The 224,491-nt window shown below is 73.0% G+C and carries 210 protein-coding genes, 2 tRNA genes and 1 pseudogene (1 of these 213 cut by a window edge); 119 read left to right on the top strand and 94 right to left on the bottom strand.

The window, feature by feature from the left end; all coding sequences use genetic code 11:
* The 10 genes from ACZ6ZI_RS09015 to ACZ6ZI_RS08970 all read left to right on the top strand — a co-directional run.
* On the top strand, positions 1-41 hold the 3' portion of the coding sequence (locus ACZ6ZI_RS09015; protein ID WP_469518083.1) for a hypothetical protein. Its footprint begins 124 nt before the window's first position; only the last 41 of its 165 coding nucleotides appear in the window; its start codon lies off the left edge, out of view; its stop codon occupies positions 39-41.
* Positions 42-338: 297 nt separating this feature from the next.
* On the top strand, positions 339-857 hold the full coding sequence (locus ACZ6ZI_RS09010; protein ID WP_363053709.1) for a DUF2617 family protein: 519 nt from the start codon (positions 339-341) through the stop codon (positions 855-857).
* Positions 858-961: 104 nt separating this feature from the next.
* Entirely contained in the window at positions 962-2,611 is a 1,650-nt protein-coding gene (locus ACZ6ZI_RS09005) for a polyamine aminopropyltransferase (protein ID WP_469518080.1), read from the top strand.
* A 72-nt stretch (positions 2,612-2,683) separates the two neighbouring features.
* The gene (locus ACZ6ZI_RS09000; protein ID WP_469518078.1) at positions 2,684-3,685 is read left to right on the top strand and encodes an SRPBCC family protein; all 1,002 of its coding nucleotides are present in this window, start codon (positions 2,684-2,686) and stop codon (positions 3,683-3,685) included.
* A gap of 19 nt (positions 3,686-3,704) precedes the next feature.
* Positions 3,705-4,493 carry an aldose epimerase family protein gene (locus ACZ6ZI_RS08995; protein WP_469518076.1) on the top strand — a complete coding sequence of 263 codons (789 nt, stop codon included), beginning with the start codon at positions 3,705-3,707 and terminating at the stop codon, positions 4,491-4,493.
* A gap of 21 nt (positions 4,494-4,514) precedes the next feature.
* Positions 4,515-5,054 carry an orotate phosphoribosyltransferase gene (gene pyrE / locus ACZ6ZI_RS08990; protein ID WP_363053713.1) on the top strand — a complete coding sequence of 180 codons (540 nt, stop codon included), beginning with the start codon at positions 4,515-4,517 and terminating at the stop codon, positions 5,052-5,054.
* Positions 5,055-5,317: 263 nt separating this feature from the next.
* Positions 5,318-6,340, top strand: a complete 1,023-nt coding sequence (gene fbaA / locus ACZ6ZI_RS08985) for a class II fructose-bisphosphate aldolase (RefSeq protein ID WP_469518073.1) — start codon at positions 5,318-5,320, stop codon at positions 6,338-6,340.
* Positions 6,341-6,601: 261 nt separating this feature from the next.
* Positions 6,602-7,288, top strand: a complete 687-nt coding sequence (locus ACZ6ZI_RS08980) for a ScbR family autoregulator-binding transcription factor (protein ID WP_469518072.1) — start codon at positions 6,602-6,604, stop codon at positions 7,286-7,288.
* A gap of 133 nt (positions 7,289-7,421) precedes the next feature.
* Positions 7,422-8,129: an AfsR/SARP family transcriptional regulator gene (locus tag ACZ6ZI_RS08975; protein WP_363053717.1), complete on the top strand. Its 708-nt coding sequence runs from the start codon at positions 7,422-7,424 to the stop codon at positions 8,127-8,129.
* Positions 8,130-8,268: 139 nt separating this feature from the next.
* Positions 8,269-10,275 (top strand): helix-turn-helix domain-containing protein, encoded by a 2,007-nt coding sequence (locus ACZ6ZI_RS08970; RefSeq protein ID WP_469518071.1) that lies wholly within the window; start codon positions 8,269-8,271, stop codon positions 10,273-10,275.
* A gap of 12 nt (positions 10,276-10,287) precedes the next feature.
* Here the strand turns inward: ACZ6ZI_RS08970 and ACZ6ZI_RS08965 are convergent, their stop codons facing one another.
* Entirely contained in the window at positions 10,288-11,442 is a 1,155-nt protein-coding gene (locus tag ACZ6ZI_RS08965) for an IS701 family transposase (RefSeq protein WP_469518647.1), read from the bottom strand.
* A 453-nt stretch (positions 11,443-11,895) separates the two neighbouring features.
* Here ACZ6ZI_RS08965 and ACZ6ZI_RS08960 point away from each other — a divergent pair, with 453 nt between their 5' ends.
* The 5 genes from ACZ6ZI_RS08960 to ACZ6ZI_RS08940 all read left to right on the top strand — a co-directional run bounded on the left by ACZ6ZI_RS08960 (position 11,896) and on the right by ACZ6ZI_RS08940 (position 16,772).
* A complete protein-coding gene (locus ACZ6ZI_RS08960) occupies positions 11,896-13,017 on the top strand; it encodes a CE1758 family FMN-dependent luciferase-like monooxygenase (RefSeq protein ID WP_469518069.1) in 1,122 nt (373 codons plus the stop codon).
* Positions 13,018-13,021: 4 nt separating this feature from the next.
* Positions 13,022-13,450 carry a DUF3151 domain-containing protein gene (locus tag ACZ6ZI_RS08955; RefSeq protein ID WP_363053723.1) on the top strand — a complete coding sequence of 143 codons (429 nt, stop codon included), beginning with the start codon at positions 13,022-13,024 and terminating at the stop codon, positions 13,448-13,450.
* 128 nt (positions 13,451-13,578) lie between these two features.
* Positions 13,579-14,427 (top strand): tryptophan 2,3-dioxygenase family protein, encoded by an 849-nt coding sequence (locus tag ACZ6ZI_RS08950; RefSeq protein ID WP_469518066.1) that lies wholly within the window; start codon positions 13,579-13,581, stop codon positions 14,425-14,427.
* A complete protein-coding gene (gene kynU / locus ACZ6ZI_RS08945; protein ID WP_469518063.1) occupies positions 14,420-15,682 on the top strand; it encodes a kynureninase in 1,263 nt (420 codons plus the stop codon). The genes ACZ6ZI_RS08950 and kynU overlap by 8 nt, the downstream gene beginning before the upstream one ends.
* A 217-nt stretch (positions 15,683-15,899) precedes the next feature.
* The gene (locus ACZ6ZI_RS08940; protein ID WP_469518062.1) at positions 15,900-16,772 is read left to right on the top strand and encodes an alpha/beta hydrolase family protein; all 873 of its coding nucleotides are present in this window, start codon (positions 15,900-15,902) and stop codon (positions 16,770-16,772) included.
* A gap of 52 nt (positions 16,773-16,824) precedes the next feature.
* Here ACZ6ZI_RS08940 and ACZ6ZI_RS08935 read toward each other — a convergent pair whose 3' ends face one another.
* Positions 16,825-18,060: a serine hydrolase domain-containing protein gene (locus ACZ6ZI_RS08935; RefSeq protein WP_469518060.1), complete on the bottom strand. Its 1,236-nt coding sequence runs from the start codon at positions 18,058-18,060 to the stop codon at positions 16,825-16,827.
* 99 nt (positions 18,061-18,159) lie between these two features.
* Positions 18,160-18,684, bottom strand: a complete 525-nt coding sequence (locus ACZ6ZI_RS08930) for a carboxymuconolactone decarboxylase family protein (protein ID WP_469518058.1) — start codon at positions 18,682-18,684, stop codon at positions 18,160-18,162.
* A gap of 130 nt (positions 18,685-18,814) precedes the next feature.
* Between ACZ6ZI_RS08930 and ACZ6ZI_RS08925 the strand changes: the two genes are divergently transcribed.
* Positions 18,815-19,831 carry a helix-turn-helix transcriptional regulator gene (locus tag ACZ6ZI_RS08925; protein WP_469518056.1) on the top strand — a complete coding sequence of 339 codons (1,017 nt, stop codon included), beginning with the start codon at positions 18,815-18,817 and terminating at the stop codon, positions 19,829-19,831.
* A 51-nt stretch (positions 19,832-19,882) separates the two neighbouring features.
* On the opposite strand, the gene ACZ6ZI_RS08920 is transcribed toward ACZ6ZI_RS08925, so the two are convergent.
* A complete protein-coding gene (locus ACZ6ZI_RS08920) occupies positions 19,883-20,854 on the bottom strand; it encodes an SDR family oxidoreductase (RefSeq protein ID WP_469518054.1) in 972 nt (323 codons plus the stop codon).
* Between the two features lie 152 nt (positions 20,855-21,006).
* The gene (locus ACZ6ZI_RS08915; protein WP_030228647.1) at positions 21,007-22,290 is read right to left on the bottom strand and encodes an adenylosuccinate synthase; all 1,284 of its coding nucleotides are present in this window, start codon (positions 22,288-22,290) and stop codon (positions 21,007-21,009) included.
* 184 nt (positions 22,291-22,474) lie between these two features.
* Between ACZ6ZI_RS08915 and ACZ6ZI_RS08910 the strand changes: the two genes are divergently transcribed.
* Positions 22,475-23,296: a diacylglycerol kinase gene (locus ACZ6ZI_RS08910; protein WP_469518052.1), complete on the top strand. Its 822-nt coding sequence runs from the start codon at positions 22,475-22,477 to the stop codon at positions 23,294-23,296.
* Positions 23,297-23,436: 140 nt separating this feature from the next.
* On the opposite strand, the gene ACZ6ZI_RS08905 is transcribed toward ACZ6ZI_RS08910, so the two are convergent.
* Positions 23,437-24,144, bottom strand: a complete 708-nt coding sequence (locus ACZ6ZI_RS08905) for an alpha/beta hydrolase (protein ID WP_469518050.1) — start codon at positions 24,142-24,144, stop codon at positions 23,437-23,439.
* A gap of 149 nt (positions 24,145-24,293) precedes the next feature.
* Complete coding sequence (locus ACZ6ZI_RS08900; protein ID WP_363057057.1) at positions 24,294-24,671, bottom strand: VOC family protein; 378 nt, start codon at positions 24,669-24,671, stop codon at positions 24,294-24,296.
* A gap of 114 nt (positions 24,672-24,785) precedes the next feature.
* Here ACZ6ZI_RS08900 and ACZ6ZI_RS08895 point away from each other — a divergent pair, with 114 nt between their 5' ends.
* Positions 24,786-25,277: an Mth938-like domain-containing protein gene (locus ACZ6ZI_RS08895; protein ID WP_469518048.1), complete on the top strand. Its 492-nt coding sequence runs from the start codon at positions 24,786-24,788 to the stop codon at positions 25,275-25,277.
* Between the two features lie 37 nt (positions 25,278-25,314).
* On the opposite strand, the gene ACZ6ZI_RS08890 is transcribed toward ACZ6ZI_RS08895, so the two are convergent.
* From ACZ6ZI_RS08890 to ACZ6ZI_RS08860, 7 genes are all read right to left on the bottom strand, one after another.
* Positions 25,315-26,532, bottom strand: coding sequence for a cytochrome P450 (locus ACZ6ZI_RS08890; RefSeq protein ID WP_469518046.1), 1,218 nt, complete (start codon positions 26,530-26,532; stop codon positions 25,315-25,317).
* A 69-nt stretch (positions 26,533-26,601) separates the two neighbouring features.
* Complete coding sequence (locus ACZ6ZI_RS08885) at positions 26,602-27,261, bottom strand: response regulator transcription factor (protein WP_363057063.1); 660 nt, start codon at positions 27,259-27,261, stop codon at positions 26,602-26,604.
* The gene (locus ACZ6ZI_RS08880) at positions 27,258-28,580 is read right to left on the bottom strand and encodes a sensor histidine kinase (protein ID WP_469518044.1); all 1,323 of its coding nucleotides are present in this window, start codon (positions 28,578-28,580) and stop codon (positions 27,258-27,260) included. Before ACZ6ZI_RS08880 ends, ACZ6ZI_RS08885 begins: the two co-directional genes overlap by 4 nt.
* 86 nt (positions 28,581-28,666) lie before the next feature.
* Positions 28,667-29,338, bottom strand: coding sequence for a response regulator transcription factor (locus ACZ6ZI_RS08875; RefSeq protein WP_363057067.1), 672 nt, complete (start codon positions 29,336-29,338; stop codon positions 28,667-28,669).
* On the bottom strand, positions 29,335-30,663 hold the full coding sequence (locus ACZ6ZI_RS08870; RefSeq protein ID WP_469518042.1) for a sensor histidine kinase: 1,329 nt from the start codon (positions 30,661-30,663) through the stop codon (positions 29,335-29,337). Before ACZ6ZI_RS08870 ends, ACZ6ZI_RS08875 begins: the two co-directional genes overlap by 4 nt.
* Positions 30,664-30,673: 10 nt before the next feature.
* Entirely contained in the window at positions 30,674-31,906 is a 1,233-nt protein-coding gene (locus tag ACZ6ZI_RS08865) for an acyltransferase family protein (RefSeq protein ID WP_469518040.1), read from the bottom strand.
* A complete protein-coding gene (locus tag ACZ6ZI_RS08860; protein WP_469518038.1) occupies positions 31,899-33,044 on the bottom strand; it encodes an alpha/beta hydrolase in 1,146 nt (381 codons plus the stop codon). The genes ACZ6ZI_RS08865 and ACZ6ZI_RS08860 overlap by 8 nt, the downstream gene beginning before the upstream one ends.
* Before the next feature lie 198 nt (positions 33,045-33,242).
* On the opposite strand from ACZ6ZI_RS08860, the gene ACZ6ZI_RS08855 reads away from it, so the two are divergent.
* Complete coding sequence (locus ACZ6ZI_RS08855; RefSeq protein WP_469518036.1) at positions 33,243-33,731, top strand: HIT family protein; 489 nt, start codon at positions 33,243-33,245, stop codon at positions 33,729-33,731.
* Here the strand turns inward: ACZ6ZI_RS08855 and ACZ6ZI_RS08850 are convergent, their stop codons facing one another.
* The 4 genes from ACZ6ZI_RS08850 to ACZ6ZI_RS08835 form a co-directional block, all read right to left on the bottom strand.
* Positions 33,732-34,355 carry a LysE family translocator gene (locus tag ACZ6ZI_RS08850; RefSeq protein ID WP_469518034.1) on the bottom strand — a complete coding sequence of 208 codons (624 nt, stop codon included), beginning with the start codon at positions 34,353-34,355 and terminating at the stop codon, positions 33,732-33,734.
* A 5-nt stretch (positions 34,356-34,360) separates the two neighbouring features.
* The gene (locus ACZ6ZI_RS08845) at positions 34,361-34,843 is read right to left on the bottom strand and encodes a nuclear transport factor 2 family protein (RefSeq protein ID WP_469518032.1); all 483 of its coding nucleotides are present in this window, start codon (positions 34,841-34,843) and stop codon (positions 34,361-34,363) included.
* Positions 34,844-34,919: 76 nt separating this feature from the next.
* Positions 34,920-35,471 (bottom strand): MarR family winged helix-turn-helix transcriptional regulator, encoded by a 552-nt coding sequence (locus tag ACZ6ZI_RS08840; RefSeq protein ID WP_469518030.1) that lies wholly within the window; start codon positions 35,469-35,471, stop codon positions 34,920-34,922.
* Positions 35,464-36,093 carry a DJ-1/PfpI family protein gene (locus tag ACZ6ZI_RS08835; RefSeq protein ID WP_469518028.1) on the bottom strand — a complete coding sequence of 210 codons (630 nt, stop codon included), beginning with the start codon at positions 36,091-36,093 and terminating at the stop codon, positions 35,464-35,466. Before ACZ6ZI_RS08835 ends, ACZ6ZI_RS08840 begins: the two co-directional genes overlap by 8 nt.
* A gap of 259 nt (positions 36,094-36,352) precedes the next feature.
* Between ACZ6ZI_RS08835 and ACZ6ZI_RS08830 the strand changes: the two genes are divergently transcribed.
* The 3 genes from ACZ6ZI_RS08830 (at position 36,353) to ACZ6ZI_RS08820 (ending at position 39,277) form a co-directional block, all read left to right on the top strand.
* Positions 36,353-37,705: an aminotransferase class III-fold pyridoxal phosphate-dependent enzyme gene (locus ACZ6ZI_RS08830; protein WP_469518026.1), complete on the top strand. Its 1,353-nt coding sequence runs from the start codon at positions 36,353-36,355 to the stop codon at positions 37,703-37,705.
* A 110-nt stretch (positions 37,706-37,815) separates the two neighbouring features.
* Positions 37,816-38,481: a GntR family transcriptional regulator gene (locus tag ACZ6ZI_RS08825; protein WP_363057087.1), complete on the top strand. Its 666-nt coding sequence runs from the start codon at positions 37,816-37,818 to the stop codon at positions 38,479-38,481.
* Between the two features lie 145 nt (positions 38,482-38,626).
* On the top strand, positions 38,627-39,277 hold the full coding sequence (locus tag ACZ6ZI_RS08820) for a hypothetical protein (protein WP_469518023.1): 651 nt from the start codon (positions 38,627-38,629) through the stop codon (positions 39,275-39,277).
* A gap of 86 nt (positions 39,278-39,363) precedes the next feature.
* On the opposite strand, the gene ACZ6ZI_RS08815 is transcribed toward ACZ6ZI_RS08820, so the two are convergent.
* Positions 39,364-40,095, bottom strand: a complete 732-nt coding sequence (locus ACZ6ZI_RS08815; RefSeq protein WP_469518021.1) for an SLATT domain-containing protein — start codon at positions 40,093-40,095, stop codon at positions 39,364-39,366.
* Between the two features lie 267 nt (positions 40,096-40,362).
* On the opposite strand from ACZ6ZI_RS08815, the gene ACZ6ZI_RS08810 reads away from it, so the two are divergent.
* The 7 genes from ACZ6ZI_RS08810 (at position 40,363) to ACZ6ZI_RS08780 (ending at position 46,662) form a co-directional block, all read left to right on the top strand.
* Positions 40,363-40,707, top strand: a complete 345-nt coding sequence (locus ACZ6ZI_RS08810) for a YbaB/EbfC family nucleoid-associated protein (protein ID WP_469518019.1) — start codon at positions 40,363-40,365, stop codon at positions 40,705-40,707.
* An 88-nt stretch (positions 40,708-40,795) separates the two neighbouring features.
* Positions 40,796-41,395, top strand: a complete 600-nt coding sequence (gene recR / locus ACZ6ZI_RS08805; RefSeq protein ID WP_363057095.1) for a recombination mediator RecR — start codon at positions 40,796-40,798, stop codon at positions 41,393-41,395.
* Positions 41,388-42,035 (top strand): DUF5063 domain-containing protein, encoded by a 648-nt coding sequence (locus ACZ6ZI_RS08800; RefSeq protein ID WP_469518016.1) that lies wholly within the window; start codon positions 41,388-41,390, stop codon positions 42,033-42,035. The genes recR and ACZ6ZI_RS08800 overlap by 8 nt, the downstream gene beginning before the upstream one ends.
* Before the next feature lie 146 nt (positions 42,036-42,181).
* Positions 42,182-43,456, top strand: coding sequence for an aspartate kinase (locus ACZ6ZI_RS08795; protein ID WP_469518014.1), 1,275 nt, complete (start codon positions 42,182-42,184; stop codon positions 43,454-43,456).
* On the top strand, positions 43,453-44,529 hold the full coding sequence (locus ACZ6ZI_RS08790; protein ID WP_363057101.1) for an aspartate-semialdehyde dehydrogenase: 1,077 nt from the start codon (positions 43,453-43,455) through the stop codon (positions 44,527-44,529). Before ACZ6ZI_RS08795 ends, ACZ6ZI_RS08790 begins: the two co-directional genes overlap by 4 nt.
* Before the next feature lie 427 nt (positions 44,530-44,956).
* Positions 44,957-45,493 carry a SigE family RNA polymerase sigma factor gene (locus ACZ6ZI_RS08785; protein ID WP_469518645.1) on the top strand — a complete coding sequence of 179 codons (537 nt, stop codon included), beginning with the start codon at positions 44,957-44,959 and terminating at the stop codon, positions 45,491-45,493.
* Entirely contained in the window at positions 45,490-46,662 is a 1,173-nt protein-coding gene (locus tag ACZ6ZI_RS08780) for a hypothetical protein (protein WP_469518012.1), read from the top strand. The genes ACZ6ZI_RS08785 and ACZ6ZI_RS08780 overlap by 4 nt, the downstream gene beginning before the upstream one ends.
* On the opposite strand, the gene ACZ6ZI_RS08775 is transcribed toward ACZ6ZI_RS08780, so the two are convergent.
* Positions 46,640-47,509 carry an SURF1 family protein gene (locus ACZ6ZI_RS08775; RefSeq protein WP_469518010.1) on the bottom strand — a complete coding sequence of 290 codons (870 nt, stop codon included), beginning with the start codon at positions 47,507-47,509 and terminating at the stop codon, positions 46,640-46,642. The two genes, ACZ6ZI_RS08780 and ACZ6ZI_RS08775, sit on opposite strands and share 23 nt — an antisense overlap.
* Before the next feature lie 99 nt (positions 47,510-47,608).
* Positions 47,609-49,453 carry a S9 family peptidase gene (locus ACZ6ZI_RS08770; protein ID WP_469518008.1) on the bottom strand — a complete coding sequence of 615 codons (1,845 nt, stop codon included), beginning with the start codon at positions 49,451-49,453 and terminating at the stop codon, positions 47,609-47,611.
* 110 nt (positions 49,454-49,563) lie between these two features.
* Between ACZ6ZI_RS08770 and ACZ6ZI_RS08765 the strand changes: the two genes are divergently transcribed.
* Both ACZ6ZI_RS08765 and codA read left to right on the top strand, forming a co-directional pair.
* Positions 49,564-49,731, top strand: a complete 168-nt coding sequence (locus ACZ6ZI_RS08765; RefSeq protein WP_363057109.1) for a hypothetical protein — start codon at positions 49,564-49,566, stop codon at positions 49,729-49,731.
* Positions 49,732-49,814: 83 nt separating this feature from the next.
* Complete coding sequence (codA, locus tag ACZ6ZI_RS08760; RefSeq protein ID WP_469518005.1) at positions 49,815-51,122, top strand: cytosine deaminase; 1,308 nt, start codon at positions 49,815-49,817, stop codon at positions 51,120-51,122.
* Here the strand turns inward: codA and ACZ6ZI_RS08755 are convergent.
* The 12 genes from ACZ6ZI_RS08755 to lxmA (ACZ6ZI_RS08700) form a co-directional block, all read right to left on the bottom strand.
* Positions 51,103-51,867: an ABC transporter permease gene (locus ACZ6ZI_RS08755; RefSeq protein WP_469518003.1), complete on the bottom strand. Its 765-nt coding sequence runs from the start codon at positions 51,865-51,867 to the stop codon at positions 51,103-51,105. The two genes, codA and ACZ6ZI_RS08755, sit on opposite strands and share 20 nt — an antisense overlap.
* The gene (locus ACZ6ZI_RS08750) at positions 51,860-52,636 is read right to left on the bottom strand and encodes an ABC transporter ATP-binding protein (RefSeq protein WP_469518001.1); all 777 of its coding nucleotides are present in this window, start codon (positions 52,634-52,636) and stop codon (positions 51,860-51,862) included. Before ACZ6ZI_RS08750 ends, ACZ6ZI_RS08755 begins: the two co-directional genes overlap by 8 nt.
* Positions 52,637-52,737: 101 nt before the next feature.
* Entirely contained in the window at positions 52,738-53,760 is a 1,023-nt protein-coding gene (lxmJ, locus tag ACZ6ZI_RS08745) for a F420-dependent peptide dehydroalanine reductase LxmJ (RefSeq protein WP_469517999.1), read from the bottom strand.
* On the bottom strand, positions 53,757-55,142 hold the full coding sequence (locus tag ACZ6ZI_RS08740; protein WP_469517997.1) for a M16 family metallopeptidase: 1,386 nt from the start codon (positions 55,140-55,142) through the stop codon (positions 53,757-53,759). Before ACZ6ZI_RS08740 ends, lxmJ begins: the two co-directional genes overlap by 4 nt.
* Entirely contained in the window at positions 55,139-56,491 is a 1,353-nt protein-coding gene (locus ACZ6ZI_RS08735) for a M16 family metallopeptidase (RefSeq protein ID WP_469517995.1), read from the bottom strand. The genes ACZ6ZI_RS08740 and ACZ6ZI_RS08735 overlap by 4 nt, the downstream gene beginning before the upstream one ends.
* Positions 56,488-57,408, bottom strand: coding sequence for a class I SAM-dependent methyltransferase (locus tag ACZ6ZI_RS08730; RefSeq protein WP_469517993.1), 921 nt, complete (start codon positions 57,406-57,408; stop codon positions 56,488-56,490). Before ACZ6ZI_RS08730 ends, ACZ6ZI_RS08735 begins: the two co-directional genes overlap by 4 nt.
* Positions 57,405-58,445 carry a T3SS effector HopA1 family protein gene (locus ACZ6ZI_RS08725; protein WP_469517991.1) on the bottom strand — a complete coding sequence of 347 codons (1,041 nt, stop codon included), beginning with the start codon at positions 58,443-58,445 and terminating at the stop codon, positions 57,405-57,407. The genes ACZ6ZI_RS08730 and ACZ6ZI_RS08725 overlap by 4 nt, the downstream gene beginning before the upstream one ends.
* Entirely contained in the window at positions 58,442-59,659 is a 1,218-nt protein-coding gene (gene lxmK / locus ACZ6ZI_RS08720) for a class V lanthionine synthetase subunit LxmK (RefSeq protein WP_469517989.1), read from the bottom strand. The genes ACZ6ZI_RS08725 and lxmK overlap by 4 nt, the downstream gene beginning before the upstream one ends.
* Positions 59,656-60,618 (bottom strand): phosphotransferase family protein, encoded by a 963-nt coding sequence (locus ACZ6ZI_RS08715; protein WP_469517987.1) that lies wholly within the window; start codon positions 60,616-60,618, stop codon positions 59,656-59,658. Before ACZ6ZI_RS08715 ends, lxmK begins: the two co-directional genes overlap by 4 nt.
* A complete protein-coding gene (locus tag ACZ6ZI_RS08710) occupies positions 60,615-61,250 on the bottom strand; it encodes a flavoprotein (protein WP_469517985.1) in 636 nt (211 codons plus the stop codon). The genes ACZ6ZI_RS08715 and ACZ6ZI_RS08710 overlap by 4 nt, the downstream gene beginning before the upstream one ends.
* A 126-nt stretch (positions 61,251-61,376) precedes the next feature.
* A complete protein-coding gene (gene lxmA, locus ACZ6ZI_RS08705) occupies positions 61,377-61,592 on the bottom strand; it encodes a lexapeptide family class V lantibiotic (protein WP_363057133.1) in 216 nt (71 codons plus the stop codon).
* Positions 61,593-61,723: 131 nt separating this feature from the next.
* Positions 61,724-61,939, bottom strand: coding sequence for a lexapeptide family class V lantibiotic (gene lxmA, locus ACZ6ZI_RS08700; protein WP_363057133.1), 216 nt, complete (start codon positions 61,937-61,939; stop codon positions 61,724-61,726).
* Positions 61,940-62,235: 296 nt separating this feature from the next.
* On the opposite strand from lxmA (ACZ6ZI_RS08700), the gene ACZ6ZI_RS08695 reads away from it, so the two are divergent.
* Complete coding sequence (locus ACZ6ZI_RS08695) at positions 62,236-63,999, top strand: ABC transporter ATP-binding protein (RefSeq protein ID WP_469517983.1); 1,764 nt, start codon at positions 62,236-62,238, stop codon at positions 63,997-63,999.
* Positions 64,000-64,132: 133 nt separating this feature from the next.
* Positions 64,133-64,651, top strand: coding sequence for a hypothetical protein (locus ACZ6ZI_RS08690; RefSeq protein ID WP_469517981.1), 519 nt, complete (start codon positions 64,133-64,135; stop codon positions 64,649-64,651).
* A gap of 137 nt (positions 64,652-64,788) precedes the next feature.
* Here the strand turns inward: ACZ6ZI_RS08690 and ACZ6ZI_RS08685 are convergent, their stop codons facing one another.
* Positions 64,789-65,061, bottom strand: coding sequence for a helix-turn-helix domain-containing protein (locus ACZ6ZI_RS08685; protein WP_469517978.1), 273 nt, complete (start codon positions 65,059-65,061; stop codon positions 64,789-64,791).
* Between the two features lie 170 nt (positions 65,062-65,231).
* Between ACZ6ZI_RS08685 and ACZ6ZI_RS08680 the strand changes: the two genes are divergently transcribed.
* Positions 65,232-66,221, top strand: coding sequence for a helix-turn-helix transcriptional regulator (locus ACZ6ZI_RS08680; protein WP_469517977.1), 990 nt, complete (start codon positions 65,232-65,234; stop codon positions 66,219-66,221).
* 25 nt (positions 66,222-66,246) lie between these two features.
* Here the strand turns inward: ACZ6ZI_RS08680 and ACZ6ZI_RS08675 are convergent, their stop codons facing one another.
* Both ACZ6ZI_RS08675 and ACZ6ZI_RS08670 read right to left on the bottom strand, forming a co-directional pair.
* Positions 66,247-66,510 (bottom strand): hypothetical protein, encoded by a 264-nt coding sequence (locus ACZ6ZI_RS08675; RefSeq protein WP_469517976.1) that lies wholly within the window; start codon positions 66,508-66,510, stop codon positions 66,247-66,249.
* 8 nt (positions 66,511-66,518) lie between these two features.
* A complete protein-coding gene (locus ACZ6ZI_RS08670; protein ID WP_469517974.1) occupies positions 66,519-66,773 on the bottom strand; it encodes a hypothetical protein in 255 nt (84 codons plus the stop codon).
* Positions 66,774-67,035: 262 nt separating this feature from the next.
* Between ACZ6ZI_RS08670 and ACZ6ZI_RS08665 the strand changes: the two genes are divergently transcribed.
* A complete protein-coding gene (locus tag ACZ6ZI_RS08665; RefSeq protein WP_469517972.1) occupies positions 67,036-67,569 on the top strand; it encodes a DM13 domain-containing protein in 534 nt (177 codons plus the stop codon).
* On the opposite strand, the gene ACZ6ZI_RS08660 is transcribed toward ACZ6ZI_RS08665, so the two are convergent.
* From ACZ6ZI_RS08660 to ACZ6ZI_RS08645, 4 genes are all read right to left on the bottom strand, one after another.
* The gene (locus ACZ6ZI_RS08660; protein WP_469517970.1) at positions 67,556-68,947 is read right to left on the bottom strand and encodes a chloride channel protein; all 1,392 of its coding nucleotides are present in this window, start codon (positions 68,945-68,947) and stop codon (positions 67,556-67,558) included. The two genes, ACZ6ZI_RS08665 and ACZ6ZI_RS08660, sit on opposite strands and share 14 nt — an antisense overlap.
* Positions 68,944-69,507, bottom strand: coding sequence for a potassium channel family protein (locus ACZ6ZI_RS08655; protein ID WP_469517968.1), 564 nt, complete (start codon positions 69,505-69,507; stop codon positions 68,944-68,946). The genes ACZ6ZI_RS08660 and ACZ6ZI_RS08655 overlap by 4 nt, the downstream gene beginning before the upstream one ends.
* Positions 69,508-69,684: 177 nt before the next feature.
* Positions 69,685-69,758 (bottom strand) — tRNA-Pro (locus ACZ6ZI_RS08650).
* 110 nt (positions 69,759-69,868) lie between these two features.
* Positions 69,869-70,807: a metallophosphoesterase gene (locus ACZ6ZI_RS08645; protein WP_363057153.1), complete on the bottom strand. Its 939-nt coding sequence runs from the start codon at positions 70,805-70,807 to the stop codon at positions 69,869-69,871.
* Between the two features lie 68 nt (positions 70,808-70,875).
* On the opposite strand from ACZ6ZI_RS08645, the gene ACZ6ZI_RS08640 reads away from it, so the two are divergent.
* The gene (locus ACZ6ZI_RS08640) at positions 70,876-71,337 is read left to right on the top strand and encodes a GatB/YqeY domain-containing protein (RefSeq protein ID WP_363057155.1); all 462 of its coding nucleotides are present in this window, start codon (positions 70,876-70,878) and stop codon (positions 71,335-71,337) included.
* Positions 71,338-71,428: 91 nt separating this feature from the next.
* Here ACZ6ZI_RS08640 and ACZ6ZI_RS08635 read toward each other — a convergent pair whose 3' ends face one another.
* The gene (locus ACZ6ZI_RS08635) at positions 71,429-73,807 is read right to left on the bottom strand and encodes a transglycosylase domain-containing protein (protein ID WP_469517965.1); all 2,379 of its coding nucleotides are present in this window, start codon (positions 73,805-73,807) and stop codon (positions 71,429-71,431) included.
* Positions 73,808-74,205: 398 nt separating this feature from the next.
* Between ACZ6ZI_RS08635 and ACZ6ZI_RS08630 the strand changes: the two genes are divergently transcribed.
* Positions 74,206-74,556 (top strand): WhiB family transcriptional regulator, encoded by a 351-nt coding sequence (locus tag ACZ6ZI_RS08630; RefSeq protein ID WP_030299276.1) that lies wholly within the window; start codon positions 74,206-74,208, stop codon positions 74,554-74,556.
* A gap of 65 nt (positions 74,557-74,621) precedes the next feature.
* Here ACZ6ZI_RS08630 and bagB read toward each other — a convergent pair whose 3' ends face one another.
* Both bagB and bagA read right to left on the bottom strand, forming a co-directional pair.
* Positions 74,622-75,908 (bottom strand): ATPase BagB, encoded by a 1,287-nt coding sequence (bagB, locus tag ACZ6ZI_RS08625; RefSeq protein ID WP_469517963.1) that lies wholly within the window; start codon positions 75,906-75,908, stop codon positions 74,622-74,624.
* Positions 75,901-76,890 (bottom strand): ATPase BagA, encoded by a 990-nt coding sequence (gene bagA / locus ACZ6ZI_RS08620; RefSeq protein WP_469517961.1) that lies wholly within the window; start codon positions 76,888-76,890, stop codon positions 75,901-75,903. Before bagA ends, bagB begins: the two co-directional genes overlap by 8 nt.
* A gap of 119 nt (positions 76,891-77,009) precedes the next feature.
* Here bagA and ACZ6ZI_RS08615 point away from each other — a divergent pair, with 119 nt between their 5' ends.
* The 5 genes from ACZ6ZI_RS08615 to ACZ6ZI_RS08595 all read left to right on the top strand — a co-directional run bounded on the left by ACZ6ZI_RS08615 (position 77,010) and on the right by ACZ6ZI_RS08595 (position 79,933).
* The gene (locus ACZ6ZI_RS08615; protein WP_007264966.1) at positions 77,010-77,171 is read left to right on the top strand and encodes a DUF4177 domain-containing protein; all 162 of its coding nucleotides are present in this window, start codon (positions 77,010-77,012) and stop codon (positions 77,169-77,171) included.
* A complete protein-coding gene (locus tag ACZ6ZI_RS08610; protein ID WP_363057163.1) occupies positions 77,168-77,641 on the top strand; it encodes a RidA family protein in 474 nt (157 codons plus the stop codon). Before ACZ6ZI_RS08615 ends, ACZ6ZI_RS08610 begins: the two co-directional genes overlap by 4 nt.
* A gap of 236 nt (positions 77,642-77,877) precedes the next feature.
* Complete coding sequence (locus tag ACZ6ZI_RS08605; RefSeq protein ID WP_469517958.1) at positions 77,878-78,786, top strand: NUDIX hydrolase; 909 nt, start codon at positions 77,878-77,880, stop codon at positions 78,784-78,786.
* Positions 78,783-79,628, top strand: coding sequence for an MBL fold metallo-hydrolase (locus ACZ6ZI_RS08600; protein WP_469517956.1), 846 nt, complete (start codon positions 78,783-78,785; stop codon positions 79,626-79,628). The genes ACZ6ZI_RS08605 and ACZ6ZI_RS08600 overlap by 4 nt, the downstream gene beginning before the upstream one ends.
* Positions 79,625-79,933, top strand: a complete 309-nt coding sequence (locus tag ACZ6ZI_RS08595) for a hypothetical protein (RefSeq protein ID WP_469517954.1) — start codon at positions 79,625-79,627, stop codon at positions 79,931-79,933. Before ACZ6ZI_RS08600 ends, ACZ6ZI_RS08595 begins: the two co-directional genes overlap by 4 nt.
* Before the next feature lie 110 nt (positions 79,934-80,043).
* Here ACZ6ZI_RS08595 and ACZ6ZI_RS08590 read toward each other — a convergent pair whose 3' ends face one another.
* Positions 80,044-80,862 carry a nucleotidyltransferase domain-containing protein gene (locus ACZ6ZI_RS08590; protein WP_469517952.1) on the bottom strand — a complete coding sequence of 273 codons (819 nt, stop codon included), beginning with the start codon at positions 80,860-80,862 and terminating at the stop codon, positions 80,044-80,046.
* 115 nt (positions 80,863-80,977) lie between these two features.
* A complete protein-coding gene (locus tag ACZ6ZI_RS08585; protein WP_003981529.1) occupies positions 80,978-81,652 on the bottom strand; it encodes a Crp/Fnr family transcriptional regulator in 675 nt (224 codons plus the stop codon).
* Between the two features lie 250 nt (positions 81,653-81,902).
* Here ACZ6ZI_RS08585 and nth point away from each other — a divergent pair, with 250 nt between their 5' ends.
* The 3 genes from nth to ACZ6ZI_RS08570 all read left to right on the top strand — a co-directional run bounded on the left by nth (position 81,903) and on the right by ACZ6ZI_RS08570 (position 84,948).
* Positions 81,903-82,889, top strand: coding sequence for an endonuclease III (gene nth, locus ACZ6ZI_RS08580; protein WP_469517951.1), 987 nt, complete (start codon positions 81,903-81,905; stop codon positions 82,887-82,889).
* 126 nt (positions 82,890-83,015) lie between these two features.
* A complete protein-coding gene (locus ACZ6ZI_RS08575) occupies positions 83,016-83,732 on the top strand; it encodes an NUDIX hydrolase (RefSeq protein WP_363057173.1) in 717 nt (238 codons plus the stop codon).
* 13 nt (positions 83,733-83,745) lie between these two features.
* The gene (locus tag ACZ6ZI_RS08570; RefSeq protein ID WP_363057175.1) at positions 83,746-84,948 is read left to right on the top strand and encodes a MarP family serine protease; all 1,203 of its coding nucleotides are present in this window, start codon (positions 83,746-83,748) and stop codon (positions 84,946-84,948) included.
* Positions 84,949-85,017: 69 nt separating this feature from the next.
* Here the strand turns inward: ACZ6ZI_RS08570 and ACZ6ZI_RS08565 are convergent, their stop codons facing one another.
* From ACZ6ZI_RS08565 to ACZ6ZI_RS08540, 6 genes are all read right to left on the bottom strand, one after another.
* Positions 85,018-85,191 carry a hypothetical protein gene (locus ACZ6ZI_RS08565; protein ID WP_363057177.1) on the bottom strand — a complete coding sequence of 58 codons (174 nt, stop codon included), beginning with the start codon at positions 85,189-85,191 and terminating at the stop codon, positions 85,018-85,020.
* Between the two features lie 161 nt (positions 85,192-85,352).
* Positions 85,353-86,324, bottom strand: a complete 972-nt coding sequence (locus ACZ6ZI_RS08560; RefSeq protein ID WP_469517948.1) for an alpha/beta fold hydrolase — start codon at positions 86,322-86,324, stop codon at positions 85,353-85,355.
* Positions 86,321-86,779 (bottom strand): phage holin family protein, encoded by a 459-nt coding sequence (locus tag ACZ6ZI_RS08555; RefSeq protein WP_363057181.1) that lies wholly within the window; start codon positions 86,777-86,779, stop codon positions 86,321-86,323. Before ACZ6ZI_RS08555 ends, ACZ6ZI_RS08560 begins: the two co-directional genes overlap by 4 nt.
* A gap of 54 nt (positions 86,780-86,833) precedes the next feature.
* Positions 86,834-88,261, bottom strand: coding sequence for a Na+/H+ antiporter NhaA (nhaA, locus tag ACZ6ZI_RS08550; protein ID WP_469517946.1), 1,428 nt, complete (start codon positions 88,259-88,261; stop codon positions 86,834-86,836).
* A gap of 295 nt (positions 88,262-88,556) precedes the next feature.
* On the bottom strand, positions 88,557-90,512 hold the full coding sequence (gene acs, locus ACZ6ZI_RS08545; protein WP_469517943.1) for an acetate--CoA ligase: 1,956 nt from the start codon (positions 90,510-90,512) through the stop codon (positions 88,557-88,559).
* 280 nt (positions 90,513-90,792) lie between these two features.
* Positions 90,793-93,417: a SulP family inorganic anion transporter gene (locus ACZ6ZI_RS08540; RefSeq protein ID WP_469517941.1), complete on the bottom strand. Its 2,625-nt coding sequence runs from the start codon at positions 93,415-93,417 to the stop codon at positions 90,793-90,795.
* A gap of 231 nt (positions 93,418-93,648) precedes the next feature.
* Here ACZ6ZI_RS08540 and ACZ6ZI_RS08535 point away from each other — a divergent pair, with 231 nt between their 5' ends.
* Positions 93,649-94,944: a polysaccharide deacetylase family protein gene (locus ACZ6ZI_RS08535; protein ID WP_469517939.1), complete on the top strand. Its 1,296-nt coding sequence runs from the start codon at positions 93,649-93,651 to the stop codon at positions 94,942-94,944.
* On the opposite strand, the gene ACZ6ZI_RS08530 is transcribed toward ACZ6ZI_RS08535, so the two are convergent.
* Entirely contained in the window at positions 94,901-95,911 is a 1,011-nt protein-coding gene (locus ACZ6ZI_RS08530; protein ID WP_363057191.1) for an ATP-binding protein, read from the bottom strand. The two genes, ACZ6ZI_RS08535 and ACZ6ZI_RS08530, sit on opposite strands and share 44 nt — an antisense overlap.
* 109 nt (positions 95,912-96,020) lie before the next feature.
* On the opposite strand from ACZ6ZI_RS08530, the gene ACZ6ZI_RS08525 reads away from it, so the two are divergent.
* Positions 96,021-96,842: a Fic family protein gene (locus tag ACZ6ZI_RS08525; RefSeq protein WP_469517937.1), complete on the top strand. Its 822-nt coding sequence runs from the start codon at positions 96,021-96,023 to the stop codon at positions 96,840-96,842.
* Between the two features lie 495 nt (positions 96,843-97,337).
* On the opposite strand, the gene ACZ6ZI_RS08520 is transcribed toward ACZ6ZI_RS08525, so the two are convergent.
* Complete coding sequence (locus ACZ6ZI_RS08520) at positions 97,338-98,207, bottom strand: HAD family hydrolase (RefSeq protein ID WP_363057195.1); 870 nt, start codon at positions 98,205-98,207, stop codon at positions 97,338-97,340.
* Between the two features lie 491 nt (positions 98,208-98,698).
* On the opposite strand from ACZ6ZI_RS08520, the gene ssd reads away from it, so the two are divergent.
* The 7 genes from ssd to ACZ6ZI_RS08485 all read left to right on the top strand — a co-directional run bounded on the left by ssd (position 98,699) and on the right by ACZ6ZI_RS08485 (position 103,932).
* On the top strand, positions 98,699-99,853 hold the full coding sequence (gene ssd / locus ACZ6ZI_RS08515) for a septum site-determining protein Ssd (RefSeq protein ID WP_469518643.1): 1,155 nt from the start codon (positions 98,699-98,701) through the stop codon (positions 99,851-99,853).
* Entirely contained in the window at positions 99,850-100,998 is a 1,149-nt protein-coding gene (locus ACZ6ZI_RS08510; RefSeq protein WP_469517935.1) for a TadA family conjugal transfer-associated ATPase, read from the top strand. Before ssd ends, ACZ6ZI_RS08510 begins: the two co-directional genes overlap by 4 nt.
* Positions 100,995-101,879, top strand: a complete 885-nt coding sequence (locus ACZ6ZI_RS08505) for a type II secretion system F family protein (protein ID WP_469517933.1) — start codon at positions 100,995-100,997, stop codon at positions 101,877-101,879. Before ACZ6ZI_RS08510 ends, ACZ6ZI_RS08505 begins: the two co-directional genes overlap by 4 nt.
* A gap of 5 nt (positions 101,880-101,884) precedes the next feature.
* Entirely contained in the window at positions 101,885-102,652 is a 768-nt protein-coding gene (locus ACZ6ZI_RS08500) for a type II secretion system F family protein (protein ID WP_469517930.1), read from the top strand.
* Positions 102,653-102,831: 179 nt separating this feature from the next.
* Positions 102,832-103,029 (top strand): DUF4244 domain-containing protein, encoded by a 198-nt coding sequence (locus ACZ6ZI_RS08495; protein WP_363057203.1) that lies wholly within the window; start codon positions 102,832-102,834, stop codon positions 103,027-103,029.
* Entirely contained in the window at positions 103,016-103,408 is a 393-nt protein-coding gene (locus ACZ6ZI_RS08490) for a TadE family type IV pilus minor pilin (protein WP_469517928.1), read from the top strand. The genes ACZ6ZI_RS08495 and ACZ6ZI_RS08490 overlap by 14 nt, the downstream gene beginning before the upstream one ends.
* Positions 103,405-103,932 (top strand): Rv3654c family TadE-like protein, encoded by a 528-nt coding sequence (locus ACZ6ZI_RS08485; RefSeq protein WP_469517925.1) that lies wholly within the window; start codon positions 103,405-103,407, stop codon positions 103,930-103,932. The genes ACZ6ZI_RS08490 and ACZ6ZI_RS08485 overlap by 4 nt, the downstream gene beginning before the upstream one ends.
* 18 nt (positions 103,933-103,950) lie before the next feature.
* Here the strand turns inward: ACZ6ZI_RS08485 and ACZ6ZI_RS08480 are convergent, their stop codons facing one another.
* Positions 103,951-106,425: a DEAD/DEAH box helicase gene (locus ACZ6ZI_RS08480; protein WP_469517923.1), complete on the bottom strand. Its 2,475-nt coding sequence runs from the start codon at positions 106,423-106,425 to the stop codon at positions 103,951-103,953.
* 82 nt (positions 106,426-106,507) lie between these two features.
* Between ACZ6ZI_RS08480 and bldG the strand changes: the two genes are divergently transcribed.
* From bldG to ACZ6ZI_RS08425, 11 genes are all read left to right on the top strand, one after another.
* The gene (gene bldG / locus ACZ6ZI_RS08475; RefSeq protein WP_042812494.1) at positions 106,508-106,849 is read left to right on the top strand and encodes an anti-sigma factor antagonist BldG; all 342 of its coding nucleotides are present in this window, start codon (positions 106,508-106,510) and stop codon (positions 106,847-106,849) included.
* A gap of 116 nt (positions 106,850-106,965) precedes the next feature.
* On the top strand, positions 106,966-107,406 hold the full coding sequence (locus ACZ6ZI_RS08470) for an ATP-binding protein (protein WP_469517920.1): 441 nt from the start codon (positions 106,966-106,968) through the stop codon (positions 107,404-107,406).
* 353 nt (positions 107,407-107,759) lie between these two features.
* Positions 107,760-110,162 (top strand): sodium-translocating pyrophosphatase, encoded by a 2,403-nt coding sequence (locus ACZ6ZI_RS08465; RefSeq protein ID WP_469517918.1) that lies wholly within the window; start codon positions 107,760-107,762, stop codon positions 110,160-110,162.
* 185 nt (positions 110,163-110,347) lie between these two features.
* Positions 110,348-110,905, top strand: a complete 558-nt coding sequence (locus tag ACZ6ZI_RS08460; protein ID WP_469517916.1) for a small secreted protein — start codon at positions 110,348-110,350, stop codon at positions 110,903-110,905.
* 147 nt (positions 110,906-111,052) lie between these two features.
* Positions 111,053-112,567, top strand: coding sequence for a DUF7059 domain-containing protein (locus ACZ6ZI_RS08455; protein ID WP_469517915.1), 1,515 nt, complete (start codon positions 111,053-111,055; stop codon positions 112,565-112,567).
* Positions 112,568-112,733: 166 nt separating this feature from the next.
* The gene (locus ACZ6ZI_RS08450) at positions 112,734-112,931 is read left to right on the top strand and encodes a hypothetical protein (RefSeq protein ID WP_363057219.1); all 198 of its coding nucleotides are present in this window, start codon (positions 112,734-112,736) and stop codon (positions 112,929-112,931) included.
* A 267-nt stretch (positions 112,932-113,198) separates the two neighbouring features.
* On the top strand, positions 113,199-116,024 hold the full coding sequence (topA, locus tag ACZ6ZI_RS08445) for a type I DNA topoisomerase (RefSeq protein ID WP_469517912.1): 2,826 nt from the start codon (positions 113,199-113,201) through the stop codon (positions 116,022-116,024).
* A gap of 268 nt (positions 116,025-116,292) precedes the next feature.
* Entirely contained in the window at positions 116,293-119,586 is a 3,294-nt protein-coding gene (gene tmk / locus ACZ6ZI_RS08440; RefSeq protein ID WP_469517910.1) for a dTMP kinase, read from the top strand.
* Between the two features lie 109 nt (positions 119,587-119,695).
* Complete coding sequence (locus ACZ6ZI_RS08435) at positions 119,696-120,907, top strand: DNA polymerase III subunit delta' (RefSeq protein WP_469517908.1); 1,212 nt, start codon at positions 119,696-119,698, stop codon at positions 120,905-120,907.
* Between the two features lie 177 nt (positions 120,908-121,084).
* Complete coding sequence (locus tag ACZ6ZI_RS08430; protein WP_469517905.1) at positions 121,085-122,614, top strand: alpha/beta hydrolase; 1,530 nt, start codon at positions 121,085-121,087, stop codon at positions 122,612-122,614.
* A gap of 100 nt (positions 122,615-122,714) precedes the next feature.
* A tRNA-Thr gene (locus ACZ6ZI_RS08425) sits at positions 122,715-122,788 on the top strand.
* Positions 122,789-122,803: 15 nt separating this feature from the next.
* Here ACZ6ZI_RS08425 and ACZ6ZI_RS08420 read toward each other — a convergent pair.
* The gene (locus ACZ6ZI_RS08420; protein WP_469517904.1) at positions 122,804-124,369 is read right to left on the bottom strand and encodes an MFS transporter; all 1,566 of its coding nucleotides are present in this window, start codon (positions 124,367-124,369) and stop codon (positions 122,804-122,806) included.
* A 332-nt stretch (positions 124,370-124,701) separates the two neighbouring features.
* Between ACZ6ZI_RS08420 and ACZ6ZI_RS08415 the strand changes: the two genes are divergently transcribed.
* From ACZ6ZI_RS08415 to ACZ6ZI_RS08400, 4 genes are all read left to right on the top strand, one after another.
* Positions 124,702-125,976 carry a serine hydrolase domain-containing protein gene (locus ACZ6ZI_RS08415; protein ID WP_469517902.1) on the top strand — a complete coding sequence of 425 codons (1,275 nt, stop codon included), beginning with the start codon at positions 124,702-124,704 and terminating at the stop codon, positions 125,974-125,976.
* Positions 125,977-126,035: 59 nt separating this feature from the next.
* Entirely contained in the window at positions 126,036-126,497 is a 462-nt protein-coding gene (locus ACZ6ZI_RS08410) for a GNAT family N-acetyltransferase (RefSeq protein ID WP_469517900.1), read from the top strand.
* 56 nt (positions 126,498-126,553) lie between these two features.
* Entirely contained in the window at positions 126,554-127,072 is a 519-nt protein-coding gene (locus ACZ6ZI_RS08405; RefSeq protein WP_363057322.1) for a SigE family RNA polymerase sigma factor, read from the top strand.
* Positions 127,073-127,177: 105 nt separating this feature from the next.
* Positions 127,178-128,440: a hypothetical protein gene (locus ACZ6ZI_RS08400; protein WP_469517897.1), complete on the top strand. Its 1,263-nt coding sequence runs from the start codon at positions 127,178-127,180 to the stop codon at positions 128,438-128,440.
* A 42-nt stretch (positions 128,441-128,482) separates the two neighbouring features.
* On the opposite strand, the gene ACZ6ZI_RS08395 is transcribed toward ACZ6ZI_RS08400, so the two are convergent.
* Positions 128,483-130,231 carry a bifunctional 3'-5' exonuclease/DNA polymerase gene (locus tag ACZ6ZI_RS08395; RefSeq protein ID WP_469517895.1) on the bottom strand — a complete coding sequence of 583 codons (1,749 nt, stop codon included), beginning with the start codon at positions 130,229-130,231 and terminating at the stop codon, positions 128,483-128,485.
* 463 nt (positions 130,232-130,694) lie between these two features.
* Here ACZ6ZI_RS08395 and ACZ6ZI_RS08390 point away from each other — a divergent pair, with 463 nt between their 5' ends.
* Entirely contained in the window at positions 130,695-131,870 is a 1,176-nt protein-coding gene (locus ACZ6ZI_RS08390; protein ID WP_469517893.1) for a DUF2786 domain-containing protein, read from the top strand.
* 24 nt (positions 131,871-131,894) lie between these two features.
* Here ACZ6ZI_RS08390 and tatA read toward each other — a convergent pair whose 3' ends face one another.
* Positions 131,895-132,059 (bottom strand): Sec-independent protein translocase subunit TatA, encoded by a 165-nt coding sequence (gene tatA / locus ACZ6ZI_RS08385; RefSeq protein WP_469517891.1) that lies wholly within the window; start codon positions 132,057-132,059, stop codon positions 131,895-131,897.
* 118 nt (positions 132,060-132,177) lie between these two features.
* On the opposite strand from tatA, the gene ACZ6ZI_RS08380 reads away from it, so the two are divergent.
* Positions 132,178-134,268 carry an FUSC family protein gene (locus ACZ6ZI_RS08380; RefSeq protein WP_469517889.1) on the top strand — a complete coding sequence of 697 codons (2,091 nt, stop codon included), beginning with the start codon at positions 132,178-132,180 and terminating at the stop codon, positions 134,266-134,268.
* Positions 134,269-134,385: 117 nt separating this feature from the next.
* Positions 134,386-134,631, top strand: a complete 246-nt coding sequence (locus ACZ6ZI_RS08375; protein ID WP_363057334.1) for a DUF397 domain-containing protein — start codon at positions 134,386-134,388, stop codon at positions 134,629-134,631.
* 176 nt (positions 134,632-134,807) lie between these two features.
* Here ACZ6ZI_RS08375 and ACZ6ZI_RS08370 read toward each other — a convergent pair whose 3' ends face one another.
* A complete protein-coding gene (locus ACZ6ZI_RS08370; protein WP_469517887.1) occupies positions 134,808-135,305 on the bottom strand; it encodes an ATP-binding protein in 498 nt (165 codons plus the stop codon).
* A gap of 359 nt (positions 135,306-135,664) precedes the next feature.
* On the opposite strand from ACZ6ZI_RS08370, the gene ACZ6ZI_RS08365 reads away from it, so the two are divergent.
* The 5 genes from ACZ6ZI_RS08365 to ACZ6ZI_RS08345 all read left to right on the top strand — a co-directional run bounded on the left by ACZ6ZI_RS08365 (position 135,665) and on the right by ACZ6ZI_RS08345 (position 140,517).
* Entirely contained in the window at positions 135,665-136,543 is an 879-nt protein-coding gene (locus ACZ6ZI_RS08365; RefSeq protein ID WP_469517885.1) for a helix-turn-helix domain-containing protein, read from the top strand.
* A gap of 92 nt (positions 136,544-136,635) precedes the next feature.
* The gene (locus tag ACZ6ZI_RS08360; RefSeq protein ID WP_363057338.1) at positions 136,636-138,093 is read left to right on the top strand and encodes an aldehyde dehydrogenase family protein; all 1,458 of its coding nucleotides are present in this window, start codon (positions 136,636-136,638) and stop codon (positions 138,091-138,093) included.
* A gap of 106 nt (positions 138,094-138,199) precedes the next feature.
* Entirely contained in the window at positions 138,200-138,709 is a 510-nt protein-coding gene (locus ACZ6ZI_RS08355) for a DinB family protein (protein WP_469517882.1), read from the top strand.
* Positions 138,710-138,838: 129 nt separating this feature from the next.
* Entirely contained in the window at positions 138,839-139,597 is a 759-nt protein-coding gene (locus tag ACZ6ZI_RS08350) for a MerR family transcriptional regulator (RefSeq protein WP_469517880.1), read from the top strand.
* Positions 139,598-139,809: 212 nt separating this feature from the next.
* The gene (locus tag ACZ6ZI_RS08345) at positions 139,810-140,517 is read left to right on the top strand and encodes a DedA family protein (protein ID WP_363057344.1); all 708 of its coding nucleotides are present in this window, start codon (positions 139,810-139,812) and stop codon (positions 140,515-140,517) included.
* A gap of 152 nt (positions 140,518-140,669) precedes the next feature.
* On the opposite strand, the gene ACZ6ZI_RS08340 is transcribed toward ACZ6ZI_RS08345, so the two are convergent.
* Both ACZ6ZI_RS08340 and ACZ6ZI_RS08335 read right to left on the bottom strand, forming a co-directional pair.
* The gene (locus ACZ6ZI_RS08340) at positions 140,670-142,313 is read right to left on the bottom strand and encodes a threonine/serine exporter family protein (RefSeq protein WP_469517877.1); all 1,644 of its coding nucleotides are present in this window, start codon (positions 142,311-142,313) and stop codon (positions 140,670-140,672) included.
* Between the two features lie 282 nt (positions 142,314-142,595).
* Positions 142,596-143,090, bottom strand: a complete 495-nt coding sequence (locus tag ACZ6ZI_RS08335) for an inorganic diphosphatase (RefSeq protein ID WP_030031597.1) — start codon at positions 143,088-143,090, stop codon at positions 142,596-142,598.
* A gap of 162 nt (positions 143,091-143,252) precedes the next feature.
* Here ACZ6ZI_RS08335 and dacB point away from each other — a divergent pair, with 162 nt between their 5' ends.
* From dacB to folE, 6 genes are all read left to right on the top strand, one after another.
* Positions 143,253-144,674 carry a D-alanyl-D-alanine carboxypeptidase/D-alanyl-D-alanine endopeptidase gene (gene dacB, locus ACZ6ZI_RS08330; RefSeq protein ID WP_469517875.1) on the top strand — a complete coding sequence of 474 codons (1,422 nt, stop codon included), beginning with the start codon at positions 143,253-143,255 and terminating at the stop codon, positions 144,672-144,674.
* A gap of 39 nt (positions 144,675-144,713) precedes the next feature.
* Positions 144,714-145,865 carry a zinc-dependent metalloprotease gene (locus tag ACZ6ZI_RS08325; RefSeq protein WP_469517873.1) on the top strand — a complete coding sequence of 384 codons (1,152 nt, stop codon included), beginning with the start codon at positions 144,714-144,716 and terminating at the stop codon, positions 145,863-145,865.
* A 438-nt stretch (positions 145,866-146,303) separates the two neighbouring features.
* Positions 146,304-147,371 carry a tRNA lysidine(34) synthetase TilS gene (tilS, locus tag ACZ6ZI_RS08320; protein WP_469517871.1) on the top strand — a complete coding sequence of 356 codons (1,068 nt, stop codon included), beginning with the start codon at positions 146,304-146,306 and terminating at the stop codon, positions 147,369-147,371.
* Between the two features lie 66 nt (positions 147,372-147,437).
* Positions 147,438-147,998 (top strand): hypoxanthine phosphoribosyltransferase, encoded by a 561-nt coding sequence (gene hpt / locus ACZ6ZI_RS08315; RefSeq protein WP_363057354.1) that lies wholly within the window; start codon positions 147,438-147,440, stop codon positions 147,996-147,998.
* Between the two features lie 204 nt (positions 147,999-148,202).
* Positions 148,203-150,233: an ATP-dependent zinc metalloprotease FtsH gene (ftsH, locus tag ACZ6ZI_RS08310; protein ID WP_363057356.1), complete on the top strand. Its 2,031-nt coding sequence runs from the start codon at positions 148,203-148,205 to the stop codon at positions 150,231-150,233.
* 96 nt (positions 150,234-150,329) lie between these two features.
* A complete protein-coding gene (folE, locus tag ACZ6ZI_RS08305; protein WP_363057358.1) occupies positions 150,330-150,935 on the top strand; it encodes a GTP cyclohydrolase I FolE in 606 nt (201 codons plus the stop codon).
* A 117-nt stretch (positions 150,936-151,052) separates the two neighbouring features.
* Here the strand turns inward: folE and ACZ6ZI_RS08300 are convergent, their stop codons facing one another.
* The 6 genes from ACZ6ZI_RS08300 to ACZ6ZI_RS08275 form a co-directional block, all read right to left on the bottom strand.
* Positions 151,053-151,538, bottom strand: a complete 486-nt coding sequence (locus tag ACZ6ZI_RS08300) for a DUF3180 domain-containing protein (protein ID WP_469517869.1) — start codon at positions 151,536-151,538, stop codon at positions 151,053-151,055.
* Positions 151,539-151,584: 46 nt separating this feature from the next.
* Entirely contained in the window at positions 151,585-152,193 is a 609-nt protein-coding gene (gene folK, locus ACZ6ZI_RS08295) for a 2-amino-4-hydroxy-6-hydroxymethyldihydropteridine diphosphokinase (RefSeq protein ID WP_469517867.1), read from the bottom strand.
* On the bottom strand, positions 152,190-152,549 hold the full coding sequence (folB, locus tag ACZ6ZI_RS08290; RefSeq protein ID WP_030010912.1) for a dihydroneopterin aldolase: 360 nt from the start codon (positions 152,547-152,549) through the stop codon (positions 152,190-152,192). The genes folK and folB overlap by 4 nt, the downstream gene beginning before the upstream one ends.
* A 131-nt stretch (positions 152,550-152,680) precedes the next feature.
* A complete protein-coding gene (locus ACZ6ZI_RS08285) occupies positions 152,681-153,124 on the bottom strand; it encodes a nuclear transport factor 2 family protein (protein WP_363057364.1) in 444 nt (147 codons plus the stop codon).
* Between the two features lie 28 nt (positions 153,125-153,152).
* Positions 153,153-154,025: a dihydropteroate synthase gene (folP, locus tag ACZ6ZI_RS08280; RefSeq protein WP_469517863.1), complete on the bottom strand. Its 873-nt coding sequence runs from the start codon at positions 154,023-154,025 to the stop codon at positions 153,153-153,155.
* Positions 154,026-154,155: 130 nt separating this feature from the next.
* Complete coding sequence (locus ACZ6ZI_RS08275) at positions 154,156-156,009, bottom strand: phosphatidylglycerol lysyltransferase domain-containing protein (protein ID WP_469517862.1); 1,854 nt, start codon at positions 156,007-156,009, stop codon at positions 154,156-154,158.
* Positions 156,010-156,161: 152 nt separating this feature from the next.
* Here ACZ6ZI_RS08275 and ACZ6ZI_RS08270 point away from each other — a divergent pair, with 152 nt between their 5' ends.
* The gene (locus tag ACZ6ZI_RS08270) at positions 156,162-157,271 is read left to right on the top strand and encodes an alpha/beta hydrolase (RefSeq protein ID WP_363063708.1); all 1,110 of its coding nucleotides are present in this window, start codon (positions 156,162-156,164) and stop codon (positions 157,269-157,271) included.
* Positions 157,272-157,400: 129 nt separating this feature from the next.
* Here the strand turns inward: ACZ6ZI_RS08270 and ACZ6ZI_RS08265 are convergent, their stop codons facing one another.
* Positions 157,401-158,372: an ABC transporter ATP-binding protein gene (locus ACZ6ZI_RS08265; RefSeq protein WP_469517857.1), complete on the bottom strand. Its 972-nt coding sequence runs from the start codon at positions 158,370-158,372 to the stop codon at positions 157,401-157,403.
* Between the two features lie 142 nt (positions 158,373-158,514).
* Between ACZ6ZI_RS08265 and ACZ6ZI_RS08260 the strand changes: the two genes are divergently transcribed.
* The 4 genes from ACZ6ZI_RS08260 to ACZ6ZI_RS08245 all read left to right on the top strand — a co-directional run bounded on the left by ACZ6ZI_RS08260 (position 158,515) and on the right by ACZ6ZI_RS08245 (position 162,177).
* Positions 158,515-159,240, top strand: a complete 726-nt coding sequence (locus ACZ6ZI_RS08260; protein ID WP_469517854.1) for an ABC transporter permease — start codon at positions 158,515-158,517, stop codon at positions 159,238-159,240.
* Positions 159,241-159,244: 4 nt separating this feature from the next.
* Entirely contained in the window at positions 159,245-159,910 is a 666-nt protein-coding gene (locus ACZ6ZI_RS08255; protein ID WP_469517850.1) for an ABC transporter permease, read from the top strand.
* A gap of 87 nt (positions 159,911-159,997) precedes the next feature.
* The gene (locus ACZ6ZI_RS08250) at positions 159,998-160,990 is read left to right on the top strand and encodes an ABC transporter substrate-binding protein (protein ID WP_469517847.1); all 993 of its coding nucleotides are present in this window, start codon (positions 159,998-160,000) and stop codon (positions 160,988-160,990) included.
* A gap of 110 nt (positions 160,991-161,100) precedes the next feature.
* Positions 161,101-162,177 (top strand): coiled-coil domain-containing protein, encoded by a 1,077-nt coding sequence (locus ACZ6ZI_RS08245; protein ID WP_469517844.1) that lies wholly within the window; start codon positions 161,101-161,103, stop codon positions 162,175-162,177.
* Positions 162,178-162,230: 53 nt separating this feature from the next.
* On the opposite strand, the gene ACZ6ZI_RS08240 is transcribed toward ACZ6ZI_RS08245, so the two are convergent.
* The 4 genes from ACZ6ZI_RS08240 to ACZ6ZI_RS08225 form a co-directional block, all read right to left on the bottom strand.
* A complete protein-coding gene (locus ACZ6ZI_RS08240) occupies positions 162,231-162,569 on the bottom strand; it encodes a hypothetical protein (RefSeq protein ID WP_469517840.1) in 339 nt (112 codons plus the stop codon).
* A 133-nt stretch (positions 162,570-162,702) separates the two neighbouring features.
* The gene (locus ACZ6ZI_RS08235; RefSeq protein ID WP_469517838.1) at positions 162,703-162,918 is read right to left on the bottom strand and encodes a hypothetical protein; all 216 of its coding nucleotides are present in this window, start codon (positions 162,916-162,918) and stop codon (positions 162,703-162,705) included.
* Between the two features lie 37 nt (positions 162,919-162,955).
* A complete protein-coding gene (locus ACZ6ZI_RS08230) occupies positions 162,956-163,819 on the bottom strand; it encodes an arylamine N-acetyltransferase family protein (RefSeq protein ID WP_469517835.1) in 864 nt (287 codons plus the stop codon).
* A gap of 129 nt (positions 163,820-163,948) precedes the next feature.
* Positions 163,949-165,091, bottom strand: coding sequence for an NADH-quinone oxidoreductase subunit D (locus ACZ6ZI_RS08225; protein ID WP_363063690.1), 1,143 nt, complete (start codon positions 165,089-165,091; stop codon positions 163,949-163,951).
* A gap of 31 nt (positions 165,092-165,122) precedes the next feature.
* Here ACZ6ZI_RS08225 and ACZ6ZI_RS08220 point away from each other — a divergent pair, with 31 nt between their 5' ends.
* Together ACZ6ZI_RS08220 and ACZ6ZI_RS08215 are read left to right on the top strand one after the other, a co-directional pair.
* A complete protein-coding gene (locus ACZ6ZI_RS08220; RefSeq protein ID WP_363063688.1) occupies positions 165,123-165,614 on the top strand; it encodes a PH domain-containing protein in 492 nt (163 codons plus the stop codon).
* Positions 165,611-167,068 (top strand): PH domain-containing protein, encoded by a 1,458-nt coding sequence (locus ACZ6ZI_RS08215; protein ID WP_469517831.1) that lies wholly within the window; start codon positions 165,611-165,613, stop codon positions 167,066-167,068. Before ACZ6ZI_RS08220 ends, ACZ6ZI_RS08215 begins: the two co-directional genes overlap by 4 nt.
* Before the next feature lie 86 nt (positions 167,069-167,154).
* Here ACZ6ZI_RS08215 and ACZ6ZI_RS08210 read toward each other — a convergent pair whose 3' ends face one another.
* Positions 167,155-167,823 (bottom strand): response regulator transcription factor, encoded by a 669-nt coding sequence (locus ACZ6ZI_RS08210; RefSeq protein WP_363063686.1) that lies wholly within the window; start codon positions 167,821-167,823, stop codon positions 167,155-167,157.
* A gap of 12 nt (positions 167,824-167,835) precedes the next feature.
* On the bottom strand, positions 167,836-169,035 hold the full coding sequence (locus ACZ6ZI_RS08205) for a sensor histidine kinase (RefSeq protein ID WP_469517828.1): 1,200 nt from the start codon (positions 169,033-169,035) through the stop codon (positions 167,836-167,838).
* Between the two features lie 107 nt (positions 169,036-169,142).
* Here ACZ6ZI_RS08205 and ACZ6ZI_RS08200 point away from each other — a divergent pair, with 107 nt between their 5' ends.
* Positions 169,143-170,162 carry an SAM-dependent methyltransferase gene (locus tag ACZ6ZI_RS08200; RefSeq protein ID WP_469517823.1) on the top strand — a complete coding sequence of 340 codons (1,020 nt, stop codon included), beginning with the start codon at positions 169,143-169,145 and terminating at the stop codon, positions 170,160-170,162.
* On the opposite strand, the gene ACZ6ZI_RS08195 is transcribed toward ACZ6ZI_RS08200, so the two are convergent.
* From ACZ6ZI_RS08195 to ACZ6ZI_RS08175, 5 genes are all read right to left on the bottom strand, one after another.
* Positions 170,159-171,244, bottom strand: a complete 1,086-nt coding sequence (locus ACZ6ZI_RS08195) for an NlpC/P60 family protein (RefSeq protein WP_469517820.1) — start codon at positions 171,242-171,244, stop codon at positions 170,159-170,161. The genes ACZ6ZI_RS08200 and ACZ6ZI_RS08195 overlap by 4 nt on opposite strands.
* Before the next feature lie 69 nt (positions 171,245-171,313).
* Complete coding sequence (locus ACZ6ZI_RS08190) at positions 171,314-171,796, bottom strand: poly-gamma-glutamate biosynthesis protein PgsC/CapC (protein ID WP_363063678.1); 483 nt, start codon at positions 171,794-171,796, stop codon at positions 171,314-171,316.
* Positions 171,793-173,517, bottom strand: coding sequence for a poly-gamma-glutamate synthase PgsB (gene pgsB, locus ACZ6ZI_RS08185; RefSeq protein WP_469517815.1), 1,725 nt, complete (start codon positions 173,515-173,517; stop codon positions 171,793-171,795). Before pgsB ends, ACZ6ZI_RS08190 begins: the two co-directional genes overlap by 4 nt.
* A gap of 3 nt (positions 173,518-173,520) precedes the next feature.
* On the bottom strand, positions 173,521-175,770 hold the full coding sequence (locus ACZ6ZI_RS08180) for a HAMP domain-containing protein (RefSeq protein ID WP_469518640.1): 2,250 nt from the start codon (positions 175,768-175,770) through the stop codon (positions 173,521-173,523).
* 183 nt (positions 175,771-175,953) lie between these two features.
* Positions 175,954-177,189, bottom strand: coding sequence for a CapA family protein (locus ACZ6ZI_RS08175; protein WP_469517812.1), 1,236 nt, complete (start codon positions 177,187-177,189; stop codon positions 175,954-175,956).
* A gap of 296 nt (positions 177,190-177,485) precedes the next feature.
* On the opposite strand from ACZ6ZI_RS08175, the gene ACZ6ZI_RS08170 reads away from it, so the two are divergent.
* Entirely contained in the window at positions 177,486-178,244 is a 759-nt protein-coding gene (locus ACZ6ZI_RS08170; RefSeq protein ID WP_469517809.1) for a hypothetical protein, read from the top strand.
* 158 nt (positions 178,245-178,402) lie between these two features.
* On the opposite strand, the gene ACZ6ZI_RS08165 is transcribed toward ACZ6ZI_RS08170, so the two are convergent.
* Positions 178,403-179,956: a M28 family metallopeptidase gene (locus ACZ6ZI_RS08165; RefSeq protein ID WP_469517805.1), complete on the bottom strand. Its 1,554-nt coding sequence runs from the start codon at positions 179,954-179,956 to the stop codon at positions 178,403-178,405.
* A 237-nt stretch (positions 179,957-180,193) separates the two neighbouring features.
* On the bottom strand, positions 180,194-181,324 hold the full coding sequence (locus tag ACZ6ZI_RS08160; protein WP_469517802.1) for a DUF5937 family protein: 1,131 nt from the start codon (positions 181,322-181,324) through the stop codon (positions 180,194-180,196).
* Between the two features lie 124 nt (positions 181,325-181,448).
* On the opposite strand from ACZ6ZI_RS08160, the gene ACZ6ZI_RS08155 reads away from it, so the two are divergent.
* Positions 181,449-181,658 carry a hypothetical protein gene (locus tag ACZ6ZI_RS08155; protein ID WP_469517798.1) on the top strand — a complete coding sequence of 70 codons (210 nt, stop codon included), beginning with the start codon at positions 181,449-181,451 and terminating at the stop codon, positions 181,656-181,658.
* Between the two features lie 597 nt (positions 181,659-182,255).
* Positions 182,256-182,849, top strand: a pseudogene (locus ACZ6ZI_RS08150) (hypothetical protein); the annotation flags it as partial.
* Positions 182,850-183,376: 527 nt separating this feature from the next.
* Here the strand turns inward: ACZ6ZI_RS08150 and ACZ6ZI_RS08145 are convergent.
* A complete protein-coding gene (locus ACZ6ZI_RS08145) occupies positions 183,377-184,498 on the bottom strand; it encodes a threonine aldolase family protein (RefSeq protein WP_469517795.1) in 1,122 nt (373 codons plus the stop codon).
* 131 nt (positions 184,499-184,629) lie between these two features.
* Between ACZ6ZI_RS08145 and ACZ6ZI_RS08140 the strand changes: the two genes are divergently transcribed.
* The 12 genes from ACZ6ZI_RS08140 to ACZ6ZI_RS08085 all read left to right on the top strand — a co-directional run bounded on the left by ACZ6ZI_RS08140 (position 184,630) and on the right by ACZ6ZI_RS08085 (position 194,161).
* Positions 184,630-185,565, top strand: a complete 936-nt coding sequence (locus ACZ6ZI_RS08140) for a Rossmann-like and DUF2520 domain-containing protein (protein ID WP_469517792.1) — start codon at positions 184,630-184,632, stop codon at positions 185,563-185,565.
* Complete coding sequence (panC, locus tag ACZ6ZI_RS08135) at positions 185,562-186,557, top strand: pantoate--beta-alanine ligase (protein ID WP_469517790.1); 996 nt, start codon at positions 185,562-185,564, stop codon at positions 186,555-186,557. Before ACZ6ZI_RS08140 ends, panC begins: the two co-directional genes overlap by 4 nt.
* 122 nt (positions 186,558-186,679) lie before the next feature.
* Positions 186,680-188,371 carry an L-aspartate oxidase gene (locus ACZ6ZI_RS08130; RefSeq protein WP_469518637.1) on the top strand — a complete coding sequence of 564 codons (1,692 nt, stop codon included), beginning with the start codon at positions 186,680-186,682 and terminating at the stop codon, positions 188,369-188,371.
* Positions 188,372-188,373: 2 nt separating this feature from the next.
* The gene (nadC, locus tag ACZ6ZI_RS08125; protein ID WP_363062941.1) at positions 188,374-189,342 is read left to right on the top strand and encodes a carboxylating nicotinate-nucleotide diphosphorylase; all 969 of its coding nucleotides are present in this window, start codon (positions 188,374-188,376) and stop codon (positions 189,340-189,342) included.
* A gap of 3 nt (positions 189,343-189,345) precedes the next feature.
* The gene (locus ACZ6ZI_RS08120) at positions 189,346-190,155 is read left to right on the top strand and encodes a type III pantothenate kinase (RefSeq protein ID WP_363062924.1); all 810 of its coding nucleotides are present in this window, start codon (positions 189,346-189,348) and stop codon (positions 190,153-190,155) included.
* Positions 190,156-190,453: 298 nt separating this feature from the next.
* Positions 190,454-191,206 carry a GntR family transcriptional regulator gene (locus tag ACZ6ZI_RS08115; RefSeq protein WP_469517785.1) on the top strand — a complete coding sequence of 251 codons (753 nt, stop codon included), beginning with the start codon at positions 190,454-190,456 and terminating at the stop codon, positions 191,204-191,206.
* Between the two features lie 133 nt (positions 191,207-191,339).
* Entirely contained in the window at positions 191,340-191,531 is a 192-nt protein-coding gene (locus ACZ6ZI_RS08110) for a DUF397 domain-containing protein (protein ID WP_363062920.1), read from the top strand.
* 89 nt (positions 191,532-191,620) lie between these two features.
* A complete protein-coding gene (locus tag ACZ6ZI_RS08105) occupies positions 191,621-192,343 on the top strand; it encodes a hypothetical protein (RefSeq protein WP_469517781.1) in 723 nt (240 codons plus the stop codon).
* 14 nt (positions 192,344-192,357) lie between these two features.
* Positions 192,358-192,525 carry a hypothetical protein gene (locus ACZ6ZI_RS08100; RefSeq protein ID WP_363062916.1) on the top strand — a complete coding sequence of 56 codons (168 nt, stop codon included), beginning with the start codon at positions 192,358-192,360 and terminating at the stop codon, positions 192,523-192,525.
* 168 nt (positions 192,526-192,693) lie between these two features.
* Positions 192,694-193,116, top strand: a complete 423-nt coding sequence (locus tag ACZ6ZI_RS08095; protein WP_469517778.1) for a BlaI/MecI/CopY family transcriptional regulator — start codon at positions 192,694-192,696, stop codon at positions 193,114-193,116.
* Positions 193,117-193,125: 9 nt separating this feature from the next.
* Entirely contained in the window at positions 193,126-193,656 is a 531-nt protein-coding gene (locus ACZ6ZI_RS08090) for an amino-acid N-acetyltransferase (protein WP_363062913.1), read from the top strand.
* A gap of 166 nt (positions 193,657-193,822) precedes the next feature.
* Complete coding sequence (locus ACZ6ZI_RS08085) at positions 193,823-194,161, top strand: histone-like nucleoid-structuring protein Lsr2 (protein WP_363062911.1); 339 nt, start codon at positions 193,823-193,825, stop codon at positions 194,159-194,161.
* Here the strand turns inward: ACZ6ZI_RS08085 and ACZ6ZI_RS08080 are convergent.
* On the bottom strand, positions 194,140-194,742 hold the full coding sequence (locus ACZ6ZI_RS08080) for an SCO3374 family protein (protein ID WP_469517773.1): 603 nt from the start codon (positions 194,740-194,742) through the stop codon (positions 194,140-194,142). The genes ACZ6ZI_RS08085 and ACZ6ZI_RS08080 overlap by 22 nt on opposite strands.
* Positions 194,743-195,193: 451 nt before the next feature.
* On the opposite strand from ACZ6ZI_RS08080, the gene ACZ6ZI_RS08075 reads away from it, so the two are divergent.
* Together ACZ6ZI_RS08075 and ACZ6ZI_RS08070 are read left to right on the top strand one after the other, a co-directional pair.
* On the top strand, positions 195,194-197,719 hold the full coding sequence (locus ACZ6ZI_RS08075) for an ATP-dependent Clp protease ATP-binding subunit (RefSeq protein ID WP_363062907.1): 2,526 nt from the start codon (positions 195,194-195,196) through the stop codon (positions 197,717-197,719).
* A gap of 422 nt (positions 197,720-198,141) precedes the next feature.
* Positions 198,142-198,759, top strand: a complete 618-nt coding sequence (locus ACZ6ZI_RS08070) for a M23 family metallopeptidase (RefSeq protein ID WP_469517769.1) — start codon at positions 198,142-198,144, stop codon at positions 198,757-198,759.
* A gap of 132 nt (positions 198,760-198,891) precedes the next feature.
* Here the strand turns inward: ACZ6ZI_RS08070 and ACZ6ZI_RS08065 are convergent, their stop codons facing one another.
* The 7 genes from ACZ6ZI_RS08065 to ACZ6ZI_RS08035 form a co-directional block, all read right to left on the bottom strand.
* Positions 198,892-200,055: a LamG-like jellyroll fold domain-containing protein gene (locus ACZ6ZI_RS08065; protein WP_469517766.1), complete on the bottom strand. Its 1,164-nt coding sequence runs from the start codon at positions 200,053-200,055 to the stop codon at positions 198,892-198,894.
* A gap of 150 nt (positions 200,056-200,205) precedes the next feature.
* A complete protein-coding gene (cseC, locus tag ACZ6ZI_RS08060) occupies positions 200,206-201,519 on the bottom strand; it encodes a two-component system sensor histidine kinase CseC (protein ID WP_469517763.1) in 1,314 nt (437 codons plus the stop codon).
* Positions 201,520-201,581: 62 nt separating this feature from the next.
* Positions 201,582-202,295, bottom strand: coding sequence for a two-component system response regulator CseB (cseB, locus tag ACZ6ZI_RS08055; protein ID WP_363062899.1), 714 nt, complete (start codon positions 202,293-202,295; stop codon positions 201,582-201,584).
* A 66-nt stretch (positions 202,296-202,361) separates the two neighbouring features.
* Positions 202,362-203,012 carry a hypothetical protein gene (locus tag ACZ6ZI_RS08050; RefSeq protein WP_469517758.1) on the bottom strand — a complete coding sequence of 217 codons (651 nt, stop codon included), beginning with the start codon at positions 203,010-203,012 and terminating at the stop codon, positions 202,362-202,364.
* 38 nt (positions 203,013-203,050) lie between these two features.
* The gene (locus ACZ6ZI_RS08045; protein WP_363062895.1) at positions 203,051-203,611 is read right to left on the bottom strand and encodes a SigE family RNA polymerase sigma factor; all 561 of its coding nucleotides are present in this window, start codon (positions 203,609-203,611) and stop codon (positions 203,051-203,053) included.
* A 269-nt stretch (positions 203,612-203,880) separates the two neighbouring features.
* The gene (locus ACZ6ZI_RS08040) at positions 203,881-204,792 is read right to left on the bottom strand and encodes an HhH-GPD family protein (RefSeq protein ID WP_469517755.1); all 912 of its coding nucleotides are present in this window, start codon (positions 204,790-204,792) and stop codon (positions 203,881-203,883) included.
* 28 nt (positions 204,793-204,820) lie between these two features.
* A complete protein-coding gene (locus tag ACZ6ZI_RS08035; RefSeq protein WP_469517753.1) occupies positions 204,821-205,426 on the bottom strand; it encodes a phosphatase PAP2 family protein in 606 nt (201 codons plus the stop codon).
* Between the two features lie 160 nt (positions 205,427-205,586).
* On the opposite strand from ACZ6ZI_RS08035, the gene ACZ6ZI_RS08030 reads away from it, so the two are divergent.
* Positions 205,587-206,387: a hypothetical protein gene (locus tag ACZ6ZI_RS08030; protein WP_469517750.1), complete on the top strand. Its 801-nt coding sequence runs from the start codon at positions 205,587-205,589 to the stop codon at positions 206,385-206,387.
* A gap of 131 nt (positions 206,388-206,518) precedes the next feature.
* On the opposite strand, the gene disA is transcribed toward ACZ6ZI_RS08030, so the two are convergent.
* Together disA and radA are read right to left on the bottom strand one after the other, a co-directional pair.
* Positions 206,519-207,643 (bottom strand): DNA integrity scanning diadenylate cyclase DisA, encoded by a 1,125-nt coding sequence (gene disA / locus ACZ6ZI_RS08025; RefSeq protein ID WP_363062888.1) that lies wholly within the window; start codon positions 207,641-207,643, stop codon positions 206,519-206,521.
* A 197-nt stretch (positions 207,644-207,840) separates the two neighbouring features.
* The gene (radA, locus tag ACZ6ZI_RS08020; RefSeq protein WP_469517747.1) at positions 207,841-209,256 is read right to left on the bottom strand and encodes a DNA repair protein RadA; all 1,416 of its coding nucleotides are present in this window, start codon (positions 209,254-209,256) and stop codon (positions 207,841-207,843) included.
* Positions 209,257-209,543: 287 nt separating this feature from the next.
* On the opposite strand from radA, the gene ACZ6ZI_RS08015 reads away from it, so the two are divergent.
* Positions 209,544-211,442: a BACON domain-containing protein gene (locus tag ACZ6ZI_RS08015; RefSeq protein WP_469517743.1), complete on the top strand. Its 1,899-nt coding sequence runs from the start codon at positions 209,544-209,546 to the stop codon at positions 211,440-211,442.
* A 30-nt stretch (positions 211,443-211,472) separates the two neighbouring features.
* Here ACZ6ZI_RS08015 and ACZ6ZI_RS08010 read toward each other — a convergent pair whose 3' ends face one another.
* Entirely contained in the window at positions 211,473-212,297 is an 825-nt protein-coding gene (locus tag ACZ6ZI_RS08010) for a DUF3109 family protein (RefSeq protein ID WP_469517740.1), read from the bottom strand.
* A 62-nt stretch (positions 212,298-212,359) separates the two neighbouring features.
* Between ACZ6ZI_RS08010 and ACZ6ZI_RS08005 the strand changes: the two genes are divergently transcribed.
* The 4 genes from ACZ6ZI_RS08005 to ilvD all read left to right on the top strand — a co-directional run bounded on the left by ACZ6ZI_RS08005 (position 212,360) and on the right by ilvD (position 216,853).
* Positions 212,360-213,286 carry a Ppx/GppA family phosphatase gene (locus ACZ6ZI_RS08005; RefSeq protein ID WP_363062880.1) on the top strand — a complete coding sequence of 309 codons (927 nt, stop codon included), beginning with the start codon at positions 212,360-212,362 and terminating at the stop codon, positions 213,284-213,286.
* A gap of 29 nt (positions 213,287-213,315) precedes the next feature.
* A complete protein-coding gene (locus tag ACZ6ZI_RS08000) occupies positions 213,316-214,140 on the top strand; it encodes a sugar phosphate isomerase/epimerase family protein (RefSeq protein WP_363062878.1) in 825 nt (274 codons plus the stop codon).
* On the top strand, positions 214,137-214,859 hold the full coding sequence (locus ACZ6ZI_RS07995; protein ID WP_469517731.1) for a TetR/AcrR family transcriptional regulator: 723 nt from the start codon (positions 214,137-214,139) through the stop codon (positions 214,857-214,859). Before ACZ6ZI_RS08000 ends, ACZ6ZI_RS07995 begins: the two co-directional genes overlap by 4 nt.
* Before the next feature lie 143 nt (positions 214,860-215,002).
* Positions 215,003-216,853 carry a dihydroxy-acid dehydratase gene (ilvD, locus tag ACZ6ZI_RS07990; protein ID WP_363062874.1) on the top strand — a complete coding sequence of 617 codons (1,851 nt, stop codon included), beginning with the start codon at positions 215,003-215,005 and terminating at the stop codon, positions 216,851-216,853.
* A 58-nt stretch (positions 216,854-216,911) separates the two neighbouring features.
* On the opposite strand, the gene ACZ6ZI_RS07985 is transcribed toward ilvD, so the two are convergent.
* The gene (locus tag ACZ6ZI_RS07985; RefSeq protein ID WP_469517727.1) at positions 216,912-219,086 is read right to left on the bottom strand and encodes a protein kinase domain-containing protein; all 2,175 of its coding nucleotides are present in this window, start codon (positions 219,084-219,086) and stop codon (positions 216,912-216,914) included.
* Between the two features lie 106 nt (positions 219,087-219,192).
* On the opposite strand from ACZ6ZI_RS07985, the gene ACZ6ZI_RS07980 reads away from it, so the two are divergent.
* The 5 genes from ACZ6ZI_RS07980 (at position 219,193) to proC (ending at position 222,740) form a co-directional block, all read left to right on the top strand.
* Positions 219,193-219,495: a peptidase gene (locus tag ACZ6ZI_RS07980; protein ID WP_363062870.1), complete on the top strand. Its 303-nt coding sequence runs from the start codon at positions 219,193-219,195 to the stop codon at positions 219,493-219,495.
* Positions 219,496-219,684: 189 nt separating this feature from the next.
* Entirely contained in the window at positions 219,685-220,134 is a 450-nt protein-coding gene (locus ACZ6ZI_RS07975; RefSeq protein ID WP_469518635.1) for a hypothetical protein, read from the top strand.
* Between the two features lie 111 nt (positions 220,135-220,245).
* Positions 220,246-221,052: an ABC transporter ATP-binding protein gene (locus tag ACZ6ZI_RS07970; protein WP_469517724.1), complete on the top strand. Its 807-nt coding sequence runs from the start codon at positions 220,246-220,248 to the stop codon at positions 221,050-221,052.
* Complete coding sequence (locus ACZ6ZI_RS07965; protein WP_363062866.1) at positions 221,049-221,786, top strand: ABC transporter permease; 738 nt, start codon at positions 221,049-221,051, stop codon at positions 221,784-221,786. Before ACZ6ZI_RS07970 ends, ACZ6ZI_RS07965 begins: the two co-directional genes overlap by 4 nt.
* A 144-nt stretch (positions 221,787-221,930) precedes the next feature.
* The gene (gene proC, locus ACZ6ZI_RS07960) at positions 221,931-222,740 is read left to right on the top strand and encodes a pyrroline-5-carboxylate reductase (protein ID WP_469517720.1); all 810 of its coding nucleotides are present in this window, start codon (positions 221,931-221,933) and stop codon (positions 222,738-222,740) included.
* A gap of 63 nt (positions 222,741-222,803) precedes the next feature.
* On the opposite strand, the gene trpS is transcribed toward proC, so the two are convergent.
* A complete protein-coding gene (gene trpS, locus ACZ6ZI_RS07955) occupies positions 222,804-223,802 on the bottom strand; it encodes a tryptophan--tRNA ligase (RefSeq protein ID WP_469517717.1) in 999 nt (332 codons plus the stop codon).
* Positions 223,803-224,491 lie beyond the last annotated feature (689 nt).

Here is a 224,491-nt window from a genome sequence, read left to right as displayed (position 1 = left end):
GGCGGGAGCTGACACTGATGGGGGTGTCCGGACCTGCGTGAACAGGCCGCCCGGTGGGGACAACTTCCCTTGGGCGTCCTGTTGTTCGGCTCGGCGTTACGGCGTACGGGCGGGATGTTGTTGAACACGTGAACCGGGTGGCCCCCGGGGGGATGTAAACCCCGTCAAGTTGGGTAAAAACGCTGTGAGTGCCGTGCCTTTCATGATTCCCTCGGTTGAGTAGACCAGTCCCCGGACCTCCCGGGACTTCCTGTGGACCCGTGCCGGTGTCCCCCCACCCGTTGACTACCGCTGGCGGGCCCCGGCCCATCTCCCTCGCGCGTTTGCGGAGCCGACTCATGCTCACGACCCTCCAGACCACCTATACCGACACGCGTGCCGCCGATCTCGCCTGGGCCCTGGGACGGGACCGGCTGCCCGCCCTGGCCGTACTGAACCTCCGGCTCGCCGACGCGAAGGTGGAGTTGCGCCTGCTCGGGGCCTCGCACCAGGTGCTCCTGGAGGAGGGCGAGGTGTTCTGTTCGGAGACCGTCGCGTGCATGCCCGGCAGCAGCACGCCACTGCCGCTCGGCGTGGCGAAGCGGGTGGGGGACTGGGAGTACGAGTTCGCCGCGCGCGTCGAGACCCTCTCGCGCGGCTCGTTCGCCGGACGGGCCCAGGAGCTGCTCGCCCTGGTCGCGGACCACCCGAACGGGCTGGCGGGCACCTTCCCGGGCAGCCCGCACGCCTTCACCGCGCTGCTCGCGCAGCGCCACGAGGGTCAGGTGCGGTGGCGGACCTGGCACGCCTACCCGCAGGAGGGCCAGCTGGTGGCCACCCGCACCCGGGTCGGCGTGCGGATGGGGGCGCCCGTCTAGACACCGGTGTTGACGAGGCGTTACGCCAACTGGCCGGACGCGAGCGACAGTTGCACCCATGTGGGTGACAGGGTGTCAGTGGGCGGTGACGTACGGTTCGCTTCATGATCGACCGTTCCGCCCCGCGCGGGGTGCTCCCGGCGCCGGATCCGCGGGGCGTGCAGACCGTCTCGGCCGCCCTGCCCGTACACCCGCGGACCGGCCGACTCCTCGTCCTGGCCACGGTGTTCGTATGCGCCGCCTGCGGGCTCGTGTACGAACTGGAACTGCTCGCCCTCGGCTCCTACCTCATCGGCGACTCCGTCACCCAGGCGTCCGTCGTGCTGTCCGTCATGGTCTTCGCCATGGGGGTGGGCTCCCTGCTCGCCAAGCGGTTGTGCCGGCGGCCCGCCTTCGGCTTCGGCGCGATCGAGGCGGTCCTCGCCCTGCTCGGCGGCCTCTCCGCCATGGCCCTGTACGCGAGCTTCGCCTGGTTGGGTGAGTCCCGGCCGGCGCTCGTCGCGTTCTCCTTCGCCATCGGGGTGCTCATCGGCGCCGAGATCCCCCTGCTGATGGTCCTCATCCAGCGGATCCGCCGGCAGGACGCGGGCGGCGCCGTCGCCGACCTGTTCGCCGCCGACTACGTGGGCGCCCTGATCGGCGGGCTCGCCTTCCCCTTCCTGCTGCTGCCGGTGTTCGGGCAGCTCACCGGGGCCATGGTGACCGGCACCGTCAACGCCGCCGTGGGCGGGGCGCTCGTCCTGTGGCTGTTCCGGGGCGACCTCAGCCCGCGCTGCCGCCGGCTGCTGATCGCCCTGAACGCGGTCGTCCTCGCCGTCCTCGCCGGCGCGACCTTCTTCGTCGACGACTTCGAGCGCGTCGCCCGCCGGGCCGTCTACGGCGCGGAGGTGCGGGTCGCCGTCCAGACCGGGGTGCAGGAGCTGGTGCTGACCGGACCGTCCGTGGGCTCCCCGCGCTCCCTCGACCTGTACCTCGACGGCCGGCTGCGGGTCAGCGGATACGACGAGTACCGCTACCACGAGGCGCTGGTGCACCCCGCGATGACCGGCCGGCACGCCCGCGTCCTGGTCCTGGGCGGCGGCGACGGGCTGGCCGCCCGCGAGGTCCTGCGCTACCGGGACGTCGCCTCCGTCACCGTCGTCGAGCTCGATCCCGGCGTGGTGCGCCTCGCCCGTACCGACCCCATGCTGTCCGCCCTCAACGGCCGCGCCTACGAGGACCCCCGCCTCGGCGTCGTCACCCCGCAGGACGCCTTCGGCTGGCTGCGCGGACCGGCCGCCCGGGACCGCTTCGACGTCATCGTCTCCGACCTGCCCGACCCCGGGATCACCCCGAGCACGAAGCTGTACTCGCAGGAGTTCTACGGGCTCGCCGCGCGGGCCCTGAGCCCGGGCGGCCGGCTCGCGGTGCACGCGGGCCCCTTCACCACCCGCCCGCGCGCCTACTGGACCGTCGAGTCCACCCTGCGCGCGGCCGGCCTGCACACCTCCCCCTACAGCGCGGGCGGCCGGCTCTCCGGCTTCGCCGCCGGCCCCGACCGCACCCTCGGCGGCGGCTCGGCGGCGCTCCCGCAGGACTGGGGCTTCGTCCTCGCCGCCCGGGAGGGGACGCCCGAGCTGCGCGTGGACCAGGACGCGCCCGCCCTGCGCGCGGTGTCCACCCGCTCCCTGCGGGACGCCGCCCGGGAGGCCGCCCGGGGACGCCCCGCCGAGGGACTGCCCCCCTCGACGCTGCCCCACCCGCGCTACAGCTGAGCCCCGGCCCGCCCGTCGTGTCCGCGTGCGGGTCCGTGTGCAGGGACGGCTCCCGTCGGTAGGCTCGACCGCATGGAGCATCAGGTGTTCGTTCCGGTACCGGCAGAAGACCTCCGCGCCGCGCTGCGCGACCCCGCCCGGGTGGCCCGCTGCGTACCCGGGCTCCAACACGACGCCGGCGACGGGTCGGGATCGTTGGCCGGGCGGCTCAGGGTCCGCGTCGGCGGCCACACCGTCACCTACCGGGGCGGCCTGAGCGTCACCGAGCGCTCCCCGGAGCGGTTCGACGTCGAGGGCGGCGGCACCGAGGTCCGGGGCAGCGGCACCGTCACGCTCTCGCTCCGGTTGAGGCTGACCCCGCACGACGGCGGAACCCGGCTGGAGTTCGCCGGTTCCGCCGAGGCCGACGGCCGGGCCGCCGGCTTCGAACCCGAGGCCACCGGCACCGCCGTACGGCGGCTCCTGGACCGCTTCACCGCGAACCTCGCCGCCGAGGCGGGTGCGGGTCCCGTGGTCCCGGGCAGCCGGGAGGGCTCCGAACTGCGCGACGCCGTCGCCGAGGCAGAGGAGGCCGAGGAGGCGCAGAAGGCGCAGGAGGCCGCCGCGGCCGAGGGCTCCGGGCGGTCCGGGGAGCCCGACGACTCCGACGGTTCCGCAGCCCCCGGAGCCCCCGGAGCCCCCGGCGACTTCGGCGAACCGGACGGGGAGGGCGCCGGGCGGAAGGGGCCCGGGGAGCCGGCGGGCGCGTCCGTCTTCGACACCGACGTGCCGCCCCCGTCCCTCGACCCCGCCCTCGACCCCTTCCTCGACACGGACTTCACCGCGACCGGCGCCGGAGCGGGCGAACCCGGCCGCCCCCCGCGGCCCCCGGCCGAGGCCGCCCACGCCCGCCGCACGATGATCGGCCGCAGCGCCGAGGAGGTCGACCACGCGCCCCCGCGCGGGCGTTACGCACCGGTCCCCGCCCCCTCCACCGCCGGCACCGCTCCCGCGCTGCGCTGGATCGGGCCCGCCGCCGCCCTGGCGCTGGCCTCCGCCGTCGTCGTCGGAAGGGCGTTGCGCCGCCGCCGCTGACGCGCCGTAGGGTCACCGTATGACTACGCGACTGAGCGCCGGCGGCGCCGACATCACCATCGACCAGGAGAACGGCTGCCGGATCAGCGCGCTGCGCGTCGACGGCACCGAGCTGCTGCGCCAGGGACCGCAGTTCGGGGCGTTCCCGATGGTGCCCTGGTGCGGGCGCATCGAGAACGGGCGGTTCCGGGACGGCGCGCACGTCCACCAGATGCCGCTGAACCACCCCCCGCACGCCATCCACGGCTTCGGCCGCAACGCGCCCTGGAAGGCGGCCAGGACGACCGACACCGAGGCGGTCTTCACCTACGACCTCACCGACCCGTGGCCCTACTCCGGCCGGGTGACGCAGATCTTCGAGCTGGACGAGCGGTCGCTGAAGATCACCATGGGGGTGGAGACGTACCAGGACTCCTTCCCGGCGCAGGCCGGCTGGCACCCGTGGTTCAACCGGGTCCTCACCGAGGGCGGCGCGCGGGCCGAGATCGCCTTCGAGCCCGCGTGGCAGGAGGAGCGCGGCGACGACCACCTGCCCACCGGCCGCCGTATCGACCCGCTTCCCGGCCCCTGGGACGACTGTTTCGGGATGCCCGACGGGGTCGACGTCACCCTCACCTGGCCCGGGGAGCTGGAGCTGAAGGTCACCAGCCCGACCGAATGGGTGGTCGTCTACGACGAGCAGGAGGAAGCCGTCTGCGTGGAGCCCCAGTCCGGCCCGCCGAACGGGCTGAACACCCTCCCGCGCCTGGTCACGCCCGTCGACCCGCTGGAGATCTCCACCACGTGGACCTGGCGGCGGCTCGGCTAGAGCCCCTCTAAGCTCGACGGCATGACTGACGTACGCGATGCGCTTCTGCAGCAGATCAAGGACAAGGCCGTCGTGCACGGCAAGGTGACGCTCTCCTCCGGCCGTGAGGCCGACTACTACATCGACCTCCGTCGCATCACCCTCGACGGCGAGGCCGCCCCGCTCGTCGGTCAGGTCATGCTCGACCTGACCGCCGACTTGGAATACGACTGCGTCGGCGGCCTCACCCTGGGCGCCGACCCGGTCGCCACCTCGATGCTGCACGCCTCCGCCGCGCGCGGCGAGCGCCTGGACGCCTTCGTCGTCCGCAAGGCGCAGAAGGCCCACGGCATGCAGCGCCGCATCGAGGGCACCGACGTCAAGGGCAAGCGCTGCCTCGTCGTCGAGGACACCTCGACCACGGGTGGATCCCCGCTGACGGCCGTCGAGGCCGTCCGCGAGGCGGGCGGCGAGGTCGTCGCGGTCGCCACGATCGTGGACCGGGGCGCGGCGGACGCCATCGCCGGCGCGGGGCTCCCGTACCTGACCGGGTACGAGCTGGGCGACCTGGGTCTTTCTTGATCCGGGGCGGAGGCTGAGCAACGGGACGGAGGGCGACAACTCGTGACGAAGGTCCCGGGTCGTCCCTGAGTCCGTCCTGACCTGCCCTTTTCGGGTCGGGTGGAGTGTTTCACGTGAAACGCTCCACCCGGTTCGCGCACCGTGGGGCGCAGAGGGGGGTGGAGTGTCGCGCCGAGTCTGGAAAGATAGGCGCGACGATGACGTCGCCCCCAGGTCAGGGCCCGCAATCAGCACCCTTCCCCGCACAACCAAGGAGCGGACAGATGCCCATCGCAACCCCCGAGATCTACAACGAGATGCTCGACCGGGCGAAGGCAGGCAAGTTCGCCTACCCGGCCATCAACGTGACGTCGACGCAGACCCTCCACGCGGCGCTGCGCGGCTTCGCCGAGGCCGAGAGCGACGGCATCATCCAGATCTCCACCGGTGGTGCGGAGTTCCTGGGCGGCCAGCACAACAAGGACATGGTCACGGGCGCCGTCGCCCTGGCCGAGTTCGCGCACGTCGTCGCCGCCAAGTACGACATCACCGTCGCGCTGCACACGGACCACTGCCCCAAGGACAAGCTGGACGGTTACGTACGTCCGCTCCTGGAGGTGTCCGCCGAGCGCGTGGCGCGCGGTCTGAACCCGCTCTTCCAGTCGCACATGTGGGACGGCTCCGCCGAGACCCTGGCCGACAACCTGGCCATCGGCCAGGAGCTGCTCGCCAAGGCCGCCGCCGCGAAGATCATCCTCGAGGTCGAGATCACCCCGACCGGCGGCGAGGAGGACGGCGTCAGCCACGAGATCAACGACGAGCTGTACACCACCGTCGACGACGCGATCCGCACCGCCGAGGCGCTGGGCCTGGGCGAGAAGGGCCGCTACCTGCTGGCCGCCTCCTTCGGCAACGTGCACGGCGTGTACAAGCCGGGCAACGTCGTCCTGCGTCCCGAGCTGCTCAAGGACCTCCAGGCCGGTGTCGCGGAGAAGTTCGGCAAGGCCTCGCCGTTCGACTTCGTCTTCCACGGCGGTTCGGGCTCCACGGCCGAGGAGATCGCCACCGCGCTGGAGAACGGCGTCGTGAAGATGAACCTCGACACCGACACCCAGTACGCCTTCACCCGCCCGGTCGCGGACCACATGTTCCGCAACTACGACGGTGTCCTGAAGGTCGACGGTGAGGTCGGTACGAAGTCCACCTACGACCCGCGCACCTGGGGCAAGCTCGCCGAGGCCGGCATGGCCAAGCGCGTCGCCGCCGCCTGTGCCGACCTGCGCTCCACCGGTACCCGGCTGAAGTAGTCGGCGGCCGGCAGTCGGCAGACCGTACGAGGACCCGGAGGGGGTCCACCGCCCGTCAGGGGCGGTGGACCCCCTCCGGTCGTGTGTCCCGCCGCGCCGTCGATCGTGTGTCCGGGCGCATGTCCGGGCGGTTCGGGGGGACCTGACGGAGGGGACGGGGGGCGTTGGACGGATGCCGCCCGATGGTGTGAAATCTACGCACAGAAAAAACGTACCCGTGGGGATGTAAAGCCGGCGGGCCAGGAGAGGCGACGCCACGACATGAGGACAGAGCGAGCCCAGGTGAAGCAGGACCGGGCGGTGCGCACGCGTCAGGCCATCATCGACGCGGCGGCCGAGGTGTTCGAGGAGCACGGGTACGACGCGGCCAAGCTCTCGGACATCGTCAACATCGCCAAGGTCACCAAGGGCGCCCTGTACTTCCACTTCGACTCGAAGGAAGGCCTCGCCCAGTCCGTCATCGACGCCCAGAACGCCTCCCGGCCCACCATGCTGCCGCAGCCGTACAAGGCGCAGGAGTTCCTGGACATCGGCATGGTGTTCTCCCACCGGCTGCGGCACGAGACGCTGATGCGGGCGAGCGCCCGCCTCACCCTGGAACACGCGGGCCGCGAACTGGACAAGGCGGCGCCCTACCAGGCGTGGATCGACCTGCACGTCACCGTGCTGGAGGAGGCGCAGCGGCGCGGGGAACTGCTGCCGAACGTGGACCCGGTGGTGCCGTCGCGGTTGATCGTCGGCGCGTACGCGGGGCTCAACACCATGTCCCAGATGCTCGGGTTGGACCTCGACGCGCAGGTGTCGGAGCTGTACACGCACGTGATGCCGAACGTGGTCGTGCCGGCCGTGGCGATCCGGTTGGACACGGCCCCGGGACGCGGCGCCCGGGCGTTGTACGGTCCGCAGGGCACGCATCCGTGCGAGATCGGCTGTCTCGGCGGGCAGTAGCACGGCCGGTGGCCGGTGGCCGGTGGCCGGTGGCCGGGAGTCGGCTCCCGTCTGTCGTATCCCCGTCCCTTCCCCTTCCAAAAAAGATCCTTCTGGGTATTATTTTTTTGCTCGACTGCCCAGGGGGAAAACTGTGGACATTGAGGTACTCGGAGCACCACGGGTCATCGAGAACGGGGTGCCCATCACGGCGCCCACGCCCGAGTCCAGACATGTCCTCGCGGTCCTCGCGGTCTCTCCCGACCGGGTGGTGCCCGTGTCGGTCCTCGCCGACGAACTCTCCCGCCGCACCCCGCCCGAACACACCCGGGGGGCCCTGCACACCGCCGTGCGCCGGCTGCGCGAGCGTTTCGCGGAGGCGCTCGGCGCCGGCTCGGTACGCACTCCCGAGACGGTGCTGTCGACACGGCCCGGCGGGTATCTTCTCGACACCGGCGGCGGTCGCTCCGACGTGCGGGAGTTCGCCCGCGAGGCGGGCGCCGGCTACCGGGCCATGGGCCGCGGGGACTTCGAGCGGGCGGCGCCCAGGCTGCGCCGGGCCCTGTCGCTGTGGAGGGGACCGGCCCTGGACGGGATCGACGCGGGGGACTGGCTCGGCGCCCGGATCGCCGTCCTCGACTCCGAACGGCTCTCGGTGCTCGGCCAGTGGGTCGAGGCGGAACTCGCGCTCGGACGCCACCGCGAACTGCGCCTGGAACTGGCCGGACTGCGCGGAGCCGGCGGCCGTCCCCTCGGCGACGACTACCTGGCCGCCCTGCGCCGCGCCGAGGACCGCTCCCTGACGGCGCGCGGCGCCCACCCCCTCGTCGGCCCGAGCCTGGCGTGCACGACGGGCTGCTGACCGGGCCCCGCGCCCGACGCCTGGGCCCGCGCCCCCTGACCTCCGTCCCCCGCCGCCGCCTTGACCCTCCGCCGCCCGGAACCTAGGTTCGGGGCGGGCTGGAAAACGCCTGGTCGGGTGGGGGACGAGGGGACCGCGGATGCGTGAGGTCGACGGCGATGCCGGCGACGGCGGCGAGGGTGGTGAGGGCCGTGACGGTCGCGACGCCCTGGCCGTACTGGAACTGCTCGCGGCGGACGCCCCGCAGAGCGCCTACGACGACCTGTTGGCCCGCGCCCGCTCCCGAGCCCGCTCCCGCTCCCGCGCCCCCGACGCGCACGGCCCGGACGGCCCGGACGGGCCCGCGCTCGCCGACATCGCCCGCGCCGTCGACCTGGCCCGCTCCGTACGGGCCCGCGCCAGCCGCCACAAGCAGCGCGAGGCGGCCCTCACCGCCCTCGTCGACACCGCGCACGACCTGACCTCCCCCTACGACATCGACGGCCTGCTGCGCCTGATCACCCGCCGCGCCCGGCGGCTCCTCGGCTTCGACATGGCCTGGCTGTCGCTGTCGCGGCCCGACGGATCGGCGTACGTCCGCACCTCCGAGGGCGAGACCACCGCGCTCAACGTCGGCCTCGAACTCGGCACCGGCCGGGGCCTGGGCAGCATCGCCCAGGCGCGCCGCTCCCCGGTGTGGACCGCCGACTACCTGAACGACCCCGCCATCGCGCACGCCCCCGGAATCGACGCCGTCGTCAAGGCGGAGAGCCTGCACGCGATCATCGCCGTCCCGCTGCGGCGCGGCGACTCCACCCTCGGCGCGCTCTACGGATCCGACCGCTCGGTGCGGGAGTTCACCCCCGACGAGATCGGCACGCTGCTCTCCCTCGCCGACCTCGCGGCCGTCGCCATCGAGAAGGCCCGCCTGCTGGAGCAGACCCGCGACGAGGTCACCGAACTGGAGGCGTTCGGCTCGCGCACCAACACGGCCCTGACCAGGGTCCGTTACCTGTGGGAGTGCCACGCGCGGCTCGCCGGGCTCGTCCTGGACGGCGCCGGCCTCGCCACCCTCGCCCGCGCCACCGCCGACGCCCTGGACGGGGTGCTCCAGGTGCGCGACCCGGGCGGGCGCCCGCTGACCGCCACCGGTGAACTCCCCGACCTGGACGAGGAGGCGGTGACCCGGGCCGCCCTCCAGGCCCTCACCGACCGGTGGCCCGTACGGCTGCCCGGGGACCTGTGGCTGGCCCCCGTCCTCGCGGGCGCCGAGGACCTCGGGGTGCTGCTGCTCAGCGCCTCCGCCCCGCTCGCCGACGAGGACGTGCGCCTGCTCCAACTGGCCGCCCAGTGCGTGGCCTCGCTGATGCTGATCCAGCGGGGCACGGCCGCCGCCGAGGGCCCCGTCCACGACGAGATCCTCGCCGACCTGCTGGACCGGCCGCACTCCGTCGACCTGCACCTGCTGGAGCGCACCCGACGCCTCGGCATCGACCTCGACCGCCCGCACGTGGTGGTCGTCGCCCGGCCCGAGGGCGGCGAGCTGGGCAAGGCCGTCGCCTGGGCGTCCTCGTACGCCTACCGGATGGGCGGGCTCAAGGGGGTGCGGCGGGGCTGCATCGTGCTCGTGCTGCCCGGCACCGACGCCTCCGCCGTCGCGCACCGGGCCTCCGGCGAGCTGTCGCCGCTGCTCGGCCACGCCGTCTCCACCGGCGCCGCCGGCCCCACCGAAGGCCCCGGGGCGGTGGCCCGGGTGTACGCGGAGGCGGTCCGCTGCCTGGACGCGCTGACCGCCCTCGACGGGGTCGGCGGTACCGCCTCGCTGCGCGAACTGGGCTTCCTCGGGCTGCTGTTGTCCGCCGATCACGACGTGGAGTCCTTCATCGCGGCCACCGTCGGGCCCGTCCTGGACTACGACGCGGACCGGCTGACGGAACTGACCCGCACCCTGGAGGCCTACTTCGCCTCCGGCTCCAGCCCCACCCGCGCCGCCGACGCCCTGCACGTGCACCCCAACACGGTCTCCCGCCGGCTGGAGCGGATCGCCGAACTGCTCGGCGAGCACTGGCAGGAGCCCGGCCGGGCGCTGGAGATCCAGATGGCGTTGCGCCTGCGCCGGGCCCGTACCGTCCTGCACGACCGCCGTACGGCGGGCGAAGCCCCGTAAGGACTCCTCGCGCTACGCGAGCGGGTAGCGCTCCGTCCCGGTCAGGGCCCGGGCGGCGTGCGCGACGGAGGCCAGGGTGACGTGCCGGTGCCAGCCGGGCAGGGCGCGGCCCGCGAAGTCGCGCAGCCCCGCCTCCCGGCCGCTGTGCTCGGCCGCGTGGCCCACGCGCAGGCCCTGCTTCGTCAGCCGCAGCAGCGGGCCCACGGGGAGGCGTACGAGATCGGTCACCCACATGTGCGCGGGCGGACGGCGGGGATCGGTCCACTCCCCGACCAGCAGCAGGTGCCGCCGCCGGGCGGGGGAGGGGTCCGGCATCATCACGCGGACGGCCACCGCGAGGGTGCTGCGGTGCCGGCCCGTCGGGTGCCTGGGGTCGGGGTCGGTCCACTCCACCGGGGTGCACAGCCCCTTGACCGACTGGAGGATCTCCCGGGCGGAGCGGACCCCGCCGCCGTGTCCGGGCAGCGCCGGGTCGGTGACCAGCAGCGGGGTCGTCGGGCTGACGCGGGCGATCACCGGCAGTCCGGCCTCCGCGAAGCGGTTCATCGTCGAGCGGGTGCCGATCCGCATGATGTCGAGGACCACGGGGCGCGGGGCCCCGCCGCCGCGCCGCACCGTCTCGATGACGGAGGCCGTCGCCGACTCCGCGTACGCGCTCTCCTCGTACGCGGCACGGGCGGCGAGGTCGGGACCGGTCAGCGGTCCCCGCCGCGCCCGCAGCCGGTCGGGGCCCCCGGCGGGCTCCGCCTCCGGTTCGCCCGGCAGGAACATGCGCCACCCGACCGGGCTGACGAGGCCCGCGGAGGCGAACCAGGTGCCGAAGGCCTGCTGCCCCCGGAACATCTGCCCCTGGTGCGGGTCGAAGCGGTGCGCCACGCCCACCGAGTGCTCGCCGCCCTTGGGAATCGCCATCGGCTGGGCCACCCAGGCGGTCAGCGGGGTCGCCGACTGGAGGAAGGCGCCGAGCGAGGCGCGGATGGGTTCCCAGTCCCAGGTGGAACCGGAGATGAAGTGGTGCATGCTCTGCTCGGCCGCCGGCCCGCCGAGCCGGCCCGCGATGCCCCGCATCGACTTGCGGCCCGGCAGGGACAGCAGTCCCTGGACGTACTGGCGGCCCTTCTCCCGCTGGTCCTTGCGGCGCAGCGAGGCGAAGACCGTGTCGCACAGGTCGTCGGCGGCCTGCCGGGCCGGGTCGTGTCGGGTCGCCTCCCGCCGGGCCGGCGGGCGGTGCGGCGCGGCGGCCGGCGCCCGGTCCGCACCGCCGTCGGTGTCGCGGGCGGAGCGGCGGTCCGTACCCCGCTCGACGCCCCTCTCGATGCCGTGTACGACGGCGTTGTCCGTGCTGCTGTCCGTGCTGCTGTCCGTGCTGCATTGGGTGATCGCGTTCACGTCATGCCTCCCCCGGCGTGCGTCCACTGCCCTCTACCGTCGGCCCGTGACCCCCTTTCTCGGGAGGTGGTCCGACCACCGCACTTCGGCGAAAGGTGGTGGGCCTGTCACCACCCCGGGCGGATCGGCGACGACTTGACGGACTGCCCCGGCGGGCTTGGTCCCGCCGGCCGGCGTCCGGCACGGTCGAGGCACGGGGCAGTTCGGACGGAAAGCCGTGAAGGGGTCGGGGTGCAGTTCGGGATCTTCTCCCTCGGCGACGTCGTCCCCGACGCGGCCACCGGCAGGATCCCGACGGAGCACGAGCGCATCAAGGCGATGACGGCCCTCGCCGTACGGGCCGAGGAGGTCGGGCTCGACGTCTTCGCCACCGGCGAGCACCACGGCCCGCCGCACGTGACCTCCTCGCCGCCGATCCTGCTGGGCTACCTCGCCGCGCGCACCGAGCGGGTGCTCCTCTCCACCGCCACCACCCTGATCACCACCACCGACCCGGTGCGGATCGCCGAGGAGTACGCGCTGCTCCAGCACCTGGCCGACGGCCGGCTCGACCTGATGACGGGCCGCGGGAACAACCCGAACGCCTACCCCTGGTTCGGCCAAGACCTGCGCCAGGGCCTCGACCTGGCCCGCGAGAACTACGCCCTCCTGCACCGCCTGTGGCGCGAGGTGGACGTCGACTGGCGGGGCCGCTCCCGCGCCCGCCTCGACGGCTTCACCTCCGTGCCCCGCCCGCTGGACGGCGTACCGCCCTTCGTGTGGCACGCCGCCGTGCGCTCCGCGGAGACCGCCGAGCGGGCCGCGTACTGGGGCGACGGCTTCTTCGTGCACGACCCCCTCGGCCCCGTCGAGCACCACGCCCGCCTCGTCGACCTGTACCGGTCGCGGTACGCCGAGCACGGCCACGGCCCCGCCGAACGGGCCGTCGTCGGCCTCGGCGGACACCTCTTCGCGCGGGCGCGCTCACAGGACGCGTTCCGCGAGTTCCGGCCCTACTTCGACCGCTCCCCGGTCTACGGGGGCCACGGCTCCCTGGAGGAGTGCGCCGCCCGCACCCCGCTGGCCGTCGGCAGCCCCGACCAGATCGTCGAGAAGCTCCTCGCCTCCCGCGAGGCCTGCGGGGACCACCGGCGCCGGCTGTTCCTGCTGGACCACGCCGGGCTGCCGCTGAAGACCGCGCTGGAGCAGATCGACCTGCTGGGCGAGCGGATCGTGCCCGCGCTGCGCCGGGAGCTGGCCGCCCCCCGCCCGGGGGTCCCGGACGGGCCCGCGCCGGCGCTCCCCGCGGGCCCCGGCCGGCCGGCCGCGCGCGGGCCCCTCGACCCCGTCGCCGGCGCCGTCGGTACACACTGATCCCATGTCGATTCACCAGAACCTGCTCGGGGGTCCCGCCCCCACCCACCTGCCCGACGAGCCCGCGCCCCGCGAGGCCCTCGCCGCCGGCACCGACCCGGCCGAGGTGGCCGCCGCGCACCCGACCTCGTCCCTCGCCTGGGCGGCCCTCGCGGACCGCGCCTTCGAGGCCGGCAACACGGTCGAGTCGTACGCGTACGCCCGTACCGGCTACCACCGCGGCCTCGACGCCCTGCGCCGCGCCGGCTGGAAGGGCCACGGCCCGGTGCCGTGGGAGCACGAGCCGAACCGCGGCTTCCTGCGCGCGCTGAACGCCCTGGCCCGCGCGGCCGGCGCCATCGGCGAGAAGGAGGAGTACGCGCGCTGCTCGACGTTCCTGCGCGACTCCTCCGAGACCGCCGCGGACGTGCTCGCCCCGGACACGCTCGCATAACCACGCGAAGTCTCCCCTAGAGGCGCTCCGGATCCCCTGCTTATGATGCGAGGCAGGGGACCGGGGCTCCACTTACCTCATCGGAAGGAGCGGACCGCTACCCGGAAGCACGTGTCGAGGAGACAGAAATGTCGCACGCCCTTGATGCCTCCGGAGCCGGTTCGGACACCCCGAACCTCGACTTCGCCGGCACGACCCCCTACGAGGACTACGTCCAGGCCGACGTCCTCACCCACCTCCAGCACCTGCGCTCGGACGATCCCGGCGAGATGGTGTTCCTGGTCACGACCCAGGTCATGGAACTGTGGTTCACGGTGATCGTCCACGAGTGGGAGACCGCCGCCCGCGCCCTGCGCGAGGACGACATCCCCGTCGCGATGGACGCGCTGAAACGATCCCTCCGCGAGCTGGAGGCCCTGAACGCCTCCTGGCGACCCCTCGCCCAGCTCACTCCCGCCCAGTTCAACGCCTATCGCGGCGCCCTGGGCGAAGGTTCCGGTTTCCAGTCGGCGATGTACCGCCGCATGGAGTTCCTGCTCGGCGAGAAGTCCGCTTCGATGCTGGTCCCCCACCGGGGCGCGCCCCGCGTCCACGGCGAGCTGGAGAAGGCCCTCCAGGAGCCCAGCCTGTACGACGAGACCCTGCGCCTGCTGGCCCGCCGGGGCCTGCCCGTCCCGACCGAGGTCCTGGAGCGCGACCTCGCGCTGCGCTACGAGCCCTCCCCGGCGGTCGAGGCCGTCTGGACGGCCCTGTACGCCGAGCCGCGCGGCGAGCACTCCGACCTGCACCGCCTCGGCGAGGTCCTGACCGACGTCGCCGAACTGGTCTGGCGCTGGCGCAACGACCACCTGGTGGCGACCCGCCGCGCGATGGGCGCGAAGACGGGCACGGGCGGCTCCGCCGGGGTGACCTGGCTGGAGAAGCGCGCCCAGAAGAACGTCTTCCCCGAGCTGTGGACGGCGCGCAGCCATGTCTGACGCCATAGCCCCCGGCCCCGAGGCCACCCGCGACCTCCCCGCCCCCGCGGGCGGGGACCTCCCGGGCCGCGCCGATCTCCTCGCCCGCGCCGCCCGGCTCGACGACGGCGACCCGCTCGCCAAGCTCCGCGAGCGCTTCACCCTCCCCGACGGGGTGGTCTACCTCGACGGCAACTCGCTCGGCGCCCTCCCGGCCGCCGTCCCGGGCGCCGTCGAGGACGTGGTGCGCCGCCAATGGGGTGAACTCCTCATCCGATCCTGGGACGAGAGCGGCTGGTGGACGGCGCCCGAGCGGATCGGCGACCTGATCGCCCCGCTGGTCGGCGCCGCCCCCGGCCAGGTGACCGTCGGCGACTCCACCAGCGTCAACCTGTTCAAGGCGCTGGTCGGCGCCGCCCGGCTCGCCGCCCCCGGCCGCACCCGGATGCTGGTCGACGCCACGACCTTCCCGACGGACGGCTACATCGCCGCCTCCGCCGCCCGGCTGACCGGCCTGGAGGTCGTCCCCGTCGACCCGTCCGACGCGGTGCGCGAGATGACCGACGCCACGGCGGTGGTCCTGCTCAACCACGTCGACTACCGCACCGGCCGGCTCCACGACCTGCCCGCCCTCACCCGGGCGGCGCGGGCGGCGGGCGCGCTCGTCGTGTGGGACCTGTGCCACTCGGCCGGCGCCCTGCCCGTCGGGCTCGACGCGCACGCCGTCGACCTCGCGGTGGGCTGCACCTACAAGTACCTCAACGGCGGCCCGGGGTCCCCGGCGTACCTCTACGTGGCCGCACGCCACCAGGACGCCTTCGACTCCCCGCTCCCGGGCTGGAACAGCCACGCCGAGCCCTTCGCGATGACCCCGGAGTACGAGCCGGCGCGGGGCGCCGCCCGCGCCCGGGTCGGGACCCCGGACATCCTGTCCATGCTCGCCCTGGAGTCGGCCCTCGGCGTGTGGGAGGGGGTGGACGTCGAGGACGTCCGCGCCAAGTCCCTCGCGCTGACGGACTTCTTCCTGGACTGCGTGGCCGCGTACGTCCCCGAGGGGGCGGTGGAGTCCGTCACCCCGGCCGGGCACGGCGAACGCGGCAGCCAGGTCTCGCTGCGCACCGCCGACGCCCGCGCGGTGATGACGGAGCTGATCGCGCGCGGTGTCGTCGGGGACTTCCGGGCGCCCGATGTGCTGCGCTTCGGGTTCACCCCGCTCTACGTCTCCTTCGCGGACGCCGAGCGCGCGGCCCGCACACTGGGTCACATTTTCGGGTGACGCGGTAGCACGCCGTAGCGAAACGTCACGGCACGGGACGGGCGGGGCCGCGGCCCCGCCCGTCGTCGTGTGGCCCTCTCCCGCCCCGGAACGGCGCGGTCCGGCCTGATACGGTCCCGCTCTGCCGGAAACACGGGAAACACCGGAACATCTGTCCCCGCTGTACCCCGCCGTGCCCTGCTGTCCCACGCGTTACTCGTACCGAGAGGTGGAGCCGATGACGGACCCCGCAGTCGAACGGGACGCCGCCGAGGCCGCGTCGGCGTTCGCCCACCCCCCGGTCGCCCCCGACGCCACCGCCGCCTACGGGGAACACCCCGACCAGGTCGTCGACTTCTACGCCCCGCGCGGCGCCGGCGCCCCCGCCCCGCTGGTGGTGCTCCTGCACGGCGGGGCCTGGCGGGCCCCGTACGACCGCCTGCACGTCACCCCGTTCGCGGACCTGCTGGCCCGACGCGGTTTCGCGGTGGCCAACGTCGAGTACCGGCGCGGGAGTTCCCTGCCCCACCAGGGTGCGGAGGGGCCGGTCGCGGGGCGCTGGCCGGAGACCTTCGACGACGTGGCCGCCGCCATGGACGCGCTGCCCGAACTGGTGGGGGCGGCGCTGCCCGCCGCAGACGTCCGCCGGACCGTGGTGACGGGCCACTCGGCGGGCGGCCACCTCGCGCTGTGGGCCGCCGCCCGACACGTCCTGCCGTACGGGTCCCCGTGGCGGCTCCCCTCCCCGCCGCCGCTGCGCGGGGTGGTGGCCCTGGCCCCCATCGCGGACTTCGCGGTGGCGCAGCGGCTGGGGGTGTGCGGGGGCGCGTCCGGGCAGCTGCTGGGCGGGCCGGAACACTGGGACGAGCGGCTGCCGTCCGCCGACCCGGCGGCGCTGCTGCCGACGGGGATCGCGACGGCCGTGGTGCACGGGCGGGAGGACATCGTGGTCCCGCCCGCGGTGGCCGAGTCGTACGTGGCCGCGGCGGCCAAGGCGGGCGAGATGGTGGGGCTGACGCTGGTGGAGGGCGTCGGGCACTTCCCGCTGATCGACCCGGCGGCGGACGCCTGCGCGGTGGTCTGCGAGGAGATCTCCCAACTCGCCTGGTAGCCCGGTGGCCCGGTGGCCCGGTGGCCCGGTGGCCCGGCTGTCTGCGCGGGGGTCAGCGGGGCCGCGTGAGGGGTTCCTTCTTGCCCGGGTAGACGTGGTCCGGGGTCACGATCGAGGTGATCGCCTCCCCGAAGAGCGTGGTCGGTTCCTGCCCGTCGACCAGGGAGTCCGTGTTGAGCAGGACCACCATCGTCGCCCGCTCCTGCGGCAGGTACACGGTCAGGCTCTCGTAGCCGGGCAGGGACCCGTTGTGGCCGATCCAGCCCTGCACGTCGAAGATGCCCAGGCCGTAGCCCGCGCCGGGGATCCCGCCGATCGGCTTCACCGCCAGCCGTTGCGCCTGGGTCGCGGGCTTCAGCAGCGTGCCCGTGGCCAGCGTCTTCGCCCAGCTGCGCAGGTCTTCGAGGTCGGAGATCATCGCGCCGGCGGCCCAGGCCCAGGAGGGGTTCCAGTCCGTCGCGTCGACGGTCTTGCCGCCGTCGTCGGTGTAGCCCTGCGGGTGCGGCTTCGGGTACTCGGCGCCCGTGGGGAAGAGGGTGTGGCGCAGTCCGGCCGGCTTCACCACGTCCTCGTTGATCACCTGCTGGAGCGGTCTGCCGGTGACCTTCTCGATGACCAGGCCCAGCAGGATCAGGTTGGTGTTGGAGTACTCGAACTCCGCGTCCGGCGCGAACTGCACCGCGTGCGCGAACGAGTAGTCGAGCAGCTGCCGCGGCGTGAAGGTCCGCCCGGCGAGGAGAGCCTTGTCGAAGTCCGGGTCCTCGCTGTAGTTGTAGAGCCCGCTGCGCATGCCGGCGAGCTCGCGCAGGGTGATCCGGTCGCCGTTCGGGACGCCCGCGACGTACTTCCCGATGGGGTCGTCCAGGCCCACCTTGCCCTGGTCGACGAGCTGGAGCAGGGCGGTGACGGTGAACGTCTTGGTCTCGCTGCCGATGCGGAAGTTCATGTCCGTCGCCATCGGGGCCTTCGTCGCCTTGTCCGACACCCCGAAGGTCTTCACGTAGGAGCCCTTGCCAGGGGCCCACAGTCCGACGACCGCGCCGGGCACCTTCGTCTCGCGCAGGGTCTTCTCGACGGCCGCGTCGAGTTTCGCCGCCACGGCCGGGGTGAGCTGCGGGAAGGGCGTGTCGTCGGCGGCGGCGGGCGCGGTCGTCGTGGGTGTCGGTGTCGGGGCGGCGGTCGCCCCGTGCGCGAACACCGCGCCCGCCGTGCCCGCCGGAGCGATGAGCACGGCCGCCGCCGCGGCGGCCAGAGCGGCCCGGCGCAGCCGTACGGGAATGGGGTTCATCTGATTTCTCCCGTCGTCCGGGGGACCTGGACGGTCCACCCAGGCTAGGCCCGGACCGGCGGGGCCGCGCGGCGGCCCCGCCCCCGCGCGGACGGGAGGTCAGTCCCACTGCTGATCGGCGAGCGAGGCCACCGGCTGGGGCTTGCCGATGACGGCGAGGGCGATGAAGAAGTTGATCTGCCCGATCGCGATCGTCAGGGTGGCCAGCGCCTTCTCGTCGTAGTGCCTCGCCACCTCGGCGTACAGCTCGTCCGTGACGCGCTCCCGGCCGTGCGGGGCGGGCTGGAGGGTGGCCTCGACCAGGGCGAGCGCGGCGCGCTCGGCGTCGGTGAAGAAGGGGGCGTCCTGCCAGGAGGAGACGGCCGTGATGCGCTCCTCGGACACCCCGGCCTTGCGCAGGAAGCCGGTGTTGAGGACCGTCAGGTAGGTGTTGCCGACGATCTGACCGGCCCGCAGGTGCACCAGGCTCATCGTGGCGCGCGGTACCGAGCGGTTGCCGGTGGCCCGGAAGAGGGCGGCGCTGACGTCGGCCAGCTCGGGCACGAACTCGCCCGGGTTCGGCATGCGGGAGATCGAGATCGAGGTCGAGGTGGTGGCGGGGGCGGTGGCGTTGTCGTGCGTCATGGCTGCTCTCCTCGGGATCGTTCGGCGGCTTCACTGCAATGACCCGGGGGAGCGCGCGGATGTGACGGGAACCGGGAAGTTTTTTCCCGGCCGGTTCTTCGCGACCGGTCCCGGACGCGATGCTGGGGGCATGCGCGCCGCCCGCCTGATCCGCATGGCCCTCCTCGTCCAGTCGAACCCGGGCCTGACCGGAGCCGCGCTCGCCCGGGAGCTGGAGGTCTCCGAACGGACCGTGATCCGTGACGCCCAGGCCCTCCAGGACGCCGGGATCCCGGTCCGCTCCGACCGGGGCCGGGTCGGCGGCTACTTCCTGGCCCCGGGCTACCGGACCCGGCTGACCACCCTGCACCGCGGCGAGGCGGAGACCCTGTTCCTCTCCGGGCTGCCGTCGGCGCTGCGGGACCTCGGGCTGTCGGACGCGGCCGAGGTCGCCCGCCTCAAGCTGACGGCCACCCTGCTCCCGTCCGTGCGCGAGGCCGCCGAGTCCTCGGTGCGCCGCTTCCACCTCGACGCCCCGGCCTGGTTCCGGGAGCCCTCGACGCCCGAACTGCTGCCGGAGCTGGCCCGGGCCGTGTGGGACGACCGGACCGTCGAGCTGTCCTACGCCCGCCCGGGCCGGGGCGGCGCCCCGGCCGCCACGGTGACCCGTACCGTCGAGCCGTACGGGCTCGTCCTGAAGGCCGGCACCTGGTACGTCGTCGTCCGTCTCCCGGACGGCGCGCGGGAGGACCGGGCCGCCGCCTGGCGCACCCACCGCGTCGACCGGATCACGGCCTTGGCGCCGGCGCCCGGAGCACCCAAGCCGTTCGCGCGCGAGCCGGGCTTCGACCTGGCGGCGCACTGGCGGGCCCACGCCGCCGCCTTCGCGCGGGCGCTGCTGCGCACCACCGTGACCGTACGGCTGACGGCCCGGGGGCTGCGCCGGCTGCCCGCCGTCGTGGACGGGGCCGCCGTCGAGGAGGCACTGGCCCGCGCGAGCGCCCCCGACGCCGCCGGGCTGGTCACGCTCGACCTGCCCACCGAGTCCGAGGACGTGGCGTTCGAGCAGCTGGCCGGGCTCGGCGCGGACGTGGAGGTCTTGGCCCCGGACGCCCTGCGCGCCCGCTTCCGCGACCGCGCGCGGGCCCTGGCCGCCCTCTACGGGTAGCGGTCGGTGACGGCCCGGACCGGTGACGGCCCGGACCGGCGGCAGCCCGGATCAGCGGTAGTCCTCCGGAGGGGCCTGCTTGCCGCCGAACTCGACCTCCTCGAAGTAGGCCATGGCGTCCGGCCGGCTGCCGTCCACGTCCCGCACCCCGTAGACCCGGGCGAGTTCACCGCTCGACGTGGACTTCCCGCCCCAGCGGTCGGCCCGGTCGGGGTCCGCCGCCAGCGCCGCGACCGCCCGCGCCAGGTAGTACGGCGACTCCGAGATCCCGAACGACGGCTCCTGCGCGACGACGTCGCGCCAGTTCTCCTCCGCGACCCCGAAGTGCGCGAGCATCTGCTCGGAGCGCAGGAAGCCCGGGGTGACCGCGACCGCCGTGCCCCCGTACGGCGCCAGTTCCTGGGCCAGGCCGAACGCGAGCCGGATCGGGGCGTTCTTCGCCAGGTCGTAGTACATGTTGTCGCGGTAGCGGCGGTTGAAGTGCGCGGTGCCGTCGGTGACCTCCACGTGCAGCGGAGCGTCCGAACGGATCAGCAGCGGCAGCAGCAGCGCCGCCGTGATCACGTGCGAGCGGACGCCGAGCTCCAGGATCCGCAGACCGTCGGCGAGCGGCGTCTCCCAGCTCTTCTTCCCGAAGACGGAGCGCACGAGCAGGTGCTCCCCGCCCCACAGGTCGTTGACGAGGACGTCGAGCCGGCCGTGCTCGGCGTCGATCCGCGCGGCCAGGGCGCGCACCCGCTCCTCGTCGAGGTGGTCGGTGGGCACCGCGATCCCGGTGCCGCCGGCGGCCTCGACCAGCTCGGCGGTCTCCTCGATCGTCTCCGTGGTCCGGCCGACCTCGCTGGCCCGCTCGCGGGTGGTGCGGCCCGTGACGTAGACGGTCGCGCCGGCCCGGCCCAGCTCCACGGCCTGCGCGCGGCCCGCACCCCGCGTCGCGCCCGCCACCAGGGCGATCCGCCCCGCGAGCGGACGCTCCGGGACGGTGGGGTCGACGTTCCGGATGGTCATGTCCTCGTTGGTCATGCCGTCCATCGTTCACCCCATACCCGACAGAACACGTCACCTTTTACGGGACGGGACGGAACGGGACGCGCCGCAGGGGCGGGCGCGCGATGTGCGCGGCCCGCCCCTGCGGTGTGGTGCGGTGGTGCGGTGGTGCCGTACTGCCGTACCGCCTAGAGGAACGAGTTGATCTCGATCGTCTCGGTGCGGCCGGGGCCGACGCCGATCGCGGAGATCGGGGCGCCCGACATCTCCTCCAGGGCCTTCACGTACGCCTGCGCGTTCTTCGGCAGGTCGGAGAAGGTCTTGGCCTTGGTGATGTCCTCGGACCAGCCCGGGAGGGTTTCGTAGATCGGCTTCGCGTGGTGGAAGTCGGTCTGCGAGTAGGGCAGCTCCTCGACGCGCTTGCCGTCGATCTCGTACGCGACGCAGACCGGGATCTCCTCCCAGCCGGTCAGCACGTCCAGCTTGGTGAGGAAGAAGTCCGTCAGGCCGTTCACGCGGGTCGCGTAGCGGGCGATCGGGGCGTCGAACCAGCCGCAGCGGCGGTCACGGCCGGTGGTGACACCGCGCTCGCCACCGATGCGGCGCAGCGCCTCGCCGTCCTCGTCGAACAGCTCGGTCGGGAACGGGCCCGCGCCGACGCGGGTCGTGTACGCCTTGAGGATGCCGATGACGCGGCTGATCTTCGTCGGGCCCACGCCGGTGCCGGTGCAGGCGCCGCCGGCGGTTGGGTTCGAGGAGGTGACGAAGGGGTACGTGCCGTGGTCGACGTCGAGCAGGGTGCCCTGGCCGCCCTCGAAGAGCACGACCTTGTCCTCGTCCAGCGCGTTGTTCAGGATCAGGGTGGTGTCGGCGACGTAGCCCTTGATCTGGTCCGCGTACTGGAGCATCTCCTCGACGATCGCGCCGGCCTCGATGGCGCGCCGGTTGTAGAGCTTCGCGAGGAGCTGGTTCTTGCCCTCCAGCGCCGCTTCGACCTTCTGCGTGAGGATCGACTCGTCGTAGAGGTCCTGGACGCGGATGCCGACGCGGTTGATCTTGTCCGCGTAGGTCGGACCGATGCCGCGACCGGTCGTACCGATCTTGCGCTTGCCGAGGAAGCGCTCGCCGACCTTGTCGAGGGTGACGTTGTACGGCGTGATCAGGTGCGCGTTACCGCTGATGAGCAGCTTGGAGGTGTCGATGCCGCGCTCGTTCAGGCCGCGCAGCTCGGAGAGCAGGACGGCCGGGTCCACGACGACACCGTTACCGATGACCGGGGTGCATCCGGGGGAGAGGATGCCGGAAGGGAGAAGGTGCAGTGCGTACTTCTGGTCGCCTACGACGACCGTGTGGCCGGCGTTGTTGCCACCCTGGTAGCGCACCACATAGTCAACGGATCCACCGAGCAGGTCGGTGGCCTTTCCCTTGCCCTCGTCACCCCACTGAGCTCCGAGCAGCACAAGAGCGGGCACAGGCGTACACCTCTTCCGGATGGGGCATGTCCAAGGTCAGGGGGCGTACGACGATGTACACCGCAGGCTGAGCCGTCGGACCGGTGCCCCGGAATAGACGAAGGCCCTGGCGCAATAGCGCAAGGGCCTCTTGCACAAAGATGCTACCCGAGGAAGGACCGAGGTGTCGGCTCCAGAGCCCGCCATGAGCCAAGCGGGTGCGCCGGTAGGCGGACTGCTCGTGCTCGTCGACCCGGTCGCCCGCCGTCTTGACGGCGAGTCCGTGCGAATCGCGAAGGATGTGTTGTCAGCGGGAGCGGCGGCGAAAATCTGCCTCCCGGATTCGCAGGAGGAATTCGCGCGGGCCCTCGCCCGCCGGGGCCATCGGCGGCCGGTGGTCGTGGGGGACGACCGGGCCCTGGTGCGGGTCGTGGGGCTGCTCCAGCGGGAACGGGGCGCCCGGCGCCGCGATCCGCAGGGAGCGGTGGTGTCGCTGGTGCCCGTGGGCCCGGCGGCCTCGTTGGGGCTGGCCCGCACGCTCGGCGTGCCGCAGTCCGCCGTACTGGCGGCGCGCGCGGCACTGGACGGCGTACCCCACCCCCGGGACCTGCTGGTGGACGACAGCGACGGGGTGGTGCTGGGCGGGCTGCGCATCGGGGCGCCGCGGCGCACGGTGCCCGTGACCCGCTGGGGCGGCACCTACCGTTCGCTGCTGCGCACCCTGCTGCCGAACCCCGCCGCCGCCGCGCGGCCGGTGCACCGGCTGCGCGTGGAGGTCGACGGGGTGGTGCTCGCGGACGTGGAACACCCCGTCGAGGACGTCGCCGTGCGCACCGGCGGGCTCGGCGGCCCCGCCGAGGTGGTGGTCCGGCTCGCCGGGGCCCCGCCGCTGACGGGGTGTGCCGAGGCGGTCACGGTGTCGGGGGCCGACTTCCGCTACCGGGCCGACCACGTCCTGGCCGGGCCGGTGCGCCGGCGGACGTGGACGGTGCGGCGGGCGGCGTGGTCGCTGACGCTGCCGAGGTAGCGGGGGCAGTGGGGGTGGTCGGGGCGCGGCCGGCCGGGCGGGCGGCCGGGGTGGCGGTCGGCCGGGCGGTCGGGGTGGCGGTCGGCCGGGCGGCCGGTCGAGGCGGCCGGTCGAGGCGGCCTCCCGGCGGCCGGTTCGGGCTAGCGGCCGGAGATCTCGTTCGCGGCGGCCTCGATCAGGTCGGTGACCTGGCCCGGCTGTGAGGCCAGGGAGGCGTGCGAGGCGTCGAGCTCGATGGTCTTGCGCGGGTTCATCCGCTCGGCCATCCGGCGCTCGTTGTCCGGGTGGATCATTCGGTCCTCGGTGGACACCTGGTACCAGGACGGCTTCGCGCGCCAGGCCGGCGCGGTGACGGCGTCGCCGAAGGTGGAGGCGAGCGGAGCCTTCTGCGTCACCGCCATGACCAGGGCCTCGTCGGGGGTGAGGTCCTGCGCGAAGCTCTCGTGGAAGAGGTCCTGCTTGACCCACAGGTAGCCGTCGGAGTCGGGCGCGATGTTCGCGAACGCGGCCGGGGGCAGCTCCTGGCTGATGCCCCCCGGGCTCTCGCCGGCGTCGGGGGCGAAGGCCGCGACGTAGACGAGGGCCTCGACGTTGGGCAGGTCGCCGGCCTCGGTGATCACCGCGCCGCCGTAGGAGTGACCGACGAGCACCACGGGGCCGCCGATCTGGCGGACCATCTTGCGGGTGCGTTCGGCGTCGTCGGCGAGCGAGGTCAGCGGGTTCTCGACGGCGTGGAGGTCGCCGAAGCCGCGGCGGTGGAGCTCGGTGACGACCTTGGACCAGTGGGCGGCGCCGCCCCAGAAACCGTGGACCAGGACGATGGCGGGCTTGGTGGACCTGTCGGCCATGGGAGGGCCTTCCTGCGTGGGGGAGGTGGCGTCCGACTGCTCAGGACTGCTCCGCCCACGCTAGGCAGGCCCCCGTGACCGCGCCACCGCACTCGCCGGTGCGCCCCTCACATGGGCTCGCGCGGGTCCGCGCGGGGCCGGTGGCCGGCTCACATCGGTTCGAGGACGGACAGCACGTTGCCCGCGGGGTCCTTGAACCAGGCGATGGTCGGGCCCTCCTCGCCGCCCCGCACGATGCCCTTGTCGTCGGTGTCGAAGCCCGGGTAGCGCTCGAAGCGGACACCGGCCGCGGTCAGGGCGTCCACCGCCCGCTCGACGTCGGGCACGGGGAAGTTGAGGATCGTGAAGCTCGCCGGCACGTGGTCCTCCTTCGGGTACACGAGGACCGTGGTGTCGCCGGCGAGGTGCAGGAAGAGCATGCCGTCGTCGGCGGAGACCCGCAGGCCCAGGGTGTCGCCGTAGAACGCCCGTGCCGCGTCGAGGTCGTCGACCGAGAAGCCGCTGAAAGCCTTGCTGTCCTGGAACATGATCAGTCCTTCGGCGTGACGTGCCGCGTTCCCCCGCCCGTGACCCCTTCGTCCATCGTCCCGCCGTGTGGGAAGGGCGTCGACCGGGGGCGGGGCGGCCGGCACGCTGGGGCCATGACCGATCATGAAGCTTCCCCCGGCCCCGGCCCCGGCCCCGGCCCCGGTTCCGGTTCCGACCTCGGCCTCGGCCCCGGCCCCGGTTCCGGTTCCGACCTCGGCCCCGGTTCCGACCCCGGCCCCGGGCCCCGTTCACCCCGTGTCACCGCGCTGGAGTGGGGCCTGATGGAGGTCGAGGGGCTCGCCCCGGCCAAGGACTTCGCGCTGTACCCGGGCGGCGGCCGGCCGTGGGACTGGGCCGAGCACGGCACCCGGCACGCGCCCGGGATCCGACCGGGCGACGTACGCGACCTGTTGGAGCGGGGCGCCGAGGTGATCGTCCTCAGCCGCGGCATGGACCTGCGCCTCGGCGTGGCCCCGGAGACCCTGGAGCTCCTGCGGGCGGCCGGGGTGGAGTTCCACGTGGAGGGGACGCGGGAGGCCGTCGCGCTCTACAACGAACTGGCCGGCGCCCGCCGGGTCGGCGGGCTGTTCCACTCCACCTGCTGACGGGCCCGCCCCGACCGGCACGTCCGCCCCGGCAGGCTCAACACTCCACCAGCAGCTCGCGCAGCCCCCGGATGACGTACCCCTCCTGCCACCGCGGTTCCCGCACCAGCCGCAGGGGCGGGAGGTCGGGATCGAGGAGGGCGGCGAAGGAGGAGGCCAGCTCCAGGCGGGCCAGTGGTGCGCCCAGGCAGTAGTGGATCCCCGCGCCGAAGCCGACGTGCGGGTTGTCGGCGCGCGTGAGGTCCAGGACGTCCGGACGCGTGAAACGGGCCGGGTCCCTGTTCGCAGAACCGAACAAAAGTGCGAGTTCGGCTCCGCGCGGGATCACCGTGTCGCCGATGCGGACGTCGTCGAGCACCCAGCGCTCGAACATCTGGAGCGGAGTGTCGTAACGCAGAAGTTCATCCACAGCTGTGGACAACTTTTCGGGTTCCCGCACCCCCGGGTGCGCGCGCAGGGCCGCGAGCTGCTCCGGATTGCGGAACAGGGCCCACCAGCCGTTCACCGTCGTGTTGACGGTCGCCTCGTGCCCGGCGTTCAACAGCAGGACGCAGGTGGAGATCATTTCCTGCTCGCTGAGCCGGCCCTCCTCATCGTGGGCGGCGATCAAGCCGGAGATCAAATCGGACCCGGGGCGCGCCCGACGCTCCTCGATCAGGGCCCGCAGGTACGCGCTGAACTCCACGCTCGCCACCACCGCCCGCCGGGCCGTCTCCGGGTCCGGACGCAACTCGAACATCCCGCAGATGTCCGCCGACCAGGGCCGCAACAACGGTCGGTCCGACTCCGGCACGCCGAGCAACTCCGCGATGACCGCCACCGGCAGCGGCTCGGCCACCGCCGTCAGCAGGTCGCCGCCGCCCTCCGCCCGCAGACCGGCGGCGAGTTCGCGCGCGAGCCGGTCCACGGCCGGCGCGAGCCGCTCCACCATCCGCGGGGTGAAGGCCTTCGACACCAGCCGGCGCACCCGCGCGTGTGCGGGATCCTCCAGGTCCAACAGCCCGTTGTCGTTGAGCACGTGGAAGGGCTCGTGCTCCGGCGGCGGGGCCTGCCGCCCGAACTCCTCGTGCGTGAAGCGGTGCAGATAGGTCCGCCCCAGCCGACGGTCCCGCAGCAGGGCGCTGACATCGGCGTGGTGCGGAACCAGCCACTGCCCCGTCGCCTCCGCCCACACCACCCGCCCCCGCTCACGCAACTCCCGATAGGCCGGATACGGATCGGCGACGAACGCCGCATCCCAAGGATCAAAGCGCATCCCCCGACCTTAGGCCGTGTCCTGGTGGCATCCCGTGGAGCGGCGGTGGACGCCTGCGGGCGGCGGTACCTACTGCGGGATCACCAACCGCGTCTCGTAGGCGTACACGGCCGCCTGCGTACGGTCCCGCAGGCCCAGCTTGACCAGGATCCGGCTCACATGGGTCTTGATCGTGGACTCGGCGACCACCAGCCGGTCCGCTATCTCCGCGTTCGACAGGCCCTGGGCGATCAGGACCAGGACCTCCGTCTCCCGCTCCGTCAACTCGGTTACCCCCGCCGGATCCGCGAGCCTCGGGGCCTGCGACAGCTTCGAGAACTCGACGATCAGACGCTTCGTCACCGAAGGGGCCAACAACGCCTCCCCGGACGCCACCACCCGCACGCCGTCAGCCAACTGACGGGCCGAGGCGTCCTTCAACAGGAACCCCGAAGCCCCCGCCCGCAGGGCCTGGTACACGTACTCGTCGAGGTCGAAGGTCGTCAGGACCAGCACCTTCGCGTCCGAGTCACCCGCCACGATCTGCCGGGTCGCCTCCAGGCCGTTCATCTCCGGCATCCGGATGTCCATCAGCACCACGTCCGGCCGGAGGGCGGCGACCCGGTCGAGGGCCTGCCGGCCGTCGACGGCCTCGCCGACGACCTCGATCCCCTCCATCGCGTTCAGCAGGACCGAGAAGCCCTCACGGACCATCATCTGATCGTCGACGATCAACACCCTGATCGTCATACCGACCCCTCGTCCCCCTTCACAGGGCCCCTCACCGGGAGGAACACGGACACCTCGTAGCCGCCGGCGTCCGTCGCCTCGGCCGTCATCTCGCCCTCCAGCATCGCCACCCGCTCCCGCATCCCCGTGATGCCGTGTCCCGCGCCCGGCGAGGGCGGCACGTCACCGACGGCGGGACCGTTGACGACCCGTATCCCCAGACCACCCAGCACGTACGACACCTCGACCCCGGCCGCCGCGCCCGGCGCGTGCCGCAGGCTGTTGCTCAGCGCCTCCTGGATGATCCGGTACGCCGACAGCTCCACGCCCTGCGGCAGCTCCCGCACCGCGCCCGTGACCGTCTTGTCCACGCTCAGGCCGGCCTCCCGCACATTGGTCAGCAGCCCGTCCAACGAGGCCAGCGTCGGCTGCGGGGCATCGGGCGCCTCGTAGTCCGCCGAGCGGACCACGCCCAGCACCCGCCGCAGCTCCGTCAGCGCCGCCACCGCGTTCTCCCGGATGGTCAGGAACGCCGCCTCCAACTCCGGCGGCGGGTTCTTCACCCGATACGGAGCCGCCTCGGCCTGGATCGCCACCACCGACATGTGGTGCGCGACCACGTCGTGCAACTCCCGCGCGATCGTCGTCCGCTCCTCCAGCAGCGTCCGCCGGTCCCGCTCGAAGGCCGTCACCACCTGCTGGGCGCTCACCTCGGCCCGCGCCTCCCGACGGGTGTTGCGCACCGTCACCACCAGCAGGGACACCCCGGAGAAGAAGGCCATCGTGGCCGTCCCGAGCCCCTGGCCGAGCATCAGCGGCAGCGTGACCCCGTACAGCACCGTGATGATCCACATCCAGCCGGCCGCCCGCGGCCGCAGCCGCAGGGCCACGAAGGTCACGACGGCCAGGTGGCCGAGGAACGTGCTGGGAGACCAGGGCCAGATCAGGCTGCGGTCCACGAACAGCGCCAGCACCGTGGTCACGGCCAGCATCGACCAGAACGCCCCCACGGGCCGCACGAGGGTCATCAACACCGGAGCCGCCGCGAGCACCCCCATGATCGCGAACTCGAGGGGCGGCCCGGAGAAGGTGTTCTGCGCCGTGGCGAGACAGGCCACCAGGAAGGCCGTCGCGGCGACGAACGCGTGCGGCAGATAGACCGCCTTGGGCCGTATCCACCGGGGCAGCCTGCGGATCAGCGGCCCGTCCACGCGCAACGGGGCCAACGGGCGGTAGGCGAAGGCATCGTCGACGAGGTCGGCCCGCAGGCGCTGCATCAGGCCCGACGCCAGCCGCAATTCGGGTGGTCGGGGGCTCGCCCCGGTGGTCGTCTGGTTCATACCCAAACCGTAGGTCGAGGCCCTCGTCGTCCGCGTCGGCGGTATTGGGGAGATTTCGAGGTCCCCCTCAAGGACTACGCGGGTGATCAGTAGCCCGTGGGACGGACCAGCCCCGTCTCGTAGGCGAACACCGCCGCCTGGGTGCGGTCCCGCAGCCCCAGCTTCACCAGGATCCGCCCCACGTGCGTCTTCACGGTCTGCTCGGCCACGATCAGGTGCCGGGCGATCTCCATGTTGGACAGCCCCTGGGCGATCAACGACAGCACCTCCGTCTCCCGCTCCGTCAGCTCGTCGATCCGCGCCTTCGAGGGCGCGCGCGGCGCCCCCATCCGCGAGAACTCGGTGATCAGCCGCTTCGTGATGTTCGGCGACAGCAGGGCCTCACCGGCGGCCACGACCCGCACCGCCTCCGCCAACTGGTCCGCGGAGGCGTCCTTCAGCAGGAAGCCCGAGGCACCGGCCCGCAGCGCCTCGTACACGTACTCGTCCAGGTCGAAGGTGGTCAGCACCAGCACCTTCACCTCCGACCCGGGGAGGGCGGTGATGTGGGAGGTCGCCTCGATGCCGCCCATGCCGGGCATGCGGATGTCCATCAGGACCACGTCCGGCGCGAGGACGGAGACCTTCTCCACCGCGTCCGCCCCGTCCACGGCCTGCCCGACCACCTCGATGTCGGGCTGGGCGTTCAGCAGGACGGTGAATCCCTGCCGGACCATCATCTGGTCGTCGGCGATCATCACCTTGATCGGAGCACTCATACGTCCTTCTTCGTCTCGGTACGGGAACTGTCGGGCGGGTCCATCGGCAGTACGGCGCTCACCTCGTACCCGCCACCGGGACGGTGACCGGTCGCGAGTTCGCCCCCCAGCATGCCCGCACGCTCGCGCATGCCGAGCAGCCCGTGCCCCGCCCCGGACGTGGGGGACACCGGCAGCGTCGGGGCGGTGTTGGCGACGCACAGGTGCAGCTCGCGCGGCCCGTACGCGATGCCCACCTCCACCCGCGACCCCGGTGCGTGCCGCAGGCAGTTGCTCAGCGCCTCCTGCACGATCCGGTAGGCGGTCAGCTCGGTACCCGGGGCCAGGGGCCGGCGGTCGCCCGAGATCTCGGTGGTCACCGACAGTCCCGCACCGCGCACGTTGTCCACGAGCCCCTCCAGCTCGGCGAGCGTGGGCTGTGGATGGTGTGGATGGTCCGGTCCGGCCGCCCCGGCGGAGTGCTCGGAACGCAGCACCCCCAACACCCGCCGCAACTCCGTCAACGCCTCCAGGGCGTTCTCCCGGATGCCCGCCAGGTTCTCCTTCAGTTCCTCGGAGGGGTTCTCCACCAGGTGCGGGGCCACCTGTGCCTGGATGGAGATCACCGACATGTGGTGGGCGACGACGTCGTGCAGCTCGCGGGCGATGCGGCTGCGTTCCTCCAGCAGGGTGCGCCGGGCCCGCTCCTCCTCGGTCAGGGTCTCCTGGACGACGAGTTGGCCGCGGGTGAGGCGCACCGCGCGCAGCGCGTACCCGAGGAGTCCGGTGAAGCCGAAGAGGAGGCCGGCGATGAAGAACGAGCTGGAGCTCCGCTCCGGTCGGGCGAGGATCTCGGCCAGGCCGGTCAGGCCCATGGTGATCCCCACGGCCGTGATGGTCACCCGGGCCGGCACCCGCAGGGCCAGCAGCAGGATCAGGGGGGCGAAGGCGACGAAGCCGCCGGGCATCCACGGCCAGGTCTGTCCCGGACCCACGTTCTCGTGGATCACCGCGGCGGTGACGGCCGCCCCCAGCAGGCCCAGCCACCAGGCGGCCACCGGTCGGAACATGGCCAGCACGATCGAGGCACCGGTGAGGACCGCGATCACCAGCGGAACCTCACCGCCGACGTCGTAGTGCTCGCTGAACTGCAGGTTGGTCATGAAGCCGAAGAAGACGGCCGCGTAGACCACCAGGACGTGGGGCAGGCGGGCCATCCGGCGGGGCCGCGACATGCGGGGGAGCGGGTCCCTGCGCAGCGTGAGCAGATCGCGGAGCACGGCGCCGGCGCCGGAGGCGATCGGGTTCGGGTTCGGGTCGGTCAGGGGCGGGCGCGGCTCGGTCACACGGGTCAGCCTAAGCACGGCTCACCTCCGGCTTTCCGGCCGTGGGGACGGGGAGGGGAGCATCCGGCCCGCGCGGGGCCGGGACCTGCGCGCCCACCACGATCCGCGAGGAACGACGGCCACGGGCACGGGGATTCTCCTGGGTGTGGAAGGCGGACCAGCAGACGGCGAGGGCCGCGGCGAACACGGGCAGCCACAGCGACCGGGACAGGATCCAGCCCGCCGAGTCCGGTGCGGTGTGCAGTCCGGGCAGGCCCCCGCCGAACAGCAGTCCCACGGCGGTGACGGCCATCATCGCGGTCTGGTGCCAGAGGAAGACGGTCATCGCGGACAGGTTCAACAGGGCCACCTTCGCCCAGGTGCGGGGCCGGCGCATTGCCCGGGCCAGCGGTGCGCGGACCGCCAGGGCCAGCGCGCACTGGGCCAGACCGAAGCAGACGGCGGCCAGGGTCGGCGGGTTGAGGTTGGAGACCGCCGCGCCGGGAACCCCGACCATCGACGCCGGGTACCCGCCCCACACGATCAGCGCGGCGGTCGCGACCACCCCGCCGGCGAGCAGGAGCAGCACCGGCCGGCGGCTCCCGAAGGCGCCCCGGGACCAGGTGGCCCCCAGCGCGTAGGGGACGAGCCAGCCGGCGGCGACGTTGACCCAGCCGATCCACTCGGGGCCCGCGAAGCCGAAGCGCCACAGATCGACCCCGGCGACCACGGCCACCGGCCACAGCGGGTTCAGCCGGGCGACGAGCGGGGTCGCGGCCGTGAGCGCCGCGAACACCAGCAGGAACCACAACGGAGACCACACCAGCCTGAGCAGGGTCCGGACGGTGTCGAACGAGGCACCGCCGAGCAGCAGGCCCCCCGCCACGACCGCCCACAGCCCGACCACGGCCGCGACCGGGCGGAACAGTCGCCCGAGCCGCTGCCCCACCCACGCCCCGTACGAGATCCCGCGCGCCCGCGCCGCCCCGTACCCGCGGGCGGCGACGTGCCCGCCGACCAGGAAGAACACGGCGAGGGTCTGGAACACCCAGGAGACCGGGGCCAACCAGGGCATCCGGGCCAGCGGGCTCGCCCCCTGGAGGGCGCCGTCGACCTCGGTGAGCGCGGTCACCAGCCAGTGGCCCAGCACCACCCCGAGGATCGCGAGGGCCCGCAGGGCGTCCAGGGTGCGGTCCCGGTGTGCGGGGGTGGCACTCTCGACGCGGCCGGCGAGGGCGGACCAGCGGGCGCGGAGCTCACGCACGGGAGGCCTCCGGGGTGGTGCCGAGGACGATGCGGGCCAGGCTGTCGAGGGACGTGGTGCCCGGCTTCAGGTAGTCGCTGTGGCCGGCGTCGGCGGCGTCGAACACGCGGGCCCCGAAGGCCGGGTCCACGGGATCGGTGGCGAAGCCGATCCCGCCGAGCCGCAGGTGGGGGACGCCGCCGATCCAGTCGCCGTCGCCCCGGCCGGCCCACACCCGGGCCCGGGTCGCCAGCTCGGAGACCCGCTCGGCACCCGTGCCCGGGCTGCCGAACAGGGCCATGTCGCAGACCCGCTCGGGCGTCGGCGTACGGGCGCAGACCACGGATCCGTACGAGTGGCACAGCAGCGACAACCGGGCGTCGGCGCGGGTCAGCCCCTGGAGACCGGTCAGGAACGGGCCCAGTGCGCGGGCCGCGCGGTCGGCGCGGGAAGCCGTCAGGACGGTGGTGCTGACGGTGCCGGGCGTGTCGTACCCCAGCCAGGCGACGACGGCCGAGCGCGGGTGCTCGGCCCGCAGCCGCTCCTGGAGGGAGGCCGCGCCGGCGCGGAAGCGCCCGTAGGTGTCCAGCGAGGTGTCCGAGCCGGGTATCAGCACCGCGATCCGGTCGGCGGTGTCCAGATCGCCGAACACCTCGACGGCCCGCCCCCCGCCCCGCCCGTCGAAGGCGAGGAACCGCGCGGGCGCCCCGCTCGGCCCCTGCCCGGCGCGGGCCATCTCCCGGAGCCTCTCGGCGCGGCCGGCGCGGCCCGTGTCGCGCGCCATCCGTTCCGCCTCGCCGAGGTTGGCCAGGTTGGCCGCGTAACGGCTCGGCGCGTCGGCGGATGCGGCGAGGACGGCCGGCGCGGGTGCGGGCACCCGGGGGGACGCGGCGGCCGAGACGGGAACGACGACGGCCGCCGCCACCAGAGCGGCCAACAGACCTCTGACCGCGCGCCCGTGACGCCCCGTGCCGATGCCGGTGGTGCTCCGCCCGGTGGTCGTGCCCGTGCCCGTGCCCGTGTCGGCGTCCGTGCCCGTTCCTGTGCCTGTTCCCGTGCCCGTGCCCGTGCCCGTTCCTGTGCCTGTGTCGGCGCCTGTGACGGCGACCGCGCCGGTACCGGTGTCGATGGGGCTGCTCGTGCTGCTCGTGCTGGTCATGACCGGGTCCCTCTCCCTCGTCCTCGGTCCCGGGCGGTCGAGCACCCGATCCGACAACGAAGTTAGGAAGTGGCCCCCATGGTCGGCGTCCCGCTGCGGAGCGGCCTTCGTGAGTAGCTCTCAGGTATGACGCCCGCTACCTGAGAGCCGGCCAACCACCCGACCCGCCACACTCCGTCGGTCCGTTAGGGTCCCGGGATGAACGCGACCGACTGGAGAAACGACCGCATAGGCAGCGCGCACCGCGGGCTCAACCCCACCGTCCTGCGCCGCCTCGACGCGGGATTCGCCGCCATCGGGGACCGCCAGTTCCTGCCCGGCTACACCGTCCTGCTGACCGACGACCCGACTGTGACCCGGCTCTCGGACCTCCCTCCGGCCCGTCGGAGCGCCTACCTCACCGACCTTGAGCGCCTCGCCGAGGCCGTCGAGCGGGCCTGCGCGCGCCTCGACCCGGCCTTCCGCCGCGTCAACATCGAGATCCTCGGCAACACCGACCCGTACCTCCACGCCCACATCTGGCCCCGCTACGACTGGGAGCCCGCCGACCTCGTCCGGATGCCGGTCTGGCTCTACGAGGACGAGGAGTGCTGGCGCGGCGAACGGCACGCGCTCGCGCCCCGCCACGACGACCTGCGCGCGGCCATCGCCGAGGAGTTGGACCGGCTCCTCGCCGACAGACCCTAGTCAGGCCGTGGACGAGGCCACGCGCACCCCGAAGCCGATCAGCACGACGCCCGTCACCCGGTCCATCGCCCGGCGGACGCGCGGCCGCGCGAAGAACCGCCGGGCGCGCGTCAGGACGTAGACGTACGTGCCCAGCCAGGCCAGCGTCAGCAGGACGTGGACCAGGACGAGCACCGCCATGCCCGCCGCCGGGGACAGTCCCGGCGGCGCGAGGGTCGGCAGCAGGCCGGTGTAGAACACGGCGATCTTCGGGTTGAGGGCGTTGCTGACCAGCCCGGTCCGCCAACCACTGCCCCCGCCCCCGTCCCCGGAGCGGCTCCCCGCGGAGGGCTCCGCCCGCGCGCCCGGTCGGCGCAGGGACTGGATCCCGAGGAGGCACAGGTACGCCGCGCCGGCCAGCTTCACCGCCGTGTACACCTCGGCGGAGGCGGCGAGCAGGGCCGCGAGCCCGGCCACGGTCAGGGCGCCCCAGAGCAGCAGGCCGCCCGCGATGCCGGCGACGGTGCGCAGCCCGTCGCCGCGTCCGCGCGAGACGGCGCGGCGGGTCACGACGGCCATGTCGGGCCCGGGTACGAGGGTCAGGAGGGCCAGGACACCGGTCGCCGCGAGGAGTTGGGTGAGCACGCGGCTCAGTCTGCCACCAGGGGCTCGACGTAGCCCGCCCGCCAGCGCGGGGCGGGGTCCTGGCCGGGGCTGGTCCAGTACTCCCGGCCGCCGACTATCTCCCCGTCGCGCACGGTCCACAGGGAAAGACCCCGGTAGACGACGTGTTCCTCGGGTATCTCCACCTCGGAGACGACGAGGTCGCCGTCGGCGAGGATCCGCAGGACCTCGACCGATCCTCCGGCCGTCCGATCCTCGGGGCCGGGCCCCGCGCCCGGCCCCGACCCCGCGCCAGGACCCGCGCCCGGACCGGGCCCCGGGCCCGTGCCCGGGGCGCGGGCCTCGCCCTCGTCGCTCAGGACGGCGATGAAATTGGCCCTGCCGACGATGCGTTCACCGCTGACCGGCCATTCGATGACCGCGTCCTCGGCGACGAGCCCGGCCACGCCGTCCCAGTCGCGTGCCTCGATCCGCTCCCACAGTTGTGCCACTACCTTCAACGGCTCCATGTGCCGCAGTGTGCGACGGGGCCGTTTCGCGCAACAAGCTTTGCTTGCAGGCTTATTGACTTCGACACATTCCGGTTCAGGGCGCCGGTTCCCCACCGGGGGCCCCGATGGCGTCGAGGGCCTTCGACAACCGTTCCAGAGTGTGGACGGTCTGCGCGAACGCCGCCTCGCCGAGCTCCTCCGCCAGGCGCGCGGCCAGCGCCGCGTGGCCCGGATGCACGCGGGCGATGGCCGCCCGGCCCGCCTCCGTCGGGCGCAGGAGCTTCGCGCGCCGGTGGGCCGGGTTCGGGACGTACTCGGCGAGCCCCTTGGCCGCCAGCAGGTCCGCGACGCGCTGCACGCTCTGGCGGGTGATGCCCATCGAGCGGGCGATGCCCGCCACCGGCAGCGGTTCGCGCAGTACGGCGCCGAGGACCTGCCACCAGGCCGCCGTCAGGCCGGCCGGCCGGGCCAGTTCCTCCGAGATCGCGAGGAACCGGCCGTTGAGGTGGAACACCCCGAGCGCGGTACGGCTGAGGAGGTCCTGCCGGGCCCGTACGGAGAGCCCTTCCCCCGCCGGGAGCGCCGAGCCCGCCGGCAGCGCCGAGCCCGCCGGGGGCTCCCGGTGCGCCGGGACCGGGTCAGGCATCGCCGGCCTCCGCCGCCGCCATCAGCACCGGGAACGCGCTCGCGTCCGAGTCGTGGAACAGCCGGTACCAGGCGTCCAGCACGTCCGGCTTGTAGACGCCGAGTCGGGCGAAGACCTCCCGGGCGAAGGCCACCGGCTCGGTCGGGCCCGCCGTGATCAGGTCGCCCGCGGTGACCGCGTCGGCCTCCACGTACCGCTCGGCGCCCCCGTATCCCGGCTGGCCGGCGAGGTAGAAGGAGGCTCCGCTGGTGTGCGGGCGACCGTCGAGCAGGCCGGCGCGGGCGAGTCCGGCCGTGGCTCCGCAGATCGCCGCCACCGGTACCCCGGCCGCCAGGAACTCGCGGGCCTTCTCCGCGAAGGGGGCGAGGTCGTCGCCGGTGTCCCAGAGCGCGGCGCCGGTCAGGATCAGCAGCGAGGAGTCCTCGGGGCGCAGGTCGGCGAGCGCCAGGTCGGGCAGGACGCGGACGCCGCCCATGGTGGTGACCGGCCGGTCGGCGTCGCCGGCGACCGTGCGGACCTCGTAGCCGCGCTGGGTGAGGTGGGCGGTGGTGTGGCCGGTCTCCCAGTCCGCGTAGGTGTCGTAGACGGCGAGGTGGACGGGCCGGTGCGGGGTCGCGCTCATGAAGATCGCCTCCGTGAAGCCGAGATGTCGAGGTGTCGATGGGTCCTGTGGGTCCCGTGGGCCCGGTGGGTCCGACGGTCGAACGGTGTTCCTGCGAGCCGACGGGGTTTCGTACCGCCCCCGCTCATGACAGTAGACTGTCATTACGTCAGCATGCTGTCAACCACCTTCCTCGCGCGACAGACTGCCGAGGGTGGCCCCCCACCCCCATACAGTCCGCCGATACCCCTCCCCACCTGCGCACTTCTAGCGTGGCCGCATGACCCCTCATGTCACCGGCGCGACCGTCAAGGCCGCCGACCGCGCTCACGTCTTCCACTCGTGGTCCGCCCAGGCCCTGATCGACCCCCTGGCCGTCGCCGGGGCCGAGGGCTCGTACTTCTGGGACTACGACGGGAACCGCTTCCTCGACTTCTCCTCCCAGCTGGTCAACACCAACATCGGTCACCAGCACCCCAAGGTCGTCGCCGCGATCCAGGAGCAGGCCGGCAGGCTCTGCACGCTCGCGCCCGGCTTCGCCGTGGACGTCCGCTCCGAGGCCGCACGCCTCATCGCGGAGCGCACCCCCGGGGACCTCGACAAGATCTTCTTCACCAACGGCGGCGCCGAGGCCGTGGAGAACGCCGTCCGGATGGCCCGTCTGCACACGGGCCGCCAGAAGGTCCTCTCCACCTACCGCTCCTACCACGGGGCCACCGCCGCCGCGATCAACCTGACCGGCGACCCGCGCCGCTGGCCCTCGGACACCGCCTCCGCCGGCGTCGTGCACTTCTGGGGCCCGTTCCTGTACCGCTCGCCGTTCCACGCGACGACCGAGGCCGAGGAGTGCGAGCGCGCCCTGGCGCACCTCGCCGACACCATCGCCTTCGAGGGCCCGCAGTCGATCGCCGCGATCATCCTGGAGACCGTCCCCGGCACCGCCGGGATCATGGTCCCGCCGGCCGGCTACCTGGCGGGAGTGCGCGAGCTCTGCGACCGCCACGGCATCGTCTTCATCCTGGACGAGGTCATGTCGGGGTTCGGGCGCACCGGCCGGTGGTTCGCCGCCGAGCACTGGGACGTCACCCCCGACCTGCTCACCTTCGCCAAGGGCGTGAACAGCGGCTACGTGCCGCTCGGCGGCGTGGCGATCTCCGGCGCCATCGCAGAGACCTTCGCCCGCCGTCCCTACCCGGGCGGGCTCACCTACTCCGGGCACCCCCTGGCCTGCGCCGCCGCCGTCGCCACGATCAACGCGATGGAGGAGGAGGGCGTCGTTGAGAACGCCGACCGCCTCGGGCGGGACGTGATCGGCCCCGAGCTGCGCGCGATGGCCGAGCGCCACCCGTCCGTCGGCGAGGTGCGCGGCCTCGGCACCTTCTGGGCCGTGGAACTCGTACGCGACAAGGCGACGCGCGAGCCGCTGGTGCCGTACAACGCCGTCGGCGCGGACAACGCGCCGATGGCCGAGTTCGCCGCCGCCTGCAAGGCCTCCGGGCTGTGGCCGTTCGTCAACATGAACCGGACCCACGTCGTCCCCGCCTGCACGACCACCGACACGGAGGCCAAGGAGGGCCTCGCGCTCCTCGACGAGGCCCTCACGGTCGCCGACCGCCACACCGCCGGCGGCTGATCGTCCGTATAACGGTTGGTACATCCGCATAACGACCACGAACCGATCGGTTTCGGCCGCGCTGCCTGGCCTAAGGTGTCCGAAGATCTACGGAGGAGAGACGGACCCCTATGCCAGGCAGCGGAGGTGTCACGCGCAACACGCTGCGACAGCAGATCGCGGACGCGCTGCGCGACGAGGTGCTCGCGGGCCGTCTGCCGCCGGGGACCGAGTTCACGGTCAAGCAGATCGCCGAGCAGTACGAGGTCTCCGCGACCCCGGTGCGCGAGGCGCTGGTCGACCTCTCCGCACAGGGGTTGCTGGAGTCGGTGCAGCACCGGGGCTTCCGGGTCCGCGTCTACTCCGTCGACGACTTCCGGAGCATGATCGAGGCGCGCACGCTGATCCTCGACGGGATCTTCCGCCGGCTCGTCGAGCGCGGGGTCTCGCCCGAGGCCGGCGAGCGGCTGGTGTCCGTACGCCGTCGCGCGGAGGAGGCGCGGCGGGCGGCGAGCAGCGGTTCGCTCGAAGTGCTGATCGGCTACGACCTGAGGTTCTGGCGGGAACTGAGCGGGCTGGTCGGGAACACGTACATATCGGAGTTCCTCCACCGGATCAGGGTGCAGTGCTGGGTGTTCTCCGTGCCGCACCTCCAGGGGGCCGGCGAGCTGCGCGAGGCCCTGTGGGACGGACACAACGAGCTGGTGGACGCCGTGACGCGGGCCGACGCCGACGAGGTGCGGCGCATCGTGCGCGCCTACAACCAGCACGGGCTGGACTGGGCCGAAGGTCTCTGAACGGGCGCCGCGCCCGGCGCCCAGCGGGTCACCCCGCGCGTCAGACCGCGCGCCGGTCCCGGCCGGGGTTCTGCGCACCCCTTCGCGGAGCGTGTCCGGCACACTACGCTGGCGGAATCGGCGGCAACGACTGATCGGAGCCCGCGTGGCCTGTGACCTGTGGCTGGTCCCCCTTGTCGACGTGCTGTGCCACAGCCCCGACAACCCCTTCGCGGAAGAGATCGCCTCGTACGACAAGGCACTGGGCGAGGCGGGTCTGCCGTCGGTGCCCGTGTTCGCCTACATGCCGGGCCTGAGCGGGGACGTGGCCCCGGTGGCCGGATTCGACTACGACGCCCTGCACTTCCTGCGCAGGGCCTACCTCCTCCAGATCTGCGGGCTGCCGGTGACACCGGTGGACGAGCTGGGCGGGGACTACGAGCAGCTGCTGGAGATGTTCGAGTCGACGGCGCAGCAGTCGCACCTGGTGTGGCACTACGACCACGCGGGGGCGTACGTGCCCGTGGACTTCCCCGTGCCCCTGGCGAACGAGGAGCTCCTCTCCGGCGGCGGCCCGCTGGGGTCGGCACAGGGGCTGCTGCGGGAGTTGGCCGTGGTGGCTCCGGCGATCGGGATAGACCCCGGGAACCCGCCGGCCGCGCCCGCGCCGCCGGGCGGGCCGACGTCGCTGGAGGAGCCCGCGGGGCCGATCCCGTACGACGAGAGCCCCTTCGCGCGGGAGCGGCACGTGTGGCTCGGGCTGCACGCGGCGGCGACCCGGTGCCTCGGCCAGGGGTCGATGATCATCTTCAGCTGACCGGTGCGCGGGTCCGCGTACGGCGTTCCGGTCGGGGTCGGTGCGGGCGCGGCGCGGGCGCGGCGCGGGCGCCGGCCGGCCCCGCCTCAGCGGGGCTGTTCCGGGGGACGCTGGCGGGGCATGTTCGGGCGGGTGCCGGGCGGCAGCGGGAACCGGGCCGGCGGGACGTGGGCGTCCGGCCGGGCCGGGGCGGCGCTCAGGGACTGCATCACGAGCGGCGCCGGACCCGCGCGGAACTCGACCATCCAGTCGGCCGTCTCGGAGCGCACCAGCTCCGTGACGTCCTCCGAGAACCGGCGCAGCACCGTCAGGCAGCGCTCGGCGGCCTCGCTCGCGGTGCCCTCGGTGGGGCCGAGCACCTCCCGGACGTTCTCCGAGGCCCAGTCGAACTGGAGCGTCTGGAGCCGGCGCTGCACCGCCTGGGCGGTGGCGACGTCCCGCATCCAGCCCGAGGTCAGGCCGAAGAACCGGTCGCAGGCCAGGCAGGCCGCCGCCAGCAGCAGCGACAGGTACCCGTACGAGGCCGCGCCCGGGGCCGACCCGGTCAGCTCCAGCAGCGGCATCGCGGCGCCCGTGACGGCCCCCACGGCCGCGCCCGCGCGCAGCGCCCGCGCGCCCCGACGCTTCCACGCCCGGTCGGACAGGTACCACTCGGCGGTGCGCAGCGCATCGGCCTCCACCCGCCGGTAGAGCTCGTCGAGCCGCTCCGCGGGCTCGCCCCAGTCCCCGAGGGGGAACGGCCGGCCGGTCAGGTCGCCGGCGCCGTCCTCCGCGGGATCCCGGGGTGGCCCCTCGGGCTGCATCTCCGGCTGACTCACCCGGCACTCCCTATTGCCTGCGCTGACGTGTGGTGGTGCGCGTGTGCGCAATGGTGCGCATGCTCTTCCTACCTTCGAATGACACGCGATGGACAACGAATCCCGTGTTTTCCGCCCGCAAGGAGGTCTCCATCAGGCCCGCGCACGCCCTGCCACTCACTCGAAAGAGTTGGTCCTCCCGGCGTAGGGCGCGGCGCCCGGGGAGCACGTAGGCTCGGATTGACCAAGCGTTCCCGAAGGTCGTTTCGAAGCATGGAGTGAGTACCTGTGATTTCCGGTGGTGGCCAGCCCAACATGCAGCAGCTGCTCCAGCAGGCCCAGAAGATGCAGCAGGACCTCGCGACGGCTCAGGAGGAGCTGGCGAGGACCGAGGTCGAGGGCCAGGCCGGCGGCGGTCTGGTCAAGGCGACGGTGACCGGTTCCGGCGAGCTGCGGGCCCTGGTCATCGACCCGAAGGCCGTGGACCCGGAGGACACCGAGACCCTGGCCGACCTGATCGTCGCGGCGGTCCAGGCGGCCAACGAGAACGCCCAGGCGCTCCAGGAGCAGAAGATGGGCCCCCTGGCCCAGGCGCTGGGCGGCGGCAGCGGCATTCCCGGCCTGCCGTTCTAGCCGTACCCTTCCGTTCCGCCCCGTTCCGTTTCCCGGCCCCGTAGAACCCGACCCAGACCCCGAACCCGAACCCGAAAGAGGCAGTCCGTTGTACGAAGGCGTGGTCCAGGACCTGATCGACGAACTGGGCAGGCTGCCCGGCGTCGGGCCCAAGAGCGCGCAGCGGATCGCCTTCCACATCCTGCAGGCCGAGCCCACGGACGTCCGTCGCCTCGCGCACGCGCTGCTGGAGGTCAAGGACAAGGTCCGGTTCTGCGCGGTCTGCGGGAACGTGGCGCAGGAGGAGCGGTGTGGCATCTGCCGTGATCCGCGCCGCGACACCACCGTCATCTGTGTGGTCGAGGAGCCGAAGGACGTCGTCGCGATCGAGCGGACGCGCGAGTTCCGGGGCAAGTACCACGTCCTCGGCGGCGCGATCAGCCCGATCGAGGGCGTCGGGCCGGACGACCTGCGCATCCGCGAGCTGCTGGCGCGCCTCGCGGACGGTACGGTCACCGAGCTGATCCTGGCGACCGACCCGAACCTGGAGGGCGAGGCGACCGCCACCTACCTCGCCCGCATGATCAAGCCCATGGGCCTCAAGGTCACCCGCCTGGCCAGCGGGCTCCCCGTCGGGGGAGATCTGGAGTACGCGGACGAGGTCACGCTCGGGCGGGCCTTTGAAGGAAGGCGACTTCTCGATGTCTGACGCACAGCTGCACGCCCTCGGCCTCGACCCGGACGACTTCGCCGCCTCGATCGCGGACCAGATCGAGTCGTTCATCGTGGCCGTCACCGAGGTGGCCAAGGGCGAGGACCCGGACAGTTCCGTGCCCTTCCTCCTGCTGGAGGTCTCCCAGCTGTTGCTGGCCGGTGGCCGGCTGGGCGCGTACCAGGACGTCCTGCCCGAGGAGCGCTACGAGCCCGACCTCGGTCCGGAGCCGGACGTGGACGACCTGCGCGAGCGGTTCGCGATCATGCTGGAGCCGGTCGACGTCTACTCCGAGGTCTTCGACCCCTACGAGCCGCGCAAGGCGCCGGTGGCGCACCGGATCTCCGACGACCTGGCCGACATCGTCGCGGACCTGCGGCACGGCCTCATCCACCACCAGGCGGGCCGGATCACCGAGGCGCTGTGGTGGTGGCAGTTCTCGTACTTCACCAACTGGGGTCCGACGGCCTCCGCGGCGCTGCGCGCCCTCCAGTCGCTGATCGCGCACGTCCGGCTGGACCAGCCGTTGGCGGCCCTGGACGGCCTGGACACGGACGAGGACATGACCGAGGACGACCTCGCCGAGCAGGCCGGGCAGGTCATGGCGCAGGAGCTGGGCGGCCTCGGACGCAGGTGAGGGGCGGGTGCGGAGCCCGGGGGACCCCCGGGCGCGGCAACCGATTCCCTGATCATTTCGTCTCATGATGTGGTACGAAGCGGTCGGATCGCGACCGCTCGTTAGACTGCACCAGCAAATTGAGACGGACCGAGCGAGGAGCGCACGTGGGCCTTGTCGTGCAGAAGTACGGAGGCTCCTCCGTAGCCGATGCCGAGGGCATCAAGCGCGTCGCCAAGCGGATCGTGGACGCCAAGAAGAACGGCCACCAGGTGGTCGTCGTGGTTTCCGCGATGGGCGACACGACGGACGAGTTGATCGATCTCGCCGAGCAGGTATCCCCGATGCCTGCCGGGCGCGAATTCGACATGCTGCTGACCGCCGGAGAGCGGATCTCCATGGCCCTGTTGGCCATGGCGATCAAAAACCTGGGCCACGAGGCCCAGTCGTTCACCGGTAGCCAGGCGGGAGTGATCACCGACTCGGTCCACAACAAAGCGCGCATCATCGATGTGACGCCGGGCCGTATCCGCACCGCGCTGGACGAGGGCAACATCGCCATCGTCGCCGGCTTCCAGGGCGTGTCCGCGGACTCCAAGGACATCACCACCCTCGGCCGCGGCGGCTCGGACACCACCGCCGTGGCGCTGGCCGCGGCGCTGGACGCCGAGGTCTGCGAGATCTACACCGACGTCGACGGCGTCTTCACCGCGGACCCCCGCGTCGTGAAGAAGGCCAAGAAGATCGACTGGATCTCCTCGGAGGACATGCTGGAGCTCGCGGCCTCCGGCTCCAAGGTGCTGCTGCACCGCTGCGTCGAGTACGCGCGCCGCTACAACATCCCGATCCACGTCCGTTCGTCCTTCTCCGGACTGCCGGGCACCTGGGTCAGCAACGAGAATCCGCAAGGGGACGCGCAGGTGGAGCACGCCATCATCTCCGGAGTCGCTCACGACGTCTCCGAAGCCAAGATCACGGTCGTCGGTGTCCCGGACAAGCCGGGCGAGGCCGCGGCGATCTTCCGCGCCATCGCGGACGCCGAGATCAACATCGACATGATCGTCCAGAACGTCTCGGCGGCCTCCACGGGTCTGACGGACATCTCCTTCACCCTCCCCAAGGCCGAGGGCCACAAGGCCATCGACGCCCTGGAGAAGGCCAAGGCGCAGATCGGCTTCGACTCGCTGCGCTACGACGACCAGATCGGCAAGATCTCCCTGGTCGGCGCGGGCATGAAGACGAACCCGGGCGTCACCGCCTCCTTCTTCCAGGCGCTGTCCGACGCGGGCGTGAACATCGAGCTGATCTCCACCTCGGAGATCCGCATCTCGGTCGTCACCCGCCAGGACGACGTCAACGAGGCCGTCCGCGCCGTGCACACGGCCTTCGGCCTGGACTCCGACAGCGACGAGGCCGTCGTCTACGGAGGCACCGGACGATGACCGCCGACCGGTCCGCCCCGGCTCCGGCGCTCGCCGTGGTCGGGGCGACCGGGGCCGTCGGGTCCGTACTGCTCCAGATCCTGTCCCAGCGGGCGGACGTCTGGGGCGACATACGCCTGATCGCCTCCCCGCGCTCGGCCGGCCGCGTGCTGGCCGTGCGCGGCGAGGAGACCGAGGTGCTCGCCCTCACCGAGGACGCCTTCGACGGCCTCGGGGCGGGCGACGTGGTCGTCTTCCTGACCCCTGCCGAGGTGTCGGCACACTGGGCCCCCGCCGTCACCGCGCGCGGGGCCGTCGTCGTGGACCAGTCCGCCGCCTTCCGGGAGGACCCCGAGGTGCCCCTGGTGGTGCCCGAGGTGAACGCCGGCGCCGTACGGGAGCGGCCGCGCGGGATCGTCGCCGGGCCGGACTGCGTGACCGCCGCGATGATCGCGGCCGTGGGCGCGCTCCACGCGGAGTACGGCCTGACGGAGCTGGTCGTCTCCTCGTACCAGGCCGCGGGCGCCGCGGGCCGGGCCGGCTCCGAGGCGCTGCGCCGGCAGCTGTCGCTGGTCGCCGGAAGCGCGCTCGGGGAGCAGCCGGGGGACGTGCGCCGGGCCGTGGGCGAGGACACCGGGCCGTTCGCGGCTCCGCTCGCGCTGAACGTGGTGCCCTGGTCCGGTGAGCTGCGCGAGGGCGGATGGTCCTCGCACGAGCTGGCCGTACGGGCGCAGACCCGGCGGATCCTGGACCTTCCCTCGCTGCCGGTCTCCGTGACCTGTGTACAGGTGCCCGTGGTGATCGGGCATTCCCTGACCGTGCGGGCCCGTTTCGGGCGGGACGTGGACGCGGGGCACGCCCGGGAGGTCCTGGAGGCGGCGCCCGGTGTGGTCCTCGTGGACGATCCGGCGGCCGGGGAGTTCCCCACGCCCGTGGACGCGGCCGGTACGGACCCGGCGTGGGTGGGGCGGCTGCGGGGATCGCTGGACGACGCGCGGGCCCTGGAATTCTTCGTGTGCGCGGACAATCTACGCAAGGGTGCCGCTTTGAATGCCTCGCAGATCTCGGAACTGATCGCGGGTGAATTCGCTTAATTCGCTTTGTAGGATCTCTCCTGATCCCTTGATCAAGGTGATGGCCCGACTGCCGCCTGGATAAATGGGGCAATCGGGAAGAGCGGGTACGCATGAAGGCAATGGGGAAATTGCTGGTTACTCTGCCCCGCGCGTACAACCCTGACCGGGGGACGCGTGTCCAACGGGCGTGGCAGAGGCACTGTTGGACCAAGTCGTACCGTCGGCGCGCGTCGGGATCCTTCCCCCGCGCCGTCGCCCCCTCCTGCCCGGCGGCGGCTTCCCCGTGATCGTTCCCGTTCCGCCGACCGCCCACATATCGCCGCCCGTCGCCCCCCTCCCGGTCGGCCGGGTGCCCTCTCCGCGCGACGGGGCCGACGCCGCGATACCGGAGTCCGTGGCGGCCCCCGCCGCGGCCCCCTCGACGACCGCGGACCCCTCGACCGCGGTGGACGTCGAGGCCGACGGGGCCGACAAGGCCGTCGTCGCCGGCACCACCGTCGACCACCTGACCGAGACCTACCGGGCCCACTACCGGTCCCTGCTCGGTCTGGCCGCGCTCCTCCTCGACGACACGGCCTCCTGCGAGGACGTGGTCCAGGAGGCCTTCATCCGCGTCCACTCGGCCCGCAACCGGGTCCGCGACCGCGACAAGACCCTGGCGTACCTGCGCCAGACCGTCGTCAACCTCTCCCGTTCCGCGCTGCGCCGCCGCATCCTCGGCCTCAAGCTGCTGTCGAAGCCGATGCCGGACATGGCCAGCGCGGAGGAGGGCGCGTACGACCAACTGGAACGCGACGACCTGATCAAGGCGATGCGCGGACTCCAGCGGCGCCAGCGCGAGGTGCTGGTGCTGCGCTACTTCGCCGACATGACGGAGGCCCAGGTGGCCGAGACGCTCGGCATCTCGCTCGGTTCGGTCAAGGCGTACGGTTCGCGGGGCATCGCCGCCCTGCGGGTCGCGATGGAGGCCGCACAGTCATGAGGGACGACCACACCACCCCGCCCGCCGGCATCCCGGCCCCCACCCCCGGCGACGAGCAGGCGCTGCGCAGCCTGCTGACCGGGGCCGTGGACGGCCTGCGACCCGCCGACGGCGCCCTGGAACGGCTGCGCCACGCGGTGCCCGCCCGCCGGGCCCGCAAGCGTCGGGCCCTCGTCGGAGCGGCCGCGGCGGCCCTGCTGGTCGGTACGGGGATCCCCACGGCGCTGCACCTGAGCGCCGAGCACGGTGCCACCGCCGACCACTCCACGATGGCCGGACACGGCACCGCCCAGGGCGGCCGGACCGGCGGCCCCTCCGACCCGCAGCAGTACGGCGCCGGCGGCGCGGCGCAGCCGGGTCCCACCCCCTCCGCGCAGCCGGTGCAGGAGGTCGGCGGCACGACCGGCCGGCCGACCCCCGGAGCGAGCGGCTCCCCCTCCGGCGGTGCCTCGGCGGGCCCCGCCGGCGGCACGGCCACCGCTGGCGCCACGGGCGGCACGGGTGGCGCCGGGTCGGGACCCCGGCCGCCGGTCGCGGCCGCGCCGGGACTGCCCGAGTGCACCGCCGGCCAGCTGGGGGTGGCGGGCAGCACCCGCGCGCCCGAGGCCGACGGCAGGGTCTACGGCAGCTTCAAGGTCACCAACGTCTCCGCCAAGGGGTGCAGGGTCACGGGCCCGGACACGGTGACGGCCGTCTCGGTGCCCGCCGGTCCGCCCCCCGCGCCGGCGGCCTCCGGGATCACCGTGGCGGGTCACACGGCCGGCGATCCGGCGACCGGGCTGCTGCCCGACCCGTCGTCCGAGGCCCCGACCCTCTTCCTCCAGCCGAACACCGGCTACGAGGTGCGCTTCGCCTGGGTGCCGCCCGCGCAGTCCTGCGCGACGGGCGCGTCCGCGCAGCCCTCCGCCAAGCCCCAGCAGGGCGAGACGGGGCGTACGGAGCAGGCGCCGGCCCAGCCTCCCGCGACGGGCGCGACGGAGGACGGGCAGGCGGGGGTCCCCGCGAAGGACGAGGGCGCGGCCAAGTCGCCCGAGCCGGTCGCCGCGGTGGAGGTGTCCCACACCCCCGGTACGCCGGTGGCGGGCGCCCCCGTCACGCAGGCCACCATCCCGGCGGCCTGCGGCGGCACCCTCTACCGGACGGGGCTCATCGCGCCGGCGGTGCCGTAGCCGGGGCGGGAGCGGCGCCGTCGGGGTCGCTCCCGGCGGTACCGGCGCCGGGACCCGTGGCGCCGGCACCCGTGGCGGTGGCGCCGTCGGTGGCGGTGGCCAGCAGCCCGGCCTCCGCGTCCCGCAGGGTCTCCACCTCGCGGCGGTAGAGCCGGAACCACATGAAGAGCACGAAGACGACGAAGACGAACCACTCGCCGGTGTAGCCGAGGTTCTGGAAGGCCTTCAGGTCCAGCCCGGTGTTGTTCGGGGCCTTCGCCGGCACCGGGGTCATCCCGTCGGCCGGGCTCTGCACCGTCAGCCACGCGTCGTAGAGCGGGTCCTGCACCAGGTTGACCAGCGTGGCCGCTCCGATCACCCCGAGCTGCCCCTCGGGCAGCCCGCCCTGCGCGTGCACGCCCTTGGTGCCCGAGTTCTCCGAGGCCTGGAGGGCGCCCGTCACCTCGACCCGGCCGGTGGGCGGGGCCGGGGCCTTCGCCGGATCGGCCTGACCGGGCAGCCAGCCCCGGACCACGGGAACGGTCTTCCCGGAATCGGTGCGCAACAGGGTCAGGACGTAGAAGCCGGGGGCGCCGTCGAGGGTCCGTTCGGGTACCAGCAGCTGCCGGCCGTACTCACCCGCCGTCGAGGCCAGGCGGCCCGAGGTCTCGGTGTCCACCGGGAGCAGCGAGTCCAGCGGCTCGGCCGCCCGGTCGGCGGGCCGCTCCGCGGTCGCCTCCCGGTGGCTGCCGACGCGGTCCTCGAACCGGTCGAGCTGCCAGGTCCCCATGAACAGGCAGAAGGGGATGGAGAGCGCGACGAAGACGTTGATCCCCCACCAGCGCGGGGTCAGGAGAAACCGGTGCACGCCACCAACGGTACGGGGGACCCCGACCGGACCCCGCTCCGGGGCGGACCCGAACCCCTCCGGGCGGCGTGCGCCCGGAGGGGGTGGAGCGGCCCGAGGTCAGCGCGGCAGGTGCTTCAGGGCGAACTCCAGGTCCATGCGGACCTGCTTGATGCGCTCCTCCACGACGAGCGAACCGTGCCCGGCGTCGTAGCGGTACACCTCGTGGACGGCGCCGCGCGCCGCGAGCCGGTCCACGTAGTTGTCGATCTGGCGGATCGGGCAGCGCGGGTCGTTGACGCCCGCCGCGATGTGCACGGGTGCCTTCACCGCATCGACGTACGTCAGCGGCGAGGAGGCCTCGAAGCGGTCGGGGACCTCCTCGGGCGTCCCGCCGAACAGGGTCCGGTCGAGGGCCTTCAGGGCCTCCATCTCGTCGTGGTACGCCGTCACGTAGTCCGCGACCGGTACGGCGGCCAGCCCCACGGCCCAGGCGTCCGGCTGCGTGCCGAGGCCCAGCAGCGTCAGGTAGCCGCCCCAGGAGCCGCCCGACAGCACCAGGCGCGCCGGGTCCGCGAGCCCCTCGGCGACCGCCCACTCCCGGACTGCGGCGATGTCCTCCAGCTCGATCAGCCCCACCCGGTGCTTGAGGGCGTCCGTCCAGGCGCGGCCGTAGCCCGTCGAGCCCCGGTAGTTGACCCGGACCACGGCGAAGCCGTGGTCCAGCCAGGCCGCCGGGGTGGCGAGGAAGGAGTCGCTGTCGTGCCAGGTGGGGCCGCCGTGGATCTCGAAGATCGTGGGGAAGGGGCCGTCGCCGTGTCCGACCGGACGCTGCGCCAGGGCGTGGACGCGCCCGCCGGGGCCCTCCACCCACACGTCCTCCACCGGCACCGAGCCCGGCGGCCGGAAGCCGGGCGGGTCCAGGACCACACCGCCCGCGGTGGAGCGTACGGTGGCCGGCTCGGCCGCCGAGGACCACTGGTACTCCACCGTCCCGTCGGGGCGGGCCGTCGCGCCCGACACCGTCCCCGGCGGCGTGTCCACGCGCACGAGCTCCCGCGCGCCCAGGTCGTAGCGCCACAGCTCGCCGCGGGCCTCGAAGCTGTGCGCGATGAGCAGCGCGGACCCGTCCGGGTACCACTCGGCGCTCACGTCGCCGGGCAGGTCGATCGCCAGGTCCTCCTGGGTGCCGGTGGCCACGTTCCACACCAGCGGCTCCCAGCGGCCCCGCCGCTGGTGTCCGATGAGCAGCCGGGTGTCGCCGGCGACCGGGGCGAAGCCGAGGACCTCCAGCCCCAGCTCCTCGGTGCCGCCGCGGGAGTCGTCCAGCTCGGCGACGGTGGCGCCGTCGAGGGTGATCACGCGCAGCGCCGAGTGCATGGCGTCGCCGTGCTCGGTGTGTTCGATGGCGAGCAGGGTCCCGTCGTGGGAGAGGTCCCCGACGCCGGCCGACTCGCGGTGGCGGTAGACGACCGCGGGGGCGCTGCCGTCGGGGCGTACGACGTGGATGGTGGAGCCGTCGTCGTCCGTGGAGCGGCCCACGACCGCCGTGCCGTCGCGGCCGATGGCCAGACCGGCGGAGTAGGAGGGCTCCAGGCCGGGGGTGGCGGGCTCGTCGGGGCCGCCCGCGAAGGGCTGGCGGACCCAGGTGCCGAACTCGTCGCCGTCGGTGTCGGAGAACCACCAGATCCACTTGCCGTCGGGGGAGAGGGCGCCGTCGGTGGTGCCGTTGGGGCGGTCGGTGGCCTGCCGCTGGGATCCGGTGGCGCGGTCCCAGGCGTAGAGCTCGTAGGTGCCGGTCGCGTTCGAGACGAAGAGCGAGCGGTCCGGGGCGTCCTCCGCCCAGTCGGGCAGGCTGACGCGCGGCGCCCTGAACCGCTTCTCCCAGTCGGGCATTCCCGGGTCGGCCGCGCCGTCCGTCTCGCCGTTGGTCGCGCCGGGGGTCAGATCGCTGTCGCTGGTCATGCCCTCCATTCTTGCCGGACGGGCGGCGTCGACGCGTCGAGATGCCGACGGGGCCGAACGGGCGCAAGGTGGTGTGCGTACGCCGACCGTTTCCGGAGAGGGTGTTGATCATGGCCAAGAAGGCTCGTACCGGTCACCACGGCCATCAGGATTCCGAGCGCGCGATGGCGAAGAACACGGCGGCCGAGGCACGCGCCAAGGCCGCCGTCAGGGACGTCCAGTCCGTCGCCGCGAAGACGCGGGGCATGCAGCAGAAGGCACAGGCCAAGCGGGGCTGACCGCGACCGCGTTCGCGACCGCGCCCGCTCGGACGGCATCGTGTTTCACGTGAAACACGATGCCGTCCGCGTACGCTGAGGACATGCGGATGATCGTCCGGGGCGCCCGGCTGCTTCCCCCGTCGGCACACGGTCTGTTCGACGTGGAGGTCGCCGAGGACGGTCGGATCGCACGCGTGGTGCCCCACGACGACCAGAAGGAACCGCCCGCGACCGGCGTGCTGATCGAGGCACGCGCAGACCTGCTCACCGCCCCCTTCGTCGAGCCCCACATCCACCTCGACACCGCGCTGACCGCCGGGGAACCCCGGCCCAACGCCTCCGGAACCCTGTGGGAGGGCATCGCCCGCTGGAGCGAACGCAAGGCGACCCTGACCCGTGAGGACGTCGTCGCCCGGGCCACGGAGGTGCTGCGCTGGCAGGCCGCCCACGGCGTGCTGCACGTCCGGACGCACTGCGACGTCACCGACCCCGCCCTCACCGCGCTCGACGCGCTGCTGGAGGTCCGCGACCGGGTGCGCGACGTCATGACCCTTCAGATCGTGGCCTTCCCGCAGGAGGGCATCGTCTCCTTCCCCGGCGGCGAGGCCCTGCTGCGCGAGGCCGTCGCGCGCGGCGCGGACGTCGTCGGGGCGATCCCGCACTTCGAGGACACCCGCGAGGACGGGGTCGCCTCGCTCGGGATCGCGTTCGCGCTGGCCGAGGAACACGGGCTGCGCGTCGACGCCCACTGCGACGAGATCGACGACGAACAGTCCCGCTTCGTGGAGGTGCTGGCGACCCTCGCCCTGCGCTCGGGGCTGCGGGAAAGGGCCACCGCCTCCCACACCACCGCCATGGGCTCCTACAACGGCGCCTACGCCTACAAGCTCCAGCGGCTGCTGACCCGCTCGGGCATCAACCTCGTCGCCAACCCGTTCGCGAACCTCAACCTCCAGGGCCGCTTCGACGCCTACCCCAAGCGCCGCGGCCTCACCCAGGTCAAGGAGATGCTCGCCGCCGGGGTCAACGTGGCCTTCGGGCACGACGACGTGATGGACCCCTGGAACGCGCTGGGCACCGCCAACCCCCTCCAGACCGCCCTCGTCGGCCTCTACGCCGCCCAGCTGACCGGGGGCGAGGAGATCCCGCTCGCCTTCTCGATGGTGACCGACCGCGCGGCGCGGGTGCTCGGCCTCACGCCCCGGGAGTACGGGATCACCGAGGGCGCCCCCGCCTCCTTCGTCCTCCTGCCCGCGCCGACCCCGCAGGAGGCGCTGCGCCGGCAGGTCCGCCCCCGGTACGTGGTCTCGCGCGGCACGGTCCTCGCGCAGACGCCGCCGGCCCCCACCCGGCTGTCCTGGCCGGGGGAGGCACCGTCGGAGGTGGACTTCAGACGTCCCGGCGCGTGAAGAGGCCGCGGGCCGACAGGGCCGCCGCGGCGCCCCAGGCGACCAGCACCAGGGCCCCGTAGGGGGCGTCCAGGGCGTTCGGGAAGGTCAGCTTGTCGCCGAGCGCGGCCAGCTGGGCGCCGTCGGGCAGGAAGCGGCCCACCTTCGGGAACTGGGTCAGCACCAGCAACTGGCCGACCGTCCCCCACATCAGCAGTCCGATGACCGCCACCAACTGGTTGCGCACGACGAAGCCGATCGCCGCGCCCCAGGAACCGGCCAGGGCGCACACGCCGACCACGACCGCCGCGAGCTGCCAGGTCCGGCCGTCCAGCACCAGCGAGACGTCCTTCGAGGCGAAGGCGGCCGCCCCGACACCGAGGGCGCACAGGACCGAGACCAGCCCGTAGACCAGTCCGACCAGTCCGGCCACCAGCAGCTTCGCGCCGACGACGGCCCCGCGCCCGGGGGCGTAGAGCACGCTGCGGCCGATGGAGCCGGACTTGAACTCCGAGGTGACCAGGAGCGCGCCGAACAGCGAGGCGAACAGGGTCGCGGCGGCGGCGAGGTTCACGACCTGGTGCGAGGAGGCCACGGCGTTCGCGGCGAGGTCGGCCTCGGCGTAGATCGAGCCGAGCTGGCCGAGCGCGCCGAAGGCCAGGGCGGTCAGCAGCAGCCCGGGCAGGGCGGCGCCGGAGCGGGCCCGCAGGAGCTCCGCGGAGATCTGGTCGCGCAGGGGATTGCCCGTCGGGGTCGCGTCAGACACGGGAGGCCTCCAGGTGGGAAGGGGCGCCGGGGCCGGAGCCCTCGACGAGGCCGAAGTAGGCGTCCTCCAGCCGGCCGCGGCCCTGGCGGACCAGGTCCTGGAGGGTGCCGGTGAACAGGACCGAGCGGCGCAGGACCACGATGTCGTCCACGCTCTGCTCGACCTCGGAGAGCATGTGGCTCGCCATCAGGACCGTGCGGCCCTCGGCGGCGGACCGCTCGACGAGCCGGCGCATCCAGCGGATGCCGTCCGGGTCGAGGCCGTTCAACGGCTCGTCGAGGATCAGTAGTTCCGGATCCGGGAGCAGGGCCACGGCCAGCGCCAGGCGCTGGCGCATACCGGTGGAGCAGGCGCGGATCCGCCGACGGGTCGCGTCGCCCTCCAGACCGACCTGCGCGAGGACCTCGTCGACGCGGGAGGCGGGCAGGCCCAGCGAGCGCGCCGATATCTCCAGCTGCCGCCGGACCGTCAGGCGCGGCGGAAAACCGATCGAGTCGGCGACGACACCGATCCGACGGGCGCTGTGCGGCGCCGTACCGGGCTCCGCGCCCAGGACCCGGGCCGTGCCGGCGTCGGGGCGGGCCAGACCCAGCATGATCCGCAGGAGGGTGCTCTTGCCGGCGCCGTTGGGGCCGAGCAGGCCGGTGACCTTGCCGGGCCTCAGCTCGAACGAGACGTCCTGGAGCGCCTGGTGGTCGCCGAACCTTTTGCTGATGCCCGACAGGGCGACGCTGGCGCCGCCCGGCCGGTCCGGGTGTTCCCTGCTCACGAGTCTTCTTCCTGCTGGGGGGTGGACGGGGAGGAAGCGGAACGCGCTGTTCGCGTCTTCCGGGTTTCCCAGCAAAGCAGCGGGGGCGGGCCCTTCGGCCGCTATCGGGCAGCAGCTTCCTGCCGGGCGCCCGGCAGGAAGTTGTCGCAGGCCGCGAGGATCTCCTCCAGGTCGGCGACCGCCGCGGGGACGCCCTCCGTCAGCATCACGCCCGAGGGGTTGAGCATCGGTTCGTCCACGCCGGCGCGGCGGTAGGCGTCGAGGCCCTCCGCGATCTCCCGAGCGGTGCCGCTCAGCACGACCTGCCCGCCCAGGAGGGCGTCGGCGGTCGCCGTCGGGTCGTGCGGGTCCACGGACACCCCGGCGCGGCGCAGCATGTCGGCGTAGTGCGGGACCTCCAGGTGGGAGCCGGCCGCGGCCAGGGCCACCCGGCGCGGGTCGCGGCCGGGGCGGGTCAGGGCCACGTGGACGGCGGTGGCGATCCGCGGGCGCGCGGGCCGCTCGCGAGCCCCCTCCTCCAGGGCGGGCACCAGGGTCCCCTCCACATAGGACGGCGGGGTCATCCAGGTGATGGCCACGTCGGCGACCTCCCCGGCCGTACGCGCCATGCCCGGACGCAGCACCCCGGCCCCGACCTCGACCGGGGCGTGGTCCAGGGGCGTGAGCGCCCCGTGCATCTGGTGGTACGGGCCGTCGTGCGCGACGGTCTCGCCGTTCAGGAGGGCGCGGACGCTGGAGAGATAGTCCCGCACGGCCGTGCGCGGGCTCGCGTACGGGCTGCCGGTCAGCCCGGAGACGAAGCCCGGATTGCCGATGCCGAAGCCCGCGACGACCGGGCGCCCGGTGATCAGGGCGAGGGAGCGGGCCTGGAGGGCGGCCTCGTAGGGGTGGCGCAGCGGCATCAGCGTCACGCTCGTGCCGACCGGGGTGTCGAGGCCCTGCCCCGCGAGGTGGGCGATGACCTGGTGCGGTTCGGCCTTGAAGGACTGGCACATCCACAGCCGGCGGGCGCCCGTGCGCCGGACGAGGGAGGCGAAGGGGGCGACGAGTTCGGGGTGGTCGGGCTGGAGGGGGTAGAGGACGGCGGGGCGGTGGGGGGCCGGGCTCGGGTGCGGTGCGTTCACGGGGTCCACCGGTCGCTTTCCTGTGCGGGGGAGGGGATTTCGTCGGGGGCTTCGTCGGGGGCTTCGGCAGGGGCTTCGTCGGAGTCGGCGGAGGCGCGGGTGTCGGCGCGGGTGTCGGCGCCGGTGTCGAGGGTGGCCACGAGGAAGAGGTCGGGGTCCAGGTGGCGGGCGGCGGCCTCGGCCACCTGGTCGGGCGTCACCTCGGCGAGCCGCTCCCGATGGGTGGCCAGCCAGTCCAGGGGGAGCCCGGCGGACGCGAAACCGGCCAGCGCGCTCGCCTCCTCGGTCCGGGTGGCGAGGGCGAAGCGGGTGAAGCCGATCGCGTGGGCGCGGGCCCGCTCCACCTCCTCGGGGGAGGGACCCCGATCGGCGAGTTCGCGCAGGACGCCGACGATCTCCTCGGCGATCCGGTCGGCCGTGCCCGGGGCGCCGGCGGCCTCGATCTCCAGCCAGTCGCCCGCCCGGTTGCCGCGCGGCTCCGCCGACACCGCGTACGCGAGCCCGTGCCGGTCCCGGATCCGCCGGACCAGCCGCGAGGAGGCGGTGCCGCCCAGCACCGTGTGCGCCAGGTGCAGCGGGACGTGCGCGGGGTCGTCCGCCGCGACGGCGGGGCCCGCGCACAGCACGAGGGCCTGCCCGGGGTCGTCGTCGTCCGAGCCCGCGGGGACGGCCGACGCAGAGAGCCGGCCCGGGCGCGGGGTGCTGCGGGCGAAGGGCGGCGGGACCAGCCCGGACGGGCCGCCCGACCACCCCTCCAGCCGCTCCCGCACCAGGGCGCACACCGCGTCGGGTTCGTCGGCGGACATCACCAGCAGCACCGCGCCGGCGGGCACCACGGCCCGCGCGTGCAGGGCGTACAGGTCGTCGGTGGAGGCCTGCGGCACGGGCGGCGGGGACAGCAGCGGGTGCTCCCCGAAGGCGTGGCCCAGCAGCGCGCGGTGGAGCCGCGACCGGGGGCCCGGGGTACGGGGGGCGGCGCCCGCGCGGCGCAGCGCGAGGGCGAGTTCGTCCTCCCGGTACGCCGGGCGCAGCAGAAGGTCGGACAGGAGCGCGAGGGCTCCGGGCAACCCGGGGCGGAGCACGCTCGTCGCCATGACCAGGGACTCGGCGGTGACGACGGTGCTCAGCTCGGCGCCCAGATCGGCGGCGCGGTCGGCGATGTCCTGCCGGGTGCCGCCGCCGGACGCGCCGGCCGTGGTGCCGGCCGTGGTGCCGGTCCCGAGGCAGGCGGCCAGCACGTCCCGCGCCCCGGCGAGACGGTCCGGCGCGGTGCGCGCGTAGGGCAGGACCAACCGGACCTCGGCCAGGGGGGCGCCGGGGGCCCGGACGGCGAGGACCCGCAGGCCGTTGCCGAGGAGGGTGTCGCTGGTCGTGCGGTTCACCGGGCGTCTCCGAGTTCGGTCACCGAGCAGGGGCCGGTCAGCAGGGTGCGGGCGGCGGCGGACACCTCGGCGGGCGTGACGCGGGCCAGGTCGTGGGGCAGGGCGTCCAGTCCACCGCTGCCGGGGAAGACCAGGGCCGTGCGCCCGAGGGAGACGCTGCGGGCGGTCAGGGAGTCCGCCCGGCGGTGGCAGGCCAGCAGCAGCCCGTTCAGGGCGCGCCGGTGTTCGGTCGCGTCGGTGGGGTGCGCGGCCAGTTCCGTCAGGAGCTCCCGCCAGGCGTCGAGGGCGACGGCGGTCGGGTCGGTCGCGGTGCCGGGCGCGGGGGCCTCGGGGCGGGGCACGGCGAACCGCGCGAGGGTCAGGTCCGGCGCCGCCGAACCGAGCCACTGTCCGTGCAGGCCGCAGGTGACGCCGGCCGCCGCGATCCGGGGGTCGCGGCGCACCAGGCGCGGCAGCCGGACGCGACCGATGACTTCGGCCAGGACCACCTGGGCGAGGTAGCCGGCGCGGTCGCGGACGGGGTCGGGCAGGGGATGGCCCAGGGCGGCACCGCCGACGGGGGAGACGAGCGGTGCCGTCCGGATCGTGGCCGACGCGCCGGAGCGGGCCGACGCGCCGGGGCGGGCCGGGGCCCGGGGCGCCGGAGAAGGAGTCGCGGCGGGCGCGGTGGCGGCCGCGAGAGGCGCCGCCGGGAGGTCCGAGAAGAGCGCGCCGACCGTGCTCGCGACCCGGTGCGCGTCCACGTCGCCCACCACGGAGAGCACCATCGCCTCCGGCCGGTAGTGGCGGCGGAAGAACGCCTCCACCTCGGTGGTGGTGACCCCCGCCAGTTCCGCGGCCGTGCCGAAACAGTCCCGGGCGCCGGGGTGGAGCGCGCCGAGGGCCGCTTCCCAGACCCGCCCGCCGGGCGCCGCACCGCGGATCTCCTCCGCGATGACGGACACCTCCGTACGGATGACGTCCGGCGCGGGGGCGAAGTCCAGCAGGCGGCGCGACTCCCACTCCAGGACCTCGGTGAGCATCCCGGCGGGCACGGTGGTGTGGAAGACGGTGTGGTCGCGGTGGGTCTCGGCGTTGCAGACCCCGCCGGCGGCCTCGACGCGGGCGACGTGGTCGTCCGCTGCGCCGTCGGGGCGGTCGGAGCCGTCGGGGCCGTGGCCCTCGGGGGCCGCGGCGCGCGGGAACATCAGGTGCTCGACCAGGTGGGCCATGCCGTGCCGGTCCACCGGATCCGCGTCCCCGCCGACCGCCACGGTCAGCGCGACCGACACGAGGCCGCCGCCGTGGCCGGGGAGGGGTTCGACCGACAGCCCGAGGCCGTTCGGCAACCGGCTGTCGTGGGGGCTCATGCCAGCGGCCGGAAGACGGAGACGCACATCTTGCGGCTGTCGCCGCCGTCGAAGGGCTGCTCCTGCCAGCCGGCGTACCGGCCGACCAGCTCCAGGCGGGCGATGGCCGCCAGCAGGTCCAGCTCGCTCGGCCACAGGTAGCGCATCACCGTGGAGGAGGACCTGGGGGCCTCGCCGTCCAGGAAGAGGGTGCTGTTCAGCAGCATGTTCTGCGAGGCGGGGAGCACCTCCAGCGATTCGATGACCACGCCGCGGGTGCCGGCGGGGCGGGTGGTGACGTCGGCCTTGCGCTGGACGTGGTAGTCGCTCGGGTCGAAGGTCTCGATCACCACGCGGCCGTCGGGGGCCGTGTTCCGGGCGATGGCGTGCATCATCGCGATCTGCTCGTCGATGGTCATCGCGCAGCACAGCACGTTGAACGGGGCCAGCACCACGTCGAAGGTCCGCCCCAGGTCCAGCTGGACGAGGTCCCCGAGTACGGGGGTGACGCGGCCCTGCGGGTCCTTCTCCGCGAGCTTGGCGAGCATGCCCTCGGAGGTCTCCACGCCGTGGACGCGGAAGCCGTGCTCGACCAGCGGCAGGGCCACGCGGCCGGTGCCGACGCCGAGTTCGAGGACGCTCGCGCCCGGCTCGGCGATGGTGGTCAGGTACTCGGCGATCTCGTCGGTGGCGGGGTGGATGTCGTCGTAGACGGAGGCGAGGGCGTCGCTGTAGGCGGTGGTGATGGCCGTGCCGAGCCCGCTCGCGTCGGCGGGGGCCCCGGCCGCGGCGTCGGTCGCCGTCGCCTCCAGGGCCTCCGCCGCCTCCGTGGCCTTCGTCGCCTCCGCCGTCGCGCCGGCCTGCGTCTCGGCCGCCTGCGTCTCGGCCGCCGTCGTGTCCGTGGGCGTCGTGTCCGTCGTCTTCGTCGTGGCGCTCATGCTCGGTTCCCCTCCGTCGTGGCGATGTTGTTCTCGGGCCGCAGCGGGTCGATCCCCGCCTTGCGGAACTCCCGCGCGACGCGCTCCTCCAGCGGCCCGCGCGCCGCGCCGGCCCCCCAACCGCCCGCCGTCGTCGCGTGGTCGACCAGGGCGGTGGCCAGGGCGAAGCTGCGGTGCTGGCCGAAGCTCATGCTGCTCTGGCCCGGACGCGGGTCCCGCGGGTCCCAGGCCGCGGCCACGCCCGGGGCGAGCCGCTCGGTGAACAGCGAGGTGTCCGCGCCCCGGCCGGGCAGGTCCCGTACGGCCTCGACGACGGCGCGCTCGGCCGCCTCGTGCGCACCGTGCAGGTACACGACCAGGCCGTCGCGGCGCGGGAAGTCGTCCGGGTCGGACAGGGCCTTGGCGTGGTAGAGCGCGCCGACCCCCTCCAAGGCGTGGAGCGCCGCCTCCCACAGGCCCGCCGCGGCGTCGCCGTCGACGGCGTGCAGGAAGACCCGGCGGATGGGTCCGGCGGGGCGGGGCAGCGCCCGCGAGCCCATCACGTAGAAGAAGCCGGGCGACAGCGCGGGACGGGCCGCCTCCAGCGCCAGTTCGACGAGGTCCCCGGGCCGGACCGCGTCGAGGTCGCCGACGAGCCGGTCGGCGGGCACCCGGGCGGTGATGTCCGGCATGCGCACGACGAGCTGGGCACCACCTGGACGGTCGAGCACCTCGATCAGCCGGGCCCGCGTGGGCGTCCAGGCGTGCGGCACCCCGGCCGCGAACCGCCGCTCCAGGTCGGCGTCGCGCAGGTTGCGCCGGGGCGCCCCGCCGGGCTCGCCGCGCTGCGCGCCATTGCCCGCGTGGAACTCCTCGTACAACGCGTGGGCCAGGCGTCCGCGCAGGTCGCGGGGGCTCTCCGTGGTGAGCTCCCGCCCGGAGACGGTGGCCCGCAGGCCGTCGGCCCGTACGGTGACCAGGTCGAGGGCGGCGGACAGCCGCGGCGCGAGGACGTCCGCGAGGGGCACGGGCGCGGGAAGGGGCGGGGTCAGGGTCATCGGGAGCTCCCGGAGGGCGCTTCGAGCCGCAGCGTGGCGACGGCTCCGGACGGATTGAGCAGCAGGACGCGCCCGATCCCGGCCGCCGCGCGGGCGACGGGGTTGAGGATGGCGTGGGCCTGGGCCGTGGCGATCAGCCGGTCGTACATGTGCCAGCCGGCGAACCCGACGGCCCGTTCGGCCAGTTCGGCATCCGGGGTGCGGCACTCGACGTAGCCCTCCCAGAACGCCGCGATCCGGGGGACGTGCCGGCGCAGGCTCGCCGAACCGCGCTCGACGATCTCCTCGTGGGTGAGGTCGAAGCCGAGGACGGGGGCGTCCGCGCCGGGGTCGCCGGTCGGGGCGAAGACCGAGTACGTGGACTGGAAGAGCCACTCGCCGATGAAGGCGCCGACGTCACGGGCCGGGTCGGCGATCCGGAACTCCTCCCAGTCGCACAGATGGAGGTTCCCCTCGTGCAGCAGGAACTGATCGAAGCGCAGGTCGCAGTGGGCGGGGGTGCGCGGGGCGGACTCCTCGCGGGCACGCAGGCCACGCAGCGCGTCCACGACCTCGACGTCGTCCTGGACGAGCTTCCAGGCGGCGATCTGCGCCATGCTGCGGTCCTGGAGCGCGCTCCACGGGAAGGCCTCCAGCCAGGCCAGCGGCGGCAGCGGGGCCTCGCCGGTGTCGATGTCGGCGCCGTCCGGGTCCAGTGCGTGCAGGGTGGCGACGGCGCGGCCCGCCTCGCGGCACATGTCCTCGTCGAAGCCGCCGTCGAGGGCGATCTCCGAGCCGGAGCGGGAGCCGGACAGCAGCCGGTAGGCGTTGAGGGCGGCCGGGCGGTGGGCGCCGAGGTGGACGGGGGAGCGCAGCGGGGAGTCGGCGGGGAGCCGGCCGGCGAGGGCCTCGTAGGCGAGGGTCCGGTCGAGTTCGGGGCTGTCGCCGTCGGGGCCGCGCGAGACGGTCTTCACGAAGACCTCCTCGCCGCTGGTCGTCGTACCGGCCCAGTTGTCGTTGCGGCCGCCGAAGGAGGTCAGGCCGTCCGGTACGAAGCTGCCGAGGCCGAGCCGGTCGAGCAGTTCGGCCACCTCGGGGACGGTGTCCAGCTCGGTGGGCCGGAAGCGCAGCAGCGCGGGCCGCTTCTCGTCGGCGGGCCCGCCGGTCGTCCCGTCGGTCGTCCCGCCGGTCGTCCCGTCGGTCTTCTCGTCGGTCGTCGGGGTCGCAGTAGTCATGACACTCCCTGGGGGACCGCTCTGCGGCCCTCCTCGTCGATCAGCTCGGCGGTAAAGGCGATGTAGTCCAGGAGTTCGTCGTCCCACCCCCGGTAGGTCGCGAAGTCCTGCATGTGTGTGACGACCCGCAGGACGGCGGCGCGCCCCGCGAGCACCGGATCGGGGCCGGGGCCGTAGGCCCGCAGCAGGAGCCGTCGCAGGTCGGCCGTGTCCTGGTGCGCGGTCGTCCAGTCCAGCTCCGCGAGTTCCCCCAGCAGCCAGCCCAGGTCCAGTTCGGGCCGGCCGAGGCCCAGGTCCTCCCCCGTGAGCAGGGCGGCCCTGCCGGCGCTCAGGGGCGGTACGAGGGCCCCGAGCGAGGCCCAGCCGTGCACCGGCGACAGGGGGCGTACTCCGTCCTGCCGGGCCCGCGGCTCCGGGGCCAGGACGTCGGCCCAGTCGAGCAGCCGCGCCATCCGCCGGGTACCCCAGACGGCCAGGGTGCGGCGGCGCAGCTCACCGTCCGAGCGGCACCGGTCGCGCAGCCTGCGCACCCCGGGCGGGGCGGCGAGGGGCGGCGCGCGGTGCGCGGGGACGGGCGCCTCGTGCAGCGTCCGCAGGGCGGGGCCGACCGAGGCCAACGCGTGCGCGACGAGCGCCCGGGCCTGGGGGCGGAAGTCCCGCAGCCAGGCGGCGGCGGAGGAAGGTCCCGCGACCCGGTGCAGCAGGCCGTCGTCGCAGGGCTCCGGGACGGTCAGCAGCGCGGCGCCCGGGGGCGGTTCGGGCAGGTCGGCGACGAGGGCGGCGGCGGGCGCGCGCAGCGGCCCCGCGACCTGCGCGCCGGGACCCTGCCACCACAGGTGGGCGCCGTCGGGCGTCCGGAGCACGCGCGTGACCTGGAGGTCCGTCCCGTACTCGGCGACCGTCTCGCAGCCGTCCGGCACGACCGCGGTCCGGGTGTCCCGCGGTGCGACCGTGGTCATGGCGTCGGTTCCTTCCCGTTCGTGGCGGCGGTGGCGCCGGAGGCGTGGGCGTGGGTGTGGGCGTGGGTGTGGGCGTGGGCCACGCAGAGGTCGTAGAGCTCGTTGAGGGGCGCGGAGCCGCCGTCCTCCAGTTCCCCGGTGCTCGCGCTGACCGCCGGGATCGTCGGGGCGAGCACCACGCCGGGGCGGGTGCGCAGGGCGTCCAGGTGGCCGCGTACGACGGGGTTGCGGTGGGCGGCGGGGGGCAGGGAGGGGGCGACGCCCACCAGCGCGTCGGTGCACTGGAGGGCGAGCAGCAGCGGGGTGTCGGTGATGCCGAGGGCGTAGCGGCCGACGAAGTGCAGGGTGGCGGGGTGTACGAGGACGAGATCGGCCCAGCGGGCGAGTTCGACGTGCGGGACCGCGGTGCCGCGGACGCCGTTCCAGTCGTCGACGAAGACCTCCTCGCGGTTGAGCACGGAGATCGCGTCGGCGGAGACGAAGCGCAGGGCCGAGCGGGTCAGCGCGACGCGCAGCTCGACCTCCGGGTGCGCGTTCTTGATCCAGTTGATCCAGAAGGGGAGGAAGGCCACCCCGAGGGCCCCGGTTCCCACGACGAGCACGCGCCGGAATCCGGCGTCCGTACCGTCCATCACTCACTCCTCCTCACGGGACGTGCGCGGGCGTGGGGTTCACGCCGCGCCGGGGCCGGCCGGCCGCCCGCGACGACGACGGTGCGTCGTGCGGGAACCGGCCGGTCCCCGGAAGTCACGCTTCGATCAGCACTTCTTCTCGACGGTCTTCGCGGCGAGCGAGCCGAGGGCGGAGGCGCAGGCCTGCGAGGAGCGGGCGGTGATGACGGTGGCCTGGATCGCCCACGGCACGGTGGGGCTGAAGGCGGGACCGGCGGTGTTGCCGTCGTGCAGGCCCAGCTCCTCGGCGGAGGTGTAGGCGGTGTAGCCGTCGAACAGGTCCTTCTCGCTGACGTTCTGCATGGTGATTCCCTTGTTCTCGTGGTGTGTCGGTCGTACCGGGATGACCGCGGTGCGCGGGATCGCCGGGATTGCCGGAGTTACCGGGGTTACCAGGAGTGCCGGTTACCGGGAGTGCTGCCGAGTGGCTCGGATCAGCACTTCTTCTCGACGGTCTTCGCGGCGAGCGAGCCGAGGGCGGAGGCGCAGGCCTGCGAGGAGCGGGCGGTGATGACGGTGGCCTGGATCGCCCACGGCACGGTGGGGCTGAAGGCCGGGCCGGCGGTGTTGCCGTCGTGCAGGCCCAGCTCCTCGGCGGAGGTGTAGGCGGTGTAGCCGTCGAACAGGTCCTTCTCGCTGACGTTCTGCATGGCGAAGCTCCTCGAAGAAATCGCGGTGAATGTGCCGGATCCGCCTGACCGGCGGCCGGTGTCCGCTGGGGACACATCGATATTGACCCGGTGGAGAAGTCCCGCGCCATTGCCACTTGCGGCATTGACCACACCGTCAACTCCGCAGGCGGCAATGCCGGTTCGATTCGCCGGTCGCGCCGGCCGCGTCCGCGTTCCCGGGGTTCCGGCGGGCGCCGCAGGGCGGGCACCGGCACTTGCGGCATTGCCGCAAGTGTCAATTCCGCCCGCCCGCGCGGAGCATTAGAAATACGTGTGTGAACACTTCTGAATCGGATCAGCCCAAGGCCGAAAAGGCTGAGCGGCCCGCGCTGCGCGCGCTGCTCTCGTACGCGCGACCGCACCGCGGTGTTCTACTGGTGGTGCTGCTCCTCACCCTGCTGGCCAGCGCCGCCGGCCTGGCCCAACCGATGGTCATCCAGAAGGTCCTCGGGAACCTGATGACGGGCGCCGGGCTGCGCGACGAGATCCTGCTCCTGGTCGGTCTGCTCGTGCTGTCCATCGCCCTCATGTGGGGGCAGGCGTGGCTGAGCGAGCGCACCGCCGAGCGCGTGGTCCTCCACGTACGGCGCGGCCTCATCGCCCGCCTGATCCGTCTGCGCACCAGCGAGCTCGACCGCACCGAACCGGGCGGCCTCACCACCCGCGTGACCTCCGACAGCACCCTGGTCCAGCACGCCGCCACCGGCGGGATGATCCAGCTCGTGGACGGATCGATCCACCTCGTCGCCACCATCGTGCTGATGGGTGTCATGAGCCTGCCGCTGCTGGGCATCACCTCGGTGGTGCTGCTGGTGGTCGGCGTCGCGATGGGCGTGGTCATGCCGCGCATCCGGCGCGTCACCACCGAGGCCCAGGAGTCCGTCGGCGCGATCGGCGCCGCGCTGGACCGGGCGCTCGGCGCCGCCCGCACCGTCAAGGCGAACGGCGGCGAGGCCAAGGAGACCGAACGCGCCGAGGCCGCCGCCGAGCGGGCCTACCGGGCCGGCCTGGTGGGCGCCCGCTACCAGGCGATGATCGCCGTCCTGGCCGGCCTCGTCGTCCAGGCCTCCTTCCTCGCGGTCATCGGCTTCGGCGGGGCGCTCGTCGCCACCGGCACGCTCGACCTGGCCGCCCTGATCGGCTTCCTGCTCTACCTGTTCAACCTCGGCGGGCCCATCCTGTCGCTGGTCTCCGGTACCACCGCCCTCCAGCAGGGCCTCGGCGCGCTCGCCCGCATCGAGGAGGTCCGGGAGATGGAGACCGAGGACGACGTGGACCTGACCCCGGCGCGGCCCTCCGGCCCGCCTCCGGAAGTGGTCGTGGAGGGCCTGGAGTTCGCCTACGAGGGGCGTACGCCTACCCTGAAGGGGACCAGTTTCACCGCGCCCGCCGGCGCGGTCACCGCGATCGTCGGCTCCTCCGGATCGGGAAAGACCACGGTGTTCTCTCTGATCCAGCGCTTCTACGACACGGACGCGGGCAGCATCCGCCTCGACGGTACGGACATCCGCACCCTCAGCCGGGCCGACCTGCGCCGCCGCATCGCCTACGTCGAACAGGACTCCCCGATGCTCGCGGGAACCCTGCGCGAGAACCTCCTCTACTCGGCACCCGACGCCTCCGCGCAGGACATCGCCGAGGTGCTGCGCAAGACCCTCCTCGACGATTTCGTCGCCGGACTCCCGGACGGACTCGACACCGCGGTCGGCGCGCGCGGCCTCGCCCTCTCCGGAGGCGAGCGGCAACGCCTCGCCATCGCGCGGGCCCTGCTCCGCAAGCCCCAGGTGCTGCTGCTGGACGAGGTCACCGCCCACCTCGACGGGCTCAGCGAGATCGCCCTGCGCAAGACCGTGGAGCAGGCCGCCGAGAACTGCACGGTGCTGCTCATCGCGCACCGGCTGTCCACGGTGACCTCAGCCGACCAGCTGATCCTCTTCGACGACGGCCGGGTCGGCGACCACGGCCCGCACGGGGAACTGCTGGAGCGCAACGACGCCTACCGCGAGCTGGCCGCGACGCAGCTGGCCGGGGCCCGCTGACCCGGGCCGCGCGAGGGGTACGGGGCCGCCCGCGCGCGGCCCCGTACCCGCTCCGCCGGCCCGGTGGCGTCCCGTTGGGCGGCACCCGTCCCGCTCGTACCACCCGTCCCACCCGCACCGAAGGACTTGACGCATGAACGACGCAGACCGGAACCCGACCCCCATCGAGGACACCCGCTTCGGCGCGATCACCGTCCGCCAGGACGGCCAGGAGTTCCTCCTGGTCGAGGGCGAGCAGATCCCCCGGGTGACCCTGGAGCGCGACCCCGCGTCGGAGGTGGACCCGCAGACGGCCATCGGCACCCGCGACCCGGCCTTCCTCACCCTGCGCGTCGACGGCGAGGAGGTCGCGCTGAAGCCCGCCAAGGGGTCCCTGAGCCGGCGCTCGTACCGGGTGGACGTGGCGTACGGCGGCGCGGACTACCGGCTGGTCCCGGACTCGGTGCCGAGCAGCCGACTGACCCGCGACGGCGTCCACCTCGGCGACTTCTCCTCCGACGGCGACGAGTCGGTGATCGCCGAGTGGCAGGAGGGCGTGGAACTGCGGCCCGCGGACGCGGCGATCGGGTACGCGCTGGCCTCGGCCTTCGGGACGGGCGGCCAGCCGATGTGGATGATGATCGTCGACGGTGTGAGCAGCGCGCTGCCGTAGCGCGACGGGCACGAAGGACGCGAGAGGCCCCGACCGGGTGGACCGGTCGGGGCCTCTCGGCTTTCGCCGGGCGGTATCGGTGGTGTCAGCGGTATCAGCGGTATCGACGGCGTCGACGGGGCGCGCGCTTCGGAGGATCAGGCGGCGGCGGCCGTGGCCGCGCCGCGATCCGCCGAGGCCATCGCGTCCCTGATGTCGTCGGCGTAGAGGTGGGCGACGAGCGCCGCCTCGAACCGCGACTTCAGGCGCAGCTTGCGCACGATGCTGGCCGTGTGGGCCCGGATGGTGCGCTCCGCGATGCCGAGGTGGCGCGCGAGCCGGCGGTTCTGTTCCCCGGACGCAAGCAGCAGGAGCACTTCCACCTCACGCCCCGTGAGGGAGGAAAAGTCCAACAGGTGGTTCTCAGTCAATGGCTTCAAAGTAGCTTCCCCCGTGGAAGGTTCATGATTCAGGTCACTTTCGGCCACTACGCCGGACTCCGCTTTTTACCTTGGCATTACTCTTCCTCTCAGTACGCGAGATCGCACGGCATATGACCCATGCCGAGCGGCGAACATCGGCACGGCCTGCGGGGGCAATAGTGAACGGCACCAGCCTGCACATACTCGGACTATCGGCGACGGAGGAGCGGATATACCGCCACTTCCTCCGCAACCCGGGCACGCTCGGTGAGGACATCCACGTCCTCCTCCACGCGCCCCGGGAGGAGGTCGAAACCGGCCAGAAGAGGCTGGTCCACCTGGGCCTGCTGCACGGCGACCGCGCCGGGATCTACGCCGCCGACCCCGAGACGGCCGTCGGCCGGCTGACCGACCACCGGCTCCGCGTCCTGCACGAACAACTCCAACAGGTCACCCGGACCCGCCACCTGATCGCGGAACTCAAGGCCGAACAGGGCGCCCGGTCCCTCGCCCCCCAGGGCGTGGAGCGGCTGGAATCGCTGCCCCAGATCCGTGACCGGATCGACGACCTCGCCTTCTTCGCCCGCGAGGAGATCCTGTCGGTGGAGCCCTACTCGGCGCTCACCCCCGACAACATCGTCCACGCTCGGCCCCTCGACGCCCGCTGCCTGCGCCGAGGCGTCCGGATCCGCAGCGTGGTCCTCCAGGAGGCGCTCGACCACCCGCCGACCGTCGCCTACCTGCGCGAACTCACCGCGCAGGGGGCCTCGATCAGGGTCGCCGAGAGCTTCTCCGAGCGGATCCTCGTCTACGACCGGCAGACCGCGCTGGTTCCCGTCGACCCGGCCGACACCTCCCGCGGCGCGCTGCTCACGCAGCAGGCCGGTCTGGTGTCGAACATCCTCGCCCTCTTCCAGAAGATCTGGGACCAGGCCGTCGACCTGGCCGTGCTCACCGACGACGGTTCGGACTCCGCGCAGGTGCTGTCGGAGATCGAACGCCGGGTGATGGAAGAGATGTGCCGCGTGGGCAAGGACGAGACGGGTGCCCGCAACCTCGACATCTCCGTGCGGACCTACCGCCGCCACGTCGCCGACGTGCTGCGCATCCTCGGCGCCGGCAGCCGGCCGCACGCCGCGCTGCTCGCACGCGAACGCGGCTGGATCTGAGGGGACCCGACGGGCTCGGCAGCCCTTACGGTTCCTCCGCGCGCCACCCGCGCAGGGACCCGTCCGCGAGCGTCCGGGCCAGCCAGTCCCGGACCGCCTCGGTCCGCGCCGCCGCCGGGGTGTCCGCGGAGGTGTCGATCAGCATCGTGATCCGGTCGTCCGTCACCCGCTGGGAGAACGTCCACCGCGCGGGCAGCAGGACCACGAGCCGCATCACGGTGCTTTCCGCCGCCGCCCCTTCGGGCCCGGCCCGGACCAGGACGACCTCGCCCGGTCGCCGTTCGTTCATCGAGGCCCTCACTGCCAGCCGTTGACGCAGCGCGGCTTCACCGGCAGCTGAGGCAGCTGCGGGAGCGCCCGCTTCAGGGAGTCGGGCAGCAGGTCGGGGAGCGGGATCGAGGGGGTCGTCGGACAGGGCTTCTGCGCGGCGGCGGCCGGCTGCGAGGCGGCGGCCTGCTGCGGGGCGGGCGCCGCCGAGGCCTGGGCCGGGGTCAGCAGGACGAGGAAGGCGGCGGCGGGCAGCAGGGCGGCGCTGATCTTCTTGACGCTCATCGTGGTCTCCGTGGGTGGAAGAGCGGTGGGTTCCCGGGCTGTTGGCCCGTGGGAACAACCTTGTCAGCGGCCCGCGGTCCCCTCCACGGAGATCGGTGTCAGCTTGTTGCACCCGTGACATCAACTTCGTGCCACGACCCCGCCGCGGCCGCCGTAAGGATTCCGTCACCGTGCCGGCCATGGCCCCGCGCCGCGCGCCGCGCTTGAATCTCCCGTGAGGATCTTGACGCGGGAAACGGAAGAAGGGGAACCCCCGATGGCGATGACGAGGCGACGTGGCGCGATTCTGACGGGCGCGGCCCTCGCCGCCGTGGCCGTACTGGCGGTCGGCCTGTACTGGTTCCAGCCGTGGAAGCTCTGGCAGGACGCGACCATCGCCGAGGCCCTGCCCACCGCCCCCGCCGCACGCCCCTCCGGGCCGGGCTCCGCACCGCCCGCGGCCCCCCTGACCGTCGCCGAGGGCACCTTCATCAGCCACGAGCACGCCACCACCGGCACCGCGAGGCTCGTCCGCCTCCCCGACGGCTCGCACACCCTGCGCCTGGAGGGCCTGGACACCAGCAACGGCCCCGACCTGCGGGTCCTGCTCAGCGACGCCCCCGTCAAGGAGGGCGTGGCGGGCTGGCGCGTATTCGACGACGGCCGCCACGTCAGCCTCGGCCGCCTCAAGGGCAACAAGGGCGACCAGAACTACGCCCTCCCCGCCGGCGTGAACCCGACCGACTACGGCAGCGTCACCATCTGGTGCGACCGCTTCGACGTCTCCTTCGGCGCCGCCTCCCTCAAGGCCGCGTGACCGCCCCCCGCACCCGCCGCTCCGGCGCCGGCACCGGACCGTGCGCCGGCAGCAGCTCGGTCGTGACGAACGCGACCACGGCCGACAGGATCACCAACGGCGCCGCGGCCGTGCTGCCCAGCAGCAACACCACGAGCACCACACTGCTCACCGGCAGCCGCAGCACCCCGGCCGCCGCCGCGCCCAGCCCCACCGCCAACCCGGGCACGATCCCCAACCCCGGCAGCGGCGCGCACAGCAGCCCCGCCGCCGCCCCGAGGAACAGCGCGGGGAAGATCGGCCCACCGCGCAGGGTGCCCAGGCAGAGCCCGTACGCGAGCCCCTTGAACACCAGTACGCCGACCAGCGCCCCGATCCCCCAGGCCCGCGGGTCGGTGACCAGCCCGGACATCAGCGCCTGTCCGGACGAGGCCACGTCGACGGGGCTGCGGTCGGTGAGCAGCGTGTAGAGCGCCGCGCACACGCCGGCCCCCAGCGCGCACAACAGGCTCCGCTCGACCGTCCGGGTGGACACGAACACCGCGACCTGCCGGGCCCCGCCGATCACCGCGTGCAGCGCGAACGCCACCGCCACGGAGATCGGCAGCGCCCACAGCACGTCAAGCGCGTCCAACCGCTGGAACGGCTCTGTCACCTTCATGGCCAGGCCGGGCGTCTGGAGCCCCGTCCAGTGCCCGAACCCGGTGAAGACCAGCGCTCCGATGCCACTGGAGAGCAGCGCGGGCAGCATCACCGCGAACAGTTGCGGCCCACCGATGCCGGCCATCTCGATGAGCAGCACCGCGCCGATCAGCGGGCTGCCGAAAATGGCCGAAATCGCCGCACCGGCACCCGCCGCGCCCAACAGCACGGCCGTCCTCTTGGGCGCCGGGGAGCGCGTCAGGTCCCGGAACATCAGCGCGAGCCCGCCGCCGAGGGCGATCAGCGGGGCCTCCGGCCCCAGCGTCGCGCCGAGCGGCAGGCTCGCCGCCGCCGCGAGCAGCACGCCCGGCAGCGCGATGGGCAGGGTGGCGCCCCCGCCCATCCCGGCGGCCGGGATGTGACCGCCCCCGCCGGGCAGGCGGAGCGCGACCAGGGCGACGAGCACGCCGGCGAGGGGGAGCAGCACCAGCGGCCACCACCAGGGCGCGGTGTCCCAGCCGAGGGAATGCGGCAGGTCGTCCCACAGGGCGTGCTCCAGCCAGTGCATCCCGGCGAGGAACCAGAAGGCCGCGAGCGACACCGGGATGCCGACGAGACCGCAGATGACCAGGGTCTTCAGATAGCCGGGGGAGCGCAGGATGTCCCCCAGCCGATCGGCCTCGGCGGACTGCACGGGCTGCGCCGGCCGCCCCGCACCCGCACCCGCACCCGCCTCCGCGCCCTGGTCCGCAGTCATGGGTCGCTCCTTCCCGGCCCGCCGGACGTGTGCCGGGACAGGCCGATCCGTACCGCGCCGAAGAGGAGTTTGGCGACCAGCCCGACGACGATCAGGTCCGCCGCCATCTGAACGGTGGTCAGGACCCGCCCGCCCCCGGTCGTCGGCACGATGTCGCCGAAGCCCACCGTCGCGAACACCGTCATCGTGAAGTACAGGGCGTCGGTGCGACTGAGCGGCTCGGTGAACGCCTCGGGCCGGCTCTGGGAGAGCAGGAAGTACGTCGCGGAGAACAGCAGCAGGAACAGCGGCACAGCCGTGGCCAGCGCCTCCACGGCCCGCAGCCGCGGAAACCGGGAACGGGCGATGGCGTTCACCTGGAGGACGACCACCCACCCGAAGACGAGCAACCCGCACAACAACCCGGCCACGGTGGCGACCCCGAACCCGTAGTCCAGCGGGGCCAGGTAGTACAGCGCGGTGAGCAGGACGACCGCGCCGAGGCTCCGCAGCAGGGGGCCCACGAGCGGAAGCACGCGCCCCCACCGGCCGCGCCGCTCACCGGAGCCGTCGTCGCCCATGCCACACCTCGCCCAGGACCGGCGGCCCCTCCCAGGCATTCCAGCACCGCCCGCCCCACTCCGCACGTCGAGCGAAGCACCCGGAGCACACCCCCGAGAACCCCCGAAAAGCCCCCGGAAACCACTCAAGGGCCTGACCCGCGATGCGGATCAAGCCCTTGACCTGGTCTTACGAAGTCGGGGTGGCGGGATTTGAACCCACGACCTCTTCGTCCCGAACGAAGCGCGCTGCCAAGCTGCGCTACACCCCGATCGCCGCCCCGCAGCCGTGCTGCCTGGCGACATCGATTACTTTAGCCGACCCGCGCCCGGAGACGAAATCCGGTTTTCGCGGGGGCCACGGCGGGGCCGGGGGAAGGGGTCAGGCCTTGGGGGCCAGCGTCAGGAGCGTCGCCTCCGGCGGGCAGGCGAAGCGGACCGGGGTGAAGCGGTTCGTCCCGCAGCCGGCGGAGACGTGCAGGTAGGAGCGGTGCCCCTGGGCCTCGTAGGTAGACAGCCCCTTCACCCGCTTGGTGTCGAGGTCGCAGTTGGTGACCAGGGCCCCGTAGAAGGGGACGCACAGCTGCCCGCCGTGCGTGTGCCCGGCGAGGATCAGCGGGTAGCGGTCCGCGGTGAAGGCCTCCAGCACGCGCAGGTACGGGGCGTGCACGACGGCCAGCGAGAGGTCGGCGTCCGTCTCCGGACCGCCCGCGACGCGCTCGTAGCGGTCCCGCTTGATGTGCGGGTCGTCCAGTCCGGTGAACGCCAGCTCCATGCCGTTCACCTTCATCCGGGCCCGGGTGTTGGTGAGGTCCAGCCAGCCCGCGGCGTCGAAGGCGTCCCGCATGCCCTCCCACGGGTTGTGGACCGCGCCGACGACCGGCTTGTTGCCGTTGAGCCCGTGCCGGCCCTGCGCCTTCTCGATCAGGTACCGGCCGGGGTTGCGCAGTCGGGGCCCGTAGTAGTCGTTGGAGCCGAAGACGTACACGCCGGGAAACTCCATCAGCGGGCCCAGCGCGTCGAGGAGTTCCGGAACGCCGTCCGTGTCGGAGAGGTTGTCGCCGGTGTTGACGACGAAGTCGGGGCGCAGGCCCGCCAGGGACTGGAGCCAGGCGCGCTTCTTGCGCTGCCCGCCGACCATGTGGATGTCCGACACCTGGAGCACGCGCAGCGGTCGCGCTCCCGCCGGCAGGACGGGCACCGTGATCCGGCGCAGTCGGAACGACCGGGCCTCGAAGCCGGCGGCATAGGCCACTCCGGCGGCCCCCACGGCCGCGAGGGAAGCGGTGACCTTCAGGGGAACTCCGTAACGCGCGCGCATGCCCCCATCGTCGCAGACCCGGAAAACCGGAAGGCGCCGACCGCCGCGCACCTGGCACACTCAAGGGCATGACCACGCTCAAGGCCAAGCTCCAGGACGACCTCACCACCGCCATCAGGGCACGCGACGAACTCGCCTCGTCCACGCTGCGCCTGACCCTCTCCGCCATCACCAAGGAGGAGGTCGCGGGCAAGGAGGCGCGCGTCCTGTCCGACGAGGAAGTCCTCAAGGTGATCGCCAAGGAGGCGAAGAAGCGCCGCGAGGCCGCCGAGGCCTTCGCCCAGGGCGGCCGCGCCGAGCAGTCGGCCCGCGAGACCGCGGAGGGCGAGTTCCTCGACGCCTACCTCCCCAAGCAGCTCGGTGACGACGAGCTCGACGCGATCGTCGCCCAGGCGGTGGAGGAGGCCCGCGCCGCCGGTGCCGAGGGGCCGCGCGCCATGGGCGCCGTCATGAAGATCGTGAACCCGAAGGTGGCGGGTCTGGCGGACGGCGGCCGGGTCGCCGCCGCCGTGAAGCGCCGGCTGTCCTAGCGCGAACGGGAGCGGGAACGGAACGAGAACGGGGGAGGCCCCGGCCGGAGTGATCCGGCCGGGGCCTCCCTCGTTGCGCGTGTGCCGCGCGCTACGGCGTCGTGACGCCGCCGATGCCGCCCGGGTCCGTCGGGATCTCCGGGATGGGCTTGGTCGGCGTGCCGCCGCCCGTGTTGCCGCCCGTGCTCCCGCCAGGGGTGCCGCCGGTGGCCGCGCCGCCCGTCGTACCGCCGGGCTTGTTGTCGCCGCCGGGCTTGCCGGGCTTCTGGGGCTTGTGCGGGACGTTCGGCGGGTTGGGGGTGTTGCCCCGACCGCCGTTGTTGCCGCCGTTGCCGTTCCCGCCGGTGGCGTTGCCGCCGCCGTTGTTCCCGCCGCCACCGCCCGGAACGGAGGGCTCCGGGATGCTGACCGAGTGGAAGGACGGGGCCTCGCGTCCGGACAGGGCGCCCGAGACGGCGTCCTTCCAGATCGGGCCGGGCAGGCCACCGCCGAAGACCTTCGGGTAGTACTCCCCGCCGATGGTGATGTTCTCCATCGTGATCTTCTTCGCGCCGCCGGAGCCGACCCACACCGCGCCGGACATGTTCGGCGTGTAGCCGACGAACCAGGCGTTGTAACGGCTGTCGGTGGTACCGGTCTTGCCCGCGTTGTCGCGGTCGGTCAGGCCGGCCCGCTCACCCGTACCGGAGTCGACGACCCCGCGCAGCAGGGTGTTGACGGTGTCGGCGGTGTCCTGGGACATCGCGCGGTCGCACTTCGTCTTCGGCACCGCGAGCGCCTTGCCGTGGGCGTCGGTGATCGACTCCAGGGCGATCGGGGTGCAGTAGACGCCCCGGTTGGCGAAGGTGGCGTAGGCGTTGGCCATCGTCAGCGGGGACAGTTCGGCGGAACCGAGCGCGATCGAGGGCTCCTCCGGCAGCTTCACACCGCTGGCCGGGACGACGCCGAGCTTCTGCGTCATCTCCGTGACCGGGCAGAGGCCGATCTCCGAGATCATCTGCACGAAGTACGTGTTGATGGACTTCTCCATCGCCGTCTTCAGCGCGTACGGGCCGACCTCGTCCTCGGTCTCGTTCTCGGCGGTCTGGAGCTTGCCGTTGCCCAGGGCCAGGTTCTGCCACTTGGTGCCGTCGCACCGCGGGACCGGGCTCGGGTACTCCATCTTGTTCGGCGCCGAGTACACCTTCGTCGGCGACATGCCCTGCTCTATGGCCGCCGCCGCGATGAACGGCTTGAACGTCGAGCCGACCTGGAAGCCGAAGTTGGAGCCGCCCATCCGCTTGTCGACGGAGTAGTTGATCTGCGTCTCGTTCTTGCCGAAGCCGTACGGCTTCGACTGGCCCATCGCCAGGACCTTGCCGGTGCCGGGCTGGACCATGGTCACGGCGGTCGCGATCGAGTCGTCCTCGTTCACGTGGTCCTTGATCGAGGCGTTGGCCGCGTCCTGCGACTGCGGGTCCAGCGTCGTGCGGACCGTCAGGCCGCCCTGGTTCCAGATCTTCGCCCGCTCCTCGCGGGTCTTGCCGAAGACCGGGTCCGAGAGGAAGGTGGCGCGGACGTAGTCGCAGAAGAAGCCCGCGCCCTTGACCGCGGTGATGCAGCCGTTCTTCGGCCGCGTCACCTTCAGCGTGACCGGCTTGGCCTTCGCCTCGTCGGCCTCGGCCTGGGAGATGTCCTTCACGTCGGCCATGCGCTGAAGGACGATGTTGCGCCGCTTCATCGCCTCGGTCGCGTCGTTCACCGGGTCGTACCGGCTCGGCGACTGCACGAGGCCGGCGAGCAGCGCCGACTCCTCCAGGGTCAGGTCCTTCGCGGGCTTGCTGAAGTAGCGCTGGGACGCGGATTCGATCCCGTACGCCGCCTGCCCGAAGTAGGTGATGTTGAGGTAGTTCTCTAGGATCTTCTTCTTTCCGAGCTCTTCCTCGACCTGGATCGAGTACTTCAGCTCGCGGATCTTGCGACCGAGGCTCTTCTCCTGCGCCTCGCGCACCTTCGTCTCGTCGTCGCCCGCTTCCTCGACGAAGACGTTCTTCACGTACTGCTGCGTGAGGGTGGACGCGCCCTGGGCCGCGCCGCCCTCCTGCGCGTTGCGGTTCACCGCGCGCAGGATGCCCTTGAGGTCGACCGCGCCGTGTTCGTAGAACCGTGAGTCCTCGATCGCGACGATGGCCTTCTGCATGTACGGCGAGATCGCCGTCAGCGGGACCACCTGGCGGTCCCGTGAATAGACGGTGGCGATCAGGCCACCCTCCGCGTCCAGGATCGTGGTGCGCTGGCTCAACGGAGGAGTCTTCAGATTGGCCGGGATCTCGTCGAAACCCTCGACGGTCCCCTTGGCCGCGAGCCCCAGCGCGCCTGCGCCCGGGATCGCGATGCCGGCGAGTACGACTCCGGAGAGAACGGACACCCCGAGGAACTTGGCGGCCTGCTGTGGCCCCGTGAGCCCGCCGCCCGAGCGCTTCTTTCCCATGGAGGGCAGCCTACGTTCTCATTCGCCGGACACACGCGAATGCCTTGGCCTAAGCTGTCCCCAACTGTCACAGCAGCGCGGCCCCGCATCAACCCCTCGGCTTGATTTTCACCCTTCCCGAATCGGGTGGACACATGTCCGAATCCCGTCGGTCACTCTGACGGCCTCCCGCCGGCGCCTTTCCGATTTCACCCGAATCGCCGGAATGGTCGGGCATGTCGTCGCATCACTCCGTCGGGTGATCTGCCGCTTACCCATAGTCCGTTCGGACCATTCAAGATTGGGCCCGACGGGGGTGTTGCGCCGTGCCCACCTTCCGTAACGTCCTCAACTGGCAGCGGTGAATATGCCGCATGCCGCCGTGGGGGAGCCTCGATTCGGGAGAGGACGGCGCCGGGATGGGCTGGGTAACCGACTGGAGTGCGCAGGCAGCCTGCCGCACTACCGATCCGGATGAACTGTTCGTTCAAGGAGCGGCACAGAACAGGGCCAAGGCGGTGTGCACCGGATGTCCGGTGCGGACCGAGTGCCTGGCCGACGCGCTCGACAATCGTGTCGAGTTCGGAGTATGGGGCGGAATGACCGAGCGGGAACGTCGCGCCTTGTTGCGCAGGCGTCCCACCGTCACCTCGTGGCGACGGCTGCTCGAAACCGCCCGCACGGAGTACGAACGCAGTACGGGCATCCTCACCGTGGATGTCGACGCGGAGATTGACGTTCCGTACGAGACCTACGCGGCGGCCGGGTAACCCCCGGACGCCACGCGCCGCGACGCGACGGCACACCGCCGCCACGTCGCACGTCGTACGAACTCCTACGCTCCGGCCGGTACCCCGGCCGCGAGTCGCTCTCCGATGGCCCGCAGCCCGGCGAGGTCGTGCACGTCGCCGGGCAGGGCGGCCACCTGTGCCACCGCCACCTCGGGGTGGAGCGAGGTGAACCGATCGCGCGTGCGTCGCTCACGTGCGATCACCTGCATCCGTTCGGCATGCAGGCGCAACAGGCCGGCGGTGATCTCGTCGATCGTCACCGCGTCGTCCTCGGGTGCCTCTTCGGGGGTTCCAGGGGTCTCGTGGGGTGCCTCGTCGGTGGGGTCCGCCGTGTCACGAAGTCCAGCTTTCCCGGACTCCTGATCGACAATGCCGCCCTCTTCAAGATTCTCGGCGGCGGCCAGGGCCCGCTCCGCCGACAGTTGACCGGCGTCACTTCCGTGTACCCGGTTCAACACCAGGCCGGCCAGCGGCATCCGCTCCGCGGCCAGCCGTTCGACGAAGTACGCCGCCTCGCGCACGGCGTCCGGCTCCGGGGCCGCGACCACGAGGAAGGCCGTACCCGGTGCCTGGAGCAGCCGGAACGTGGCGTCCGCGCGGGTGCGGAAACCACCGAACATCGTGTCCATCGCGGCCACGAAGGTCTGTACGTCCTTCAACAGCGAGGCGCCCATCAGCTTGCTCAGGGTGCCCGTCATCATCGACATGCCGACGTTCAGGAACTTCATCCCGGCCCGCCCGCCGACCTTCGCCGGCGCCATCAGCACCCGGATGAACTTCCCGTCCAGGAAGGACCCCAGCCGCTTCGGCGCGTCGAGGAAGTCCAACGCGGACCGGCTCGGCGGGGTGTCCACGACGATCAGGTCCCAGTCGTCCCCGGCCCGCAGCTGCCCGAGCTTCTCCATCGCCATGTACTCCTGCGTGCCCGCGAAGCCGGCCGACAGGGACTGGTAGAAGGGGTTGTCGAGGATGGCCTGCGCCCGCTCGCCGTCCGCGTGGGACTCGACGATCTCGTCGAACGTCCGCTTCATGTCCAGCATCATGGCGTGCAGTTCGCCGTCGCCGCTCACGCCCGTCACCCGACGCGGCACGTTGTCCAGCGAGTCGATCCCCATCGACTGGGCCAGCCTGCGCGCCGGGTCGATGGTCAGCACCACCACCCTGCGGCCCCGCTCGGCCGCCCGGAGGCCGAGCGCGGCGGCCGTCGTGGTCTTGCCGACCCCGCCCGCGCCGCAGCACACGATGATCCGGGTCTTCGGGTCGTCCAGCAGCGCGTCGACCGCCAGCCGCGGCGGCGTGTCCAGGCCCACGATGTCCACACCCTCACTCATCGGCGTCCGCCTGCTTGCGGAGCTCGGCGGCCAACTCGTACAGCCCGGCCAGTTCCATACCCGAGCCGAGCAGGGGGAGTTCGTACGTCGGCACGCTCAGCCCCGCCAGCACCGCGCGCTGCTCCCGCTCCAGCTCCACGCGGCTCGCGTGCTCCGCCGCCTGCGTCAGCAGCGGCTCCACCAGCCGCTCCGCCGGACCGCCCTGACGGGCCCCGCCGAGCCCGGCCCGGGACAGGGCGCGGGCGATCCCCGCCCGGTGCTCGTCGGAGGCGGCCCGCAGGGTGTCCTCGTCCAGGTGGTGCGGGCGGACCATGTTGACGACGACCCGGCCGAAGGGCAGCCCCGCCGCCTCCAGTTCCGCGATCCCGTCCGCGGTCTCCTGGACGGGCATCTCCTCCAGCAGCGTCACCAGGTGCACCGCCGTGTCGGGGGACTTGAGCACCTTCATGACGGCCTGCGCCTGGTTGTGGATCGGCCCGAACCGGGCGAGGCCCGCCACCTCGTCGTTGACGTTCAGGAAGCGGGTGATCCGCCCGGTCGGCGGCGCGTCCATGATCACGTGGTCGTAGACGAACCGGCCGGCCTTGTCCTTGCGCCGCACCGCCTCGCACGCCTTGCCCGTCAGCAGCACGTCCCGCAGACCGGGGGCGATGGTCGTCGCGAAGTCGATCGCGCCGAGCTTCTTGAGCGCGCGGCCCGCCGAGCCGAGCTTGTAGAACATCTGGAGGTAGTCCAGCAGCGCCCGTTCGGCGTCGATGGCGAGCGCGTACACCTCACCCCCGCCCGCGCCCGGCGCGACGGCGATCTTCCGCTCCTCGTAGGGGAGCGCTTCCGTGCCGAAAAGCTGTGCGATGCCCTGCCTGCCCTCGACCTCCACGAGAAGAGTCCGCCTGCCCTCGCGCGCGAGGGCCAGCGCGAGTGCCGCGGCGACCGTGGTCTTGCCGGTGCCGCCCTTGCCGCTGACCACCTGGAGCCTGCTCACAGCGCCCGAGCCTAATTCCTCCCCGTGTGGCGCGGTGGGGCCGGGTGGCCGTGTGGCGCCCGGGGCGAGCGCGCGGGGGCTGTCCGAGGACCGCCGCCCCAGGTACTACGCTCGCCTCCATGACCAAGAAGTTCGAATACGCGACCGTCCCGCTGCTCGTGCACGCCACCAAGCAGATCCTGGACACCTGGGGCGAGGACGGCTGGGAGCTCGTCCAGGTCGTGCCCGGCCCGAACAACCCCGAGCAGCTCGTGGCCTACCTCAAGCGGGAGAAGGCATGAGCGGCGTCGTCGAGGCGAGGCTCGCCGAACTGGGCCTGACCCTGCCCGAGGTCGTCCCGCCGCTGGCCACGTACCAGCCGGCCGTGCGCTCGGGCGCCTACGTGTACACCGCCGGGCAGCTCCCGATGGTGCAGGGCAAGCTCCCGCTGACCGGCAAGGTCGGCGCGGAGGTCTCGGCGGAGCAGGCCAAGGAGCTGGCCGCGACCTGCGCGCTGAACGCCCTGGCCGCCGTCAAGTCGCTCGTCGGTGACCTCGACCGGATCGCCCGCGTCGTGAAGGTCGTCGGCTTCGTCGCCTCGGCCCCCGACTTCACCGCCCAGCCAGGCGTGCTGAACGGCGCGAGCGAGCTGCTGGGCGCGGTCCTCGGCGAGAAGGGCGTCCACGCCCGCAGCGCCGTCGGCGTGGCGGTCCTGCCGCTGGACGCCCCCGTCGAGGTCGAGATCCAGGTCGAGCTGACCCCGGACGCCTGACCCCGGACGCCCTCCCCGCACCCGTGCGCGGCACGGTCGGCCCCCTCCCCGCCCCGGCGGGGACGGGGCCGCCGTCGTGTCTGGGTCCGGGTGCGCCCGTCGAGGGCCCCCTTGGACGCTCCGGCGGCGTCCCGGGGGCGGTCCTGGGCGGTCCGGGGCGGTCCTGGGCGGTCCGGGGCCGCGGTGCCGGCCGGGGGGCCCTCGAACATCGGGGCGGATGGTCGTAGCATCCGGCCATGCCGAATGGTCAGCACGGTCAGCCGTCGTCGTCCGCCCAGCCCGCCGGAGGCCAGTGGTACCCACCGGAGTGGCCCGACCGCATCCGCGCGCTCGCGGACGGCGCGCTCACCCCGGTGGAACCCAAGCGCGCCGCCACCGTGATGCTGCTGCGCGACACCCCGACGGGCCCGGTCGTGCACATGCTGCGCCGCCGCTCCTCCATGGCCTTCGCCGGGGGCGCCTACGCCTACCCCGGCGGCGGGGTCGACCCCCGCGACGAGGACCACCGCATCGGCTGGGCCGGGCCCGACCAGGAGGCCTGGGCCGCCCGCCTGGGCACGGACGCCCGTACCGCCCAGGCCATCGTGTGCGGGGCCGTCCGGGAGACCTTCGAGGAGGCCGGTGTCCTGCTCGCGGGGCACACCCCCGGGACCGTCGTCGGGGACACCACCGGGGACGACTGGGAGGCCGACCGGCAGGCCCTCGTGGGGCGGGAGCTGTCCTTCGCGGAGTTCCTCGACCGGCGCGGCCTGCTGCTGCGCTCCGACCTGCTCGGCGCGTGGGCCCGCTGGATCACGCCCGAGTTCGAGCCCCGCCGCTACGACACGTGGTTCTTCGTCGCCGCCCTGCCCGAGGGGCAGCGCACCCGCAACGCCTCCACCGAGGCCGACCGCACCGTGTGGATCCGCCCCGCCGACGCCGCCGCCGGCTACGACAAGGGCGAGCTGCTGATGATGCCGCCCACCATCTCCACCCTGCGTTCCCTGGAGCCCCACGCGAGCGCCTCCGCCGCGCTGTCGGCGGCGGCCGGGCAGGACCTCGCGCCCGTCCTGGCGCGGGCCGAGCTGGTCGACGGCGAGCTGGTGCTGAGCTGGCCCGGGCACGACGAGTTCACCAAGCGCGTCCGCCCGGGAGGCACCGCATGACCGACGCCGCAGCCCTTCCCGGTCAGCCCCGCGGGGTGGTCTCCTCGGGCCCCGCGACCGCCCGCGCCGTCAACGTCCTGGCCCCCAACCCGTCGGCCATGACCCTGGACGGCACCAACACCTGGCTCGTCTCCGAGCCCGACTCCGACCTGGCCGTCGTCATCGACCCCGGACCGTCGGACGAGTCGCACCTGCGGGCGGTCGTCGCCACCGCCGAGCGGGCGGGCAAGCGGATCGCGCTGACCCTGCTCACCCACGGCCACCCCGACCACGCGGAGGGCGCGGGCCGCTTCGCCGAGCTGACCGGTACGAAGGTCCGCGCGCTCGACCCCGCCCTGCGGCTCGGCGACGAGGGCCTGGCCGCCGGGGACGTGATCCGCGTCGGAGGCCTGGAGATGCGGGTGGTCCCCACGCCGGGGCACACCGCCGACTCGCTCTGCTTCCACCTGCCGGCCGACCGGGCCGTCCTGACGGGCGACACCATCCTCGGTCGCGGCACCACGGTCGTCGCGCACCCCGACGGCCGCCTCGGCGACTACCTGGACTCGCTGCGCCGGCTGCGTTCGCTGACCGTCGACGACGGCGTCCACACGGTGCTGCCGGGGCACGGGCCGGTCCTGGACGACGCCCAGGGGGCCGTCGAGTTCTACCTCGCCCACCGCGCCCACCGCCTCGCGCAGGTGGAGACGGCCGTCGAGAACGGACTCCTCACCCCCGAGGCTGTCGTCGCGCACGTCTACGCGGACGTGGACCGCTCGCTGTGGCCCGCCGCGACGTGGTCCGTGCAGGCGCAGCTGGAGTACCTTCGTGATCACGGACTGATCCCCGGGGGATCCGAATGAACACGCTCTACCTGCTCCTCGCGACGCTCGCCGCCGCCGGCTGGGTCACCTCGACCGTGACCCTGCGGATGCGCGCCCTCCAGGACCGCGCGGACCGGCTGGAGCGCCGCCTGGGGCTGGTGCTGGACCACTTCGGCATCGAGGAGCCCGAGCCGGCCGGGATGGACCGGGTGCGCGCCCTCGCGCGCGAGGGCCGCGCCGTCTCCGCGATCAAGGTCTACCGGGAGATCACCGGCGCGGGCCTGGTCGAGGCGAAGCTGGCCGTCGAGGCGATGGAGCCGACGCGGCCCGGCGGGGCCGCGTAGGGCGTACGGAGCCCCGCGCCGGATGCGCCGCGAGCCCGGCGGGGGTCCGGTGGGGTCCGGCGGGAATCCGGCGGGGGTCCGGTGGGCCTCAGGCGGTCCTCAGGCGGTCCTCAGGCGGGCTGGTGGGTCGGGCGCGGCGCCTTCGTGCCGTGCCGGAGCGTGTACTCGTCGGCGAGCCAGGGGCCGAGGTCCTCGACGTAGGACCGGATCACCTCCGGGTCCTCGACCGGGGCCAGGGCCACCGCGGCCGCGGCGCGCATCTGCTCCGCCCGCAGCGGGTAGTAGCGGCCGAAGATCTCCGCCGACTCGGTGAGGTCGCTGGTCCAGCCGACCCAACGGGGCATGACCAGCGTGAATCCGGTGCGCACCAGGTGCCGGGCGAAGAACCGGCTCATCCTGCGGTACTCGGAGGGGTCCGCGGCCGCCTCGAAGCGGGCGCGCCAGCGGGGCAGCATCAGGGCCAGGTCGCCGTTGGTCTCGCGGGCGAGCAGGCTGTCGGGCCGGTACCGGGGCAGGTGCTCGGCCAGGTCGGAGCCGAGCAGGGGCGTGGACAGGCAGGCCAGGAACCAGCCCAGGTCGTAACGTTCCTGCTCGCCGATGAGGGTGTCCTTGCCGTAGAGCAGGACGCCGACCCCGTCGATCTGCGGGAAGTCCTGGTCGAGCCCCCGTGCGAGCACCTCGGTGGTGTCGCGGTCCTCGTCGGTGGGCTCGCGGTGCAGGGCCAGCAGGAGGTCGAGGTCGGAGCGCCCGGGGCGGGCGGTGCCGCGCGGGATCGAACCGTAGAGGTAGGCGCTGTGCAGCCGGCGGCCGTAGGCCTCGGCGATCCGGGAGCGGGCCGCCGCGACGACGGGGGCGAACTCCGCCCGGACCTGCCCGAGCGACCCCTCCCGCTCGAAGTACCCGTACGCGTCCAACCCTCTGTGTTCCATGGCCCTACTGTGCCCTCCCGGTCTCCGGGGCGGCCGGCAATTTCGGTCGAGCCCCGGCCGGGACGCACCGAAGGGGCCCCACCCGGTACGGGCGGGACCCCTTCGGCGGAAGGCGTCAGCGCGAGCGCTTCGCGAGGCGCTCCACGTCCAGCAGGATCACGGCGCGGGCCTCCAGGCGGAGCCAGCCGCGACCGGCGAAGTCGGCCAGGGCCTTGTTCACGGTCTCGCGGGAGGCGCCGACGAGCTGGGCCAGCTCCTCCTGCGTCAGGTCGTGGACGACGTGGATGCCCTCCTCCGACTGGACGCCGAAGCGGCGCGACAGGTCGAGGAGCGCGCGGGCCACGCGGCCGGGGACGTCGGAGAAGACCAGGTCGGACATCTGGTCGTTGGTCTTGCGCAGGCGCCGGGCGACGGCGCGCAGCAGGGCGGTCGCGACCTCGGGCCGGGCGTTGAGCCAGGGCTGGAGGTCGCCGTGGCCCAGGCCGAGGAGCTTGACCTCGGTCAGCGCGGTGGCGGTGGCGGTGCGCGGGCCGGGGTCAAAGAGCGACAGCTCGCCGATCAGCTCGCCGGGGCCGAGGACGGCCAGCATGTTCTCGCGGCCGTCGGGGGAGGTGCGGTGGAGCTTCACCTTGCCCTCGGTCACGACGTACAGCCGGTCGCCGGGGTCGCCCTCGTGGAACAGGGCGTCACCGCGCGCGAGGGTCACCTCGCCCATGGAGGCGCGGAGCTCCGCGGCCTGCTCGTCATCGAGCGCCGCGAAAAGCGGGGCACGCCGCAGAACGTCGTCCACGAGTCTCTCTCCTATGTCGACCAGTTAGTGGGGACCGCTCCCCATTTTGCCGGACGGCTCAAACAGTGCGATCAATCACAAGGATGCCGGACGGACGGCCGTGCTGTGTGGCGAGAGGCCAATCGGGGTGGTGTTACCTGAGGTCCGGGCGGGTGTCGGCGCCCGGCCTTAGGCTGGCCGGGTGTCCAATAAGCCGGTGAGAGCACAGGCCAAGGGGTCCACGGGAGTGACCGGGGCCCAAAATTCAGCTGTGGGCGAACAGGCCCCCGCGGCGTCGCCGGAGAAGGCCGCTCCCGCCGCGTCGGGCAAAGTTTCGGCCAAGAAAGCGCCCGCCGCGCGGAAGGGCGCGCAGGCGGCTCAGGCGCCGAAGACGCCGAAGACCGCGAAGACGGCGCCGGTGGCGAAGGCGGCGAAGGCCGGGGGAGAGGGGGCCGCGACCCGGCCGGCCCGGTCCGCCGGCCGGCCCGAGTCCCGCCTCGCCATGATCCGCCGGGCCCGCCGCATCAACCGCGAGCTGGCCGAGGTGTACCCGTACGCCCATCCGGAGCTGGACTTCCGCAACCCGTTCGAGCTCCTCGTCGCCACGGTCCTGTCCGCCCAGACCACCGACCTGCGGGTCAACCAGACGACCCCCGCCCTCTTCGCCGCCTATCCGACCCCGGAGGACATGGCCGGGGCCGATCCGGAGAAGCTGGAGGAGATCATCCGGCCGACCGGGTTCTTCCGGGCGAAGGCCAAGTCGCTCCTCGGGCTGTCCCAGGCGCTGCGCGACCGCTTCGACGGCGAGGTGCCGGGCCGGATCGAGGACCTGGTCACCCTGCCCGGCGTGGGCCGCAAGACGGCGAACGTGGTCCTCGGCAACGCCTTCGGCGTCCCCGGGATCACCGTCGACACCCACTTCGGCCGGCTGGTGCGCCGCTTCAAGTGGACCGAGCAGGAGGACCCGGAGAAGGTCGAGGCGGAGATCTGCGCGATCTTCCCCAAGAGCGAGTGGACGATGCTCTCGCACCGCGTCGTCTTCCACGGCCGCCGGATCTGCCACTCCCGCAAGCCCGCCTGCGGCGCCTGCCCCATCGCCCCGCTCTGCCCGGCGTACGGGGAAGGCGAAACCGACCCGGAGAAGGCGCGGAAGCTGCTGAAGTACGAGAAGGGCGGACAGCCGGGCCAACGGCTGACCCCGCCCCCGGACTACCCGGGCCTGCCCGCGCCGCCCCTGGGGGCCCGTACGGGGCCCTGAGCGCGGCACCACGGGACCGGCCGCCCGCGCCGGTCCCGACGGCGGCGCAGTGGAACGAATCTCTACCCGCACCGCGTTCAGCGGTGTGGGAGCCGGCGCTGGACGCAAACATGGACAGGGGTGCCTATGACGCGCGGTACACAGGACGAGACCACGGCCGCCGCCCGGGAGCGCGACGGACTGGACCTCGCCGCCACCGGCCTGCCCCCCTGGCTGGACCCCGTCGTGGAGGCCTCCCGTACCGTCCGGCCGACCCAGCTCAGCCGCTTCCTGCCGCCCGAGGACGGTCGGGGCCGCCAGTCGGCGGTCCTGATCCTCTTCGGGGAGGGCCCGCGCGGCCCCGAGATCCTGCTCCAGGAGCGCGCCGGCACCCTGCGCTCGCACGCGGGCCAGCCCTCCTTCCCCGGCGGCGCCCTCGACCCGCAGGACGGCGACCCGCACACCACCGGCCCGCTGCGCGCCGCGCTGCGCGAGGCCGAGGAGGAGACCGGGCTCGACCCGGCGGGCGTCCAGCTGTTCGGGGTGCTGCCCCGGCTCTACATCCCGGTCAGCGAGTTCGTCGTGACCCCGGTGCTGGGCTGGTGGCGGGTCCCCTCCCCGGTCGGCGTGGTGGACCCGGCCGAGACGGCCCGGGTGTTCACGGTTCCCGTGGCGGACCTCACGGATCCCGCGCACCGGGTCACCGTGGTCCACCCGAGCGGGCACCAGGGACCCGGATTCACCGTCGAATCGGCCCTGGTGTGGGGGTTCACGGCCGGGGTGATCGACCGGATCCTGCACTTCGCGGGGTGGGAACGACCGTGGGACCGCTCACGTCACGTCCCGCTCGACTGGCGCGCATGAGACGGTGGCCCACGTGAACGTGCTGGACATCCTGTTGCTGGTCGCCGCCGTGTGGTTCGCGATCGTCGGCTACCGCCAGGGGTTCGTCGTCGGCATCCTGTCGGTGATCGGCTTCCTCGGCGGTGGTCTCGTCGCCGTGTCCCTGCTGCCCCTGATCTGGGACCGGGTGACCGACAACGGCACCCAGGTGTCCACCACCGTGGTGGTGATCACCGTCGTCGTCATCATCATCTGCGCCTCGATCGGCCAGGCCCTCACCACCCACCTCGGCAGCCGGTTGCGCCGCCACATCACCTGGTCGCCGGCGCGCGCGCTCGACGCGACCGGCGGGGCCCTGGTCAACGTGGCGGCGATGCTGCTGGTGGCCTGGCTGATCGGCCTGCTGGTGGCCCAGACCGCGCTGCCCACCGTGGGCAGGGAGGTCCGCAACTCCAGGGTGCTCCTGGGGGTTTCGCGGGTGCTGCCCGCCCAGGCCGAGACCTGGTTCTCCGACCTCAGTTCCACCCTCGCCCGCAACGGCTTCCCGCAGGTCTTCAGCCCGTTCTCGAACGAGCCGATCACCGAGGTCAAGGCCCCCGACCCGGCGCTCGCCCGCAGCGGGGTGGCCGAGCGGGCCAAGCTCTCCATCGTGAAGGTCGTCGGCACCGCCCCGAGTTGCAGCAAGGTGCTGGAGGGCACGGGCTTCGTCTTCGCGCCGGGCAAGGTGATGACCAACGCCCACGTCGTCGGCGGGGTCGGCGAGCCGACCGTGCAGGTCGGCGGCGAGGGCAAGCTCTACGACGGCAAGGTCGTCCTCTACGACTGGGAACGCGACATCGCCGTCCTGGACGTGCCCAAACTGAAGGCCCCCGCGCTCGAATTCACCGACAAGGACGCGACGAGCGGCAGCGACGCCATCGTCGCCGGCTTCCCCGAGAACGGCGCCTACGACGTCCGCCCGGCCCGCGTACGGGGCCGGATCAACGCCAACGGCCCGGACATCTACCACCGGGGCACCGTCCGCCGTGACGTGTACTCGCTCTACGCGACCGTCCGCCAGGGCAACTCGGGCGGCCCGCTGCTCACCCCCGACGGGCGGGTGTACGGGGTCGTCTTCGCGAAGTCGCTCGACGACCCGAACACGGGCTACGCCCTGACGGCGGACGAGATCCGCGATGACATCCGCATCGGGAAGACGGCCCAGGCCCGCGTCGACAGCCAGGGCTGCGCGCTCTGATCGCTCCGGTCGCCGTGCCCTGACGGGTGCCGCTCCGCCGTCGGCGGGGCGACACCCGCCGGGCGGCGGCTACATGCGTGGATGGCGCAGCCGCGCCGAGACCCAGCGGGCCCGGCGGCGCAGGATGCGTGGGATTCCGAGCCGGGGGTCGTGGCCGTCGCGGCCCTCCCGGTCGTGGTCGCCCGCCGTCGTGGCGGAGCGGCGTTCGCGTGTGGTGTCACCGTGGTCGTGCGTCCAGCCCATACAACGAGCTGTGCCCGGGCCCCAAGGTCCGTAATCCCGTCCGGGGCGGCCAATTGGCCTATGCGCCAGGCAATTGAATGCTTGTCATACCGCTGTTGCGTTCGGGGTGTTCGTGAGGTGTGCGCGGGGTGTTCGCGAGGTGTCCGCGGTACGACGGAGCGTCAGCGGTCGGGTTCCGGATCCTTCAGCCAGTTGACCAGCTCGGTGGAGAAGGCCGCCGGGTCCTCCTCGTGCGGGAAGTGTCCGAGGCCGTCGAACAGCCGCCACCGGTACGGGGCTTCGACGTACTGCCCGGAGCCGGCCGCGCTGCGCGTGCGCATCACGGGGTCGAGGGAACCGTGCAGGTGCAGGGTGGGCACCCGTACGGGCCGCTTCATCCGCCGGTAGAACTGCAATCCGTCCGGGCGGGCCATCGAGCGCATCATCCACCGGTAGGGCTCGATCGAGCAGTGCGCCGTCGACGGGATGCACATCGCCCGCCGGTACACGGCGAGGGACTCCTCCTCCGAGCCGTCCACGGGCAGCAGCGGCCCGGACCACTCCCGGATCAGCTCCTCCACGAGCGCCCCGTCGTCGGCGACGAGCTGCCGCTCGGGGATGAACGGCCTCTGGAACCCCCAGATGTGGGAGCCGGCCCGGGTCTGCCCGAAGTCGCCCAGCATCGCCGAACGCCAGCGCCGCGGGTGTGGCATGGAGGAGACGACCAGCCGGCGCACCAGCTTCGGCCGCATCACGGCCGCCGTCCAGGCCAGGTAACCGCCCAGGTCGTGACCGACGAGGGCGGCGTCCGGCTCGCCGAGGGAACGTACGACCCCGGTGATGTCGAGCGCGAGGTTCGCGGGGTCGTAACCGCGCGGGGTGCGGTCGCTGCCGCCCACCCCGCGCAGGTCCATCGCCACCGCGCGGTATCCGGCGTCCGCGAGGGCCACCAGCTGGTGGCGCCAGGTCCACCAGAACTGCGGGAAGCCGTGCAGCAGCAGGACCAGCGGTCCGTCACCGAGTTCCGCGACGTGGAAGCGCGCTCCGTTGGCCGCGACGTCCCGATGGGTCACCTTCCGCCCGCCGGGCAGGTCGAGCCGGACCGCCGAGGCGGCCGTGGGAGGTGTGCCGGAATCCGCTGAGGGGGCTGTCATGAGGACGAGCGTGCCACACCCACGGCCTGGTCACTCAACGGCCGCGGGTGCGGCTTGACGGTCCCGACCAGGGCCGCGGTCTGCTTGACGGACTCGATCGTCTTCACCGGCGGCTTGACCTTCTTGAACTTGGCCATCGCCAGCAGCCCGATCAGACCCGCCAGCAGCCAGAACGCGCCACCGACGATGAGGAACGACCAGGCGAGGCCGAGGCCGAGATTGTGGATCCCGTAGGCCGCGGCGAAACTCAGTACGGGGAGGGAGAACAGCAGCAGCACGCCCGCGACGATCGCCGCACCGCTGCCGATGCCCGCGCGCTTGACGTCCTGCTTGAGCTCCACCTTGGCGAGCGCGATCTCGTCGTGCACCAGGGCGGACATCTCGGCGGTGGCCGAGGCGACCAGCTGGCCGAGTGTGCGCTCGGCTCCCGGAGCCCCTTGGTCCACTGCGCTCATCTCTGACTCCCTCTGTCGTCTTCTGTCGGCGGCTGTCCTCCGTCGTCCCTCAGATCATGCCGGACGGCCGGCCCCCGTGCTGGACCCGCCCGCCGAAGATTCCTCCCCCGAGGCCATGGCCGCGGCCCTGGCGCGGTGTTCCGCCGCCTTCTCCTCGTGGATGCGAGCCATCCGGAGGTGGAACTCCGGATTGTCCTGCTCGTAGATGTCGGGGATGCCGTCGAGGTCGTCGTCGCGCTCCTCGGCGTCGATCAGCGACCGGTACCGGCGGTCGCGCAGCTTCAGCAGGACGCAGGCGACCAGTGCCGCCATCAGGGAGCCGAACAGGACGGCGGCCTTGACCTCGTCGGTGAGGACGGCGTCGCCCGCGAAGGCGAGTTCGCCGATCAGCAGCGAGACGGTGAAGCCGATGCCCGCGAGGGAGGCCACGGCCAGTACGTCGGGCCAGGCGAGGTCCTCGTTCAGTTCGGCCCGGGTGAAGCGGGCGGCGAGCCAGGTGCCGCCGAAGATGCCCACCGTCTTGCCGACGACCAGGCCGAGGACCACGCCCAGGGTCTCGGGCCGGGTGAAGACCTGGCCGATCGCCCCGCCGGAGAGCGAGACGCCGGCGGAGAAGAGGGCGAAGAGGGGGACCGCCAGCCCGGCGGAGAGCGGCCGGACCAGGTGCTCGATGTGCTCGCCGGGGGAGTGCGCCTCGCCCTCGGACCGGGTGCAGCGCAGCATCAGGCCCATGGCGACGCCGGCGATGGTGGCGTGGACGCCGCTGTTGTACATCAGGCCCCAGATGACCAGGGCGAGCGGGACGTAGACGTACCAGCCGCGGACCCCCGAGCGCAGCAGGAACCAGAAGAGGACGAGGCCGGCGACCGCGCCGCCGAGGGCCGCGAAGTCGAGCTCGCTGGTGAAGAACACCGCGATGATCAGGATGGCGAAGAGGTCGTCGACGACGGCGAGGGTCAGCAGGAAGGCGCGCAGCGCGGAGGGCAGCGAGGTCCCGATCACCGCCAGGACGGCGAGGGCGAAGGCGATGTCGGTGGCCGTCGGGACGGCCCAGCCGGCCGTGGAGCCGTCGCCGAGGACGTTGACCAGGGTGTACACGAGGGCGGGTACGGCCATGCCGCAGACGGCGGCGATGACCGGGAGGGCGGCGGCCTTCGGGTCGCGCAGGTCGCCCGCCACGAGCTCGCGCTTGAGCTCGATGCCGGCGACGAAGAAGAAGACGGCGAGGAGGCCGTCGGCCGCCCAGTGCTGGAGCGAGAGGTCCAGGCCGAGGGCGGAGGGACCGATGTGGAAGTTCCGCACGCTCTCGTAGCCGGCCGCGAGGGCGGGGACGTTCGCCCACAGCAGGGCGGCTATCGCGGCCAGCAGGAGCAGGACGCCGCCCACGGTCTCGGTGCGCAGGGCGTCCGCGACGAAGCGGCGCTCCGGGAGGGAGAGCCGGCCGAGCAGCTTGCGGCCGGGGAGGGACGGGGGCGTGGTCACGGGGGGACCTCCGGATGGTCGACGGCACGGCAAACGCAGTTGCCGACCAGACTTCCCGGCGCACCCTGAGTAGTGAAGAACATCGAATATTGACGCTTTGTATAGGTTACAGGGTGAGGTGCGCACGGTCACATCAGGTGATCTTCAGCTTAAATGCGAGGAGGGCGTCCGGCGCGTTGCGCACCGGACGCCCTCCCTCGTCAGCCGTCAGCCGTCAGCCGTCAGCCGTCAGCCGTCAGTCCTGGCCGGCAGCCGGCAGCCGTCGGCTCTGGCCGTGGGTCTCGGCCGTGGTCCGTCAGTCCTCGTCGGAGGCGCTGGGGAGCTTGTTCTGGATCAGGTCCATGACCGAGGAGTCGGCCAGGGTGGTGACGTCACCGACCGCGCGGTTCTCGGCCACGTCGCGCAGCAGACGGCGCATGATCTTGCCCGAACGGGTCTTCGGCAGCTCCTGCACCGGCAGGATCCGCTTCGGCTTCGCGATCGGGCCGAGCGTGGCGCCCACGTGGTTGCGCAGCTCGCCGACCAGGCCCTCGGTCTCGGAGGCGCTGCCGCGCAGGATGACGAAGGCCACGATCGCCTGACCGGTGGTTTCGTCGGTCGCGCCCACCACGGCCGCCTCGGCGACGGAGGGGTGTGAGACCAGGGCCGACTCGACCTCGGTGGTGGAGATGTTGTGGCCCGACACCAGCATGACGTCGTCGACCCGGCCGAGCAGCCAGATGTCCCCGTCGTCGTCCTTCTTCGCCCCGTCGCCGGCGAAGTACTTGCCCTCGAAGCGGGACCAGTAGGTGTCGATGAACCGCTGGTCGTCGCCCCAGATCGTACGGAGCATCGAGGGCCACGGCTCGGTCAGGACGAGGTAGCCGCCACCGCCGTCGGGGACCTCGTTCGCCTCGTCGTCCACGACGGTGGCGGAGATGCCCGGCAGCGGGCGCTGGGCGGAGCCCGGCTTGGTCTCGGTCACGCCCGGCAGCGGGGAGATCATCATCGCGCCGGTCTCGGTCTGCCACCAGGTGTCGACGATCGGGCAGCGGTCACCGCCGATGTGCTTGCGGTACCAGATCCAGGCCTCGGGGTTGATCGGCTCGCCGACCGAGCCCAGCACCCGCAGGCTCGACAGGTCGAACTTCGCGGGGATGTCGTCGCCCCACTTCATGAACGTCCGGATCGCCGTGGGCGCGGTGTACAGGATGGTGACGCCGTACTTCTGGACGACCTCCCAGAACCGTCCCTGGTGCGGGGTGTCCGGGGTGCCCTCGTACATCACCTGGGTGGCGCCGTTGGCGAGGGGCCCGTAGACGATGTACGAGTGCCCGGTCACCCAGCCGATGTCGGCGGTGCACCAGTAGACGTCGCTCTCCGGCTTGAGGTCGAAGACCGCGTGGTGGGTGTAGGCGGCCTGCGTGAGGTAGCCGCCCGAGGTGTGCAGGATGCCCTTCGGCTTGCCCGTGGTCCCCGAGGTGTAGAGGATGAACAGCGGGTGCTCGGCGTCGAAGGCCTGCGGGGTGTGCTCGGTGGACTGGCGGCCGACCACGTCGTGCCACCACACGTCCCGGCCCTCGGTGAAGGCGGTGTCCTGGCCGGTGCGACGCACGACGAGCACGTGCTCGACCTGCGGGCACTTGCCGACGGCCTCGTCGATGGCCGGCTTGAGCGCGCTGGGCTTGCCGCGGCGGTAGCCGCCGTCGGCGGTGATCACCAGCTTGGCGTCGGCGTCCTGGATGCGGGAGGCGACGGCGTCGGCGGAGAAGCCGCCGAAGACCACGGAGTGCGCGGCGCCGACCCGGGCGCAGGCGAGCATCGCCACGACGGCCTCGGGGATCATCGGCAGGTAGACCGCGACCCGGTCGCCGGCGCGCACGCCCAGCTCGGCGAGGGCGTTGGCGGCCTGCGAGACCTCGTCCTTGAGCTGCGCGTACGTGATCGAGCGGCTGTCGCCGGGCTCGCCCTCGAAGTGGATGGCGACGCGGTCGCCGTTGCCGGCCTCGACGTGGCGGTCCACGCAGTTGTAGGCGACGTTGAGCCGACCGTCCGCGAACCACTTCGCGAAGGGCGGGTTGCTCCAGTCGAGGGTCTCCGTCGGCTCCGTTTCCCAGGTCAGCCGCCGGGCCTGCTCGGCCCAGAAGCCCAGCCGGTCCGCGTCGGCCCGTGCGTACGCCGCCTCGGTCACGTTGGCGGCGGCGGCCAGATCGGCGGGCGGTGCGAACCGCCGCTCCTCCTTGAGCAGATTGGCCAGGCTGTCATTGCTCACGACATCTCCCTTTCCCAGGGTGTCCGTTGTGTCCCCCGGGGCATAGCTGCGTGTCCCGGGCATAGCTCATCAGTTCAGACGCCCAGGTGACAAGGGGTAGCCGAAAATTGGTTTAGACCTATAGTGCCCCTGGGTCCGTGCTCGACCGCCCGTACGCGCGACCCGCCAGCGGGTGGCGCGGCGGGTCGACGCACGAGCGGCCCCTTCCCGCCGCAGGGTGCGGGAAGGGGCCGACGGCTTGCACGGATACGGGAGGGTATCGGTTCACGCCCCCCGTAGGTCAGACGCTCTGGCCGACGCTGTCGAAAACGCGACAGTCGAAGAAGTCCTCTCCCTCGGACAGCAGGTACGCCTGGGCCTCACCCACGTGGAAGTACATCCCGTGCAGTTCCAGCGTGCCCTCGGCGAGTCGGCGGGCCACCGACTCGTGGGCCCGCAGGTGCTCCAGTTGCTGCACCACGTTGGTCAGGCACAGCTGCTCCACCGCGTCGGCGGGCAGCCGACCGGAGATGCGGGCCCACGCGTGGTGGCGGCTGGCCATCCGCTCCAGGCTGGGCAGGCCGTGGCGCAGCCAGCGGCGCAGCGGGGTCATCGGGGCGCCCGGGTGGGAGTTCAGCAGGGCCTGCATGGCGCCGCAGCCCGAGTGCCCGCAGACCGTGATGCTGTCCACCTTCAGGACGTCCACGGCGTACTCGATGGCCGCCGCGACCGAGTCGTCGGTGGACTCGGCGCCCGGCAGCGGGACGAGGTTGCCCACGTTGCGGACGGTGAAGAGGTCGCCGGGGCCGCTGGCCGTGATCATGCTGGTCACCAGACGGGAGTCCGCGCAGGTGAGGAAGAGCTGCGAGGGGCTTTGGCCCTCGCGCGCCAGGCGGGCCAGCTCGTCGCGCACGTGCGGGGCGGTGTCGCGCTGGAAGACGCTGATTCCGCTCGCCAGTTGGCCCGCGCCGCGCCGCCGCCGGGCCGCGGCCGGAGCGCCGCCCTCGCCGGCCGCGCCGGGGATGGTCGGCGGGTCGGCGCCCCCGGCCTCGCCGGAGCCGGATCCCGCTCCGGTGGATCCGTTACGGGAGCCGGAGCCGGAGCCGGAGCCGGAGCCGGAGTCGGAGCCGCCCGAGGCGCTGCCGCCCTCCGTCTCGCCGCGGCTGCCCGGGAGGCCCGAGCCGCCGCCGATCCGGTGGTCGCAGTGGTTCTGCCAGGGGGTCCAGGGGCGGCAGCACAGGTGCGCCCCGGCGGCCGGTGCCGCCCCGTCCGGCCGGGTTCCCGTACCGCCGGACGGGGCGGCGTACGCGTCCCCGCCGGCCCCGAGGGTGGCGTCGGTGTCGTGCGGTGCGCCGGGGTCCCGGTCCGGGGCGTGCCCCGAGATCGCGGTGCCCGAGCGGCCGGTGAGCTCCAGCGTGCCGCCGTGCGCCAGATGGGACTCCTGCCAGTCGTGGAGGGTCTCGTAGGCCGCGTGGTCCATGAAGGAGCCGTCCAGCTCGACCACCGCGTGTCCCTTGTGCGGGATCTGGGTCAGCACCCGGCTCAGCCGGGGGACCGCGAGGAAGGTCAACTGCCCTCGGGCCCGAACCTGGTGGACCCCGTCGACCACGTCCAGCGTGATGCGGGTCCGGGCCAGCCGGTGCAGGGCCACGGCGACGGCCACCGCCACGCCGATCGCCACGCCCTCCAGGACGCCGCCGAGCACCACGGCCACGATGGTCGTCGCGTAGACGAGGATCTCGCGGTGCCGGGTGACCGTCCGCAGGTGCGTGATGCTGACCATCTGGATGCCCACGGCCATCACCAGCGCGGCCAGGGCCGCGAGCGGGATGAGGTCGAGGAGGGGGACCAGCAGCCCGGCCGCGAGCACCACCCAGAATCCGTGCATCATGGCCGAATTTCGACTGGTGGCACCGGACTTCACGTTGGCCACGCTGCGGACGGCCACGCCCGTGATGGGCAGTCCGCCCAGCAGCCCGGAGGTGATGTTCGCCGCGCCCTGCCCGCGCAGTTCGCGGTCGAGGTCGGCGCGCGGGGGACGGCGGTCCGTCGGGCGCTCGGAGGCGATCAGCTTGTCGGTGGCCACCGAGGACAGCAGGGACTCCACGCTGCCCACCAGGGTGATCGTCAGGACGGCGGCGATCAGTCCGAGCACCGGGCCCTCGGGGAGCTCGGGCAGCGCGTGGTTGCGCCAGGACGGCAGGTCCACCCGGGGCAGGCTGAGCCCCGCCAGGGCCGCGAACGCGGTGGCGCCGGCCACGGCGGCCAGCGCGGCCGGGACCTTGCGCAGCGCCCGGCCGACCCGACCGGGCACCCGGGTCCAGCCCAGCAGGAGGAACAGCGTCAGCGCGCTGACCCCGAGGGCCACCGGATGCGGATCGGCCAACTGCGCGGGCAGTCCGGCGACGTTGGCGATGGCGGAACTCTGCGGGGTGCCGCCCAGCACGATGTGCAGTTGGGCCAGCGCGATGGTCACGCCGATGCCCGCGAGCATGCCGTGCACGATGGCGGGGCTCACCATGAGCGCCGACCGGGCCGTGCGCAGGGCGGCCAGTCCGAGCTGGCAGCAGCCGGCCAGCACGGTGATGGCGCAGGTGGTGCGCCATCCGTAGTGCTGGATCAACTCGGCGGTCACCACGGTCAGTCCGGCGGCGGGTCCGCTCACCTGGAGGGGGGCGCCGCCGAACCGGCCCGCGACGATGCCGCCCACGGCGGCGGCCACGAGGCCGGCCTGGAGGGGGGCTCCGGTGGCGAGGGCGATGCCGAGGGAGAGCGGCAGCGCGATCAGGAAGACGGCGATGGAGGCGGACAGGTCCGCGTGGAAGTTCCGACGCCGGGTCGAACCGTCCTTCCCGTTCGCGCTGTCGCCGCGCCTGTCGGCGCCGTTGTCGCTGTCGTCGGCGATGGAGGGGGGTGTGGCTTTCATCGTTCCCGGCTCCTCTGGGGAAGGGTGAAGGGGCGGGAGTCAACACTCAGTAAACGAACGGTAATGGAGAGTAAAGGGCGATGAAAGGTAATACGGGCAAATGGCCTAGAAGATCCCGCTAGTGGGTGATTAGGTATTTTTTCTGGCTTGTCACACCTTCTTCAAAGCAGACCGCGTGGGACGTTGCGTCCCGGAAGTCCTGCCACGGAACTGCGAGGGAGAGGTGTGCGGATGATCGCCGCCACGAAGAAGATCGCCGGCGGCCTGGTCGCCACGACCCTGGCGCTGGGCATCGCCGGGTGCAGCGCCTCGGGGCCCGCCAAGCCGCCCGTACGCAAGGGTGCCGCCGCCCCCGAGGCCCCCGGCAGCGTCAACAGACCCATCGGCGACGGCTCGACCGCGTACACCGGGCCGCAGCCCCACGTGGTGAAGCCGAAGAAGCTGGCACCCGGCGAGAAGCCGCCCCAGTTCGTCGTCTTCTCCTGGGACGGGGCGGGCGAGGACAGCCAGAAGCTCTTCTCGCACTTCCGCGAGGTCGGCAAGAAGTACAACGCCCGGATGACCTACTTCCTCAGCGGCGTCTACATGCTGCCGGAGGAGAAGCGTTCCCTCTACACCGCGCCGCAGCACTCGCCCGGCCGCTCCGACATCGGCTTCGGCGACCTCCAGGGCATCAAGGACACCGCCACCCAGGTCCGCGCGGCCTGGCTGGAGGGCAACGAGATCGGCACGCACTTCAACGGCCACTTCTGCGGCCCCGAGGGCGGCGTCGGCACCTGGTCGGTGGAGGAGTGGAAGAGCGAGATCAACCAGGCCAAGTCGTTCGTCAAGAACTGGAAGACGAACACCCCGGCCCTGAAGGGCCTCGAAGCGCTCCCCTTCGACTACGACAAGGAGCTCATCGGAGCCCGCACCCCCTGCCTCGAAGGGCAGAAGAACTTCATGCTCGCCGCCAAGGACATGGGCTTCCGCTACGACTCCAGCGGCATCAGCAAGCAGATCTGGCCCAAGAAGACGGACGGCCTGTGGGACATCCCGCTCCAGCTCGTCCCCCTGCCGGGCCGCGCCTTCGAGACGCTGAGCATGGATTACAACTACCTGGTCAACCAGTCCGGGACTACCACCCAGGGCGACCCCTCCCAGCACGAGTACTGGGGCGACCAGATGCGCGACGGACTGCGCCAGGCCTTCGACCGCGCCTACCAGGGCAACCGGGCCCCGCTGATCATCGGCAACCACTTCGAGTCCTGGAACGGCGGCACCTACATGCGCGCCGTCGAGGAGTCCATCGAGACCATGTGCACCAAGCCCGAGGTCCGCTGCGTGCCCTTCCGCGAGCTGGCGGACTGGCTGGACGCGCAGGACCCGAAGGTCCTGGAGTGGATGCGCACCCTCGACGTCGGCCAAGCGCCGCAGCAGGGCTGGTCGAAGTTCCTCACCGCGGGGCCGCCGGCGCCGCCGGCCGCCCCGTCGGGTGAGGCGGTCAAGCCGGCTGAGGAGTCGGGCGCTCAGAGCGACGAGGGCTGACCAGGGCCTCGTCGAGGACGAAGTCGGGGTCGACCTGCGCCGCCAGGTCGACCCCGGTCTTGGCGTTGCCCCAGCTCTCGGCGTTGCGCAGGTGGAAGTGGACCATCTGCCGCGTGTACCTGGCCCAGTCGCGATCGGCGTAGGAGTCCTCGGCGGCGTCCTGGAGGGCCTGGAGCGCGAGCCGGTTGGTCGCCTCCAGCAGCTCGAAGGCCGCGGGCCGCCCCTTCTCCATGGCCCGCACCCAGTCCGAATGGCCGAACGTGACCAGCAGGTCGTCGCCCACCTCGTCCTGGAGGAACTCGATGTCCTCCGGGCCCTGCACCTTGTTTCCGACCACGCGGAGCGCCACCCCGAAGTCCCGGGCGTACTCCTTGTACTGGCGGTAGACGGACACGCCCTTGCGGGTCGGCTCGGCCACCAGGAAGGTCATGTCGAAGCGGGTGAACATGCCCGAGGCGAAGGAGTCGGACCCGGCCGTCATGTCGACGACGACGTACTCGTCGGGACCGTCGACCAGGTGGTTCAGGCACAGCTCCACCGCGCCGACCTTCGAGTGGTAGCAGGCCACGCCCAGGTCGGCCTCCGTGAAGGGGCCGGTCGCCATGAGGCGCACCGGGTCCCCGTCGAGGAGCAGGGTGCGCGCGCACGCCTCGTAGACCGGGTTGTCCTCGGTGACCCGCAACAGCCGCGAGCCGGCGCCGGGCGGGGTGGTCTTGATCATGGCGTCGCCGGACTCGATGCGCGGGTTGGACCCGCGCAGGTAGTCCTTGATCAGGGGCAGGTGCGCGCCCAGTGCGGGCAGCGCGGCGGCCTCGTCCTCGCCGAGCCCGAGGGCGGCCCCGAGGTGCTGGTTGATGTCGGCGTCCACCGCGACGACGGGGGCTTCATTGGCTGCGAGGTGGCGGATGAAGAGGGAGGACAGGGTCGTCTTGCCGCTGCCGCCCTTTCCCACGAAAGCGATCTTCATGTTCACCAAGCGTAGCCGCATGACAGCGGGGAGTGGTCGGGGTGAGTGAAGAAGACCACTCCAAGGAGGGGTCGGTGCTATGGGTGGGCAGTGATTAGGCTCCCTACCTATGAGTAGCGCTTCTGACCCCCTGGCGCCCCTGGGCGCACTCCCGGGCGTCGCCGAGTCCGTGGATTCCGTACGCAAGGCGGTGGACCGGGTCTACGGGCACCGCGTCATGCGCCGGCGCAGCGGGGAGATCGCCTCGGAGGCCGCCCTGCGCGCCGCCCGCGGGAGCGCGGCCCTGTCGGGGGCCGACTGGGCGCTCGAGGAGGTGCGGCGCCGCACCGACTTCGGAGCGGAGGTCGAGGCCCGTACGGTGGGCGCCGCGCTGCGGCTGACGGCGGAGGCCGGTCAGCTGCTGAGCATCTGGCGCCAGTCGCCGCTGCGGGTCCTCGCGCGGCTGCACCTGGTGGCGTGCGGTTCGACGGAGGCGGGTGACGTGGTGGGCCGGCCGCGCCTGGCGGGCGAGCCGGTGGACGAGCCCCTGGTCGGGCTGCCGCTGCCGAGCGCCGACGAGGTCGCGGGTCGGCTCGACGGCCTGTCCCGGCTGATCATCGCGGGCGGATCCGGTCCGGCCCTGATCACGGGAGCGGTGGTGCACGGCGAACTGCTGGCGCTGCGCCCGTTCGGCTCGTACAACGGCCTGGTCGCGCGGGCCGCCGAGCGGATCGTGCTCATCAACAGCGGTCTCGACCCGAAGGCGATCTGCCCGGCGGAGGTGGGTCACGCGGAGCAGGGGGAGCGGGCCTACCTGGAGGCCTTCGAGGGATACGTCTCCGGCACCCCGGAGGGCATGGCGGCGTGGATCGCGCACTGCGGTCGGGCCGTCGAGCTGGGGGTGCGGGAGTCGACCGCGGTCTGCGAGGCGCTCCAGCGCGGCGCGGCGTAGGGGGGCGGTCGGCGGGGCGTGCGCCGGGTGCCGTGCGTCGCACGTCGTCCGGCGAACCGCGGGTCCCGGACACGGGTTGCGGCGACACCCGTACCGCTCTGGTGTCGCCGCTGGCATTCGCGCCCAGTTACCAAGCGTCCTCGATAGTTGCCCATCAGGTCGGGAGCTTTGCCCGGTTACCTGGTGCGGCTGGCCCGTAATCGACGGGTCGACGTCGCGTGGGTGCTCGGCGTTCATGCTTCGGTCCGTGGGCCTTACTGCGTTTTAAAGATGATCCTCTCGGATGTTCTTTGGTCTCGCGGGCCGTTGACTCCTTTGTACTCCGCTTCCGGGTGGAGCGAAACCCCTGGCCGCAGATCTTTACTTTCCGGGGCGAGGTGGGGCGATCCGGACAGCCCTTGTCCGCCCAGGTGGGGCGGGCCGCCGACGGGGGTCGGGTGCTCCCGGGCGACGCGGGCACCCGACCGCGGGGGTGGGCTACGGGGGCGGGCCGGGTCAGGCGGAGACGCCGGCGAGGCCGGACCGGCGGCGGCTGGCGTACCAGACCAGTCCTGCGGTGGCGGCGGCCGCGCCGACCGCGACGGCGGCGACCAGCGCGGGGCGCGCCGTCATGGACAGGCCGGGCAGTCGCTGCTTCAGTCGCACCGGCTTGTCGAACACCAGCACCGGCCACTCGCGGGCGACGGCCTCGCGGCGCAGCGCCCGGTCGGGGTTGACCGCGTGCGGATGTCCGACCGCCTCCAGCATCGGCACGTCGGTGATCGAGTCGCTGTACGCGTAGCACCGCGCGAGGTCGTACCCCTCGGAGCGGGCCAGCTCGCGCACGGCCTCCGCCTTCGTGGGTCCGTAGGCGTAGTACTCGATCTCGCCGGTGAAGCAGCCGTCGTCGCCGACCACCATGCGGGTGGCGACGACCCGGTCCGCGCCGAGCATCTCGCCGATGGGCTCGACGACTTCGGCGCCGGAGGTCGACACGATGACCACGTCACGCCCGGCGGTGTGGTGGGCCTCGATGAGCGACGCGGCCTCGTCGTAGATGATCGGGTCGATCAGGTCGTGCAGGGCTTCCGCGACGATCTCCCGGACTTGCTGCACGTTCCACCCCTTGCAGAGGGCGGACAGGTACTCCCGCATCCGCTCCATCTGGTCGTGGTCGGCGCCGCCGGCCAGGAAGATGAACTGCGTGTACGCGGTGCGCAGCACGGCCCGCCGGTTGATCAGGCCACCCTGGTAGAAGGACTTGCTGAACGTCAGAGTGCTGGACTTCGCAATGACCGTCTTGTCCAGGTCGAAGAAGGCTGCGGTCCGAGGCAAGGAGTGCGGCAAGGGCTGATTTTCCACGACCCGAGCATATGCGCCCACCATTCGGCGTAAGGTGTGGCGCGTGGGTTTGCCTGAGAAGGCTCTCGGGTACACCATGGAAGTCACGGATCGTTCGCGACCGTGCTAACCCGGTCTGGCTCCTCCCCCCCCGAGTCGGACCGTGGGGACGACCCCCGCTCTCCCCCCCGGCGGGGGTCGTCGCATGTCCGGACGCGGTTCGCGTCCTCGATGCCCGGCCTTCAGTGATCATTCCTGTGGCCCTCCGCTCTCGTTCGGCCCATCCGGCGCAGGCCTTCACTCCCCAAACTCGTCACTCTGCGTAGTTGTTCCGGAGCGCTCCGGAACTCACCTGATGGGGTGGCGGAGTTATTCACATCGGTGTTCTCGTCCACAGTTTTGGAGCAAGATCCACTTCTTTTTCCGGATCGGTCCACGGTGATTCCGGCCGCGAAGTCCGCGGTTCGTGGATTTGTTGTGAGAAGGGGGCGGAGACCGTGGCCGGATCGAAGTCGTGTGAAGCGCCGGTGCCCGTGGTGGAGGGCGCGAGCGGGGTGGCGGGCCGTACGGGCGGGGTCCTCCCCGCCGGCGGGCGGCCGCTGATCATCACCGAGGACCCGCTGTTGTTGGACGACCTGTTGCGCCTGTGTGCCGCGGCGGGCGCCGAAGCGCATGTGCACCACGCGGTGCCGGAGCAAAGCGGAGCCGGGGGCATCGGGAGGGTCGGGGGTGTCGATGGCGTCGGGGGCGTCGGCTGGGAGTCCGCTCCCCTCGTCCTCGTCGGGCACGACGCCGCCCGCCGGGTGGGCGGGGCGCCCCGCAGGGACGGGGTCCTCCTCGTCGGCCGGGACCTCGGCGACCCCGGGATCTGGCAGCGCGCGGTGGAGATCGGCGCCGAGGAGGTGCTGCGCCTGCCCGAAGCCGAGAACCGCCTCGTCGACCGCATCGCCGACGTGGTGGAGGGCGCCGGCCAACCCGCCCTCTCCGTCGGGGTGATCGGCGGCAGCGGCGGGGCGGGGGCCTCGACCCTCGCCTGCGCCCTCGCCCTGCGCGCCGCCCGCGGCGGCCGGCGCACCGTCCTCGTCGACGGCGACCCCCTGGGCGGAGGCGTGGACGTCCTGCTCGGCGGCGAGGGCGCGGAAGGCTCGCGCTGGCCGGACTTCGCCGCCTCGCGCGGCAGGGTCGCCGCCCGGGCCCTGGAGGAGTCCCTGCCCGAACTGCACGCGCTGCGCGTACTGAGCTGGGACCGGGGCGAGCGGGTGGTGGTGCCACCCGCCGCGACGAGGTCGGTCGTGGCCGCCGCCCGCCGACGCGGAGGGGTCGTCGTGGTCGACCTCCCCCGCCGGATCGACGAGGCCGTGGCCGAGATGGTGGCCCAGCTGGACCTCGTCCTGATGGTGGTGCCGGGCGAACTGCGGTCGGTGGCCGCGGCGGGCAGGGTCGCCGCCGGGGTCCACCCGGTGGCCCGCGACATCCGCGTCGTCGTACGGGGCCGCTGCCGCGACGGCCTCGACCCGGAGGCGGTGGCCCGACTGCTCGGGGCGCCGCTGGCCGGTCAGGTGCCCGTCGAGGTGGGGCTGCCCGGGAGGGTGGCAGAAGGGGAACCCCCGGGCGCCCGGGGCGCGCTGGCCCGGTTCTGTGACGGCTTCTGGCAGCGGGCCCTCGGCCCCGACCGGGGGGTGTCGGCATGAGCGCGGTGCTGCTGGACGCGGTGCGTCGGCGGCTCGCCGAGAGCGGCGCCGAGCCGACCCCGGCCCGGGTCGCGGCCGCGCTGCGCGAACAGGGCCGACTCCTCGGTGACGCCGAGGTCCTCGGGGTGGCCGCGCAACTGCGGTCCGAACTGGTCGGCGCGGGCCCGCTGGAGCCGCTGCTCCGCGACCCCGAGGTCACCGACGTCCTCGTGGCCGCCCCCGACCGGGTGTGGGTGGACCGGGGCGGCGGACTGGAACTCACCGCCGTGACCTTCGCCGACGCCGAGGCCGTGCGCCGGCTGGCCCAGCGGCTGGCCGCCGTCGCCGGGCGGCGCCTGGACGACGCCAGGCCGTGGGTGGACGCGCGCCTGCCGGACGGCACCCGGCTGCACGCCGTGCTCCCGCCCGTCGCCGTCGGGTCCGCGTGCCTGTCCCTGCGGGTGGTGCGGCCCAAGGCCTTCACCCTGGACGAGCTGGTCGCCGCCGGAACCCTGCCCCCGGGCGGGCAGAGGCTCCTGCGCGACATGGTCGAGGCCCGACTGTCCTTCCTCGTCTCCGGCGGCACCGGGACGGGCAAGACCACCCTCCTCAGCGCGCTGTTGGGGCTCGTCGGGCCCGGGGAACGGATCGTGCTGGCCGAGGACTCGGCGGAACTGCGCCCCGACCATCCGCACGTGGTGCGGTTGGAGACCCGGCCCGCGAACCAGGAGGGCGCCGGCCTGGTCACCCTGGCCGACCTGGTCCGCCAGGCCCTGCGGATGAGGCCGGACCGGCTCGTGGTCGGTGAGGTGCGCGGGCCCGAAGTCGCGGACCTCCTGGCCGCCCTGAACACCGGTCACGAAGGGGGCTGCGGCACCGTGCACGCCAACGCCGCGGCGCACGTGCCGGCCCGACTGGAGGCTCTCGGCACCGCGGCAGGACTCGACCGGGCCGCCCTGCACAGCCAGTTGGCGGCCGCGCTGGACCTGGTGGTGCACCTGGTCCGGGACCGGGCCGGCCGGCGCCGGGTCGCCGAGGTGCACGTCCTGGACCGGGACCCGGCCGGGCTGGTGGTGACCGTACCCGCGCTGTGCTGGGGCGCCCGCGGATTCGTGCGCGAGCGGGGCTGGGCCCGGCTCGGGCCGCTGCTGGGAGGTGTCCGGTGAACGCGGGGTCCCTCGGGTCGGTGCCGGTGTTCGCCGGGGTGCTGTGCGCGGGGGCGGCGGCCTGGACCTTCGCGGGCGGAGGGGGCGCCTCCCGCCGGGTCCGGGTGGTCCTCGCGGGCGCCGGGCCCCTGGAGGGCGGCCCTCCCCCGCTCGGGCCGCGGCTCGTGTCGGCCCTGCGGGTCCGGGCCGCGCGGTGGCCGGAGTGGGCCGCCCTCGGTGTCGGGCTGGTGGTCGCCGTGGCCGGTGGTTCCCCGATCCCGCTGCTGCTGGGAGCGGCCGCCGTCCCCCTGGTCCGGGGCGGGCTCCACGCCCGGCGCGGGGAGCGGGAGCGCGCCGGGCGGGCCGCCGCGGTGGTGGCGCTGTGCGGGGCGGTGGTCGGCGAGTTGCGGGCGGGTGCCCAGCCCGGCCGGGCCCTGACCGTGGCCGTGCGGCGCGCCGCCGCCGGGCCCGGAGGTCTCGGCCCGGCCGAGACGGGAGTCCTGGCCGCGGCCGCCTTCGGCGGAGAGGTCGCCGAGGCGCTGCGCCAGGCGTCCCGGGAGCCGGGGGCCGAGGGGCTGGCCGCGATGGCCGCCTGCTGGCGCGTCTCCGTGGACGGGGGTGCGGGTCTGGCCGCCGGGCTGGACCGGCTGGAGGGCGCGCTGCGGGCCGAGCGGGACCGCCTGGATTCGCTGCGGGCCCAGTTGGCCGGAGCCCGCTCCACGACGGTGGTCCTCGCCCTGCTGCCGCTGGTGGGCCTGCTGATCGGCACCGGGCTCGGGGCGGATCCGCTGCGGGTGCTGCTGCACACGCCCGTCGGGTGGGGCTGCCTGCTGGCGGGCGGGGTGCTGGAGGCGCTCGGGCTGCTGTGGTGCCGCCGGATCGTCCGGACGGGGGAGCGGTGACGGCCATGACGATCCACAGGGTGGGGACGGTGCTGTGCCTCGCGGCGGCGGTGTGGTGCCCGGTGTGGGCGGTGGCGGCCGGGCTGGGGCGCCGGGCGAGGCGGCGCAGGCTCGCGGGCCTGTTCCCCGCTGCTCCGGTCCGGCAGCGGCCCGCCGCGGGGCTCCGGCACCGGGCGGCGCTCCGCGGGTGGGCCGCGCCGGTCGGGGCGCTGGTCGCGGGCTGGGTGCTGGTCGGCGGGGTGGTGGGGGTCCTGGCGGGATGCGGGGCGGCGTTCCTCGTACGACGCCTCCTCGCCCGGTCGCGGCCCGCCGAGGCGGTCGACCACCGCGAGGCGGAGCGGCAGTTGCCCTACGCCGCGGACCTGCTCGCCGCCTGCCTGGCGGCCGGGGCGGGGCCGGTGGAGGCGGCCGAGGTCGTGGGGGAGTCCCTGGGCGGCCCGGTGGGGGAGTCCCTGGCGCTCGCCGGCGCCGAGGTGCGCCTCGGCGGCGAACCGGGAGCGGCCTGGGGGAGATTGGCGCGGCTCCCCGACGCCCGGGAGCTGGCGGAGTGCCTGGAGCGGGCCGCGCGCAGCGGGGCGCCCGCCGCGGAACCGGTGTCCCGCCTGGCGGCGGCCCTGCGGGCGGAACGCGCCCGTCGGGCGTCCGCGAGGGCGGGGCGGGCGGCGGTGCTCGTGACCGCTCCGGTCGGGCTGTGCTTCCTCCCCGCGTTCCTCGCGGTGGGAGTGGCCCCGGTGGTGATCGGAATGGCCTCCGGGCTGCTGAAGGGCGGCTGACGGGCCGACGGAAAGGCGACGTGACGGAATCGGAGTGGGGAGAGGGGCGGAAATGGCGAACGGAACGGCGGGGGGAACGGGGTGCGGAAGCCGGCGAAGATCCGTCTGGACGTATCCGTCGATCGGTAGGGATCACAAACCGACATCACATCAAGAACTTAATCCCACAGGAGGTTGTCATGAGGATCGTCCGGAATCGGCTGCGCGCCCTGCTGAGCGGTCGGCGGGCGGACGCGGGAATGTCCACTTCGGAATACGCCATGGGCACGATCGCGGCCTGTGCGTTCGCCGCCGTTCTGTACAAGGTGGTGACGAGCGACGTGGTTTCGGCGGCGCTCCAGTCGACCATCGGGAAGGCGCTCGATGTGCCCTTCTGAGCGGAAGTCGGCAATCTCCGGGGACCGCGGTTATGTGACGGCGGAGGCGGCCGTGGTCATTCCGGCACTGGTGTTGTTCGCGGCGCTGCTGGTGTGGGCGTTGATGGCCGCGGCCGCGCAGATCCGGTGCGTGGACGCGGCCCGGGCGGGCGCGCGGGCCGTGGCCCGGTCGGAACCGGTGGAGGCGGCGGTACGGGTGGCCGCCTCGGCCGCACCGCCGGGCGCGGAGGTGGAGGTGGAGCGTACGGGGGACCTGTGGCGGGTCCGGGTGTCCGCGCCCGCGCCGGGGCCGCGCGGACTGCCCGTCCGGCTCGGGGCGGGGGCGGCGGCCCTGGCGGAGGACAGCGTGGGAGCCGACGGGGCGGGGGCGCCGCCGTGAGCCGGGACCGGGGGTCGGCGACGGTGTGGGCCACGGTGGCGGTGACCGTGCTGGGGGCCGTCTTCGGGGGCGTGCTGCTGCTGGGGCAGGCCGTCGTCGCGCGGCACCGGGCGGGCGCGGCGGCCGATCTGGCGGCCCTCGCGGCGGCGCTGACCTGGGCCCGTGGCCCCGAGCCGGCCTGTGCGGCGGCCTCGCGGGTCGCCGGGGCGCAGGGGGTGGTGGTGGTCGGGTGCCGGGTCGGGGGCGAGGTCGTCGAGGTCTCGGCCCGGGTCCGGGCGGGTCCCTTCGCCCCGACCGTCCGGGCCCGGGCGGGCCCGCCCCTCGCGCCGGAGCCGGCACCGACCCTCATCCGACCGGCCCGGTCCGGGGCGCCCCCCTCCGCGGTCCCCGTCCCGCTCGCTTCCGCCTCCGCAGGCCCGTCCCGGTCGGGTCGGTTTCCGCGGGCCCCGGTCGGTTCCGCCGTCCCGGGCGCCGGCCCGGTCGGCCCCCGTTCGGGGGTGCCCGGTCCGGCGGGTCCGCCCTGACGGGCTCCGGGTGCGTGGTCAGGGGGTCGGGGGCGGGCGCGGGGTGGTCGGCGGGTCGGCCAGGAGGCGGGTGAGGAGGCGGACGGCGCCGCGCTTGTGCAGGGGGTCGTTGCCGTTGCCGCACTTGGGGGACTGGATGCAGGACGGGCAGCCGGCCTCGCACTCGCAGGCGGCGATGGCGTCCCGGGTGGCCGTCAGCCAGGCCCGGGCCGTGTGGAAGGCCCGCTCGGCGAAGCCGGCGCCGCCCGGGTGGCCGTCGTAGACGAACACCGTCGGCAGGAGGGTGTCCGGGTGCAGGGGGACGGAGACCCCGCCGATGTCCCAGCGGTCGCAGGTCGCGAACAGCGGGAGCAGCCCGATCGAGGCGTGTTCGGCGGCGTGGAGGGCGCCGCCGAGGATCTCCGGTGTGATCCTGGCCTCGTCGAGCTGGTCCTCGGTGACCGTCCACCACACGGCCCGGGTGCGCAGGGTGCGCGGCGGGAGGTCCAGTTTGGCCTCGCCGAGCACCTCCCCGGTGATCAGTTTCCGCCGGAGGTAGGAGACGACCTGGTTGGTGACCTCGACGGAGCCGTAGCAGAGCCGGGCCGAGCCCCAGGGGATCTCGGTCTCGGTCTCCAGGATCGCGATGGAGGTGGTGTCGCGGGCGGTGGTGGAGAAGGGCGGGGAGGACTCCTCGACCAGCGCCACGGAGTCCTCCAGGTCCAGGTGCTTCACCAGGTAGGTGCGGCCCTGGTGCAGGTGGACGGCCCCGTCGTGGACGGCGGAGTGGGAGGCGGCCTCGTCGACCGTGCCCAGCAGCCGGCCTGTGGCGGCCTCCACGATCTGCACGGGGCGGCCCCCGCCGCCCCGGATGTCGGTGAGGTCGCAGGCCCGCTCGCGGCGGGTCCAGTGCCAGGCCGCGGTCCGCCGGCGCAGCAGTCTCGCCGCCTCCAGCTGCGGCAGGAGGCCGTGTGCGGCCGGGCCGAAGAGGTCCAGGTCGGCCTCGGTCAGCGGCAGCTCGGCCGCGGCGGCGCACAGGTGCGGGGCCAGGACGTACGGGTTGTCCGGGTCCAGCACGGTGGCCTCCACGGGCCGCCGGAACAGGGCCTCGGGGTGGTGGACCAGGTAGGTGTCGAGGGGGTCGTCACGGGCCACCAGCACCGCGAGGGCGCCCTGTCCCGAGCGGCCGGCGCGGCCCGCCTGCTGCCACAGGGAGGCCCGCGTGCCCGGGTACCCGGTGATCAGTACGGCGTCCAGCCCGGAGACGTCCACGCCCAGCTCCAGGGCCGTGGTGGCGGCGAGTCCGAGCAGGTCCCCGGAGTGCAGGGCCCGCTCCAGGGCGCGCCGCTCCTCGGGCAGGTATCCGCCCCGGTAGGCGGCGACCCGCCGGGGCAGGGACCGGTCGACCTCCGCGAGCCGCTCCTGAGCGATCACGGCGATCAGTTCCGCGCCGCGCCGCGACCGTACGAAGGCCACGGTGCGGACGCCCTGGACGACCAGGTCGGTCAGCAGGTCGGCGGTCTCCGCGGTGGCCGTGCGGCGTACGGGGGCGCCCTTCTCGCCCTTCAGGTCGGTCAGCGGCGGCTCCCAGAGGGCGAAGACCACCTCGCCGCGCGGGGAGGCGTCGTCGGCGACCTCCACGACCGGCACGCCCGTCAGCCGGGACGCGGCGGCCGCCGGGTCACTGGCGGTGGCGGAGGCCAGCAGGAAGACCGGTTCGGAGCCGTAGCGGGCGCACAGCCGCCGCAGCCTGCGCAGGACCTGGGCGACGTGCGAGCCGAAGACCCCCCGGTAGGTGTGGCACTCGTCCACGACGACGTACCGCAGGGCCTTCAGGAAGGAGGCCCAGCGCGGGTGGGAGGGCAGGATCCCGCGGTGCAGCATGTCGGGGTTGGTCAGCACCAGGTTGGCGTACTGGCGCACCCATTCCCGCTCCTCGAAGGGGGTGTCGCCGTCGTACACGGCCGGGCGTACGGCGTTCCCCAGGGGCGCGGCCAGTTCCCGCACGGCCCGCCGCTGGTCGGCGGCCAGAGCCTTGGTGGGGGCCAGGTACAGGGCGGTCGCCCCGCGCCCGCCCGGAGCCCCCGCCCCGTCCACGAGGGCGGAGAGCACGGGCGCGAGGTAGGCCAGGGACTTCCCGGAGGCGGTTCCTGTGGCGATCACCACGGATTCGCCGTCGAGGGCGTGCTCGGCGGCCGTGGCCTGGTGCTCCCACGGATGTTCGATGCCGGCGGCCTGGATCGCCGCCACGACATCCGTTCGAATGCGGTCCGGCCACACTGCATGACGACCCGCCCGAGGGGGCAAGTGCTCCGTATGGGTGATGCGCGCAGCCCGGGAAGGCCCCCGTGACAGACGGTCCAGAACCGTGCCGGGGGTGGGTCGAGGGTGCTCCGGTGCCGTGGCCGGACCGGGGCCGTGAGTGTTGGCCATTGGAACCGAGTGTGTCACCGGCGTGCGGGACAATGGGCCCAAGGCGTCGTGCGCGCCTGCCGGTAAGTGATTGAATGCCATCGCGGCAGCCGATCCCTCCCCTTACCTTCGGGTGGGGAGGCCCCTGGGGGGCGCCGCTCGATAGCAAGGTGCTGGAGGATCCGTGGACCTGTCCCTGTCGACTCGCACTGTCGGCGACCGCACGGTCGTAGAGGTCGGTGGCGAGATTGATGTGTATACCGCGCCCAAGCTGCGCGAGCAGTTGGTGGAGTTGGTGAACGACGGCAGCTACCACCTGGTTGTCGACATGGAGCGAGTGGACTTCCTCGACTCCACCGGCCTCGGTGTGCTCGTGGGAGGCCTCAAGCGCGTTCGCGCGCACGAGGGCTCGCTGCGTCTGGTCTGCAACCAGGAGCGCATCCTGAAGATCTTCCGCATCACCGGTCTGACCAAGGTGTTCCCGATCCACACGAGTGTGGACGACGCCGTCAACGCCACCGACTGACGGCTTCCGGCGGCCGCCTCCCCGGCGGTCGCCGGCGCCGACGAGGAACGGGGGTCGCGGGCCGTGTTCGGTCCGGACCCCTGTCAAGGCACGCCCGTAGTCCGAGGGGGACGCACATGGCCACCGTTGAACTGCGCTTCAGCGCCCAGCCCGAACACGTCAGGACGGCCCGCCTCGTCGCGGCCGCCGTGGCGCGCAGGGCGGGTGTGGAGGAGGCCGTCCTCGACGAGGTCCGCCTCGCCGTCGGTGAGGCCTGCTCGCGTGCCGTCGGACTGCACCGCAGCAACGGGCTGACCGCGCCCGTCCGGGTCGTGCTGACCGAGGAGGAGAAGTCGTTCTCCATCGAGGTCGGCGACGAGGTCCCCGGACCGGCCGGCGGTTCGTCCGCCACCGTGCCCGGCATCGCGGCCGTCCTCGACCCGGACATCGACGGCGAGGACGAGATGGGTCTCGCGGTCATCAGCGGCCTCGTCGACGACGTCGCCGTGACCACCGGGGAGGCGGGCGGGACGATCCGCATGAGCTGGCCGATCTCCGGCCACGTGGACCTTTCCTAGCCGCTCCGGCCCCACGGGCCGGCGCGCCGTGGCTCCGCCCCCGCGCGGCGGACGGCGAGCGCCCCGCCCGGAGCGAGCCGCCCCCGGGGCTGCCGCGCACGGGTGCGTCGTATCTTCCGATCTTTTTCAAGGCCCTGCTGAGCAGGGCCTTTTTCATTTCCCCGGATAAACCTCCGAAGCCTGATCGATCGTCAATGCCTTTGCCCCATTACTTCTTTTGAGGGTAAAGGAGTGACGTGAGCCATTGCTGAGGAGCGAGACCGGGCCAATTCCGTTTCCCGCCCACTGTTTTGATCAGGTCGCGCTCCCTACAATCCGTCCACATCTTGAGCTCATCACGTCAAGGAGGACGAATGACGGGGCTCTTCACCCCTATCGCGCCCGATCGTGTCGACGATCTGGCAGCCGCAGTGCTCACCGAAGACAATCGGCTGATCGTTTTCGTGATCGCGGGAGTCGCTCTCGCCGCCCTCGTCGTCGCGCAGATCCTGGTGCGCCAGGTACTCGCCGCCGACGAGGGAACCGACAGCATGAAGAAGATCGCGGCAGCCGTTCAGGAAGGCGCCAACGCCTATCTCGGACGCCAGTTGCGCACGCTCGGCATCTTCGCCGTCGTGGTCTTCTTCCTGCTCTTCCTGCTCCCGGCCGACGACTGGACGCAGCGGGCGGGGCGTTCCGCCTTCTTCCTCGTCGGCGCGCTGTTCTCGGCCACCACCGGCTACATCGGCATGCGCCTCGCGGTGCGGGCCAACGTCCGCGTCGCCGCCGCGGCCCGTGAGGCCACCCCGGCCGAGGGCGAACCCGCCAAGGACCTGACCGACGTGGCCCACAAGGCCATGAAGATCGCCTTCCGGACGGGTGGCGTGGTCGGCATGTTCACCGTCGGCCTCGGCCTGTTCGGCGCCTCCTGCGTCGTCCTGGTCTACGCCGCCGACGCGCCCAAGGTCCTGGAGGGCTTCGGCCTCGGCGCCGCACTGATCGCGATGTTCATGCGCGTCGGCGGCGGCATCTTCACCAAGGCCGCCGACGTCGGCGCCGACCTGGTCGGCAAGGTCGAACAGGGCATTCCGGAGGACGATCCGCGCAATGCCGCGACCATCGCCGACAACGTGGGCGACAACGTCGGCGACTGCGCGGGAATGGCCGCCGACCTCTTCGAGTCCTACGCCGTCACCCTCGTGGCCGCGCTCATCCTCGGCAAGGCCGCGTTCGGCGACCTCGGCCTGGCCTTCCCGCTGATCGTCCCCGCCATCGGCGTCATCACCGCCATGATCGGGATCTTCGCGGTCGCGCCCCGCCGCTCCGACCGCTCCGGGATGACCGCGATCAACCGCGGGTTCTTCATCTCCGCCGTGATCTCGCTCGTCCTCGTGGCCATCGCCGTCTACGCCTACCTGCCGGCCACCTACAAGGAGCTGGTCGGCGTCGAGGACGCCGCGATCGCCAACCACGCCGGGGACCCGCGCCTGCTGGCCCTCGTCGCCGTCGCCATCGGCATCGTGCTCGCCGCCCTGATCCAGCAGCTCACCGGCTACTTCACCGAGACCAACCGGCGTCCCGTCAAGGACATCGGCAAGTCCTCGCTGACCGGACCCGCCACCGTGGTCCTCGCCGGCATCTCCGTCGGCCTGGAGTCCGCCGTCTACACGGCGCTCCTCATCGGCCTCGGCGTCTACGGGGCGTTCCTCCTCGGCGGCACCTCGATCATGCTCGCGCTGTTCGCGGTCGCCCTCGCCGGCACCGGCCTGCTGACCACCGTCGGCGTCATCGTCGCCATGGACACCTTCGGCCCGGTCTCCGACAACGCCCAGGGCATCGCCGAGATGTCCGGCGACGTCGAGGGCGCCGGCGCGCAGGTCCTGACCGACCTCGACGCCGTCGGCAACACCACCAAGGCCATCACCAAGGGCATCGCCATCGCCACCGCCGTCCTGGCCGCCGCGGCGCTCTTCGGCTCCTACAACGACGCCATCGTCGGCGCGGTGAAGGAAGTCGGCGCCAAGGCCGGGGAGATGAACCTCAGCCTCGACATCGCCCAGCCCAACAACCTCGTGGGCCTGATCCTGGGCGCGGCGGTCGTGTTCCTCTTCTCGGGCCTGGCCATCAACGCCGTGTCCCGCTCCGCGGGCGCCGTCGTCTACGAGGTGCGCCGGCAGTTCCGCGAGCACCCCGGGATCATGGACTACAGCGAGAAGCCCGAGTACGGGCGCGTCGTGGACATCTGCACCAAGGACGCGCTGCGCGAACTCGCCACGCCCGGCCTGCTCGCCGTCCTCACGCCGATCGCGGTCGGCTTCTCGCTCGGCGTCGGCGCGCTCGGCTCCTTCCTCGCGGGCGCCATCGGCACCGGCACCCTGATGGCCGTCTTCCTCGCCAACTCCGGTGGCGCGTGGGACAACGCGAAGAAGCTCGTCGAGGACGGCCACCACGGCGGCAAGGGCAGCGAGTCGCACGCCGCGGTCGTCATCGGCGACACGGTCGGCGACCCGTTCAAGGACACCGCGGGCCCGGCCATCAACCCGCTGCTGAAGGTGATGAACCTGGTGGCGCTGCTGATCGCCCCCGCCGTCGTGCAGTTCAGCTACGGCGAGGACACGAGCGCGACCGTACGGGGCATCGTCGCGGCCATCGCGATCCTCGTCATCGTCGGGGCCGTCTACGTCTCCAAGCGCCGCGGCATCGCCGTCGGGGACGAGAGCGCCGGCGGGAACGCGGAGCGGGTGGCCCAATCGGCCGGTCCGGCCGTGGTCTCCTGACACCGGGGCCCCGATCGCGGGGCCCCGACAGCCCGGACGACGGGCGCACCGGGCCCACCGGCCCGGGGATGCGCCCGAACGGCGGACGGGCGGCGCGGACCGACGCGCCGTCCGTCCGCCTTTGCGCGTGCCCGGATGGCGGGCGTGTATCTTCCGGGCCGAGAGCCTTCGAAGGGACCAATCCGGTGAACAAGAAGCTTGCGGCCGCGGTGTCCGGCGGTGCGGTACTGATGCTCGTCCTGTCCGGCTGCGGTGGTGGCGACGACAACGGCGACAAGAAGGCCGAGGCCTGGGCCAAGAAGGTCTGCGACAAGTGGGAGCCAGAGCTCACCAAGATCAAGGACACCAACGACGAGCTGAAGCGCGTCGCGACGCAGAGCAGCAAGCCCGAAGAGGTCCAGAAGACCGACTCGGCCGCCTTCCAGACGCTGTCCGACGCCTACAAGACCATGGGCGGGGCGCTGACGGCCGAGGGCGAACCGCCGGTCAAGGACGGCAAGTCCGCCGCCGACGCCGTCGTGAAGAGCTACGACGAGATCTCCAAGGGCTACACCGATCTGAAGACGAAGATCGACGCCCTGGACGCCAAGGACCAGGCGAAGTTCGCGGAGGGCCTCCAGCAGGTCGCCGGCGGACTCAACGCGGTCGCGGCCAACGAGACGGCGAGCAAGGAGAAGCTCAAGTCGTCCGGGCTGAAGGTGCTCAACACCCAGAAGGGCTGCCAGGTCACCACGCCCCAGTAGCCGCTCGGCGCCCGCGCCCCGCCCGGGGCGCGGGCGGGTCCCGGGCCCCGGCCGCTCGGGGACGTCCCGGCCCCTCGGAGGACCGACCGCCCTGGCGCGCGTCGCGGGATCGTACGCAATGCCGGTACGGGCGGCCACAATGGACGCGTGAGTACCACCAGCCTCCCCCAGCCGCAGCCCGAACGCGCCGCCGCGCTCCGCGCCGCCCTGCTCGCCGCCGGCTTCACCGCCGACGGACTGCTCGACCTCCTCGGCGCCCCCGCCTACGCCGCGCTCGCCCGCAGCGAGACGGTGCCCGCCCTGCGCGCCACCCGCGCCCACGGGGACGGCCCGCTCGCGAGCCTGGTGCGGCTGTTCCTCCTCCAGAACCCCGTGCCCTACGTCCACGCCGCGCAGGCCCTGCCCGTCGAGGACGCGCTCGCCGACGGCTGGCTGCGGCGCGAGGGCGACGAGGTGCACGCCACCGTGGACGTGCGCCCGTACGGCGGCCCGGACGGCGAGGACTGGTTCATCGTCTCGGACCTCGGCTGCGCCGTCGGCGGGGCCGGCGGCATCGGCAGCCGCGAGGAGGGCGTGGTCCTCGGCGTCGGCGGAGCCTCCACGACCCTGGCCGGGATCACCGTCCGGATCCCCGTCGCGACGGCCCTCGACCTCGGCACCGGCTCCGGCATCCAGGCGCTGCACGCCGCACAGCACGCCACCCGGGTCACCGCCACCGACGTCAACCCCCGCGCCCTGGAATTCACCCGTCTGACGCTGGCGCTCTCCGGGGCGCCGGAGGCCGAACTGTTGGCCGGATCCCTGTTCGAGCCCGTCGGCGAGGCGACGTTCGACCTGATCGTGTCCAACCCGCCCTTCGTGATCTCGCCCGGCGCGCGGCTCACGTACCGGGACGGCGGCATGGGCGGCGACGACCTGTGCCGGACCCTCGTCCAGGAGGCGGGCGCCCACCTCAACCCGGGCGGCTACGCCCAGTTCCTCGGCAACTGGCAGCACGTCGAGGGGGAGGACTGGCACGAGCGGGTCCGCTCCTGGGTGCCGCGCGGCTGCGACGCCTGGATCGTGCAGCGCGACGTGCAGGACGTGACGCAGTACGCGGAGCTGTGGCTGCGCGACGCGGGCGACCACCGCACCGACCCCGCCGAGTACGCGCGGCGCTACGAGGACTGGCTGGACGAGTTCGAGGCCCGCAAGACCAAGGCCGTCGGTTTCGGCTGGATCACGCTGCGCCGCAGCGACGCCGCCGAACCCTCGATCGTCGTCGAGGAGTGGCCGCACTCGGTCGAACAGCCGCTCGGCGAAACGGTCCTGGCGCACTTCGCCCGCCAGGACTACCTGCGCGAGAACGACGACGCGGCGCTGCTGGCCGGGTACTTCCGGCTGACCGCGGAGGTCGTCCAGGAGCAGGTCGGCGCCCCCGGGGCGGAGGATCCGGAACACGTGGTGCTGCGGCAGAACCGGGGGATGCGCAGGGCGACCAAGGTCGACACGGTCGGCGCGGGCTTCGCCGGAGTGTGTGACGGGTCACTGAGCGCGGGGCGGATCCTGGACGCCATCGCACAACTGATGGAGGAGGATCCGGTCACCCTGCGGGACCGGACCCCGGAGGCGATCCGCATGCTGGTGGAACAGGGCTTCCTGGAGCCGGTCCGGCAGGCGTAGCCCGGTCGGACCGTATGCCGCGACGGGCCGCGCCGGCCCGTTCGGGGGCGGCCCTTCGCCGTGACGTAACCCGGGGTTCGTCCGCCGTATCCCCGCGGCCGGCAGGCTCCTGGACACAGCGGGATCCGGGGGGATCCGGCGCGGCCCAGGGGTAAAGGGGAACGACATGGAGCGCGGTCCGGCGATCTTCGCGGCAACCGTCTTCCTGCTGTTCGGAGCCGCGCTGCTGGTCTGGACGGGAGCGCGCGCCCTGCACCGCGCGCCGGTGGCCGAGGGCGTGCGCCCCGTCGTGGCCGTACCGCTGGCGCTGCTGGCCGGCGCGGGCTCGCTGGCCCTCGGGGTCTGGTGCCTCCAGCGGTTCTGAGGCGCGTACCCGCGATGATCCTCCGAGGGGTGTGAAACCCGACGTCGAGGCGGGTGCGGGGGCGGGGCCAGACGGCCCTTTGGCCACTCGGCCCGGTGACCGGGAGGGGCCCGGCGCGGCATCCGGGCGGCAGAAATGGCACTTGTCGGGTTACCGTTCGAGTGGCCGTTGCGGGCTTGTGCCGTTTGACACGGGGGCGGGTTGTACCGTCACACTCCGCAGCGTCGCCGTACCGCGACCGAGTGCCGACCGGAGAGAAGAGCCAAGTTGTCCCCGACTAGCGAGACCGCAAAGGGCGGCCGCCGACTCGTCATCGTCGAGTCCCCTGCCAAGGCGAAGACGATCAAGGGCTACCTCGGCCCGGGATACGTCGTCGAGGCGAGCGTCGGGCACATCCGCGACCTCCCCAACGGCGCGGCCGAGGTCCCCGACAAGTACACCGGCGAGGTCCGTCGCCTCGGCGTGGACGTCGAGCACGACTTCCAGCCGATCTACGTCGTCAACGCCGACAAGAAGGCCCAGGTCAGGAAGCTCAAGGAGCTGCTGGCCGAGTCCGACGAACTCTTCCTCGCCACCGATGAGGACCGCGAGGGCGAAGCCATCGCGTGGCACCTGCAGGAAGTCCTCAAGCCCAAGGTCCCCGTCCACCGGATGGTCTTCCACGAGATCACCAAGGACGCGATCCGCGACGCCGTCGCCAACCCGCGCGAGCTGAACCAGCGCATGGTCGACGCCCAGGAGACCCGCCGCATCCTCGACCGCCTCTACGGCTACGAGGTCTCGCCGGTCCTGTGGAAGAAGGTCATGCCGCGCCTGTCGGCCGGCCGCGTCCAGTCGGTGGCCACCCGCCTCGTCGTCGAGCGCGAGCGCGAGCGCATCGCCTTCCGCTCCGCCGAGTACTGGGACCTGACCGGGACCTTCTCCACCGGCCGCGCCGGTGACCCCTCCGACCCGTCGTCGCTGGTCGCCCGCCTGAACACGGTGGACGGCAAGCGCGTCGCGCAGGGCCGTGACTTCGGCCCGAACGGGCGGCTCAAGAGCGAGGTGCTGCACCTCGACGAGGCGAACGCCCGCGCCCTCGCCGCCGCGCTGGAGGGCGCCTCCTTCGCGGTCCGGTCGGTCGAGTCCAAGCCGTACCGCCGCTCCCCGTACGCCCCCTTCCGCACGACGACGCTCCAGCAGGAGGCCTCGCGCAAGCTGGGCTTCGGTGCGAAGGCGACCATGCAGGTGGCCCAGAAGCTGTACGAGAACGGCTTCATCACCTACATGCGTACCGACTCCACCACGCTGTCGGACACCGCCGTCTCGGCGGCGCGGGCGCAGGTCACCCAGCTCTACGGGGCCGACTACCTGCCGGAGAAGCCGCGCGTCTACGCGGGCAAGGTCAAGAACGCGCAGGAGGCGCACGAGGCGATCCGGCCTTCGGGTGATCGTTTCCGCACTCCGGCCGAGACCGGTCTCACCGGCGACCAGTTCCGCCTGTACGAGCTGATCTGGAAGCGGACCGTCGCCTCCCAGATGAAGGACGCGACCGGCAATTCGGTGACCGTCAAGATCGGCGGCCGGGCGAGCGACGGCCGCGACGCCGAGTTCAGCGCCTCCGGCAAGACGATCACCTTCCACGGCTTCATGAAGGCCTACGTCGAAGGCGCCGACGACCCGAACGCCGAGCTCGACGACCGCGAGAAGCGGTTGCCGCAGGTCGCCGAGGGCGACGCGCTGAGCGCCGAGGAGATCACCGCCGACGGCCACTCGACCAAGCCGCCGGCCCGCTACACCGAGGCCTCGCTGGTCAAGGAGCTGGAGGAGCGGGAGATCGGCCGCCCGTCGACGTACGCGTCGATCATCGGCACGATCCTCGACCGCGGCTACGTCTTCAAGAAGGGCACGGCGCTCGTCCCGTCCTTCCTGTCGTTCGCCGTGGTGAACCTCCTGGAGACACACTTCGGGCGGCTCGTCGACTACGACTTCACCGCGAAAATGGAGGACGACCTCGACCGCATCGCGCGGGGCGAGGCCCAGTCCGTGCCGTGGCTGAAGCGCTTCTACTTCGGCTCCGAGGACGCCTCCGAGGTCGTACCGGCCGACGGCGACCACCTCGGAGGCCTGAAGGAGCTGGTCACGGACCTGGGCGCCATCGACGCCCGGGAGATCTCCTCCTTCCCCGTCGGCGACGGCATCGTCCTGCGCGTCGGCCGCTACGGGCCCTACGTGGAGCGCGGCGAGAAGGACGCGGAGGGCCACCAGCGGGCCGACGTGCCCGACGACCTCGCTCCGGACGAGCTGACGGTCGAGTTCGCACAGGAACTGTTCGCGAAGCCGAGCGGTGAGTTCGAGCTGGGCACCGACCCGATCAGCGGGAACCAGATCGTCGCCAAGGACGGCCGCTACGGCCCGTACGTGACGGAGATCCTCCCCGAGGGCACGCCGAAGACCGGCAAGAACGCCGTCAAGGCGCGCACGGCCTCGCTCTTCAAGTCGATGTCCCTGGACACGGTCACCCTCGACGACGCCATGCGCCTGATGTCGCTGCCGCGCGTGGTCGGTCTCGACGCCGAGGGCGTCGAGATCACCGCCCAGAACGGCCGCTACGGCCCGTACCTGAAGAAGGGGACGGACTCGCGGTCGCTGGAGACCGAGGACCAGCTCTTCTCGATCACCCTCGACGAGGCGCTGGCCATCTACGCCCAGCCCAAGCAGCGCGGACGCGCCGCCGCCAAGCCCCCGCTGAAGGAACTGGGCACCGACCCGGTCAGCGAGAAGCCGGTGGTGGTCAAGGACGGCCGCTTCGGTCCGTACGTGACGGACGGCGAGACGAACGCGACCCTGCGCCGCGACGACGACGTCGAGACCATCACGCCGGAGCGCGGCTACGAGCTCCTCGCGGAGAAGCGCGCGAAGGGCCCGGCCAAGAAGACCGCGAAGAAGGCGCCCGCGAAGAAGGCCCCGGCGAAGAAGGCGACGGCGGCCAAGAAGACGACCGCCGCGGCGAAGAAGACGGCGGCGAAGAAGACCACGACCGCCAAGAAGACGACGACCAAGACCGCGGCGGCGAAGAAGACGACCACGAAGGCCGCGGCGACGGACGAGTAGGCACCGGCGCGGACCGGCGGACCGCCGCCGCCCGGCCGACGCAGAAGGGCCCCGCGCGGATCGCGCGGGGCCCTCGCGCGCGTTCGGCGCGGGCGGGGCGGGTCCCTCCGGGGCGGGTCGGGTGCGAGTCGGGGGTGCGGTCGGGGCGGGCCCGGGGAGGGCCCGGTCCGGGGCCGGTCCGGGCGGCCGGCGAAGGTGGGTGCCGGGTCACATCCGGCTTTGTCCACAGGCCACGGCAGCGGCCTTGCGCAGCGGATAGGCTGGGCGGATGACGCGAGCCGAGCAGCCAACGGTCGTGACCGCCCCCGAGAACCCCACCTACGACGAAGCCCTCGCCGCGGACTCCCGCGAGCGGGCGGTGCGCGCCCTGCTGCGCACCCCCGGGCTGCGTCGACTGTGGAGCGCCCAGCTGGTGACCGGCATCGGTGATGCCCTCGCCCTGCTGGTCCTGGTGCTGTTGACCCTCCAGGCGGCCGTCACCGCAGGTCCCGACCTGTTCGGCGGCGGATACCGGGGAGCGGCCCTCGCCGTCGCCGCGGTCTTCGCCGTGCGGGTCCTCGCCACCGTGCTCTTCGGCGCCGTCCTGCTGGGACCCCTCGCCCGGCTCACCGCCCCCGGCGGGGCGCTCGACCGCCGCTGGACCATGGTGGGCGCCGACGGGCTGCGCATCGCCCTGTTCGTCGTCGCCCCGCTCTGGCTCGACTGGATCCCGGCCCACGCGACGACCGTGCTGCTGGCCACCGTGTTCGTCTCCGGCGCCGCCGAGCGCGTGTGGACCCTGGCCAAGGAGAGCGCCGCGCCCGCGCTGCTGCCGGCCGTGCCGCCGGAGGGGGCGACCGTACGGCCGCTCCCCGACCACCTCGACGCCCTGCGCCGGTTGACCCTGCGCACCGCCTTCGCGGCGCTGCCCGTCGCCGCCGCCTCGCTGCTCGTGGCCACCCTGGTCGGGCGCGCGCTCGGGCTCGGGGTGGACTGGTTCGCCGCGAACCAGGCCGCGCTGGGCTCGTACGTCGCCGCCGGCCTCTTCGCCGCCTCCGTCTCGCTGCTGGTCCCGCTGACCCTGCCCGCGACGAAGACCCCGAGGCCGCGTTCCCCGCTGGAGGGGCTGCGGGCCCCCAAGACGGGCGACCGGCCCGAGAAGGGGCGTACGGGCGCAATCCCGCTGCTGGTGCTGACCTGCGCCGCCGTCGCCGGGGCCATCGCCTCCGCCGCCTCCGTCTCGGTCCTGCACGCCTTCGACCTCGGCGGCGGCCCGTCCACGTACGCCCTGCTGCTGCTCGGCCTCGTCGGCGGCACCGCCCTCGGCATCCGCGCCAACCAGGCCGGCAAGGTGCTGCCCGCGCTCTCGCGGCGCCGACTGCTGGCCCTGGCCACCGCCGTGGCCGGGCTCGCGCTGCTGCTGACCGGACTGGTCCCGGACACCGCGACCGTGGTCTTCCTGGCCCTGCTCGCCGGATTCGCCGCCGGCGTCGCCGCCAACACCGGACACACCCTGATCGACCAGGAGACCGAGGAGTTCCGCCGGGCCCGGGTCACCGAACACCTCCAGGCCGTGGTCCGGGTCGCCGTGGCCCTCGGCGCCGTCGCCGCACCGCTCGTGGCGGCCGGCATCGGCCCGCACCGGCTCGGCGGCGGCGACGGCCTCCCCACGCACGGCGGAGCCGCCTTCACCCTCGTACTGGTCGGCCTCCTGCTGCTGCCCGCCGCCGGGATCGTGCTCGCCAGGGCCGACGACCGCGGCGGCGTACCGCTGCGCCGCGACCTGCGCGACGCGCTGCGCGGCGGGGAACCCGTACAGGCCCCCTCCACCACCGGCTTCTTCATCGCCCTCGAAGGCGGCGACGGGGCCGGCAAGTCCACCCAGGTGGAAGCCCTCGCCGACTGGATACGGGGCAAGGGCCACGAGGTCGTCGTCACCCGCGAGCCGGGAGCCACCCCCGTCGGCAAGCGGCTGCGCTCCATCCTGCTCGACATCTCCTCCGCCGGACTGTCGAACCGCGCCGAGGCGCTGCTGTACGCCGCCGACCGCGCCGAACACGTCGACACCGTGGTCCGGCCCGCCCTGGAGCGGGGCGCCGTCGTCATCTCCGACCGCTACATCGACTCCTCGGTCGCCTACCAGGGCGCCGGCCGCGACCTGTCCCCGACGGAGATCGCCCGGATCTCCCGCTGGGCCACCGACGGCCTCGTACCGAACCTGACCGTGCTGCTCGACGTCTCGCCCGAGACCGCCCGCGAGCGCTTCACCGAGGCCCCGGACCGGCTGGAATCGGAGCCCGCCGAGTTCCACCGGCGGGTCCGCGCCGGCTTCCTGACGCTCGCCGCCGCCGACCCCGGCCGCTACCTCGTGGTCGACGCGGGCCAGGACCCCGGCTCGGTGACCACCGTCGTACGCCACCGCCTGGACCGGATGCTTCCGCTCTCCGAGGCCGAGGTCGCCGCGCAGCTCGAAGCGCGCCGGCTCGCCGAGGAGGAGGCCCGGCGCAGGGCCGAGGAAGAGGCCGCCCGCAAGGCCGAGGAAGCCCGACTGAAGGCCGAGGAGGAGGCCCGCCTGGCCCGGGAGGCCGAGGAGGCGCGGATCAAGGCCGAGGCGGAGGCCGCCGAGGCCCGCCGCGTCGCGGAGGCGGAAGCCGCCCGCAGGGCCGAGGAGGAGCGCCTGCGCCTGGCGGAGGAGGCCCGCGTCAAGGCCGAGGCCGAACGGCTGCGCGTCGAGGCCGAGGAGCGGGCCCGCGCCGCCGAGGCCGAGCGGATCCGGCTCCAGGAGGCGGAGGAGGCCCGGCTGCGCGCCGAGGCCCAGGCCCGCCGGCTGGAGAAGCAGCGTCGGGCGGAAGAGGCCCTGCTGCGCGCCGAGGAGGCACGCCGACTGGCGGAGGCCTCGGCCGCCGCCGCTGCCGCCGCGGCGGCGGCTTCGAAGCCCGCGGTGCCCCCGGCACCCCCCGTGTCCCCGGCCCCTCCGGCCGCCCCGGCCGCCGCTCCGGAGCGGGAGCCCGCGCCCAGGGTGGAGATGCGCAAGGAGCCGTCGCCGACGGAGCGGGCGCCCGGGGTGCCCGCGCGGGGGGAACCGCGCCCGGACGAGGCCGTCACCGTCGAGACCCCGGTGGTCAAGCGGGTCGTGCGGCCCGACGACGTGACGCAGACCGTCCCCGTCCCCGTCATCGACCCCGACGCGCGCGCCGTCGACGAGACGGCCGTGCTGCCGCCCTACCGGCCCGACGGCCCGGACGCCGGCGAAGGCTCCGGCGAGGCCCCCGCGGCGCCGTCGGCGCGCCGTACGCGTCCGACCGGCTCCGCACGGACCGGCTCCGCCTCCCGTCCGACCGCCCGGCGCCCCGAGGAGAACCCGACCGACCGGGTGCCGCCGGGGATCTTCCGCGACACCGGCAACGACGTGACCCGCGAGCTGCCGGTCCTCGGCGACGACGGCCACCCGCGCCGGACCCCGTCCGACTGGGCGGAGGCCACCCCGATGGACGACCTGCCGACGCTGGCCGACGAACTGCTGGGCCCCCGCCCGGACCACGACGGCGACGACGACACCGACGGACGGCGCGGGCGCCGCTGACGCGGCCCGACCCCCGCCCGGGCCGGCGGGGGTTGTCGGTGGCGGGCGCCACAATGGGAGCCGGGCCACGGCACGGCACGGACACGGACAGCGAGAGGCGGTGGGCGGGATGCCCGTATGGGACGACCTGGTGGGACAGGAGCGGGTCCAGGCACAACTGGCCGCCGCCGCCCGTGACGCCGACGCCTTCGTCACGGCCGCCGCCGACGGCGCCCCGCCGCCCGCCGCGTCCAAGATGACCCACGCGTGGCTGTTCACCGGCCCGCCCGGCTCCGGCCGGGCCACCGCCGCACGGGCCTTCGCGGCCGCCCTCCAGTGCGTCAGCCCCGACCGGGCGCTCGGCGGGGAACCCGGCTGCGGGTTCTGCGACGGCTGCCACACCACCCTGGTCGGCACCCACGCCGACGTGGAGATCGTCCGGACCGACCTGCTGTCGATCGGCGTCAAGGAGACCCGCGACCTGGTCCGCCGCGCCCAGCTGTCGCCGGCCGTCGGGCGCTGGCAGGTCATCGTCCTGGAGGACGCCGACCGCCTCACCGAAGGCGCCGGCAACGTCCTCCTGAAGGCCGTGGAGGAGCCCGCCCCGCGCACCGTGTGGCTGCTGTGCGCGCCCTCCCTGGAGGACGTACTGCCCACCATCCGCTCCCGCTGCCGGCACCTGACCCTCGGCACCCCGTCCGTGGAGGCCGTCGCCGACCTGCTGGTGCGGCGCGACGGCGTCGAACCCGAAGCCGCGTACGCCGCCTCGCGGGCCACCCAGGGCCACATCGACCGCGCCCGCCGGCTCGCCACCGACGGGTCCGCGCGCGCCCGCCGCGCCTCCGTGCTGAAGCTGCCGCTGCGCGTGGACGACGTGGGCGCCTGCCTCAAGGCGGCGCAGGAACTGGTGGACGCCGCCGCCGAGGACGCCAAGCAGGTCGCCGAAGAGGTGGACGCCAAGGAGACCGAGGACCTCAGGGCCGCGCTCGGCGCCGGAGCGGGCGCGGGCAGCCGCATGCCGCGCGGCACGGCCGGCGTGATGAAGGAACTGGAGGACCGGCAGAAGCGTCGCCGGACCCGCACCCAGCGCGACACCCTCGACCTGGCCCTCACCGACCTCACGGGCTTCTACCGGGACGTGCTGGCCATCCAGCTCGGCTCGCGGGTGGCCATCGCCAACGAGGAGGTGCGCCACGACCTCGACCGGGTCGCCCGTGCCTGCGGCCCCGAGCGGACCCTGCGCCGCATCGAGGCGATCATCGCCTGTCGCGACGCCCTCGACCGCAACGTCGCCCCCCTGCTCGCGGTCGAGGCGATGACGATGGCCCTGCGCGCGGGCTGACGGCCTCACCCGTCCGAGCGACGCGGCGCCGCGCGTGGCCGGAGTCGCCCGCGGTCCGGGTCGCGGTGTGCCGCGCGGGGTCCGGCCGGGCACACCCCCGATCCGCGCCCGCCGCGGGAGGGCCGCCCGGCCGTCGCCCGCCCGACGGGGCCGCCGGGCAGCACGTAGGCTCGCCGCATGGACACCAGGAGCCTGCTGCGTACCACCGGGACCGTGATCGCAGCCGCCGGGCTGCTGCTCTCCGGATGCACCTCCGGCGGTACGGACCTGGCCTCGGCGGAGACGGCCGCCGTACCGGCCGGGCTGCGCACCTACTACGACCAGAAGCTGAACTGGCGCGACTGCGGCGTCCCCGGGTTCCAGTGCGCCACGATGAAGGCGCCGCTGGACTACGCGAACCCCGGTTCCGGGCAGGACGTCGAGCTGGCGGTGGCCCGCAAGGTGGCGACCGGGCCGGGCAAGCGCCTCGGGTCGCTCCTGGTCAACCCCGGCGGGCCGGGCGGCTCCGGGATCGGCTACCTCCAGGCGTACGCGGGCATCGGCTATCCGGCCGCCGTACGGGCCCGCTACGACATGGTCTCCTTCGACCCGCGCGGGGTGGCGCGCAGCAGCCCCGTCGAGTGCCTGACCGGGCCGCAGATGGACCGCTTCACCCAGGTCGACCAGACCCCGGACGACCAGGAGGAGCGGGCCCGGCTGGTGGCGGCGTTCAAGGAGTTCGCGGCGGGCTGCGAGGAGCGCTCCCGGCGGGTCCTGCCGCACGTCTCCACCGTCGACGCGGCCCGCGACATGGACATGCTCCGGGAGGTGCTGGGCGACCCGAAGCTGAACTACGTCGGCGCCTCGTACGGCACCCTGCTCGGGGCGACGTACGCGGACCTCTTCCCGAAGCGGGTGGGGCGGCTGGTGCTGGACGGGGCGATGGACCCCTCACGGCCGGCGCTCGAACTCAACCGCGACCAGACGGAGGGCTTCGAGACGGCCTTCCGCTCCTTCGCCAAGGACTGCGCGAAGCAGCCCGACTGTCCCCTGGGCCAGGGCGACCCCGACGCGGTGGGGCAGCGGCTGAAGGAGTTCTTCCGCAAGGTCGACGAGCAGCCCGTGCCGTCCGGGGACCCCGCGCGCCCGCTGGGCGAGGCCCTCGCGACGACGGGCGTGATCGCGGCCCTGTACGACGAGAGCGCGTGGCCGCAGCTGCGCGAGGCCCTCAAGGAGGCCATGGACGGCGACGGCGCCCCGATGCTGGCCCTGGCCGACAGCTACTACGAACGCGAGGGCGACGGCTCGTACGCGAACCTCATGTACGCCAACGCCGCCGTGAACTGCCTGGACCAGCCGGCGGCCTTCGACGGCCCCGACGCGGTGGACGCCGCCCTGCCGTCCTTCCGGAAGGCCTCCCCGGTCTTCGGGGCCGGGCTGGCGTGGGCCTCCCTGAACTGCGCCTACTGGCCCGTGAAGGCCACGGGCGCGGCGAAGCCGCTGACGGCGAAGGGCGCGGCGCCCATCGTGGTGGTCGGCACGACCCGCGACCCGGCGACCCCGTACAAGTGGGCCGAGGCCCTGGCCGGCCAGCTCGACTCGGGCACCCTGCTGACCTACGACGGCGACGGCCACACGGCGTACGGGCGGGGCAGCGACTGCGTCGACACCGCCGTCAACCGCTACCTCCTGGAGGGCCGCGCCCCCGCGAACGGCACCCGCTGCTGACCCCGAACGGACCTTGGTTCGGGGCACCCGGTTTAACCCTGTAGACTTGGCGCCGCTGCTGATGAGAGTCTCCCACCAGGGAGTTCCCATCTCCCGCGGTGCCGCCTTAGCTCAGTTGGCCAGAGCAACGCACTCGTAATGCGTAGGTCTCGGGTTCGAATCCCGAAGGCGGCTCAAGGAAGGCCCAGGTCAGATCATTTCTGACCTGGGCCTCTTTGCGTTGGTCGCCTCGGGGGCGGGGGGTGCGGGCGGGCGGGGCGGGCGTAGGGCGATGTGGAGTACGGCCGCCCCGAGGAACGTGATCAGCATGATCCAGAGCGCGCCGACGTGCAGGGCGTGGACGAACGCCTCGTCGGCGGCCCGGGCGAGGGCGGGGCGGTGGGTCGTCGCGGCGACGTGGCGGGCCGCTTCGGCGGAGACCCGGGCCCGTTCCCGGACCGCCTCGGGCGCCCCGTCCAGGGCGGGTTCGATCGCGCGCCGGTACGCCAGCGACATGATCGTGCCGCCGACGGCGATCCCGATCACGCCGCCGGTCTGCCGGACGGTGTTGGTGACGGCCGACCCCGCGCCGGCCCGCTCCAGCGGCAGCGTGGCGATCAGGGCCGCGGTGACCGGGCCGAGCACCATGCCGATGGAAAGGCCCTGGAGGAGGAGCAGGAGGCCGATCGCCGTGAGGGGGGTCTCCAGGCCGAGGAGTCCGTAGGCGCCCATGGTCAGGGCCGCCACGGCGAGGGCCGGGACGGTGACGACCCGCAGGGACAGGCGGCGGACCAGGCGGGCGCCGACGGGCGCTCCCAGGATCGCGCCGAGCGCGGTCGGCAGGCCGGCCAGGCCCGCCTCCATCGGTGAGTGGCCGCGCGCGCCCTGGAGGTAGAAGGCGTTGGCGAAGGTGATGGCGGAGACGGCGAAGAGCAGCAGGCCGAGGGCGGCGTTGCCGCCGCCGAACGCGCGCCGTGCGAGGAGTCGGGGATCGAAGCCGGGCGCCTCGACGCGCAGTTCGACGAGGACGAACGCGGCCAGCAGGACCAGTCCGGCGACGATCGGCCCCCACACGTCCGGGCGGCTCCAGGCCGTCGCCTGTCCCGCCCGGATCAGGCCGTAGGCGAGCGTCGCGAGGCCGCTGATCGACAGCAGCATCCCGGCCGGGTCCAGCGGGCGCACCACGGGGCTGCGGAAGTTCGGGACCAGCAGGGCGATGCCGATCAACGCCACCACCGCGACCGGGACGTTGACCAGGAAGACCGAGCCCCACCAGAAGTGGTCGAGGAGCACCCCGGCCAGCACCGGGCCCACGGCCATGCCGACCCCGGCGGACGTCGAGGAGACGGCGATCGCGGTCGAGCGCGCCGGGCCGGTGAAGGTCCACATGAGCAGGGCCAGGCTCGCCGGCATGATCAGCGCGCTGCCGACGCCCATCGCGGCCCGGGCGGCGATCAACCGGCCGGCGTCGCCGGCGTACGCCGCCCACACCGAGGAGAGCGTGAACACCACCAGGCCCGCCGTGAGCACGGTCCGGTGGCCGAAGCGGTCGCCCAGGGCGCCCGCGGTGAACATCAGGGTGGCGAAGGCGAGCGTGTAGGAGCCGGTCGCCCATTGCAGCTCGGCCGGATCGGCGTTCAGCCCTCGGGCCGGGTCGGCGAGGGTCTCCAGGGTGGTGCTGAGGACGGTGTTGTCCAGCCAGATCAACAGGGAGCACACCATGAGGACCGAAAGGATCGACCGCTGCCTGAATTTCGAAAGGGTGGGGGTGGTCATGAACGCCTTCGGGAGTGATCGGGAAAGCCTGCCGAGCGGAGACCGTAGGGAATTCGGCAGGTGTGTGTCAACACGCTTTGTCGGGTGGGTGGTTGGTGGTTCTCCGGGGAAAGGCGAGGGCATGGCTCGGTGGTTTTCGTCAATGCTCGGACAGGGCTCTCGTGGGGCATGTGACCAGGTGTTCTGTCAACTCTCGGCTTCTCGGTGAGCGGGTCGGAATTTCCTTCTTCGAATTCGACGCGGGAATTCCGATCGGAGTCGCCGGTCGGAGGGGGCGGGGATACGTTGGAGGGGTGGGGCGGGCCGGGCGCGGGACGGGTTGGAGGCCGGGCATGAGCACTTCGAAATTCGGTGGCGGGGCGCGTGGCGGGGCGCGCGGCAGGGCGCGGTGGATCGGTGTGGCGGCCGCGCTGGGGTTGCTGGTCCCCGGCGGGGCCGCGGCGGCGCACGCGGGGCAGGCGGGGCAGGCGGGGCGGGCGGGGGACGCCGCCGCGCCGCCCGCGGCGGTGGCGGCGCCGTCGCAGGAGTTCCCGCGGCTCACGCCGGCCGTGGCGGCGAAGCTGGACGAGGCCGTGCGCGAGGTGCAGGCGCGGGCCGCGATCCCCGGGGTGATCGTGTCGCTGTCGGCCCCGGGCAAGGGGGAGTACGTCCGGGCGTTCGGGGTGGCGGACAAGGCCACGGGCGCGGCGATGACCCCGAACCTGAACATGCGGATCGGCAGCGAGACCAAGACCTTCACGGTGACCGCCCTGCTCCAGCTGGTGGACCAGGGCAAGGTCGGCCTGGACGACCCCATCGGGAAGTACGTCTCCGGGGTCCCGAACGGCGACCGGATCACCCTGCGCGAGCTGGCCGGCATGCGCAGCGGCCTGTTCAACTACTCCGAGGACGAGGACTTCTTCAAGGCGCTGACCAGCGATCCGCAGCGGGAGTTCACCCCGCGGGAGCTGCTGGCGTACTCCTTCAAGCACCCGGTGAACTTCGCGCCGAACGCGAAGTTCCAGTACTGCAACACCAACCTGATCCTGCTGGGGCTGGTGGTCGAGAAGATCAGCGGGCAGCCCCTCGCCGCGTACGTCAACGAGCGGGTCTCGAAGCCCGCCGGGCTGCGGCACACGCTGTTCCCGGTCGGCGCCGAGTTCCCGACCCCGCACGCCCACGGCTACACGAACCAGACCGCGGACGGGAAGACCGCGGACGCCACCGACTGGAACCCCTCCTGGGGGTGGGCGGCCGGCGCGATGATCTCCGACCTGCCGGACCTGCGGAGCTGGGCGAAGACCCTGGCCACCGGCACCCTGCTCACGCCCGCGACCCAGGCCCAGCGGCTGAAGGTCAGCCCGGCGGGCAACCTCCCCGACACCGGCTACGGCCTGGGCATCTTCAACGTGGACGGCTGGATCGGCCACAACGGCTCGCTGCCCGGCTACCAGTCCCTGACGATCTACCTGCCCGCCGAGCAGGCCACGCTCGTGGTGCTGCTCAACACCGACACCGCCTACGAGGGGGCCGAACCCAGCACGCTCTTCGGCGAGGCCATCACGAAGATCGTCACCCCGGAGCACGTGTACCGACTGCCGTCCCAGGGGGCCACCCCCGCCCACTGACCCGCGCACCGACCCGCCCGCCGGACCCGCTCGCGGGCCCCGCGCGCACAATGGCTGCCATGCAGACGAACGGTGTGGTCATCAGGGTCGCCGCGGAAGCGGATCTCGACGTGGCCGCGGAACTCTTCCGCGGCTACCTCGACTTCTACGAGGTGGACGTCGAGGACGAGGGGCGCCCCCGCGCGTTCCTCGCGGAGCGGATCGCGAAGGACGAGTCGCTGGTGCTGCTCGCCGAGGTCCCCGGCGTGGGAACGGTCGGCTTCGCGCAGGTCTACCGGATGTTCTCCTCCCTGACCCTGCGCACGGCGTGGCTCCTCAACGACCTGTACGTCGCCCCGTCCGGCCGACGCACCGGCGCCGGGAGGGCGCTGCTCCGCGAGGTGCTGGACCGGGCGAAGGAGGCCGGGGTGGCGGGCGTGCAGCTGGAGACGGCGTACGACAACCACGTGGCGCAGGGCCTGTACGAGTCGGAGGGCTTCGTCCGCGAGGAGTTCCACGTGTACTTCCACGATCTCGGCTGAAACATTTCCGCACGGCCATCGCGTCAAGGGGGTGACACGGACGCGAGGGGGAGTGCATGCGACAGGGCCGCAGAGACGGTTTCCGTGAGTTCGCGGCGGGCCGATCGGGACATCTGTACCGGTCGGCCTGTCTGCTGGCGAGCGGGGACACGCATCTCGCCGAGGACCTGGTGCAGGAGACCCTGGGACGGATGTACCTGCTCTGGGGGCGGATGTCGCGCGTGGAGCACCCGGCGGCGTACGCGCAGACGGTGTTGGTACGGGTCTTCCTGACCCACCGGCGCCGCCGCTCGTCCGGGGAGCGCCCGGTCGGGGACTTCCCCGAACCGGACGGGCGCCCGGCGGGTTCCGGCGCCGATCCGGCGCTGCGGCTGACGCTGCTGGAGGCGCTGGGCCGGTTGGCGCCCAAGGACCGGGCCGTGTTGGTGCTGCGGTACTGGGAGGACCGCAGCGTCGAGGAGACCGCCGAGGCGATGAAGGTCAGTTCGGCGGCCGTACGGACCCGCTCGTCGCGGGCGCTGAACCGGCTGCGCGAGCAACTCGGCGGGAGCCTGACCGAGTTCGTGGGCCACTGAGCGGGCGAGGGCCGAAGCCGGCCGCGCTCCGTGCCGTTCAGCCCCTCTCCGTCCCCCGTCCTGCATGTTCCGTCCCCCGGCCCCACGCGGAAGGTTTCGTTCCCCATGTCCTTTGACGATGAGCTCGGCGAAGCCCTCCGCGGCGTGGGCGCCGGATTCACCCCCGATCCGCACGCCCTGGTCGAGGCCGGGGAGCGACGCGGACGCCGACTGGTGGCCCGGCGCAGGGCCGCCGTCGCCGGCGGATCGGTCCTGGCCCTGGCCCTCGTCGGGTCCCTCGGGGCCTGGAGCGGCGGCCTGATCGGCGGCTCCGACGGGGCCGACGTCGCCTCGGCCCCCACCCTGCCGGGCCGCGGCCCGGCAGGCTCCGGACCGCCGCCCGGCGAACGGGCCGGGAGCGGCGCCGTCACCGCCGCGCAGTTGATCGACGTACTGCGCTCCCTCACGCCGGGCCCGCGGCTCACCGACACCTGGGGCCGCGGGACCGAGGATCCCGGCCCCGTCGCCGCCGGGATCCTCGACGACGGCAGGGGGAGGGGCTCCATCGGGGTCAGCCTCGGCCGGATCGACCCCGCCGGGGACATCGCCCGCGACCTGACCACCTGTCCCCGGCGCGAGGACGTCGGCTTCGACTCCTGCGTCGAGCAGCCGCAGCCCGACGGCTCCCGACTGCTGCTGATCCAGGCGTACGACTACGACGACCACCGCAAGTCCGTGAAGAACTGGCGGGCCACCCTCGTCACCCCCCAGGGCTTCGTCGTCGACGCCGACGAGAGCAACGCGGCGCAGAGCAAGGCGTCCCCGGTCACCAGGCCGGAACCGCCCCTGACCATGGACCGGATGAAGGCGCTCGTCCTCTCCGAGAAGTGGCGGCCCGCGCTCCAGGACCTGCCGCCCGCCCCCTCGGAGAGCCGGCCGCCCGCCGGGCAGGGCGAACCCGACGCGAAGAACACGCTCGAACTCCTGCTGCGCGGCTACGGGATCCCGGTCGTCGACCGGGGCGGTGACGGCGGCTACGGCTACGTCGTCCTCGACGACGGCAAGGGCGGCTCGCTCGTCGAACTGAGCATCAAGCGCCCGGCGGACGGCAGGGACGCCGGCACCGGCGCCGACTTCTCCTCCGGCACGACCGCCCAGCCCCTCGGCGTCCTGATGAAGACCTCGCAGGGCCCCGCGCGGGGCGCCCCGTCGGGAACGGTCGCGTGGACCGTCGACACCCTCCGGTCCAACGGCGTACGCGTCACCGTCAGCGTCTACAACGCGCACCGGCAGACCGGCGCCCCCTCGCGGGCCGTGCCGGCGCTCACGATGGAGCGGCTGAAGGAGGTCGCGCTCAGCCGGAAGTGGCCCGAGGTGGTGGGGCGCTGAGGGGGCGTCGGCGGCGAGGGTCCGGGGGCGGACGCCGTCGGGCTACTTCGCGTCGGCGTAGCACTCCACGACCGCCGTGGTGAACGGGAAGCGGACCGGGGTGTCGCCGAAGGCGATCCGGCCCGCCCGCTCCCCGGCCTCGCGGATCGCCTCCACGACGGCCCCGGCCTCCTCGGCGGGGCAGTGCACGATCACCTCGTCGTGCTGGAAGAACACCAGCTCCGCCCGCATCCCCGCCGCGTCCAGGGACTGGCGCAGGGCGGCCAGCATCAGCAGGGCCCAGTCGGCGGCGCTGCCCTGGACGACGAAGTTGCGGGTGAACCGGCCGCGGGCGCGGGTGTCGGAGGAGGCGTAGCTCGGTGTCCAGGCGTCCTCCCGGGAGCCCTGCTCCTCCCGGCCGGCGGGGCCCTCCTGCGGGATCCCGGCCTCGCCGTCGTCCTCGGCGCCGGCGGCGCGGGCGGGCGGCGGGGAGGTGCGGCCCAGCCAGGTCCGCACGAGGCGGCCCTCCTCGCCGGCGCGGGCGGCGTCGTCCACGTAGGCCACGGCCAGGGGGAAGCGGCGGCGGAGCGCGGCCAGGTTCTTCAGGCCGTCGCCGGAGGTCTGCCCGTAGACGGCGCCGAGCACGGCCAGCTTGGCCTTCTCCCGGTCGCCGGCGAAGGTCTGGCGGGAGATGGCCGTGTAGAGGTCCTCCGGGCGACCGGCCACCTCCATGAACGCCGGGTCCCGGGAGATCGCGGCCAGCACCCGGGGCTCCATCTGGTCGGCGTCGGCCACGACCAGGCGCCAGCCGGGATCGGCGACGACGGCCCGCCGGATCACCTTCGGAATCTGTAGCGCGCCCCCGCCGTTGGTCACCCAGCGGCCGGTGAGGGTGCCGCCGGGGACGAACTCGGGGCGGAACCGGCCGCCGTGCACCCAGTCGGCGAGCCAGCCCCAGCCGTGCGCGGTGTAGATCCGGTACAGCTTCTTGTAGGCGATCAGGGGCTCCACGGCCGGGTGGTCGACCTCCTGGATCTCCCAGCGGCGGGTGGAGCGCAGCCTGATGCCGGCGCCGGCGAAGGCCTTGATGACGTCCGCGGGCAGCTCGGGGCGGACCCGGCGGCCGAACGCGGCGGAGATCTCGTCCGCCAGCTCGGCCAGCCGGCGGGGCTCGCCGCCGCCCGCGTAGCGCTCGCCGAGCAGTTCCGTGAGCAGGGAGCGGTGTACGTCGGCCCGCCAGGGCAGGCCCGCGCGGTGCATCTCGGCGGCGATCAGGAACGCGGCCGACTCGGCGGCGGTGAGCAGGCGCAGCCGGTCGGGGTGGGCGGTGGCGGCGTGCCGGCGGGCCTGGTCGGCGTGGATCGCGAGGAGCGCGTCGAGGGGGACGGGGACGCCGGTGCCGGGGTCGAACAGGGAGTCCTGCGTGCCGGGCTCCGCCGCGCGCTGCGGGGGGTCCGGGGGGACGGGGGTGTTCGTGAGCCGGGCCCAGGCGGCCGCGGCCGAGCGGGGTTCGCCGTAGCGGCCCTCGTGGCCGAGGAGCAGCAGCTCGGCCACCTCCACGTCGTAGCAGCGGTCCACGCGGAGGCCGGCGGCGAGGAGGCCGGGGTAGACGGCGGCGGTGGAGCGCCAGATCCAGCGGGTGGCGGAGGGGGCGGAGCGGATCGCTTCCGCGGGGGTGCGGTGGCGGGTGGCGGCCGTCGCGGGGCGTTCGGGGCGGTCGGGGCGGCCCGGTGTGGGGAGGGGCGCGGGCGCGGCGTGCCACCAGCCGTCGGCGTCCTCGGCGAGGGCCCAGGGGGTGGGGTGGTCGCTCACGGGGCGAGTGTCTCACCGGGGTCTGACAGTTCCCCCTGGTCGGGCGGGCGGGCGGCGGGTGGGACGGATGGGTGGGTACGGGGCCCTGCGGGGCGGTGGCTCGGGGTGGGACGGGCGGGGCCGCTGCGCGGGCCGTGCTCCCCGCCCCGCCCTTCCTCCGTTCCCCGGGGCTGCGCCCCGGACCCCGGGCGCGGGAGCTGCGCCCCGGGCCCCGTTTCGGGGGCTCCGCCCCCGGCCCCCGTGCGTCGGGCCCCGTACGTCGGCCCCCGTGCGCCGGGCCCCGAGCCCCGTGCGTCGGACCCCGTGCGCCGGGCCCCGTGCGTCGGGCGCCGGCGGGGCTGAGGGGGGCGGACCGGGCGTCGGCGGGGCTCCCGGACCCGTAGGTCTGCCGGGCCGGATCGGCGCGTCGGGCGGTGAGGGGCCGGGGCGCGGGGGGTTTCGGGGGGCGTGCCAAGCTGAGGGGGTGAGTGAGTACGTCGGGATCGTCGACCGGGCCTTCGGGGCCGCCCTCTACGCGCGCGATGACGCCGGGCTGGACACCGGGGCCTCCGTATTGGCCGCCGACGCCGGGCGCTGGGGCGGGGTCGGGTGCGAGTTGCTCCGGCGCGGCGAGGCGTACGTACGGCAGGCCTGGGAGCGGGGGTGGCGGCCGGCGGACGTGCTGCGGCTGGTGCGCCGGGACCTGGACGGGATCCACGTCGGCATCACCGAGGACCTGATCGCGGCCGAGGCGCGGCGTTACGCGCGGCTGCCCGAGCGGTGGAGCGACGCCGAGGTCTGGTGGTCGGGGGACGAGGCGTACGCCGACGGGCTCGCCCGGCGCGTCAGGGCGGACCGGTTCACGCTGTCCACCGCCCTGCTGGAGGTGTTCCGGCTGCTGATCCGGCTGCCCTCCATCGAGCCGGTCGGGCCGGTGCCGGGCGACCCGGCCGGGGACGCCCTGGAGCACGCGCACATCGAGCCGCGCATGCTCGGCCGCATCCGGGCCCTGCTGGCGAAGGCGGAGGCGACGGACTACCCCGAGGAGGCGGAGGCGCTCAGCGCGAAGGCGCAGGAGCTGATGGTCCGGCACACGGTGGACGAGGCGCTGCTCGCGGTGCGCGGAGGCGCTCCCGCGCAGGTGCCCGGGGCCTGCCGGATCGGGGTGGAGCCGCCGTACGAGGAGGCGAAGGCGGTCCTGCTGGACGCGGTGGCGGGCGCGAACCGCTGTCGGGCGGTGTGGAACGGAGCCTTCGAGTTCTCCACCGTGGTCGGCTTCGAGAGCGATCTGGAGGCGGTGGAGCTGCTGTACACCTCGCTGCTCGTCCAGGGCACGGCGGCGATGACCCGGGCCGAGGCCGCGCAGCGCGCCGGCGGACGCAAGCGGACCAAGACCTTCCGGCAGTCCTTCCTGCTGGCCTACGCCGGCCGGCTCGGCCGGCGGCTCGCGGAGACGGCCGAGCACACCGCCGCCGAGGCCCCCGACCGCCTGCCCGCCCTGGTGGCCCGGGACGTGGCCGTCGGGGCGCGGGCCGACGAGATGTTCCCCCGGACGACCACCACCCGCCTGCGCGGGGCCACCGACCACGCGGGCTGGGAGGACGGCACGGCCGCCGCCGACGCCGCCCACGTGGGCCGCGGGCGGCCGTCCCTGCCGTAGCCCGACAGGGCCCGGGGGTGCGCTCTACGGGCCGTCCTCCGTACGCATGGCCCTGGCCTCCGACTTCAGGATGCGCATCGAGCGGCCCAGCGAGCGGGCCGTGTCGGGGAGCTTCTTCGACCCGAAGACCAGCAGGCACACCACCAGGACGACGATCAGGTGCCAGGGCTCTACGGCGTTGCGGAGCATGGGCGTTCCACCTTTCGGACGATGGTCGCGCCCATGGAACCTTCTTCGGGCATGACGTGACAAATCTGAAGAAGTCCTGAAGAAAGGGGTGAGCGGGGAGGGAACGTATGGTCTGGGCATGAGTTGGCTTCGGGCGCTGAAGGAGACCGCCCGCTCGGGCATGACCATCGAACGGACCGCGCTGGAGCCCCTCGTCGCGCTGCGCGCCACCGCGGGGCTCGCGCTCGTCATCGGCCTCGGCCTGGCCTTCCTGGGGCCGGGGGCGGCGACCAGTTCCGCCTTCGGCGCCTTCATGGCGGCCATCGCCACCTTCCAGCCGAGCTGGCGCCCGCGGCCCGTGCTCGCCCTCGCCTCCGGGCTGACCCTGGCCGTCTCCACCTTCGTCGGCTACCTCGTCGGCTCCCGGAACACCGTGGCGTTCCTGCTGCTGCTCGCCGTCTGGACCTTCGTGGCGGGCCTGTGGTGGGCCGTCGGATCGACGGCGGGCATCATCGCCTCCGGCAACGTCGCGATCATGCTCGTCACGGTGACCCTGCCGACCTCCGTCGCGCAGGCCGCCGGCCACGCCGCGATGATCGCCGCCGGCGGGATCGTGCAGGCCCTGCTGATCGTGCTGTTCCCGGTCCGCCGCTGGGGCGCGCAGCGCGACGCGCTCGCGGACGCCCTCGCCGCCGAGGCCGACTACGCCCGCCGGCTGCGCCACGACCCGGTCGCGCCCTTCGACCCGCAGCCCCTGATGAGGGCCCGGGACGCGGCCGCCGTGACCGCCCGCCAGGCCCGGCGGCGCCCCGCCGAGCTGCACGGGGCGCGCGGGCTCGCCGAGCGGATCCGACCCGTCCTGGCCTCCCTCGCCGACCCCGCCGTCGGCGCCCCGGCCGAGGGCCCGGCCCGGGACCGCGTACGGGAGCTGCTGGCCGCCGCCGCGACCGTGCTGGACGCCGCCGCGCACACCGTCCGGCACGGGGAGCACGGGGAACCCGCACGGCGGGTCGGGCCGGCCCTGGCCGTGCTGAAGGCCGCCGAGTCGCCCGAGGCCCCCGTGTCGCCCGAGGCCCCCGAGGCGTCCGAGGTGCTGCGGGGTCCGGCGCTGCGGGCCGCCCGGCGCCTCGCCGCGCTGCTGGACGACGTACGGGAGACGGCCGAGCCCGGCTTCGGGCGCACCGCCGACCCGGCCGAGGCGATGCTGCGGCCCACGTTGCGCGCCCTCCTCGCGCCGGCGGCGCGGGCCGTACGGGCCGAACTGCGGCCCGGTTCGCCGATCCTGCGGCACGCGCTGCGGGTCACGGCGGCGGTCTGCGCCGGGTTCCTGATCGGGCGGGCGCTGCCGTTCGGGCACGCCTACTGGGCGCCGATGGCCTCGGTGATGGTGATGCGCCCCGACTTCACCCAGACCTGGTCCCGGGCCGTGGCCCGCTTCGGCGGCACCCTGGTGGGGGTCGGCGCGGCCACCGCGATCGTGCGGGTGGCGCAGCCCGACACGTACCTGTCCGGGCTGCTGGCCGTGGTCAGCGCGGGCCTGATGTACGTCCTGATGCGCACCGGGTACGCCGTCGCGCAGACCTTCGTCTCGGCGTACGTGGTCTTCCTGCTCGGCATGGGCGGCGTCCGCTGGGACCAGACGGTGCCCGACCGGATCGCGCTGACCCTCGTCGGCGGGGTGCTCGCGATGGTGGCCTACGCCGTCTACCCGGCCTGGGAGACCCCGCGGCTGCGCACCCGCCTGGCCGACTGGACGGCCGCCGTCGGGCGGTACGCCGCCGCCGTGCTCGGGCAGTACGCCGACCCGGCCGGGGCCCGGCGGGCCGACGTCCGCGAGGCCCTGCTGGCGACGCGGGACGCGCGGATCGCCTGGCAGGAGGCGCTCGCCCGGGCGGAGGGGGAGCCGGTGCGCCATCGGGGGCTGTCCCGGGCGGCCGCGGACGGCGCGGGGGAGGCCCTGGCGGCGTTCGGGCGCAACGCCATGTTGCTGGAGGCGCACTTCCCGGACCGGGACGGGGCGCCGGTGCCGGGGGCGGCGGAACTGGCGCGGGCCCTGCGCGAGGCGACCGCGGAGGGGGCGAAGGCGGTGCGCGAGCGGCGGGTCCCGCGGTGGGAGGGGCTGCGCGCACGGGCGGCCTCGTGGGACGCCCCGGAACCGGGTGTGCTGCGCGGTGCGTCCGAACAACTGCTGGAGGCACTGGACGAGCTGTCGGAGGCACTCCGTCCGTAACGATGTTGCTCAGTGATGAACCGGACACCCCGCGTGCACGTGCATCTGCCCATGCATGCAGTTATGAACACAGCTATGATCCGGTGCAGTTGACATCTGCACTATCGGGGGCTTCCTGTGGACCACGCGTACAACGGGATGGCAGCTGCAGAACTCGCTTCCTTGTATGGGCTGACCTGGCAGAAGAGCAAACACAGCAACTCGCAGGGGTCCTGTGTCGAGTTCGCCAGACTGCCCGGCGGCGACGTCGCGATGCGCAATTCGCGCTTCCCCGACGGACCGGCGCTCGTGTACACGCCGGCCGAGATCGAGGCGCTGTTGCTCGGCGTCAAGGACGGGGAGTTCGATCATCTGATCGGCTGATGGAACGGCGCGGAAGAACGCACTGGATCAGGCCATGCACGTGCACTGGCCGGGATTGATCGAAACGATCAAGCCCGGCCAGTCGTCTTGTCCACGCCGTTTCGGGAAGTCCGGATCCCGCCGGACCCGGACCCGGACCCGCGGGCCCCGGCCCCGCCGGCCCCGTGGCCCCCGGATCAGTCCGCGAGCATGAACAGCGCCCACACGACCTTGCCGGTCAGGCGCCCGGCGAGCGGGTGCCAGCCCCAGTTGTCGCTGTAGGCGTCCACGAGGAAGAGCCCGCGCCCCGACTCCAGGTCGCAGTTCTCCTCGGTCCGCTCGGGCTCGAAGGCCCCGCCCGGCCGCTCCTCGCTGGGGTCCCGCACCGCGCACACCAGCCGCGTGCTCCACCGCATCAGGTGCAGCCGTACGGCCGCCTCCGGCTCGCCGCCGAGGCCGCCCGGGCCCCGCCCGCCGTCGGGCAGGGCGTGGCGCAGCGCGTTGGTGACGAGTTCGGAGACGACCAGGGAGACGTCGTCGAAGCGGTCGTCCAGGCCCCACTGGTTCAGGGTCGACCTGGTGAACGACCGTGCGCCGCGCACCGCCTCGAAGCGGGCGGGCAGGGCGCACGACGCGGATCCGGAGACAGCCGTGGGGTCGACCGGGGGCAGCCCCTGCCGTAACGGCTCGAGCATGGTCGATCCATTCGTCCCCATGCGAGGCACTCCCGGGATTCGCGGACGAAGCGGCGGCTTGGTCCAAAGAGAACTGCGGGGTGGGTCCGGCGCCGGCGCGAAGTGCACGCAGGTGCGCGGCACCATCGTTCCGAATGGCGCAGCCGGATGCAAGGGCAGATGCACGTGCACGCGCCCGACCCGTCCACTCCCGTGACGGTTCTTGCTCATTTCTTCCTACGCATACTTACGGACTTCTTTTCCGGGACTCCGGATTCCGTTACAGAACGAGTACGGGCCGATGCGTTTTGGTGGCAGACGGCGGGACCGGGGTACGGGGGCCCCGCCGAGGCAAGCGCACACCACGCGCACACATCGCGATGGGGAGGGCAGGACTGGTGACCGCAGAAGCCAGCGGTTCGGTGGTGCGCCGCATCCTCCTGGGCTCACAGCTCAGGCGACTCCGAGAATCCCGCGGCATCACCCGTGAGGCGGCCGGCTACTCGATCCGCGCGTCCGAATCGAAGATCAGCCGCTTGGAGTTGGGAAGGGTGAGCTTCAAGGCCAGAGACGTCGAGGACCTCCTCACGCTCTACGGGGTCACGGACGGCGCGGAGCGGGAGTCCCTGCTCGGACTGGTCCGCGAGGCCAACGCGGCGGGCTGGTGGCACAGTTACGGGGACGTGCTGCCGGGCTGGTTCCAGACGTACATCGGGCTGGAGGGCGCCGCGTCCCTCATCCGCATCTACGAGGTCCAGTTCGTCCACGGCCTGCTCCAGACCGAGGCCTACGCCCACGCCGTCGTCGAGCGCGGCATGCCCGGGGCGAGCACCGCCGAGGTCGACCGGCGCGTCGCGCTGCGCCTGGAGCGCCAGAAGGTCCTCGTCTCCGAGAACGCCCCGGTCTTCCACGCCGTCCTCGACGAGGCCGCACTGCGCCGCCCGTACGGCGACCGCGACGTGATGCGAGGCCAGTTGGAACACCTGATCGAAATCAGTCAGCGGCCCAACGTGCAGCTCCAGGTGATGCCCTTCTCGTTCGGCGGCCACGCGGGCGAGAGCGGAGCCTTCACCCTGCTGCGCTTTCCCGAGTCCGACCTCCAGGACATCGTCTATCTGGAACAGCTCACCAGTGCGCTCTACCTGGACAAGGACGAGGAAGTGGCCCAGTACGGGCGGGCGATGGAGCGACTTCAGGCCGATTGTCCGGACCCCGACAAGACGCGCGATCTCCTGCGCGGACTGCTCCAACTGTCTTGATTCGCACGTAGTATGACGTCTGATCAGTGCATGACGACGACCGATCGGTCTCCGGTGCAGCGCAAGGGTGCGCGCTCGCAGTAAGGGATGGCATGTCCATATTCACCGACCTGGCTCACCAGTACATCGACGGCGAATGGCTGGCCGGCACCGGTTCGTGGGACATCATCGACGTCAACCCGTACAACGGGGAGAAGCTCGCGGCCGTCACCGTGGCCACGGTCGAGCAGGTCGACGAGGCCTACCGCGCGGCCGAACGCGCCCAACGCGAGTGGGCCGCGACCAGCCCGTACGCGAGACGCCTGGTCCTCGAGCGCGCCCTGCGCCTGACGGAGGAGCGCCGCAAGGAGATCGTCGAGGCGATGATCGACGAGCTCGGCGGGACCCGTCCCAAGGCCGAGTACGAGGTCCACCTGGCGATGGACTTCCTGCGCGAGGCGATCCAGCTGGCCGTCCGCCCCGAGGGCCGCATCATCCCCTCGCCCGTCGAGGGCAAGGAGAACCGGGTCCAGCGCCTCCCGGTCGGGGTCGTGGCCGTGATCAGCCCCTTCAACTTCCCCTTCCTCGTCACCCTGAAGTCCGTCGCCCCCGCCCTGGCCCTGGGCAACGCGGTCGTGATCAAGCCGAACCAGAACTCCCCGGTCGCGGGCGGCGGCATCATCGCCAAGCTCTTCGAGGACGCCGGACTCCCGGCCGGCCTGCTGAACGTGCTGATCACGGACATCGCCGAGATAGGCGACGCGATCCTCACCCACCCGGTCCCGAAGGTCATCTCCTTCGCCGGATCCGACCGCACCGGCCGGCACGTGGGCGCCGTCGCCGCCCGCCACTTCAAGCGCACCGTCCTGGAACTGAGCGGCAACAGCGCCCTCGTCGTCCTCGACGACGCCGACATCGAGTACGCGGTGGACGCGGCCGTCTTCAGCCGCTTCGTCTTCCAGGGCCAGGTCTGCATGGCGGCCAACCGCATCCTCGTCGACGCCTCCGTGGCCGAGGAGTTCACCGCGAGGTTCACCGCCCGGGTCGCCTCCCTGAAGACCGGCGACCCGCGCGAGGCCGACACCCACATCGGCCCGCTGATCAATTCCTTCCAGGCCGACGCCCTGACCGCCCTCGTCGACCAGGCCGTCGCCTCCGGCGCGACCGCCCTCGTACGCGGCTCTACGCGCGGCAACCTGGTCGAGCCCACCGTCCTGGCCGGGCTCCCGGAGGACTCGCCGCTGCTGGGCCAGGAGATCTTCGGCCCCGTCGCCCTGCTGGTGGTCTTCGACGGCGAGGACGAGGCCGTACGCCTGACCAACGCCACCCCCTACGGGCTCAGCGGCGCCGTCCACACCCGGGACGTGGAGCGCGGGGTGCGCTTCGCGCGGCGCATCGAGACCGGCATGATCCACGTGAACGACTCCACCATCGGGGACGAGCCGCTGGCCGCGTTCGGCGGCGAGAAGGCCTCCGGACTGGGTCGCCTGGGCGGCGAGGCCACCGTGGAGGCCTTCACCACGCAGAAGTGGATCTCGGTGCAGCACGGGCGGACGCACTTCCCGTTCTGATCGAGCCTCCCCGCGCCATCGAGGACAGAACCTGACCTCATTCGTCCGTACCGTGGGTCGTGTCAGCAGGAAACGGGACACAGCCCCACGGACAAGGCGGTCGACCATGGCTCACCCCACCGAAGAGATCCCCGGCGACGAGCGCGGCACGCTCCTCCTCTTCGTCGAGGACCAGCGCAACGCGATCCGCACGCGCGCCCAGGGCATCACCGCCGAACAGGCCGCGAGCCGCCCCACCGTCAGCGAGCTGTCGCTGTCCGGACTCGTCAAGCACGCCGCCGAGGTCGAGCTGAACTGGCTCCGCATGGCCCAGCAGCGCGAGAACGAGCGCAGCCGTGCCCCCGAGCAGTGGCACGACGGCTTCCACCTGGGCGAGGACGAGACCCTGGAGTCCGCCCTCGCGTTCTGGGACGACGTACGGGCGCAGACCGTCGCCTTCGTCGACGGCGTGCCCAGCCTCGACGACACCTTCCCGCTGCCGCCCGCGCCCTGGTTCCCCAAGGCCGACGTGTCCGTGCGCTGGATGCTGCTGCACCTGGTGCGGGAGTTCGCCCGGCACGCCGGACACGCCGACATCCTGCGCGAGTCGATCGACGGCACGAAGGCGATGGGCTGAGGGCCGCCGCGGCCGGGCGCGGCGGGTCCGGGCGTGGCCGCGGCCGGACCCGGCCGCGCCCGGACTTGCACCTCACGCGGCGTGAGGATCCACAGTGAAGGGCGTACCCGACCGGAGGAGCGGAAGCACATGGGGTATTCCGTGGGACAGGTCGCCCGGTTCGCCGGAGTGACGGTGCGCACCCTGCACCACTACGACGAGATCGGCCTGCTCTCCCCGAGCGGGCGCAGCCACGCGGGACACCGGCGGTACGACGACGCCGACCTCGACCGGTTGCAGCGGATCCTGTTCTACCGGGAGCTCGGCTTTCCGCTCGACGAGGTCTCGGCCCTGTTGGACGATCCGGAGGCGGACCCGGGGGAGCAGCTGCGCCGGCAGCACGCCCTCCTGACCGACCGGATCGCCCGGCTCCAGCAGATGGCCAAGGCCGTTGAGCACGCCATGGAGGCGAAGAAGATGGGCATCAACCTCACGCCCGAGGAGCGGTTCGAGGTCTTCGGCGACGACGACCCCGGGCAGTACGCGCAGGAGGCGGAGCGGCGCTGGGGCCACACCGACAGCTACGCGGAGTCGCAGCGCCGGGCCGCCGGCTACACGAAGGACGACTGGCGGCGCATGCAGGACCGGTCCGCCGAGTGGACGGCCCGCTACGCGGCGCTGATGGACGCCGGGGAGCCGGCCGACGGGGAGGCCGCCATGGACCTGGCGGAGGAGCACCGGCTGCACATCGACGGCTGGTTCTACCCGTGCTCGTACGAGATGCACGTCTGCCTCGGCGACATGTACGTCGCGGACGAGCGGTTCAAGGCCTTCTACGACGGCACCCGCCCCGGTCTCGCCGAGCACCTGCGGGACGCGATCACGGCCAACGCGGTGCGCAGGGCGTAGCGGCCGCGCGGCCCCGCGCGGGCGGGTCCGCGGGGCCCTCCCGACGCTGTTTCGGGGTGGTTCGCGGTGCTTCGCGACGCCGCGAGTTTCCTCACACGACCCCCTCCGGGCCCTGGAACCCGGCGGGGGTCGTGTGCGTTGATAATTGAGAACACCCTGCCGTGTCGCCCCCCACCGCCGACACCCCCCCGATCCAGGAGACCCCCGAACCCGTGTACACGCTTGCGCTCGGCCCTGAGTGGCTGTCCCCTGAGTACCTGATCGGGCATTTCGGCCTGATCGGCATCCTGGTCATCGTCTTCGCGGAATCGGGGCTCTTCGCGTTCCTGCCCGGTGACTCCCTGCTGTTCACCGCCGGCCTGTTCGTCGCCAGTGGCGACATCAGCCAGCCGCTGTGGCTCGTGTGCACGCTGATCGTGGCCGCCGCCATCATCGGTGACCAGGTGGGTTACCTGATCGGCAAGCACTTCGGTCCCAAGCTCTTCAACCGCCCGAACAGCAAGGTGTTCAAGCGGGAGAACCTCGACGCGGCGCACGACTTCATGGAGAAGCACGGCCCCAAGGCCATCGTGCTCGCCCGCTTCGTCCCGATCATCCGCACCTTCGCGCCGATGGTCGCGGGCGCCGGCGCGATGAAGTACCGCACGTTCCTGACGTACAACATCGTCGGCGGCATCGCCTGGGGCGCGGGCGTCACCTTCCTCGGCTACCAGCTCGGCCAGTTCGACATCATCAAGGACAACGTCGAGACGATCTTCATCGGCATCGTGCTGGTCTCCGTCATCCCGGTGATCATCGAGGTGGTCAAGGCGCGCAGGAACAAGGGCAAGGAGTCCGCCGAGTCCCCGGCGGCCCCGGGCCCCTACGGCGCCCCGGAGGGCCCGCAGAACGGCCAGCGCGGCCGGCACGCCAAGCGCTGACCCTCCCCGCCGCCACGGCACCCGCGTACGCCCCGCAGACACGGTCCGCGGGGCGTACGCGCGTCCGGGGGCGCGCCCGGTGCCCCGCGGGCTCCCGGAGGCCCCGCGGGCCCTAGGGAGCGCCCGGCGGGCCCTCCGGGCCCCCTCGGGGGTCAGAAGCCGCGGGTGCGCTTGGCCGCGCGGCGTTTGGCCGCGCTCTGCGCGCCGGGGATCCGCATGAACAGGCGGGAGGTCTCGGAGCCGAGGTTGACCCCGATCGCGATGGCGAGGGCGATCGCGGCGGCGTTGGTGAGGGAGGCCAGGCCCGCGTCGAGACGGTTCTCGGCGATCGACAGCAGGCCGTAGTACGTCGCCGAGCCGGGCAGCAGCGGACCGATGGCCGCCGTCACGTACGGCAGGGCGGAGGCGAAGCGGTAGCGCGAGAAGAGCTGCCCGAAGAGGCCGACGAGCCCGGCGGCGATGGCCGTGGAGGGCACCGGCGGCAGTTCGGCGGCCCGCAGCGCGCCGAAGGTGACCCAGGCGACCCCGCCGTTGAGCGTCACGATCCACACCGTGGAGCGCTCCTGCTGGAGCAGGATGGCGAAGGTGAACACCAGGACCATCGAGGCCAGGATCTGAAGGACGGGCCGGCTCGGGATCTGGAGCACCTCGTCCGGGTTCGGCTGGGCGCCGAACTGGAGGCCGACGTAGATCACCACGAGGACGCCGATGATGATGCCGATGAACAGGTACATCACCTCCAGCAGGCGGGCGGAAGCGGTGATGTAGTAGCCGGTCAGGCCGTCCTGCACGGCCGCCACCAGGGCCCGCCCGGGCAGCAGCGCGAAGAGTCCGCCGGTGATCACGGCGGAGGCGCGGACGTCGATCTCGGCGATCTTCAGGGCCACGCCGATCGCGGCCGGCGGCATCGCGGCGACGACGAACTGGTAGAACTCCGGCAGCCCGCGCCCGGCGCAGTACCAGGCCAACCGGTCGCCGAGGACGGCGCCGAGGGCGGCGCAGAAGAAGACGGTGACCCCGCCGCCGACCAGGATGGCCGCGGCGCCCGCCAGCAGCCCGGCGGCGGCGGTGAGCACCCACGTCGGGTACGGGTGGCGGTTGCGGCGGATCTCCGCGAGGCGCCGGTAGGCCTCCTCCAGGGTGATCTCGACCTCGTGGGCGCTGATGTCGTCGACCAGGCGGAAGACGGCCGCCAGCCGGGTGTAGTCGGTGCCCCGGCGGCGCACGGTGCGGTTCGCGGAGACGGGATCGTCCACCAGGGAGGGCTGGTGGGTGATCGACAGCATGGTGAAGGTGACGGTGGGCTCGCAGCGGTCCAGCCCGTAGGAGCGGGCCACCGCGAACATCGCCGCCTCCACGTCCTCGGCCCCCTCGCCGCCCGCGAGCAGCAGCTCGCCGATGCGCAGGGTGAGGTCCAGGACGCGTCCCACGGCCGGGCCGGACTCGCTCGGCCGCTGCACGGGCTCGGCGAGCGGGCGGACGTCCACGGGCATGCGCAGCATCGTGCGCATCCGGTCCTGCCAGGGGGACTCCGCCATCCGCGCGATCGGGAAGCCGCCGGCGGGCGGCACGTAGGCGGGCGGGGAGTGCTGGGCGCTGTACGTGGCGGGGGCGGCGAAAGCGGAACCCTCGGGCTCGTCGGCGGGCAGTGGGGCCATGCCCTCGGGGACGGCGAACTCGGAGGTGGGCTGGTCCTCCTCCACGGCCTCCGGCTCCATGCCGGGAGGCGCGGAGAAGGCGCTGTGCGCCTCGTCGGACTTGGGCTTGCCGCCCTCTGTCCCGTCGGCCTCGGTCACACGCCCTCCAGTCCGTGATCATCTGCGGTATCAGTATGCGGAATCGTTTCCTCCCCCGCGTCTTCCCCGCGGGCCCGCGCACCTCGCCGCATACCCGCCCTGCCGCATACCCGCCCCCGCCGCGTACCCCCGCCGCGTACCCCCCGCCTCGTACCCCGCCCCGCTCCGTCCGGATCCGGACACGCCGATGGGCGGCATCCCCCGGGGATGCCGCCCATCGTCACGTCAGCCGGTCGGCGCAATCGGCGCCGACCACTTCACCGACCGTCCACCGAGCGGAGCTCAGTGGTGGCCGCCCTGCGCCTCCAGGCGCTTGTACGAGGCCTCGATCTCGGCCTCGGCCTCGGCGCGGCCGACCCAGTTGGCGCCCTCGACGGACTTGCCCGGCTCCAGGTCCTTGTAGACCTCGAAGAAGTGCTGGATCTCCAGGCGGTCGAACTCCGACACGTGGTGGATGTCGCGCAGGTGCTCCACGCGCGGGTCCGAGGCCGGCACGCACAGCAGCTTGTCGTCGCCGCCCGCCTCGTCCGTCATGCGGAACATGCCGATCGCGCGGCACTTGATCAGGCAGCCCGGGAAGGTGGGCTCGTCCAGGATGACCAGCGCGTCCAGCGGGTCGCCGTCCTCGCCGAGGGTGTTCTCGACGAAGCCGTAGTCGGCCGGGTAGCTGGTCGAGGTGAAGAGGCGACGGTCCAGACGGATCCGGCCGGTCTCGTGGTCCACCTCGTACTTGTTCCGCGAACCCTTGGGGATCTCGATGGTGACGTCGAACTCCACGTCCTGCTCCTCCATGATCAGCTCCGGCCCTGTCGGCCGGAGCTTGATTGCTCCGTGCGCGTCCGGCCCAGCCCTGCCGGGTGGGGTGCCATGCTCGCGGCAAGACGCAGTGGTTAAGTGTCCCTCACGCATATGTGTGATCGCGAAAGGGGCTGGTCCGAGGTGCCATTGGTCAAGACGTGGCAGCTCATCGCGGGGTCGGCCGTCGCCGGCCTCGCCCTCTCGGCTGCGGTGGTGGTCGCAGCGGGACCATGGGACTCCGGCCAGCGTAAGGCCGAGCGGGACAGGGCTGCCTCCTGGGGCCGTACGGGTGGCGCAGATCACGCCGCCGGCGGCCTCCCGCAGGCCGCGCCCAGCGCCCCCGGGGTCCTGCCCGGTCTCGCCGCCCGGGCCGCGCAGGACCAGGGAGCCCCCTCCGGCGGCCTCGCCGCAGTCCTCGGGCCCCTGCTCGCCGACCCCGCGCTGGGCACCGTACGGGCGGCCTCCGTGGTCGACACCGCGACCGGCCGGGTCCTCTACGAATCGGCGGCGGGTGAGGCCATGACCCCCGCCTCCACCATCAAGATCGTCACGGCGAGCGCCGCCCTGGCCGCCCTCGGCCCCGAGCACCGCATCCGCACCACCGTGACCCCCGGAGCCGGACCCGGCCAGATCGTCCTGGTCGGCGGCGGGGACCCCTCCCTGACCGCGAAGAAGAAGAGCCCCGCCGGATCCGGCGGCAGCCTCGTCGCCCTCGCCGCCGACACCGCCCAGGCCCTCAAGGCCGGCGGCACCGACACCGTCACCCTCGGCTACGACGACTCCCTCTACACCGGAGCCGTCCGCCACCCCATCGGCCGCAACGACAACATCGCCCCCGTCACCGCCCTCACCGCCGACGAGGGTCGCCCCGACGACTCCGTCTCCGGCCCCGTCACCCGCTCCGACGACCCCTCCAAGGACACCGCCCGCGCCTTCGCCGCCCTGCTGCGCGACCGCGGCGTCAAGGTCACCGGCGAACCCGCCCGCGCCAAGGCCCCCGAAGGCGCGCAGCCGCTGGCGGCCACCCAGTCCACCCCCGTCGCCGGACTCGTCGAACGGATGCTCACCCACAGCGACAACGACATCGCCGAGGCCCTCGCCCGCCAGGTCGCCGTCGCCGCCGGAGCGCCCGCGAGCTTCGAGGGCGCCGAGAAGGCCGTCGCCGAGAAGCTGGCCTCCCTCGGCGTCGACGTCAACGGCTCCCGCTTCGCCGACGGCAGCGGCCTCAACCGCGCCGACAAGGTCACCACCCGCCTGCTCACCGGCCTCCTGGCCAAGGCCGCCGACCCCGGCCGGCCCGAGCTGCGGCCCGTCCTCACCGGCCTGCCCGTCGCCGGCTTCACCGGCACCCTCCGCACCCGCAACGCCGGCACCTCCCCGGCCGCGGGCCTGCTCCGGGCCAAGACCGGCACCCTCAGCGGGGTCAACTCCCTCTCCGGAACCGTCGTCGACCCCTCCGGGCGACTGCTCGCCTTCGCCTTCCTCACCGCGGGCGCCCCCGACGCCGGGGCCGCCGAGGGGGGGCTCGACCGGCTCGCCGCCGCCGTGACCACCACCTCGTAGGGGGATCCGCCGCGGCGGATGTCCACGTACGGTTGACGCATGACGAGCATCGGTGGTGTCGAGATGGTCGACTGGAACCTCGCGGTGGCGACCGCGACCCGGCTGGTACGGCCGGGTCCGGAGGTCAGCCGGGACGAGGCGCGGGCCGTGGTGGCGGAGCTGCGGCGGCACGCGAAGACCTCGGAAGAGCACGTGCGCGCGTTCACCCGGATGATCCCGGAGGGCACCACCCTCCCCGACACGCCCGTCCTCGTCGTCGACCGGGCCGGCTGGGTCAGGGCCAACGTCGCGGGCTTCCGCGAACTCCTCGGCCCGCTCCTCGGCAAGATGCAGGACCGCCGCGCCGGCGCCCCCGGCGGAGCCGTCCTCGGAGCCGTCGGCGGCAAGGTCACCGGCGTCGAGCTGGGCATGCTGCTCAGCTTCCTGGCCTCCCGCGTCCTCGGCCAGTACGAGACCTTCGCGCCCGCCGCCCCCGACCTGCCGGTCCCCGGCCCCGCCGGCACGGGGGGCCGACTGCTGCTCGTCGCGCCCAACATCGTCCACGTCGAACGGGAGCTGGAGGTCGACCCGCACGACTTCCGCCTCTGGGTCTGCCTCCACGAGGAGACCCACCGCACCCAGTTCACCGCCGTCCCCTGGCTGCGCGCCCACCTGGAAGCCGAGATCCAGACCTTCCTCGGCGCCACCGAGATGGAACCCGGCGCCGTCCTGGAACGACTGCGCGAGGCCGTCCAGTCCTTCACCGGGGCCCGCCCCGAGGCCGAACGCGGCGACGAGGGCCGCTCCCTCGTCGAACTCGTCCAGACGCCCGAACAGCGCGAGGTGCTGGCCCGGCTCACCGCCGTCATGTCCCTGCTGGAGGGCCACGCCGACTTCGTCATGGACGGCGTCGGCCCCGACGTGGTGCCCTCCGTCGCCGAGATCCGCGAGAAGTTCCAGCAGCGCCGCGCCACCGGCGCCGGTCGCCTCGACGCCGCCCTGCGCAAGCTGCTGGGCCTCGACGCGAAGCTGCGCCAGTACCGCGACGGCGAACGCTTCGTGCGCGCCGTCGTCGGCCAGGTCGGCATGGACGGCTTCAACCGGGTGTGGACCTCCCCGAACACGCTGCCGACCAAGACCGAGATCGCCCGGCCCGCGGACTGGGTGGCGCGGGTGCACGGGAGGGGGAGCGCGGGGAGCGAAGAAAGGTGACGCAGGGGGCGTAAACATGTCGCACTGGGGGAAGCAGCGTCACCCGTCCGAGGGACCGTGGGCCGTTGAAGGGCGTGCGATGCTCGGAGAACGGCTCGGTTCTGTCACCATCGACGCACTCTGAGTGACAACCCGTACTCCCGGAGACCCCACCGCGGGGACCCCGCGGACACCGGGCGACGGACATCGGGGCGCCGGTCGAGCACCGAACAGCGCCGAACAGCGACGAAGTGCACCGAACGAGACCGAACGAGACCGAGCGACACCGAGCGGAACCGGACGGCACCGGACGGAACCGGACGGCACCCCGAGCCACCGGGCCACCGGAGCACCCCCAGCGACACCCAGCGCCACCGAGAACCCCCAGCGCCACCCGAACACCCCCAGCGACACCCCCAGCCTCCTACGGGCATCCGAACTCCACGAAGGGCACCGGACATGGGTCCCCATCCTGCGGTCGCGGCGATACGCCTGGCGGTCCGCCGCGTACTCCACGACGTCCTCACCGACCTCACGGACGTCCCCGACCCCACCGACCGACCGGGCATCCCCGGCTCGCGCACCCCCCGAGGCGCCGCGCCACTCGTCCTCGTCGCCTGCTCCGGCGGCGCGGACTCCATGGCACTCGCCTCGGCCCTCGCCTTCGAGGCCCCCAAGCTCGGCATCCGGGCGGGCGGCATCACCGTCGACCACGGCCTCCAGGCCGGGTCCGACCTGCGCGCGGCCGAGGTCGTCACCCGCATGAGCGCACTCCGCCTCGACCCGGTGGAGTCCGTCGCCGTGCGCGTCGGCCGCGACGGCGGACCCGAGGCCGCCGCCCGCGACGCCCGCTACGCCGCCCTGGACGAGGCCGCCGACCGACTCGGCGCCGCCGCCGTCCTGCTCGGCCACACCCGCGACGACCAGGCCGAGACCGTGCTCCTGGGCCTCGCCCGCGGCTCCGGCATCCGCTCCCTGTCCGGCATGCCGGAGGTCTCCTCCGGCCCCGGCGCACGCACGCGCACCCGCCGCTACCGCCGCCCCTTCCTCCACATCGACCGGCAGACCGCCCGCAAGGCCTGCATGGTCCAGTCCCTGCCCGTCTGGGACGACCCGCACAACATCGACCCCGCCTACACCCGCTCCCGGCTGCGCCACGAAGGCCTCCCCGCCCTGGAGAAGGCCCTCGGCAAGGGTGTCGTGGAGGCCCTCGCCCGTACCGCCCAGCTCTCCCGCGACGACGCGGACGCCCTCGACGCCTGGGCCGCCGACGCCGAACGCGGCGTACGCGACGCCGACGGGCGGCTGGAATGCGCCAAGCTCTACGCCCTGCCCCCGGCCGTCCGCCGCCGCGTCCTGCGCCGGGCCGTGGTCGCCGCCGGCTCCCCCGCCGGTTCCCTCTTCGCCCGACACATCGAGGAAGTCGACCGCCTCATCACCGGATGGCGCGGTCAGGGCGCCATCAACCTGCCCGGCCGCGTCGAGGCCCAGCGCCAGGGTGGCAGACTTGTCATCCGGCAGGGCTGATTGGTGCTGAAACACGGCTGAGTCCTCCGGGGTCACCCCCCGGAGCCCCGGCCGACAACGAAAGTGATGCGGGTGGACGAGAAGGACATGGGCAGCGACCTCCAGTCGGTGCTCATCACCAAGGAAGAGATCGACGCGAAGCTGGCCGAGCTGGCCGCGAAGATCGACGAGGAGTACGCGGGCAAGGACCTGCTCATCGTCGGTGTGCTCAAGGGCGCCGTGATGGTGATGGCGGACCTGGCGCGCGCCTTGTCCACCCCGCTCACCATGGACTGGATGGCGGTGTCCTCCTACGGCGCCGGGACCCAGTCCTCGGGCGTGGTGCGGATCCTCAAGGACCTGGACACCGACATCAAGGGCAAGCACGTCCTGATCGTCGAGGACATCATCGACTCGGGCCTGACCCTCTCCTGGCTGCTGTCGAACCTGGGCTCCCGCGAGCCGGCCTCCCTCAAGGTCGTCACGCTGCTGCGCAAGCCCGAGGCCGCGAAGGTCGCGATCGACGTCGAGTGGGTCGGCTTCGACATCCCGAACGAGTTCGTCGTGGGCTACGGCCTCGACTACGCGGAGAAGTACCGCAACCTGCCGTTCGTCGGCACGCTCGCACCGCACGTCTACGGAGGCTGACGACCCCGGTCGTCGACCCCGCAGATCTCGCCCCCGGGGGAACCTGGGGGCGATCCCCGCCGTTGGAGCATGCGAAGGCGGGTCTGTCAGCCGTCCCATGGGGCCGCGGGTGACAATACAGGGGTACATTCCGAAGAACAGTCTTTACTCACAGCAGCATTTACCTACGGGCAGGAGGGACGGGGTGCCTGGCGCCCCGTATGGATGGACGTGAAGCGATACTTCCGTGGGCCGGTCATGTGGATCGTGCTGGCCGTCCTCGCCGTGGTCGTGTTGATGAACGTCGTCGGCTCCGGCGGCGGCTACAAGTCGGTGGAGACCAGCGAGGTCATCAAGGCGATCAACAGTGGCCAGGTGGACAGCGCCAAGCTGACCACCGGTGACAGCCAGATGATCAAGATCGAGCTCAAGAAGGACCAGAAGCTCGGCAACAACGACGGCACCAAGTTCCAGGCCAACTACATCGGGGATCAGGGCGTCCAGCTCGCCCAGAACCTCCAGACCAAGTACGAAGCCGGTCAGATCCCGGACGGCTACTCCGTCACCCCGGACAAGACCAGCCCGTTCCTGAGCGTGCTGCTCTCGCTCCTGCCCTTCGTCCTGATCGTCGTCGTCTTCCTGTTCCTGATGAACCAGATGCAGGGCGGCGGCAGCCGGGTCATGAACTTCGGCAAGTCCAAGGCGAAGCTCATCACCAAGGACACCCCGAAGACGACCTTCGCGGACGTCGCGGGTTCGGACGAGGCCGTCGAGGAACTCCACGAGATCAAGGAGTTCCTCCAGGAGCCGGCGAAGTTCCAGGCCGTCGGCGCCAAGATCCCCAAGGGCGTGCTCCTCTACGGCCCGCCCGGCACCGGCAAGACCCTGCTCGCGCGCGCCGTCGCGGGCGAGGCGGGCGTTCCCTTCTACTCGATCTCCGGTTCCGACTTCGTCGAGATGTTCGTCGGCGTCGGCGCCTCGCGCGTGCGCGACCTGTTCGAGCAGGCCAAGGCCAACGCCCCGGCGATCGTCTTCGTCGACGAGATCGACGCCGTCGGCCGACACCGCGGCGCCGGCCTCGGCGGCGGCCACGACGAGCGCGAGCAGACCCTCAACCAGCTGCTCGTCGAGATGGACGGCTTCGACGTGAAGGGCGGCGTCATCCTGATCGCCGCCACGAACCGCCCCGACATCCTCGACCCGGCGCTCCTGCGCCCGGGCCGCTTCGACCGGCAGATCGCCGTCGACCGCCCCGACATGCAGGGCCGTCTGGAGATTCTCAAGGTCCACCAGAAGGGCAAGCCGGTCGCTCCGGACGTCGACCTCTCGGCCGTCGCCCGCCGCACCCCCGGCTTCACCGGTGCCGATCTGTCCAACGTCCTGAACGAGGCGGCCCTGCTGACCGCCCGCTCGGACAAGAAGCTGATCGACAACTCGATGCTGGACGAGGCGATCGACCGCGTCGTGGCGGGCCCGCAGAAGCGGACCCGGATCATGTCGGACAAGGAAAAGAAGATCACCGCGTACCACGAGGGCGGACACGCCCTGGTCGCGGCGGCCTCCCCGAACTCCGACCCGGTCCACAAGATCACGATCCTGTCCCGCGGTCGGGCCCTGGGCTACACCATGGTCCTGCCCGACGAGGACAAGTACTCCACCACCCGCAACGAGATGCTCGACCAGCTGGCGTACATGCTGGGCGGGCGCGCGGCGGAGGAACTGGTCTTCCACGACCCGACCACGGGCGCCGCGAACGACATCGAGAAGGCCACCGCCACGGCGCGGGCCATGGTCACGCAGTACGGCATGACCGAGCGCCTCGGCGCGATCAAGTTCGGCGGCGACAACACCGAGCCGTTCCTGGGCCGCGAGATGTCGCACCCGCGGGACTACTCGGAAGAGGTCGCGGCGCTGGTCGACGAAGAGGTCAAGAAGCTCATCGAGACCGCGCACAACGAGGCCTGGGAGATCCTGGTCGAGAACCGGGACGTCCTGGACAACCTCGTCCTCGCGCTGCTGGAGAAGGAGACGCTGAACAAGGAGGAGGTCGCCGAGATCTTCTCCACGATCGTCAAGCGTCCGGCCCGTCCCGCGTGGACCGGCTCCTCCCGCCGCACCCCCTCCACCCGTCCGCCGGTGCTCTCTCCCAAGGAGCTCCAGCTGACGAACGCCGCCAACGGCAGCTCGGCGGGCACGCCCGCCGTGTCGGTGGAGAAGGCCCCGGAGCCCTCCCCGGAGGAGCGCCCGGAGGCCTGATCAGCCCCGGAATGGATGCCGCGCCCCCCAGGTTCTAGCCTGGGGGGCGCGGCACTTTTCGTACGGGCCGCGTGTGCGGACAGGAACGAGGATGAGATGACCGACCCAGTGACCCTCGCGAACGAGGGCACGATCGGCGAGTTCGACGAGAAGCGCGCCGAGGCCGCCGTGCGGGAACTGCTGATCGCGGTCGGCGAGGACCCGGACCGCGAGGGCCTCCTGGAGACCCCGGCGCGCGTGGCGCGGGCGTACAAGGAGATATTCGCCGGTCTGTGGCAGCGCCCCGAAGAGGTGCTGACCACGACGTTCGACCTCGGACACGACGAGATGGTCCTCGTGAAGGACATCGAAGTCATGAGCTCCTGTGAACACCATCTCGTCCCGTTCCACGGTGTGGCCCACGTGGGCTACATCCCGTCGACGGACGGCAAGATCACGGGGCTGTCCAAGCTGGCCCGCCTCGTGGACGTCTTCGCCCGCCGCCCGCAGGTCCAGGAGCGGCTGACCACGCAGATCGCGGACTCCCTGATGGAGATCCTCGACCCGCGCGGGGTCATCGTGGTCATCGAGTGCGAGCACATGTGCATGACCATGCGCGGTGTGCGCAAGCCCGGCGCGAAGACCATCACCTCGGCCGTCCGCGGCCAGCTCCGCGACCCCGCGACCCGCAACGAGGCGATGAGCCTGATCATGGCCCGCTGAGGCCGCCGCCCGGGCCCGTCGGGGCACGGGACGACCGTGGGAGGCCATCGCCGTGGGGCGTGGGCCTCCCACGGTCGTGAGGGGCTTCGTGGACGCCGTAGCGCCGCGTGGGCGGCGTCAGGCCGGGGCGGGGGCCTTGGTGGGGTCTTCGTCCTCGGGGAGCTTCAGGACGTGCTCCAGGAAGAGGGCGGCGGCGATGACGGCGGCGCCCGCGAGGACGGAGCCGCCCGCGTACCAGGCCTGGTCGCGGCGGGCCGGAACGTCGAGGGAGTCGGTCAGCAGGAACACGCCGACGCCGCCGTACAGGCCCGCCACGAGGGCGGCGACCAGGGCGCTGGCCTGGCCGAAGACCACCGCCCGGGCCGCCATCAGCGGCTCCACGCCCTTCGCCCCGGGCCGGCGCTCGCGCTGGGCCTTGAGGCGGGCGCGCAGCGACAGGGCCGTCGCGAACAGCACGACCGCGATCACCGCGAGCACGATCGGAGCGGCCAGCGGCACGCCCGGCAGGGTCCCGTACGCGTTCCACAGCCGGGCGCCCGCCCAGGACAGCACCCCGGCGACGGCGAAGATGCCCGCCAGCAGCCCCGGCCTCAGTTGCTTCACGTGCCCGTTCCCCACTCTCGGTGTCTCGCCGTGAACAGGCTAACGACTACTCCGGCAGGCGGAGTTCCAGGTCCGTTCGCGGCGTGATGCCGCTGCGGCCGAGTTCGGCCAGGAGCGCGGAGACCGGGCCGCGGCCGGGGAGTTCGGCCTCGGGGTCGATGTCGTGCCACGGGGTCAGCACGAAGGCCCGCAGGTGGGCGCGGGGGTGCGGGAGGGTGAGGACGGGGTCGTCGGAGATCCGGTCGGCGTACGAGACGATGTCGACGTCGATGGTGCGCGGCCCCCAGCGCTCCTCGCGGACGCGGTCGAAGGCCTCCTCGATGGCCTGACCCCGCTCCAGCAGGCTGGTGGGCGGCAGGGTGGTCTTCACCAGCGCCACCGCGTTGAGGTACGAGGGCTGCGAGCCGGGCTCGACGCCCCACGGCTCGGTCTCGTAGACGGGGGAGACGGCCTTGACCCGCAGGCCGGGGGTGTCGCCGAGGGCGTCGATGGCGCCCTGGAGGGTGTCCAGGCGGTTGCCGAGGTTCGCGCCGAGCGCGATGACGGCCCACTTGGGGTTGGACAGGGTCACGTCCGCCGCGTCGACGGTCTCCACGACGGAGGCCGGTACCGGCTGGACGGTGGGGTCGCTCTGGGCGTTCAGGCCGTTGTTCATGCGCGGCTCCGGGTGATCGTGATGGTCACGTCGTCGAAGGGGACGGTGATGGGCGCGTCCGGCTTGTGGACGACCACCTCCACCTGGGCGACCGCCTCGTGCTTGAGGCACTGCTGGGCGATCCGCTCGGCGAGGGTCTCGATCAGGTCGACGGGCTCGCCCTGGACCACGTCCACGACCTCCTCGGCGACGACCCCGTAGTGCACGGTCTTGGCCAGGTCGTCCCCGGCCGCCGCCGGACGGGTGTCCAGGTGCAGCACGAGGTCGACGATGAAGGTCTGGCCCTCCTCGCGTTCCCGGGGGAAGACGCCGTGGTGCCCGCGAGCCTTGAGGCCGCGCAGCGCGACACGATCCACGCGAATCACTCCTGCTTTCGTAGGTGCTTGCGGTCCCGGGACTCCCCGGGGCCATGGGCCTAAGCCGAGTGCGGTCGGCGTCGTCCGCCTTCGAATTTACCTGCGACGGACGGTCGACCCCGCGCTTGGGGTCAGTCGGAGGCCTCTTCGTCCTCGTCATCGGAGTCCGTGAGCACCGGAGAACCGTGGTGGGACCACAGCCGCCAGCCGGTCGGTGTGCGTCGGAACACATTCGTGGCGACCACCAGCTGGCCGACGAGGGGGCCGAGCTCGCCGCCGTCCTCGGCGGGGCCGCCGCTGAGGATGTTCTCGGTGCACGTGACCAGGGCGGTGTCGCCTATGAGGGCCACCTTGGTGTCCGTCAGGAAGAACTGGATGTACTCGGTGTGCGACATGATCAGCGCGTACGAGCGCAGGACCTCGCCGCGTCCCGAGAGCACCGGCCAGCCGGGGTGCACGCAGGAGATCTCGTCGTCGAGCCAGAGTGCCGACAGCGCGTCGAAGTCCCCCTGCTCCATGGCCTCGTAGAAGGCCGCGTTGACCTCTTCGACGGCCTCGATGTCGGTACGGCTCACCGTGCCCCTTCCCTGTCTGTCCGGTGGGTCACAGTGCCCCTTCCACGGCGCGGGCCACCCGAACCGCGTCGGCGGTGGCCCGTACCTCGTGCACCCGTACGGCCCAGGCGCCGTGGTGGGCGGCGAGGGCGGAGACGGCCGCGGTGGCGGCGTCGCGTTCGCGGGCCGGTGGCGGGGCGGCGTCGGCGGCTCCGGCGAGGACCCGTCCGAGGAAACGCTTCCGCGAGGCGGCGACCAGCAGCGGGAAGCCGAGGGCGCGCAGCTCGGGGAGGTGGGCGACGAGGGCGAGGTCGTGTTCGGCGTTCTTGGCGAAGCCGAGGCCGGGGTCGACGACGACGCGTTCGGGGGCGATGCCGCCGCGGACGACGGCGTCGATGCGGGCGCGGAGTTCGGCGGTGACCTCGGCGAGGACGTCGTCGTAGACGGCGAGGCTGTTCATGCCGTCGCTGAAGCCGCGCCAGTGCATGACGACGAAGGGCACCTCGGCGGCGGCGACGGCCGGGATCATGGCGGGGTCGGCGAGGCCGCCGCTGACGTCGTTGACGAGGCGGGCGCCGGCGTCGACGGCGAGGGCGGCGACGCGGGCGCGCATGGTGTCGACGGAGACGGCGACGCCTTCGGAGGCGAGGCCGCGCACGACGGGCACGACGCGGCGCAGTTCCTCCTCCTCGTCCACGCGGGAGGCGCCGGGGCGGGTGGACTCGCCGCCGACGTCGACGAGGTCGGCGCCCTGCGCGACGAGGTCGAGGCCGCGTTTGACGGCGGCGGTGGTGTCGAACCAGCGGCCGCCGTCGGAGAAGGAGTCGGGGGTGACGTTGACGACGCCCATGACCGCGCAGCGGTCCCAGTCGGGCAGACCCGTCACCTGGCCCCGGTGGGCGGCCGCGCGGTTGTTGTTCATGGATCCCAGGGTAGAGCCCCCGTTCGGGCCGGTCCCGCCGCGGCCGGGGCGGGACCGCGGGAAGGCGGAGGGCCCGCCCGCGGGTGCGGGCGGGCCCTCCGGGGGTCCTGCGGGGCGTGCGCCGGGCGCGTCAGGCCGCCTGGCACTCGCGTTCGGCCTGGGCGGGGACCTTCGCGGCCACGGTGTCGTGGGCGCAGGTGCGGACCGGCTTGGGGCGGCGGCGGCCGGCGAACAGCCGGGGCAGGGCGAGGGTGACGAAGCCCTCGGCCTGCATCGCGGCGAAGCCGATGCGGGGCAGGTCCCGGGTCTGGCGGAAGACGACGAAGCGGGGCTCCCAGCGGGGGCGGAACTTCGCGTTGAACTTGTACAGCGACTCGATCTGGAACCAGCGGGACAGGAAGACCAGCAGGCCGCGCCACATGCGCAGGACCGGTCCGGCGCCGATCTTCTCGCCGCGGGCCAGCGCGGAGCGGAACATCGCGAAGTTCAGGGAGACCTTCTCGATGCCCAGGCCGGGGGAGGCCTCCAGGGAGGCGACGATCAGCAGCTCGTTCATGCCGGGGTCGGCGGCGCGGTCGCGGCGCATGAGCTCCAGCGACATGCCGTCCTTGCCCCAGGGGACGAAGTGCTGGATGGCCTTCAGGTCGCCGAAGGGGCTGGTGTCGCCCTCTTCGACGCGGTGGGCGGTGGCGATGATGCAGTCGGCGTCGTCGGGGTCGCCGACCCGGCCGAGGGCCATGGAGAAGCCGCGCTCGGTGTCGGTGCCGCGCCAGGCGTCGGCGGCGCCGCGGACGGCCGCGAGCTCCTCCTCGGTCAGCTCGCCGACCCGGCGGACCTTGGTGGTGTAGCCGTTGCGCTCGATGCGCTTCACCATCTGGCGGACGTTGCGCATGGGTCGGCCGGAGAGGGAGAAGTCTTTGACATCGACAATCGCCTCGTCACCCAGCTCCAGGGCGTCCAGACCGGTCTCGCGGGTCCAGACCTCGCCGCCGGTCTCGCTGCATCCCATGACGGCCGGGGTCCAGGAGTGGGCCTTGGCCTCCTCCATGAACCGCTCGATGGCGCCCGGCCAGGCCTCGACGTCGCCGACGGGGTCGCCGGAGGCGAGCATCACGCCGGAGACGACGCGGTAGGTGACGGCGGCCTTGCCGGAGGGGGAGAAGACGACGGCCTTGTCGCGGCGGAGCGCGAAGTGGCCGAGGGAGTCGCGTCCGCCGTGCTTGGCGAGCAGTTCGCGCAGCTTGGCCTCGTCGTCCGAAGTGAGGCGGGCGGCCGGGTGCTCGGGGCGGAAGGCCAGGTAGATGGTGGTGACGGCGGTCAGCATGCCGAGGGCGCCGAGGGAGTAGCCGACGGTCCAGGAGACCCGACCGGCGTAGTCGACGGGGCCCTCGAAGCCGAAGAGGCCGTAGACGACGTGGGTGATCTGCTCGTACAGGCTGGGGCGGCCGACGACCTTGCCCGGGTGCACGTTGACGATGACCAGGCCGAGGCCGATGGAGCCGGCGCTCATCAGGACGAAGTTCGCCAGCGCCTTCCAGCGGCTGCGCGGGTCCGGCAGGGCCTTGAATTCACCCTGGTGGCGTACGAGCAGCAGGAGCAGCACCGCCGCGATGACCACGCCGATGATCGAGTGCCGGTACGCGAACTGCGCCACGGCTCCCGCGGGCAGCAGGAGCACGGCCGCCCGCCAGGCCCGGCGCTTGCGGCGCTTGAGGCCGTGGGCGAGCAGCAGGAGCAGCACGCCGGCGCTGATGGACAGGGCGGCGGCGAAGGGGCCCAGGGAGCCCGGCAGCACCTCGGTCACCGCGTGGATCCTGCTGTGGCGGAATCGCGGGAAGACGCCCGCCGCGATGTCCAGAAGGCCGACGATCATGACGGCCGTACCTACCAGGCCGGGCACGGACTCCGGTCGTGGGCCTCGGACGATTCGAGCGACCCGCTTCGGAACCTGTCCGGACTTATCGCCATCTATCCTGCTAGACATCGCTTCCCGTTGCTCCGCGAGAGATCATGTGGCCGAAGGCCGCGAGAGCCTCCGGAGTGTGGTGCGTCCACTAGGACGACATCGAGGGGGAGGCGGTTCACTCTTCCGTCGGAAAAATCCGGTCCTGCCATCAGAAAGTCGACTGACTGCTCATGGGTCTCACCAGTAATACGGTCCTGGTCCTGGCCATCACCGCCGGTGTGTTGCTGTTCGGGGCGACGGTGTGGTTCTGGCCGAAGCTTTCGGGCCGCACCTGGCGTTCCGTCACCGGCCGGATCGGGCTCCTGCTCGCGACCCAGCTGGCGTTGTTCTCCGCGGTCGGTCTCGCCGCCAACAAGTCCTTCCTCTTCTACGGGTCCTGGGCCGACCTCTTCGGGCAGGAGACGTCGATCGGCAAGGTCGTCGACCACTCGATGAGCAGCAAGGACATCAAGGTCGTCGACAAGCAGAAGCTCGACGTGCCCGGCGGTGCCAAGCCCCAGGTCGGCGGTCAGATCCTGAAGGTCTCCATAACGGGCCAGAAGTCGAAGATAACGAGCCCGGGCTACGTGTGGCTGCCGCCGGAGTACTTCCAGCCCCAGCACAAGGACCAGAACTTTCCGGCCTCCATCGTCCTGACGGGCTACCCGGGCACCGCCGAGAACCTGATCAAAGGGCTGAACTACCCCATGACGGCCTTCAAGCAGGCCAAGCAGGGGAAGATGAAGCCGATGATCCTGGTGATGCTGCGCCCGACCATCGCGCCGCCGCGGGACACCGAGTGCGTGGACATACCCAATGGCCCGCAGACCGAGACCTTCTTCGCACAGGACCTGCCGCAGGCCATCCAGTCGACCTTCCGGGTGGGTGACAAGCCGCAGAACATGGGCTTCATCGGCAACTCGACCGGCGGCTACTGCGCGCTGAAGATCGCCGCGCACCACCCGCAGGTGTTCGGCGCGGCCGCCGGTCTGTCGGCGTACTACGACGCCGCGGACGACGCGACCACCGGCGACCTGTTCCACGGGGACGACAAGCTGAAGAAGCGCGCGAACATCCTCGCGAGCATGGAGGGCAAGAAGCCGGCCGGCACCTCGTTCCTCGTGACCAGCAGCGAGAAGGGCGAGCCGAACCTCGTCGACACGAAGAAGTTCATCAAGCTGGTCAAGGGTCCGGACCGGGTCTCGTCGATCATCCTCGAAAGCGGTGGCCACAACTTCAACACCTGGCGCCGTGAGATCCCGCCGATGCTGGTGTGGATGAGCGGACGCATCCAGGCCTGAGGCCGCGGACGTGGTGCGTGGTGGGGAAGCCGCGCGGGAAGCGAAGCGAAACGAACCGAAGGGTCCGGCTCCGGCCGGACCCTTCGTCGTTCCCGTGGCCCGTGGGGCCGGCGCCCGGCGCCCGGCCGGCTAGGCCTCCTGGAGTTCCGCCCGGCGCAGCGCCCGGTGCACGCCCTCCGGGGTGAGTACGCCGACCAGCGCGCCGGAGTCGGGGTCGGTGACCCCGATGCGCCCCGAGTCCTCCTGGAGCAGCGCTGCCAGTGCCTCGCGCAGCGAGGCCCCCAGGGGCACCGAGGCGGTCGGGGCCGGGGCCGGGGCCGCGTCCGGCGCCGCGAGGTCGGCCGGCCCGACGGGGGTGACCGCGAGGCGCTTGAGGCCCCGGTCGGAGCCGACGAAGGAGGCCACGTAGGGGGTGGCGGGGGCGCCGAGGACCGCCGCCGGGGCGGCGAACTGCTCGATGGTGCCGGCGCCGTAGACGGCGATGCGGTCCCCGAGCCGGACGGCCTCCTCCAGGTCGTGCGTGACCAGCAGGATCGTCTTGCGGACCGTCCGCTGGAGGGCGAGGAACTCGTTCTGGAGCCGCTCGCGCACCACCGGGTCGACCGCGCCGAACGGCTCGTCCATCAGCAGCACGGGCGGGTCCGCGGCCAGGGCGCGGGCCACGCCGACGCGCTGGCGCTGGCCGCCCGACAGCTGGTGCGGGTAGCGGCCGCCGTGCACGTCGGGGTCCAGGCCGACGAGTTCGAGCAGCTCGGCCGCCCGCGCCCGGGCCTTGGCCTTCGGGGTGCCGAGCAGCCGGGGGACCGTCGCCGTGTTCTCCAGGACCGTCTTGTGCGGGAACAGCCCGACCTGCTGGATGACGTAGCCGATGCGGCGGCGCAGCTCGACGGGGTCGGCGTCGGCGATGTCCTCGCCGGCCAGCAGGATCCGACCGGAGGTCGGCTCGATCAGCCGGTTGACCATCTTCATGGTGGTCGTCTTGCCGCAGCCCGACGGGCCCACCAGCGTGACCAGCTCGCCTTCCGCCACCTCGAAGGACAGGTCCTCGACGGCCGTGGTGCCGTCGGGGTAGCGCTTGGTCACGTGCTCGAATCGGATCACCCGACCATCCTCCCCCAGGTGCCCGCCCGGACGGGCGAAGGGTTTGTGAGGGGTGTGTTGCGCGTGTGCGAACGATTCCGGCCAATGCCCGTTCGCGGGGTTATGGTCGTTCCCACGGGCGACGGTGAGCGGGGGTGAGGACGTGGCGGAACGAAACTGCCTGGTGGCGAACGACTGGATCTGTTGGGACTACGTCACCTCCCGGGCCCCGGAACTCACCGACGCCACCCTCGAACACGTCTGGATCACGGCCGCCTCGGTCCTCATCGGCCTGGTCGTCGCCGTCCCGCTCGCGCTGCTGGCCCGTCGCGGTCGCCGCTGGGCCGCCCCCGTGCTCGGCCTGACCACCCTGCTGTACACGATCCCCTCGCTCGCGATGTTCTCCCTGCTGCTGCCGTTCTTCGGACTGTCGGCGGCGCTGGTGGTGACGGGGCTGGTGCTCTACTCGCTGACGATCCTGGTCCGCAACGCGATCGCCGGTCTCGAAGCCGTCCCCGAGGAGGTACGGGAGGCGGCGCGCGGCATGGGCTACGGCCCGACCCGCCTGCTGTGGCAGGTCGAACTGCCGTTGGCGCTGCCCACCCTGCTCGCCGGCGTGCGGATCGCGACCGTCTCCACCGTGGCGCTGACCACCGTCGGCTCCATCGTCGGCAAGGGCGGCCTCGGCAACCTGATCGCCCCAGCCGTCAACAGTTCCTTCAAGGCCCAGGTGCTCACCGCCTCGGTGCTGTGCGTGCTGCTCGCGCTCGTCGCCGACCTGCTGCTGCTCGGTGTGCAGCGGCTGCTGACCCCGTGGACCCGGGGCTCCGGTCGACCCGCGCGGACCGCCGGCGGGTCGGCCGCGACGGCCGTGGCGAAGGGGGCCTGAGAGCGTGGGCGTGCCCGCACAGACCTGGGAATGGCTGACGGACGGGGCGAACTGGTCCGGGGAGAGCGGTGTCTGGCACCGGCTGGGCGAGCACGTCTACGTCAGCGGGATCGCCCTCGCCCTCGCCTGCGCGGTGGCCCTGCCCCTCGGACTGTGGCTCGGCCACATCGGCAAGGGCGGCACCCTCGCGGTGAACATCTCCAACATCGGTCGGGCGGTGCCCGTCTTCGCGGTGCTGGCCCTGTTCATGGTCTCCCCGCTGCGCAGCGCGGGCTACCTGCCGACGATCGTCGCGCTGGTGCTGTTCGCCGTGCCACCGCTTTTGACCAACGCCTACGTGGGCATGCGCGAGGTGGACCGCTCGGTGGTGGAGGCCGCCCGGGGCATGGGCATGTCCGGGCGGCAGCTGTTCTGGCGCGTGGAACTGCCCCTGGCGCGGGACCTGGTGATGACCGGGCTGCGCTCGGGCGCCGTGCAGGTCATCGCCACCGCCACCATCGCGGCGATGGTCGGCCAGGGCGGCCTCGGCCGGATCATCACCGCCGGGTTCAACACGTACGACACCCCGCAGGTGGTGGCGGGCGCCCTGCTGGTGGCGCTGCTGGCCCTGCTGGTGGAGGGCGTCCTGGTGGCGGCGGACCGGCTGCTGCCGCGTACCCCGGCCCGCTGAAGGGTCGGGCGCGCCGGGGCGGCGGGCCGCCGCCGAAGAGTCGTAGAAGGTCGTAGAAGAGTGACCACGTCGAAACGGAGCACCTCCATGAGCAAGACCACGCGCGTCGTCGGCGCGTCCCTGGGCGCGTTGGCCCTGACCGTGTCGCTGGCCGCGTGCGGCGGCGAGAGCCTGGAGAAGGCGAAGGACTCGGGTTCCTCCTCCGCCTCCGCCGCCACCCCGGAGGGCGGCGGCAAGGGCAAGCTGGTCATCGGCGCCGCCGGGTTCACCGAGTCCAACGTGCTGGCGGAGCTGTACGCGCAGCTCCTGAGGAACGCCGGCTACGGCACCTCCATCACCACGGTGAGCAACCGCGAGCTGTACGCGCCCTCGCTGGAGAAGGGCGAGATCGACGTCGTCCCCGAGTACGCGGCCACCCTCGCGGAGTTCCTCAACGCCAAGGTGAACGGGCCGAACGCGCCCAAGGACAAGCCGGTCGCCTCCAGCGACGCGGCGGCGACCGTGGCGGCCCTGGAGAAGCTCGCGGCGCCCCTCGGCCTCAAGGCGCTCGCGGTGGGTTCGGCCGTCGACCAGAACGCCTTCGCCGTCTCGAAGGAGTTCGCCGAGAAGAACAACCTGAAGTCCCTTTCGGACCTCGGGAAGTCCGGGCTCAAGGTGAAGATCGCCGCCGGTGACGAATGCGCCGTCCGCCCCTTCTGCGCCCCCGGGTTGGAGAAGACGTACGGGATCTCCGTCTCCGGGATCGACCCCAAGGGCGTCGGCACCCCGCAGGCCAAGCAGGCCGTCAAGGACGGGGTGGACCAGCTGGTGCTGACCACCACCACCGACGCCACCCTGGAGGCTTACGGTCTGGTCCTGCTGGAGGACGACAAGAAGCTCCAGAACGCCGACAACGTCCTGCCCGTGGTGAACGCCAAGGACGCCGGGAGCCCGGAGGTCGCGGCCGCCCTCGACGCCCTGAACAAGGTGCTGACGACCGCCGACCTCGTCGAACTGAACCGCAAGGTGGACGCCGAGCGCGCGAAGCCGGCGGACGTCGCGAAGGCCTACCTGGAGTCCAAGGGCCTTCTGAAGAAGTAGCTTTCGTGCCGGTGGTTACCGGATTGACGTACAAACGCGGGGTAACCGCGCGGCAAGAGATTGCCGGGCGGGTACCCCACGCGTCGCCCACGCCCTGTAAATTTCAGGCCATGCCCCGTGGACGCCACCGCAATCCCGAGCCCCTGCACCGACTTCTCACGCCGACGGCCGTTGCCGGGGTGTCCGTGGCCGGCGCCGGCGCGGCGTGGCTCCTCGCGGAACCCCTGGCCCTGCGCCTGCTCGTGGCCCTCACGGCCGCAGTGGGCGCGGGCGGCGCCGTCCTCATGCGCTCCTGGGACCGGGCCGCCGGTCGCCGGGTCGCGGAACTCGCGCGCGAGCGCGTCAAGGACGAATGGAAGACCGAGGAGCGGATAGCCGAGCTGGAATCCGATCTGGAGGAGGCCCGCGTCCTGCGGGCCAAGCTCGACGCCAAACTGCGGGCCAAGCGCGTCGAGATCGCCGGCCTGCGCGGCGAGCACGCGGCGCTGCTGCGCCGCTACGCCACGGCGGAGACCGAGCGCGCGAGCGCCCTGGAGAAGCGCCGACTGCTGGAGATCGAGGCCCAGTCGGCCCCGACCGGCGCCCCGAAGGAGCTTCCGGCGGTCTCGCAGGAACGTAACGGCGCCGGCGCGCCGACCGCGGTCGGCTACGCCCGGGCCAACGCGGCCATGGCGGCCCTCGTGCGCAAGGCCGAGGCCCAGGAGGCCGCGAAGGCGGCGCGGGCCGCGGAGGCCGCGGAGCGGGCACGCCGGGAGCCGGCCGACGCCGAGACCACCGCCCCCGGCGGGGCCAAGGACCTTGAGCCCGCCGTGAGCACGGGCACCACCGCGCACGCGCGTCCCGGCGCGAGCCCCGTCCCCGCCCCCCGGATCGCGGCGGCCGTGGCCCCGTACGCCGCCCAGCGCCGGTCCGCCTCCCGCGTCGAGGGCGGCTTCGACTTCTTCGGCACGAAGACGGGCGCGCAGGCCCGCGCCGCGATCGAGTCCGTGCAGAACGAGGACCTGGCGGACGTGGTCGGCGCCGAGGCCCTCGCCGTGCACAAGGCGGAGTCGGCGGGCCACGCCGACGAGCCGGAGTTCAAGCCGGTCACGCCCGAACAGCGGGCGGTGGGCCAGGTCATCGACCTGACGGCCCACGACGAGACCGAGCCGATCGACGTCGTCCACCTGCGCACCGCCATCTCGTAGGACGACCCGTCCCGAAGCGTCCGTGAGGCCGTGCCCCCGCCGGGGGCACGGCCTCACGGGTAGGCGAGGACCAGCAGCACCGCCACCGTCTCCAGCAGCAGTTGCGCGCCCAGCGCCCGGCCGCGCATCCGTCGCGGGGCGGCGAGCGCGGCCACCATCGCCGCCGCGGCCGGCCCGCACAGGGCGAGGAAGAAGGCGGAGGGGAAGGGCGTACAGCCGCCGCGCACCAGGCAGGCGGAGCCGGTCTCGGTGGCCAGCACGGCGATCTTCGCGAGGACGAGCGCCGGCAGGAACAGCACGGCGCCCCACACCGCGTACGCGCCGTGCCGCGCCTGCCTCGGGGGCAGGGGCGGGTCGACTTCGAGCGGGTTCTCGGTGGTCCACATCGGCATGGGGCCATCCTGTCCCGGGCCGTCCGGAAGCGGATCCGTGCGCGTACTCAGACCCCGTACTCAGCCACCGGGCCCCTCGTGCGCCCAGCCCAGCCCCGCTCAGCCCCGCCCAGCCCCGCCCCGCGCCCCGGCCTCAGAACAGCGGCAGTTGACCGGGGTGCGGGCCGAGCACGAAGCCGTCCAGCGTCGGCGCGGAGGCGCCGAGCACCACCCGGGCCCGGGAGCCGGGGCAGGACACCAGGTCGCCGCGCCCGCGACCGGTCGGGGGATCGTGGCGGGCGATCCGCCCGGCCGTCACGGCGCAGTCGCGGCCACAGGAGGGGCAGGCCCGTCGGGGTGAGTGGGACATGCCCCAAGTCTGCCCTGCCGCACGGACATCGACCCGTTCAGCCGTCCGCCCGGGAGGCCACCCAGGCCCGGTGCGCCCGGTCGACGCGGTCCCACAGGGCCGCGCGGTCCTCGGGGCCGAGGTCGTCGAGCTCGCGCCCGAAGACCTCGGCCATCGCGGCGTAGAACTCCTCGGGGGTGGTCAGCTCCCGCGGCTCCACCGCGCCCCCGGCGTCCGCGCGGAACAGCATCCGGCCCATGAGCCGGTCCACGCCCCTCCCGCCGCGCCGCAGCATGACGAAGGACTGCCGGAAGGGGGAGTCGTCGGCGGTGGACAGCCGCAGGTGCTCGGCCTCGAAGTCGGCCATCGCGGCCGGCGCGGAGCGGAAGTTCATCACCGGGAAGGGACCGTCGTCCGTGCGCAGGGTCCAGCCGGCCTCCGCGCCGGCGGCGCCGGCGAGCCGCTCCAGGGAGTACCCGAAGGTCTGGGTCCAGCTGCCCTCGCGCAGCGGCAGCGGCTCCAGGGGCCCGTTGCCGAGGCCGACGTCGACGAACCAGGTCGCGCCGTCGACCCGCACGGTCAGGGTGAGGTGGTCGCCGCTGACGCCGCGCGCGGCGGGGTCCGCGTAGACGCCGCCGAGGTGGCGGGTCACGTCGTAGCCGAGCTCCTCCAACAGGGCCGCGAAGGCGCCGTTGAGGTGGAAGCAGTAGCCTCCGCGGCCGGCGGCGAGGCGCCGCACCGACAGCAACGGGTCGATGCCCGGCGGGCGACCGACCTGGATCTCGGTGTTCTCGAACGGGACCCGCTCCAGGTGGGCGCGCTGGAGCGCGAACAACCCCTCCTTCGAAGGGACTCCGGGCTCGGTGACGCCGATCCGGCGGAGGTAGCCGGCGAATACGTCCGTGTACGTACCAAGGGTCATGGGGGCACCCTAGGACGCCCCCGCGGCGCACCGGTCGGGTTTCGGCCCGGACCGTCAGGTCGCACCCCCGCCCCCGCCCCCGGGACGGGACGGGATGGGGCGTGTCGGGTCGGGGCGGCTACGCGTCGATCACTTGTCGATGTCGCCGACGACGAAGAAGAGCGAGCCCAGGATCGACACCATGTCCGCGACCAACTGCCCCGGCAGCAGCACCGACAGGGCCTGGATGTTGTTGTAGGAGGCGCTGCGCAGCTTCAGGCGGTACGGGGTCTTCTCGCCCTTCGACACCAGGTAGTAGCCGTTGATCCCGAGCGGGTTCTCCGTCCACGCGTACGTCGCCCCCTCGGGCGCCTTCAGCACCTTGGGCAGCCGCTGGTTGACGGGCCCCGGCGGCAGCTCCGCCATCCGGTCCAGGCAGGCCACGGCCAGGTCGAGGGCGTTGTGCGTCTGCTCCAGCAGCACCTCGAAGCGGGCCAGGCAGTCGCCCTCGGTGCGGGTGACGACCTTCAGGACGTCCTGGAGCTCGCCGTAGGCCAGGTACGGCTCGTCGCGGCGCAGGTCGAAGTCGACGCCGGAGGCGCGGGCGATGGGCCCGGAGACCCCGTACGCGTGCACCGCCTCCCGCGACAGGACGCCGACGCCGCGCGTACGCCCCCGGAAGATCTCGTTGCCGTGCACGAGGCGGTCGTAGACGTCCATCCGCGTGCGGACGTCGGCGATGGCCTCGCGCGTGCGGCCCAGCCAGCCGGCGGGGAGGTCCTCCTTGAGGCCGCCGACCCGGTTGAACATGTAGTGCATGCGGCCGCCGGAGATCTCCTCCATCACGGCCTGGAGCTCCTCGCGCTCCCGGAACGCGTGGAAGATCGGGGTGATGCCGCCCAGCTCCAGCGGGTACGAGCCGAGGAACATCAGGTGGTTCAGCACCCGGTTCAGCTCGGCGAGGAGCGTACGCATCCACACCGCGCGCTCGGGAACCTCCATGCCGAGCATCCGCTCGACGGCCATGACCACGCCCAGCTCGTTGGAGAACGCGGACAGCCAGTCGTGACGGTTCGCGAGCATCACGATCTGGCGGTAGTCACGGGCCTCGAAGAGCTTCTCGGCACCCCGGTGCATGTACCCGACCACCGGCTCGGCGCTGACGATGCGCTCGCCGTCCAGCACGAGGCGCAGGCGCAGCACGCCGTGGGTGGAAGGGTGCTGCGGTCCGATGTTGAGCACCATGTCGGTGCTCTCCGCCGCGCCGCCGATGCCGACCGTGGTCTCCGTCATGGCCGCATTCTCGCAGTCCTAGGGTGGGCGTATGGAAATCGGGACGACGGGTGAGACGGCGGGCCCCGTGTGGGTGGGACTGCCCGGTGGGTTGCTCACGCTGCGACGGCTGTTGCTGGTGATCTGGACGGGCTCGCTCGCGGTGGCGACGGGGGTGCTGCTGGGGGTCTTCGCCGGCCCGGTCTGGGCGGCCTTCGGGCTGTTCTGGCTCGCCGTCCTGGCCTGGGGGTGGGTGATGCTCGGGCGGAACTGGCGGTCCTGGCGGTACGCCGAACGGGCCGACGACCTGCTGATCAGCCGGGGCGTGCTGTGGCGGGAGCAGACGGTGGTCCCCTACGGCCGGATGCAGCTCGTGGAGGTCACCTCCGGGCCGCTGGAGCGGCGCTTCGGGCTGGCCTCCGTCCAGCTGCACACGGCCGCCGCCGCGTCGGACGCCAAGATCCCCGGCCTGGTGCCGGCGGAGGCCGAGCGGCTGCGGGACCGGTTGACCGAGCTCGGCGAGGCAAGGTCGGCGGGGCTGTGAGCGGCCCCGGGAACGGCCCGACGGACCAGCCGGGCTCCGGCGCCCCTCCGGCGGACGTCGAGGCGCCCGGCGTGACGGGCGGCGAGGTGCACGGCGTGACGGGCGGCGAGGTGCGGGGTGAGGCGGCAGGCGAGGGGGACGCCGGTGGCGCCGGTCACGGCGGCGGCGTCGAACGCCGGCTGCACGTCCTGACCCCGCTGCGCCGCGCCTGGGTGCCCGTCGCCGCGATCGTCGGCATCCTCATGCAGCAGGGCGAGCGCCTCCAGGAATGGATCGGCCCGATGTCGGTGGGGCTGCGCGTGGCCGCGCTGGCCGCGCTACTCCTCGTCTTCGGCACCTACGGCTTCCTCAGCTGGTGGTTCACCCACTACTCCGTCACCGACACCGAGCTGCGCATCCGCACCGGCCTCGTCTTCCGCCGCACCGCCCACATCCGGCTCGACCGCATCCAGGCGGTGGACGTCACGCGCCCGATCCTGGCCCGGGTCGCCGGGGTCGCCAAGCTGCGGCTCGACGTCATCGGCACCGAGGCGAAGGATGAGCTGTCGCTGCTGGACGAACGCCACGCCGTCGCCCTGCGCGCCGAGCTGCTCGCCCGCGCCGCCGGCTTCACCCCCGAGCACGCCACCGTCGTGGGCCAGGCCCCCGAGCGCAGACTGCTCGCGGTCGGCGTGCGCGACCTGGTGGCCTCCCTGCTGCTGAGCCTCGGCGTGTGGGCGGCGCTCGCGGCCGGCGTCACCGCCTCGGCCGTCATGTGGTGGGTCAGCGAGAGCCTGTGGGTGACGCTGGTCGCCGTGGTGCCGCTGCTGGGCGCCGTGTGGGCGGGCAGCGTCGGCCGCTTCCTCGCCGAGTACGACTGGACCGTCGCCGAGTCCCCCGACGGGCTGCGCCTGGACCACGGGCTGCTGGACCGCGCCCACGAGACCGTCCCGCCCGGGCGCGTGCAGACCGTGCGCATCGTGGAACCGCTGCTGTGGCGGCGCCTGGGCTGGGTGCGGGTCGAGCTGGCGGTCGCGGGCTCGAAGAACGACGTACTGGTCCCCGTCGCCCGCCGGGACGCCGCCCACGCGGTGATCGCCCGGGTGCTGCCCGGCGTGGACCTCACGACCCTGGAGTTCAGCCCCTCGCCGTCCACCGGCTCGCGGTGGGTGGTGCCGGTGTGGTGGAAGGGGTACGGGTTGGCCGTCTCGGACGAGGTGTTCGCGGCTCGGCGCGGGCGCCTGTGCCGGCGTACCGAGATCGTCCCGCACGCCAAGGTGCAGAGCGTCCGCCGCTCCCAGGGCCCCTGGGAGCGGGCCCGGGGCGTGGCCGACCTGCACGTCGACACCGGGGCCAACGCCACCGTCACCGCCCGGCTGCGGTCCGCCGCCGAGGCCTCCGCCCTCCTCGACGCGCAGGCCGCCCGCTCCCGCACCTCCCGCGCGGCGGCCCGCCCGGACCGCTGGATGACCTGACGGCACGACGACCCGCCGCCGGGGTCGGGCGGCGGGTCGGGCGGCGGGGTCGGGGCGCCGGTGGCGGGTCCGGCGGCCGGGGTCCGCTACACGCCCCCGGCGCGGACCAGGCCCGTCTCGTAGGCCAGGACAACGACCTGCACGCGGTCGCGCAGGCTCAGCTTGGTCAGGATCCGCCCCACGTGCGTCTTCACGGTGGCCTCCGACAGCACCAGCCGCGCCGCGATCTCCCCGTTCGACAGGCCCTGCGCGACCAGCAGCATGACCTCGCGCTCGCGCTCCGTCAGCCGCTCGATGTCCTTGTTCTCCGGCTCCGCCGCCGTCGTCGGCAGCATCGGGGCGAACCGGTCCAACAGCCGACGCGTCGTCGACGGAGCCACCACCGCGTCCCCGCTGTGCACCGAACGGATCGCCGCCAACAGCTCCGCCGGCGGGACGTCCTTCAGCATGAAACCGCTCGCGCCCGCCTTCAGCCCGGAGAACGCGTACTCGTCCAGGTCGAACGTGGTCAGGATGATCACCTTCGGGTGCTCCGGCGGCTCACAGATGCGCCGCGTCGCCTCGACCCCGTCCAGCCGGGGCATGCGCACGTCCATCAGCACCACGTCCACCTTCGTGGCCCGCAGCACCTCCAACGCCTCCAGGCCGTCCCCGGCCTCGGCGACGACCTCCATGTCCGGCTGGGCGGCGAGCACCATACGGAAGCCGGTACGGAGCAACACCTGGTCGTCGACCAGCATGACTCGGATGGACATCGGTGATTACCTCTACCTCTTCTTGAGCGGGAGCAGGGCACTGATCCGGAAGCCTCCGCCGGGGCGCGGGCCCGCGTCCAGGGTTCCTCCGACCATACCGATGCGCTCCCGCATACCGATCAGACCGTGGCCGGCGCCGTCCGCGCCGCCGTCCTCGTACAGCTCGTGCGCCGCGCCCCGGCCGTCGTCCTCGACCAGCAGACCGAGCCCGTCGTCGAAGTAGACCAGCCGCACGCTCGCCCTCGCGGCGGGGCCGCCGTGCTTGCGCGTGTTCGTCAGCGCCTCCTGCACGATCCGGTACGCCGTCAGCTCGACCCCGCTGGGGAGCTTGCGCGGGGCGCCCTCCACCTCGAAGTCCACCGTCAGCCCGGCCGCCCGCACCTGCTCGACCAACACCTCGATCTGCTCGACGTCCGGCTGCGGCACGTAGTCCTCGGACTCCTGCGGCTCACCGGTGCGCAGCACGCCCAGCAGCCGCCGCATCTCGGCGAGGGCCTGCCGGCCCGTCCCGGAGATCGTCTGGAGGGCCTCCTTGGCCTGCTCCGGAGCCACGTCCATGACGTACGCGGCCCCGTCGGCCTGCACCACCATCACCGACACGTTGTGCGCGACGACGTCGTGCAGCTCGCGGGCGATGCGGGCGCGCTCGGCGGCCACCGCCACCTGGGCCTGCGCCACGCGCTCCTTCTCCAGCCGCTGGTTGCGCTCCACGAGCTGCGCGTAATAGGCGCGCCGGGTGCGCACCGAGTCGCCCATCACCCAGGCCAACGCGAACGGCACCATCAGGAACAGCGTGAAGATGACGGTGTCACTGCCCTTGTCGACCTGTTGCTGGAAGCGCAGCGCGTACAGCGGGGCGGCCGTCAGGCCGAGGCCGAACGCGATCCGCGACATCCGGCGGGAGATGTCCGAGGCCGCCGCCACCGTGTACAGGATGACCAGCATGGCCAGGTCGAAGGTCTGCACCTGGACGCCGAGGGCCAGCTGGTAGGCGCCGGTGGCGACGGCCAGCCAGAACATCTGCAGCGTCCACTTGCGGCGCAGGGCGATGACCGCCGACAGGGTCAGCACGGGGGGCACGGCCGCGAAGCGCTCGGTCGGGCCGGACGGGTTGTCGACGACGCTCAGCAGGGAGAGCCCGAGGAGGAGGACAGCCCAGAGGGTGTCGACGCCCGTCGGGTGTCTGCGGATGAAGTCGTAGAGGCGCTGCACGTAACCCAGCGTAGGGAACTCGGATAGGTGCTGGAGTCAACCACAGGTGCGATCCCTGTGACGGGGGCGTACTCCGCAAGGTGGAGGGTGAACCTAACCTGTGTGTGATGAGCGCTCAAGGTGAGGTCAGGGGCCCGGTCCGGTGGCGCGGCGCGATGGAGGCCGCCCTCTACGGACCCGGCGGGTTCTACGTGCGCCCCGGCGGCCCCGGACCGGCCGGGCACTTCCGCACCTCCGTGCACGCCTCGCCCCTCTACGCGGCGGCCGTGGCCCGGCTCCTGGAGCGCGTGGACGCGCTGCTCGGGCACCCGGACCGGCTCGACCTCGTCGACGTGGGCGCCGGACGGGGCGAACTGACGGCCGGGGTCCTCGCCGCGCTGGACCCGGACACCGCCGCGCGCGTGCGCCCGTACGCCGTCGAGCGCGCGGCCCGGCCCGAGGGGCTCGACCCCCGGATCCGGTGGGTGCCCGAGCCGCCCGAGGGCGCCGCGGGACTGCTCTTCGCGAACGAGTGGCTGGACAACGTCCCGCTCGACGTCGCCGAGGACGGCCGCTACGTCCTGGTCGCCGCCGACGGTACGGAAACCCCCGGCGGGCCCCTCGACGCCGCCGACCGGGCCTGGCTGGAGCGGTGGTGGCCCGACGGCGTCGGGCCCGGCGGGGGCCGGGCGGAGATCGGCAGGCCGCGCGACGAGGCCTGGGCGGCGGCCGTCGCCACCCTGGAGCGGGGCCTGGCGGTGGCCGTGGACTACGCCCACGCCCGCGGGGCCCGGCCCCCCTTCGGCACCCTCACCGGCTTCCGGGACGGCCGCGAGTGCGCGCCCGTCCCGGACGGCACCCGCGACGTCACCGCGCACGTCGCGCTCGACGCCTGCGCGGGGGAGGGCGCCGTCCTCCTCACCCAGCGCGAGGCGCTCACCGCCCTCGGCGTGCACGGCGGCCGGCCCCCGCTGGCGCTGGCCTCCACCGACCCGGTGGGCTACGTACGGGCCCTGTCCGCGGCCGGGGAGGCGGCGGAACTCACCGCCCGCGGCGGACTGGGCGACTTCGGCTGGCTCGTCCAGCCGGTGGGCGTACCGGTCTGGCCGGGACCCTCCGCGGCGTCCGAGGAGACGGGCACGGTCTAGAGGCGCTTGGCGCTGCGCAGGGTGGTCGCGTAGTAGCCGTTGCCGTCCAGGCGGGAGGTGCCGCCCTTGTCGCCGATGGTGGGGCCGTTGGCCTCCTCCCGGCTGGAGATGAAGACCTTGTGCCCGTCGGTGTCGGTGCCCAGGTAGATGCCCGTGTGGTCCAGACGGTCCTTGGTCCGCGCGTCCAGCTTGAAGAACAGCAGGTCACCGGGCTGGATCACGTCGATGGACGTCGGACGGTCCGCCGCGCCCACCCCCTTGAGGGGGATGACGTCCGTCCCCAGCTTCGAGCGGGCCATGCCGTTCGCGGTGCGCGGCAGGCCGGCGCCCGGGGTGTCGTCGGGTATCAGCGGGTAGCGGGCCCGGTATCCGAAGACGGTGCGGATGAAACCGGAGCAGTCCATCGACCGGTAGCGGGCGGTCTGGGGCTGCTTGGTGACCCCGTTGCGGAAGGTGTACGGCTTGCCGAGGTAGTCGAAGAAGTCGGACTGCTCCAGGCGCAGGTCGTTGCCGGCCGAACCGTTCGGGTTGAGCGGCCCGAAGGAGGCGTCGCCCGCGTAGGCCGTGCCCTGCGCGTCCTTGCGGATCGGGGCCTGGTCGCCGTACTGGAAGGCCATCGCGAAGACGTCGTCCTCCTGGCTGCCGAAGTACTTCGCGAACCAGTCCTTGAACCACGTCTGGTTCTCCGCGCCCTGCTTCCACTCCTCCGGCAGCAGGCGCACCCAGTTCTCGGTCACCACCCGCGACTTGGTGTTGGCGGGTTCGGTGAAGGTGCGGCTGGGACCGGTGAGGGTGGCGGTGCGGGCCCCGTCGGTGAAGGTGGCGAGCACCTGCCCGCCGCCGTCGCGCAGCACCGAACGGTCGGGGCCCTGGAGGCGCTCCCACTTCCGCTCCCCGCCGCGGCCCGCCGTCGGGCCGCCCGCGACGTCCTTCTCGGCGACGATCCGCAGGGCGGGCGACTTGGCCTGCTCCTCGGCGCGCAGCGCGTAGGTGAGGTACGCGCTGCCGGCCAGCAGCGCGAGCACGGTGGCCGTGTGCAGCACGGAGCGCGTGCGGCGGCTCTTCGACGGGGCGGCGGTCATACGGGGCTCCGGGGGGGGGGCGGGGTGGGCGGACGGCGGGCGGTCGGGAGTCGGCGGGCTCGGGGCGGCTCAGGCGGCCGGCATGAAGCCGAGGAGGATGCCGGCGGTCAGCACCACGTACGTCATGAGCGTGGCGCCGCCGGTGGCGAGCAGGGTGGCGCCCTTGGGCTGGCGGACCAGCTGGTAGGCGATCAGGCCGGGCACGATGAAGCCGAGGGTCTGGTTCGTGTAGAGCAGCGGGAACTCCATCTGGAGCACGATCACCACGGTGGCCTGGAGCAGGACGCCGAGCAGGACGACGGCGGCGAACAGGCGCTTGCCGTAGAGGATGACGAAGCGCTGTACGACCAGGGTCAGGACGTACGTCAGGGCGGTGACGCCGACGACGAGCGCGGCCCGCTGGAGGTCCTCCAGGAGGGTCAGCGCCAACCAGCCGGGGGTGATCATGCCGCCGGGGGAGAGGTTGGTCGTGAGGTAGCACAGGAGCGAGAAGAGCAGGCCCAGGGCGATGCCGATCGCTGCGATCTCGGGGGTGAGGACGGCGGGGATCAACGGGGCTCTCCGGGTCGGGGCTGGGGGGTGGGCCAGGCGGGTACGGGGGTCGCGGCTTCGATGCCGTAGGGATCGGCGGCCTGCGGCGGGGGCGGCGGCGGGCCGGCCTGGCCGTACGGCTCCCCGGGCCACGGCCCGCCGTGCGGGGCCGGGGGGTTCGGGGCCTGGGCGTAGGGGGTCCGCGGGTACGGCGGCTGCCCGTAGGGGGGCCCTGCGGGCGCGGGCCGGCCGTGCGGGGCCTGCCCGTACGGCTGCTGCCCGTACGCGGGCTGCGGGTGCGGCGGCTGTCCGTAGGGGGGCCCTGCGGTCGTGGGCTGCGGGTACGGCTGTTGTCCGTGCGCGGGCCGCGTGTACGCCGGCGGTCCCTGCGGGGTGTGCGCGTACGGCGCCTGGACGTACGAGCCCCCGGCGTGCGGGGGTTCGGCGTACGGCGCCTGGGCGTACGAGGCCCCGGCGTACGGGGGTTCCGCGTACGGGTCGTGGGCCGGCGGGGCCGGGTTCGCGGGGGCGGGGGCGCCGGCGCGCGGTTCCTCCGCCGAGTCGTCCGCCGGCAGCTCCGCGAGGTGCTCCAGCAGCACCTCGCCCTGGCCGTGGATGTTGCCGATGGCCACCAGCGAGGAGTCCCCGTCGAGGTGCCCCAGCAGCTCGGCCATGAACTCCTCGCCGTCGCGGTGGTCACCACCGAGGTCGACCGCCCGGTCGCGCCACTCGGCGGGGATGGCGTCGATGGCGCTCTTCGCGGGGTGCCCGATCACGAAGACCCGGTCGGGCCGCAGCTCGGGGACGATCGCGCCCATCTGGCCGTTGCGCTCGACCCGGTCCGGGCGGCAGTTGATCACCACGTTGAGGGGGCGGTCCACGGCGCCCAGGTCCAGCAGCTGGTTGATGTTCATCAGCGTGGACTCGGGGTCGTTCGCCGCGAAGACGTTCGCGAACCGCAGCCGCTTGCCGTCCGGCGTCAGGTACCGCTCCACCGACAGCACGCCCGGGTCCGGCGGGGCGTCGTACATGCCCTTCAGGGCGGTGGCGCGGTCGACGCCGAGCAGCTCGGCGACGGTCAGGGCGATGGCCACGTTCTCCTTGAACGTGAACCAGCCGAAGCCGCGCAGCTCCTCGTCGGAGACGGTGTCGGGGTCGGCGTAGATCAGCCGGCAGTCCCGTGCGTCGGCCTCCTCCTGGAGCACGTGGAAACGTTCCTGCTCGGCGGTGACGCAGATCCCGCCGTGCGGCATCGAGCGCGAGAGCGAGCGCGCGATGTCGTCGAGGGTCGGGCCCATCTCGGCGACGTGGTCCTCGCGGACGTTGCACAGGACGCCGATGGTGGACCGGATCAGCTTCGACTGGTTGATCTCCTGGAGCGCCGGCATGACCGCCATGCACTCCATGACCAGGACGTCGGGCCGGTAGGCGGCCGCCCGGCGCACGATGCCGATCTGCTCGACCACGTTGGCGATGCCGAACTTCCGGTACACCGGCTCCTCGGTGGCGTCCGGGTGGATGAACCGGGCCGCGGTGCCGGTGGTCTTCGCGACGGTGGTCAGGTCGCCGCCGCGCAGGGCGCCCGCGCACAGCCTGGTGATGGAGCTCTTGCCGCGGATGCCGTTGACCAGCACCCGCTGGGGGATCCGCTCCAGGTTGGCGAAGTGCCGGCGCTGCTCGACGATGCCGGCGACGAGCATGACGGCGCAGCCGACCAGCAGGACGCAGTAGAGGAAGAGCACGGGTCAGTTCCTTCCGGCCTCGGCCGCTTCGGCCTGCCTGCGCCGTTGCTGTCGCTGCTGTCGTTGCTGGAGCTGTTGGCGCAGGAGTTCCAGGCTTCGGGTCACGGCGCCCACCTCGTCGTGGTTGCGGGGGAACAGGACCGTGCGGCGGTCGCCGTCCGCGAGGGCCTCGGCCTGGCGGGCGAGTTCGCGCAGCGGGCCGACCACGACGATCCGCAACCAGCCCAGGCAGGCGGCGCCGACGGCGAAGCCGAGCAGTCCGGCGAGGACGGTGCGGTTCTGGAGGCTGTACTCGTGGATGGCCAGGCCCTTGACCGACTGCCGGCTGACGACGGTCCAGCCCATCGGCTTGGCCGCGCCGCCGCCGACGAACGGTGCGGCGGCGGCGATGACGTGGTCGCCGTCCGCGCCGCGGTAGAGGACGCCGCCGGGGCGGGGCGCCATGCCGACCTTGAGTGCGGAGCCCTCGACGAGGGCGTCGAGCCGTGCGTCGTCGAGCTTCGCGAAGGCGCGGTAGCCGCTGTTGGAGGCGATGATCCGGTGCTCGGCGTCGACGACGCGGATCTCGCCCAGGCCGGGCCGGCGCAGCAGCGAGTTGAGGAAGTCGATGCGCAGCTCGCCGACGACGGCGGTGCCCTCGCGGCCGGGGATCTCGGCGGTGGCGACGATCACCGGTTCCTTGCCGTCGCCCTCGTGCAGGGCGATGGGTTCCTTGCGGGGCCCCTTGCCCCCGGCCGCCCGCGGGGAGGCGCCCGCGCGGGCGAGGACCGCGCCGGAGCCGTCCACCACGTAGAGGGAGGAGTAGCGCAGGTGCTCGCGGGCGGTGCGTTCCAGGACGGTGGTCATGTGCCCGGGGTCGGTGCCGGCGTCCATCAGGGAGGCCACGGACAGCAGGTCGGCGTGGCCCTCGTTGAGGGCGCGCCGGATCCGGTCGTTGAGGGTGTCGGTGCGTTCGCGCTGGTCGTTGACGAGCTGCTGCGGTACGACGACGTCCTCCCCGGCCCGGTTGACGAGCAGGCCCAGCGGCACGCACCAGGCCAGCAGCAGCACCCCGCACAGCGCGAGGAGCGTACGGGCGCCCACGCGGCGCCTGCGGCGGGGCCGGACGAGGGGGGCGGGGGCGCCGTCGCTGAGGAGTTGGACGCGCAGCCGCTCCAGGGCGCCGGCGATCCGGGCGGCCTCGGCGCCGCGCGGTACGGGCACGGGCCGGGTCAGGGCGCCCGCGGTGAGCCGTCGGCTCTCCAGGAACAGGGCGATCAGCGGGCGCTGCACGGTGGTGACCAGGAGGGCGATGGCCAGGCCGCCGACGAGGAGGAGGGCGCCCGCGAGGGCGAGTCCGGCGAAGGCGTCGGAGGTGCGGGCGGGGTTCTGGGCCACGTTGACCATGGCGACGACGGTCAGGCCCAGGCGGGAGGCGTCGGTGGCGACGCCCGCCTCGGGGCCGGCGAGGCGGGCGTAGCCGGCGGCGGCGCGTTCGCCGCCCCACTGGCCGCCGGTGAGGCTGCCGCTGACCCCGAGGAAGCCGCCCGAGCCGGGCTCCTTGGCGGTGAGGGGGTGCGCGGAGGCCTTCTTCGCGGCGGTCTTCGCGAAGGAGGCGAGCTGTTTGGTGTCGCGTTTGACGTCGGCGCGCTGGAGGTCGGTGAGGACCATCTCGGGCTCGGGGATGCCGTCGTCGCTGAGGACGGCGCCGTCGGGGCCGACGACGGCGATGGCCCGGAAGTCGCCGAGGCTGATGCCGGGGAAGCGCAGGCTGCTGGAGGCGACGAGCAGTTGCTGCGGCTGCCCCTCCCAGGAGAGCAGCGAGAGGGTCAGCAGTCGGGTCTCGCCGTTGGCGAGCTTGACCATGCGGGGGGCGAGGCCGCCCTCGCCGACCAGGGAGGCGCGGTCGATGGCGGTGAGGGGGAGGTTCTCGCCGCGGGCGGCGAGCAGTCGGCCGGAGGCCACCTCGACGACGGCGGTGCCGCGCCACTTCTGGTAGACGCTGCCGATGCGGTCGAGGACGGCGTCGGGGGCGACGGGCTTGCCGGCGGAGAACAGCGAGGCGGCCCGGTCGAGGTCGGTGACGCTCTCGTCGAGGGAGGCGCGCAGGGCGATGGCGCCGTCCTCGGCGAAGTGCTGCTGGGAGGTGAGGACGGCCTCGGGGAGGCGGTCCTCGCGCAGGGTGCCCAGGCTGAACGCGGTGAACCCGGCCAGGACGAGCAGCAGGACCGACAGCACGGTGATCGGCGGTCGGATGCCGCCGAGCAGGGACATGTCGGCCCTGCGGCGGGCCTTGCGTCGCCGCTTGGGGGGAGTGGCGGCCACGGGGGGTCCTTCCTGGCGGGGAGGTGAGGGGGAGCGCGGGCGTCGTACGGGTCGTCCTGCGTCCGGGTCGTCCTGCGTTCGGGCGGGGCGCGTCGGCGGGAGCGGCCGGCGGGGGCGGGCTGCGGGGGCGGGCTAGTCGGGGAGCCTCTTCAGGGGGGCCAGCCCGTCCTTGGCGCCGCCGCGGTTGAGCATGGTGCCCTCGGTGCGTTCGAAGGCCAGTCGGTAGCGGGCGCGCTGTTCGGGGAGCAGCGAGGTGTTGCCGCGCAGGGCGTCGGCGACGTCGACCAGGCGGTGGTCGCGCAGGGGCTTCGGCGCGCCGGCGGGCAGGTCGGATCCCGGGGTGCTCTCGGGGTCCGGCGGGATGTCGGTGAAGGTGGGCACGAAGCGGGCCGTCACGTCCCAGCGGCCGTTCTTCTCGGCGAACTCGAACCAGCCGATGGCGCCCTCCTCGGTCAGTCCGCTGGGGACGTCGTGGCGGGCGAGCTGGTTGCCGAGGCCGTAGGCCACCCAGATCGGGCCCACCTTCTCCATCGGCTGGACGACGTGCGCGTGGTGGCCGATGACCAGGTTGACGCCGGTCTCCTCGGCGATCCTGCGGGCCAGTTCCAGCTGGGGGTTGCTGGGGTTGGGCTGGTGCTCGCGGCCCCAGTGGATCGAGAGGATCACCACCTCCGCGCCGGCGGCGCGGGCCTTCTTCTCGGCGGAGGAGATGGCCTTGAAGTCGGTGAGGTTGGCCAGCCACGGCTTGTCCTTGGGGACCTCGCGGCCGTTGAAGCCGAAGGCGAAGGAGAGCTGGGCGACCTTGACGCCCTTGACGTCCAGGACGAGCGGCCTGGCGGCCTCCTCCTTGTCGCGGGCGGAGCCGGTGTGGCGCAGGCCCTCGCGGTCGAGGGTGTCCAGGGTGCGGTACACGCCCTCGGGGCCGTGGTCGAGGGTGTGGTTGGAGGCCGTGGAGCAGGTGTCGTAGCCGACGTTCTTGATCGCCTTGGCGATCTGCGGCGGAACGAGGAAGTCGGGGTAGGTCTGGAAGGGGCCGTTCGGCTGTCCCAGGACCGGCTCCATGTGGCAGATGCCGAGGTCGGCCTTGGCGACGACCGGCTTGATCCCCGCCATGATCCGGTCGAAGTCGTACCCGGTGCGGCCGGAGGCCTGCGCGTCGCGGGCGGCCTGCTCGGTGAGCTGGGGGTGGATGAGGATGTCGCCGGCGGCGGCGACGGTGAACGAGCGGTTCTTGCCCGTGGCGGGGCGCCCGGGTTCCGGGGCCGCCTCGCCGAGGGGTCCGCAGCCCGCGAGCGCGAGGACCGGCGCGAGGGCGAGGAGCGCGGCGAGGGTCCGGGTGCGGACCTGTCGGGTGGGGCTCGTTTTCACTGGGCTATTTTCAGCCAATGATGAAGGCGGAGCCGACGAAGAAGATGATGATCATTGCGGTGGCTTTCGCCATGATCATTACGGTGGTGCTTTATGTGGCATTTGCACCGTCTCATTCTTCGGAAAAGGGACCTTCACCTTCCGTTTCTGCCTCGAAAATCACTCCGGACCTCATGGAAAGGGTGACTGGATTCACCTCCGGTTTTGGTTCGAAGGGCGGCTATCGAGAGCCCTCGAAGAAGGAGAGAGTGGCCCTCGTCGCAGGGGTCGCGTCCCTTTTCGACGGAAATGTCGACATGGCTCGTTCTCGACTGTCCGAGGTGGACTACCGCCTCGACACCTTCACCGACACCGCCTCCGGACGCCGCTACGCCGAGGTCTCCGACGCCGCCGTCCCCGCCGGCCGTACCGCCCGCGGCTGGGGCCGGATCTACGTCGACCTCGCCGGCCCGCCGCACTGGTCGGTCCAGGTCCCCCACCCCCAAGCCGACCGGTACACCGAGCGGCTGGGCGCCGAGGTCCTGCGCGGCGCCCCCGGCGGGGTCATGGTCCTGGCCGGCGCCCACCGCAAGGCGGCCTCCGGTGGGGGCGGGGCCGCCGGCGCGGGCGCGGAAGGGGACGGCGAGCGGGAGGGCGAGCGCCGGCCCGAGGACGACCCCGCGGACATGGCCCACCGCACCGACTCCGTCTTCCACGCCGTCGTCGCCGAACTGACCCGCCGCGGCCTGCCCGGCATCCAGCTCCACGGTTTCGCCGACTCCTCGGTCCCCGACACCGGGGCCGTCGTCTCCACCGGCGCCGGCGACCGGGCCGCCGCGGAGGCCGCCGGCCTGGCCGCCGCGCTGGAGGGCGAGGGCGTCACCGTCTGCCGCGCCCGCGACACCTCCTGCCCGCTCGCCGGCCGCACCAACGCCCAGGGCCGGCTCGCCGCCGAACACGGCACGCGCTTCCTGCACCTGGAGCTGTCCCGGTCCCTGCGCGCCCACCCCGACCCGCGCGCCGGCGCCGCGCGCGCGATCGCGTACGTCACCGAGGGCTGGGCCGGCCGGGCCTGAGGGGGAACGGCCGGGGAGGTACGGCCCGGGAGGTACGGCCGGGGAGGAACGGACCGGGAGGAACGGCCGAGGGCCGGATCCCCGGGTGGGGAGCCGGCCCTCGACTGCTGCGGGAACGTTCCCGCGGTAACCGCGGGAGCGACCGTACTGCCTACTGCCTACTGAAGGACGCCGTCGTGACCCTCGTGCAGGCCACCGCCGCTGCCCGAGCCGCCCGTCGGCTGCGACGGCGGGACCGGCTGCGACAGCGGGGCCAGGTCGAAGGCGTAGTGGCCGACCGCGTTCGCGATGACGTCGACGTTGATGTCGAGCGCCTTCTGGTCGATGTTGTTGATGTCGTCGCCCTTGCCGTGGTAGTTCACGTCGTACGCGACACCCGCCTGGCCGCCGAACTTCGCGGCCTGCTCGGCGGTCTTGATGCCCTCGGCACCCGTGAACGTACCGCCCGCCGGAATGCCGGACGCGATGAACGGGCCGTAGTCCGAGCGGCCGGAGAAGTCCGTGCCCTCGTGCGGGATCTTCTGCGAGTCGAGGAAGTCGGTGATCCCCTTCTCGATCTGCGCCGAGCCCTCCGGGCCGGGGCCCGAACCGACCTTGTCCGAGTCGTCGCCGTCGTAGACGAAGTACGCGGAGTTCGGCGAGGCGATCATGTCGAAGTTCAGGTACAGCTTGATCTGCTTCTTCTGGTCCTCGGTCAGCGAGCCCACGTACGCCTCGGAGCCCAGCAGGCCGAACTCCTCGGCCGACCACCAGCCGAACTTCACCTTGTTCTTGATCTTCGACTGGCTGCTCGCCAGGCGCTGCGCGACCTGGAGGATGCCCGCCGAACCGGAACCGTTGTCGTTGATGCCCGGACCGGCCGCGACCGAGTCCAGGTGCGCGCCGAGGAAGACGGTGTTGTTCTCGTCGCCGCCCTTCGTCTCCGCGATGACGTTGTACGTCTTGCGGTTCTCGCGCTTCTCGCGGATGTCCAGCGTGATCGAGACCGGACCCGCCGCCGCCTCCGCGGCCAGCTTCTCGCCGTCGGCCTGGGAGATGCCACCGGTCGGGACCTTGCCCGCCGTCGGGTCGCCGAGGGTGCCGTTCAGGGCGCCGTCGGTGTTGTTGTAGATCACCGCGCCGACCGCGCCGGCCGCCGCCGCGTTCAGCTGCTTCACGGCGAAGGTGCAACCGCCGCGCTTGACCAGGGCGATCTTGCCGGTGAAGGCACCCGCCGCGAAGTCGCCGGGCTCGCAGCCCGTCGTCCCGTCGGCGTCGACCGGAGCGACCGCGACCGGAGCGGTCACGCCACCCTCCGGGCTGTTGCCCGTGTACGTCATCAGGTGGATCGGGACGTCGCGCCCGCCCGCCCCGTTCACCTTCAGGCTCTCGGCGAGGGTCTCCACGTAGACGAACTCGAACTCGTTGCGGGTCACCTTGTAGCCGGCGCCCTTCAGCACCGCCTCGACGTACTGGGCGGACTGCACGTGCCCCTTGGAACCCGCCACGCGGTTGCCGTTGTTGTAGTCGGCCAGCGACTGGAAGACCTTCAGGTGGTTGTAGGCGCCCTTGCCGGTCGCCTCCTTGACCAGCTTCTTGGCCAGGGCGTCACCCCGGGCGGCATCGCTCTGCGGGCTTCCGGTGGCGCCCGCAGGCCCCGCGAGGAGCAGCGGGGAGACGATGGCAGCGGCGGCCAGGGCTGCCGTGGCTGCGGCTATACGGCGAGAGGGCATGAAGGTCCTTTCACAGCAGGTGCGCGAAGAGCACGGTGCGTGGGGGAGTGGTGGGCCGCACGTTAGGCATCAATCGGCCGTACGCGCCAGGGTTTTCACTGCTTCCGGTTTGTGAAATCCGGATATCGGTGCCTACGCGCCGGCGAATTTCGGCCAACGTCCGCCCAACGTCCGCAGGCCGGAGACCCCGCGCGTGACACGTGCCGAAACGCCGCCGGCACACCGGCCGCGCCCGATTCAGCGCAGAATGCCCTCGATGAAATCGGTGCCTATTCGGGCCACCACGGACAGATCCAACTGATGCTGCGTATAGCGCCCCTGACGGCGCGTGTGCAAAAGCCCCGCCTTCTTCAACACGGCCAGGTGCCGGGACACCTCCGGAGCCGAGATCCCGAGCACCGTCGCCAGCTCGCTCGTCGTGTACGGAGCCCTCGCCAGACTGCGGCACAACATCATCCGCATCGGGTGCGCCAGCGCCTCCATGCGCCGCTGCATCAACTCCACCGACCCCGCCCCCAGCGCCGAGGCCGGCGCGGGCGAACTCAGCGGATAGTGCACCACCGGCCGCCACGCGGGCGCGTGCAGCACCAGCAGGTGCGGCCAGCCGAAGTTCGTCGGCACGAACACCAGCCCCGACCCGATCCGCGGATCCGTCGCCGTGGCCTGCCCGTTCACCATCTTGTCCACGGTGATCGTCGTGTGCGCCTCGTCCACCGTGAGCGCCGACGACACCTCCTTCAACGCCGCCGGCAGACCCTTGCGGCGCAGCACCTCCGTCTTGTGCCGGGCATCGGCCGACTGCCGGGGCTCGATCCCCCGCCACGTCTCGGCGAAGAACGCCTCGTCACAGTCCTCCAACAGCCTCCGCATCCACACCCGCACCGCCTGAGGCTCGTCCAGCAACCGCAGCGAGAACCGCAACTGGCGCGGTCCGCGCGCCGCCGCCACCTCCAACGCCTTGGCGCGCGCCGCCGGATCCGACAGCGGGGAAGGACCGCCGCCCTCGTTGTAGAGCGCCAGCCAACAGTGCTCCAGGGCCGCCATCACGAACCGCTCGTCGTCCAGCCGGTCGAGTACGTCGAGCTCCTCGGCCAGCGTCGCCGCCGGCCGCCCCGTACCGCCCGGAACCCCCGCGAACGCCATGAAGACGTCCGAGAAGGAGCTACGCCACATGAAGTCCGCCTCCAGCAGGCGGTCCGCGAGACACGGATCGAGCGAGGCTTGAGTGGCGCTCGTCCAGGAGTGCAGCTCCGGATGGTGCGCCGGCTGCGAGAGCGCGTGCAGCGCCATGCAGAGCTCGGCGAGGGGCGACGGCGCGAAGCCGATCCGCTCCGCGGGGAGCCCGGCGATGTCGATGGTGACGCTCATCGCCCCATCATCACCCGCCGCGCGCGAGGACGGGAGATCGGGTTGCGCCGCAGGTGGGAGGCGACGATTGACGGGGACCGTCAATCGTCGCGCCCGGCGCCGCCGGCAGGTTCAGGGTGGACGCATGACCGCCATCGAGCAGTACCTCATCGACACCTACCGGGCCGCGCAGCACCAGAGCCCCATGCCCCCGCCGCCGGGCCGCGACGACGTCGCCACGCTCCGCGCGCTGCGCACCGAAGCCCGCTTCCGCGCCGTCCTCGACGGCCGCCCGGCCACCCACCCCTGGCGCGCGGCCCTCCACCGCCTCCTGCACCCGGCGCGGCCGTGCTGAGGCGGGTCGGGGGGCGGCGGAACACCGCGGGGCGGGGTCGGGGAGGTGCTGGGGGTTTCCCGTCAGTCTCATCGTCTCTCCGGGGCGGGCCGGGCCCTCAAGGGCGCTCACTTCGTTCGCGTCGCTTCGCGATGGCCTTCGGCCACCCTTGACCGCCCGTCCCGCCCCGGACAAACGAAGACTGTCGGGAAACCCCCGAAAGAACGGCCACGGGGCAGGGAAGGGACGACCCCGCATCAGCGACCAGCGAGCGGCCATCCCACGGGCCCACCGGGCATCGGGCACTCACAGCCCCTTTCGGGACCGAGCCCACGGCCTACCTGCACGAAAAGTCGACGAGACCATCCCCCGGAGCAACCGAGCGCGACAGATCGCTACGCGCTCCTCATCGCTTGGCGTCCGCCGGCCGTCTGGGGTCAATACCTCCACTCCAGGACGATCACGGAGGTCCGGGAAGCGGGCAGGCGTTTCAGATCACCACGTTCGTGGGCTCGACGTTGGTGACGGCGGTGGTGAATTCGCGGCCGTTCCGTCCACGGATGTACGCCCAGTGCCACCCTGTGTGACGAGGTAACCGCGCCCAACCCCTCCGCGAGTACCGTGGAAGGGTCGGAGAAGCATGCAAGTCATGCACCTGTGGGGAGAGTTGCTCATGGCGCGACGCTCACGTCGGCGGCGGAAGCGGCCCCCGTCGCCGGACCGCGCCTCGTCGCCTTCCTGCGGGGTCAGCAGGCCCACGCAGCGGCGATGGTCGGTGACAGGCGGCAGGCGTTCACCCGACTGCGGGAGGCCGAGGAGGCCCTCGCCCGTGCCGACGACCGTCGGGAGTCCATCGGGGGCTACGACCGGACCGCGTACCTGTTCCACGTCGCCCACGTGCTGAACGAGACGAAGGACGTTCCGGGCTCCGTCCGTACGCTGCGGGAATCGATCCGGGTACAACCGCCCCAGGAACGGCAGGGCCGTCTCCACGCCTATGGGCTCCTCGCGCAGAGGCAGCTGTCCATCGGGCACGTGGAAGCGGCGTGCGAGTCGTGGGGCCGCTTCCTCGACGAGTACGAGGTGTTGTCCTCGGCACGCGGTGACGAGCACTTCGAAGTGATGACCCTTCGGCTCCGCCCACACCGCAGCGTCAGGGCCGTACGAGACCTCCAGGAGCGGGCCCACCTCATCGGCACGCTCAAGGGCTAGGAGCCACAGGGTGTGACCGGCCCAAGACGGCGGTCGGACGCCGAGACGTGAGGAGCGCGTAGCGATCTGTCGCGCCTGCCTGCTTCCCGGACCTCCGTGATCGTCCTGGAGTGGAGGTATCGGCCCAAGACGGGCCGGCGGACGCCGAGACGTGAGGAGCGCGTAGCGATCTGACGCGCTCGGGTGCTCCGGGGGACGGTCTGGTCGACTTTTGGTGCGGGTAGGGCCTGGGTGGGGTCCCGAAAGGGGCTGTGAAGGAGGTCGCCCGGTTGAGGCTCCTCGCCCGGGAGGTCGAGGGTCGCTGATGCGGGGGAGATCGCCTCCTGCCCCGTGGCCGTTCTTTCGGGGGTTTCCCGACAGTCTTCGTTTGTCCGGGGCGGGACGGGCGGTCAAGGGTGGCCGAAGGCCATCGCGAAGCGACGCGAACGAAGTGAGCGCCCTTGAGGGCCCGGCCCGCACCGGAGAGACGATGGGACTGACGGGAAACCCCCAGCCCGTTCCCGACACCGCCCGGCTCGGGTTCGGCTCTACACCCGGTCCAGGAAGTCTCGGACCGCCGTGGCGACGTCCTGGGGGGTCCAGGTCAGGCCCGGTTCGGTGATCGTCAGTTCCGTGACCGCGCAGCCCGGGGGCCCCTGGGCGTGCCAGCGGCGGAACAGGACCGTGCCCGTCTCCTCCGCCAGGCGTACGGAGGCCTCCGTCAGGCGGTCGGCCTCGTACGGCAGCCACACCTGGAACTGGTGCGTGTGCGGGACCTCCGGGTGGACGCGGAACCACGGCACGCCGGCCCGGGTGAGGGACTCGCGGAGCGCCGCCGCGACCGTCCGCGCCCCCGCGACGTACTCCGGCAGGCGCGGCAGTTCCCGTTCCAGCCCGGCCAGCGCGGCCAGGGCCTGCGGGAACTGCCGGAACACCTGGCCGCCGTAGCGGTGGCGCCACACGCGGGTCTCCTCCACGAAGGAGCGGGGTCCCGCCAGGGCGGCTCCGCCGATCCCGCCGAGCGACTTGTAGAAGGAGACGTAGACCGAGTCCGCGAGTCCCGCGATCCGATCCAGCGGGCGGCCGAAGTGGACGGTGGTCTCCCACAGCCGGGCCCCGTCGAAGTGGACGACAGCGTCGCGGTCCCGGGCCGCGGCGACGACGTCCTCCAGCTCCTCCCACGTCGGCAGCAGGAACCCGGCCTCGCGCAGCGGCAGCTCCAGCATCAGGGTGCCGAAGGGTTCCGCCGTGCCGGTGACCTCCTCGGCCGTCGGCGGTCGGGGTTCCGTCGTCGGATGGGTGGTGCGCAGCCCCGACACCACGGACAGGGCGTCGCCCTCCCACATCTCGGGGTGGCTCATGGGGTGGAGGGCCACGACGGGGTTGCCGGTGCGGCCCGCCCAGCAGCGCAGGGCGATCTGCTGCGCCATGGTCCCGGTGGGGAAGAAGGCGGCGTCCTCGGTGCCGAGCAGGTCCGCGACCCGTCGTTCGAGTTCCGCGACCACCCCGTCGCCGTAGAGGTCGGGGGAGGCGTCCGGGTCGTGCGGGGTCCGGGTCAGGTCCGCCAGCAGCTCTCCCAGGGTGGGTTCCAGGGGGCCGCGCGTCAGGGTCCGCTCGGCCGCGCGCCAGGCCGCGACCAGCCGCTTTCCGTGTTCCTCGTCATCGGTCATGGAGTCGATCATGCCGCCGGCCGCGGGTCGGCGGTACCCGGCCGCCACCGGCGGGCCCCGGGCCCCAGGAGCTAGCATGGCGGCGTATCGTCCGGTACCCCCCGCGGACTGGAACGGAAGGCATTCCCCGCGTGAACGCACCCCATGAGACGGAGCCCCGGGATCCGTCCGGCCGTCCTGCCCGGCTCGCCGTCGGCGTCGTCGGGGCCGGTCGTGTCGGCCCGGCGCTGGCCCTGGCGCTCCGGCAGGCCGGTCACCACACCGTCGCCGTGTCCGGCGTCTCCGAAGCCTCCCGGCGCCGCGCCGAGCGGATGCTGCCCGACGTGCCGCTGGTGGCGCCCGCGCAGGTGCTGGAGCGGGCCGACCTGGTGCTCCTGACCGTCCCCGACGACGCGCTGCCCGGGCTCGTGGAGGGCCTGGCGAACACCGGGGCCGTCCGGCCCGGCCGGCTCCTCGTGCACACCTCCGGCCGCTACGGGACCGCCGTGCTGGACCCCGCGCGCCGCGCGGGCGCCCTGCCGCTGGCCCTGCACCCCGCGATGACCTTCACCGGTACCGAGGTCGACGTGCAGCGCCTCGCCGGCTGCTCCTTCGGGGTGACCGCCCCCGAGGAGCTGCGGCTGGCCGCGGAGGCCCTGGTCATCGAGATGGGCGGGGAGCCCGAGTGGATCGCGGAGGAGAACCGTCCGCTGTACCACGCCGCTCTCGCCCTGGGCGCGAACCACCTGGTCACCCTGGTCGCGCAGGCCATGGAGCTGCTCCGGAAGGCCGGCGTCGGCCACCCGGACCGGATGCTCGGTCCGCTGCTCGGCGCGGCCCTCGACAACGCCCTGCGGTCCGGTGACGCCGCGCTCACGGGGCCGGTGGCGCGCGGTGACGCCGGCACCGTCGCCGCGCACGTCTCGGAGCTGCGCAAGCACGCCCCGGCCACCGTCTCCGGGTACCTGGCGATGGCCCGTACCACCGCCGACCGGGCCCTCGCCCACGGCCTGCTGAAGCCCGAACTCGCCGAGGACCTGCTCAGCGTCCTCGCCGACACCGTCGAACCGGAGGGTGGCGAGCGATGACCGGCCCGCTCCTGCTGAACACCGCCGAAGAGCTCCACGGGCTCCCGCGCGCCGGCCGTCGCGCCGTCGTGATGACCATGGGCGCCCTGCACGAGGGGCACGCCACGCTCATCCGCGGGGCGCGCGAGCAGGCCGGGCCCGACGGGCAGGTCGTCGTCACCGTCTTCGTCAACCCCCTCCAGTTCGGGGCGAACGAGGACCTCGACCGTTACCCGCGCACCCTGGAGGAGGACCTGCGGATCTCCGCGGCGGCGGGCGCCGACGCCGTGTTCGCGCCCTCCGTCGACGAGGTGTACCCGGGCGGCGACCCGCAGGTGCGGATCACCGCCGGACCGATGGGCGGCCGGCTGGAGGGCGCCACCCGGCCCGGGCACTTCGACGGGATGCTCACCGTCGTCGCGAAGCTGCTCCACCTCACCCGCCCCGACCTGGCCCTCTTCGGTCAGAAGGACGCCCAGCAACTGGCGCTGATCCGGCGCATGGTGACCGACCTGAACTTCCCCGTCGAGGTCGTCGGGGTGTCCACGGTCCGTGAGGAGGACGGGCTCGCCCTGTCCTCGCGCAACCGCTACCTGTCGACGGCCGAACGCCGCACCGCGCTCGCCCTGTCCCGGTCGCTGTTCGCGGGCCGGGACCGGCTCGCCGCGCAGGCCGCGCTGCGGGCCCGTGCCGAGGCCGCGCCGGCCAGTGACGAGCGGGCCACCGCCCTGGCCCGGCTGGGCGAGGTCCGGGCCTCCGCCGACGCGCACGCCGTGTCCGCCGCGAGCCGCTGCCTGCCGGACGCCGTACGGGCCGCGGCCCGGCACGTCCTGGAGGAGGCGGGCCGGCACGATCCGCCGCTGGCCCTGGACTACCTGGCGCTGGTCGACCCGCGCGACTTCACCGACGTGGGGCCCGACTTCACCGGACACGCCGTCCTGGCGGTCGCCGCGAAGGTCGGCGCGACCCGGCTGATCGACAACATCCCGCTGGAATTCGGAGCACACGCGTGAGCACCACAGGCAGAGGCAGCACCCCGGCGAACGGCAGCGGCGGCGGCATCGACAGCGGTGCCGGTACCGGCTCGGGCTCCGGCGGCTCGGGCTCCGGCGGCTCCGCCACGGGCGGCACCGGCATACGCCTGCACGCCCCGGCGCCCGGCTGGGCGCTCGACGCCGACGTCGTGGTCGTCGGTTCCGGCGTCGCGGGCCTGACGGCGGCGCTGCGCTGCGCCGCCGCGGGGCGCCGTACGGTCGTGGTGACCAAGGCCCGTCTCGACGACGGCTCCACCCGCTGGGCCCAGGGCGGCATCGCGGCGGCCCTCGGCGAGGGCGACACCCCCGAGCAGCACCTGGACGACACCCTGGTCGCGGGCGCCGGCCTGTGCGACGAGGCGGCCGTGCGGCTCCTGGTGACCGAGGGCCCCGGCGCCGTCCACCGGCTCATCGAGACCGGCGCCGTCTTCGACACCTCCGCCGAGACCGGGGAGATCGAGCTGACCCGGGAGGGCGGCCACCACCGTCGGCGCATCGCGCACGCGGGCGGTGACGCCACCGGCGCCGAGATCTCCCGCGCCCTGGTCGACGCCGTCCACGCGGCCGGCATCCGTACGGTGGAGAACGCCCTGGTCCTGGACCTCCTCCAGGATGCCGAGGGCCGCACGGCCGGGGTCACCCTGCACGTCATGGGCGAGGGGCAGCACGACGGCGTCGGCGCCGTCCACGCGCCCGCCGTGATCCTGGCGACCGGCGGCATGGGCCAGGTGTTCTCCGCGACCACGAACCCGTCCGTCTCCACCGGTGACGGCGTGGCCCTGGCGCTGCGCGCCGGCGCGGAGGTCTCGGACCTGGAGTTCGTCCAGTTCCACCCCACCGTGCTCTTCCTGGGCCCGGACGCCGAGGGGCAGCAGCCGCTGGTGTCGGAGGCCGTGCGCGGCGAGGGCGCGTACCTCGTCGACGCGGACGGGGTCCGCTTCATGCGGGGGCAGCACGAGCTGGCCGAGCTGGCGCCGCGCGACATCGTCGCCAAGGGCATCATGCGCCGCATGCAGGAGCAGGGCGCGCAGCACATGTACCTCGACGCCCGCCACTTCGGCGCCGCGATGTGGGAGCAGCGCTTCCCGACGATCCTGGCCGCGTGCCGGTCCCACGGGATCGACCCGGTGACGGAGCCGATCCCGGTCGCGCCCGCCGCGCACTACGCGTCGGGCGGCGTACGCACCGACCTGCACGGCCGTACGACGGTCCCGGGCCTGTACGCGTGCGGCGAGGTCGCCTGCACCGGCGTGCACGGCGCGAACCGGCTGGCCTCCAACTCGCTGCTGGAGGGCCTGGTCTTCGCGGAGCGGATCGCGGACGACATCGTGGCGCGGGCCCCGCACGGCGGCGGTCCGGGCATACCGGTGCCCGCCACGGGCCCGCTCCAGCCGGCCGAGGCCCGCTTCGAGGTCCAGCGGATCATGACGCAGGGCGCGGGCGTGCTGCGTTCCGCCGAGTCCCTCGCCACGGCCGCCGCGGCGCTGGAGGACCTCTACACGACGGCTCTGGGCGAGCTGGAGGCCCACGGCAAGACGGCCGTACCCGGCGTGGAGACCTGGGAGGCGACCAACCTGCTGTGCGTGGCCCGGGTCCTGGTCGCCGCGGCGCAGCGGCGCGCGGAGACCCGCGGCTGCCACTGGCGCGAGGACCACCCCGACCGGGACGACGCCGAATGGCGCCGCCACCTCGTCGTGCGCCTGTCGCGTACCGAGAAGCGGGCCCTGGTCGTCACCCCCACCGACTCCGCGGACTTCCCGTCCGTACTTCACCCCCTCAGCCTGGAGAAGTGACCGTGAGCACCCCCGAACTCCCCCTGATCGAGCAGAACGAAGGCGGCTGCGGCGACGACTGCGGTTGCGGTGACGGCGAGGAGACCGGTCTCGACCCGGCGCTCGCCCAGCTGCTGGTCGACGCGGGCCTGGACCCGATCGAGGTCGAGGACATCGCGCACATGGCGCTGTCCGAGGACCTGGACGGCGGGGTCGACGTGACCACCGTCGCGACCGTCCCCGAGGAGGCCGAGGCCGTCGCGGACTTCGTGGCCCGCGAGGCCGGTGTCGTGGCCGGTCTGCGGATCGCCGAGGCCGTGTTCTCCGTGGTGTGCACGGAGGCCTTCGAGGTCGAGCGGCACGCCGAGGACGGCGACCGGGTCGAGGCCGGCGCGCTGCTGCTGTCGGTCCGCGCCCGCACGCGCGACCTGCTGACGGCCGAGCGCAGCGCGCTGAACATCCTGTGCCGGCTGTCGGGCATCGCGACCGCCACCCGTCGCTGGGCGGACGTCCTGGAGGGCACGGGGGCGAAGGTCCGCGACACCCGCAAGACGACCCCGGGCCTGCGCTCGCTGGAGAAGTACGCGGTGCGCTGCGGCGGCGGCGTCAACCACCGCATGTCGCTGTCGGACGCGGCGCTGGTCAAGGACAACCACGTGGTGGCGGCCGGTGGCGTCGCCCAGGCCTTCAAGGCCGTCCGCGAGGCCTTCCCGGACGTGCCCGTCGAGGTCGAGGTCGACACGATGCACCAGGTCCGCGAGGTCGTGGACGCGGGCGCCGACCTGATCCTGCTGGACAACTTCACGGTCCCGGAGACCGAGGAGGCCGTCGCGATCGTGGCCGGTCGCGCGACGCTGGAGTCCTCGGGCCGGCTGACGCTGGAGAGCGCCCGCGCCTACGCCGGGACCGGTGTGGACTTCCTGGCGGTCGGCGCGCTCACGCACTCCTCGCCGATCCTGGACATCGGCCTCGACCTGCGCGAGGCGGTGTAACCCGTGCTCCTCACCATCGACGTCGGCAACACCCACACGGTCCTCGGCCTGTTCGACGGTGACGAGATCGTCGAGCACTGGCGCATCTCGACCGACCCGCGCAGGACGGCCGACGAGCTGGCCGTCCTGATGCAGGGCCTGATGGGGACGCACCCGATGCTCGGCACCGAACTGGGCGACGGGATCCACGGCATCGCCATCTGCGCGACCGTCCCGTCCGTCCTGCACGAGCTGCGCGAGGTCACGCGCCGCTACTACGGGGACGTCCCGGCGGTGCTGGTGGAGCCGGGCGTCAAGACGGGCGTGCCGATCCTGATGGACAACCCGAAGGAGGTCGGCGCGGACCGCATCATCAACGCGGTCGCGGCCGTCGAGCTGTTCGGGGGGCCGGCGATCGTCGTCGACTTCGGTACGGCGACCACCTTCGACGCGGTCTCCACGAAGGGCGAGTACGTGGGCGGGGTGATCTCCCCGGGCATCGAGATCTCGATGGAGGCGCTGGGCGCGCGCGGCGCCCAGCTGCGCAAGATCGAGCTGGCGCGTCCGCGCAACGTGATCGGCAAGTCCACGGTCGAGGCGATGCAGTCGGGCGTGGTCTACGGGTTCGCGGGCCAGGTCGACGGGATCGTGAACCGGATGGCGCGCGAGCTCGCGGGCCCGGGCGGCGATCCGGACGACGTGCGCGTCATCGCCACCGGCGGGCTGGCCCCGATCGTCCTGGGCGAGTCCTCGGTGATCGACGACCACGAGCCGTGGCTGACACTGATCGGCCTGCGGCTGGTCTACGAGCGCAACGTGCCCAACTTCGGCTGAGGCGAAGGCTCCGGCGCCCCCGCGCGGGGGCCCGGCGCCCGCCCCCGCGGACGGCCCCCGCCCCACCGGCGGGGGCCGTTCGCGTCCGTTCGAGTCTGTCCGCGTCCGTCGGCGGGCGTCTCCGCGAGGGCGCGTGTCGCGCCCCTACGGCCTTTGTCCCGGGGCGACTTGGGGCCGTACGACCTCCGGTCACCGGCCGCCAGGCCGAACCATCAGCTTCAAGCTGATCGGTTAGCTTGGCGGCGTCGGACGCCGCGCATGGGAAACGGCACCGCCGAGACGCCACAGGACGGCCCAAATGCCCCGTAAATCACCGTACTTGCAGGTGGTCGATTCACTCCGCGACCGGATCGAGGCGGGTGAATGGGAGATCGGCGGCAAACTGCCCTCGCGCGCCCGTTTCGCCGCCGAGTACTCCGTCGGGCAGAGCGTCACGCAACGCGCCATGGAACAGCTGATCATCGAGGGCCTCCTCGAAGGCCGCGCCGGCTCCGGCACCTACGTCCGCACCCCGCGCCGCCGCATGCGCATGCTGCGCACCCGCCGCCGCGTCCCCGGCTCCGGCAACACCTTCCGCTCCGAGGCCGCCGCGCACGGCATCGCCGCCTCCTGGGACTCCCGCACCTACCCCCAGCTGCCCGCCCCGGCGCACATCGCGGCCCGCCTGGCCATCGAGCCCGGCGACCCCTGCGTGATGACCCGCTACGAGTTCATGGCCGACGGCAGCCCCGCCGAGCTCTCCGAGTCCTGGGAGCCGCTGGCCATCACCTCCGGCACCCCCGTCGTCATGCCGGAGGACGGCGAACTGCGCGGCGCGGGCGTCGTGGCCCGCATGCGCGCCATCGGCATCACGGTGGCCTCGGTCGTGGAGGTCCCGCGCCCCTCCCGGGCCAACCAGGACCAGGCCAACCTCCTCGGGATCAGCCTCGGCGCCCTGATCACCCAGGTCGAGCGCACGTACGTCGACACCGACGGCCGCCCCGTGGAGACCGCCGACCTCGTCATTCCGGACTCCCGCTACGAGATCGCGTACGCCTTTCCCGTTGAATGAGAACCGGCGGAGGAACGTCGCGCGTCGGAACATACGGGGCACGTTTTTCCCGGATGTCGGCGAAGTCCACGCCCCGTGGCGCTAGCGTCACGCTGGAGAAGCACCGCGACTCGTCCACTGCGGAGGAGAGACCATGACCGCGAACGCGCGCCCCGAGTGGCGGAAATCGTCCTACTGCGGCGAGGGTGACGCCTGCGTCTACGTCGCGGCGGCCCCCGGCACGCTCGTGCGGGTCGCCGACCGGGCCGACCCCGCGCACCTCGTGATGGCCACCACCCACGACGCCTGGGCCGCCTTCGTGGCGGCCGTCAAGCGCGGCGACTGAGCCGGCGGGCGCGGCGGCCCCGGCCGTCCGCCGCGCCGCACATGCCCACCCTCAGGATGTTTTGTCCGATTAGCGCGTATCTTCGCCCCATGCCCACGCCCTACGGATCCCGCGGCGGCATGGCGTTCAGCGCCGCCGAGCTGCTCGTGCTCAGGCGTCTCCTCGCCCACGCCCTCCAGTCCTCCACGGCCCCCCTGACGGCCCCGGAGGTCCAGGACTGCCTGCGCCTCGCGGCGTCGGTGGACGAGGCCACCGCGGAGGCGCAGCGGCTCAGAGCCTTCCTGCTCGCCGATCTCGACCGCTACCGCGGAGCCCTGCCCGGGAGCCTCTCCGGCTACCTGGAGCTGCTCCAGGACGCCCTGGCGGCCGGCTACGAGCCCGTCCCGGACGATCTCGCGGCCCTGCGCGCCCTGCGGGCCAACCCGGCCGCCGCCGCCGTGCTGGCGCGCGCCCAGGCCGTCGCGGAGCGCTCCGTACGCCGCCGCCTGGCCGCGGCCGGCCCCGTCACCCCCGCGCCCCGCACCCGGCTGCTGGCCCTGGCCGGGGGGCGCGAGGAGCCCCGTACGGACGGCGCGCCCCGCACGGCGGCCGACCGGGCCGACCGCGAGCCGCGCCCCGACCGCGAGCCGCGCACCGGCGCCGCCGCCCGCTCCGCCGCCGAGCCGCGCCCCGGACAGCCCCGCCCGGAGCCCTCGCCCAAGGAACCCCCGCGCCCCGCCGAGCCCGGCAGGCCCGTCCCGACCCCCGGCGAGGTCTTCCCGCCGCGCCGCAAGCCGACCCCGCCCCCGGCGGCCGGTCGCGCGGTCGGGTAGCTACGCTGGGGGGCATGGACTACGTCTCCGCGCTCGTGCCCCCCATCGTGATGGCCGCGTTCTTCATCGCCCTCGTGGTGACGATCGTCAAGAGCCAGGGCGGTGCCAACAAGGCCAAGGAGGACGCGGCCGTGGACGCCGTGCTCGCCCGCGCCGAGTCCGCGCAGCAGCCGCGCAAGTAGTCGCGCGAGGAGTCGCGCAAGGAGCCCGGCGAGCAGCCGCGCGAGCAGCGCGCGGCCGCGCGCCCGGTCGCCCGTCGGTCCCGGCCCGGCTGTCGCCGCGCGGGTTTTCACCGCGCGTTGCCGGCGAATAGTCGGGCAATTCATCCCAAGCCGCACTATCGTGCTGTTGTGCCTCGCCCCTTGGGAGAACTCGAAGACGCAGTGATGACGCGGGTGTGGCAGTGGAACCGCCCGGTCACCGTTCGGGAAGTCCTGGAAGACCTCCAGCAGGAACGGTCCATCGCGTACACCACGGTCATGACCGTTATGGACAATCTCCATCAGAAGGGTTGGGTCCGGCGCGAAGCCGAAGGCCGCGCCTACCGATATACGGCGGTCTCCACCCGCGCCGCCTACTCGGCCGCACTGATGAACGAAGCCTGGTCCACCAGCGACAACCCGGCGGCGGCTCTCGTCGCCTTCTTCGGCATGATGTCCGCGGAACAGCGCGAGGCCCTCCGCGACGCCGTTCGGATCGTCCAGCACGACGACGAGACCCCGGCCGAACCCGAGGGGGAGTCCGGCGCACGCGGGACCGAGCCGGGGCGATAACGTCCGGGTATGGGAGACCTTTCCACCGCAGACGCGAAATCAGTCACGATCCGCCGCGCCCGCACCCGTGACGTCCCGGCCCTGCGCGGCCTGCTCGACCAGTACGTGCAGCAGCGGATCCTCCTCGACAAAGCCCCCGTGGTCCTTTACGAGGACATCCAGGAGTTCTGGGTCGCGGAACGGGACTCCGACGGCCGGGTGGTCGGCTGCGGCGCCCTCCACGTCATGTGGGAAGACCTCGCGGAAGTGCGCACACTCGCCGTCGACCGCGAGTTGAAGGGCGCGGGCGTCGGGCACCAGGTGCTCGCCAGGTTGTTGGAGACGGCCCGTCGACTGGGCGTGAGCCGGGTATTCTGCCTGACCTTCGAAGTGGACTTCTTCGCGAAGCACGGCTTCGTCGAGATCGGCGAGACCCCCGTGGAGACCGATGTCTACATGGAGCTCCTGCGTTCCTATGACGAGGGCGTCGCCGAGTTCCTCGGTCTCGAACGAGTGAAGCCGAACACCTTGGGCAACAGTCGGATGCTTCTGCACCTCTGATCGATCACGCCGGGCTTTTTCGGGGCAGGGCCCGCCTGTGGCCTATGTCCGAATCGCGCACGTTTCCCGCCTTGTTGAGGTCCTGAACCTCTCCACGGGGGTTTGTGTTTTCCAGGCAAAAGCGGTTTCCTTTCCGCGTACTGCATTTTCGATGAAAGGAAATCCGGTGGCACAGAAGGTTCAGGTCCTTCTTGTCGACGACCTCGACGGTGGCGAGGCGGACGAGACCGTGACGTTCGCTCTGGATGGCAAGACCTACGAGATCGACCTCACCACCGCGAACGCAGAAAAGCTCCGCGGGCTGCTCGACCCTTACACCAAGGGTGGACGCCGCACCGGTGGCCGCGCCTCCACCGGTCGCGCCAAGGGCCGCGCCACGGCCTCCACGGGCAACCCGGACACCGCGGAGATCCGCGCCTGGGCGAAGTCCCAGGGCATGAGCGTCAACGACCGCGGCCGCGTCCCGGCCGAGATCCGCGAGGCCTACGAGAACGCCAAGGGCTGACGCGTACGCCGACCCAGGCGGGCGCGGTGGCATTCCGTCGCCGCCGCGGCCACCAGGCGTACGAGATCGGGCCCCGCGGCGTCCCCTCCGGGCCCGGTGCCCCGCCCGGGACCGGGCAGGGCCGGCAGTCGGGCCCCGCACCCCGGCTCCGGGGGCCGCAGCCACACGGCGGCCCCCCGGGGGACCCCGGAGCGCCCCGGCGGCACGGGAGCGGTGATCCCGCCCCCCGCGCCGAGGGCCACCAGGTCCAGGGCCACGCCGCCCCACTCCAGCCAGTCCAGCAGGCCGTCCAGCTCCTCGGCCCCGCCCGGGGCCACCAGGAAGAGCGTCCTGCGCCCCGCCAGCGCCACCGGACCGGTGGCCACGGGGCCCCGCAGCACCTCGGCACCGGCCTCCGCGGGCAGGTCCAGGACGTCGAACCGGGGACCGGTCAGGAGCGTCGCGGGCGGACCCGCGGCCACCGGCCAGCCCAGGACGCGCGCGTACCAGGCGGCCCACCCGGCCTCCCGGGACGTCGCCGGCGGCTCGGCGGCGGGCACGCGGGGCGACGGGACGAGGGCGCCGGCGGCACGGAAGACCATGACCGGAGCAACTGCGGCCCCGACCACGGGGTTACGCGGCGCGCACGGGTCATTGCGGAACGTAAACCCGCGTCGGGCGGAGTCCCACATTCGGGACACAAGCGTGTTCGCCCGTAGCGGAGGGAACCGTGCCCAGGGGCATGGACTGTCGGTCCTTACGGGTAAGACATTCCTAGTGGATCGGGGCGACACGCTGATTTGAGCGGCTTCCGTTCGCCATCGGCGTACACGTGTGACGGGTATCTGCCTGGCCTGCGGGAACATCGTCTCGCACCATCGGGTTGGAGCAGTTGTCGGCTCTTACAGCCGGTTTTCCTCACCGACGTGGGGGTGAGCCGCAGACGGATGTCGGCAGTTGGAATGAGCTGTCCCGCCCCGCGGGACTAGCATGCGGAAGGACAGGGCGGGGACCGACCCCGAACTGCCCGACCGCTCTGAGGAGCGATAAACGATGTTCGAGAGGTTCACCGACCGCGCGCGGCGGGTTGTCGTCCTGGCTCAGGAAGAAGCCCGGATGCTCAACCACAACTACATCGGCACCGAGCACATCCTCCTGGGCTTGATCCACGAGGGTGAGGGTGTCGCCGCTAAGGCCCTGGAGAGCCTCGGGATTTCGCTCGAGGCTGTTCGCCAGCAGGTTGAGGAGATCATCGGTCAGGGCCAGCAGGCCCCGTCCGGGCACATCCCCTTCACCCCGCGGGCGAAGAAGGTCCTGGAGCTTTCGCTCCGAGAGGCCCTCCAGCTCGGCCACAACTACATCGGCACCGAGCACATCCTGCTCGGCCTGATCCGCGAGGGCGAGGGCGTCGCCGCCCAGGTCCTCGTGAAGCTGGGCGCCGATCTCAACAGGGTTCGGCAGCAGGTCATCCAGCTGCTCTCCGGCTACACCGGCGGCGGCAAGGAGTCGGCCACGGCGGGCGGCCCGGCCGAGGGGACCCCCTCGACCTCGCTCGTCCTCGACCAGTTCGGCCGCAACCTCACCCAGGCGGCCCGCGAATCCAAGCTCGACCCGGTCATCGGGCGCGAGAAGGAGATCGAGCGGGTCATGCAGGTGCTGTCCCGCCGCACCAAGAACAACCCGGTCCTCATCGGCGAGCCCGGCGTCGGCAAGACCGCCGTCGTCGAGGGCCTGGCCCAGGCCATCGTCAAGGGCGAGGTGCCCGAGACCCTCAAGGACAAGCACCTCTACACCCTCGACCTGGGTGCGCTCGTCGCCGGTTCCCGCTACCGCGGTGACTTCGAGGAGCGCCTGAAGAAGGTCCTGAAGGAGATCCGCACCCGCGGCGACATCATCCTGTTCATCGACGAGCTCCACACCCTCGTGGGTGCGGGCGCCGCCGAGGGCGCGATCGACGCCGCGAGCATCCTGAAGCCCATGCTGGCCCGTGGTGAGCTCCAGACCATCGGTGCCACGACGCTCGACGAGTACCGCAAGCACCTCGAGAAGGACGCCGCGCTGGAGCGCCGCTTCCAGCCGATCCAGGTGGCGGAGCCTTCCCTCCCCCACACGATCGAGATCCTCAAGGGCCTGCGCGACCGCTACGAGGCCCACCACCGCGTCTCCATCACGGACGAGGCCCTCGTCCAGGCGGCGACGCTCGCGGACCGCTACATCTCGGACCGCTTCCTGCCGGACAAGGCGATCGACCTGATCGACGAGGCCGGCTCCCGGATGCGCATCCGTCGGATGACCGCGCCGCCGGACCTCCGCGAGTTCGACGAGAAGATCGCGGGCGTGCGCCGCGACAAGGAGTCGGCCATCGACTCCCAGGACTTCGAGAAGGCGGCTTCGCTCCGTGATTCGGAGAAGCAGCTGCTCGCCGCGAAGGCCAAGCGCGAGAAGGAATGGAAGGCCGGCGACATGGACGTCGTCGCCGAGGTCGACGGCGAGCTCATCGCCGAAGTCCTCGCGACCGCGACCGGCATTCCCGTCTTCAAGCTCACGGAGGAGGAGTCCTCCCGCCTCCTGCGCATGGAAGACGAGCTCCACAAGCGCGTCATCGGCCAGAAGGACGCCATCAAGGCGCTCTCGCAGGCCATCCGCCGTACCCGTGCGGGTCTGAAGGACCCGAAGCGTCCCGGTGGCTCGTTCATCTTCGCCGGCCCGTCCGGTGTCGGTAAGACCGAGCTGTCCAAGACGCTCGCCGAATTCCTCTTCGGTGACGAGGACGCGCTGATCTCCCTCGACATGTCGGAGTTCAGCGAGAAGCACACGGTTTCCCGTCTCTTCGGTTCGCCCCCCGGCTACGTGGGCTACGAAGAGGGCGGCCAGCTGACCGAGAAGGTCCGCCGGAAGCCGTTCTCCGTCGTCCTCTTCGACGAGGTCGAGAAGGCGCACCCGGATATCTTCAATTCCCTTCTCCAGATCCTGGAGGACGGTCGCCTGACCGACTCCCAGGGCCGGGTCGTGGACTTCAAGAACACGGTCATCATCATGACGACCAACCTGGGTACGCGGGACATCTCCAAGGGCTTCAACCTGGGCTTCGCCGCCCAGGGCGACGTCCGCACCGGTTACGACCGGATGAAGGCGAAGGTCAACGAAGAGCTCAAGCAGCACTTCCGGCCCGAGTTCCTGAACCGTGTCGACGACACGGTGGTCTTCCACCAGCTCAGCCAGGAAGACATCATCCAGATCGTCGACCTGATGATCGCCAAGGTGGACGAGCGCCTCAAGGACCGCGACATGGGCATCGAGCTCAGCGGTGACGCGAAGCTGCTCCTGGCCAAGCGCGGCTACGACCCGATCATGGGTGCGCGCCCGCTGCGCCGGACCATCCAGCGCGAGATCGAGGACCTGCTGTCGGAGAAGATCCTCTTCGGCGAGCTGCGCCCCGGTCACATCGTGGTCGTCGGCGTGGAGGGTGAGGGCGAGGACGCCAAGTTCACCTTCCGCGGCGAGGAGAAGTCGGCCCTGCCCGACCTGCCCCCGATCGAGGCCACGGGCTCCGGCCCGGACCTCTCCAAGGGCGCGTAGGCACCGGCGCCCTTACAGGCGGTACGAAGGGGCGGCCCCGGAACCGATCGGTTCCGGGGCCGCCCCTTTGGCGTGGTTCCGGGGCCGCTCCCCGGTGGAATCCCGGGTGACGGGCGCCACCCGGGGCCCCGGGAGCCGGTGACAAGCCGCACAGGGCAAATCGGACCTACTAGGAACTCTCGTAGACTCACCTGTCCGTTTTGCCCCTTCTCCTCCTCCCCTTGAACCAGGCCGTGGGCCGTCAACCGACCACGTCACACCCCGGCTCCTACGAGCCGGGGTAGTAAAAGGGATGTTTGGGGAAGTCCGGGGACACGGGTTACCAAGGATGGGCAAGCCCGGCACCGACGGCACACAGGCCGCAGAGCCGGGTCCTTTCTTGCCTGATTCACGTCCTTGTCCCCGGCCCCGGAGGTCCGCACATGTCCGCGAAGCGCGTCAGCACCCGTCGTATCCGCACCGCCATCACCGCCACCGGTCTCGGTGCGGTCCTGGCGCTCGGAGCCGGCACGGCCGCCGCCTTCGCCGACGAGGCCCCCTCCGCGATGCCCGCCACCGTCGAGCTGGCCGCCGTCCAGGCGCAGGCCGACGCCCAGGCCAAGGCCGCCGCCGCGCAGTCCACCCTGTGGGCCAAGCCGGTCAAGAGCTACACGCTCTCCGCCACCTTCGGTCTCGGCGGCAACATGTGGTCGCACAAGCACTCCGGCCAGGACTTCGCCGTCCCGACCGGCACCCCGGTCAAGGCCGCCGCGGCCGGCACCGTCGTCAAGGCCGGCCCCAACGGTGGCGGCGACGGCCCCGCGTACGGCAACGCCGTCGTGATCAAGCACGCGAACGGCAAGTACTCCCAGTACGCGCACCTGTCGAAGATCCAGGTCAACATCGGCCAGAAGGTCGCCGTCAACCAGCAGATCGCGCTGTCCGGCAACACCGGCAACTCCAGCGGCCCGCACCTGCACTTCGAGATCCGCACCACCCCGAACTACGGCTCGGCCATCAACCCGATGGCCTTCCTGCGGGGCGTCGGCGTCAGCATCTGACCCGGGCGGTACGCGGCCCCGGCCGCACCGCCACAGCCCGAGGGCCCCGGACGTCACCACGTCCGGGGCCCTCGGGCGTTCCGTCGATCGGCGGCCGGCCGGGACCCGATCGGGAGCCGGCCGGTCGGACGGCTAGACCAGCCAGGAGTGCGTCGGGCGGGTCTTCTTGTCGAGCTTGTCGTTCTTCATGCCGGTGATCTGCGCCTGGCCCAGTGCCTGGTCGAAGATCCGGATGTGGTCGAGCGGGCCGTCCCAGGCGGCGCTCCAGATCCCGTGGTGGCGGGCCCGGCCCAGCTGGAGCGGACCGGGGCCCGCCCAGATGCCGGCGACCTGGGCCTGTCCGGCCTGCTTGTCGTCGACCCACAGCGCGATCGTCTTCTTCTCGGCGTCGTAGGTGCCCGTCAGCAGGGCCCACGTCCGCGTCGTGTCGACGTTGTCGGCGACGACCTGCTGGGCCGTGGCCCCCTGGCCCTTGTCGCCGGTCTGGACCCGGAACACCCAGGCCTTCTTGCCGTTCACGACCTCGAAGCCCAGCTCGAAGGAGTACGAGTCCCCGTCGCCCTGGCTCACCGCCATCCGGGAGCCGTTCTCGGCGACGTTGTAGGCGCGGGTGGAGACGGTGAAGCTCCTCGTCACGTCCACGGCGGCCTCGGAGCCCTGCGCGTAGGAGTCGGGCGTCCCCTTGAAGCGCACCTCGGTCCGCTTGGACAGCTCTCCCAGGGAGGCGCCGGGGCCCAGGGCCACGGCCAGCTTGCCGCTGCGGTCGCGCAGCAGGTTGGGTTCGCCCGGCACGGTGGGGGAGTCGTCCTCGGAGGGCTTCGGGTCGGGGGACTCGGCCGTGCCGCCGGAGGGGTCGGGGGAGCCGGAGACGGCGGTGGCCGGCTTGTCGGCGGGGTCGTCGGAGTCCTTCAGGAAGAACCAGGCGGTGCCGCCGGCGACGAGGGCGAGGACGAGGCCGCCGATCCCGAAGGTCAGCAGCCGGCGCTTGCGCTGTTCGGCCTCGGTGCGGTCGGCCAGCGCCTGCCAGTCGGGCTGCGGGGTGGCGCTGAAGGTCTCGGGGGCCGGGAACGCCGCCTGGGGCTGCGCCTGCGGCTGCGCGGGTCCGGCCGGCGGCGGCCCGAAGCCCTGCCCCTGCCCCTGCCCCGGGGCCGGTTCGGACCGGTACGGGTTCGGCTGCCCCGGCTGCGGCGCGCCGTACCCGCCGGGTATCGCGCCCGGCGGGTATCCGTAGCCGCCGCCGCTCCCGGGGGCGGGGTCGGGCTGGGGGCTGTGCGGGCGATCCGTACCGTCAGTCATGGCACGGATGCTAAGACATGGGCCCGTCGCGGCGAACGGCCCCGTCGGTCCCGGAGCCGTATCCCGTCGGTCCCGGAGCCGTGCCCCGGCGGTCCCGGGCCCGCGCGCCGCCGCCCCGCGGGCCCGTACGCCGCCCCGCAGGCCCGCGGGTCAGCCCGGGAGCTGGACGATCGGGAAGCTTCCCGTGGCCGTCGGGGCGTGCTCCGGGAGCCACAGCACCGCCACGGCGCCGGCGGAGGCGCCCTCGGCCACCGACCCGCCGGGCGCGGCGACGTTGCGGAACGTCAGCCGGGCGCCGAGGACCCGCGCCTGTCCCTCCGCGATGGTCAGTCCCAGGCCGTGGCCGACGCCGGCGCGGTCCGTGGAGCCGGTGCGGAAGCGGCTCGGGCCCTCGCGCAGCAGGGCCTCGGGGAAGCCGGGGCCGTGGTCGCGCACGCGCACGACGCGGCCCTCGATGTCGACCTGGATCGGGGCCTTGCCGTAGCGGGCGGCGTTCGCCAGCAGGTTGCCGAGGATGCGCTCCAGGCGGCGCGGGTCGGTGCTGACGATCTCGTCCGCCACGACCCGTACGGTCGCCTCGGGCATGAGCGTGGCCACCCGGCGGCTGACGAACTCGCCCAGGGCCACGTCCTGGAGCTCGGCCCGCTCGGAGGCGCTGTCCAGCCGGGCCACCTCCAGGACGTCCTCGACCAGGGCCCGCATGGCCTGGGCCCGGTCGCGCACCAGTTCCGTCGGCCGGCCGGGCGGCAGCAGCTCCGCGGCGGTCAGCAGGCCCGTCACCGGGGTGCGCAGCTCGTGGGCGATGTCGGCGGTCACCCGCCGTTCGGCCTCCAGCCGTTGTTGGAGGGCGTCGGCCATGGCGTCCACGGCGCGCGCGAGGTCGTCCGTCTCGTCGCGTACGACGCCTCCCACCGCGTCCCGTACGCGGACCTCGGGGTCCCCGTGCGCGACGCGCTGGGCGGCGGCCGCGGCCTTGCGCAGCCGGCTGGAGATCTGGCCGCCGATGAGCACGCCGAGGGCCGAGCCGCCGATCACCACGGCGAGGGAGCCGACGATGAGCGCCTGGTCCAGGTCCCGCACCATGTTGGCGCTCTCCCGGAAGGGGTGGTGGAGGGACAGCACCTGCCCGTTGCCGAGCGGGACGGCGGCCCACACCTCCTGCTTGCCCCTCGGGTTCTCCTGGATGTAGGTGCCGCGCCGGCCCGACCGGGCCTTCTCGCGCAGTTCGGCGGGCAGGTCGGGGTCGTTGAGCTTGGCGCCCCAGATGGGCTTGCGGCCGGCTTCGGCGTTCACGGCGATGAACTGGACGCGGGCCAGCTCGCCGTCGCGGGCGCTCTCCAGCATCGAGACGCGGGCGGCGCTGTGCACCACCAGGCTCAGGGCGAGCGCGGTGAGCGCGCCGACGGCGGCGATGGCGAGCGTGATCTTCCAGCGGATCCCCGTGCGCAGGGTGAAGCGCCTCATATGGTGGTGGCCCTCATGCGGTGGTGGTCCTCACGCGGTCGCGGTTCTCATGCGGTCGGACCTCATGCCTTGAGCTTGTAGCCGAAGCCGCGGACCGTCTCGATGCGGTCCTGGCCGATCTTGGTGCGCAGTCGTTGGACGTGGACGTCCACGACGCGGGTGTCGCCGCCCCAGTCGTAGTCCCACACCCGCTCCAGGAGCCGGTCGCGGGACAGGACGGTGCCGGGGGCGGAGGAGAACTCCAGGAGCAGTCGCATCTCGGTGGGGGTCAGGGCCACCGGGGCGCCGGCCCTGCGGACCTCCATGCCCTCGGTGTCGACCTCCAGGTCGCCGAAGGACAGCACGCCGCGTTCGCCGGAGTCGTCCGCGTCGGGGCCGCCGTAGGCGCCGTTGTGGTTGCCGCCGGCGTGTCCGAAGCGGCGCAGGACGGCGCGGATGCGGGCGACCAGCACGGAGCCGTCGAAGGGCTTGGTGACGTAGTCGTCGGCGCCCGCCTCCAGGCCCAGGACCACGTCGATGCTGTCGGCGCGCGCCGACAGCATGATGACGGGGACGGTGGACTCGTCGCGGATGCGCCGGCACAGGCTCACGCCGTCCATGCCCGGCACCATGACGTCCAGCAGCGCGATGTCGGGGCGGTTCGCGCGGAAGGACTCCAGGCCGGACAGGCCGTCGGGCATGGCGGTGACCACGAACCCGTCGCGTTCCAGCGCCAGGGTCGTGGCCTCGCGGATGACGTCGTCGTCCTCCACGAACAGCACATGGGTCTCCGCCATGCCCAGCCTCACTTCGTGTCCTCGCCGCGGTCGTCCGTCTCGCGCGGGCCGCGGTGCTCCCGTACGTCAGTTCTTGGTGATGGCCGGTGCGGGTTGGCCCCCGCCGTCGACCACGTTGCTGTACTCCGTGTGCACCCGGTCCAGTTCGGTGAACTTCTCCCCGTCCCAGCGGTAGGTGATCACGTCTTCGCCGGAGGGGTAGGCCAGGGCGTCGCTCTTCGCGTACACGGGCTTGTTGACCACGAGGTCGCCCCGGTCGATCTCGGCGTAGACGGGTGGTCGCTCGTCCGAGAACACATTCTCGTACTTGCCGGCCGCCGACCGGTACACGTACGAGCCGCGGCCGAGCGCGTCGGCGCAGGACAGCACGTTGACCACGATGTCGACTTCCGTGTTCCCGGTGACCTTGCCGTAGCTGACGTCCACCGGGTACTCGTTGCCCGTGCAGGGCTTGAGGTCCCGTTTGACGGCGGAGCTGACCTTGGGGTCCGCCTTCAGCAGGGCCACCGGGTCGACCTTCTTGACCGGGTTCGCCGTGCCCGCGGCGGGCGAGTGGCCGGGCCCGGCCGGTTCGGTGGCCGCCTCGGCCGTCGGCGGGGTGCTGCGCACCACCGGGTCGGTCCGGGCGGGGCCGCCGTCCCGCAGACCCGTGCCGCCGGTGGAACATCCGGCCGCGAACAGCACTGTGCCGACGAGGACGATCGTCCCCGTCGACATCAGCACCAGTGAAGACCTGCCGCTCAGATCTGGGCCCCTCAGGCCGCGCACCGCTCCCGCCCCTCGTCACGGATGGTGTGGTCACCGCGTTCCAGCGCGCGCAGGTCCAGGTCCCGACTCTCCAGTTCCTGCCGGAGTCGGGCCAGGGCGCGGTGCAGGGTGCTCTTCACGGTTCCCGTCGACATGCCGAGCGCCGCGGCCGTTTCCTCGGTGCTCATCTGTTCCCAGTGTCGCAGGACCACCACGCTGCGCTGCTTGGGCGCGAGCACCTTGAGGATGTCCATCAGCAGGGCGCGGTCGGCGCGCTGCTCGGAGCCGTCCTCGACGGAGGCGTCCGGGAGCTGCTCGGTGGGGACCTCGTCGAGCTTGCGGGCCCGCCACCACTCGGTCCGGGTGTTGATCATGACCCGGCGGAGGTAGGCGTCGGCCAGGGACTTGTCGGCGATGCCCTCCCAGCGGCCGTAGGTGCGCACGAGCGCGGTCTGGAGGAGGTCCTGCGCGTCGGTGGGGTCCGGGACCAGGCGACGGGCGCTGCGCAGGAGCGCGTCCTGCCGGGTGCGTACGTACTCCTCGAATTCGAGTACCTCGCCGTGCGCCATCCTGACCGCCTCCGCCTGCCGTCCACCGAACGTCCCTGCCTTGTGGATCCGAAGTTACGGACGGGTTGTCACGGCACTGTGCGGGTCAGCCTTCGGTGGGCGCACGGACACCCGTAGGTTGTGTAACAACGCCCGTGAGCTGCGGTTTCGTGGGCGGAAGCGGAATCTGTGCCTCAGTTCGATGGGGTCCGGGGTCCGCGGGCCGGCGCCGCGGAGGGGCGGGGCCCGGCGCCGAGGAGGGGCGGGGCCCGGCGCCGCGGCGTCCCCGCTCAGCCCTGCGGCAGGCGGTACATCCCGTGCGCGAGCGGCTCCACCAGCCCGTCCGCGACCAGCCCGTCCAGCGACCGTGCCCGCTGCACCGGCTCGTCCCACACCGTGTCCAGCACCGACTGCGGAACGGGGCCGACCGCCTCCCGCAGCACGGCGAGGAGCTTGCCGCGCACCTGCCGGTCGGTGCCCGCGTACGTCTGACCGCGCCGCGGCGGTCCGTCGTGCGCGGGCTTGCCCGCCAGCCGCCAGGCGCACTGCCCGGCCACCGGGCAGCGCGCGCAGTCCGGGCTCTTGGCGGTGCACACGAGGGCGCCCAGCTCCATGGAGGCCGCCGCCCAGCGGGCCGCCGTCGGCTCGTCCTCGGGCAGCAGCTCGCGCGCCAGGCGCCGCTCGGCGGCGGTCGTCGCGTTCGGCGGGTACTCGACGCCGGTGGTGGTGCGGGCGAAGACCCGGCGCACGTTCGTGTCCAGCACCGCGTGCCGCTGCCCGTACGCGAAGGAGGCCACCGCCGCCGCCGTGTACTCGCCGATCCCCGGCAGCGCCAACAGCTGCGCGTGGTCGCGCGGTACGTCGCCCCCGTGCCGCTCCGTTATCGCCACCGCCGCGCCGTGCAGGCGCAGCGCCCGCCGGGGGTAGCCCAGGCGCCCCCAGGCCCGTACGGCCTCGCCCGGCGCCTCGGCGGCCAGGTCGGCCGGTCGGGGCCAGCGGGCGATCCACTGCTCGTAGACCGGCAGGACCCGGCTGACGGGCGTCTGCTGGAGCATGAACTCGCTGACCATGACCCCCCAGGGGCCGGCCTCGGGCCGACGCCAGGGCAGGTCACGGGCGTGCTCGTCGAACCAGGTGATGACGGACGAGTGCAGCAGCGCGCGCGCACGCGCGGCGGAGGTGTCTGAAGGCGATGCAGTCATGGCACACGCATCCTGGCACGTTTCGGGTTCAGTGCGCCGGGCCCCGGCCGGTGAACCAGACGGCCAGCGGATTGCCGGAGCCCCGCACGGCGGAGGTCAGCCGCGTCATCGGACCGGCCAGGCCGAGCACGGCCAGCGTCCCCAGGGAGGCGCCCAGGAGCAGCCCCATCGCGACGTCGTGCGGGTAGTGCGCCCCGACGAACACCCGGGAGTACGCCATCAGCACCGCAACCGGGAGCGTCAGCAGCGCCAGCCGGGGCGCGGCGAGCGCCACGCCCACGGCGGCCGCGGCGGCGATCGCCGAGTGGTTGCTGGGGAAGGACCAGTCCCCGTAGGGCGGGCACGGCAGCAGGGCCGCGGCGGCCCCGGCCACGGCCCGGCACGGCCGTTCCTCCTCGATGGTCGACTTGACCCCCTCGGAGGCGACGTAGACGAGGGCGGTGACCAGCGGTGCCAGGACCGCCAGGGCGAGCGCCCGGGGGGCCTGCGCGCGCGCCCGCCACCACACGGATATGTAGAGCACGGCGAAGAGCAGGAGCCCGTATTCGGTGAAGACCTCGACTGCCGACTGCAACCAGGGGGGTGCGGAGTGGGCGTAGTCGGTGATGTCGCGGTAGAGGTCAGAGCTGTCCATGGTCACTGACGGTACGCAAGGCCCCGGAGCGGTCGTACCGGGCCCCTGGCTCATACCGACCGCCCCCGTGTGCTCCCGCGGGATGATCATCGGCAAAACCTGTCGGAACCGCGGCATGTGGGGCACTGATCGCGGGGCGAGTTCTCGTAAGGTTCGGTGCGTGGGATCACTGCGCAATCCGGTCGGGCCGCTCCCCTCCTCCATCTACTGGCGGCGGAGGGCCGTGTTGGCGTCCGTCGCGGCGCTCCTCGCGCTGCTCGCCGTATGGACCGTCAGTTCCGGTGGCGGCGGCTCCAGTACGAACGGCAAGGGCGGCGGGGACGGCTCCGGCCCCACCAAGACCATCACCCCGGGCCCCTCCGGCACCGGGCCGGCGATCAGTCAGGCGCCCGGCGGCCGGACCGAGTCGGGCGCCGCGGCCGGCACCGGGTCGGGTTCCGGCTCGGGCGCGGGCGGCGTCGGCAAGAACGGCGAGCCGGGCGGTGGCCCGGGCGCCGGCGCCGCCGGCGGATCGACCGCGGGCGGCGGCGCCCAGGTCCCGGCGGACTCCCCCCTGCCCACGTGCGCGCCCGGCGCCGTGCAGTGGGAGGTCAAGAGCGTGAAGAACGAGTACGAGACGAACGAGAAGCCCCGCCTCGAACTCTTCGTCCGCAACGTCACCGGCAGCACCTGCAAGTTCGGAATCGGCCCGAAGCAGGCCGTCGTGACGATCCTTCAGGCCACGGGCGCCAAGGCCGTCTGGTCCTCCGCCGACTGCCCCACCGGCGCGGCCACCGCCTTCTTCCGCGTCCCGGCGCAGGGCGAGGCGAAGCAGTCGCTGGAGTGGGACCGCAGGTTCAGCGCCCCCGACCAGTGCCAGACGCCGCCGGCGGGCAGCGCCACCCCGGACACGTACGTGGTGGAGGTCAAGGCGAAGGACATGCCGGTGGCCCAGACCTCGTTCGTCCTGAAGCAGGACTGACCCGACCCACGGGACCCGACCCACGGGACCCGACCGTCGGGACCCGACTGACGGACCCGACCCACGGGGCTCCGGGAGGCACGCCGAAGGGCGCTCCCGGGGCCGTCGGCCGCCGGGGCCACGGGGAACTCCTAGACGTAGCGCTCCAGGATCGAGGACTCCGCCAGGCGCGACAGGCCCTCCCGGACGCTGCGCGCCCGCGCCTCGCCGACACCGTCCACGGTCTGGAGGTCGTCCACGCTCGCGGCCAGCAGCTTCTGCAGGCCCCCGAAGTGCTCGACCAGCCGCTCGATGATCGCCCCCGGCAGCCGCGGCACCTTCGCCAGCAGCCGGTACCCGCGCGGGGACACCGCCGAGTCCAGGGTCTCCGGCGAACCCGTGTAACCCAGGGCCTTCGCCACGATGGCCAGCTCCAACAGCTCCGGATGCGTCAGCGCGTCCAGCGCCGGCAGCGCCTCGTCCACCGTGCGGGAACGCTTCGCCGTCGGCTCCGGCACGTAGTCCCGGATGACCAGCTCGCGCTCCTGCTCGATGCCGACGGTCAGCTCGTCCAGCTGGAGCGAGAGCAGTCGCCCGTCCGTGCCCAGTTCGACCACGTACTCGGCGATCTCCGTCGCGATCCGGCGGACCATTTCCAGCCGCTGCGCGACCGCCGTCACGTCGCGGACCGTGACCAGGTCCTCGATCTCCAACGCCGACAGCGTGCCCGCGACCTCGTCCAGGCGCAGCTTGTAGCGCTCCAGCGTGGCCAGCGCCTGGTTGGCACGCGACAGGATCGCCCCGGACTCCTCCAGGACCCGTCGCTCGCCGTCCACGTACAGGGCGATCAGCCGCATCGACTGCGAGACCGACACCACCGGGAAGCCGCACTGCTTGGAGACGCGGTCGGCGGTACGGTGCCGGGTGCCCGTCTCCTCCGTGGGGATCGAGGCGTCCGGGACGAGCTGCACGCCGGCCCGCAGGATCTTGGTGAGGTCCTTGTCGAGGATCAGCGCCCCGTCGAGCTTGCACAGCTCGCGCAGCCGCGTCGCCGTGAACTCCACGTCGAGGACGAAGCCGCCCGTGCACATCGCCTCGACGGCCTTGTCCATGCCGAGGACGATCAGGCCGCCCGTGTTGCCGCGGACGATCCGCTCCAGGCCGTCGCGCAACGGCTGACCGGGCGCGACCGCACTGAGCGAGGCGCGCATGAGGGCGTCGTGCTTGGAGCTCGCGCCGGACTTCCCGGGTGCCGATGCCCCGTCCTTGGCTGCCACTGCACTCCTCCGGTCGCGGGTTGCGCCGCCTGCGTGGGGCCGGGCGGACCAGCACAAAGTCTACCGGCGCGGCCTGTGCGCCCGCCGAGCCTTGGCCCGCACCGCCCCCACGGGCGCCCGTGGGGACCCTTTGACCTGCCCCGGACCCCGCGCCCCGAAACTCCCGCCGGACGGCTCCGGCCGGACGGCTCCCGCCGCTACTCGGCGGCGGCCCGGTCCCGGGCGGGCGTGCGCGAGCGGCCGCGCGGCAGGACCCGCAGCGCGTCCCCCATGTCCGCGACCTCCGTCACCTTCATCCCGGCCGGCACCTTCCCCGGGTCCGCGGGAACCAGCGCGTGCGTGAAGCCCAACCGGTGCGCCTCGGCCAGCCGCCGCTGCACGCCCGTCACCCGCCGGACCTCGCCGGCCAGGCCGACCTCCCCGATCGCGACGAGGTTCTTCGGCAGCGGCACGTCACTGGCGGCCGAGGCCAGCGCCAGCGCGATCGCCAGGTCGGCGGCCGGCTCGGTCAGCTTCACCCCGCCCACGGTCGCGCTGTAGATGTCCCGCTTGCCGAGCGCCGTGATGCGCCCGCGCTGCTCCAGCACCGCGAGCATCATCGACACGCGCGAGGTCTCCAGGCCCGAGGTGGTGCGGCGGGGGGAGGGGATCTGCGAGTCGACGGTGAGCGCCTGCACCTCGGCGACCAGCGGCCGCTTCCCCTCCAGGGTCACGGTCAGGCAGGTGCCCGGCACCGCCTCGGCGCGGCGGGTCAGGAACAGTCCGCTCGGGTCGGCCAGACCCGTGATGCCCTCGTCGTGCAGCTCGAAGCAGCCGACCTCGTCGGTGGCCCCGTAACGGTTCTTCACACCGCGCACCAGACGCAGCCGGGCGTGCCGGTCGCCCTCGAAGCTGAGCACCACGTCCACCAGGTGCTCCAGCAGGCGCGGGCCGGCGATGGCCCCGTCCTTGGTGACGTGGCCGACGAGCAGGGTGGCCATGCCGCGCTCCTTCGAGGCCCGGATCAGCGCGCCCGCGACCTCCCGCACCTGGGCCATGCCGCCGGGCGCGCCGTCGATCTCGGGGGAGGCGATGGTCTGCACGGAGTCCAGGACCAGCAGGGACGGCTTGACCGCGTCGAGGTGCCCCAGCACCGCGGACAGGTCGGTCTCGGCGGCGAGGTACAGGTGATCGCTCAGGGCGTTGATCCGGTCGGCCCGCAGCCTCACCTGGCTCGCCGACTCCTCGCCGGTGACGTACAGGGTCCGGTGGTCGCCGCCGGCCGCCTTCGCGGCGACGTCCAGCAGCAGCGTCGACTTGCCGACGCCCGGTTCGCCCGCCAGCAGCACCACCGCGCCGGGCACCAGTCCGCCGCCGAGGACACGGTCGAGCTCGTCCACGCCGGTGCTGCGCGCCGTCGCCGTACGGCCGTCGACCTGGGCGATGGGCAGCGCGGCCGTGGAGACGCGGCCGGCCGCGGTGGTCCGTACGGCCGGGGCGCCCATCTCCTCGACGGTCCCCCAGGCCTGGCACTCGGGGCAGCGGCCGAGCCACTTCGCGGTGGTCCACCCGCATTCGGAGCAGCGGTAGGACGGTCGGTCCTTGGCGGATGAACGAGCGGTGCGGGCAGCCATACGGGCCACCGTAGCGGCCCGCACCGACAGCGGCGGGCGGGGGCCGACCGGGGGACGGCCGGGGCCGGGGTCGCCCGCGTCAGGGACGCCGTCAGCGGACCTCGGATCCGTTCACCCGTAAGAGCTAAAACCGCTGAAGGCTTCCGGGGCGCCGGCGGCGTGCCGCCTACGGTCGCCGAGTGAACAGCAGCAACCAGGGACACCCCACGGCGCGCACCGGCGCACACCGGGCGCACGGGCGCACGCCCTCGGCGGGGCCGGTGGGACCGGAGGGAGAAGAGGGCTCGATGGGACAGGAGGGATCGCGGGCCCCGGCCGCGTTCCCGGCCGGCCACGGGACGAGGGCCGGCAGCGGAGGAGGAAGCGGGACCCGGGCCGCCGCGGAAGCGGCCGGAGCCCCGGCCGGAGCCGCCGTCGGGGGCGCGGATCCGGGCCCGGGCCCCGAAGCGCCCGCCGCGGAGGGCCCCGAAGCGCCCGCCGCCGAGCCGCCGCCCTTCCGGCACGAGCCCTATCTCGACGGACTGTTCACGTACTGCCTGTCGGTCCTGTGCGACCACGACGTCGCCACCGACGTCCTCGGCGACGTCCTCGCCGTGGCCGAGCGGCACCCGGGCCGCTGCCCCGACGAGGGCGAACGGCGCGCCTGGCTGTACGCCCTCGCCCGTTGGGCCTGCCTGAGCCGGCTCGCCGAACGGCGGCGCGCCCGCCAAGGGGCGCATGCCGCCCGGCGCGCGCCGGAGCACACGGACGCCGGGCATGCGCCGGACGCGCCGCGGGGCCTCGACGTGAACGCCTACCGCCGCACCGAACTCGCCCGGCTCGCCTGGCCCGAGGCCGCCGGCACCACCCCGGAACAGCGCGAGGCCCTCGAACTCGCCGTCCGCCACCGCCTCGGCGTCACCGAACTCGCCTCCGTCCTCGGCACCCCCGCCCCCGCCGCCCGCGAGCTGCTGTCCGCCGCCGCCTGCGAGGTGGAGCGCACGCGCGCCGCCCTCGCCGTCGTCGAGACCGGGAACTGCCCGGTCGTCTCCCGCCTCACCGGCGGCGACGGCCCGGAGGAGGGGTACGGCGCCCCGGCCGGCCCCGGAGGGCTGGGCGGGCGCAGCGGCGACGTCCTGCTGTCCAGCACCCTGCGCGCCGAGCTGGTGCGCCACGTCGACGACTGCCCGCGCTGCCGCCGCGCCGCCGAACACGTCGGCGCCCGCGCGCCCTGGCCCGGCTCCGCCGGCGTCACCGCCGCCCTCCCCCTGGTCCCGGCCCCCCGCCGGGCCGTCCACGCCGCCATGCTGCGCTCCGGGCGCCGCCGCTCCGGCCGGCCCGTCCCGCGCTTCGACCGCACCGGCTTCCCCCTCGCGGCCAAGGACCGCGCCGCCCGCCGCGACCGGATCCGGGCCCGCGCCGTGACCACCACCGTCGTCGCCACCGTCATCGCCGCGCCCGTGATCGCCCTGTGGGCCGCCTACCGGGGCGCGCCCGTCACCGGCGAACCCGTCGGCGCCGAGGGCACCCGGATCTCCGCCGGTGAATCGCAGATCCCGCCGCCGGTCGGGGGCCTGCCCCTGACCGCGTACGAGAACCTCGGCAACACCGCCCACACCACCGGCGAACCGGGGTTCGCCCCGGGCAGCGCCGCCCCCGACGTCTCCGTCGAGGTCATCAGCTCCGGCCCGCCCGTCACCCCCGAACCGGGCGCCCCCGGCGCCCCCGGGCGGCTCACCGTGGCCGCCGCCGGCCAGGGTTCCGTGACCCTGCTGACGCTGAGCGCCTCCGGCGGCGCCCCCGTCGACTGGCGGCTCTGGTCCGACGCCCCCTGGCTGCGGGCGAGCCGGACGGCGGGCACCCTGGCCCCTGGAGAATCGGTCACCCTACGGATCACCGTGGACGTCGAGGCCCAGCCGGTCGGCGCCTGGTCGGCCCGCGTCGGCGTGGACCCGGGCGGCGCGGTGATCGCCATCCAGGGCCGGGGCCGCCCGGCGCCCCCCGCCGAACCCACCCCGACCCGCACCCCGCCCACCGCCGAACCGACGCCGGAGCCCACCCCGACCCCGACGCCCACGCCCACCCCGCCGGAGCCGACGCCGACCCCGACACCCCCCTCACCGACGCCGACCCCGAGCACGCCCGCGGAGCCCGGCCCGTCGGGGGGCCAGTCGGAAGGAACGGTTTCCCCGGGGCCGGCGACGTAGCGCCCCGGGGGGAAGCGACCTGGCGGGGACCTAGACCGGGTCCGCCGGGTGCGGGGCCATGGGCAGCAGCGAGGCGAGCCGCGCCTCGCACAGCCGCACCAGCTCCGCGTAGGCCTCCGGGCCCATCAGCTCCGTCAGCTCCGGCCGGTACGACTCGTACACCGGCTTGCCCGCACCGTGCGCCGAGGTCGCCGACGTGCACCACCAGTGCAGGTCGTGACCGCCCGGCCCCCAACCGCGCCGGTCGTACTCGCCGATCGACACCTGGAGCACCCGGGTGTCGTCCGGCCGGTCGATCCAGTCGTAGGTGCGGCGGATCGGGAGCTGCCAGCACACGTCCGGCTTGGTCTCCAGCGGCTCCTGGCCGCTCTTCAACGCCAGGATGTGCAGCGAACAGCCCGCCCCGGCCGGGAAACCGGGCCGGTTCAGGAAGATGCAGGCGCCGTCCCAGCGGCGGGTCTGCTTCTCCCCGTCGTCGTCGAACTGCGTCCAGCCGCTCTCGCTGCCCTCGTCGTGGAACTGCCACAGCTCCGGCGTCAGCCGTGCCACGTGTTCGGCGACCCGCTTCTCGTCGTCCTCGTCGGAGAAGTGCGCCCCGAGCGTGCAGCAGCCGTCGGAGGCCCGACCCGCCTGGATGCCCTGGCAGCCACTGCCGAAGACGCAGGTCCAGCGGGAGGTCAGCCACGTCAGGTCACAGCGGAAGACCTGTTCGTCGTCGGCGGGATCGGGGAACTCCACCCAGGCCCGGGGGAAGTCCAGCCCCTTCTCGTCCGGCTCCTTGCCCTTGCCCTTGGGCTTCGCCCCGCCCGCGGACCTCTTCGACGCGTTCTTGTTGGCCTTCTTCGTATTTGGCACAAACCCAAGCCTAAGCGCCCCTTACCTCACCCCTACGCGTTCGGCCCAGTAGCGTTTCCCGTATGAGACTCGGTGTCCTCGACGTGGGTTCGAACACGGTGCATCTGCTGGTGGTGGACGCCCACCCCGGCGCGCGCCCCCTGCCCGCGCACTCGCACAAGGTGCAACTACGACTGGCGGAGCTGCTCGACGAGCACGGCGCCGTCTCCCCCGACGGCATCGAGCGGCTCGTGTCCGTGATCGGGGCCGCCGTACAGGCCGCCGAGGACAAGGGCTGCGAGGACGTCCTGCCCTTCGCGACCAGCGCGGTGCGCGAGGCCACCAACGCCGACGAGGTCCTCGCCCGCGTCAAGGCCGAGACCGGGGTCGACCTGCCCGTCCTCAGCGGCGGGGACGAGGCCCGCCTCACCTTCCTCGCCGTGCGGCGCTGGTTCGGCTGGTCGGCGGGCAAGCTCCTCGTCCTCGACATCGGCGGCGGCTCGCTGGAGATCGCGTACGGCATCGACGAGGACCCGGACGCCGCCGTCTCCCTGCCGCTCGGCGCCGGCCGCCTCACCTCCGCCTGGCTCCCGACCGACCCGCCGGACCCGGGCGACGTGAAGGCGCTGCGCCGGCACGTGCGGGCCCAGATCGCGCGGACCGTCGGCGAGTTCAGCCGCTTCGGGGTCCCGGACCACGTGGTGGCCACCTCCAAGACCTTCAAGCAGCTCGCCCGGATCGCGGGAGCGGCCCGCGAGGCGGACGGCCTGTACGTCCAGCGCGACCTGACCCGCAAGTCCCTGGAGGAGTGGGTCCCGCGCCTGGCGACGATGACCGCCGCCGAACGCGCCGGCCTGCCCGGCGTCTCCGAGGGCCGCGCCGGACAACTCCTGGCCGGCGCCCTGGTGGCGGAGGCCACGATGGACCTCCTCGGCGTCGAGGAACTGGAGATCTGCCCCTGGGCCCTGCGCGAGGGCGTGATCCTCCGCCGCCTGGACCACCTGCCGTAGCGGGGGCGTCGCGCGCGTAACCTGTCACCGTGGCAGAACCAGTCCGTATCCCGACCACCCGCGCCCCGAAGGTCGCCCTGTCCACCGCCTCCGTGTATCCGGAGTCCACGGCGACCGCGTTCGAGATCGCCGGCCGCCTCGGTTACGACGGGGTCGAGGTCATGGTGTGGACGGATCCGGTCAGCCAGGACGTCGACGCCCTGCGCCGGCTGTCCGACGACCACGGCGTGCCGATCCTGGCCATCCACGCGCCGTGTCTGCTGATCACGCAGCGCGTGTGGTCCACCGACCCGTGGACCAAGCTCCAGCGCGCGCAGGCCGCGGCCGAGAAGCTCGGGGCGTCCACGGTCGTCGTGCACCCGCCGTTCCGCTGGCAGCGGCAGTACGCGCGGGACTTCGTCGGCGGGATCTGGCGGATGGCGGACGAGACGGACGTGCGGTTCGCCGTGGAGAACATGTACCCGTGGCGCTACCGCGACCGCGAGATGCTCGCCTACGCGCCCGAGTGGGACGTGACCAAGGACGACTACCGGCACTTCACCGTCGACCTCTCCCACACCGCGACCGCCCGCACCGACGCCGCCGCGATGATCGACCGGATGGGCGACCGGCTGGCCCACATCCACCTCGCCGACGGGAACGGCTCCGCGAAGGACGAGCACCTGGTCCCCGGGCGCGGCACGCAGCCCTGCGCCGAGCTGCTCGCCGGGTTGGCCCGTACGTCCTTCGACGGGCACATCGTCATCGAGGTGAACACCCGCCGGGCGATGTCCTCCGCGGAACGCGAGGCCGACCTCGCCGAGGCGCTGGAGTTCACCCGCCGCCACCTCGCGGAACCGGCGCGACGCCCGTGACCGACCCCACCGACCCCACCGAGCCCGACCCCACCGAGCCCGACCCCACCGAGTCCGACCCCACCGAGCCCGAGCCGGAGTCCGAACCCGCCGAGCCGACGGCCCCCGCCCCCGTCAGGCGCCGGCGCGGCCCCGGCCGCCCCCGGCAGGACGAGGCCGACGACGGCCCCGGCACCCAGGAGCGGATCCGGCTCGCCGCCCGCGAGGTGTTCGCCGAGCGCGGCTACGACAAGACCTCCGTGCGCGGCATCGCGAAGGTCGCCGGCGTGGACCCGGCGCTGGTGCACCACTACTTCGGGACCAAGGACGACCTGTTCGCCGCCGCCGTCGAGGTGTCCATGGAGCCCGCCCTGGTGGTTCCGGCCATCCTCGGCGAGGGCCCCGACGGCATCGGGGAGCGGCTCGCCCGGTACTTCCTGAGCGTGTGGGAGAACCCGGTCACGCGCGTCCCCATGCTGGCCGTGATCCGTTCCGCGCTCACGCACGAGGCCGCCGCCAAGGTCCTGCGGGGGCTGGTCCTGCGCCGCCTGCTGGAGCGGGTCGCCGCCGACCTCGACGTCCCGAACCCGACCTTCCGGGCCGAGCTGGCCGCCTCGCACATGGTCGGGATCGCGATCCTGCGCTACGTCGTCCAGGTGGAGCCGCTGGCCTCCGCCGACCCGGAGGAGATCGTCACCCTGGTCGCCCCCACCCTCCAGCGCTACCTGACCGAGGCCTGACGGGGCCTGACCGAGGAATGAGCCCCGCGTCCCGGCATGCGGACGAGGTGTCCGGATCGCGGGCGGTGGGCGTAGCCTCGTAACCGAGCCATATCCACAGTCGCGGCTGACCGTACAGCCGCACTCATGGGGAGTGAAACCGCATGCCCGAGCTGAGGTCCCGCACCGTCACCCACGGCCGCAACATGGCAGGCGCTCGTGCGCTGATGCGCGCGTCGGGCGTAGCGAGCGAGGACATCGGCAAGCCGATCATCGCGGTGGCCAACTCGTTCACCGAGTTCGTGCCCGGCCACACCCACCTGGCCCCGGTCGGCCGCATCGTCTCCGACGCCATCCGCGCCGCCGGCGCCATCCCGCGCGAGTTCAACACGATCGCCGTCGACGACGGCATCGCCATGGGCCACGCCGGGATGCTGTACTCCCTGCCCTCCCGCGACCTCATCGCGGACAGCGTGGAGTACATGGTCGAGGCGCACTGCGCCGACGCCCTGATCTGCATCTCCAACTGCGACAAGATCACCCCGGGCATGCTGATGGCCGCCATGCGCCTGAACATCCCGGTCGTCTTCGTCTCCGGCGGTCCGATGGAGGCCGGCCAGGCCACCCTCGTCGACGGCACCGTCCGCAAGCTGGACCTGATCGACGCGATGGTCGACGCCTCCAACGAGAACGTGTCCGACGAGGACGTGCTCCGCATCGAGGAGAACGCCTGTCCGACCTGTGGCTCGTGTTCCGGCATGTTCACCGCCAACTCGATGAACTGCCTCGCCGAGGCCATCGGCCTGGCCCTCCCGGGCAACGGCTCGGTCCTCGCCACGCACACCGCCCGCCGCGCCCTCTACGAGAACGCCGGCCGCACGGTCGTGGAGATCACCAAGCGCTACTACGAGGGCGGCGACGAGTCCGTCCTGCCCCGCAACATCGCCACCCGCGAGGCCTTCGAGAACGCCATGGCCCTCGACATCGCCATGGGCGGTTCCACGAACACGATCCTGCACCTGCTGGCGGCGGCGCAGGAGGCGGGCCTGGAGTACGACCTCAAGGACATCGACGAGGTCTCGCGCCGCGTCCCCTGCCTGGCCAAGGTCGCCCCGAACGTGGCGCCCGGCGGCACGTACTACATGGAGGACGTCCACCGCGCCGGCGGCATCCCCGCGATCCTCGGCGAGCTGCACCGCGGCGGCCTCCTCAACAAGAACGTCACCACCGTCCACTCCCAGGGCCTCGACGACTGGCTGGGCACCTGGGACGCCCGCTCCGCGACCGCCTCCGAGGAGGCCATGGAGCTGTGGCACGCGGCCCCCGGCTGCAAGCGCTCCGCCACCGCCTTCTCCCAGTCCGAGCGCTGGGACACCCTCGACCTCGACGCCGAGGGCGGCTGCATCCGCTCCGTCCAGCACGCCTACTCCAAGGACGGCGGCCTGGCGGTGCTGCGCGGCAACATCGCCGTCGACGGCTGCGTCGTCAAGACCGCCGGCGTGGACGAGTCGATCTGGACCTTCGAGGGCCCGGCCGTGGTGTGCGAGTCGCAGGACGAGGCCGTCGACAAGATCCTCCGCAAGGAGGTGAAGGCCGGTGACGTCGTCGTCATCCGCTACGAGGGTCCGCGCGGCGGCCCCGGCATGCAGGAGATGCTCTACCCGACGTCCTTCCTCAAGGGCCGCGGCCTCGGCAAGGTCTGCGCCCTGGTGACGGACGGCCGCTTCTCCGGCGGCACCTCGGGCCTGTCCATCGGCCACGCCTCCCCGGAAGCGGCCTCGGGCGGCGACATCGCCGTCGTCGAGGACGGCGACCGCATCCGCATCGACATCCCGAACCGCTCGATCGAGCTGCTGGTCGACGAGGCCACCCTGGCCGCCCGCCACGCGGCCCTGGGCGGCGTGTACGCGCCGAAGGACCGCGAGCGCAAGGTCTCCGCGGCCCTGCGCGCCTACGCGGCGATGGCGACCAGCGCCGACAAGGGCGCCGTGCGCGACGTCAGCCGCCTGGGCTGATCCCGCACCACCGCTCCCCGTCCCACCACCGGACGTACGAGGACCCCGCCGGGCCGCTTCACCACCCGGCGGGGTTCCGCGCGTCCACGGCGAAGACGCTGCCGTCGGGCGCGGTCGCGAAGACCCGGCCCTCGGCGGCGACGGGGGCGGGCAGGGTGGCGCTGAAGGCGCCCGCACCGGCCGGCGCGCGCAGCTTCGTCTGCCCCTCCAGCCGTCCGGCCGTCGCGTCCACGGCCAGCAGCCGGCCGTCCTGCGCGCTCAGGAAGAGCCGCCCCTGCGAGAACACCGGCCGCGAGGCCGCCGACACCCCGGTCTCCCGGCGCCAGAGCTCCCCGTCCTGCCCGACGGCCACGAGCGCCCCCGCCGTTCCGAAGGCGTACACCGTCCCGTCGGGGCCGACCGATCCCTCCGCGTCGAGGAGGGGCACGGACAGCGGGACGCGGTGCAGGGCGCGGCTCGCCAGGTCCAGGCGGACGACCGCGCGGGTCTTCGTCGAGGTGTCGTCGTCCAGGAGGTACGCCGCCCCCCGGGCGACGCCGAGGGGGCGCAGCATCCCGCTCGTGCGCAGGTGCCAGCGTTCGGCTCCGCTCTCCGGGGCCACGGAGACGAGCTGCGTCGCCCGGCCGTCGGCCTCGCGGGTGGCGGCGTAGAGCCCGGATCCGTCCGGGTCGGACCACCAGACGGAGCCGACGCCGCCGATCCGGCGGGTCCAGCGCTGCGTCCCGGTGGCCGTGTCGAGGACGGTCGCCTCGCCGGTCGGGCCGGCGAGCAGGGTCCGCTCGCCGAGGACCAGGACGCGGGTGGCGTCGGGCAGGGCGCGCTTCCAGCGTTCCGCCCCGGTGGCGGGGTCCAGCGCCCGCAGGGTGCGGCTGCCCGAGGCGACGGAGACGATCAGCCCGCCGCCGTACGCGGGCGCGCTGTCGGCGGCCGTCCGTTCGGCGGCCTCGCCGGCCCGTACGGACCACAGCGGCGCGCCGTTCGCCGGGTCCAGGCGGCCCGCGGCGATGTCGTGCCCGGAGCAGTAGAGGCCGCCCGACAGCCAGGAGCAGGCGGCGGCCCGGTTCCCGGCGCCGGGCTCGCCCAGGGTGGTGGCCCAGGGGGTGAGGGGGGCCGGGTCGTGCCCGGTGTCGGGGCCCTGTCCGACGCGGGTGCGCGGGGCCTCGTCGGCGGTGGCGAAGTGCAGCCAGGCGCCGGCCCCGCCGGCGAGGAGCAGCGCGAGGGCGGCGGCGCCCCGCACGAGGCGCCGTCGGGCGCGCCGGGCGGGGGCTGCGGCGGCGGGTCCCGACCCCGTGTCCGGCTCCGCCCGCCGGTCCGGTTCCCGGGCAGCGGGCCGGTCGCGGAGGTGCGTGACCGGCTCCTCCTCCAGCGGGGAGGGCCGGCGCGGCTGCGGTATGAAGGTCTGCGTGTCCTCGCCCGTCGGGCTCGTCGCGGCGCGGACCTCGGCGATCAGGGCCTCGGCGGTCGGCCGGAGCTCCGGGTCCTTGGCCAGGCAGCGGGTCACGATCGGCACGAGCGGCGCGGGCAGCCCGGTGAGGTCCGGCTCGCTGTGCACGACCTGGTAGGCGACGAGGTAGTGGCTGTCGGAGTCGAAGGGGCCCCGGCCGGTCGCCGCGTGCACGAGCACCGCGCCGAGGGCGAACACGTCCGCGGCGGTGCCCACCTCGCGGGGCCGCTGGAACTGTTCGGGCGCCATGAACGGCGGCGTTCCGATCAGCTTGCCCGTCTCGGTCCGCAGGTCGCTGTCGGCCGGGCGCGAGATGCCGAAGTCGATGACGCGCACCCCGTCGGGGGCCATCAGCACGTTGCTCGGCTTCAGGTCCCGGTGCACGACGCCGGCCCGGTGGATGTCGCGCAGGGCCTCGGCCAGGCCGGCCGCGAGCCGGATCAGTTCGTCGGGGTCCAGTACGCGCTCGCGGACCCGCTCGGACAGGGTCGGGGCGTCGATGAACAGGGTGGCCATCCACGGCCGTTCGGCGTCGGGGTCGGCGTCGACGACGGGCGCGGTGAAGGCCCCGCTCACGCGCCGGGCGGCCGCGACCTCCTGCCGGAACCGCGCGCGGAACTCCGGGTCCACCGCGTGCTGGGCGTGGACCACCTTGACGGCGAGTTTCAGCCCGGAGCTGGAGGCGGCCAGGTGGACGACGCCCATGCCGCCGGAGCCGAGCACGGATTCGAGCCGGTACTGCCCGGCGTACTCCGGAAACCCCGCGTAGTCCGCGCGCAGCGAATGCACCGCTCATCACCCCCGATCGAGCCTAGTCGATGGCGCGGGCGGAACCCCAAGGTCCTGCTACCCTGCGCGCGTTGCGCAGGGCAACACCCATGGGGGGAGTTTTCTTATGTCCGTCGAGAACGATTCGAGCCAGGTCGAGAGCCTGGCCGCCGCGAGCGGTTTCCCGACCTTCCCGGTCGCGCCCGGCCACCAGGTGAACGTCCGCAGCGGCCCGGGCACCAACTACTCCGTCGTGCGCGTGCTGCCCCTGGGCGCGAGCGTCACCATCCGCTGCCAGTGCCCCGGCACGATGGTCTCGGGCCCGTACGGCACCACCGACCTGTGGGACTGCATCGGCAACGGCCAGTTCGTCTCCGACGCCTACGTCCGCACCGGGAGCGACGGCTACGTCGCCGGCCGCTGCGCCTGAGCCGGTCGGCCCGTCACCGTTCTGCCACGTGAGACGCCCCCGGCGGGCCGTGCCCGCCGGGGGATAATCGCCGGTGTGAGCGAAGACGAGCAGCGAGACCAGAACCAGGACCGGCAGCCGGAGCAGGGCTCGCGGGAGCGCCGGGCCGAAGCCCGCCCGGAGCCCGCGCCCGGCCCGCGGCCCGAGCCGATCAAGTTCTTCGGCACCACCTGGGTGGACCACGACGGCGGCTACGCCGCGCGCCGCGCGGGCGTCGCCGTCGGCTCGCTGCTGGGCGCCGTGGCCGCCGCGTACCTGCTGCGCTTCGCCTACGAGGGCCTGGAGATCGGCAACGTCGGCCCGTTCCTCAGCATCTCCGTGGTCATCCTCTTCGCGATCGCGAGTTCCATCGCCTTCGTCAAGACCTGGGACTCCTTCAGCCGTCGTGCCGCCCCGTCCTCCGACGAGGCCGCCCTCAAGGGCCTGAAGGCGATCGGCTTCATCGGCTCCCTCATCGCGTACTTCCTGCGCTCCCTCTTCGAGGCGCCGGGGGAGAAGCTCCACCGCGCCGAGTACGAGCGTGCCGTGGCCGAATTCGACCGCCGCCGCAGTTCCCGTACGGGCAACCCGGCCGCCCGCCGCCCCAAGCGCCGGAAGTAGCCCCCGCCGGGTCCATCACCCGTCCGCGCCACCCGCCCGCACCACCCGTCCGCGCCTTCGTCCGTTCCGGCCGATTGACGTCCGGGCACCGCCAGGAGCATTATTCATCACATGATGAATAACCGGTCGGACGGGGCCTCCCACGCCGTCCACGCCCACGACCTCACCGTCCGCCGCGGCACCGGCCGCCGCCCCCGCACCGTCCTCGACGCCCTCGCCTTCGACGTCCCCCGCGGCCGCATCACCGGCCTCCTCGGCCCCTCCGGCTGCGGCAAATCCACCCTCATGCGCGCCGTCGTCGGCACCCAGGCCCACGTCACCGGCACCCTCGACGTCCTCGGCCGACCCGCCGGACACCCCGCCCTCCGCTCCCGCGTCGGCTACGTCACCCAGGCCCCCTCCGTCTACGACGACCTCACCGTCCGACAGAACCTCGACTACTTCGCCGCCGTCCTCGACCCCGGCCGGGCCGCCGCCGACCGCCGCGCCGAAGCCGTCACCCGCGCCATCGCCGACGTCGACCTCACCACCCGCGCCGACGCCCTCGCCGGCAACCTCTCCGGCGGACAACGCAGCCGCGTCTCCCTCGCCGTCGCCCTCCTGGGCACCCCCGAACTCCTCGTCCTCGACGAACCCACCGTCGGACTCGACCCCGTCCTGCGCCGCGACCTGTGGAACCTCTTCCACGACCTCACCACCGACCGCGGCACCACGATCCTCGTCTCCTCCCACGTCATGGACGAGGCCGAACGCTGCCACGACCTCCTCCTCATGCGCGAAGGCCGCATCCTCGCCCGCGACACCCCCGACGCACTGCGCACCCGCACCCACGCCACCACCGTCGAGGAAGGCTTCCTGCGCCTCGTCGACCAGGCCAACGCCGCCGCCCGGGACATCCAGGAGACCGAAGCCCGATGAACGCCGCCCGCACCACCGCCACCGCCGCCCGCGTCCTGCGCCAGCTCCGCCACGACCCGCGCTCCATCGCCCTGATGCTGCTGGTCCCCGTCCTGATGCTCACCCTGCTGCGCTACGTCTTCGACGGCAGCCCGCGCACCTTCGACGGCATCGGCGCCTCCCTGCTCGGCATCTTCCCCCTCATCACGATGTTCCTCGTGACCTCCATCGCCACCCTGCGCGAACGCACCTCCGGCACCCTCGAACGCCTCCTCGCCATGCCCCTCGGCAAGGGCGACCTCATCGCCGGCTACGCCCTCGCCTTCGGCGCCGTCGCCGTCGCCCAGTCCCTCCTCGCCACCGGCCTCGCCCTCTGGCTCCTCGGCCTCGACGTCACCGGCTCCCCCTGGCTGCTCCTGCTCGTCGCCCTCCTCGACGCCCTCCTCGGCACCGCCCTCGGACTCTTCGTCTCCGCCTTCGCCGCGTCCGAGTTCCAGGCCGTCCAGTTCATGCCGGCCGTGATCTTTCCCCAGCTCCTGCTGTGCGGCCTCTTCGCACCCCGCGACACCATGCAGCCCGTCCTCGAAGGCATCTCGAACGTCCTGCCCATGTCCTACGCCGTCGACGGCATGACCCAGGTCCTCACCCACACCGACATGACCACCGAGTTCCTCCGCGACGCCGCCGTCGTCGCCGCCTGCGCCCTGCTCGTCCTCGCCCTCGGCGCCGCCACCCTGCGCCGCCGCACCCCCTGACCGCCCCACCGCCCCGAGCACCCTGACCGCACTGACCGCACTGACCGCACTGCGGACAGCCCCCCGCCCCCCGCACCACGGGTGAAAGGATGAGGAGGCATACGCAGCACGCGTGAAGGAAACGTTCGGCGAGGTGAATCGGGCATGACCCAGACAGTCGCAGTCCTCGGTACCGGCAAGATCGGCGAGGCCCTGCTCAGCGGAATGATCCGCGGCGGGTGGCCCGCCTCCAAGCTCCTCGTCACCGCCCGCCGCTCCGAACGCGCCGAGGAACTGCGCACCCGCTACGGCGTCGAGGCCGTCAGCAACGCGGAAGCCGCCGAGCGGGCCGACACCCTCATCCTCACCGTCAAGCCGCAGGACATGGGCAAGCTCCTCGAAGAGCTCGCCCCCCACGTCCCCGCCGACCGCCTGGTCATCAGCGGCGCCGCCGGCATCCCGACCTCCTTCTTCGAGGAACGGCTCGCCCCCGGCACCCCCGTCGTCCGCGTCATGACGAACACCCCCGCCCTCGTCGACGAGGCCATGTCCGTCATCTCCGCCGGCAGCCACGCCACCGCCGCCCACCTCGCGCACACCGAGGAGATCTTCGGCGGCGTCGGCAAGACCCTGCGCGTCCCCGAGTCCCAGCAGGACGCGGCCACCGCCCTCTCCGGCTCCGGCCCCGCCTACTTCTACTTCCTCGTCGAGGCCATGACCGACGCCGGCATCCTCCTCGGACTGCCCCGCGCCCAGGCCCACGACCTCATCGTCCAGGCCGCCATCGGCGCCGCCGTCATGCTCCGCGACAGCGGCGAACACCCGGTCAAGCTCCGCGAGGCCGTCACCTCCCCGGCCGGCACCACCATCAACGCCATCGTCGAGCTCGAACGCCACGGCGTCCGCGCCGCCCTCATCGCCGCCCTCGAAGCCGCCCGCGACCGCAGCCGCGAACTCGCCTCCGGCAACAGCTGACCCCCGCACCCCGTCACGGGCCCCCGCACACGGCGGGGGCCCACCCCTCGCGGGGCGCGGACCTCAGGGCTCCAGCAACCCGATCGCCCGGTACGCCCGGTCCACCACCGGCCGCGCCAACCCCCGGGCCCGCTCGGCGCCCTCCCGCAGCACCTTCTCCACCGCACCGGGATCCGCCGCCAGCTCCGCGTGCCGCTCCCGCACCGGCCGCAGCGTCTCCACCACCACCTCGGCCACGTCCCGCTTCAGCGCCCCGTACCCCGCGTACCCCTCGGCGAGCACCGCCGGCTCCCCACCCGTACAGGCACCCAGGACGTCGAGCAGGTTCGCCACCCCCGGCCGCGCGGCCCGGTCGTAGACGACCCCACCGTCCCCGCTGTCGGTCACGGCCCGCATGAACTTCCTGCGGATCACGTCCGGCTCGTCGAGCATGAACACCACCCCGGGCCCGGCGTCACCGGACTTCCCCATCTTCGACGTCGGGTCCTGGAGGTCCATGACCCGCGCCGCCACGACCGGATGCGTCGCCTCCGGCACGGCGAACGTGTGCCCGTACCGCTGGTTGAACCGCACCGCCAAGTCCCGCGTGAGCTCGACGTGCTGCCGCTGGTCCTCACCCACCGGCACCTCGTCCGTCCCGTACGCCAGGATGTCCGCGGCCATCAGCACCGGATAGGTGAGCAACGACAGCCGTACGCCGCCCCCCGAAGCCTGCGCCACCGCCGACTTCTCCCGGTACTGGACCATCCGCCGCAGCTCCCCGTCCGTGGCGGTGCACTCCAGCAGGTACGCCAGCCGGGTGTGCTCGTCGACGTGGCTCTGTACGAACAAGGTGCACCGGAGCGGGTCCAACCCGGCGGCCAGCAACAACGTCGCCGCCTGCCGACTCAGCCGGCGCACCCGCGCCGGATCGTGCTCGACGGTCAGCGCGTGCAGGTCGACGACGCAGAACAGCGCCTCGTCCGGCGCGTGGTCCGCGGCGACCCACTGCCGTACGGCCCCCAGGTAGTTGCCCAGCGTCAGGTGCCCGGTCGGCTTGACCCCGCTGAAGATCCTCGTCATGTCCTCTGTCTCCCTGTCCGTGTCGGTGGCCCCGCGTCGGGCGACCGCGCCACTCCCGGGGAGGGAGAAACAGAAACGGCCGCCGGATCGGCGGCCGTGAGCGCATGCGTGCTCGCGTGTGGATCGGCCGCCGTCAGGCGGCCCACCAGCGAAGGCTGAGCGCATGCGTAGTCATGGGGACGAGCCTAGCTCTTGGACCACGAGGACGGCATCGGACTTTCGGCCGGCCACCGGTCAGCCAGGGGTTGACACAGGTGTGCCCGGTCCGTAAGGTTCTTCGAGTTGTCCGACGTGAGCGCCGACTCCGGTCGGTCCCCGGACAGCCATCCCGCACTACACATTCGAACGAACGACGCACCCTGTCGTCTCGTTTTCATGCGTATTTGCGAATGAGGAATCCGCGTTCCAGGACGCAGCCGCCGATTGGCTTCGGGGGCAAGGAATCCGCTACTGTCTCACTCGCCGGAAGGGCCCAACAGCCCGGAAAGCAAAACCCGCTGACCGGGAGTCAGACCCGAAAGAGTCTGATAGAGTCGGAACCGCCGGAAAGGGAAAACGCGAAAGCGCAGAACCTCGAAAGCACCGAGGAAATCGGGCCCGAAAGAGTCTGATAGAGTCGGAAACGCAAGAACACAGAACGAAAGCCCGGAGGAAAGCCCGAGAGGGTGAGTACAAAGGAAGCGTCCGTT

It is taken from the genome of Streptomyces sp. NPDC103540, from assembly GCF_055584445.1.
This window is presented reverse-complemented; position numbering and strand designations above follow the sequence as displayed.

Coding starts and splice junctions, on each gene's coding strand:
- ACZ6ZI_RS09010 (WP_363053709.1), top strand. CDS start 339: ATGCTCACGACCCTCCAGACCACCTATACCGACACGCGTGCCGCCGAT.
- ACZ6ZI_RS09005 (WP_469518080.1), top strand. CDS start 962: ATGATCGACCGTTCCGCCCCGCGCGGGGTGCTCCCGGCGCCGGATCCG.
- ACZ6ZI_RS09000 (WP_469518078.1), top strand. CDS start 2,684: ATGGAGCATCAGGTGTTCGTTCCGGTACCGGCAGAAGACCTCCGCGCC.
- ACZ6ZI_RS08995 (WP_469518076.1), top strand. CDS start 3,705: ATGACTACGCGACTGAGCGCCGGCGGCGCCGACATCACCATCGACCAG.
- pyrE (WP_363053713.1), top strand. CDS start 4,515: ATGACTGACGTACGCGATGCGCTTCTGCAGCAGATCAAGGACAAGGCC.
- fbaA (WP_469518073.1), top strand. CDS start 5,318: ATGCCCATCGCAACCCCCGAGATCTACAACGAGATGCTCGACCGGGCG.
- ACZ6ZI_RS08980 (WP_469518072.1), top strand. CDS start 6,602: ATGAGGACAGAGCGAGCCCAGGTGAAGCAGGACCGGGCGGTGCGCACG.
- ACZ6ZI_RS08970 (WP_469518071.1), top strand. CDS start 8,269: ATGCGTGAGGTCGACGGCGATGCCGGCGACGGCGGCGAGGGTGGTGAG.
- ACZ6ZI_RS08955 (WP_363053723.1), top strand. CDS start 13,022: ATGTCGATTCACCAGAACCTGCTCGGGGGTCCCGCCCCCACCCACCTG.
- ACZ6ZI_RS08950 (WP_469518066.1), top strand. CDS start 13,579: ATGTCGCACGCCCTTGATGCCTCCGGAGCCGGTTCGGACACCCCGAAC.
- kynU (WP_469518063.1), top strand. CDS start 14,420: ATGTCTGACGCCATAGCCCCCGGCCCCGAGGCCACCCGCGACCTCCCC.
- ACZ6ZI_RS08940 (WP_469518062.1), top strand. CDS start 15,900: ATGACGGACCCCGCAGTCGAACGGGACGCCGCCGAGGCCGCGTCGGCG.
- ACZ6ZI_RS08935 (WP_469518060.1), bottom strand. CDS start 18,060: ATGAACCCCATTCCCGTACGGCTGCGCCGGGCCGCTCTGGCCGCCGCG.
- ACZ6ZI_RS08930 (WP_469518058.1), bottom strand. CDS start 18,684: ATGACGCACGACAACGCCACCGCCCCCGCCACCACCTCGACCTCGATC.
- ACZ6ZI_RS08925 (WP_469518056.1), top strand. CDS start 18,815: ATGCGCGCCGCCCGCCTGATCCGCATGGCCCTCCTCGTCCAGTCGAAC.
- ACZ6ZI_RS08920 (WP_469518054.1), bottom strand. CDS start 20,854: ATGACCAACGAGGACATGACCATCCGGAACGTCGACCCCACCGTCCCG.
- ACZ6ZI_RS08910 (WP_469518052.1), top strand. CDS start 22,475: ATGAGCCAAGCGGGTGCGCCGGTAGGCGGACTGCTCGTGCTCGTCGAC.
- ACZ6ZI_RS08905 (WP_469518050.1), bottom strand. CDS start 24,144: ATGGCCGACAGGTCCACCAAGCCCGCCATCGTCCTGGTCCACGGTTTC.
- ACZ6ZI_RS08900 (WP_363057057.1), bottom strand. CDS start 24,671: ATGTTCCAGGACAGCAAGGCTTTCAGCGGCTTCTCGGTCGACGACCTC.
- ACZ6ZI_RS08895 (WP_469518048.1), top strand. CDS start 24,786: ATGACCGATCATGAAGCTTCCCCCGGCCCCGGCCCCGGCCCCGGCCCC.
- ACZ6ZI_RS08890 (WP_469518046.1), bottom strand. CDS start 26,532: ATGCGCTTTGATCCTTGGGATGCGGCGTTCGTCGCCGATCCGTATCCG.
- ACZ6ZI_RS08885 (WP_363057063.1), bottom strand. CDS start 27,261: ATGACGATCAGGGTGTTGATCGTCGACGATCAGATGATGGTCCGTGAG.
- ACZ6ZI_RS08880 (WP_469518044.1), bottom strand. CDS start 28,580: ATGAACCAGACGACCACCGGGGCGAGCCCCCGACCACCCGAATTGCGG.
- ACZ6ZI_RS08875 (WP_363057067.1), bottom strand. CDS start 29,338: ATGAGTGCTCCGATCAAGGTGATGATCGCCGACGACCAGATGATGGTC.
- ACZ6ZI_RS08860 (WP_469518038.1), bottom strand. CDS start 33,044: ATGACCAGCACGAGCAGCACGAGCAGCCCCATCGACACCGGTACCGGC.
- ACZ6ZI_RS08855 (WP_469518036.1), top strand. CDS start 33,243: ATGAACGCGACCGACTGGAGAAACGACCGCATAGGCAGCGCGCACCGC.
- ACZ6ZI_RS08845 (WP_469518032.1), bottom strand. CDS start 34,843: ATGGAGCCGTTGAAGGTAGTGGCACAACTGTGGGAGCGGATCGAGGCA.
- ACZ6ZI_RS08840 (WP_469518030.1), bottom strand. CDS start 35,471: ATGCCTGACCCGGTCCCGGCGCACCGGGAGCCCCCGGCGGGCTCGGCG.
- ACZ6ZI_RS08835 (WP_469518028.1), bottom strand. CDS start 36,093: ATGAGCGCGACCCCGCACCGGCCCGTCCACCTCGCCGTCTACGACACC.
- ACZ6ZI_RS08830 (WP_469518026.1), top strand. CDS start 36,353: ATGACCCCTCATGTCACCGGCGCGACCGTCAAGGCCGCCGACCGCGCT.
- ACZ6ZI_RS08825 (WP_363057087.1), top strand. CDS start 37,816: ATGCCAGGCAGCGGAGGTGTCACGCGCAACACGCTGCGACAGCAGATC.
- ACZ6ZI_RS08800 (WP_469518016.1), top strand. CDS start 41,388: ATGTCTGACGCACAGCTGCACGCCCTCGGCCTCGACCCGGACGACTTC.
- ACZ6ZI_RS08790 (WP_363057101.1), top strand. CDS start 43,453: ATGACCGCCGACCGGTCCGCCCCGGCTCCGGCGCTCGCCGTGGTCGGG.
- ACZ6ZI_RS08780 (WP_469518012.1), top strand. CDS start 45,490: ATGAGGGACGACCACACCACCCCGCCCGCCGGCATCCCGGCCCCCACC.
- ACZ6ZI_RS08770 (WP_469518008.1), bottom strand. CDS start 49,453: ATGACCAGCGACAGCGATCTGACCCCCGGCGCGACCAACGGCGAGACG.
- ACZ6ZI_RS08765 (WP_363057109.1), top strand. CDS start 49,564: ATGGCCAAGAAGGCTCGTACCGGTCACCACGGCCATCAGGATTCCGAG.
- codA (WP_469518005.1), top strand. CDS start 49,815: ATGCGGATGATCGTCCGGGGCGCCCGGCTGCTTCCCCCGTCGGCACAC.
- ACZ6ZI_RS08735 (WP_469517995.1), bottom strand. CDS start 56,491: ATGAGCCCCCACGACAGCCGGTTGCCGAACGGCCTCGGGCTGTCGGTC.
- ACZ6ZI_RS08730 (WP_469517993.1), bottom strand. CDS start 57,408: ATGAGCGCCACGACGAAGACGACGGACACGACGCCCACGGACACGACG.
- ACZ6ZI_RS08725 (WP_469517991.1), bottom strand. CDS start 58,445: ATGACCCTGACCCCGCCCCTTCCCGCGCCCGTGCCCCTCGCGGACGTC.
- lxmK (WP_469517989.1), bottom strand. CDS start 59,659: ATGACTACTGCGACCCCGACGACCGACGAGAAGACCGACGGGACGACC.
- ACZ6ZI_RS08715 (WP_469517987.1), bottom strand. CDS start 60,618: ATGACCACGGTCGCACCGCGGGACACCCGGACCGCGGTCGTGCCGGAC.
- ACZ6ZI_RS08710 (WP_469517985.1), bottom strand. CDS start 61,250: ATGGACGGTACGGACGCCGGATTCCGGCGCGTGCTCGTCGTGGGAACC.
- lxmA (WP_363057133.1), bottom strand. CDS start 61,592: ATGCAGAACGTCAGCGAGAAGGACCTGTTCGACGGCTACACCGCCTAC.
- lxmA (WP_363057133.1), bottom strand. CDS start 61,939: ATGCAGAACGTCAGCGAGAAGGACCTGTTCGACGGCTACACCGCCTAC.
- ACZ6ZI_RS08690 (WP_469517981.1), top strand. CDS start 64,133: ATGAACGACGCAGACCGGAACCCGACCCCCATCGAGGACACCCGCTTC.
- ACZ6ZI_RS08675 (WP_469517976.1), bottom strand. CDS start 66,510: ATGAACGAACGGCGACCGGGCGAGGTCGTCCTGGTCCGGGCCGGGCCC.
- ACZ6ZI_RS08670 (WP_469517974.1), bottom strand. CDS start 66,773: ATGAGCGTCAAGAAGATCAGCGCCGCCCTGCTGCCCGCCGCCGCCTTC.
- ACZ6ZI_RS08665 (WP_469517972.1), top strand. CDS start 67,036: ATGACGAGGCGACGTGGCGCGATTCTGACGGGCGCGGCCCTCGCCGCC.
- ACZ6ZI_RS08660 (WP_469517970.1), bottom strand. CDS start 68,947: ATGACTGCGGACCAGGGCGCGGAGGCGGGTGCGGGTGCGGGTGCGGGG.
- ACZ6ZI_RS08655 (WP_469517968.1), bottom strand. CDS start 69,507: ATGGGCGACGACGGCTCCGGTGAGCGGCGCGGCCGGTGGGGGCGCGTG.
- ACZ6ZI_RS08645 (WP_363057153.1), bottom strand. CDS start 70,807: ATGCGCGCGCGTTACGGAGTTCCCCTGAAGGTCACCGCTTCCCTCGCG.
- ACZ6ZI_RS08640 (WP_363057155.1), top strand. CDS start 70,876: ATGACCACGCTCAAGGCCAAGCTCCAGGACGACCTCACCACCGCCATC.
- ACZ6ZI_RS08635 (WP_469517965.1), bottom strand. CDS start 73,807: ATGGGAAAGAAGCGCTCGGGCGGCGGGCTCACGGGGCCACAGCAGGCC.
- ACZ6ZI_RS08630 (WP_030299276.1), top strand. CDS start 74,206: ATGGGCTGGGTAACCGACTGGAGTGCGCAGGCAGCCTGCCGCACTACC.
- bagB (WP_469517963.1), bottom strand. CDS start 75,908: ATGAGTGAGGGTGTGGACATCGTGGGCCTGGACACGCCGCCGCGGCTG.
- ACZ6ZI_RS08615 (WP_007264966.1), top strand. CDS start 77,010: ATGACCAAGAAGTTCGAATACGCGACCGTCCCGCTGCTCGTGCACGCC.
- ACZ6ZI_RS08610 (WP_363057163.1), top strand. CDS start 77,168: ATGAGCGGCGTCGTCGAGGCGAGGCTCGCCGAACTGGGCCTGACCCTG.
- ACZ6ZI_RS08605 (WP_469517958.1), top strand. CDS start 77,878: ATGCCGAATGGTCAGCACGGTCAGCCGTCGTCGTCCGCCCAGCCCGCC.
- ACZ6ZI_RS08600 (WP_469517956.1), top strand. CDS start 78,783: ATGACCGACGCCGCAGCCCTTCCCGGTCAGCCCCGCGGGGTGGTCTCC.
- ACZ6ZI_RS08595 (WP_469517954.1), top strand. CDS start 79,625: ATGAACACGCTCTACCTGCTCCTCGCGACGCTCGCCGCCGCCGGCTGG.
- ACZ6ZI_RS08590 (WP_469517952.1), bottom strand. CDS start 80,862: ATGGAACACAGAGGGTTGGACGCGTACGGGTACTTCGAGCGGGAGGGG.
- ACZ6ZI_RS08575 (WP_363057173.1), top strand. CDS start 83,016: ATGACGCGCGGTACACAGGACGAGACCACGGCCGCCGCCCGGGAGCGC.
- ACZ6ZI_RS08565 (WP_363057177.1), bottom strand. CDS start 85,191: ATGGGCTGGACGCACGACCACGGTGACACCACACGCGAACGCCGCTCC.
- ACZ6ZI_RS08560 (WP_469517948.1), bottom strand. CDS start 86,324: ATGACAGCCCCCTCAGCGGATTCCGGCACACCTCCCACGGCCGCCTCG.
- ACZ6ZI_RS08555 (WP_363057181.1), bottom strand. CDS start 86,779: ATGAGCGCAGTGGACCAAGGGGCTCCGGGAGCCGAGCGCACACTCGGC.
- ACZ6ZI_RS08540 (WP_469517941.1), bottom strand. CDS start 93,417: ATGAAAGCCACACCCCCCTCCATCGCCGACGACAGCGACAACGGCGCC.
- ACZ6ZI_RS08535 (WP_469517939.1), top strand. CDS start 93,649: ATGATCGCCGCCACGAAGAAGATCGCCGGCGGCCTGGTCGCCACGACC.
- ACZ6ZI_RS08530 (WP_363057191.1), bottom strand. CDS start 95,911: ATGAAGATCGCTTTCGTGGGAAAGGGCGGCAGCGGCAAGACGACCCTG.
- ACZ6ZI_RS08525 (WP_469517937.1), top strand. CDS start 96,021: ATGAGTAGCGCTTCTGACCCCCTGGCGCCCCTGGGCGCACTCCCGGGC.
- ACZ6ZI_RS08520 (WP_363057195.1), bottom strand. CDS start 98,207: ATGGTGGGCGCATATGCTCGGGTCGTGGAAAATCAGCCCTTGCCGCAC.
- ACZ6ZI_RS08510 (WP_469517935.1), top strand. CDS start 99,850: ATGAGCGCGGTGCTGCTGGACGCGGTGCGTCGGCGGCTCGCCGAGAGC.
- ACZ6ZI_RS08500 (WP_469517930.1), top strand. CDS start 101,885: ATGACGATCCACAGGGTGGGGACGGTGCTGTGCCTCGCGGCGGCGGTG.
- ACZ6ZI_RS08495 (WP_363057203.1), top strand. CDS start 102,832: ATGAGGATCGTCCGGAATCGGCTGCGCGCCCTGCTGAGCGGTCGGCGG.
- ACZ6ZI_RS08490 (WP_469517928.1), top strand. CDS start 103,016: ATGTGCCCTTCTGAGCGGAAGTCGGCAATCTCCGGGGACCGCGGTTAT.
- ACZ6ZI_RS08480 (WP_469517923.1), bottom strand. CDS start 106,425: ATGGCATTCAATCACTTACCGGCAGGCGCGCACGACGCCTTGGGCCCA.
- ACZ6ZI_RS08470 (WP_469517920.1), top strand. CDS start 106,966: ATGGCCACCGTTGAACTGCGCTTCAGCGCCCAGCCCGAACACGTCAGG.
- ACZ6ZI_RS08465 (WP_469517918.1), top strand. CDS start 107,760: ATGACGGGGCTCTTCACCCCTATCGCGCCCGATCGTGTCGACGATCTG.
- ACZ6ZI_RS08450 (WP_363057219.1), top strand. CDS start 112,734: ATGGAGCGCGGTCCGGCGATCTTCGCGGCAACCGTCTTCCTGCTGTTC.
- tmk (WP_469517910.1), top strand. CDS start 116,293: ATGACGCGAGCCGAGCAGCCAACGGTCGTGACCGCCCCCGAGAACCCC.
- ACZ6ZI_RS08435 (WP_469517908.1), top strand. CDS start 119,696: ATGCCCGTATGGGACGACCTGGTGGGACAGGAGCGGGTCCAGGCACAA.
- ACZ6ZI_RS08430 (WP_469517905.1), top strand. CDS start 121,085: ATGGACACCAGGAGCCTGCTGCGTACCACCGGGACCGTGATCGCAGCC.
- ACZ6ZI_RS08420 (WP_469517904.1), bottom strand. CDS start 124,369: ATGACCACCCCCACCCTTTCGAAATTCAGGCAGCGGTCGATCCTTTCG.
- ACZ6ZI_RS08415 (WP_469517902.1), top strand. CDS start 124,702: ATGAGCACTTCGAAATTCGGTGGCGGGGCGCGTGGCGGGGCGCGCGGC.
- ACZ6ZI_RS08410 (WP_469517900.1), top strand. CDS start 126,036: ATGCAGACGAACGGTGTGGTCATCAGGGTCGCCGCGGAAGCGGATCTC.
- ACZ6ZI_RS08405 (WP_363057322.1), top strand. CDS start 126,554: ATGCGACAGGGCCGCAGAGACGGTTTCCGTGAGTTCGCGGCGGGCCGA.
- ACZ6ZI_RS08400 (WP_469517897.1), top strand. CDS start 127,178: ATGTCCTTTGACGATGAGCTCGGCGAAGCCCTCCGCGGCGTGGGCGCC.
- tatA (WP_469517891.1), bottom strand. CDS start 132,059: ATGCTCCGCAACGCCGTAGAGCCCTGGCACCTGATCGTCGTCCTGGTG.
- ACZ6ZI_RS08380 (WP_469517889.1), top strand. CDS start 132,178: ATGAGTTGGCTTCGGGCGCTGAAGGAGACCGCCCGCTCGGGCATGACC.
- ACZ6ZI_RS08370 (WP_469517887.1), bottom strand. CDS start 135,305: ATGCTCGAGCCGTTACGGCAGGGGCTGCCCCCGGTCGACCCCACGGCT.
- ACZ6ZI_RS08365 (WP_469517885.1), top strand. CDS start 135,665: ATGGGGAGGGCAGGACTGGTGACCGCAGAAGCCAGCGGTTCGGTGGTG.
- ACZ6ZI_RS08360 (WP_363057338.1), top strand. CDS start 136,636: ATGTCCATATTCACCGACCTGGCTCACCAGTACATCGACGGCGAATGG.
- ACZ6ZI_RS08355 (WP_469517882.1), top strand. CDS start 138,200: ATGGCTCACCCCACCGAAGAGATCCCCGGCGACGAGCGCGGCACGCTC.
- ACZ6ZI_RS08350 (WP_469517880.1), top strand. CDS start 138,839: ATGGGGTATTCCGTGGGACAGGTCGCCCGGTTCGCCGGAGTGACGGTG.
- ACZ6ZI_RS08325 (WP_469517873.1), top strand. CDS start 144,714: ATGACGAGCATCGGTGGTGTCGAGATGGTCGACTGGAACCTCGCGGTG.
- tilS (WP_469517871.1), top strand. CDS start 146,304: ATGGGTCCCCATCCTGCGGTCGCGGCGATACGCCTGGCGGTCCGCCGC.
- hpt (WP_363057354.1), top strand. CDS start 147,438: ATGCGGGTGGACGAGAAGGACATGGGCAGCGACCTCCAGTCGGTGCTC.
- ftsH (WP_363057356.1), top strand. CDS start 148,203: ATGGACGTGAAGCGATACTTCCGTGGGCCGGTCATGTGGATCGTGCTG.
- folE (WP_363057358.1), top strand. CDS start 150,330: ATGACCGACCCAGTGACCCTCGCGAACGAGGGCACGATCGGCGAGTTC.
- folK (WP_469517867.1), bottom strand. CDS start 152,193: ATGAACAACGGCCTGAACGCCCAGAGCGACCCCACCGTCCAGCCGGTA.
- folP (WP_469517863.1), bottom strand. CDS start 154,025: ATGAACAACAACCGCGCGGCCGCCCACCGGGGCCAGGTGACGGGTCTG.
- ACZ6ZI_RS08275 (WP_469517862.1), bottom strand. CDS start 156,009: ATGTCTAGCAGGATAGATGGCGATAAGTCCGGACAGGTTCCGAAGCGG.
- ACZ6ZI_RS08270 (WP_363063708.1), top strand. CDS start 156,162: ATGGGTCTCACCAGTAATACGGTCCTGGTCCTGGCCATCACCGCCGGT.
- ACZ6ZI_RS08250 (WP_469517847.1), top strand. CDS start 159,998: ATGAGCAAGACCACGCGCGTCGTCGGCGCGTCCCTGGGCGCGTTGGCC.
- ACZ6ZI_RS08245 (WP_469517844.1), top strand. CDS start 161,101: ATGCCCCGTGGACGCCACCGCAATCCCGAGCCCCTGCACCGACTTCTC.
- ACZ6ZI_RS08240 (WP_469517840.1), bottom strand. CDS start 162,569: ATGCCGATGTGGACCACCGAGAACCCGCTCGAAGTCGACCCGCCCCTG.
- ACZ6ZI_RS08235 (WP_469517838.1), bottom strand. CDS start 162,918: ATGTCCCACTCACCCCGACGGGCCTGCCCCTCCTGTGGCCGCGACTGC.
- ACZ6ZI_RS08230 (WP_469517835.1), bottom strand. CDS start 163,819: ATGACCCTTGGTACGTACACGGACGTATTCGCCGGCTACCTCCGCCGG.
- ACZ6ZI_RS08225 (WP_363063690.1), bottom strand. CDS start 165,091: ATGACGGAGACCACGGTCGGCATCGGCGGCGCGGCGGAGAGCACCGAC.
- ACZ6ZI_RS08220 (WP_363063688.1), top strand. CDS start 165,123: ATGGAAATCGGGACGACGGGTGAGACGGCGGGCCCCGTGTGGGTGGGA.
- ACZ6ZI_RS08210 (WP_363063686.1), bottom strand. CDS start 167,823: ATGTCCATCCGAGTCATGCTGGTCGACGACCAGGTGTTGCTCCGTACC.
- ACZ6ZI_RS08200 (WP_469517823.1), top strand. CDS start 169,143: ATGAGCGCTCAAGGTGAGGTCAGGGGCCCGGTCCGGTGGCGCGGCGCG.
- ACZ6ZI_RS08195 (WP_469517820.1), bottom strand. CDS start 171,244: ATGACCGCCGCCCCGTCGAAGAGCCGCCGCACGCGCTCCGTGCTGCAC.
- ACZ6ZI_RS08180 (WP_469518640.1), bottom strand. CDS start 175,770: ATGTCCCTGCTCGGCGGCATCCGACCGCCGATCACCGTGCTGTCGGTC.
- ACZ6ZI_RS08170 (WP_469517809.1), top strand. CDS start 177,486: ATGGCTCGTTCTCGACTGTCCGAGGTGGACTACCGCCTCGACACCTTC.
- ACZ6ZI_RS08165 (WP_469517805.1), bottom strand. CDS start 179,956: ATGCCCTCTCGCCGTATAGCCGCAGCCACGGCAGCCCTGGCCGCCGCT.
- ACZ6ZI_RS08160 (WP_469517802.1), bottom strand. CDS start 181,324: ATGAGCGTCACCATCGACATCGCCGGGCTCCCCGCGGAGCGGATCGGC.
- ACZ6ZI_RS08155 (WP_469517798.1), top strand. CDS start 181,449: ATGACCGCCATCGAGCAGTACCTCATCGACACCTACCGGGCCGCGCAG.
- ACZ6ZI_RS08145 (WP_469517795.1), bottom strand. CDS start 184,498: ATGACCGATGACGAGGAACACGGAAAGCGGCTGGTCGCGGCCTGGCGC.
- panC (WP_469517790.1), top strand. CDS start 185,562: ATGACCGGCCCGCTCCTGCTGAACACCGCCGAAGAGCTCCACGGGCTC.
- ACZ6ZI_RS08115 (WP_469517785.1), top strand. CDS start 190,454: ATGCCCCGTAAATCACCGTACTTGCAGGTGGTCGATTCACTCCGCGAC.
- ACZ6ZI_RS08110 (WP_363062920.1), top strand. CDS start 191,340: ATGACCGCGAACGCGCGCCCCGAGTGGCGGAAATCGTCCTACTGCGGC.
- ACZ6ZI_RS08105 (WP_469517781.1), top strand. CDS start 191,621: ATGCCCACGCCCTACGGATCCCGCGGCGGCATGGCGTTCAGCGCCGCC.
- ACZ6ZI_RS08100 (WP_363062916.1), top strand. CDS start 192,358: ATGGACTACGTCTCCGCGCTCGTGCCCCCCATCGTGATGGCCGCGTTC.
- ACZ6ZI_RS08090 (WP_363062913.1), top strand. CDS start 193,126: ATGGGAGACCTTTCCACCGCAGACGCGAAATCAGTCACGATCCGCCGC.
- ACZ6ZI_RS08080 (WP_469517773.1), bottom strand. CDS start 194,742: ATGGTCTTCCGTGCCGCCGGCGCCCTCGTCCCGTCGCCCCGCGTGCCC.
- ACZ6ZI_RS08075 (WP_363062907.1), top strand. CDS start 195,194: ATGTTCGAGAGGTTCACCGACCGCGCGCGGCGGGTTGTCGTCCTGGCT.
- ACZ6ZI_RS08070 (WP_469517769.1), top strand. CDS start 198,142: ATGTCCGCGAAGCGCGTCAGCACCCGTCGTATCCGCACCGCCATCACC.
- ACZ6ZI_RS08065 (WP_469517766.1), bottom strand. CDS start 200,055: ATGACTGACGGTACGGATCGCCCGCACAGCCCCCAGCCCGACCCCGCC.
- cseC (WP_469517763.1), bottom strand. CDS start 201,519: ATGAGGCGCTTCACCCTGCGCACGGGGATCCGCTGGAAGATCACGCTC.
- cseB (WP_363062899.1), bottom strand. CDS start 202,295: ATGGCGGAGACCCATGTGCTGTTCGTGGAGGACGACGACGTCATCCGC.
- ACZ6ZI_RS08050 (WP_469517758.1), bottom strand. CDS start 203,012: ATGTCGACGGGGACGATCGTCCTCGTCGGCACAGTGCTGTTCGCGGCC.
- ACZ6ZI_RS08045 (WP_363062895.1), bottom strand. CDS start 203,611: ATGGCGCACGGCGAGGTACTCGAATTCGAGGAGTACGTACGCACCCGG.
- ACZ6ZI_RS08040 (WP_469517755.1), bottom strand. CDS start 204,792: ATGACTGCATCGCCTTCAGACACCTCCGCCGCGCGTGCGCGCGCGCTG.
- ACZ6ZI_RS08035 (WP_469517753.1), bottom strand. CDS start 205,426: ATGGACAGCTCTGACCTCTACCGCGACATCACCGACTACGCCCACTCC.
- radA (WP_469517747.1), bottom strand. CDS start 209,256: ATGGCTGCCCGCACCGCTCGTTCATCCGCCAAGGACCGACCGTCCTAC.
- ACZ6ZI_RS08015 (WP_469517743.1), top strand. CDS start 209,544: ATGGGACAGGAGGGATCGCGGGCCCCGGCCGCGTTCCCGGCCGGCCAC.
- ACZ6ZI_RS08005 (WP_363062880.1), top strand. CDS start 212,360: ATGAGACTCGGTGTCCTCGACGTGGGTTCGAACACGGTGCATCTGCTG.
- ilvD (WP_363062874.1), top strand. CDS start 215,003: ATGCCCGAGCTGAGGTCCCGCACCGTCACCCACGGCCGCAACATGGCA.
- ACZ6ZI_RS07980 (WP_363062870.1), top strand. CDS start 219,193: ATGTCCGTCGAGAACGATTCGAGCCAGGTCGAGAGCCTGGCCGCCGCG.
- ACZ6ZI_RS07970 (WP_469517724.1), top strand. CDS start 220,246: ATGATGAATAACCGGTCGGACGGGGCCTCCCACGCCGTCCACGCCCAC.
- ACZ6ZI_RS07965 (WP_363062866.1), top strand. CDS start 221,049: ATGAACGCCGCCCGCACCACCGCCACCGCCGCCCGCGTCCTGCGCCAG.
- proC (WP_469517720.1), top strand. CDS start 221,931: ATGACCCAGACAGTCGCAGTCCTCGGTACCGGCAAGATCGGCGAGGCC.
- trpS (WP_469517717.1), bottom strand. CDS start 223,802: ATGACGAGGATCTTCAGCGGGGTCAAGCCGACCGGGCACCTGACGCTG.